Annotated in this window: 212 protein-coding genes, 9 tRNA genes and 1 other RNA gene (1 of these 222 only partly in view); 148 read left to right on the forward strand and 74 right to left on the reverse strand. The window is 67.9% G+C overall.

Annotated elements, in window-relative coordinates; genetic code table 11:
* The 13 genes from ACQ1RG_RS11970 to ACQ1RG_RS12030 all read left to right on the forward strand — a co-directional run.
* Positions 1-1077, forward strand: the 3' portion of a protein-coding gene (locus ACQ1RG_RS11970; protein WP_009375302.1) for an MraY family glycosyltransferase. The gene continues 33 nt to the left of window position 1, outside the view; 1077 of the gene's 1110 nt are visible here — the last part of the coding sequence; its start codon lies beyond the left edge, outside the window; it ends in the stop codon at positions 1075-1077.
* Positions 1074-1529 carry a hypothetical protein gene (locus ACQ1RG_RS11975; protein ID WP_009375304.1) on the forward strand — a complete coding sequence of 152 codons (456 nt, stop codon included), beginning with the start codon at positions 1074-1076 and terminating at the stop codon, positions 1527-1529. The genes ACQ1RG_RS11970 and ACQ1RG_RS11975 overlap by 4 nt, the downstream gene beginning before the upstream one ends.
* A gap of 263 nt (positions 1530-1792) precedes the next feature.
* Positions 1793-2539 carry a F0F1 ATP synthase subunit A gene (gene atpB / locus ACQ1RG_RS11980; RefSeq protein WP_009375306.1) on the forward strand — a complete coding sequence of 249 codons (747 nt, stop codon included), beginning with the start codon at positions 1793-1795 and terminating at the stop codon, positions 2537-2539.
* Positions 2540-2619: 80 nt separating this feature from the next.
* Positions 2620-2844 carry a F0F1 ATP synthase subunit C gene (gene atpE / locus ACQ1RG_RS11985; protein WP_009375307.1) on the forward strand — a complete coding sequence of 75 codons (225 nt, stop codon included), beginning with the start codon at positions 2620-2622 and terminating at the stop codon, positions 2842-2844.
* A 27-nt stretch (positions 2845-2871) separates the two neighbouring features.
* On the forward strand, positions 2872-3423 hold the full coding sequence (locus tag ACQ1RG_RS11990; RefSeq protein ID WP_009375315.1) for a F0F1 ATP synthase subunit B: 552 nt from the start codon (positions 2872-2874) through the stop codon (positions 3421-3423).
* Positions 3423-4229 (forward strand): F0F1 ATP synthase subunit delta, encoded by an 807-nt coding sequence (locus ACQ1RG_RS11995; RefSeq protein WP_009375317.1) that lies wholly within the window; start codon positions 3423-3425, stop codon positions 4227-4229. The genes ACQ1RG_RS11990 and ACQ1RG_RS11995 overlap by 1 nt, the downstream gene beginning before the upstream one ends.
* Positions 4230-4313: 84 nt before the next feature.
* Positions 4314-5948: a F0F1 ATP synthase subunit alpha gene (atpA, locus tag ACQ1RG_RS12000; RefSeq protein WP_009375319.1), complete on the forward strand. Its 1635-nt coding sequence runs from the start codon at positions 4314-4316 to the stop codon at positions 5946-5948.
* A gap of 31 nt (positions 5949-5979) precedes the next feature.
* Positions 5980-6912 carry a F0F1 ATP synthase subunit gamma gene (locus ACQ1RG_RS12005; RefSeq protein ID WP_009375321.1) on the forward strand — a complete coding sequence of 311 codons (933 nt, stop codon included), beginning with the start codon at positions 5980-5982 and terminating at the stop codon, positions 6910-6912.
* 27 nt (positions 6913-6939) lie between these two features.
* Positions 6940-8391 (forward strand): F0F1 ATP synthase subunit beta, encoded by a 1452-nt coding sequence (gene atpD, locus ACQ1RG_RS12010; protein WP_009375323.1) that lies wholly within the window; start codon positions 6940-6942, stop codon positions 8389-8391.
* 3 nt (positions 8392-8394) lie between these two features.
* Positions 8395-8655, forward strand: a complete 261-nt coding sequence (locus tag ACQ1RG_RS12015) for a F0F1 ATP synthase subunit epsilon (protein WP_009375325.1) — start codon at positions 8395-8397, stop codon at positions 8653-8655.
* Positions 8656-8678: 23 nt separating this feature from the next.
* Complete coding sequence (locus tag ACQ1RG_RS12020) at positions 8679-9146, forward strand: DUF2550 domain-containing protein (RefSeq protein WP_040340974.1); 468 nt, start codon at positions 8679-8681, stop codon at positions 9144-9146.
* A complete protein-coding gene (murA, locus tag ACQ1RG_RS12025; protein WP_009375329.1) occupies positions 9146-10459 on the forward strand; it encodes a UDP-N-acetylglucosamine 1-carboxyvinyltransferase in 1314 nt (437 codons plus the stop codon). The genes ACQ1RG_RS12020 and murA overlap by 1 nt, the downstream gene beginning before the upstream one ends.
* 443 nt (positions 10460-10902) lie before the next feature.
* Positions 10903-11910, forward strand: a complete 1008-nt coding sequence (locus tag ACQ1RG_RS12030; RefSeq protein ID WP_131248537.1) for a hypothetical protein — start codon at positions 10903-10905, stop codon at positions 11908-11910.
* A gap of 113 nt (positions 11911-12023) precedes the next feature.
* Here ACQ1RG_RS12030 and nucS read toward each other — a convergent pair whose 3' ends face one another.
* Positions 12024-12719 carry an endonuclease NucS gene (gene nucS, locus ACQ1RG_RS12035; RefSeq protein WP_009375331.1) on the reverse strand — a complete coding sequence of 232 codons (696 nt, stop codon included), beginning with the start codon at positions 12717-12719 and terminating at the stop codon, positions 12024-12026.
* 30 nt (positions 12720-12749) lie between these two features.
* On the opposite strand from nucS, the gene ACQ1RG_RS12040 reads away from it, so the two are divergent.
* Positions 12750-13046 (forward strand): hypothetical protein, encoded by a 297-nt coding sequence (locus ACQ1RG_RS12040; RefSeq protein WP_009375332.1) that lies wholly within the window; start codon positions 12750-12752, stop codon positions 13044-13046.
* A 175-nt stretch (positions 13047-13221) separates the two neighbouring features.
* On the opposite strand, the gene ACQ1RG_RS12045 is transcribed toward ACQ1RG_RS12040, so the two are convergent.
* Entirely contained in the window at positions 13222-14808 is a 1587-nt protein-coding gene (locus ACQ1RG_RS12045) for a hypothetical protein (protein ID WP_009375334.1), read from the reverse strand.
* Positions 14809-15027: 219 nt separating this feature from the next.
* Here ACQ1RG_RS12045 and ACQ1RG_RS12050 point away from each other — a divergent pair, with 219 nt between their 5' ends.
* The 10 genes from ACQ1RG_RS12050 to ACQ1RG_RS12095 all read left to right on the forward strand — a co-directional run bounded on the left by ACQ1RG_RS12050 (position 15028) and on the right by ACQ1RG_RS12095 (position 25349).
* Complete coding sequence (locus ACQ1RG_RS12050; RefSeq protein WP_009375337.1) at positions 15028-16218, forward strand: acetyl-CoA C-acetyltransferase; 1191 nt, start codon at positions 15028-15030, stop codon at positions 16216-16218.
* Positions 16219-16240: 22 nt separating this feature from the next.
* Positions 16241-16561 carry a thiamine-binding protein gene (locus ACQ1RG_RS12055; protein ID WP_009375338.1) on the forward strand — a complete coding sequence of 107 codons (321 nt, stop codon included), beginning with the start codon at positions 16241-16243 and terminating at the stop codon, positions 16559-16561.
* A gap of 68 nt (positions 16562-16629) precedes the next feature.
* Positions 16630-16839: a hypothetical protein gene (locus tag ACQ1RG_RS12060; RefSeq protein WP_009375340.1), complete on the forward strand. Its 210-nt coding sequence runs from the start codon at positions 16630-16632 to the stop codon at positions 16837-16839.
* Between the two features lie 105 nt (positions 16840-16944).
* Positions 16945-17018: transfer RNA gene (locus tag ACQ1RG_RS12065), tRNA-Arg, on the forward strand.
* Positions 17019-17095: 77 nt separating this feature from the next.
* Positions 17096-18793: a dynamin family protein gene (locus ACQ1RG_RS12070; protein WP_231882217.1), complete on the forward strand. Its 1698-nt coding sequence runs from the start codon at positions 17096-17098 to the stop codon at positions 18791-18793.
* Positions 18790-20370, forward strand: coding sequence for a GTPase (locus ACQ1RG_RS12075; protein WP_259787510.1), 1581 nt, complete (start codon positions 18790-18792; stop codon positions 20368-20370). The genes ACQ1RG_RS12070 and ACQ1RG_RS12075 overlap by 4 nt, the downstream gene beginning before the upstream one ends.
* 176 nt (positions 20371-20546) lie before the next feature.
* On the forward strand, positions 20547-21374 hold the full coding sequence (locus tag ACQ1RG_RS12080) for a single-stranded DNA-binding protein (RefSeq protein ID WP_430600144.1): 828 nt from the start codon (positions 20547-20549) through the stop codon (positions 21372-21374).
* A 242-nt stretch (positions 21375-21616) separates the two neighbouring features.
* Positions 21617-22270 carry a DUF6993 domain-containing protein gene (locus ACQ1RG_RS12085; RefSeq protein ID WP_009375349.1) on the forward strand — a complete coding sequence of 218 codons (654 nt, stop codon included), beginning with the start codon at positions 21617-21619 and terminating at the stop codon, positions 22268-22270.
* Positions 22271-22314: 44 nt separating this feature from the next.
* On the forward strand, positions 22315-23997 hold the full coding sequence (gene ettA, locus ACQ1RG_RS12090; protein ID WP_009375351.1) for an energy-dependent translational throttle protein EttA: 1683 nt from the start codon (positions 22315-22317) through the stop codon (positions 23995-23997).
* A gap of 221 nt (positions 23998-24218) precedes the next feature.
* On the forward strand, positions 24219-25349 hold the full coding sequence (locus ACQ1RG_RS12095) for an IS1249 family transposase (protein WP_144589524.1): 1131 nt from the start codon (positions 24219-24221) through the stop codon (positions 25347-25349).
* A 145-nt stretch (positions 25350-25494) separates the two neighbouring features.
* Here the strand turns inward: ACQ1RG_RS12095 and ACQ1RG_RS12100 are convergent, their stop codons facing one another.
* Positions 25495-25743: a hypothetical protein gene (locus ACQ1RG_RS12100; RefSeq protein ID WP_009375352.1), complete on the reverse strand. Its 249-nt coding sequence runs from the start codon at positions 25741-25743 to the stop codon at positions 25495-25497.
* On the reverse strand, positions 25740-26651 hold the full coding sequence (locus tag ACQ1RG_RS12105; protein ID WP_259787511.1) for an acyl-CoA thioesterase: 912 nt from the start codon (positions 26649-26651) through the stop codon (positions 25740-25742). The genes ACQ1RG_RS12100 and ACQ1RG_RS12105 overlap by 4 nt, the downstream gene beginning before the upstream one ends.
* A gap of 85 nt (positions 26652-26736) precedes the next feature.
* On the opposite strand from ACQ1RG_RS12105, the gene ACQ1RG_RS12110 reads away from it, so the two are divergent.
* Both ACQ1RG_RS12110 and ACQ1RG_RS12115 read left to right on the forward strand, forming a co-directional pair.
* Positions 26737-27270 (forward strand): acyl-CoA thioesterase, encoded by a 534-nt coding sequence (locus ACQ1RG_RS12110; RefSeq protein WP_009375365.1) that lies wholly within the window; start codon positions 26737-26739, stop codon positions 27268-27270.
* A complete protein-coding gene (locus ACQ1RG_RS12115) occupies positions 27267-27926 on the forward strand; it encodes a hypothetical protein (protein ID WP_009375366.1) in 660 nt (219 codons plus the stop codon). The genes ACQ1RG_RS12110 and ACQ1RG_RS12115 overlap by 4 nt, the downstream gene beginning before the upstream one ends.
* A gap of 64 nt (positions 27927-27990) precedes the next feature.
* On the opposite strand, the gene ACQ1RG_RS12120 is transcribed toward ACQ1RG_RS12115, so the two are convergent.
* The 3 genes from ACQ1RG_RS12120 to pepN are packed head-to-tail and all read right to left on the reverse strand — an operon-like array spanning position 27991 to position 32229.
* Complete coding sequence (locus ACQ1RG_RS12120; protein WP_009375368.1) at positions 27991-28395, reverse strand: globin; 405 nt, start codon at positions 28393-28395, stop codon at positions 27991-27993.
* Entirely contained in the window at positions 28392-29555 is a 1164-nt protein-coding gene (locus ACQ1RG_RS12125) for a mechanosensitive ion channel family protein (protein WP_009375370.1), read from the reverse strand. The genes ACQ1RG_RS12120 and ACQ1RG_RS12125 overlap by 4 nt, the downstream gene beginning before the upstream one ends.
* Before the next feature lie 13 nt (positions 29556-29568).
* Positions 29569-32229 carry an aminopeptidase N gene (gene pepN, locus ACQ1RG_RS12130; RefSeq protein WP_167560739.1) on the reverse strand — a complete coding sequence of 887 codons (2661 nt, stop codon included), beginning with the start codon at positions 32227-32229 and terminating at the stop codon, positions 29569-29571.
* A gap of 165 nt (positions 32230-32394) precedes the next feature.
* On the opposite strand from pepN, the gene ACQ1RG_RS12135 reads away from it, so the two are divergent.
* The 3 genes from ACQ1RG_RS12135 (at position 32395) to ACQ1RG_RS12145 (ending at position 34734) form a co-directional block, all read left to right on the forward strand.
* On the forward strand, positions 32395-33000 hold the full coding sequence (locus tag ACQ1RG_RS12135; RefSeq protein WP_167560737.1) for a disulfide bond formation protein DsbA: 606 nt from the start codon (positions 32395-32397) through the stop codon (positions 32998-33000).
* Between the two features lie 110 nt (positions 33001-33110).
* Complete coding sequence (locus ACQ1RG_RS12140) at positions 33111-33584, forward strand: ribose-5-phosphate isomerase (RefSeq protein WP_430600145.1); 474 nt, start codon at positions 33111-33113, stop codon at positions 33582-33584.
* A 37-nt stretch (positions 33585-33621) separates the two neighbouring features.
* Positions 33622-34734, forward strand: coding sequence for an alcohol dehydrogenase catalytic domain-containing protein (locus tag ACQ1RG_RS12145; RefSeq protein ID WP_167560735.1), 1113 nt, complete (start codon positions 33622-33624; stop codon positions 34732-34734).
* Positions 34735-34820: 86 nt separating this feature from the next.
* Here ACQ1RG_RS12145 and ACQ1RG_RS12150 read toward each other — a convergent pair whose 3' ends face one another.
* Positions 34821-36059, reverse strand: a complete 1239-nt coding sequence (locus ACQ1RG_RS12150) for a PQQ-dependent sugar dehydrogenase (RefSeq protein WP_082834905.1) — start codon at positions 36057-36059, stop codon at positions 34821-34823.
* Positions 36060-36179: 120 nt separating this feature from the next.
* Positions 36180-36253, reverse strand: a tRNA-Pro gene (locus ACQ1RG_RS12155).
* 126 nt (positions 36254-36379) lie between these two features.
* Here ACQ1RG_RS12155 and ACQ1RG_RS12160 point away from each other — a divergent pair.
* The 9 genes from ACQ1RG_RS12160 to ACQ1RG_RS12200 all read left to right on the forward strand — a co-directional run bounded on the left by ACQ1RG_RS12160 (position 36380) and on the right by ACQ1RG_RS12200 (position 45809).
* A tRNA-Gly gene (locus ACQ1RG_RS12160) sits at positions 36380-36453 on the forward strand.
* 230 nt (positions 36454-36683) lie between these two features.
* On the forward strand, positions 36684-37814 hold the full coding sequence (locus tag ACQ1RG_RS12165; RefSeq protein WP_144589524.1) for an IS1249 family transposase: 1131 nt from the start codon (positions 36684-36686) through the stop codon (positions 37812-37814).
* A gap of 91 nt (positions 37815-37905) precedes the next feature.
* Complete coding sequence (locus ACQ1RG_RS12170) at positions 37906-39213, forward strand: hypothetical protein (RefSeq protein WP_063249755.1); 1308 nt, start codon at positions 37906-37908, stop codon at positions 39211-39213.
* A 203-nt stretch (positions 39214-39416) separates the two neighbouring features.
* Entirely contained in the window at positions 39417-40781 is a 1365-nt protein-coding gene (tig, locus tag ACQ1RG_RS12175) for a trigger factor (RefSeq protein WP_063249758.1), read from the forward strand.
* A 238-nt stretch (positions 40782-41019) separates the two neighbouring features.
* Entirely contained in the window at positions 41020-41616 is a 597-nt protein-coding gene (locus tag ACQ1RG_RS12180) for an ATP-dependent Clp protease proteolytic subunit (protein WP_009375387.1), read from the forward strand.
* A 26-nt stretch (positions 41617-41642) separates the two neighbouring features.
* Entirely contained in the window at positions 41643-42284 is a 642-nt protein-coding gene (locus ACQ1RG_RS12185) for an ATP-dependent Clp protease proteolytic subunit (protein ID WP_063249760.1), read from the forward strand.
* A 272-nt stretch (positions 42285-42556) separates the two neighbouring features.
* Complete coding sequence (gene clpX / locus ACQ1RG_RS12190) at positions 42557-43843, forward strand: ATP-dependent Clp protease ATP-binding subunit ClpX (protein ID WP_095375857.1); 1287 nt, start codon at positions 42557-42559, stop codon at positions 43841-43843.
* Between the two features lie 15 nt (positions 43844-43858).
* Positions 43859-45145: an MFS transporter gene (locus tag ACQ1RG_RS12195; RefSeq protein ID WP_342474381.1), complete on the forward strand. Its 1287-nt coding sequence runs from the start codon at positions 43859-43861 to the stop codon at positions 45143-45145.
* Positions 45146-45572: 427 nt separating this feature from the next.
* Complete coding sequence (locus tag ACQ1RG_RS12200) at positions 45573-45809, forward strand: hypothetical protein (protein WP_342474382.1); 237 nt, start codon at positions 45573-45575, stop codon at positions 45807-45809.
* A gap of 106 nt (positions 45810-45915) precedes the next feature.
* Here the strand turns inward: ACQ1RG_RS12200 and ACQ1RG_RS12205 are convergent, their stop codons facing one another.
* The 3 genes from ACQ1RG_RS12205 to valS all read right to left on the reverse strand — a co-directional run bounded on the left by ACQ1RG_RS12205 (position 45916) and on the right by valS (position 50294).
* Positions 45916-46323: an SRPBCC family protein gene (locus ACQ1RG_RS12205; protein ID WP_063249767.1), complete on the reverse strand. Its 408-nt coding sequence runs from the start codon at positions 46321-46323 to the stop codon at positions 45916-45918.
* Positions 46324-46766: 443 nt separating this feature from the next.
* A complete protein-coding gene (locus ACQ1RG_RS12210; protein WP_009375398.1) occupies positions 46767-47456 on the reverse strand; it encodes an AIM24 family protein in 690 nt (229 codons plus the stop codon).
* Positions 47457-47648: 192 nt separating this feature from the next.
* A complete protein-coding gene (gene valS / locus ACQ1RG_RS12215) occupies positions 47649-50294 on the reverse strand; it encodes a valine--tRNA ligase (RefSeq protein WP_063249772.1) in 2646 nt (881 codons plus the stop codon).
* A gap of 129 nt (positions 50295-50423) precedes the next feature.
* Here valS and ACQ1RG_RS12220 point away from each other — a divergent pair, with 129 nt between their 5' ends.
* From ACQ1RG_RS12220 to ndk, 6 genes are all read left to right on the forward strand, one after another.
* Complete coding sequence (locus ACQ1RG_RS12220) at positions 50424-51515, forward strand: acyltransferase (RefSeq protein ID WP_131248627.1); 1092 nt, start codon at positions 50424-50426, stop codon at positions 51513-51515.
* A 91-nt stretch (positions 51516-51606) separates the two neighbouring features.
* On the forward strand, positions 51607-52362 hold the full coding sequence (locus ACQ1RG_RS12225; RefSeq protein WP_063249777.1) for an SDR family oxidoreductase: 756 nt from the start codon (positions 51607-51609) through the stop codon (positions 52360-52362).
* A gap of 357 nt (positions 52363-52719) precedes the next feature.
* Positions 52720-55998 carry an isoleucine--tRNA ligase gene (gene ileS / locus ACQ1RG_RS12230; RefSeq protein ID WP_342474383.1) on the forward strand — a complete coding sequence of 1093 codons (3279 nt, stop codon included), beginning with the start codon at positions 52720-52722 and terminating at the stop codon, positions 55996-55998.
* Positions 55995-57365: a bifunctional folylpolyglutamate synthase/dihydrofolate synthase gene (locus tag ACQ1RG_RS12235; RefSeq protein ID WP_009375406.1), complete on the forward strand. Its 1371-nt coding sequence runs from the start codon at positions 55995-55997 to the stop codon at positions 57363-57365. Before ileS ends, ACQ1RG_RS12235 begins: the two co-directional genes overlap by 4 nt.
* Entirely contained in the window at positions 57362-57727 is a 366-nt protein-coding gene (locus ACQ1RG_RS12240; protein WP_095375861.1) for a DUF4233 domain-containing protein, read from the forward strand. The genes ACQ1RG_RS12235 and ACQ1RG_RS12240 overlap by 4 nt, the downstream gene beginning before the upstream one ends.
* Before the next feature lie 67 nt (positions 57728-57794).
* On the forward strand, positions 57795-58208 hold the full coding sequence (gene ndk, locus ACQ1RG_RS12245) for a nucleoside-diphosphate kinase (protein ID WP_009375417.1): 414 nt from the start codon (positions 57795-57797) through the stop codon (positions 58206-58208).
* 174 nt (positions 58209-58382) lie between these two features.
* On the opposite strand, the gene ACQ1RG_RS12250 is transcribed toward ndk, so the two are convergent.
* Positions 58383-59045 (reverse strand): vitamin K epoxide reductase family protein, encoded by a 663-nt coding sequence (locus ACQ1RG_RS12250; protein WP_009375419.1) that lies wholly within the window; start codon positions 59043-59045, stop codon positions 58383-58385.
* A 303-nt stretch (positions 59046-59348) separates the two neighbouring features.
* Here ACQ1RG_RS12250 and ACQ1RG_RS12255 point away from each other — a divergent pair, with 303 nt between their 5' ends.
* On the forward strand, positions 59349-62270 hold the full coding sequence (locus tag ACQ1RG_RS12255) for an Rne/Rng family ribonuclease (RefSeq protein WP_259788428.1): 2922 nt from the start codon (positions 59349-59351) through the stop codon (positions 62268-62270).
* Positions 62271-62390: 120 nt separating this feature from the next.
* On the opposite strand, the gene ACQ1RG_RS12260 is transcribed toward ACQ1RG_RS12255, so the two are convergent.
* The gene (locus ACQ1RG_RS12260) at positions 62391-63509 is read right to left on the reverse strand and encodes an SPFH domain-containing protein (protein WP_009375422.1); all 1119 of its coding nucleotides are present in this window, start codon (positions 63507-63509) and stop codon (positions 62391-62393) included.
* 142 nt (positions 63510-63651) lie between these two features.
* Here ACQ1RG_RS12260 and ACQ1RG_RS12265 point away from each other — a divergent pair, with 142 nt between their 5' ends.
* The 12 genes from ACQ1RG_RS12265 (at position 63652) to ACQ1RG_RS12320 (ending at position 73706) form a co-directional block, all read left to right on the forward strand.
* Positions 63652-65184: an alanine/glycine:cation symporter family protein gene (locus ACQ1RG_RS12265; RefSeq protein WP_009375424.1), complete on the forward strand. Its 1533-nt coding sequence runs from the start codon at positions 63652-63654 to the stop codon at positions 65182-65184.
* 80 nt (positions 65185-65264) lie between these two features.
* The gene (locus ACQ1RG_RS12270; protein WP_009375426.1) at positions 65265-65570 is read left to right on the forward strand and encodes a chorismate mutase; all 306 of its coding nucleotides are present in this window, start codon (positions 65265-65267) and stop codon (positions 65568-65570) included.
* Positions 65571-65751: 181 nt separating this feature from the next.
* Positions 65752-66060 (forward strand): 50S ribosomal protein L21, encoded by a 309-nt coding sequence (rplU, locus tag ACQ1RG_RS12275; RefSeq protein WP_009375428.1) that lies wholly within the window; start codon positions 65752-65754, stop codon positions 66058-66060.
* A gap of 15 nt (positions 66061-66075) precedes the next feature.
* Positions 66076-66327 carry a 50S ribosomal protein L27 gene (rpmA, locus tag ACQ1RG_RS12280; RefSeq protein ID WP_009375430.1) on the forward strand — a complete coding sequence of 84 codons (252 nt, stop codon included), beginning with the start codon at positions 66076-66078 and terminating at the stop codon, positions 66325-66327.
* Between the two features lie 86 nt (positions 66328-66413).
* Positions 66414-67958, forward strand: coding sequence for a GTPase ObgE (obgE, locus tag ACQ1RG_RS12285; RefSeq protein ID WP_009375431.1), 1545 nt, complete (start codon positions 66414-66416; stop codon positions 67956-67958).
* Positions 67955-69121 (forward strand): glutamate 5-kinase, encoded by a 1167-nt coding sequence (gene proB / locus ACQ1RG_RS12290; protein ID WP_009375432.1) that lies wholly within the window; start codon positions 67955-67957, stop codon positions 69119-69121. Before obgE ends, proB begins: the two co-directional genes overlap by 4 nt.
* Before the next feature lie 3 nt (positions 69122-69124).
* Positions 69125-70414 (forward strand): glutamate-5-semialdehyde dehydrogenase, encoded by a 1290-nt coding sequence (locus ACQ1RG_RS12295; RefSeq protein ID WP_193338295.1) that lies wholly within the window; start codon positions 69125-69127, stop codon positions 70412-70414.
* A gap of 97 nt (positions 70415-70511) precedes the next feature.
* The gene (locus ACQ1RG_RS12300) at positions 70512-70664 is read left to right on the forward strand and encodes a hypothetical protein (RefSeq protein WP_167560205.1); all 153 of its coding nucleotides are present in this window, start codon (positions 70512-70514) and stop codon (positions 70662-70664) included.
* Between the two features lies 1 nt (position 70665).
* Positions 70666-71271: a nicotinate-nucleotide adenylyltransferase gene (gene nadD / locus ACQ1RG_RS12305; RefSeq protein ID WP_040340979.1), complete on the forward strand. Its 606-nt coding sequence runs from the start codon at positions 70666-70668 to the stop codon at positions 71269-71271.
* A complete protein-coding gene (locus tag ACQ1RG_RS12310) occupies positions 71264-72670 on the forward strand; it encodes a hypothetical protein (protein ID WP_193338296.1) in 1407 nt (468 codons plus the stop codon). Before nadD ends, ACQ1RG_RS12310 begins: the two co-directional genes overlap by 8 nt.
* A 35-nt stretch (positions 72671-72705) precedes the next feature.
* Positions 72706-73113: a ribosome silencing factor gene (gene rsfS / locus ACQ1RG_RS12315; protein WP_193338297.1), complete on the forward strand. Its 408-nt coding sequence runs from the start codon at positions 72706-72708 to the stop codon at positions 73111-73113.
* A complete protein-coding gene (locus tag ACQ1RG_RS12320) occupies positions 73110-73706 on the forward strand; it encodes a histidine phosphatase family protein (RefSeq protein ID WP_259788209.1) in 597 nt (198 codons plus the stop codon). The genes rsfS and ACQ1RG_RS12320 overlap by 4 nt, the downstream gene beginning before the upstream one ends.
* 23 nt (positions 73707-73729) lie before the next feature.
* Here ACQ1RG_RS12320 and ACQ1RG_RS12325 read toward each other — a convergent pair whose 3' ends face one another.
* Positions 73730-74860 (reverse strand): glycosyltransferase family 4 protein, encoded by a 1131-nt coding sequence (locus ACQ1RG_RS12325; RefSeq protein ID WP_259788210.1) that lies wholly within the window; start codon positions 74858-74860, stop codon positions 73730-73732.
* 108 nt (positions 74861-74968) lie between these two features.
* Between ACQ1RG_RS12325 and ACQ1RG_RS12330 the strand changes: the two genes are divergently transcribed.
* The 9 genes from ACQ1RG_RS12330 to efeB all read left to right on the forward strand — a co-directional run bounded on the left by ACQ1RG_RS12330 (position 74969) and on the right by efeB (position 84471).
* On the forward strand, positions 74969-78019 hold the full coding sequence (locus ACQ1RG_RS12330; protein WP_167560199.1) for a DUF4040 family protein: 3051 nt from the start codon (positions 74969-74971) through the stop codon (positions 78017-78019).
* Positions 78016-78348 carry a sodium:proton antiporter gene (locus ACQ1RG_RS12335; RefSeq protein ID WP_009375449.1) on the forward strand — a complete coding sequence of 111 codons (333 nt, stop codon included), beginning with the start codon at positions 78016-78018 and terminating at the stop codon, positions 78346-78348. Before ACQ1RG_RS12330 ends, ACQ1RG_RS12335 begins: the two co-directional genes overlap by 4 nt.
* Positions 78345-79862, forward strand: coding sequence for a monovalent cation/H+ antiporter subunit D family protein (locus ACQ1RG_RS12340; RefSeq protein WP_009375450.1), 1518 nt, complete (start codon positions 78345-78347; stop codon positions 79860-79862). The genes ACQ1RG_RS12335 and ACQ1RG_RS12340 overlap by 4 nt, the downstream gene beginning before the upstream one ends.
* Complete coding sequence (locus ACQ1RG_RS12345) at positions 79859-80287, forward strand: Na+/H+ antiporter subunit E (protein ID WP_162909019.1); 429 nt, start codon at positions 79859-79861, stop codon at positions 80285-80287. The genes ACQ1RG_RS12340 and ACQ1RG_RS12345 overlap by 4 nt, the downstream gene beginning before the upstream one ends.
* Entirely contained in the window at positions 80284-80544 is a 261-nt protein-coding gene (locus ACQ1RG_RS12350) for a monovalent cation/H+ antiporter complex subunit F (protein WP_009375453.1), read from the forward strand. The genes ACQ1RG_RS12345 and ACQ1RG_RS12350 overlap by 4 nt, the downstream gene beginning before the upstream one ends.
* A complete protein-coding gene (locus tag ACQ1RG_RS12355) occupies positions 80544-80966 on the forward strand; it encodes a cation:proton antiporter (RefSeq protein ID WP_259788211.1) in 423 nt (140 codons plus the stop codon). Before ACQ1RG_RS12350 ends, ACQ1RG_RS12355 begins: the two co-directional genes overlap by 1 nt.
* A gap of 119 nt (positions 80967-81085) precedes the next feature.
* Positions 81086-81937 (forward strand): iron uptake transporter permease EfeU, encoded by an 852-nt coding sequence (gene efeU, locus ACQ1RG_RS12360; RefSeq protein ID WP_259788212.1) that lies wholly within the window; start codon positions 81086-81088, stop codon positions 81935-81937.
* A gap of 132 nt (positions 81938-82069) precedes the next feature.
* Positions 82070-83221 (forward strand): iron uptake system protein EfeO, encoded by a 1152-nt coding sequence (gene efeO / locus ACQ1RG_RS12365; protein ID WP_259788213.1) that lies wholly within the window; start codon positions 82070-82072, stop codon positions 83219-83221.
* A complete protein-coding gene (gene efeB, locus ACQ1RG_RS12370) occupies positions 83221-84471 on the forward strand; it encodes an iron uptake transporter deferrochelatase/peroxidase subunit (RefSeq protein WP_259788214.1) in 1251 nt (416 codons plus the stop codon). The genes efeO and efeB overlap by 1 nt, the downstream gene beginning before the upstream one ends.
* A 79-nt stretch (positions 84472-84550) precedes the next feature.
* Here efeB and ACQ1RG_RS12375 read toward each other — a convergent pair whose 3' ends face one another.
* Together ACQ1RG_RS12375 and ACQ1RG_RS12380 are read right to left on the reverse strand one after the other, a co-directional pair.
* Positions 84551-85273: an alpha-ketoglutarate-dependent dioxygenase AlkB gene (locus ACQ1RG_RS12375; protein ID WP_063249805.1), complete on the reverse strand. Its 723-nt coding sequence runs from the start codon at positions 85271-85273 to the stop codon at positions 84551-84553.
* An 8-nt stretch (positions 85274-85281) separates the two neighbouring features.
* Positions 85282-86490, reverse strand: coding sequence for an NAD(P)/FAD-dependent oxidoreductase (locus ACQ1RG_RS12380; protein WP_009375462.1), 1209 nt, complete (start codon positions 86488-86490; stop codon positions 85282-85284).
* Between the two features lie 181 nt (positions 86491-86671).
* Between ACQ1RG_RS12380 and ACQ1RG_RS12385 the strand changes: the two genes are divergently transcribed.
* Positions 86672-86744, forward strand: a tRNA-Ala gene (locus ACQ1RG_RS12385).
* A gap of 156 nt (positions 86745-86900) precedes the next feature.
* Here the strand turns inward: ACQ1RG_RS12385 and ACQ1RG_RS12390 are convergent.
* From ACQ1RG_RS12390 to ACQ1RG_RS12400, 3 genes are all read right to left on the reverse strand, one after another.
* A complete protein-coding gene (locus tag ACQ1RG_RS12390; protein WP_101623842.1) occupies positions 86901-87755 on the reverse strand; it encodes a nucleotidyl transferase AbiEii/AbiGii toxin family protein in 855 nt (284 codons plus the stop codon).
* Positions 87752-88309 carry a type IV toxin-antitoxin system AbiEi family antitoxin domain-containing protein gene (locus tag ACQ1RG_RS12395; RefSeq protein WP_063249806.1) on the reverse strand — a complete coding sequence of 186 codons (558 nt, stop codon included), beginning with the start codon at positions 88307-88309 and terminating at the stop codon, positions 87752-87754. The genes ACQ1RG_RS12390 and ACQ1RG_RS12395 overlap by 4 nt, the downstream gene beginning before the upstream one ends.
* A 300-nt stretch (positions 88310-88609) precedes the next feature.
* Positions 88610-89278, reverse strand: a complete 669-nt coding sequence (locus tag ACQ1RG_RS12400; RefSeq protein WP_144589078.1) for a DUF998 domain-containing protein — start codon at positions 89276-89278, stop codon at positions 88610-88612.
* Positions 89279-89500: 222 nt separating this feature from the next.
* Here ACQ1RG_RS12400 and ACQ1RG_RS12405 point away from each other — a divergent pair, with 222 nt between their 5' ends.
* Positions 89501-89896: a DoxX family protein gene (locus ACQ1RG_RS12405; RefSeq protein WP_063249819.1), complete on the forward strand. Its 396-nt coding sequence runs from the start codon at positions 89501-89503 to the stop codon at positions 89894-89896.
* Positions 89897-89970: 74 nt separating this feature from the next.
* Complete coding sequence (locus ACQ1RG_RS12410; RefSeq protein ID WP_144589076.1) at positions 89971-90234, forward strand: hypothetical protein; 264 nt, start codon at positions 89971-89973, stop codon at positions 90232-90234.
* Positions 90235-90281: 47 nt separating this feature from the next.
* On the opposite strand, the gene ACQ1RG_RS12415 is transcribed toward ACQ1RG_RS12410, so the two are convergent.
* On the reverse strand, positions 90282-90815 hold the full coding sequence (locus ACQ1RG_RS12415) for a YdeI/OmpD-associated family protein (protein ID WP_101623840.1): 534 nt from the start codon (positions 90813-90815) through the stop codon (positions 90282-90284).
* A gap of 215 nt (positions 90816-91030) precedes the next feature.
* On the opposite strand from ACQ1RG_RS12415, the gene bioB reads away from it, so the two are divergent.
* From bioB to bioD, 4 genes are read left to right on the forward strand one after another with little or no spacing between them, the layout of a single operon-like run.
* Positions 91031-92224 carry a biotin synthase BioB gene (bioB, locus tag ACQ1RG_RS12420; RefSeq protein WP_063249809.1) on the forward strand — a complete coding sequence of 398 codons (1194 nt, stop codon included), beginning with the start codon at positions 91031-91033 and terminating at the stop codon, positions 92222-92224.
* On the forward strand, positions 92217-93539 hold the full coding sequence (gene bioA, locus ACQ1RG_RS12425; RefSeq protein WP_144589074.1) for an adenosylmethionine--8-amino-7-oxononanoate transaminase: 1323 nt from the start codon (positions 92217-92219) through the stop codon (positions 93537-93539). The genes bioB and bioA overlap by 8 nt, the downstream gene beginning before the upstream one ends.
* Positions 93536-94705 (forward strand): aminotransferase class I/II-fold pyridoxal phosphate-dependent enzyme, encoded by a 1170-nt coding sequence (locus ACQ1RG_RS12430; protein WP_009375499.1) that lies wholly within the window; start codon positions 93536-93538, stop codon positions 94703-94705. Before bioA ends, ACQ1RG_RS12430 begins: the two co-directional genes overlap by 4 nt.
* Positions 94702-95514 carry an ATP-dependent dethiobiotin synthetase BioD gene (gene bioD / locus ACQ1RG_RS12435; RefSeq protein ID WP_430600146.1) on the forward strand — a complete coding sequence of 271 codons (813 nt, stop codon included), beginning with the start codon at positions 94702-94704 and terminating at the stop codon, positions 95512-95514. Before ACQ1RG_RS12430 ends, bioD begins: the two co-directional genes overlap by 4 nt.
* A gap of 31 nt (positions 95515-95545) precedes the next feature.
* On the opposite strand, the gene ACQ1RG_RS12440 is transcribed toward bioD, so the two are convergent.
* From ACQ1RG_RS12440 to ACQ1RG_RS12450, 3 genes are read right to left on the reverse strand one after another with little or no spacing between them, the layout of a single operon-like run.
* The gene (locus ACQ1RG_RS12440) at positions 95546-97063 is read right to left on the reverse strand and encodes a 3-hydroxyacyl-CoA dehydrogenase NAD-binding domain-containing protein (RefSeq protein WP_063250619.1); all 1518 of its coding nucleotides are present in this window, start codon (positions 97061-97063) and stop codon (positions 95546-95548) included.
* On the reverse strand, positions 97060-97971 hold the full coding sequence (locus ACQ1RG_RS12445; RefSeq protein WP_009375510.1) for a 3-keto-5-aminohexanoate cleavage protein: 912 nt from the start codon (positions 97969-97971) through the stop codon (positions 97060-97062). Before ACQ1RG_RS12445 ends, ACQ1RG_RS12440 begins: the two co-directional genes overlap by 4 nt.
* 12 nt (positions 97972-97983) lie before the next feature.
* Complete coding sequence (locus ACQ1RG_RS12450) at positions 97984-98841, reverse strand: TetR family transcriptional regulator (protein WP_009375514.1); 858 nt, start codon at positions 98839-98841, stop codon at positions 97984-97986.
* Between the two features lie 199 nt (positions 98842-99040).
* Between ACQ1RG_RS12450 and ACQ1RG_RS12455 the strand changes: the two genes are divergently transcribed.
* Positions 99041-100414 carry a pyridoxal phosphate-dependent decarboxylase family protein gene (locus ACQ1RG_RS12455; RefSeq protein ID WP_009375516.1) on the forward strand — a complete coding sequence of 458 codons (1374 nt, stop codon included), beginning with the start codon at positions 99041-99043 and terminating at the stop codon, positions 100412-100414.
* A gap of 77 nt (positions 100415-100491) precedes the next feature.
* On the opposite strand, the gene ACQ1RG_RS12460 is transcribed toward ACQ1RG_RS12455, so the two are convergent.
* Positions 100492-101169, reverse strand: a complete 678-nt coding sequence (locus tag ACQ1RG_RS12460) for a YczE/YyaS/YitT family protein (RefSeq protein WP_009375518.1) — start codon at positions 101167-101169, stop codon at positions 100492-100494.
* 93 nt (positions 101170-101262) lie between these two features.
* Between ACQ1RG_RS12460 and ACQ1RG_RS12465 the strand changes: the two genes are divergently transcribed.
* From ACQ1RG_RS12465 to ACQ1RG_RS12485, 5 genes are all read left to right on the forward strand, one after another.
* Positions 101263-102708, forward strand: a complete 1446-nt coding sequence (locus ACQ1RG_RS12465) for a PLP-dependent aminotransferase family protein (protein ID WP_040340988.1) — start codon at positions 101263-101265, stop codon at positions 102706-102708.
* A complete protein-coding gene (locus ACQ1RG_RS12470) occupies positions 102705-103694 on the forward strand; it encodes an arsenic resistance protein (protein ID WP_009375521.1) in 990 nt (329 codons plus the stop codon). Before ACQ1RG_RS12465 ends, ACQ1RG_RS12470 begins: the two co-directional genes overlap by 4 nt.
* 32 nt (positions 103695-103726) lie before the next feature.
* Positions 103727-105166 (forward strand): Ada metal-binding domain-containing protein, encoded by a 1440-nt coding sequence (locus ACQ1RG_RS12475; protein ID WP_009375523.1) that lies wholly within the window; start codon positions 103727-103729, stop codon positions 105164-105166.
* Positions 105167-105243: 77 nt separating this feature from the next.
* Positions 105244-105774, forward strand: a complete 531-nt coding sequence (locus tag ACQ1RG_RS12480) for a methylated-DNA--[protein]-cysteine S-methyltransferase (protein ID WP_009375525.1) — start codon at positions 105244-105246, stop codon at positions 105772-105774.
* Positions 105775-106029: 255 nt separating this feature from the next.
* The gene (locus ACQ1RG_RS12485) at positions 106030-107160 is read left to right on the forward strand and encodes an IS1249 family transposase (RefSeq protein WP_144589524.1); all 1131 of its coding nucleotides are present in this window, start codon (positions 106030-106032) and stop codon (positions 107158-107160) included.
* A 119-nt stretch (positions 107161-107279) separates the two neighbouring features.
* On the opposite strand, the gene ACQ1RG_RS12490 is transcribed toward ACQ1RG_RS12485, so the two are convergent.
* Together ACQ1RG_RS12490 and ACQ1RG_RS12495 are read right to left on the reverse strand one after the other, a co-directional pair.
* Positions 107280-107352: transfer RNA gene (locus ACQ1RG_RS12490), tRNA-Ala, on the reverse strand.
* 80 nt (positions 107353-107432) lie between these two features.
* The gene (locus tag ACQ1RG_RS12495; RefSeq protein WP_009375526.1) at positions 107433-107621 is read right to left on the reverse strand and encodes a hypothetical protein; all 189 of its coding nucleotides are present in this window, start codon (positions 107619-107621) and stop codon (positions 107433-107435) included.
* A gap of 692 nt (positions 107622-108313) precedes the next feature.
* Between ACQ1RG_RS12495 and ACQ1RG_RS12500 the strand changes: the two genes are divergently transcribed.
* Positions 108314-109273 carry a universal stress protein gene (locus ACQ1RG_RS12500; RefSeq protein WP_009375530.1) on the forward strand — a complete coding sequence of 320 codons (960 nt, stop codon included), beginning with the start codon at positions 108314-108316 and terminating at the stop codon, positions 109271-109273.
* A 2-nt stretch (positions 109274-109275) separates the two neighbouring features.
* Positions 109276-110139, forward strand: a complete 864-nt coding sequence (locus tag ACQ1RG_RS12505; RefSeq protein WP_313450261.1) for an alpha/beta fold hydrolase — start codon at positions 109276-109278, stop codon at positions 110137-110139.
* Between the two features lie 75 nt (positions 110140-110214).
* Here ACQ1RG_RS12505 and ACQ1RG_RS12510 read toward each other — a convergent pair whose 3' ends face one another.
* Together ACQ1RG_RS12510 and ACQ1RG_RS12515 are read right to left on the reverse strand one after the other, a co-directional pair.
* Entirely contained in the window at positions 110215-110442 is a 228-nt protein-coding gene (locus ACQ1RG_RS12510) for a hypothetical protein (protein ID WP_095375886.1), read from the reverse strand.
* Positions 110443-110539: 97 nt separating this feature from the next.
* Positions 110540-110953, reverse strand: coding sequence for a phage holin family protein (locus ACQ1RG_RS12515; protein ID WP_063250628.1), 414 nt, complete (start codon positions 110951-110953; stop codon positions 110540-110542).
* A gap of 251 nt (positions 110954-111204) precedes the next feature.
* Here ACQ1RG_RS12515 and ACQ1RG_RS12520 point away from each other — a divergent pair, with 251 nt between their 5' ends.
* Together ACQ1RG_RS12520 and ACQ1RG_RS12525 are read left to right on the forward strand one after the other, a co-directional pair.
* Positions 111205-112536: an MFS transporter gene (locus ACQ1RG_RS12520; RefSeq protein ID WP_144589098.1), complete on the forward strand. Its 1332-nt coding sequence runs from the start codon at positions 111205-111207 to the stop codon at positions 112534-112536.
* A gap of 137 nt (positions 112537-112673) precedes the next feature.
* The gene (locus ACQ1RG_RS12525; protein WP_144589072.1) at positions 112674-114143 is read left to right on the forward strand and encodes a peptide MFS transporter; all 1470 of its coding nucleotides are present in this window, start codon (positions 112674-112676) and stop codon (positions 114141-114143) included.
* Positions 114144-114206: 63 nt separating this feature from the next.
* Here ACQ1RG_RS12525 and ACQ1RG_RS12530 read toward each other — a convergent pair whose 3' ends face one another.
* Positions 114207-114965 (reverse strand): ArsR/SmtB family transcription factor, encoded by a 759-nt coding sequence (locus ACQ1RG_RS12530; RefSeq protein WP_082835002.1) that lies wholly within the window; start codon positions 114963-114965, stop codon positions 114207-114209.
* A gap of 135 nt (positions 114966-115100) precedes the next feature.
* Here ACQ1RG_RS12530 and ACQ1RG_RS12535 point away from each other — a divergent pair, with 135 nt between their 5' ends.
* Complete coding sequence (locus tag ACQ1RG_RS12535; RefSeq protein WP_259800961.1) at positions 115101-115409, forward strand: MFS transporter; 309 nt, start codon at positions 115101-115103, stop codon at positions 115407-115409.
* A complete protein-coding gene (locus tag ACQ1RG_RS12540; RefSeq protein WP_259787674.1) occupies positions 115382-116206 on the forward strand; it encodes an MFS transporter in 825 nt (274 codons plus the stop codon). The genes ACQ1RG_RS12535 and ACQ1RG_RS12540 overlap by 28 nt, the downstream gene beginning before the upstream one ends.
* A gap of 6 nt (positions 116207-116212) precedes the next feature.
* Here ACQ1RG_RS12540 and ACQ1RG_RS12545 read toward each other — a convergent pair whose 3' ends face one another.
* Positions 116213-117058 carry a CPBP family intramembrane glutamic endopeptidase gene (locus ACQ1RG_RS12545; protein ID WP_063250647.1) on the reverse strand — a complete coding sequence of 282 codons (846 nt, stop codon included), beginning with the start codon at positions 117056-117058 and terminating at the stop codon, positions 116213-116215.
* Positions 117059-117150: 92 nt separating this feature from the next.
* Between ACQ1RG_RS12545 and ACQ1RG_RS12550 the strand changes: the two genes are divergently transcribed.
* Both ACQ1RG_RS12550 and ACQ1RG_RS12555 read left to right on the forward strand, forming a co-directional pair.
* Positions 117151-118332 (forward strand): molybdopterin molybdotransferase MoeA, encoded by a 1182-nt coding sequence (locus ACQ1RG_RS12550; protein ID WP_144589066.1) that lies wholly within the window; start codon positions 117151-117153, stop codon positions 118330-118332.
* 10 nt (positions 118333-118342) lie between these two features.
* A complete protein-coding gene (locus ACQ1RG_RS12555) occupies positions 118343-119458 on the forward strand; it encodes a HesA/MoeB/ThiF family protein (RefSeq protein ID WP_144589064.1) in 1116 nt (371 codons plus the stop codon).
* Positions 119459-119473: 15 nt separating this feature from the next.
* Here the strand turns inward: ACQ1RG_RS12555 and ACQ1RG_RS12560 are convergent, their stop codons facing one another.
* Complete coding sequence (locus ACQ1RG_RS12560; RefSeq protein ID WP_144589062.1) at positions 119474-119719, reverse strand: MoaD/ThiS family protein; 246 nt, start codon at positions 119717-119719, stop codon at positions 119474-119476.
* Between the two features lie 8 nt (positions 119720-119727).
* Positions 119728-120816 (reverse strand): GTP 3',8-cyclase MoaA, encoded by a 1089-nt coding sequence (moaA, locus tag ACQ1RG_RS12565; protein ID WP_144589060.1) that lies wholly within the window; start codon positions 120814-120816, stop codon positions 119728-119730.
* A gap of 38 nt (positions 120817-120854) precedes the next feature.
* Between moaA and ACQ1RG_RS12570 the strand changes: the two genes are divergently transcribed.
* The 13 genes from ACQ1RG_RS12570 (at position 120855) to gluQRS (ending at position 132224) form a co-directional block, all read left to right on the forward strand.
* Positions 120855-122081, forward strand: coding sequence for a molybdopterin molybdotransferase MoeA (locus ACQ1RG_RS12570; RefSeq protein ID WP_144589058.1), 1227 nt, complete (start codon positions 120855-120857; stop codon positions 122079-122081).
* A 35-nt stretch (positions 122082-122116) separates the two neighbouring features.
* Entirely contained in the window at positions 122117-122548 is a 432-nt protein-coding gene (moaC, locus tag ACQ1RG_RS12575) for a cyclic pyranopterin monophosphate synthase MoaC (RefSeq protein WP_051995491.1), read from the forward strand.
* Positions 122545-122967 carry a molybdenum cofactor biosynthesis protein MoaE gene (locus tag ACQ1RG_RS12580; RefSeq protein ID WP_063250637.1) on the forward strand — a complete coding sequence of 141 codons (423 nt, stop codon included), beginning with the start codon at positions 122545-122547 and terminating at the stop codon, positions 122965-122967. The genes moaC and ACQ1RG_RS12580 overlap by 4 nt, the downstream gene beginning before the upstream one ends.
* Positions 122964-123365: a TOBE domain-containing protein gene (locus ACQ1RG_RS12585; RefSeq protein WP_119296257.1), complete on the forward strand. Its 402-nt coding sequence runs from the start codon at positions 122964-122966 to the stop codon at positions 123363-123365. Before ACQ1RG_RS12580 ends, ACQ1RG_RS12585 begins: the two co-directional genes overlap by 4 nt.
* Before the next feature lie 82 nt (positions 123366-123447).
* Positions 123448-124209, forward strand: a complete 762-nt coding sequence (gene modA, locus ACQ1RG_RS12590) for a molybdate ABC transporter substrate-binding protein (RefSeq protein ID WP_119296256.1) — start codon at positions 123448-123450, stop codon at positions 124207-124209.
* Entirely contained in the window at positions 124206-125888 is a 1683-nt protein-coding gene (locus ACQ1RG_RS12595) for an ABC transporter permease (protein ID WP_430600147.1), read from the forward strand. Before modA ends, ACQ1RG_RS12595 begins: the two co-directional genes overlap by 4 nt.
* A 24-nt stretch (positions 125889-125912) precedes the next feature.
* Positions 125913-127598: an AMP-binding protein gene (locus ACQ1RG_RS12600; protein ID WP_313450242.1), complete on the forward strand. Its 1686-nt coding sequence runs from the start codon at positions 125913-125915 to the stop codon at positions 127596-127598.
* 99 nt (positions 127599-127697) lie between these two features.
* Positions 127698-128426, forward strand: a complete 729-nt coding sequence (locus ACQ1RG_RS12605; protein WP_009375560.1) for an amino acid ABC transporter ATP-binding protein — start codon at positions 127698-127700, stop codon at positions 128424-128426.
* A 36-nt stretch (positions 128427-128462) separates the two neighbouring features.
* Positions 128463-129359, forward strand: coding sequence for a glutamate ABC transporter substrate-binding protein (locus ACQ1RG_RS12610; protein WP_009375561.1), 897 nt, complete (start codon positions 128463-128465; stop codon positions 129357-129359).
* Between the two features lie 67 nt (positions 129360-129426).
* On the forward strand, positions 129427-130089 hold the full coding sequence (locus tag ACQ1RG_RS12615; RefSeq protein WP_009375562.1) for an amino acid ABC transporter permease: 663 nt from the start codon (positions 129427-129429) through the stop codon (positions 130087-130089).
* Entirely contained in the window at positions 130086-130928 is an 843-nt protein-coding gene (locus ACQ1RG_RS12620; RefSeq protein ID WP_009375563.1) for an amino acid ABC transporter permease, read from the forward strand. The genes ACQ1RG_RS12615 and ACQ1RG_RS12620 overlap by 4 nt, the downstream gene beginning before the upstream one ends.
* Positions 130929-130941: 13 nt before the next feature.
* Positions 130942-131256 (forward strand): GNAT family N-acetyltransferase, encoded by a 315-nt coding sequence (locus ACQ1RG_RS12625; RefSeq protein WP_131247585.1) that lies wholly within the window; start codon positions 130942-130944, stop codon positions 131254-131256.
* The gene (gluQRS, locus tag ACQ1RG_RS12630) at positions 131253-132224 is read left to right on the forward strand and encodes a tRNA glutamyl-Q(34) synthetase GluQRS (RefSeq protein WP_131247587.1); all 972 of its coding nucleotides are present in this window, start codon (positions 131253-131255) and stop codon (positions 132222-132224) included. Before ACQ1RG_RS12625 ends, gluQRS begins: the two co-directional genes overlap by 4 nt.
* A gap of 33 nt (positions 132225-132257) precedes the next feature.
* On the opposite strand, the gene ACQ1RG_RS12635 is transcribed toward gluQRS, so the two are convergent.
* Together ACQ1RG_RS12635 and ACQ1RG_RS12640 are read right to left on the reverse strand one after the other, a co-directional pair.
* The gene (locus ACQ1RG_RS12635) at positions 132258-133469 is read right to left on the reverse strand and encodes a glycosyltransferase (RefSeq protein ID WP_040340994.1); all 1212 of its coding nucleotides are present in this window, start codon (positions 133467-133469) and stop codon (positions 132258-132260) included.
* 3 nt (positions 133470-133472) lie between these two features.
* Entirely contained in the window at positions 133473-134384 is a 912-nt protein-coding gene (locus tag ACQ1RG_RS12640; RefSeq protein ID WP_223289865.1) for a DMT family transporter, read from the reverse strand.
* Positions 134385-134651: 267 nt separating this feature from the next.
* Between ACQ1RG_RS12640 and ACQ1RG_RS12645 the strand changes: the two genes are divergently transcribed.
* Positions 134652-134724 (forward strand) — tRNA-Asn (locus ACQ1RG_RS12645).
* A 90-nt stretch (positions 134725-134814) separates the two neighbouring features.
* On the opposite strand, the gene ACQ1RG_RS12650 is transcribed toward ACQ1RG_RS12645, so the two are convergent.
* A complete protein-coding gene (locus ACQ1RG_RS12650) occupies positions 134815-135945 on the reverse strand; it encodes an IS1249 family transposase (RefSeq protein WP_144589524.1) in 1131 nt (376 codons plus the stop codon).
* A 202-nt stretch (positions 135946-136147) separates the two neighbouring features.
* On the opposite strand from ACQ1RG_RS12650, the gene ACQ1RG_RS12655 reads away from it, so the two are divergent.
* The 8 genes from ACQ1RG_RS12655 (at position 136148) to ACQ1RG_RS12690 (ending at position 143838) form a co-directional block, all read left to right on the forward strand.
* A complete protein-coding gene (locus tag ACQ1RG_RS12655; RefSeq protein WP_101623814.1) occupies positions 136148-137200 on the forward strand; it encodes an LLM class flavin-dependent oxidoreductase in 1053 nt (350 codons plus the stop codon).
* A gap of 106 nt (positions 137201-137306) precedes the next feature.
* A complete protein-coding gene (locus ACQ1RG_RS12660) occupies positions 137307-138809 on the forward strand; it encodes an MFS transporter (RefSeq protein ID WP_430600872.1) in 1503 nt (500 codons plus the stop codon).
* 90 nt (positions 138810-138899) lie between these two features.
* Entirely contained in the window at positions 138900-140153 is a 1254-nt protein-coding gene (locus ACQ1RG_RS12665; RefSeq protein ID WP_009375599.1) for an EAL domain-containing protein, read from the forward strand.
* Positions 140154-140222: 69 nt separating this feature from the next.
* Positions 140223-140296: transfer RNA gene (locus tag ACQ1RG_RS12670), tRNA-Ile, on the forward strand.
* Positions 140297-140429: 133 nt separating this feature from the next.
* Positions 140430-140921, forward strand: a complete 492-nt coding sequence (locus ACQ1RG_RS12675; protein WP_063250473.1) for a DUF3145 domain-containing protein — start codon at positions 140430-140432, stop codon at positions 140919-140921.
* 336 nt (positions 140922-141257) lie between these two features.
* Positions 141258-142217 carry an ABC transporter substrate-binding protein gene (locus ACQ1RG_RS12680; protein ID WP_313450239.1) on the forward strand — a complete coding sequence of 320 codons (960 nt, stop codon included), beginning with the start codon at positions 141258-141260 and terminating at the stop codon, positions 142215-142217.
* The gene (locus tag ACQ1RG_RS12685) at positions 142214-143257 is read left to right on the forward strand and encodes a FecCD family ABC transporter permease (protein ID WP_313450237.1); all 1044 of its coding nucleotides are present in this window, start codon (positions 142214-142216) and stop codon (positions 143255-143257) included. Before ACQ1RG_RS12680 ends, ACQ1RG_RS12685 begins: the two co-directional genes overlap by 4 nt.
* Positions 143254-143838 (forward strand): iron chelate uptake ABC transporter family permease subunit, encoded by a 585-nt coding sequence (locus ACQ1RG_RS12690; protein ID WP_415711623.1) that lies wholly within the window; start codon positions 143254-143256, stop codon positions 143836-143838. The genes ACQ1RG_RS12685 and ACQ1RG_RS12690 overlap by 4 nt, the downstream gene beginning before the upstream one ends.
* Here ACQ1RG_RS12690 and ACQ1RG_RS12695 read toward each other — a convergent pair.
* Positions 143774-144808 (reverse strand): IS30 family transposase, encoded by a 1035-nt coding sequence (locus tag ACQ1RG_RS12695; protein WP_009381402.1) that lies wholly within the window; start codon positions 144806-144808, stop codon positions 143774-143776. The genes ACQ1RG_RS12690 and ACQ1RG_RS12695 overlap by 65 nt on opposite strands.
* 76 nt (positions 144809-144884) lie before the next feature.
* On the opposite strand from ACQ1RG_RS12695, the gene ACQ1RG_RS12700 reads away from it, so the two are divergent.
* The 3 genes from ACQ1RG_RS12700 to ACQ1RG_RS12710 are packed head-to-tail and all read left to right on the forward strand — an operon-like array spanning position 144885 to position 147003.
* A complete protein-coding gene (locus ACQ1RG_RS12700; RefSeq protein WP_430600148.1) occupies positions 144885-145445 on the forward strand; it encodes a FecCD family ABC transporter permease in 561 nt (186 codons plus the stop codon).
* Positions 145442-146242 carry an ABC transporter ATP-binding protein gene (locus ACQ1RG_RS12705; protein ID WP_009375604.1) on the forward strand — a complete coding sequence of 267 codons (801 nt, stop codon included), beginning with the start codon at positions 145442-145444 and terminating at the stop codon, positions 146240-146242. Before ACQ1RG_RS12700 ends, ACQ1RG_RS12705 begins: the two co-directional genes overlap by 4 nt.
* On the forward strand, positions 146239-147003 hold the full coding sequence (locus ACQ1RG_RS12710) for a GntR family transcriptional regulator (protein ID WP_430600149.1): 765 nt from the start codon (positions 146239-146241) through the stop codon (positions 147001-147003). The genes ACQ1RG_RS12705 and ACQ1RG_RS12710 overlap by 4 nt, the downstream gene beginning before the upstream one ends.
* Positions 147004-147113: 110 nt before the next feature.
* On the opposite strand, the gene fabF is transcribed toward ACQ1RG_RS12710, so the two are convergent.
* From fabF to aceE, 6 genes are all read right to left on the reverse strand, one after another.
* Positions 147114-148355 (reverse strand): beta-ketoacyl-ACP synthase II, encoded by a 1242-nt coding sequence (gene fabF, locus ACQ1RG_RS12715; RefSeq protein ID WP_040340998.1) that lies wholly within the window; start codon positions 148353-148355, stop codon positions 147114-147116.
* A 68-nt stretch (positions 148356-148423) separates the two neighbouring features.
* Positions 148424-148675 (reverse strand): acyl carrier protein, encoded by a 252-nt coding sequence (locus ACQ1RG_RS12720; RefSeq protein ID WP_009375612.1) that lies wholly within the window; start codon positions 148673-148675, stop codon positions 148424-148426.
* 117 nt (positions 148676-148792) lie between these two features.
* On the reverse strand, positions 148793-149794 hold the full coding sequence (locus tag ACQ1RG_RS12725; protein WP_009375613.1) for a beta-ketoacyl-ACP synthase III: 1002 nt from the start codon (positions 149792-149794) through the stop codon (positions 148793-148795).
* A gap of 5 nt (positions 149795-149799) precedes the next feature.
* Positions 149800-150717, reverse strand: coding sequence for an ACP S-malonyltransferase (locus ACQ1RG_RS12730; protein ID WP_009375619.1), 918 nt, complete (start codon positions 150715-150717; stop codon positions 149800-149802).
* A gap of 55 nt (positions 150718-150772) precedes the next feature.
* Complete coding sequence (locus ACQ1RG_RS12735; RefSeq protein ID WP_430600150.1) at positions 150773-151972, reverse strand: PucR family transcriptional regulator; 1200 nt, start codon at positions 151970-151972, stop codon at positions 150773-150775.
* Positions 151973-152091: 119 nt separating this feature from the next.
* Complete coding sequence (gene aceE, locus ACQ1RG_RS12740; RefSeq protein ID WP_430600151.1) at positions 152092-154854, reverse strand: pyruvate dehydrogenase (acetyl-transferring), homodimeric type; 2763 nt, start codon at positions 154852-154854, stop codon at positions 152092-152094.
* A gap of 273 nt (positions 154855-155127) precedes the next feature.
* Here aceE and ACQ1RG_RS12745 point away from each other — a divergent pair, with 273 nt between their 5' ends.
* Genes ACQ1RG_RS12745 through ACQ1RG_RS12755 form a run of 3 tightly spaced genes read left to right on the forward strand, consistent with a single transcriptional unit; the run spans position 155128 to position 156453 of the window.
* A complete protein-coding gene (locus ACQ1RG_RS12745; protein WP_009375624.1) occupies positions 155128-155571 on the forward strand; it encodes a DUF3052 domain-containing protein in 444 nt (147 codons plus the stop codon).
* Positions 155568-156035, forward strand: coding sequence for a redoxin domain-containing protein (locus ACQ1RG_RS12750; protein ID WP_063250480.1), 468 nt, complete (start codon positions 155568-155570; stop codon positions 156033-156035). Before ACQ1RG_RS12745 ends, ACQ1RG_RS12750 begins: the two co-directional genes overlap by 4 nt.
* A 13-nt stretch (positions 156036-156048) precedes the next feature.
* Positions 156049-156453: an HIT family protein gene (locus tag ACQ1RG_RS12755; protein ID WP_063250481.1), complete on the forward strand. Its 405-nt coding sequence runs from the start codon at positions 156049-156051 to the stop codon at positions 156451-156453.
* A 72-nt stretch (positions 156454-156525) separates the two neighbouring features.
* On the opposite strand, the gene ACQ1RG_RS12760 is transcribed toward ACQ1RG_RS12755, so the two are convergent.
* Together ACQ1RG_RS12760 and ACQ1RG_RS12765 are read right to left on the reverse strand one after the other, a co-directional pair.
* On the reverse strand, positions 156526-157281 hold the full coding sequence (locus ACQ1RG_RS12760) for a MerR family transcriptional regulator (RefSeq protein WP_063250482.1): 756 nt from the start codon (positions 157279-157281) through the stop codon (positions 156526-156528).
* A gap of 99 nt (positions 157282-157380) precedes the next feature.
* On the reverse strand, positions 157381-158580 hold the full coding sequence (locus ACQ1RG_RS12765) for a trans-sulfuration enzyme family protein (protein ID WP_009375633.1): 1200 nt from the start codon (positions 158578-158580) through the stop codon (positions 157381-157383).
* A 109-nt stretch (positions 158581-158689) separates the two neighbouring features.
* On the opposite strand from ACQ1RG_RS12765, the gene ACQ1RG_RS12770 reads away from it, so the two are divergent.
* Positions 158690-159163: an Lrp/AsnC family transcriptional regulator gene (locus tag ACQ1RG_RS12770; RefSeq protein WP_009375635.1), complete on the forward strand. Its 474-nt coding sequence runs from the start codon at positions 158690-158692 to the stop codon at positions 159161-159163.
* Here the strand turns inward: ACQ1RG_RS12770 and ACQ1RG_RS12775 are convergent.
* Entirely contained in the window at positions 159121-159963 is an 843-nt protein-coding gene (locus ACQ1RG_RS12775; protein ID WP_100227349.1) for a helix-turn-helix domain-containing protein, read from the reverse strand. The genes ACQ1RG_RS12770 and ACQ1RG_RS12775 overlap by 43 nt on opposite strands.
* Positions 159964-160044: 81 nt before the next feature.
* On the opposite strand from ACQ1RG_RS12775, the gene ACQ1RG_RS12780 reads away from it, so the two are divergent.
* Together ACQ1RG_RS12780 and ACQ1RG_RS12785 are read left to right on the forward strand one after the other, a co-directional pair.
* Positions 160045-161049 carry an ABC transporter substrate-binding protein gene (locus ACQ1RG_RS12780; protein WP_040341002.1) on the forward strand — a complete coding sequence of 335 codons (1005 nt, stop codon included), beginning with the start codon at positions 160045-160047 and terminating at the stop codon, positions 161047-161049.
* 47 nt (positions 161050-161096) lie between these two features.
* Positions 161097-161531 (forward strand): DUF1801 domain-containing protein, encoded by a 435-nt coding sequence (locus ACQ1RG_RS12785; protein WP_009375644.1) that lies wholly within the window; start codon positions 161097-161099, stop codon positions 161529-161531.
* A 31-nt stretch (positions 161532-161562) separates the two neighbouring features.
* Here the strand turns inward: ACQ1RG_RS12785 and ACQ1RG_RS12790 are convergent, their stop codons facing one another.
* Positions 161563-161925, reverse strand: a complete 363-nt coding sequence (locus ACQ1RG_RS12790) for a cupin domain-containing protein (RefSeq protein WP_009375645.1) — start codon at positions 161923-161925, stop codon at positions 161563-161565.
* Positions 161926-162091: 166 nt separating this feature from the next.
* Between ACQ1RG_RS12790 and ACQ1RG_RS12795 the strand changes: the two genes are divergently transcribed.
* On the forward strand, positions 162092-163222 hold the full coding sequence (locus ACQ1RG_RS12795; RefSeq protein ID WP_144589524.1) for an IS1249 family transposase: 1131 nt from the start codon (positions 162092-162094) through the stop codon (positions 163220-163222).
* Between the two features lie 119 nt (positions 163223-163341).
* Here ACQ1RG_RS12795 and ACQ1RG_RS12800 read toward each other — a convergent pair.
* Positions 163342-163418 (reverse strand) — tRNA-Pro (locus ACQ1RG_RS12800).
* A gap of 82 nt (positions 163419-163500) precedes the next feature.
* Here ACQ1RG_RS12800 and ACQ1RG_RS12805 point away from each other — a divergent pair.
* From ACQ1RG_RS12805 to ACQ1RG_RS12835, 7 genes are all read left to right on the forward strand, one after another.
* Positions 163501-163989, forward strand: a complete 489-nt coding sequence (locus tag ACQ1RG_RS12805; RefSeq protein WP_009375646.1) for a TetR family transcriptional regulator — start codon at positions 163501-163503, stop codon at positions 163987-163989.
* A 111-nt stretch (positions 163990-164100) separates the two neighbouring features.
* Positions 164101-164177 (forward strand) — tRNA-Val (locus tag ACQ1RG_RS12810).
* A gap of 285 nt (positions 164178-164462) precedes the next feature.
* Complete coding sequence (locus tag ACQ1RG_RS12815) at positions 164463-165092, forward strand: hypothetical protein (protein ID WP_040341004.1); 630 nt, start codon at positions 164463-164465, stop codon at positions 165090-165092.
* Positions 165093-165173: 81 nt separating this feature from the next.
* Positions 165174-166142 carry a DUF5996 family protein gene (locus ACQ1RG_RS12820; RefSeq protein WP_040341006.1) on the forward strand — a complete coding sequence of 323 codons (969 nt, stop codon included), beginning with the start codon at positions 165174-165176 and terminating at the stop codon, positions 166140-166142.
* 30 nt (positions 166143-166172) lie between these two features.
* A complete protein-coding gene (locus ACQ1RG_RS12825) occupies positions 166173-166712 on the forward strand; it encodes an ion channel (protein ID WP_197464197.1) in 540 nt (179 codons plus the stop codon).
* Positions 166709-167920, forward strand: a complete 1212-nt coding sequence (locus ACQ1RG_RS12830) for a chloride channel protein (protein WP_131247606.1) — start codon at positions 166709-166711, stop codon at positions 167918-167920. The genes ACQ1RG_RS12825 and ACQ1RG_RS12830 overlap by 4 nt, the downstream gene beginning before the upstream one ends.
* A gap of 143 nt (positions 167921-168063) precedes the next feature.
* Positions 168064-168393 carry a nuclear transport factor 2 family protein gene (locus ACQ1RG_RS12835; RefSeq protein WP_009375656.1) on the forward strand — a complete coding sequence of 110 codons (330 nt, stop codon included), beginning with the start codon at positions 168064-168066 and terminating at the stop codon, positions 168391-168393.
* Here the strand turns inward: ACQ1RG_RS12835 and ACQ1RG_RS12840 are convergent.
* Together ACQ1RG_RS12840 and ACQ1RG_RS12845 are read right to left on the reverse strand one after the other, a co-directional pair.
* Complete coding sequence (locus tag ACQ1RG_RS12840; protein WP_009375658.1) at positions 168377-169738, reverse strand: uracil-xanthine permease family protein; 1362 nt, start codon at positions 169736-169738, stop codon at positions 168377-168379. The genes ACQ1RG_RS12835 and ACQ1RG_RS12840 overlap by 17 nt on opposite strands.
* Before the next feature lie 99 nt (positions 169739-169837).
* Entirely contained in the window at positions 169838-171379 is a 1542-nt protein-coding gene (locus ACQ1RG_RS12845; protein ID WP_051995476.1) for a fatty acyl-CoA synthetase, read from the reverse strand.
* A 79-nt stretch (positions 171380-171458) separates the two neighbouring features.
* On the opposite strand from ACQ1RG_RS12845, the gene ACQ1RG_RS12850 reads away from it, so the two are divergent.
* Both ACQ1RG_RS12850 and ACQ1RG_RS12855 read left to right on the forward strand, forming a co-directional pair.
* Positions 171459-172292, forward strand: coding sequence for a Nif3-like dinuclear metal center hexameric protein (locus tag ACQ1RG_RS12850; RefSeq protein WP_040341008.1), 834 nt, complete (start codon positions 171459-171461; stop codon positions 172290-172292).
* 13 nt (positions 172293-172305) lie between these two features.
* A complete protein-coding gene (locus ACQ1RG_RS12855; RefSeq protein WP_009375664.1) occupies positions 172306-173034 on the forward strand; it encodes a zinc ribbon domain-containing protein in 729 nt (242 codons plus the stop codon).
* A 57-nt stretch (positions 173035-173091) separates the two neighbouring features.
* Here the strand turns inward: ACQ1RG_RS12855 and ACQ1RG_RS12860 are convergent, their stop codons facing one another.
* On the reverse strand, positions 173092-173868 hold the full coding sequence (locus ACQ1RG_RS12860; RefSeq protein WP_009375666.1) for a YaaA family protein: 777 nt from the start codon (positions 173866-173868) through the stop codon (positions 173092-173094).
* A gap of 116 nt (positions 173869-173984) precedes the next feature.
* On the opposite strand from ACQ1RG_RS12860, the gene rnpB reads away from it, so the two are divergent.
* Positions 173985-174351, forward strand: an RNA gene (gene rnpB / locus ACQ1RG_RS12865) — RNase P RNA component class A.
* 47 nt (positions 174352-174398) lie between these two features.
* Here the strand turns inward: rnpB and ACQ1RG_RS12870 are convergent.
* The 4 genes from ACQ1RG_RS12870 to map all read right to left on the reverse strand — a co-directional run bounded on the left by ACQ1RG_RS12870 (position 174399) and on the right by map (position 177189).
* Positions 174399-174800 (reverse strand): HEPN domain-containing protein, encoded by a 402-nt coding sequence (locus ACQ1RG_RS12870; protein WP_009375668.1) that lies wholly within the window; start codon positions 174798-174800, stop codon positions 174399-174401.
* On the reverse strand, positions 174800-175255 hold the full coding sequence (locus ACQ1RG_RS12875) for a nucleotidyltransferase domain-containing protein (protein WP_231882256.1): 456 nt from the start codon (positions 175253-175255) through the stop codon (positions 174800-174802). The genes ACQ1RG_RS12870 and ACQ1RG_RS12875 overlap by 1 nt, the downstream gene beginning before the upstream one ends.
* A 193-nt stretch (positions 175256-175448) precedes the next feature.
* The gene (gene ppgK, locus ACQ1RG_RS12880; RefSeq protein WP_009375672.1) at positions 175449-176282 is read right to left on the reverse strand and encodes a polyphosphate--glucose phosphotransferase; all 834 of its coding nucleotides are present in this window, start codon (positions 176280-176282) and stop codon (positions 175449-175451) included.
* Positions 176275-177189: a type I methionyl aminopeptidase gene (map, locus tag ACQ1RG_RS12885; RefSeq protein WP_009375674.1), complete on the reverse strand. Its 915-nt coding sequence runs from the start codon at positions 177187-177189 to the stop codon at positions 176275-176277. Before map ends, ppgK begins: the two co-directional genes overlap by 8 nt.
* Before the next feature lie 132 nt (positions 177190-177321).
* On the opposite strand from map, the gene ACQ1RG_RS12890 reads away from it, so the two are divergent.
* The gene (locus tag ACQ1RG_RS12890) at positions 177322-178047 is read left to right on the forward strand and encodes a FadR/GntR family transcriptional regulator (RefSeq protein ID WP_009375676.1); all 726 of its coding nucleotides are present in this window, start codon (positions 177322-177324) and stop codon (positions 178045-178047) included.
* Between the two features lie 353 nt (positions 178048-178400).
* Here the strand turns inward: ACQ1RG_RS12890 and ald are convergent, their stop codons facing one another.
* Entirely contained in the window at positions 178401-179519 is a 1119-nt protein-coding gene (gene ald, locus ACQ1RG_RS12895; RefSeq protein WP_430600152.1) for an alanine dehydrogenase, read from the reverse strand.
* 374 nt (positions 179520-179893) lie between these two features.
* Here ald and ACQ1RG_RS12900 point away from each other — a divergent pair, with 374 nt between their 5' ends.
* The 3 genes from ACQ1RG_RS12900 to ACQ1RG_RS12910 are packed head-to-tail and all read left to right on the forward strand — an operon-like array spanning position 179894 to position 184498.
* Positions 179894-180097 carry a hypothetical protein gene (locus ACQ1RG_RS12900; protein WP_009375680.1) on the forward strand — a complete coding sequence of 68 codons (204 nt, stop codon included), beginning with the start codon at positions 179894-179896 and terminating at the stop codon, positions 180095-180097.
* A 3-nt stretch (positions 180098-180100) separates the two neighbouring features.
* Positions 180101-181453 carry a type I glutamate--ammonia ligase gene (glnA, locus tag ACQ1RG_RS12905; RefSeq protein WP_009375682.1) on the forward strand — a complete coding sequence of 451 codons (1353 nt, stop codon included), beginning with the start codon at positions 180101-180103 and terminating at the stop codon, positions 181451-181453.
* Between the two features lie 3 nt (positions 181454-181456).
* Positions 181457-184498, forward strand: coding sequence for a bifunctional [glutamine synthetase] adenylyltransferase/[glutamine synthetase]-adenylyl-L-tyrosine phosphorylase (locus ACQ1RG_RS12910; RefSeq protein WP_009375683.1), 3042 nt, complete (start codon positions 181457-181459; stop codon positions 184496-184498).
* Between the two features lie 4 nt (positions 184499-184502).
* On the opposite strand, the gene ACQ1RG_RS12915 is transcribed toward ACQ1RG_RS12910, so the two are convergent.
* Positions 184503-185981, reverse strand: a complete 1479-nt coding sequence (locus ACQ1RG_RS12915) for a mycothione reductase (protein ID WP_009375684.1) — start codon at positions 185979-185981, stop codon at positions 184503-184505.
* A 139-nt stretch (positions 185982-186120) separates the two neighbouring features.
* Positions 186121-187545: a type I glutamate--ammonia ligase gene (gene glnA / locus ACQ1RG_RS12920; protein ID WP_009375685.1), complete on the reverse strand. Its 1425-nt coding sequence runs from the start codon at positions 187543-187545 to the stop codon at positions 186121-186123.
* A gap of 142 nt (positions 187546-187687) precedes the next feature.
* Between glnA (ACQ1RG_RS12920) and ACQ1RG_RS12925 the strand changes: the two genes are divergently transcribed.
* Positions 187688-188128, forward strand: coding sequence for an RDD family protein (locus ACQ1RG_RS12925; RefSeq protein ID WP_009375686.1), 441 nt, complete (start codon positions 187688-187690; stop codon positions 188126-188128).
* A gap of 86 nt (positions 188129-188214) precedes the next feature.
* Here ACQ1RG_RS12925 and ACQ1RG_RS12930 read toward each other — a convergent pair whose 3' ends face one another.
* The 3 genes from ACQ1RG_RS12930 to lipB are packed head-to-tail and all read right to left on the reverse strand — an operon-like array spanning position 188215 to position 190703.
* Entirely contained in the window at positions 188215-188946 is a 732-nt protein-coding gene (locus ACQ1RG_RS12930; protein WP_040341010.1) for a DUF4191 domain-containing protein, read from the reverse strand.
* A 55-nt stretch (positions 188947-189001) separates the two neighbouring features.
* Positions 189002-190054, reverse strand: a complete 1053-nt coding sequence (lipA, locus tag ACQ1RG_RS12935) for a lipoyl synthase (RefSeq protein WP_009375688.1) — start codon at positions 190052-190054, stop codon at positions 189002-189004.
* Between the two features lie 10 nt (positions 190055-190064).
* On the reverse strand, positions 190065-190703 hold the full coding sequence (gene lipB / locus ACQ1RG_RS12940) for a lipoyl(octanoyl) transferase LipB (RefSeq protein ID WP_009375690.1): 639 nt from the start codon (positions 190701-190703) through the stop codon (positions 190065-190067).
* 156 nt (positions 190704-190859) lie between these two features.
* On the opposite strand from lipB, the gene ACQ1RG_RS12945 reads away from it, so the two are divergent.
* Positions 190860-192293 (forward strand): hypothetical protein, encoded by a 1434-nt coding sequence (locus ACQ1RG_RS12945; RefSeq protein WP_119296242.1) that lies wholly within the window; start codon positions 190860-190862, stop codon positions 192291-192293.
* A gap of 62 nt (positions 192294-192355) precedes the next feature.
* Here ACQ1RG_RS12945 and sucB read toward each other — a convergent pair whose 3' ends face one another.
* The 3 genes from sucB to ACQ1RG_RS12960 form a co-directional block, all read right to left on the reverse strand.
* Positions 192356-194254 carry a 2-oxoglutarate dehydrogenase, E2 component, dihydrolipoamide succinyltransferase gene (sucB, locus tag ACQ1RG_RS12950; protein ID WP_119296241.1) on the reverse strand — a complete coding sequence of 633 codons (1899 nt, stop codon included), beginning with the start codon at positions 194252-194254 and terminating at the stop codon, positions 192356-192358.
* A gap of 20 nt (positions 194255-194274) precedes the next feature.
* Positions 194275-195663 (reverse strand): dihydrolipoyl dehydrogenase, encoded by a 1389-nt coding sequence (gene lpdA, locus ACQ1RG_RS12955; RefSeq protein WP_040341012.1) that lies wholly within the window; start codon positions 195661-195663, stop codon positions 194275-194277.
* Between the two features lie 152 nt (positions 195664-195815).
* Positions 195816-197300 carry a leucyl aminopeptidase gene (locus ACQ1RG_RS12960; protein WP_009375698.1) on the reverse strand — a complete coding sequence of 495 codons (1485 nt, stop codon included), beginning with the start codon at positions 197298-197300 and terminating at the stop codon, positions 195816-195818.
* A 145-nt stretch (positions 197301-197445) separates the two neighbouring features.
* On the opposite strand from ACQ1RG_RS12960, the gene ACQ1RG_RS12965 reads away from it, so the two are divergent.
* Positions 197446-198513, forward strand: a complete 1068-nt coding sequence (locus tag ACQ1RG_RS12965; protein ID WP_430600153.1) for a quinone-dependent dihydroorotate dehydrogenase — start codon at positions 197446-197448, stop codon at positions 198511-198513.
* Here the strand turns inward: ACQ1RG_RS12965 and ACQ1RG_RS12970 are convergent.
* Positions 198488-199093 carry a DUF3043 domain-containing protein gene (locus ACQ1RG_RS12970; RefSeq protein ID WP_009375703.1) on the reverse strand — a complete coding sequence of 202 codons (606 nt, stop codon included), beginning with the start codon at positions 199091-199093 and terminating at the stop codon, positions 198488-198490. The genes ACQ1RG_RS12965 and ACQ1RG_RS12970 overlap by 26 nt on opposite strands.
* A gap of 23 nt (positions 199094-199116) precedes the next feature.
* Here ACQ1RG_RS12970 and ACQ1RG_RS12975 point away from each other — a divergent pair, with 23 nt between their 5' ends.
* From ACQ1RG_RS12975 to ACQ1RG_RS13000, 6 genes are all read left to right on the forward strand, one after another.
* Positions 199117-200535 (forward strand): dipeptidase, encoded by a 1419-nt coding sequence (locus ACQ1RG_RS12975; RefSeq protein ID WP_119296240.1) that lies wholly within the window; start codon positions 199117-199119, stop codon positions 200533-200535.
* Between the two features lie 91 nt (positions 200536-200626).
* Positions 200627-200980, forward strand: a complete 354-nt coding sequence (locus ACQ1RG_RS12980; RefSeq protein ID WP_009375707.1) for a HesB/IscA family protein — start codon at positions 200627-200629, stop codon at positions 200978-200980.
* A 38-nt stretch (positions 200981-201018) separates the two neighbouring features.
* Complete coding sequence (aat, locus tag ACQ1RG_RS12985) at positions 201019-201672, forward strand: leucyl/phenylalanyl-tRNA--protein transferase (protein WP_101623776.1); 654 nt, start codon at positions 201019-201021, stop codon at positions 201670-201672.
* Positions 201673-201782: 110 nt separating this feature from the next.
* The gene (gene ctaC / locus ACQ1RG_RS12990) at positions 201783-202655 is read left to right on the forward strand and encodes an aa3-type cytochrome oxidase subunit II (protein WP_040341014.1); all 873 of its coding nucleotides are present in this window, start codon (positions 201783-201785) and stop codon (positions 202653-202655) included.
* Complete coding sequence (ctaD, locus tag ACQ1RG_RS12995; RefSeq protein ID WP_119296239.1) at positions 202652-204349, forward strand: aa3-type cytochrome oxidase subunit I; 1698 nt, start codon at positions 202652-202654, stop codon at positions 204347-204349. Before ctaC ends, ctaD begins: the two co-directional genes overlap by 4 nt.
* Entirely contained in the window at positions 204346-204747 is a 402-nt protein-coding gene (locus ACQ1RG_RS13000) for a cytochrome c oxidase subunit 4 (protein WP_009375713.1), read from the forward strand. Before ctaD ends, ACQ1RG_RS13000 begins: the two co-directional genes overlap by 4 nt.
* 1035 nt (positions 204748-205782) lie before the next feature.
* Here ACQ1RG_RS13000 and qcrB read toward each other — a convergent pair.
* From qcrB to ctaE, 4 genes are read right to left on the reverse strand one after another with little or no spacing between them, the layout of a single operon-like run.
* Positions 205783-207408, reverse strand: a complete 1626-nt coding sequence (gene qcrB / locus ACQ1RG_RS13005) for a cytochrome bc1 complex cytochrome b subunit (RefSeq protein WP_009375715.1) — start codon at positions 207406-207408, stop codon at positions 205783-205785.
* Positions 207405-208448, reverse strand: coding sequence for a cytochrome bc1 complex Rieske iron-sulfur subunit (qcrA, locus tag ACQ1RG_RS13010; RefSeq protein WP_009375716.1), 1044 nt, complete (start codon positions 208446-208448; stop codon positions 207405-207407). The genes qcrB and qcrA overlap by 4 nt, the downstream gene beginning before the upstream one ends.
* A 49-nt stretch (positions 208449-208497) precedes the next feature.
* A complete protein-coding gene (gene qcrC / locus ACQ1RG_RS13015; protein WP_040341016.1) occupies positions 208498-209286 on the reverse strand; it encodes a cytochrome bc1 complex diheme cytochrome c subunit in 789 nt (262 codons plus the stop codon).
* Positions 209287-209339: 53 nt separating this feature from the next.
* Positions 209340-209978, reverse strand: coding sequence for an aa3-type cytochrome oxidase subunit III (ctaE, locus tag ACQ1RG_RS13020; RefSeq protein ID WP_430600154.1), 639 nt, complete (start codon positions 209976-209978; stop codon positions 209340-209342).
* A gap of 218 nt (positions 209979-210196) precedes the next feature.
* Between ctaE and trpD the strand changes: the two genes are divergently transcribed.
* Entirely contained in the window at positions 210197-211318 is a 1122-nt protein-coding gene (gene trpD, locus ACQ1RG_RS13025; protein WP_009375719.1) for an anthranilate phosphoribosyltransferase, read from the forward strand.
* Here the strand turns inward: trpD and ACQ1RG_RS13030 are convergent.
* The 3 genes from ACQ1RG_RS13030 to ACQ1RG_RS13040 are packed head-to-tail and all read right to left on the reverse strand — an operon-like array spanning position 211286 to position 214371.
* On the reverse strand, positions 211286-213040 hold the full coding sequence (locus ACQ1RG_RS13030) for a DEDD exonuclease domain-containing protein (RefSeq protein ID WP_009375720.1): 1755 nt from the start codon (positions 213038-213040) through the stop codon (positions 211286-211288). The genes trpD and ACQ1RG_RS13030 overlap by 33 nt on opposite strands.
* A 34-nt stretch (positions 213041-213074) precedes the next feature.
* The gene (locus ACQ1RG_RS13035; protein WP_227007051.1) at positions 213075-213512 is read right to left on the reverse strand and encodes a hypothetical protein; all 438 of its coding nucleotides are present in this window, start codon (positions 213510-213512) and stop codon (positions 213075-213077) included.
* Positions 213505-214371 carry an alpha/beta hydrolase gene (locus ACQ1RG_RS13040; RefSeq protein ID WP_009375722.1) on the reverse strand — a complete coding sequence of 289 codons (867 nt, stop codon included), beginning with the start codon at positions 214369-214371 and terminating at the stop codon, positions 213505-213507. The genes ACQ1RG_RS13035 and ACQ1RG_RS13040 overlap by 8 nt, the downstream gene beginning before the upstream one ends.
* Before the next feature lie 116 nt (positions 214372-214487).
* Between ACQ1RG_RS13040 and ACQ1RG_RS13045 the strand changes: the two genes are divergently transcribed.
* Positions 214488-215231, forward strand: coding sequence for a lysophospholipid acyltransferase family protein (locus ACQ1RG_RS13045; RefSeq protein ID WP_009375723.1), 744 nt, complete (start codon positions 214488-214490; stop codon positions 215229-215231).
* A gap of 210 nt (positions 215232-215441) precedes the next feature.
* Positions 215442-216023, forward strand: a complete 582-nt coding sequence (locus ACQ1RG_RS13050) for a MerR family transcriptional regulator (RefSeq protein WP_009375725.1) — start codon at positions 215442-215444, stop codon at positions 216021-216023.
* A gap of 120 nt (positions 216024-216143) precedes the next feature.
* Here the strand turns inward: ACQ1RG_RS13050 and ACQ1RG_RS13055 are convergent, their stop codons facing one another.
* Positions 216144-216962, reverse strand: a complete 819-nt coding sequence (locus tag ACQ1RG_RS13055; RefSeq protein WP_009375729.1) for a ParA family protein — start codon at positions 216960-216962, stop codon at positions 216144-216146.
* Between the two features lie 176 nt (positions 216963-217138).
* Between ACQ1RG_RS13055 and ACQ1RG_RS13060 the strand changes: the two genes are divergently transcribed.
* From ACQ1RG_RS13060 to ACQ1RG_RS13070, 3 genes are read left to right on the forward strand one after another with little or no spacing between them, the layout of a single operon-like run.
* Positions 217139-220540, forward strand: a complete 3402-nt coding sequence (locus tag ACQ1RG_RS13060) for a pyruvate carboxylase (protein ID WP_009375731.1) — start codon at positions 217139-217141, stop codon at positions 220538-220540.
* A complete protein-coding gene (locus ACQ1RG_RS13065; protein WP_009375732.1) occupies positions 220533-221033 on the forward strand; it encodes a peptide deformylase in 501 nt (166 codons plus the stop codon). The genes ACQ1RG_RS13060 and ACQ1RG_RS13065 overlap by 8 nt, the downstream gene beginning before the upstream one ends.
* Before the next feature lie 38 nt (positions 221034-221071).
* Positions 221072-221926 carry a 3-hydroxybutyryl-CoA dehydrogenase gene (locus ACQ1RG_RS13070; RefSeq protein WP_009375733.1) on the forward strand — a complete coding sequence of 285 codons (855 nt, stop codon included), beginning with the start codon at positions 221072-221074 and terminating at the stop codon, positions 221924-221926.
* 81 nt (positions 221927-222007) lie between these two features.
* On the opposite strand, the gene ACQ1RG_RS13075 is transcribed toward ACQ1RG_RS13070, so the two are convergent.
* Positions 222008-223267 (reverse strand): aminotransferase, encoded by a 1260-nt coding sequence (locus tag ACQ1RG_RS13075; protein ID WP_009375734.1) that lies wholly within the window; start codon positions 223265-223267, stop codon positions 222008-222010.
* Between the last annotated feature and the right edge of the window lie 136 nt (positions 223268-223403).

The following is a 223403-nucleotide window of genomic DNA, read 5'->3' on the forward strand; positions in this document are numbered from 1 at the left end:
GCACTGGTGGCGTACCTGCTCACGCCCATGGTCCGGAGAGTCGCCGAACGAGGACTGATCTTCTCGCCCCTGCGCGAACGCGACGTCCACTCCGTTCCCACGCCGAGGCTGGGCGGGGTCGCGATGTTCGGTGCTGTCGTCGTCGGCCTCGTGTTCGCCTCCCAGACTCCGTTCCTCGCCCGGATCTTCGTGGACATGGGGCCGATCATCGGCGTGGCAGGCGCCGCGGCGCTGCTGTGCATCCTTGGCGTCATCGACGACATCTGGGATCTGCACTGGATCACGAAGCTCGCCGGGCAGGCGCTGGCCGCCGGCTTCATGGCGATCAACGGCGTCGCCCTGCTCTCGATCCCCTTCGGTGGAGTGATCATCGGCTCTCCACGGATGTCGATCATCATCACCATCCTCGTCGTCCTCGTGACGATCAACGCCGTGAACTTCGTCGACGGCCTCGACGGTCTCGCCGCGGGCGTCGTCGCGATCGGCGGCAGCGCGTTCTTCATCTACTCGTACTGGCTGGCCACCGACGCCTCGCCGGACTCGTACGCGAACCTCGCCTCGCTCATCATCGCCATCCTCGTCGGTGCGTGCCTCGGTTTCCTCCCGCACAACTTCAATCCCGCCCGCATCTTCATGGGCGATTCGGGCTCGATGCTCATCGGACTCCTGCTGGCCGCCTCGACGATCCGGGTCACCGGTCAGGTCGATCCCGCGCTCATCGGCCAGGAGCGCGTGTTCGCGACGTACCTGCCGATCATCCTTCCCGTCGCCGTGATGTTCCTGCCGCTGCTCGACCTCGGCCTCGCCGTCGTGCGCAGGCTCATGGCAGGACAGTCGCCGTTCTCCGCCGATGCCAAGCACCTCCACCACCGGATGCTCCGGCTCGGCCACTCACACGCCCGGGCCGTCCTCATCCTCTACACGTGGACGGCGCTCATCGCCTTCGGCTCGGTCATGCTCCTCCTCATGCCGGCGCTGCTCGTCATCGCGATCATCGGCACGCTCTTCGCCATTACCCTCGTCTTCACGTTCTACCCGCTGCGGATCCGCCGCCATGCCCGAGAGGAGATCTCGTGACCGATCGACAGCCTGCAGAGGAGACCGCGGTCCAGGCCGCCTGGACCCGCGTGTGGAGGACGATGCTCATCCGCGGGGCGATCCTCGTCGCCGTCGTCGCGGCAGGCGGCATGGGCATCGGATGGCTCGTCGCCGGACCCCGCGGCTTCGCCGGGGGAGCGGTCGGCGGGGGACTGGCAGCGATCTTCATCATCGTCACCCTCGTCATCATGTACGTCGGGCGCAATATGGGCCTGACCGCGATTGCCGGCTTCCTCGGCATGGGCTTCCTCTTCAAGGCGTTCGTCTTCATGATCGTCATCTGGCGGCTCAAGGACGCGGCGTGGCTCGACGGCACGGTGGCGTTCGCGACGATCGTCGTCGCCGTCATCGGATCCTCGCTCGTCGAAGCGCTCACTGTCGTCAGAGGCCGTGTGCCCTACGTCGATCCCGAGGCGGGCACGGGCCGCTGAACACCGGCGACAGGGGGCTGCCAGGGTTCGCACAGCGCAGATCCATGGATTTGTCGGCGCTCTCTACCATTGGTAGAGTAGTTCCGGTGCTGGAGCCGTGTCGCTCCATGTCGCTCCTGAACCGCTCGCCGCGCACTCATCGCGCAGCCGAAGGCCAGGCCATCTTGGGCCAATGACCATGGGAGAGAAACATAAACGTGGGTACACTCAACGCCGCGCAGACAATGATCCAAGCCGCTGAAGGCGGTTTCAAGGCCCCTTCCATGGCGGAGTTCTTTCCCGCACCGTTCGCCTTCGTCGGTACGCCGTTCGAGATGAACCGCGTGATGCTCATCCGCATCCTTGCGACGATCGCCGTCGTCGTCGTCCTCGCGATCTGGGCGAAGCGGATGAAGCTCATCCCGGGCCGCTTCCAGTCGGCCATGGAGCTCGCGATGGAGTTCGTCACCGTCGGCATCGCCGAGGACACGATGGGCAAGGAGAAGGCGAAGAAGTTCATGCCGCTCATCGTGGCGATCTTCTTCGGCGTCCTCTTCTGGAACGTCACGAAGCTCATTCCGTTCCTCAACATGCCCGCCTCCGGCGTCATCGGTCTGCCGATCGTGCTCACCGCGGTCGTCTACATCACCTACCACTGGGCGGGCATCGCGCAGAAGGGCCTCGGCGGCTACCTCAAGGACGCGCTCATCCTTCCGGGCGTTCCGTGGCCGATGCACATCCTCCTCATCCCGATCGAGTTCATCACGAAGTTCGTCACGCAGCCGTTCACGCTCGCGATCCGACTCTTCGCGAACATGATGGTCGGCCACCTCCTCCTCGTCCTCTGCTTCTCCGCGACGAGCTTCTTCCTCTTCGACGCGAGCAACGGCTTCCAGTTCTTCGCGATCCTCACCTTCGCCGGCGGATTCTTCGTCTTCCTCCTCGAGATGCTGGTCGTCGTCCTCCAGGCCTACATCTTCGCCCTGCTCTCGTGCGTGTACATCAACGCCGCCATCTCGGACGACCACTGAGTCGTCCCTCTGAGTCTGTAACCCAGGTGTTACAAGGTCGGGCCAACCCCCCGACCGCCATATGAAAGGAAAAGCATCCTATGGATATGCTCGCTGAAGTCAACGGCAGTATCGCCACCGTCGGATACGGCCTCGCCGCCATCGGCCCCGGTATCGGCGTCGGCATCGTCATCGGCAAGACCATCGAGGGAACCGCTCGCCAGCCCGAGATGGCTGGCACGCTCCGCGGAAACATGTTCCTCGGTATCGCCCTGATCGAGGCGCTGGCCCTCATCGGCATCGCCACCCCGTTCTTCCTGCCCTGATCCGACAGATCCGAAGAGGACTAAACGATGACTCCGGTACAAATCGTTGCAGCGTCTGAGAATCCGCTTCTCCCCGCGCTGTATGACATCGTCTGGAGTGCCGTCTGTCTGCTGATCGTCTTCCTGGTTGTCTGGAAGTACGTCCTCCCCGCCTTCAACAAGACCCTCGACGAGCGCGCTGCGCGCATCCAGGGTGGCATTGAGAAGGCTGAGAAGGTGCAGGCCGAAGCCGATCAGGCTCTGGCCGAATATCAGAAGCAGCTCGCCGACGGTCGTGCGGAAGCCGCACGGCTGCGCGCCGAGGCTCAGGAAGAGGGCGCCCAGATCATCGCCGAGATGAAGGCCCAGGCTCACAGCGAGGCTGACCGCATCATCGCGCAGGCACAGACGCAGATCGATGCCGAACGCCAGTCGGCCATGGTGCAGCTGCGCTCCGAGGTGGGTACGCTCGCCACGGATCTCGCATCGCGCATCGTCGGCGAATCGCTCACCGATGACCAGCGCTCCGCTGGCGTCGTCGATCGCTTCATCGCCGATCTCGAAACGCAGTCGTCCGGCCAGCCGGTCAAGGGGGCGTGATGCTCCAGTCGAGCAGAGTCTCCCTGCAGGCCGTTCTCGAAGCGGCGAACGCTGAGATCTCGGGCGGCAACGCACGCGAGATCGGGCAGTCGCTGCTCGGCGTCGTCGGCGTCCTCGCCGACAACCTCGGCCTGCGCAAGGCACTCGCGGACTCCTCGGAGCCCGCGGAGAAGAAGCAGGGTCTGCTGCAGGCCGTGTTCGGCGCTCAGATCTTCGAGGCGGCGCTGCGCATCGCCTCGGTGGCCGTGTCTCAGCGCTGGGCGCGCACGCAGGACTTCGTCACCAGCCTCGAGGTCGCCGGCGTCACGGCGATCGCCGCGGCTGCGCAGGAGGTCGGCCAGCTCGGTCAGGTCGAAGAGGAGCTCTTCCGCTTCGCCCGACTCCTCGAGTCCGACCATGAGCTCGCCCGCGCACTCGACTCCGATGCCGGTGCCGACGCGAAGCGCGCCCTCGTGGCCGATCTGCTCGCAGGTCGGGCCGAGCCCGACACGGTCACCCTCGTCGACCACGCTGCGGTGCACCCTCGCGGACTTCGCGTGGCGATCGCGCTCGACCACTTCAGCGACATCCTCGCCGCTCGCCAGCAGCGTTCCGTCGCCGAGGTCACCGTGGCCGCGCCGCTGAGCCAGCAGCAGACCGAGCGTCTCGCCGCTGCTCTGGCGAAGAACTACGGTCGCGAACTCGTCCTCAACGTCCAGGTCGATCCCGAGGTCATCGGGGGCGTTCGGGTGCAGGTGGGCGACGAGGTGATGAATTCGACCATTGCGGATCGCCTCGCAGAGGTCCAGCGCAAACTCGCAAGCTGATTCGCCAGCCGGCAGATCCGGCGGCACAGGCGGCCCCCCGGTCGCCGGACACACGTTCTGAGTAAAGGAAGCAGGGAAACCACAATGGCGGAACTGACAATTCGCCCGGAGGAGATCCGGGACGCTCTGGGGAAGTTCGTTGAGTCGTACAACCCCGAGAGCTCGGAGAAGACCGAGGTCGGCAAGGTCGTCACCGCTGGTGACGGCATCGCCCACGTCTCGGGTCTGCCGGGCACCATGGCCAACGAGCTCCTCCGGTTCGAAGACGGCACTCTGGGTCTGGCCCAGAACCTCGACGAGCGCGAGATCGGCGTCGTCGTCCTCGGCGACTTCGCAGGCATCGCCGAGGAGCAGGACGTCTACCGCACCGGTGAGGTCCTCTCGATCCCCGTCGGCGACGGCTACCTCGGCCGCGTCGTCGACCCGCTCGGTCGTCCGCTCGACGGCCTCGGTGAGGTCGAGACCGAAGGACGTCGTGAGCTCGAGCTCCAGGCGCCGGGCGTCATGGACCGCCAGGAAGTCCGCCAGCCGCTCCAGACCGGATACAAGGCCGTCGACGCCATGATCCCGATCGGCCGCGGTCAGCGTCAGCTCATCATCGGCGACCGCAAGACCGGTAAGACCGCTCTGGCGATTGACACGATCATCAACCAGCGTGACGCCTGGGCCACCGGCGACCCCTCGCAGCAGGTCCGCTGCATCTACGTCGCCGTCGGCCAGAAGGGCTCGACCGTCGCCAACGTCCGCCGCGCTCTCGAAGAGAACGGCGCGCTCGAGTACACGACGATCGTCTCCGCTCCGGCGTCCGACCCGGCCGGCTTCAAGTACCTCGCCCCCTACTCCGGTTCGGCCATCGGCCAGCACTGGATGTACAACGGCAAGCACGTCCTCATCGTCTTCGACGACCTCTCGAAGCAGGCCGAGGCCTACCGCGCCGTCTCCCTCCTGCTCCGCCGCCCGCCGGGCCGCGAAGCCTACCCGGGTGACGTCTTCTACCTTCACTCGCGCCTCCTCGAGCGCTGTGCGAAGCTCTCCGACGCCCTTGGTGCCGGATCGATGACCGGTCTGCCGATCATCGAGACCAAGGCCAACGACGTCGGCGCGTTCATCCCGACCAACGTCATCTCGATCACCGACGGACAGATCTTCCTCCAGTCGGATCTGTTCAACTCCGGTCAGCGTCCCGCTGTCGACGTCGGCGTCTCGGTCTCCCGAGTCGGCGGTGCCGCGCAGACCAAGGCGCTCAAGAGCGTCTCCGGTACGCTCAAGCTCTCGCTCGCGCAGTACCGTTCGCTCGAGGCGTTCGCGATGTTCGCCTCCGACCTCGACGATGCGACCAAGCGCGACCTCGCCCGCGGCGCTCGGCTCATGGAGCTGCTCAAGCAGCCCCAGTACTCGCCGATGCCGTTCGAGAAGCAGACCGTGTCGATCTTCGCCGGCACCAACGGCTACCTCGACGATATCGCCGTCGACGACGTCCTGCGCTGGGAGGCCGAACTGCTCGACACCCTCGAACGCAAGACCGAGATCCTCACCGTCATCCGCGAGACCAAGAAGCTCGAGGACGATGTCCGTGAGCAGCTCGAGAAGGCGCTCAAGGAGTTCAACGAGAACTGGGTCGCCGACGAGAACCAGGGTTCGCGCGCGGGCACCGAGGACTCGTCCGTGGCCTCGTCCGATGAGGTCGAGCAGGAGCAGATCGTTCGGCAGAAGCGTTGAGGCGCGTCTGTAACGGCGAAAGGAAGAACTGATGGGAGCCCAGCAGAGGGTCTTCAAACAGAAGATCCGCTCGACTCAGTCCTTGAGGAAGATCTTCAAGGCCATGGAGCTCATCGCCGCGTCCCGGATCCAGAAGGCGATCGCGCGTTCGCAGGCGGCCAGCCCGTATGCCAACGCGCTGACCCGCGCCGTCTCGGCTGTCGCCAGCGAGTCCGACGTCGATCATGTGCTCACGACGGAACCGGACCATGTCACCCGCGCGGCGGTGCTCGTCATCGGTCCGGACCGGGGCTTCGCCGGAGCCTATTCCGCCAACCTCATCCGTGAGGCCGAAGAGCTCGTGCGGCTGTTGGGCCAGGAGGGCAAAGAGGTCGCACTCTTCACGGTCGGCGGCAAGGCTGAGAGCTACTACACGTTCCGTGATCGTCCGATCGTCGAGGCCTGGACCGGGTTCTCCGAGAACCCGACCGCCGAAGACGCCCGGAGGATCGGCGAAGCGCTGCTCAAGGCGTTCGAGGCGGATGCCGACAACGGCGGAGTGCAGGAGATCTACATGGTCTTCACGCGGTTCGTCTCCTCGGTCAAGCACGACCCGGAGTACCGGCGTCTGCTGCCCCTCGAGGTCGTCGACGCCGACGAGGCGACCACCTCGGCGACTGCGTCGGGATCCTCAGGTGCGGGCAGCATGCCGCTCTACGAGTTCGAGCCGAGCGCGGAGGCCGTCCTCGACGCCCTCCTGCCGCGGTACATCGACTCGCGGATCCTCTCGGCGCTGCTCTCGGCCTCGGCCTCGGAGCAGGCATCGCGTCAGGCGGCGATGAAGACGGCGACGGACAACGCCGACGACCTCATCAAGACCTACACCCGGCTGGCCAACACGGCCCGTCAGGCGGAAATCACCCAGGAACTCACCGAGATCGTCGGTGGGGCCGACGCCCTTGCGGCATCGGCAGCCGGCGACTGACCGGTACGAGCAGAGAAGAAAGAGACCATGACTGCCACAGTTACGGATAACTCCCCGGCACAGGGCACAGCCCTCGGTCGCATTTCCCGGGTCATCGGCCCGGTCGTCGACGTCGAGTTCCCGCTCGATTCCGTGCCGGAGATCTACAACGCCCTGACCACGACCGTGGAACTCGCCGAGGGAACGCGCAAGCTCACCTTCGAGACCAGCCTCCACCTCGGCAACGGCATCGTTCGCGCCGTCTCCCTGCAGCCGACCGACGGACTCGTCCGCGGCCAGGAGGTCACCGACACCGGTTCGCCGATCACGGTGCCCGTCGGCGACGTCACCAAGGGACATGTGTGGAACACGACCGGCGACTGCCTCAACCTCGCCGAGGGTGAGACGCTCGACATCAAGGAGCGCTGGCCGATCCACCGTCCGGCTCCGGCCTTCGACGAACTCGAGTCGAAGCAGGAGGTCCTCGAGACCGGCATCAAGAGCATCGACCTGCTCACCCCGTACGTCCAGGGTGGGAAGATCGGCCTCTTCGGCGGCGCGGGTGTGGGCAAGACCGTCCTCATCCAGGAGATGATCTACCGCATCGCGCACAATCACTCGGGCACCTCGGTGTTCGCCGGTGTCGGTGAGCGCACCCGTGAGGGCAACGACCTCATCTTCGAGATGGACGAAGCCGGCGTCTTCGGTGACACCGCTCTCGTCTTCGGTCAGATGGACGAGCCGCCGGGCACGCGTCTGCGCGTCGCGCTGGCCGGGCTGACGATGGCGGAGTACTTCCGCGATGTCGAGAACCAGGACGTCCTCCTGTTCATCGACAACATCTTCCGCTTCACCCAGGCCGGCTCCGAGGTCTCGACCCTGCTGGGTCGCATGCCCTCGGCCGTGGGCTACCAGCCCAACCTCGCCGACGAGATGGGTGTGCTCCAGGAGCGCATCACCTCGACGCGCGGTCACTCGATCACCTCGATGCAGGCGATCTACGTCCCGGCCGACGACTACACCGACCCGGCTCCGGCGACGACCTTCGCCCACCTCGATGCGACGACCGAGCTCAACCGCGACATCGCCTCGCGCGGTCTCTACCCCGCGATCGATCCGCTGACCTCGTCCTCGCGCATCCTCGACCCGCTCGTCGTGGGTGAGGAGCACTACCGCGTGGCCAACGAGGTCAAGGCGATCCTGCAGAAGAACAAGGAGCTGCAGGACATCATCGCCATCCTCGGCGTCGACGAGCTCTCGGAAGAGGACAAGCTCGTCGTCCACCGTGCGCGTCGCATCGAGCAGTTCCTGTCGCAGAACACGTACACCGCTGAGAAGTTCACCGGTGTCCCGGGTTCGACCGTTCCCGTCGCCGACACCGTCGCGGGCTTCGCGAAGATCGTCTCCGGCGAGGTCGACTACATCCCGGAGCAGTGCTTCTTCAACGTCGGCGGCATGGACGATGTCATGCGCAACTACGAAGAAATGCAGAAGAAGTAAGCCATGGCTGTCCTCGATGTCAACGTCGTCGCAGCCGACCAGGAGGTTTGGGTCGGCGAGGCCAAGCGCGTCGTCGCCCGCACCCTGGAAGGCGAGATCGGCATCCTGCCTGGTCACGAACCCGTTCTCGGTGTCGTGGCCGATGGTGAGGCGAGGATTCTCACGACCTCGGATCAGACGATCCGGGTCCAGGCCGACGGGGGCTTCCTCTCGGTCGAGAACAATCGCGTCATCATCGCGGCTGATCAGGCCGAACTTCTCTGAACAGTCAATTACACTTGGCAAACGTGAACCCTTCTGTCCTGCTGATCGTTCTGCTCTCGTTGGTGGGACTGGCGCTTGCCCTCATCGTCGTCGTGACGATCAGGCGCAGGTCGATCTCCAAGCTGTCAGGTGCGTTCGACTGCTCCATCAACGTGGGCGAGGAATCCAGTTCCCGCCCACGTTGGCGTTTGGGCGTCGCGGTGTTCGCCGTGTCCTCTCTGGACTGGTATCCCGTGTTCGCCCTCAACCGGCGCGCGGCCGTGAGACTGCCGCGCGCCGATCTCGACATCCTCGTCCGACGCAAACCGACGTCGGGGGAGCAGTACTCCGTCCTTCCCGATGCCGTCGTCGTCGACTGCTCCTACGGGAAGGCGAACGGGAGGCCGCGCTCGGTCTCCCTGGCGATGGACACCGAGTCCCTGTCGACGATGGCCTCGTGGCTCGAGTCCTCGCCGCCCGGCTTCAATCCGACGATGGGACGGTTCACCTGATGGAAGTCCTCCGCCTGACCGGTCCGACGCAGCTGCGCGGCACCGTCGACGTCAGGGGCGCGAAGAACAGCGTCCTCAAGCTCATGGCGGCGAGCCTGCTCGCTGTGGGACGCACGACGATCACCAACGTTCCCGCGATCCTCGACGTGAGGATCATGGTCGAACTCCTCAGCCGCCTCGGCTGCACCGTCGACTACGATGCCGAGGCCGGCACCGTGAGCATCGACGTCCCCGCCGAGGTGGGGATCCAGGCCGACTACGAACTCGTCCGCGCGATGCGGGCCTCGATCTCCGTCCTCGGCCCGCTGACCGCGCGGATGCGCGCAGCCCACGTGGCCCTGCCCGGCGGCGACGCGATCGGCTCGCGCGGTCTCGACATGCACCAGGCCGGACTCGAGGCGCTCGGCGCCCAGGTCCGGCTTGACCACGGCTACTTCGTCGCCGAGGCCCCGACGGGGCTGACCGGCACGGACATCGCGCTCGACTTCCCGTCGGTGGGTGCCACCGAGAACCTCGTCATGGCGGCAACCCTGGCGCAGGGGACGACGACGGTCGCGAACGCCGCGAAGGAACCGGAGATCGTCGACATCTGCCTCATGCTCGTCCAGATGGGTGCCCGGATCGAGGGCATCGGGACGGCGGAGCTCACCATCACCGGTGTCGACGAGCTGCACCCCGTCGACCACCGCACGGTCGGGGACCGGATCGTCGCCGGAACCTACGCCTTCGCCGCCGCGCTGAGCGCCGGCGACGTCGTCGTGCGGGGTGTCGGACTCGAGATCATGCCCAATGTCGCCATCAAACTCCGCGATGCCGGCGCGACGGTCGACGACCTCGGCGAGGTCGAACTCGGCGACGGGACGCTCGGGCGCGCGTTCCGCGTCGTCGGGCCGCAGCGTCCGCACGCGATCAGGGTCGCGACGATGCCGTTCCCCGGCTTCCCGACCGACCTCCAACCCTTCGTCATCGCGCTCAACTCCGTCTCCGACGGCGTCGGCCTGCTCTCGGAGAACCTCTTCGAGGCCCGGTGGCGTTTCGTCCAGGAGGTCGCCCGCCTCGGTGCGAAGGTCCGGATCGACGGCAACCACGCCCTGGTCACGGGGGTCGAGGAGCTCTCCGGCGCCGAGGTGGAGGCCTCGGACATCCGCGCCGGTGCCGGGCTCGTCCTCGCCGGGCTCAGGGCCTCCGGCGTCACCGAGGTCTCCGGCGTCGACCACATCGACCGCGGCTACGAGGGCTTCGTCGACAAGCTCCGGGCGCTCGGCGCCGACGTCGAGCGCGTCACCCGCGCCGACGGTCTCAGCTTCGACTGAGCGGGGTCACCCGGGGCAGCGACTCACGTGGCGGCGACTGACGTGGCGGCGACTGAGCGCCCGCGAACGGGCCGCCTGTCACAGCTTCGACTGAGCGCCCACTCGCTCGGTCGCCCGTCGTTCAAGCCCTTCAGCACTTTTCGACACTCCCAGCACTTCCGCACGCTCACTCCAGGCTCAGCGCGGATCGCCGGTGTTGCACGACTGGCTATCCGCGCTGCGCCTGGACCGACACCACCCGGGCGCTCACTCCAGGCTGAGCGCGGATCGCCGGTGTTGCACGACTGGCTATCCGCGCTGCGCCTGGACCGACACCACCGGCGTACTCGTGCCGGTTGACTGTCCACAGGTGCGTTCGATGCTCAGTGGTTATCCACAGGGCGTTTTGAGCCTCTTGCGGTCCGGATGCCTTCTCGTCCATCCTCGATTGCATGTTTGCGTGCTTGGAGACTTCGGATCTGGTGGCGGCAGGCTGGAACAGCCATCAGATCAGATCTGCCGTCGATTGCTGCCTGCGGCGACTCCGGCGGGGACGATACGTTGTCACGCGTGCGTGCGACAATCCGTCGCACGCCTTCGTCGCAGCGATCGCGGAGGCGGAGGAGACCGCGTTGCCCCATGAGACCGCGGGGATGCTCAAGCGCGGAGAGGATCTGAGGATTCTCGTCCGGTCATTCGTCCCCGATCTGCCGCACGACGCAGTGTTCTCCCATCGCAGTGCACTGCTCGTCCACGGCCTGCCCGTGCCGTATGTCGATAAGGGTGAGGTGTACGTCGAGGTCGCGAGCCCGCGCAGCTCGGTCCGCCAGAGGGATCTCGTGGTCCGTCGACGGGCCCTGCAGCCCGACACCATGGAGATCGTCGAAGGGATTCCGGTGACGACGGTGGTGCAGACGCTCCTCGATGTCGCCAGGGATTGTCCGTTGGCGTTCGCCGTGGCTGTTGCGGATGCCGCGGTGCACTTGGGGCGGGTGACTCTCGAGGAGTTCCGAGCGCACCAGGCGGCGCATCCTGTGCGGACCCGCCAGTCGCGGATCACAGCGGTGCTGGAGAACATCGACGGACGGCGTGAAACGGTGGCGGAGTCGATCTGCGCCGTTCGATTCGTCGAGTATTCGATACCGGGGTTCGAGCCGCAACTCGTCGTCTGCGACGCCGATGGTCGCTTCCTCGCTCGGTCCGACTTCGGCAACGAGGCGGTCAAGGTCATTGCCGAGTTCGATGGCGCCGGCAAGTACTACATCGATGACGGTGATCCGCACCGAGCCTTCGAACGCGAACGGAAGCGGGAATACGCTCTGCGGAACAAGGGGTGGATGGTCTTCCGCATTCGATGGGCCGATCTCTTCAGCGCAGACCTCTTCCTCAGGATCAAAGAGGCGGTGCGGATCCGCGAGACGGAGATCGCCGCTCGAGACCGACTCGCAGGCCCGATGCAAGGCGCGCAGTGAGGGCGATCCAGTCGTCAGTCAAGGGGCAGCGCGGATAGCAGGCGATGCTCGGCCGGCTATCCGCGCTGCGCCTTGACCGAGCGATGGCGCGGGCCGGGAGAGGAGACGCGTGTTCAGAAGAGGCGGGTCTCCGGATCGTCCATCCCGCGCAGCGCATCGTAGTCGAGGACGACGCAGCGGATGCCGCGGTCCTCGGCGAGGGTGCGTGCCTGCGGTTTGATCTCCTGCGCGGCGAAGACGCCGGTGACGGGGGAGAGGAGCGGATCTCGGTTCATCAGTTCGAGGTAGCGGGTGAGCTGTTCGACGCCGTCGATGTCGCCCCGCCGTTTGATCTCAACGGCCACCGACTTCTGGGTCGCATCGCGGGCGAGGATGTCGACCGGACCGATCGCCGTCATGAATTCGCGGCGGACGAGGCTGTATCCCGTGCCGAGAGTATGGATGTGTTCGGCGAGGAGTTCCTGGAGATGCGCTTCGACTCCGTCCTTGACGAGACCGGGATCGACGCCGAGGTCGTGGCTCGTGTCCGAGAGCACCTCAGTGATCGAGATGACGAGTCGGTCGCCGGTCTTCGTCTGCGAGACCGTCCAGATCTCGCTCAGACCTGCTTCGGCCTGCTCGTCGGTCGGCTCGGCCACCTGGACGGCGCACGGGGGGGTCATCCAGTTGAGCGGCTTGTACGACCCGCCGTCGGAGTGGATGAGGATCGACCCGTCGGACTTGAGCATGATGAGACGGGTGGCCAGGGGCAGATGCGCGGTCAGACGACCGGCATAATCGACAGAGCATTCAGCTATCACGAGACGCACGCGTCCCAGACTACGTGAGAGAATCGCCCCATGCCACGTTCGAACTCCTCGCGTCGCAGGAACAAATGGAGCGCACCCGCGCGCGACCTCACCGAGTCCGTGGGCGGTCTGCGGGTGAGCCGCGACCTGCCCGACGGAACCTGGTCGATCCAGCGTGTGGCCGCCAACTCCAGCGGCAAGGTCTACGTGTGCCCGGGCTGCGGACAGCAGGTCTCTGCGGCCACCGCGCACATCGTCGCCTGGCGTCAGGAGGCCTCCCACGGCGTCGACATCGGCGTCGACTCTCGTCGGCACTGGCACTCGAGGTGCTTCGAGCGGTTCCGCTGACACGCAACTCCGCTGACACGGAACTCCGCTGACACAGAACTCGGCTGACACGGAACGGGGCCCGCTCTGGTGAGCGGACCCCGTTCTCTTCAGTCGGTGAGGGCCTCATCAGCGGAGCGCGTCCGGCGGTACAGCAAGTCGTGCGCGGCCGAATGCGCTCAGCGCCTGAGCATCGTCAGCGCAGTGAGTTACGCGACCGTGCGGCCTTGGAGTTGGCCGGACGGTTTCCACCCTGACCGGAGCCGCCGGACTTCGGCGAACCCGAGACCTGCGCATCGATCGCGATCGTCTCGGCGTCGGTCGCGCCGTTGGGCAGATCCTCGGAGACAGTCTCGGACGCCTCGGTCTCCACCGAATCCTCCGCGTTCTCCGACTGCTCTGCAGCGGCATCCGCCGACTTCGCACCGGAGTTCTGGGAACCTGTGCCCTGCGCCGTCTGGGCGTCCGCCTCGGCGGCTCCCGTCTTCGAGGCACCGGACTTCCCGCCGTCGGCAGCCGACTTCTCGGCCGCCTCCTCGGCGGAATCGGCGGCGATGAGGTCGGCGAGAGCCTCCCCATCGGCGATCTGCTCGGTCGCGTGCGTGGCCGCTTCCGCCTTCGCGGGATCGACGGCGTCGCCGCCCATCACACCGGGCATCGCGAAGAGCGAACGGAGCTGGTCGAGCTGAGCTGTGATCGTCTTGCGCTGCTTGGTGAGCAGGTCGACCTGGGACTGCGCGGACTGGACGTTGCGCTTGGCTTCGGCGGCCGATTCCTCGATCGTCGCCTCGGCGGTGGCCCGAGCCTCGGAGATGAGCGTCTGTGCGCGGGCCTTGCCGTCGGCGATGATCTCATCGGCCTTCGTCACGGCCTCGGCGCGGGTCGTCTCGGCGCGCTCCGCGGCGGCCTTGGCATCCGCGTCGGCCTTCGCCGCGCGCGCCTGCGCCTCGTCGATGAGCTTCCGGTTCTCCGCCTGGGCGGCGTCGTAGCGCTTCTTGCGCTCGGCTTCTGCCTCCTGACGCTTCGTGGCGAGTTCGACGTCGAGGTCGTTCGCGGACTTCTTCGAGGCCTCGTCGCGGGACTTCGCGGCCGCGAGCAGTTCGTCGGCCTGAGCCTGGGCTGCGGCGATCGTCTCATCGGCCTGGGTCTTCGCCTCGGCGCGGAGGTCGGTCGCCTCCTTCTCGGCGGCGGCGCGCAGCTCCGCGAGTTCGTGCTCGAGGCTTTCGCGGGCCTCCTTCGACGCGGCGTCGTTGGCCTCCTTCGACTGCGCCGCCTCGCGTTCGGCGGTGGCCTTGAGCTCGGCCGCGCGCTTCTCTGCGGACTTCACGGCCTCCTCGGCGCGCAGCTCGGCGGAGCTGATGATCGCGTCGGCCTCGGACCGGGCGTTGTTGAGGGTGTCATTGCTCTCGGTGTGCATGCGCGCACGAGCAGACGCCGCCTCGGCGCGGGCCTTGTTCCGGATCGTCTCCGCATCCGAGTTCGCCTGGGCGAGGGTCTCCCGGGCCTGGGACTCGGCGATCTTGAGGAGGTGGTCGATGCGGCTTCCGGGGGGACCGGCCGCCTCGGCGTTCTCATTGGCGGCCTTCTTCAGCTGAGCCTTCGCCTCGGACAGCTCGCCGGCGATCTGGAGCTTCGCGCGATCGGCGTTGATGACCTGACTGCGCGCATCCGACAGCGCCTTCCGCACGGATTCGATCTCCGTGCGCAGCTGCTGCAGTCGGGAATCGACTTCGCTCTTCTCGTACCCGCGCATCGCTGTGCGGAATTCTTCGGTGGGCGTCACTGAAGCTGACTCCTGTCATGTCAAGGGGATCTGGTCATGCCTGCGCGGTCCCTACTCTATCGGACTCAAGATGAGTGTTGGGTCCGAATCCCCCTGCGGGCGACCGCCTCGGCGACCCCGGTGACGGAGGCCACATCGGCCTCGACTACCCTGTACTCAACAGCTCTCCGCTGCACGCGTCCCGCTGTTCGCGGAGCCACAGTCCTTCGAGGAGGAAACATGACTGAAGCAGTGATCGTCTCCGGTGCCCGCACCCCGTTCGGGCGGCTCCAGGGAGCGCTCGGAACGCAGACGGCGGTGAACCTCGGTGCCGCAGCGATCAAGGGAGCCCTCGAGAAGTCGGGCATCTCGGGAGACCAGGTCGACTACGTCATCATGGGCCAGGTCCTCCAGGCGGGCCTCGGTCAGGGTCCGGCCCGACAGGCCGCCGCCGAGGCGGGGATCCCCATGAGCGTTCCCGCGATCACGATCAACAAGCTCTGCCTCTCCGGCATCAACGCGATCACCCAGGCCGCACAGCTCGTGCGCGCCGGCGAGTACGACGTCGTCGTCGCCGGCGGGCAGGAGTCGATGACGCTCGCCCCGCACCTGCTCGAGAAGTCCCGCGCCGGATACAAGTACGGTGACGTCGTCGCCAAGGACCATATGGACTACGACGGTCTCTGGGACGCGTTCACCGACCAGGCCATGGGCGGACTGACCGAAGAGGCCAACAAGGGCGAGTCCGAGTTCTCCCGTGAGGAGCAGGACGCCTTCGCCGCGCAGTCGCATCAGCGGGCTGCTGCCGGCTGGGAGAAGGGCGCGTTCGAGGACGAGGTCGTGCCCGTGACGATCCGCTCCCGCAAGGGCGACGTCACCGTCGACACCGACGAGGGCGTGCGCCCGGACACGACGGTCGAATCGATGGCGAAGCTGCGCCCGGCCTTCCGCAAGGACGGGGCGATCACCGCGGGCAACGCCTCGCAGATCTCCGACGGCGCGGCCGCTGTCGTCGTCATGTCTCGGGAGAAGGCTGAGGAGCTCGGTGCGCCGATCCTCGCTGAGATCCGCGCCCACGGCTGGACGGCCGGACCCGACTCGACCCTTCAGCACCAGCCCTCGCAGGCGATCCGCAAGGCCGCCGAAGCCGAAGGCGTGGCCGCTGACTCCTTCGACCTCTACGAGATCAACGAAGCGTTCGCCGCCGTCGGCCTCGCGAGCACGAAGGACCTCGGCATCGATCCGGAGAAGGTCAACGTCAACGGGGGAGCGATCGCACTCGGTCACCCGATCGGGGCCTCCGGTGCCCGCATCGTCCTCACCCTTGCCCTCGAACTCCAGCGCCGAGGCGGCGGCACGGGTGTCGCTGCCCTCTGCGGTGGCGGCGGCCAGGGTGATTCGCTCATCATCACCGTTCCCGAACAGGGCTGAGTCCAGGGGAGGAGGTACCACCATGCTGCTCGCATTCTCTGTCGCCCCCAGCGGCGGCGAAGGCCCCGACGGCTCGGTCCATGAGGCCGTGGCCGCGGCGGTCGAAGTCGTCCGCGACTCCGGGCTGCCGAACCGTACAACGAGCATGTTCACCGAGATCGAAGGGTCGTGGGACGAGGTCTTCGACGTCGTCCGTCGAGCCACCGAGGCGGTCGCGCCGTTCGGGTCCCGGATCTCGCTCGTCATCAAGGCCGACATCCGTCCCGGGCACGAGGGAGAGATCGAGGGAAAGGTCGACCGCCTCGAGCAGGCGATCGACGCGCGGCGGAGAAACGACGGCTGACGCAGAAAAGCAGTGACGCAGATCTCAAATGGGTCTATCCTCGACTCAAGGACGAAGGAGGATGACCCATGAAGAATGGATCCGCGTATTTCACCACTGCCACTGCTCTGACCATGATCGCCCTGCTCGGGTTCATGATCGCAGGATTCTTCCCCGTCGCGGCCGAGGTCGCGTTCGGCGTCGAAGCCGCCGCGGTCATTCTCGCGCTCACGGGCGTCGTCATCCTCGCGATCATCACGGTCCGCAAGGCGCTCGAGAAGGCCGGCAGCACCCACTGACCCCGTTCGTCTCCGACGGCCCCGCTCCGACCCCGGCCACATGGCCGGAGTGGTCGGTGCGGGGCTGCTTTCGTCTGCCCGCTGCCCATCGGTTACGATGTGTGGGCCTCCGTAGCTCAGTCGGATAGAGCAACCGCCTTCTAAGCGGTAGGTCGCGGGTTCGAGCCCCGCCGGGGGCGCAGTGCGCAGGCAATTGAACCCCGTCACGGCGTGCCTGGTGGTGCTCAGCTGTGAAAACGTGGAAAGTGGATGCGTGATGACAGACAGCGGAAATGCCGTGACGCCACCGGTGGGCGGAGCACTGAGCGATATCGCGAAGAAGATCTCCGAGACCCGGTTCACCCTGCAGACCGACGACGCGGCAGACGGCCGCCGACTGCTTGGATCCCTGAGCTCGGAGATGGACGATTTCATCCTCCCGCGGATCAACCGCGCGCCGGCTCCTTTCCTCATCGCCGTCGGCGGTTCGACGGGGGCGGGGAAGTCGACACTGGTCAACTCGCTCATCGGCCGCACCGTCAGCCCCGCAGGCGTGCGTCGTCCCACGACCGCCAACCCGATCGTCATCCACAACCCGGCCGATGCGAAGCACTTCGAGACCGCGACGTTCCTCGGTGATCTGCCCCGCAGCTCCGACCCGGAGACGACGTCCCCGGCGCTCGTGCTCATCCCCGACGCCGACATCGCGCCGGGCACCGCCGTCCTCGACTGCCCCGACATCGACTCGATCGCCGAGTCCAACCGCGACCTCGCCCGCCGCATCCTCATGTGCGCCGACCTCTGGCTCTTCGTCACCACCGCCAACCGCTACGCCGACGCGGCTCCCTGGGCGCTCCTGCGCGAAGCCGCCGCCCGCAGCACCTCGGTCGCGCTCGTCCTCGACCGCGTTCCCCCCGAGGCGAACCGCGAAGTCCGGCACCACCTCTCCCACCTCCTCTCCGAGGCGGGGCTCGCGCAGTCACCGATCTTCTCTGTCGCCGAACTCCCGCTCGAGGACGGCCGGCTTCCGCACGCCGCTGTCTATCCGATCCAGTCGTGGATCCGCGAGGTCAGTGCCGAGTCCGAGTCCCGCGGCCGAATCCGTCGCCGCACGCTGTCCGGTGCGATCGCCTCCCTGCCCGGCCGGGTCGATGCCCTCGCCGAGGCGGCCCAATCCCAGGAGGACGCCCACGCCCACCTCGAGCGGATCGTCGATGAGCGCTTCCGCTCCGCCCACGAATCGCTGGCGACCGTCGTCACCGACGGCCGGATCCTCCACGGCGCCGTCAACGCCCGCTGGCAGGACTTCGTCGGCACGGGTCAGCTCTTCCGCGGACTCGAGCCCACGATGGCGCGGATGCGCGACCGCATCTCCGCGGCGGTGACCGGCAAGCACGACGCCGCCGCCCCGCTCCACATCGCAATCCTCCGGAGTGCGGCGATCACGCTGCGCGAGGCCGCCGTCGACGTCGTCGACGTCGTCGCCGACGACTGGCGGCGCACACCGGCAGGCGAGGCCCTCGTCACCTCCGAGCCGGCGCTGCGCGAACCCACCAGCGAACTCGAGGATCGAGTGAAAGCCGCGGTGAGCGGGTGGTCGAACGATGTCAACGCCCTCGTCCGGGACATCGGCCAAGGGAAGAAGTCGAAGGCTCGAATCCTCTCGTTCGGCGTCAGCGGGGTCTGCGCCGTCCTCGAGTACGCGACCTTCTGGGACCCGGCGCACACCTCGTCGAACGACAGTGCCTCACGTTCGGGCGCCGGAGTGGCACTGAGCCTGGCCGGAACGATCTTCGGCGAACAGGAGGCCGTCGACATCATCGGCTCGATCCGCGACCGCTTCCTCACCGCGGCCGCCGGCATCATCGGCGACTGCCGCACCCCATTCGACCAAGCACTACGACTGACAGCGGTTCCCACCAGGCAGTCCGGAGCCCTCCGCACTGCCGGTGCCCGCCTCGAGGAGGCACTGTGAACGATTCGGCCCAGTCCGAGATCCGCCGGCTCGCCGACGGTATCCGCCACGCGCTGGCGCTCGAGGACGACAGGATCAGCCCCGACGTGCGGGCCGATGCCTCCAGCCTGCTCGAGAGGGCCGACGACCGACTCGACCTCGGCGAGGACTTCACCGTCGTCGCCTTCGCCGGGTCGACCGGCTCGGGCAAGTCGTCGTTGTTCAACGCCGTGGCAGGCCTCGACATCGCCCGCGTCGGCGTGCGCAGGCCCACGACCTCGCGCCCGACGGCATGCGTCTGGGGCGAGGGCGGACAGGACATCCTCAATTGGCTGCGGGTCCCCGAGCGGAGTCGGACATGGCGCGAATCGGCGCTCGACGGCGACGACCAGCGCCGTCTCCACGGACTCATCCTCCTCGACCTGCCCGACCACGACTCCACGGCCGTCGAGCACCGGGTCGAGTCCGACCGCCTCGTCGGCCTCGTCGACGTCGTCTTCTGGGTCGTCGACCCGCAGAAGTACGCTGACTTCTCCCTCCACTCCGAGTACCTGACCAAGCTCGCCGAGAACAGTTCGAACATGGTCGTCGTCCTCAACCAGGTCGACAAGCTCAGCGTCGAGGAGCAGAAGGCCGCAGCCGCCCATCTGCGCCAGCTGCTCAACGAGGACGGACTCACCGACACCGAGGTGCGCCTGTCCTCTGCCGTGACTCGGCAGGGCATCCCGGAGATCCGGTCGATCCTCGCCGACACCCTCGACTCCAAGCAGGCAGCCGCCGAACGCCTCCTCTCCGACATGCAGGCGATGGCGCGGCGCATCCGAGCCGAACTCGGCGAGCCAGTGGCCACCCCCGACGAACTTCCGGGAGCATCGCACCTCGTCGAGACGATGTCGGAGGCTGCCGGTGTCGAGGCCGTCGCACAGACAGTCCACGACGACTACATCCGACGCGCCTACCGGCGCACCGGATACCCGCTGCTCGCGTGGATGCAGCGCAACGCCCCCGACCCGCTCGGCGCGAAGCACGGTCTGACCCGCGACGAACTCATCCGCGCCTCCGTCCCGGCGACGAGCAAGACGCAGAGCTCGCAGGTCCGCCTCATGGCCCACGACCTCATCACCGAATCCGTCTCGACGCTGCCTCGGCCATGGCAGACCGCGGCCGCGGAAGCGGAACGGGCAAGCACGAACCAGCTCGCCGACACCCTCGACTCGGCCGTCACGGCTGTGGATATCGAGCGGCGGACGCCGGGGTGGTGGGCGGTTGCCAACGCCCTGCAGATCATCTTCTTCCTCGCCACGATCATCGGCGCCCTCGGCCTCATCGTCGTCGCCGCGATCGCCGTCGCGACTCCAGGGGCGATGCCGTGGTGGGCGTGGGCGGCCTCGATCGGGGTCCTCGTCCTCGGCATCCTCGGCTCGATCATCACCTCGGTCGTCGCCAAGTCAGCCCGGAACAGAGGGGCAGACGAGGCTGCGGCCGCCGTCGACGCCGACCTGCGCTCGGCGGTCGCGCACGCGGCGCAGAGTTCGTACCTACAGCCGGTCAATGCGGTCATCGCCACCCATCGCGATGCGTATCAGCGACTCGCCTGACTCATCCTCACAGGCACGCTCACTCGTGTGCTCAGGCCCTGTGGACGCATAACCGTCGTCCACAGGGCCTTTTCGCATGCTCGACAGCTCAGCGTCGGCCGCGCTGTGCTGGAGGGACCCCTGGCGGGAGCGACCAGTAAGTTCCCGCCGACCCAGACCAGAGCGAGGAATGAGCAATGTCGAACATCCCCATCACCGTGTGCGGCACCGTCGCGACGCCCCCACAGGCCCGGACCCTGCCGACCGGACGCCCATGTGCGTCCTTCCGGCTCGCCGTCAACCACTGGCGGGTGGACAAGCAGACCGGGGAGTTCGTCAGCGACACGACCTCGTGGTTCGGCGTCGACTGCTACGGGTCGCTGGCGAGCAACGTGGGCTCCTCGGTCACCTTGGGTATGAGCGTCGTCATCCAAGGTCACCTGCGCATCCGCGAATGGGAGTCCCAGGAGCGTTCGGGAATCGCTCCGACGATCATCGCCGATCATCTCGGTCCGGACCTCCGCTTCGGAACCGCGAACTACGTCAAGGCCCAGGGAACGGCGTCGGGGAGGCAGTCGGCCCCGGCGCAGGAGGCGGAGGGCTCCGGATCAGGGTGGGACGCACTCCCGCGCGAGAACACAGGGGCTGCCGGCCGCACAGATTCCTTCGAACGCAGCGCTGCCGGGAGTACCGACGGAGCGCGCACCGAGACCTCCCGTTACGGCACCGCGTCGTCGGGCTACAGCAACGAAACCTCCGGTTACGGTGCCGAGTCGTCCGGATATGCCGCCGGTGGGTCCGCCGACGACGCCGAGGCAGGGGACAGTGTCGATGCCACGCGGGCAGGCACGTACCCGACGTGGCAGAGCGGCGCACCCGCGGGCGGTGATGACGAATCCGCTGACGGCGATGAAGCGGTGGCAGACGACAGCGACGACTCAGCCGCGCTCGATGACGACGACTCGACCCCGAGCGAGCGCGACGACATCGCCGGTGCGACCGCCGCCGCTGCGACACCGTTCTGAGCCCCCGGGGCCGGACTCGACCGGCGCTCCGCCGGGACGCGCACGACAGGACAGTCGCCGGGGCGCGGCGGGAGCAGGCGGCCAGACGCCGGAACGCCGACGACAGGACAGACGCCGGGACAGTCGACAGGACAGTCGCAAGGACAGTCGCCGGGGGCAGCGGGTCCGGGCGTCGGTGACGGGAGGGGAGGCGCGATCGGCTAGAGTGGAGGAGTTCGTGTTCGTCCTCACCGAGGTGATCCATGCGTCTCGTTCCCCTCTTGGGTGTCGCAGCCCTCTCCCTCGCCCTCTCAGGGTGCTCCCTGCTCGGATTGGACGACGACGCCGCGCCGACACCCAAGAAGTCGCAGGAGAAGCCTGCCGCCGAAGTCGACAAGGTCCTCAAAGCCGTCGAGCCGCTGACCGGCGACGAAGAGAAGATCCCCTCGACGAAGGAGTTCTTCGACACGATGATCGACGCCGGTTACAAGCCCGATCAGCTCGAGGCCACTCTCGACGCCTCGCCGCTGGGCAACGAGGTGCCCTCGAAGGTCTTCGGTGTGAAGACGAAGAAGGGCTGCGTGATCGGCGAGATCCGCAAGGGCAAAGCCACTGCTGAGCTCATGCCGCCGACCGAGTCGACCGGGGCGTGCCTCCTCGGCGCGGTCGATCGCCCCGAAGGCGTCGATGCTCCCAAGGGCGAACAGCGCGACCAGGACGGCGACGACAACGGCGCCGGTCACATGCCGGGGGAGAACATCACCGGTGACGACGCGGAGACGAACAGCCCCGAGCCCTCTCAGGGATCCTCGGATTCGGGCGGTTCCTCGTCCGGTGGGGGCTCGTCCTCGAGCGGTTCGGAGGGGTCGTCCGAAGGCTCCTCGGAGGGTGATTCGCCCTCGCTCGGCGGAGGCTAGACCAATTGGCACATGGGGTGCCCAACCGATAATCTGGGGCCACTATGGCCGAATTCATTTACACCATGCACAAGGCGCGCAAGGCGCACGGTGACAAAGTCATTCTCGACGACGTGTCGATGTCCTTCTACCCCGGGGCGAAGATCGGCATGGTCGGTCCCAACGGCGCCGGCAAGTCGACGATCCTCAAGATCATGGCCGGCCTCGAACAGCCCTCGAACGGCGAAGCCCGGCTGAGCCCCGGATACACGGTGGGCATCCTCATGCAGGAGCCGCCGCTCAACGAGAACAAGACCGTGCTCGGCAACGTCGAAGAGGGCGTGGGCGAGATCAAGGCCAAGCTCGACCGCTACAACGAGATCTCCGAGGAGATGGCGAATCCCGATGCGGACTTCGACGCCCTCATGGAGGAGATGGGCAAGCTCCAGGAGGCCATCGACGCCGCCGATGCGTGGGATCTCGACTCGCAACTCGAACAGGCCATGGACGCCCTCCGGTGCCCGCCGCCGGACGCCGACGTCAGCGTCCTCTCCGGTGGTGAGCGCCGTCGCGTGGCCCTGTGCAAGCTTCTCCTCGAGAAGCCGGACCTGCTCCTCCTCGACGAGCCGACGAACCACCTGGACGCGGAGTCGGTGCTCTGGCTCGAGCAGCATCTCAAGACGTACCCCGGCGCCGTCATCGCCATCACCCACGACCGGTACTTCCTCGATCACGTCGCCGAATGGATCGCCGAGGTCGACCGCGGCCACCTCTACCCGTACGAGGGCAACTACTCGACCTACCTCGAGAAGAAGCAGGAGCGCCTGCAGGTCCAGGGCAAGAAGGACGCGAAGCTGGCCAAGCGCCTCAAGGACGAACTCGAATGGGTGCGGTCGAACCCGAAGGCGAAGCAGACGAAGTCGAAGGCACGCCTCGCCCGCTACGAGGAGATGGCAGCCGAAGCCGAGAAGACCCGCAAGCTCGACTTCGAAGAGATCCAGATCCCGGCCGGCCCCCGCCTCGGCGACATCGTCATCGAAGCGAAGGACCTCGAGAAGGGATTCGACGGTCGCCTGCTCATCGACGGTCTGAGCTTCTCGCTGCCGCGCAACGGCATCGTCGGCGTCATCGGACCCAACGGCGTCGGCAAGTCGACGCTGTTCAAGACGATCGTCGGCCTCGAAGAGCTCGACGGGGGAGACCTCAAGGTCGGCGAGACCGTGAAGATCTCCTACGTCGACCAGTCACGCGGCGGCATCGACCCGGACAAGTCGCTGTGGGAGGTCGTCTCCGACGGACTCGACTTCATCCAGGTCGGAGCCGTGGAGATGCCCTCGCGTGCCTACGTCTCCGCGTTCGGCTTCAAGGGACCCGATCAGCAGAAGAAGGCCGGCGTCCTCTCCGGCGGTGAGCGCAATCGCCTCAACCTCGCGCTCACCCTCAAGCAGGGCGGCAACCTCCTCCTCCTCGACGAGCCGACGAACGACCTCGACGTCGAGACCCTGAGCTCGCTCGAGAACGCGCTCCTCGAGTTCCCCGGCTGCGCCGTGGTCGTCTCCCACGACCGCTGGTTCCTCGACCGCGTGGCCACCCACATCCTCGCGTGGGAGGGCACCGACGAGGACCCGGCCAAGTGGTACTGGTTCGAGGGCAACTTCGAAGCGTATGAGAAGAACAAGATCGACCGCCTCGGCGAGGAGGCCGCGCGTCCTCACCGGGTCACCCACCGTCGCCTCACCCGCGACTGAGCACTCAGCCGGCGGGAGCGCACCCCGACCGGTACGGCATCGGGCCCCAGCGGAATCCGCTGGGGCCCGATCGCATACCCGGCTCCGCGTCCGTCTGCGGGCTATAGGACAGAAAGTGTGTCTCGGATCAGGCTCGTGCCCAGCAATCCCAACGGCAATACCCGGTTTGCTTAGCTGATCGGGCTTAGCATCGATGGGGTGCTTGCAATCGACGTACATGCGTGATCTGTCAAACAAGGCTGAAGAAGAACGGCACGACCAGTGCTGGTACACCGAGGTACCGGTGCCCGAACTGCGGGGCCAGCAGCACCGGTACACGGGCCGTATCGACACGAAGAACCGAGCTGCGGGTCTTCCTCGACTGGCTACTCGGTCCCGCACCACAGACGGCTGTCGATCACTTCGGGTCGACCCGAACCTTCCGCCGCCGCACTCAATGGTGCTGGCGAATCGCCCCGACCGTGTCAGCGACTGGGGAGATCCATGACCAGATCATGCTCGATGGCACCTATTTCAACGGGTGGTGCGTCCTCATCGCCTACACCGGGGAGAAGGTCATTCACTGGCAGTGGTGTGATCGGGAGAAGACCGCGTCCTGGACGGCGTTGATCGCCCGTATCCCTGCCCCGAGATACGCCGTCGTCGATGGCAACGGTCCTTTGACCACTGTGATCGAGACGCTGTGGCCAGATACCCGCATCCAACGGTGTTTCTTCCATATCCGGCAGGCCGGACACCGGCACCTGACCCGGAATCCGAGCTTGCCGGCCAACCAGGAACTGTTGCGCCTGTACCAGGCGCTGCCGCGGGTTGACTCCCGCGATCAAGCAGCAGCGTGGTTGGCGGCGTTCGCGTCGTGGGAGGCGAAGTGGTCAAGGTTCCTCAAACACCGCACCAGGGCCAAAGACGCTGGTGCGAGGCCGGCGCATGTCCGTCGTGGACAGTCGTGGTGGTACACGCATCTGCGGACCCGTCGAGCGTATTTCTTCCTCTCACGGATCATCGCGAAAGGACACTTGTTCACCTGGTTGGATGCCGCTGACGAGGGTATCGAGCTCGCGCGGACGACGAACGCGTTAGAAGGCGGGATCAATGCGGGCATCAAAGGACTGCTGCGGGCACACCGCGGGTTGAGTGAGGGGCATGCCCGGCGTGGGGTGGACTGGTTCCTCTTCGAGAGGTCTCATCAGGCCGGGACGGGGTGGTCCTTGGTCGGGCCGGAGCATTGGGCACCGCCGAAGCGTGTGCGTGCTCCTCGTGAGGAGCCGATCGGACCGGTGGAGTACGGGACAGGGTTCTCGTGGGAAGACGGCATCGGCATCCAGAAGGGGTGGGGAGGACGACGCGGGTGACGCGCCCGGAAAAGACACACTTTCTGTCCTATAACCCCCGTCTGCCGCGCCGGCGCTGGTCAGGTGCACCGCACCGGCGCCGAGGCGGTCAGCCGTTGCGTCTGCGCGCCCGTCGGCCGCACCGGTTCCGGGTGGTCCGTCGCCCTCAGCGGGCGAACGAGTCGAAGATCCGACGCCACACGCGGTGGAGGAGGCGCAGCACCCAGCGGACGGCGATCGTGCCGAGGATGCCGATGACGAGGGCGAGCAGGGCGACGACGCCGAGGTGGAGGTCCGTGCGATCGCGGAGCATGAGCAGTGCGATCGAAGTGAGAACGAGACAGAGGGCGACGTTGACGAGCCGGCTGAGGATCGAGGAGAGGATCTCGATCATCGCTGTCTTCTCGTCGCTCACGGGGCGTCCTTGACTCGGACCATGCCCTCTTGGGCGACGGTCGCAAGCAGCTCTCCGTCGTGGGAGAAGATGCGCCCGTAGCCGAGTCCGCGACCGCCCCGGGCGGCCGGGGACTCCTGGACGTAGAGCATCCAGTCGTCGACGTGGACGCGTCGATGCCACCACATCGCATGGTCGAGGCTCGCCACCCGCAGGCCCGGGCTGCCCCACGAGAGTCCGTGCCGGCGCAGCACGGGTTCGAGGAGGTTGAAGTCGCTCGCGTATGCCAAGGCTGCGGCGTTGAGCACAGGGTCATCGCCGAAGTGGGCGCTGGCACGGAACCAGATGTGCTGCTCGGGCAGCTCGGTGTCGATCGTCGTCGCACCCGGAACGCCGAAGGGCTCGATCGGGCGGATGTCGAAAGGACGCTGGTTGAGCCATTCGGTGACCTGGACGGAATCGACGGCGGCGAGGAGTTCGCGCAGGTCGGGGGAGTCCTCGGGCCCCGGGATCCCGGTGGGCATCGTCTCAGAGTGCTCGAAGCCCGCCTGCTCCTCCTGGAACGAGGCGATGAGCGAGAGGATGGGCGCATCCTTCTGGTACGCGTGGACGCGCCGGGCGGAGAACGACCGGCCGTCGCGGAGGCGCTCGACACCGAACTCGATCGGCTCGGCGACATCGCCGGCGCGGAGGAAGTACCCGTGCAGGGAGTGGATGAGCCGGTCGGGCGGCAGGGTCGCGGCGGCGGCGGCGATGCACTGAGCGAGAACCTGTCCGCCGAAGACCCGACCATCGGGCTTGTACTGGCTGGGGCCGACGAAGAGGTCGGATTCCCTCGGCCCGGCATCGGAGTCGAGCCGACGCAGCTGCAGGAGTTCGTGCAGGCGTGCGACGTTCGCCTCGGCAGGTGACGGTTGGGAATCGCTCACATGGGCCTCCATGGGCAGGGACGGGTGACAACTCCCGATCCTATCGCGGACATCGTCAGGCCATCGAAGATGGCATCATGGACACATGCACAACGGCACCACGAATCCCCTTCTCGACGATTGCACCAGGGTCCTCCTCGAACTGAGATGGGGTGACATGGATGCCTACGGGCACGTCAACAACGTCACCCAGATGCAGCTGCTCGAGGAAGCCCGCGTGCGTGCCCTCGGCTCGCCCACGCAGAGCCGCGACGCTGTCGCCGCCCCCGGTGCCGCCGAGGTGGTCTCCGGCATTCCGATGCCCGAGGTCTTTGGGGCGGCCTCGGAGACGACCGAACTCCTCGTCGCCTCGCACGCCGTCGAGTACCGCAGCCCGATCGGCTACCGTCCCGGCCCGATCGCCGTCGACCTCGTCATCAGCGATGTCAGTCCCGCCTCGGTGACCATCGGCTATGTCGTCGTCGAACCCGACGGTTCGCGGGTCTACACCGTCGCCGAGACCGTCATCGCCTTCGTCGACCGGACCACGGGACGACCCCGCCGCCTCACCGAGGAGGAGGCCGCGGAACTCTCGGGCGTCGTGCGCGAACCGGTCCGACTGCGGAGCCTGCGGCGATGACGACTCTGGAGATCGCCGATGAGATGGCGATGCGCGACCTCGTCGCGTTCACGTCCCTTGCCCACCGCCTCGACCGCGACGGGGCGATGCGCCTCCAGGTCGTCTCGTCCGTCCTCGTCGTCTCCGTCGCCCCGCTCTACCCCCACGGCATCGGCGACTCGACCCCGCTCGTGCTCGCGATGCGCATGCAGCAGCTGGCCAGCCCGGAACTCGACGGCCTCGACGAGGTCGTCCCCCTCGCCGGCCTCACCGATCGCTTCGCCCGGCAGGACGGCGGCACCACTGTGCCGCTGCCGCCGACGACGATGCTCGTCTCCTGGGCGGGCATCTCCCCGCCCCGAGGGCCGTGGGAGAACACGGACGCCGTCACCGCGGAACAGCTGAGGTCGGCCGCCGAGGCGGGGATCGCCGAGGTGGGGGAGGGCACCCCCGAGGGCGCGGGCTCCCATGCGGTCAAGGCCCTGCGGGCCTCGGTGTGGTCCCGGCCCATCGAGGCTGCCGGCGGCACGGCGCTGCCGAGCGGGCTCGCATTCGCGGCCGACGGCCTGCGGTTCGTTCCGCCGGGCGCCGAGGCGGATGTCCCGGTGATGGAGAGCTCAGGATGGCTGCGCCTCGTCACCCCCGGCGGTCACCTGCTCACCCGGAAGGCGAGCTGAGGGATTCGCCCACGCGAGCGGCGGTCACCTGCTCACCCGACGATCGCGATGATGCCGGACCTGTTCAGGCCCCGGTGCTGTTCGTATTCACCATCGCGGTGGCCGCCCGCTGGAAGTAGTCCCAGAAGAGCTCGTCGTAGAGCGGGGGCAGCGCGACCTCGTCGAGGGCCGCGCGCATGGCCCGCAGCCAGCGGTCGCGGGCGTCGAAGTCGATGGGGAACGGGAAGTGGCGCATCCGCAGCCGCGGGTGGCCGCGCTCCTCCTGGTAGGTCGTCGGCCCGCCGAAGTATTGTTCGAGGAACATCTGCAGCCGGAGCTTGGCGCCGGTGAGCTCGTGGCCCTCCGGGTACATCGCGATGAGCGGCTCATCGGCGGCGACGTTGGCGTAGAAGGCGTCGACGAGGCGGGTGAACGTCTCGTGACCGCCGACCGCTGCGAAGATCGTGTCCGCGCTCGTGTTCTGGCTCATCTCCTGCTTCCCGTCCGTGGACCGTCCCCGGTGGAGGTCCCTTTCGCCCCCGCGCCGGCAGCGCCAGCTCCGGCAGCGCCCGTCCCGGCAGCGTGCTGGGTGGCGTCGCCGGTCGAGGCACCATCGTCGTCGGCGGACTCCCGGTGCGACTTCTTCTCGTGCGCGTCGGCGTCGGTGACCGAATCGTCCATCGACTTGATCCGCACGGCCTCGCTCGGGTCGGGCAGGGTGCGGAAGACCGTCTCCTGGGTGATCGGGATGTGGATGCCGCGACGGTCCATCTGCCGCTTGAGCTCGGCGCGGAAGGCGCGCGCGACCTTCCACTGCTGGTTCGGCTTCGTCTTGAGCACGGTGCGGATGACCTGCGATTCGGCCGACAGGGACTCGACGCCCCAGATCTCCGGCGGTTCGAGGATGGCGTCGGCGATCTCCGGGTCCTTCTCGATCTCCTTCGTCGTGTCCTCGATGACCGAGGCGTAGGTCGCGACCGTGGTGTTGTAGGCGATGGGGATGTCGAGGACGGCCCGCGCCCAGCCCTGGGACTGGTTGCCGACGCGGAGGATCTCACCGTTGCGCACATGCCACAGGGTGCCGTCGAGGCCGCGGACCTGGGTGGTGCGCAGTCCGACGTCCTCGACGACGCCGATCGCCTCGCCGAGGTCGACCGAGTCGCCGATCCCGTACTGGTCCTCGATGACCATGAAGAACCCGGACAGGTAGTCCTTGACCAGTGCCTGCGCGCCGAAGCCGATCGCGACACCGGCGATGCCGGCCGAGGCGAGGATCGGGCCGACGTTGAAGTTGAGTTCGCTGAGCACGATGAGGCCGGCGACGATCGCGATGACGATCGACGTCACCGAGGAGAGCATCCGCCCCACGGTCTCCGCTCGCTGCGCCCGTCTCTCCCGGATCGTCGCCTGATCGATGCCGGTGAACTGCGACTCCATCGCCGAGGTGGAGAAGCGCGAGTTCGGCTTCGAACTGTCGACGGTGCCTTTGGCCACGCTCGCGGCGAACCGTCGGATGACGATGCGCATGAGGAAGTTGAGCAGCAGGGCGCCGACGATGACGATCGTCACCCGCAGCGGGACGTCGAGGAGGAAGCTCCAGTCGATCTGCGCGGCGGAGAGCAGGGTGGTCTGCAGTGAGTCAGGTGTCATGATGCCATCGACCCTATCGGCTGTTCTTGGACAGGTCCTCAATGTCGCTGGACGTCCGCTGAGCCGCCAGCGCCCGCTCGGCATCGGCGAGGTTCTCCCGCATCAGCCGCAGCAGACCCTTCGGTGCCGCCGGGTGCTCCTCGAGCCAGGTCCGGGCCGCGGCCACGGTCTGCGCACTCGCCGGCGGGAACAGCCGCAGGGTCATCGTCTGCACCATCTCAAGCGTGCGGGTTTCCCACCAGCCGGAGATCCGCTGGAAATATTCGGTCGCGAAGTCCTGCAGCGGCGCCTCGGCGGGGATGAGCTCCCCGTCACCGGTCTGCAGTCCCATCGCGAACCCGGCCGCAAGCGCTCCGAGCTCCGAGTTCGGCATCTCGATCTCGTCGATCATCCGGGTGAAGGCGCTCGACTTCGCCGCCGAGGTGGCCCGAGCGGCCCGGGCCGTCGCCGCCTGCCGCTGGCCGGTGGCGCTGGGATCGGCGGCGGCCATGTCCGCAATCGCCGATTCGTCGACCGCCTCGTGGTTGGACAGGGCGATGAGCAGATCCCACCTCAGATCGGTGTCGATCGTGATGCCTCCGACCTCCTGCGCGTCGAGCCACCTGCGCAGCGTCTCGATCTGCTCCTCGGACTCCGCGTGGCGGATGATCCCGCGGAAGAACTGGAACGCCTGGTCCGTGCCCGCCGGGGCCGCCTCGAAGAGCTCGCCGAGGCGGTCGGCGATGCGCGTGTGGGCTTCCGCGCGCTCGGCCGGGGGCAGGTAGGCCCCGACCGCGGTCTCGAGCTGACGCATCTGCGTGAGCAGGCCCGAGGAGTGGGTGATCGCGGCGAGGTGGCTCAGCAGCGTGTCGATGTAGTCCCGGGCAGGGATCTCTGCGTCGCGCACCCCGTCCCACAGCGTGCTGAGCACGAGGAGCTGGGTGAGCGAGTCGTCGAAGTCCGACAGCCGTGCCGTCGCGGTCGCCAAGCTCTCCGCATCGAACCGGACCTTCGCATACGTGAGGTCGGCGTCGTTGACGACGATGACTGCCGGCCGGGGCACACCGACGGCCTCGGGCACGTCCGCCTCGGCGGAGTCGAGGTCGAGGGGGAAGGTGTGGGTGCGCACGAGGCGCCCCTCGCCGTTGTCGGAGTAGAAGCCGATCGCCAGGCGGTGCGGGCGCAGGGACGGCTCCGGCTGTCCTTCGATCGTCCACGGCTTCTGGGTCACCGTGAGCCGCTCGACCACCTCGGCGCCGGAGTCGGCGGAGGGACCGTAGGCCACGTCGGCTTCAATGAGGTTGACCCCGGACTCCTCGAGCCAGAGCTTCGACCATGTCGTGAGGTCGCGCCCGCTCGTCGCCTCGAGTTCGCGCAGCAGGTCGCCCAGCTCCGTGTTCGACCACGCGTGCGTGTCGAAGTAGGTCTTCAGGCCCGCGAAGAACTCGGCGCGGCCGACCCAGGCGACGAGCTGCTTGAGCACCGAGGCGCCCTTGGCGTAGGTGATGCCGTCGAAGTTGACCTCGACGTCGGCGAGGTCCTCGATGGGGGCGACGATGGGGTGGGTGCTCGGCAGCTGGTCCTGCCGGTACGCCCAGGACTTCTCGATCGTCGCGAACGTCGTCCAGGCATCGGAGTACTTCGTCGCCTCGGCCGTGGCCAGCGTCGACATGAACTCGGCGAAGGACTCGTTGAGCCACAGGTCGTTCCACCAGCGCATCGTCACGAGGTCGCCGAACCACATGTGGGCGAGCTCGTGGAGGACGGTGACCGTGCGGCGCTCGACGAGTGCCTCGGTGGGCCGGGAGCGGAAGATGTAGTTCTCGAGGATCGTCACCGCACCGGCGTTCTCCATCGCCCCGGCATTGAACTCGGGGACGAAGAGCTGATCGTACTTCTCGAACGGGTAGGGCACCCCGAACTCGCGTTCGAAGAACTCGAAGCCCGCGCGGGTGACGGCGAAGAGGTTCTCCGCGTCGAGGTGCTCGAAGAGGGACTCACGGCAGTAGAGCCCGAGCGGCACGGGCTGTCCGTCGGAGGAGACGAGCTCGGAGTGGACGCTGCGGTAGGGGCCGGCGACGATCGCGGTGATGTAGGACGAGATCGGGGTGGTCGGGGCGAACTGCCACACGGCCATGTCCTCGGCCGCGGCCTCCTCGGCGTCGAGGTCGGAGAGGATCTCCGCAGGGTCCCCAGGGGTCGGGGTCGGAGAGTTCGAGACGACCGTCCACTGCTCCGGAGCGATGACGGTGAAGGAGAACGGCGCTTTGAGGTCGGGCTGCTCGAAGACCGGGAAGACGCGGCGAGCATCGGGGACCTCGAACTGGGAGTAGAGGTAGACCGCGTCGTCGATGGGGTCGACGAAGCGGTGCAGGCCCTCACCGGTGTTCATGTAGAAGAAGTGCGCGTCGATGACGAGTTCGTTCTCCGCGGCGAGCCCGGCGAGGGTGATGCGGGAGGGGGAGACGACCTCGCCGATCTCGAGGTCGAGCCCGTTGAGCTGGACGCGTTCGACGCTTGCGGTGATCGCGTCGATGAAGGTCTCGGATTCGGGATCGGCGGTGAACCGGATCCGGGACCGGACGCGGAAGGACTCGCCGACCCCGGTGAGGATGAGGGTGTGCTCGTAGCTCTGCACGGTGATGTGGGACGAACGCGACCTGGCTTCTTCACGGGTGAGGTTGTACTGGGGCACTGGCTGGCGACCTCCGCATCGGGTCCGGGTGTGTTTGTCGTCATTCTGTCATGGACGCCCGGTGACGCGGACCCATGGGACGGGTGGGCGCCGACTTGGTAGATTGGCCTCGGAGATCGCGGAGGCCGCTGCGGCCCCCGCCGCCGCTGAGAACGAGGAGTGAGAATGAGCAGAGAGACCCTTGACCTGTGGTTCGACACGGCGTGCCCCTGGGCGTGGATGACCTCCCGGTGGGCCCTCGAGGTCGCGAAGGTCCGCGATGTCGACGTCCGCTTCCACCCGATGAGCCTCAACATCCTCAACCGGGATCGTGAGCTGCCCGAGGACTACCGGGAGCTCATCGACCGCACCCTGGGACCGATGCGCGTGGTCACAGCGGCGATCGCCGAACACGGGGAGGAGATCGCCGAACCGCTCTACACCGCGATCGGCACCCGCATCCACCCCGGTGGGGAGAAGGACTTCGACAAGGCCGTCGCCGAGGCGCTCGCTGAGCTCGATCTTCCGACCTCCCTGATGGACTACGCCGACCGCGACGACTACGACGCCACCCTGCAGGCCTCCCACGACGAGGCGCTCGCGCTCGTCGGCGACGACGTCGGCACCCCGGTCTGCCGGGTCGCCGGCACCGCATTCTTCGGTCCCGTCGTCACGCCCGCTCCGAAGGGCGAGGACGCCGGTCGCCTCTTCGACGGCGTCCTCGCCGTCGCCTCGACGCCGGGCTTCTTCGAGCTCAAGCGCACCCGGGACCAGGGTCCCGTCTTCGACTGACGAGACCGCCGCCCAGGGGCGGCGCCCGTCTCCCGGCACCCCCGGGAACCACCGCAGCCCGGACAGCCCGGGACCCGCACCCCGGCCAGGCCGGGAACGAAAGGAACATGATGAAGGTCCACCTCGGAACCGACCACGCTGGGTTCGAGTTCAAGGAGATCCTCAAGGGCCACCTCGGCCAGGCCGGCTATGAGGTCATCGACCACGGTGCGCTCGAGTACGACGCCCTCGATGACTACCCGGCGTTCTGCATCGCCGCCGCCCAGGCCGTCGTCGACGATCGGGCGGCGGGACTCGACTCGCTCGGCGTCGTCATCGGCGGCTCCGGCAACGGGGAGCAGATGGCGGCCAACCTCGTCACCGGGGCGCGGGCGGCACTGGCCTGGAATCCGGAGATCGCCAAGCTCGCCCGCGAGCACAACGATGCGCAGATCGTCGCCGTCGGCGCCCGCCAGCATTCGGAGGCCGAGGCGCTGGCGATCGTCGACGCCTTCCTCACCACGCCGTTCTCCGGCGACGAGCGGCACTCGCGACGCATCGGCATCATGGCCGCCTACGAGGACGACGGTCAGGCCGGGCTGTGAACATCGCGGGCGCGAGGGCCGGTGTGAGGGGCCGGGCATGAGGATCGAGGGGGCGGTGCTGCGGGAGATGCGGCGCCCGCAGCCCTATGCCGACTCGCGGCCGCTGACGGTCGAACCGCTCGACCTCGACGACCCGGGCCCCGGCGAGGTCCGCATCCGGCTCACCGCCGCCGGGGTCTGCCACTCCGACCTCTCCGTCGTCAACGGCAACCGCCCGCGGCCCCTGCCGATGCTCCTCGGTCACGAAGGCGCAGGCGTCGTCGAGGCCCTCGGCGAGGGGGTCGACGACCTCGAGATCGGCGAGCAGGTCGTCACGGTCTTCCTGCCCCGCTGCGGGGTGTGCGCCAACTGCCTCACCGACGGCAAGCTGCCGTGCATCCCCGGCAGCGCGACGAACGCGGCCGGCACCCTGCCCTTCGACGGACACAGGGTCCGCCTCCACGACGAGAAGGGCGCCGAGGTGCTCCACCACCTCGGCGCCTCCGTGTTCGCCACGCACGCCGTCGTCAACCGGGCCTCCCTCGTGCCCGTCGGCGACGATGTGCCCGCCCCGATCGCCGCGGTCCTCGGCTGTGCGGTGCTCACCGGCGGAGGGGCCGTGCTCAACGCGGGAGCCCCCGGACCTGAGGACGAGGTGATGATCGTCGGCCTCGGCGGGGTCGGGATGGCCGCCCTCATCACGGCGCTCTCGATCGAGACCGCCGGCGTCATCGGCGTCGATGCCAACCCCGACAAACTCGAGGCTGCGAAGGAACTCGGAGCCGTCGAGGCGTACACTCCCGAGACCCTGGGGGAGCGGAAGGCCCCGATCGTCATCGAATGCGTCGGTCATCCGCGCGCGTTCGAGACCGCATTCGCGGCCACCGCCGTCGGCGGGACGACGGTCACCGTCGGCCTGCCCTCCCCGGACGCGGAAGCCCGCATCACCCCGGTGACGCTCACCGCCGAGGCCCGCACGGTCGTCGGGTCCTACCTCGGTTCGGCCGTGCCCAGCCGGGACATCCCGATCTACGCGCAGCTGTGGCGGGAGGGGAAGCTGCCGGTCGAGGAGCTCATCTCCGACACCGTTGCGCTCTCCGAGATCAACACGGCCTTCGACGCCCTCGCCGAGGGGCGCGTCATCCGGCAGGTCATCGACTTCACCCGGTGAGTCGACCGGTCATCGACGTCACGGCGTGAGGCGGCAGGTCATCGACGTCACGCGGTGATCCGGACGAGATCATCGGGACGGCGCCGTCAGTCCGGCGGCGGGATCCGGAGGATCCGATCGTCGCCGGGGGCGGGACTGCCGCGACCGTCCGTGTTGTTCGTGAGCATCCACAGCTGACCGTCGGGAGTCGTGACGACATCGCGGACGCGTCCGTACTCTCCCTCGTAGCGGGTGCGGGACTGGGAGAGGTCGGAGACGGGGACCTCGCGCACGGACTGCCCGCGGAGGTTGGCGATAAGGATCGTGTTTCCGGTGATCGTCATGCCGCTCGGGCTCGCCTCGCCGGTCGACCACTGCTGCACCGGATCGATGAAGTCGGAGCCCTCTCCCGGGTCGGCCATGCCCTCGACGTCCGGCCAGCCGTAGTTGCCGCCGGCCTCAATGATGTTGAGCTCGTCCCACGTGTTCTGCCCGAACTCGCTCGAGTACATCCGTCCGGTCTCGTCCCACGCGATGCCCTGCGGGTTGCGGTGGCCGAAGGAGTAGACCGGGGAGCCGGGAAAAGGATTGTCCTCGGGCACCGATCCGTCGGGGTCGAGGCGGAGGATCTTCCCCGACAGCGCCTCGCGGTTCTGCGCGGATTCGCGGTCGCCGGCATCGCCGGCCGTCGCGTAGAGCTTGCCGTCGGGGCCGAAGGCGATGCGCCCGCCGTTGTGGTTGCCGGCCTTCGGGATGCCGTCGAGGAGCACCTCGGGGGAGCCGAGGGCGAATGAGCCGGGTTCGCCGTCGAGGGGGAAGCGCACGATCCGGTTGTCCTCGGCCGCGGTGAAGTAGGCGTAGAGGAAGTCCTCGTCTGTCGCGAGGCCGAGCAGACCGCCTTCGCCGGAGGCGGCAACCCCGGGAACGGTCCCGACCTCGCGCGCCTGAGCGGGAGCCGTCTCGGTGAGTTCGAGGATCCGCCCCGAGTCGCGTTCGCTGACGAGCGCGACGTCGCCGGCGAATGCGATCGACCAAGGGGCGGCGAGTCCCTCGACGACGGTCTCCGGTTCGGCGATGTCCGGGGCCCCCGCCGAGGCGGTCGGCTCCGCCGAAGTCGAACCCTCGGCAGGCGCCGATTCGGGGCCATACCCTCGGTCGGAGTCCGGAGTCGTGCAGGCCGACAGAACCAGGGTGAGAGCGGTGGCGAGGGCGGCGCATCGTGTCGGCGCGGTGCTGCCGGAGCGAGAGCGGGTTCTGCTCAGCGCGCCGGTGCGGGGCCGTGTCGTGGAGGTGCGGGGCGGTGTCGTGGAGATGAGGGGGCGGGGAGATGCGGACGAAGGCGCCATCGCGGGTCCTTTCCCGGGTGGTCGGAACACCATTGTCGCCGACGACCCCACCTCAGGGCGAGAGCCTGCGTCGCGACGAAAAGAGCCGTCCGGACCCTCTGGTCCGAACGGCTCACATCGTCGGGATGACAGGATTTGAACCTGCGACCCTCTGTTCCCAAAACAGATGCGCTACCAAGCTGCGCCACATCCCGCGACGGAATCAATCTAATCACACCCGCACAGCCTCTGCCCAATGTCTGCGGCGGTGGGTGAGGCACGTCACGAAAGGGCGATTTGGCGGCTGGTGAGGACCTCGGATATAGTCATACTCGCAGCACGGGGATGTAGCTCAATGGTAGAGCCTCAGTCTTCCAAACTGATGGTGCGGGTTCGATTCCCGTCATCCCCTCCACCGCCGGTCGGACCACCTGGTCCGGCCGGTTTCTGCATTCCCGGACGCTCTGCTCTGGTCCGCCGATGCTTCCGCGCGATAGTCTGACGCCCACCCCGGTCACTCGTGGGCTATAGGACAGAAAGTGTGTCTCGGATCAGGCTCGTGCCCAGCAATCCCAACGGCAATACCCGGTTTGCTTAGCTGATCGGGCTTAGCATCGATGGGGTGCTTGCAATCGACGTACATGCGTGATCTGTCAAACAAGGCTGAAGAAGAACGGCACGACCAGTGCTGGTACACCGAGGTACCGGTGCCCGAACTGCGGGGCCAGCAGCACCGGTACACGGGCCGTATCGACACGAAGAACCGAGCTGCGGGTCTTCCTCGACTGGCTACTCGGTCCCGCACCACAGACGGCTGTCGATCACTTCGGGTCGACCCGAACCTTCCGCCGCCGCACTCAATGGTGCTGGCGAATCGCCCCGACCGTGTCAGCGACTGGGGAGATCCATGACCAGATCATGCTCGATGGCACCTATTTCAACGGGTGGTGCGTCCTCATCGCCTACACCGGGGAGAAGGTCATTCACTGGCAGTGGTGTGATCGGGAGAAGACCGCGTCCTGGACGGCGTTGATCGCCCGTATCCCTGCCCCGAGATACGCCGTCGTCGATGGCAACGGTCCTTTGACCACTGTGATCGAGACGCTGTGGCCAGATACCCGCATCCAACGGTGTTTCTTCCATATCCGGCAGGCCGGACACCGGCACCTGACCCGGAATCCGAGCTTGCCGGCCAACCAGGAACTGTTGCGCCTGTACCAGGCGCTGCCGCGGGTTGACTCCCGCGATCAAGCAGCAGCGTGGTTGGCGGCGTTCGCGTCGTGGGAGGCGAAGTGGTCAAGGTTCCTCAAACACCGCACCAGGGCCAAAGACGCTGGTGCGAGGCCGGCGCATGTCCGTCGTGGACAGTCGTGGTGGTACACGCATCTGCGGACCCGTCGAGCGTATTTCTTCCTCTCACGGATCATCGCGAAAGGACACTTGTTCACCTGGTTGGATGCCGCTGACGAGGGTATCGAGCTCGCGCGGACGACGAACGCGTTAGAAGGCGGGATCAATGCGGGCATCAAAGGACTGCTGCGGGCACACCGCGGGTTGAGTGAGGGGCATGCCCGGCGTGGGGTGGACTGGTTCCTCTTCGAGAGGTCTCATCAGGCCGGGACGGGGTGGTCCTTGGTCGGGCCGGAGCATTGGGCACCGCCGAAGCGTGTGCGTGCTCCTCGTGAGGAGCCGATCGGACCGGTGGAGTACGGGACAGGGTTCTCGTGGGAAGACGGCATCGGCATCCAGAAGGGGTGGGGAGGACGACGCGGGTGACGCGCCCGGAAAAGACACACTTTCTGTCCTATAACCCTCACTCGTCGCGGCGGCCCGTGCATCGCCCGTCGTCTCCTGCAGAGAGGCATCCATGGCCCCCGGATCCGCCCAGCGTCCCCTTGCGCGCCGCCGCGTGCTCACCGGGGCCCTCACCGGAGCCGGGCTCTTCGGCATCGGACTCGCCGCCCCGGGGCTGCCTGCCCGGATCGAGTCCCTGAAGAAGTCCGATCCCGTCCGCTCGGTGGCCGCCGCCTACGTCTCCGACTCCGAACGCGCCGCCCTCTCCTCTGCGGCCGCCCGCGACCTGCCGCCGCGCTCCCGGGTCCTGCCGGGAACCGGCACCCGTGCGGCCGCCGAACGCGAACGTGACTTTCTCGCCGTCGCCGTGCCGTGGCTCGCGAAGGTTCCCGAGCGCCTCGTCGACCTCGCCGTCTCCGCACTCCTCGACCTCTGGATCCTCAGCGACGACCTGCCCGGACCGGTGGCGAGCTGGTCAGGGGCGTGGCGCTACATCTGGCCGCGCGACACGGCGTTCGTCGCCGCCGCCCTTGCCGCAGTCGGACACGCGGAGCTCGCGTGGGGCCAGCTGCGCCACCTCCAGGCCCTCCAGGGTGAGGACGGATGGTTCGCCGCCCGCTACGACCCGGAGACCGGGTCCGTCCCCGACGACCGTGCGCCCCAGCTCGACGCCGTCGGTCTCGTCCTCTGGTCCATCGCCGAGGTGGCTGCCGCCTCAGCGCGTCCGCTCTCCGAGCTCGAGCCGATGATCGACCGCTCGGCCGCGCTGCTCGACGAGCTCACCGGCAGCGGTCGCACCCTGCCACCCGTCTCACCCGACTACTGGGAGGTCGGGGAGGGCCGGATCACCCTCGGCATCGCCGCGCCCACCCTCATCGGACTCCGCGCTCTCACCACCCTCGGTGACGCGGGCACGGCCGAGCGGCTCGGCGAGAGGACAGCGGTCGCGGAAGCGTTCGCGGAGACGTTCGCCCGCACCTTCGGTGCCGGAGGACTGCAGCGCTACCCGAGCTCCGGCGGTTTCGACTCCGCGGCGGCCTACCTGCCCGCTGCGGGGATGGGTCCCGACCTCGTCGATGCCGCGGCTCTCGACCGGATGGGCGAACGGCTGCGGCAGCCCGCAGGCGGCATCCGACCGGGGACCGGCTGGATCCTCGACGACGCGAGCTGGACCCCGTCGACCTCCCTGCTCGCCCTCGGGTACGCCCGCCTGGGGGAGCGTGCCCGCGCCGAGGCGGTCCTCGACTGGCTCGCCGGCCATCGGACCGCGTCCGGTTCGCTGCCGGAGAAGGTCGACGGCGAGGGGATGCCGGTCTCCGTGGCACCGCTGGCATGGACAGCCGCGAACGTCGTCCTCGCCCTCGACGCGCTCCGCGGCTGAGTGGGCTGTCCGCACCGGCGATTGCGCCGGGCGCGAACCCGGGTCCGGCCGCCTCGGCGGGTTTCGTGTTTTGGCGCTCCGGTCAAGTAGGATGGGTGACTGCATTGCGCGGACATGGTCCATGTCCGTCCACTCACCGGTCCCATGACCCTGCAGGGTCGTGCCGACCCCGAGCATGACTGTCGATTCTGAAAGGTCACACTGTGAAGAGCTCCGTCGAGCAACTCGACCCGACCCGGGTCAAGATCAGCGTGGAAGTCCCTTACGCCGAACTCAAGCCGAGCGTCGACGAGGCCTACAAGACCATCGGTGCCCAGGTCACCGTTCCCGGTTTCCGGCAGGGCAAGATCCCCGCGCGCATCATCGACCAGCGCATCGGACGCCCGACGGTGATCCAGGAAGCGATCAACAACGGACTCGACGGCTTCTACCGTGACGCGGTGGAGGAGAACGACCTCAAGCCGCTCGGCCAGCCCGAGGTCGAGATCTCCGAGGTCCCCGGCCTCGACGGCACCGAGGACGGCGACCTCGTCTTCACCGTCGACGTCGACGTCCGCCCCGAGATCACCCTGCCCGCCTACGACTCGATCACCGTCGAGGTCGACCCCATCGAGGTCACCGACGCCGACGTCGAGAACGAGCTCGAGCAGCTGCGCTCGCGCTTCGGCACCCTCACCGCTGTCGACCGCCCGGCCGCCAAGGACGACTTCGTCACCCTCGACCTCGTCGCGAAGATCGACGACGAGGAGATCGACTCGGCCTCCGACATCTCCTACCAGGTCGGCGCCGGCACCATGCTCGAGGGCATGGACGAGGCCCTCGAAGGCCTCTCCGCCGAGGAGTCGACGACTTTCGAGACGACGTTCGCCGGCGGCGAGCACGAAGGCGAGTCCGGTGCTGTGACCGTCACCCTCAAGGCCGTCAAGGAGCGCGAGCTGCCTGAGGCCGACGATGACTTCGCCCAGCTCGCCAGCGAGTTCGACACGATCGACGAACTCCGTGAGGACCTCAAGGTCCAGGCCGGCAAGCAGAAGGAGTTCGCCCAGGGTGCCGAGGCCCGTGACAAGGTCCTCGAAGCGATCATCGCCGCCGTCGACGTGCCGGTCCCGGCCAAGATCGTCGCCGACGAGGTCGAGCGCCACCTCGAGTCCGAGAACCGGGTCGACGACGACGAGCACCGCGCCGAGGTCACCGAGGAGACCGAGCGCAACCTGCGCACGCAGTTCGTCCTCGACGCCATCGCCGAAGCCGAGAACGTCGAGGTCACCCAGCCCGAGCTCATCGAATACCTCATCTCCGCCTCGCAGCAGTACGGGATGAACCCGAACGAGTTCGCGCAGATGCTCGACAACTCCGGCCAGGTCAACGCCCTCGTCGGCGAGGTCTCCCGGCGCAAGGCGCTCGCGGCGGCACTGGCCGGCGCGGTCGTCAAGGACACCGACGGCAACGTCGTCGACATGGAGGAGTTCACGACTCCCGCCGGCGACGCCGAGGAGTCCGCGGACGACGCAGCCGACGATGCCGAGGCACCTGCCGCAGACGAGCAGGACGACGCTGAGCAGAAGTGACCACTGACCGCCTCGGCGAGTGAGTGCGACGGCGGGCACGGGGAGACCCGGGCCCGCCGTTTCGTCATTCACACCCCTCGCCGAGGCGGGGGCGCAGTCCCCGCGCACACCGGATCACCCCCGTATCACGCTGAGGGCGAACACGGGTGAGCGGGGGGACTAAAAGGGACTGCCGACCAGTTAGAGTCCATAGCAACCGATCACGACCAATCAGGAGAGAAACGTGAGCGCACACGACATGACAGCGCCCGTCGGCCTCGACGCCGGTGGGGGCATGGGCCTCGACGACCACATCTTCAACCGTCTGCTCAAGGAGCGGATCATCTGGCTGGGCTCGGAAGTGCGTGACTCCAACGCCAACGCGATCTGCGCGCAGATGATGCTGCTGGCAGCCGAGGATCCCGACTCCGACATCTGGCTCTACATCAACTCGCCCGGCGGCTCGGTGACTGCGGGCATGGCGATCTACGACACGATGCAGTACATCAAGCCCGACGTCGCGACCGTCGCGATGGGCATGGCCGCCTCGATGGGTCAGTTCCTGCTCTCCTCCGGCGCCAAGGGCAAGCGGTACGCGACCCCGCACGCGCGCATCCTCATGCACCAGCCGCTCGGCGGCATCGGAGGAACGGCCACGGACATCAAGATCCAGGCCGAGCTCATCCTCCACATGAAGAAGCAGATGGCTGAGCTCACCGCCGAGCAGACGGGCAAGTCGCTCGAGCAGATCCTCAAAGACAACGACCGCGACCACTGGTTCACCGCCGAGGAGGCCCTCGAATACGGCTTCATCGACGATGTCGTGACCCAGTCGTCCGAAGTCACCGACAACTGACGGGAAGACAGAGAAGAATGAACTCGATGAATCTCATGCCAGGCGGGGCCGCGGGCCAGATGCCGGTCTCACGGTACGTCATGCCCCAGTTCGAGGAGCGCACGCCCTACGGCTTCAAGCGCCAGGACCCGTACACGAAGCTGTTCGAGGATCGCGTGATCTTCCTCGGCGTGCAGGTCGACGACACGAGCGCCGATGACATCATGGCGCAGCTGCTCGTCCTCGAATCGCAGGACCCCGACCGCGACATCACCCTCTACATCAACTCGCCGGGCGGCTCGTTCACCGCGCTCACCGCGATCTACGACACGATGCAGTACATCAAGCCGGAGATCCAGACGGTGTGCCTCGGCCAGGCAGCCTCGGCCGCGGCAGTGCTGCTCGCCGCGGGCACCCCGGGCAAGCGCCTCGCTCTGCCCAATGCCCGCGTCCTCATCCACCAGCCCTCGATGCAGGGTCAGGGACAGGGACAGGCCTCGGACATCGAGATCCAGGCCGCCGAGGTGCTGCGGATGCGCCAGTGGCTCGAGCAGACGCTCGCGAACCACTCGAACAAGACGGCCGAGCAGGTCTCGAACGACATCGAACGCGACCTCTTCCTCACCGCCGAGCAGGCGAAGGACTACGGTCTCGTCGACCAGGTGCTCACCTCACGTAAGGGAGCCTGATTCCCCGCAGGGGAGTCTGACCTCCCGCCGGGGAGTCCGAGCGCTCTCGCAGCGGGCCCGGGCGATCACTGATCGCCCGGGCCCGCTCGTCGTCCGCGCACGGTCCGACCATACCGTCCGACCAGGAGCGTCGGCTCCGGGCGCCCTGGATGCGACGACACACCGTGTGACACCGCGCAGGGACTGTGTCAGTGTCATGTGGGAAGCTATTGAGGTACAGGAAACACGAGCGGTAGAGTTGGGGCCAAGTGCCCTGGCGAAAGGTTGTGACAGTGGCTCGCAGTGCGGACGGAGCAGATCTGCTCAAATGCAACTTCTGTGGCAAATCACAGAAGCAGGTTCGGAAGCTCATCGCCGGACCTGGGGTGTACATCTGCGATGAATGCATCGGCCTGTGCAACGAGATCATCGAAGAGGAGCTGAGCGAGTCGACGGCCGACCATGCCGAGCTCGAACTGCCCAAGCCGCGGGAGATCTTCGACTTCCTCCACGAGTACGTCGTCGGACAGGATCCGGCGAAGAAGGCCCTCTCGGTCGCCGTGTACAACCACTACAAGCGCATCCGCGCCCTCCAGGGCAGTGACGATGCGAAGACGCTCGGGTCGTCCGAGTCCGACGTCGAGATCTCGAAGTCGAACATCCTCCTCGTCGGTCCCACCGGCTCCGGCAAGACCTACCTCGCCCAGACTCTCGCGAAGCGTCTCAACGTCCCCTTCGCCGTCGCCGATGCGACCGCGCTCACGGAGGCCGGCTACGTCGGCGAGGACGTCGAGAACATCCTCCTCAAGCTCATCCAGGCCGCGGACTTCGACATCCAGCGCGCCGAGCACGGCATCATCTACATCGACGAGATCGACAAGATCGCCCGCAAGTCCGAGAACCCGTCGATCACCCGTGACGTCTCCGGTGAGGGTGTGCAGCAGGCGCTGCTGAAGATCCTCGAGGGCACGCAGGCCTCCGTGCCGCCGCAGGGCGGGCGCAAGCACCCGCACCAGGACTTCCTCCAGATCGACACGACGAACGTCCTCTTCATCGTCGCCGGTGCCTTCGCCGGGATGGAGGAGATCGTCGCCGGACGCAAGGGCAAGCACGGCATCGGCTTCGGAGCGCTGCTCCAGTCGAAGAACGATGACGAGGACCTCTACGCGGACATCCTGCCCGAGGATCTCCTCAAGTTCGGCCTCATCCCCGAGTTCATCGGCCGCCTTCCGGTCCTCGCCACGGTCTCCAACCTCGACCGTGAAGCTCTCATGTCGATCCTCACCGAGCCGAAGAACGCCCTGGTCAAGCAGTACCAGCGGATGTTCGAGTTCGACAACGTCGAGCTCAGCTTCGAGACCGAGGCCCTCGAGGCGATCGCCGACCTCGCGCTCCTGCGCGGCACGGGTGCGCGCGGACTGCGCTCGATCATGGAAGAGGTCCTCCAGCCGATCATGTTCGACGTGCCCTCCCGTGAGGACGTCGCCGAGGTGGTCGTGACCAAGGATGTCGTCGAGAGCAATGTCGCCCCCACCCTCGTTCCTCGGGAAGAGACGCGGACGCGCAAGAAATCTGCCTGAGCGTGTCACGCGCAGATGAAGCTGTTCGCTGACACCAGACCGCTCAGATACGACAACTACCGCCGGCTGTGGCTGGCGAACATCGTCACCGTCCTCGGGGCGCAGATGACCGTTGTCGCGATCCCCGCGCAGATCTTCCACATCACCGGCTCGTCCGGGTACGTGGGTCTGAGCGGGGTCTTCGGTCTCGTTCCCCTTATCGTCTTCGGTCTCTGGGGCGGATCGCTTGCCGACGTCGTCGATCGGCGCAAGCTCCTCATCGTCTCCACTGCCGGCCTCATCGTCACAAGCGCCCTGCTCGCGGTGCTCGCGATCATCCGGATCGACAATGTGTGGCTGCTGCTGAGCGTCTTCGCACTCCAACAGGCCTTCTTCGGTCTCAACCAGCCGGCGCGAGGGGCGCTGCTGCCGACGATCGTGCCGCTCGCGCTCCTGCCGGCGGCGAATTCGCTCAACATGACGGTCGCGACCCTGGGAGCGGTCGCCGGTCCCGTCATCGGCGGAGCGCTCATCCCGGTCTTCGGGTATCAGATGCTCTACATCCTCGACGCGCTCTTCCTTGCCACCACCCTCTATGCCGTGGTGAAACTGCCCGCGCTCATCCCGGGAAAGCAGCCGGACACGCGCTCCGGGTTCAAGGGCGTCGTTGACGGCTTCCGCTACCTGGGGACGAACACCGTCGTCATGGTCTCCCTTCTCGTCGATGTCATCGCCATGGTCTTCGGGATGCCGCGAGCACTGTTCCCGCAGATCGCGACCGAGACCTTCGGCGGGCCCCCGGAGGGCGGCATCGTCTTCTCCCTCCTCTTCGCCGCACTTGCCGCGGGCAGTGCTCTGGCGGGCATCTTCTCCGGGTGGGTGTCGAAAGTCGAACGCCAAGGCCTCGCGGTCATCGTCGCGATCCTCGTCTGGGGTGCGGCGATGGCGATTTTCGGCTTCTCACTCGAGTTCGCTTCCGGCTTCTGGACGGCGGCTCTCATCGTCGCCCTCTTCGGCCTCGCCCTCGGCGGGGGAGCCGACATCATCTCAGCGGCGTTCCGCTCGACGATGCTCCAGGAGGCGGCGAGCGATGACATGCGCGGGCGGATGCAGGGAGTCTTCATCGTCGTCGTCGCCGGCGGCCCGCGGATCGCGGACATCGTTCACGGCTACGCAGCGGAGGCGACGAACACGACGATCGCCTCGGCGGGAGGCGGCATCGCCGTCATCGTCCTCGTCCTCATCTGCGCTGCGGTCTTCCCGGCGTTCCGCCGCTACAGCGTCGACCGCGGGGGACCGGACGACCTTCGCACTGTGGCGTAGCCGACGTCCCCGCGGGGACGTGCGCCTCGGGGTGACGACGCGAGAAGCAACGCTGATGTACAGCGATATCCGAACACGAATCGATGAGAAGGTCGCGGATATATTACGTTCCTGTGGAACCAATGCTGGTGAGATCTCCGCTTTCCTGACAAGCCCGCGGATGTGCGCGATTGTCATGAGACGTCGATATTTCATCAATTCCTTAACAGGGCCGCCAGCAGGCAATGATCGATGTAGCGTCGTTGGTGCATAACACCTCACAAGAAACGACAGGAATGACACTTCCAAGGACGCTTTTCGCAGCTACGGCAGCAGTTGCCGCACTCTCCCTCGCTATCGGCCCTGCGCACATCGCGTCAGCCGGTCAGCCTACCGGGTGAATCGCTGTCCATGACCGGCACAAAGCGATCAAGGAGGTGAGGTGCGTATGACTCACGATCGGAAGGAATCCCTGTCAAGCGGCGAGCTCAGGAACGAGCACCTCAAGAAGTTCGGGATCAAAGTGCTGGTGCTGATACCGCTCGCTCTGCTCGGATGGCTGCTCACAATGAACAGCTCTATGGGCGCTGTGGTGCCTGTTCTCATCGTCGTCGGAGGAGCCGTTGTTCTCGCCATCGATGGCGTTCTGAGATACAGGGCGGAAAGGCACTCCGTGCACGGCTGACTACCCGATACATGCCACTTGGCACGACAGAGGCGGAGTGCGACCAACCGGGGTACTTCGAGTTCGAGCCCGGTGAGCGACTGCCCCGCATAAGAGGCTGCCTCCCTCACACCTCGGTGAGGGCGGACTCCATGTTCGCGAGCACCCGCGGCCAGCCGGCCCCCATCCCGGTGAACGCTTGCCTGCCCATCGGGGTATCGACGTCGAGGCCTGAATGAGCGAGGTGCAGACGGGTGCCCGTGCCTTCGGGGTGGAGTGTCCAGGTGAGCGTCGAGTCAAGACTGCCCTCGGCGAACGTATGAGCGAAGAGGGTCTCAGGTTCGACTCGGGTGACGGTGCACGGCTGCTGGCCGAAGCCGCCCATATCGAGGGTGAAGGCGTGCCCGACGACGGGCGCGACGTCGCCGAGCGCCCACCACATCGCGAGGATCTCGGGTTCGGTGAGTGCCCGCCACACTGTGCGGGGCGGATGGGTGAGGAACTGATCGACGTCGATCGTGCGTTCGTCGGTCATCGCTGGCCTCCAAGAAGTCGTGAATCTGGGCGACGCGCCGCGCGGCGTGGGCGACATGCGACGCGCCACTCGGCGTGGGCGACATGCGAAGCATCGGTCGGTGGCGGCGCGCAACGCCGGTCGTGGCCGCTGGCAACGTCAGTCCGAGATCGTACCCCACACGCGCGGCCGCAAAAACAACCCTGGCACACGTAGGGTCTGCCGTTAAGGCTCTGACGTGCTGAGCTGCCGAGGCGTTATGCGACTGCGGGGATGATTGGCGGCTATAGGTATGAATTGTCGGCACGGGGGTCGATTCGACGGCCGGAGGTTTCGGCGCGGCGCGGCGTGGGGAGACGGGCGCGGTGGGGAGCGCGCCGGGTTCGAGGGGAGTGCTGATGGTGACCGCGCGGCCGCGGGCGACGGTGCCCGCGGCCCCGCGGTGGGGTGAAGCGACCGTGCGCTCAGGCCTGGGGCGTGTAGACCGCGTTCTCTGCCGGCTGGACGACGACGAAGCCCGGGCCATGGAAGGCGAGCTGGATCGACTCGCCGGAACCGCGGCCGAAGAACGATCCGAGGCTGACGTCGGTCTTGATCTGCGGGGCGAGCGAGGAGGACCAGCACACGGCCGACTGCGGGTCGACGAAGGTCGGCTGCTGGGAGGCGTCGAGGACCATCGGGTCGCCCTTGCAGCAGATCGCGGCCGTGCCGGTGCCGCTGAGTTCGAGGTTGAACAGGCCCGATCCGCTGGCGAGCGCGCCGACGCCGCCCTTGATCCGCTTGATCTCCCACGCGAGAGCATCGTCGAAGGCGAGGAGGTTGGCAGTGTTGACGGTGAGCGCATCCTGCTGGCCCTCAAGGGTCATCATGAAGATATTCGAGGCCTCGCGGGCGAAGAAGACCTCGCCGTTGCCTTCGACGCGCATGACGTTGCCGCCCTCACCGGTCGCGGCCTTCTTCATGAACTGGCCGACCGACTTCGATCCCTGGTGGGAGAAGCGGACGTCGCCCTGGTAGGCGACCATGGCGCCCTTCGTGGCGATCATCGGCGCGTCCGGCGTGATCACGGTCCGCAGCATCTTGCTCGACTGCAGGGTCCAACGGTCGCGGTTCTGCACCTCGGCGTTGCGCTGGGCAAAGAGCTCACTTCTCATCGTCTGTCATGCCTTTCTCACCAGGAGGGACCCAGTGCCCCTTCCTTCGTCGTCTCAATCGTAGAGGGATTCCGCGCCGGTGAGCGGGCGAATGATGTGGTGATTCTGGAACACGGGTGAATTCGGTGCGAACACGACGCAGGGCGGAACCGGGATGGTCCCCGATTCCGCCCTGCGTCCTGGCGTCGGCCCTCAGGCCTGCGGTTCGAACTCGATCGCCGAGATGGTGATCGCGTCCCCGCCGACGTCGGTCGTGAGCGTCTGCACCCGTCCGGCGGCCTTGAGGTCGCCCTCCGCCGAGGCGACGGCCCCGGTGATCTGGGCCGGAGCCTCGATCGAGAGGCTGAGCACCGGAGTCTTCTGCGAGACCTTCGCCTCGGTCTTCGCCCGCCGGATCTCGCTGAGCACAGCCGCCACCGAGGTGAGCAGGGCCGGATCGACCGAGCCCATCGGATCGATGAGCTGCTCCCTGCCCGGCCACGGCGCACGGTGGACCGACCCGGTCCGCCACCACGACCACACCTCTTCGGTGACGAAGGGCATGATCGGCGCGAACAGCCGCAGCAGCACGTCGAGGGCCGTGGCCAGCGTCACGTGGGCGGAGAGCTGATCCTCCTCGGTGCCCGCACCGTACGAGCGGTCCTTGACGAGTTCGACGTAGTCGTCGGTGAACTCCCAGAAGAAGCTCTCGACCTCGCGCAGGGCGTGGGCGTAGTCGTACGCGGCCATGTGCTCGGTGGCACTCGCCGTGACCTCGCCGAGGCGCACGAGCAGCGCCCGATCGAGGTCATGGGTGACCGAACCGACCTGTCCGACGAGTCCGGCGTGGACACCCTGGGCGAGAGCGAACTTCGAGGCGTTGAGCAGCTTCATCGCCAGCCGCCTGCCGATCTGCATCTGCGAGACGTCATAGGCCGTGTCGGCGCCGAGCTTCGCACTCGCCGCCCAGTAGCGCACCGCGTCGGGGCCGAACCCCGGCTTCGCCTCGGCGAGGATGTCGGAGGGGACGACGACGTTGCCCTTCGACTTCGACATCTTCTTCCGGTCGGGGTCGAGGATCCAGCCCGAGAGGCCGGCGTGCCTCCACGGCGCCGCGTCGTTGAGAGAGTTCGCGCGCACGATCGTCGAGAACAGCCACGTGCGGATGATGTCATGGGCCTGCGGGCGCAGGTCGAACGGGAAGACGGTCTCGAAGAACTTCTCGTCCCGGCTCCACTTGCCCAGCAGCTGCGGGGTCAGCGACGACGTCGCCCACGTGTCGAGGACATCGGGGTCGGCGGAGAACCCGCCCGGCTGGTCGCGCTGGTCCTCGGTGAAGCCCGCGGGCACCTCGGCGATGGGATCGACCGGCAGCGACTCGGGAACGATCGGGTTCTCGTAGTCGGGTTCACCGGCCTCGTCGAGGCGGTACCACAGGGGGATGGGCACGCCGAAGTAGCGCTGCCGGGACACGAGCCAGTCGCCGTTGAGGTTCTCCACCCAGTTCTCGTAGCGCGAGCGCATGAACGCGGGGTGCCAGTCGATCTCCCGCCCGCGGGCGATGAGCTCGTTGCGCAGCTCGGCCGAACGCCCGCCGTTGCGGATGTACCACTGGCGGGAGGTGACGACCTCGAGCGGCTTGTCGCCCTTCTCGTAGAACGGCACCGGATGGGTGATCGCTTCGATCTCCCCGACGAGGTCGCCGCTGTCCCTGAGCATCTCCGCGATGTCCTTGCGGGCGGTGAACGTCGTCTTGCCCGCGAGCTGCTCGTAGTTGGCCACGGCGTCGGGCTTCGGGGAGGCGGCGATCCACTCGGGCACCTCGAGGCTGAGCCGTCCGGCGCGGTTGACGACGGCGCGGGTGGGCAGGTCGAGCTCCCGCCACCACGTGACGTCGGTGAGGTCGCCGAAGGTGCAGACCATGGCGATGCCTGTGCCCTTGTCGGACTTCGCGAGCTCGTGCGCCCTGACCTCGACCTCGACGCCGAAGAGGGGAGAGACGAAGGTCGTGCCGAAGTGCGGCTGGTAGCGCTCGTCGTCGGGGTGGGCCACGAGGGCGACGACAGCGGGGATGAGCTCGGGCCGCGAGGTGAGGATGATGATCGGGTCGGCCGAGGTGTCAGCGAGACCGTCAGTGCCCTGCGGGAAGAACCTCACCTTGTGGTAGGCGCCCTCCTTCTCCCGGTCCTCGAGTTCGGCCTGGGCCACGGCGGTGCCGAAGGTGACGTCCCACATCGTCGGGGCATCCTGCGAATACGCATGCCCACCGGCGAGGTCGGCGAGGAACGCCCGCTGGCTCACAGCACGGGAGGTGTCGTCGATCGTCCGGTACGTGTACTTCCAGTCCACGGACAGGCCGGTGGAGCGGAAGAGGTCCTCGAAGACCTTCTCGTCCTCAGCCGAGAGCTGCTCGCAGAGTTCGATGAAGTTCCGCCGGGACACGCGCACGAAGTCCCGGGAGTTCTTCGCCGGCTTCGCCGGCGGTTCGAAGTCGGCATCGTAGGGCTGGGAGGGATCGCAGGTGACCCCGTAGTAGTTCTGCACACGCCGTTCGGTCGGCAGGCCGTTGTCGTCCCAGCCGAGAGGATAGAAGACGTTCTTGCCCTGCATCCGCTGGAAGCGGGCGATGATGTCGGTCTGGGTGTAGGAGAAGACGTGGCCGACGTGGAGGGATCCCGACGCCGTCGGCGGGGGAGTGTCGATCGAGTAGACCTGCTCACGGTCGGTGTCGACGTCGAACGCATAGACGTCGGACTCGCTCCAGGCGGCATCCCATTTGTCGCGAAGTCCTTCGAGGGCCGGCTTGTCCGGCAGGCTGACTGACTCGTGCGTCGAGTCTCCGTAGGCAGGTGAGTTCATAGTTGTCGATTTTCTCACTCGCACCCCGACTCGCCAAACCGGTCCCGGCCCCCGCACGTGCGCCTCACCGGCATGCGGAGCGGTCCAGCCCCGCGGCAGGAGCAGGTCCGGAGATGAGACGATGGGGACATGGCGACCTTGGACAAGATCGGAACAGAGAATCCGCCGCCCACCTCGACGGGCTGGATGAATCCGGCCCGCGCCTTCGCCATCGTCGCGGTCGTCGCCATCCACTCCCTCGGCACCGTCGTCGAAGAGAACTTCGCCGCTCAGGGCCCCGACTGGTGGGTCGCGAACGTCATCGACTCCGCGTGCCGCTGGTCGGTGCCCGTGTTCATCATGATCTCCGGCGCCCTGGCCCTCGACCCCCGTCGCGGCACCGAGCCGCGGAAGTTCCTCTCCAAACGCGTGTGGCGCATCGGCATCCCGCTCGTGTTCTGGACGGTCGTCTACGTCGCCTTCCGACGCTTCTACCTGCTGCCGCCCGATTCGGACTGGAACGCGTTCCTCGCCATCCTCTCCGGCTCACCCTTCGTCCAGCTCTACTTCCTCTACGTCCTCGCCGGGCTCACCCTTCTCACCCCTTTCTTCCGACTGCTCAGCGTCCACGGCTCGCGGCGCCTCCAATGGGGGACGGGGCTGATCTTCCTCGGCATCGGCATGGTCGACCAGTTCGTGTCGATGATCTTCTCCGTCGGGGAGGCGAACATCGCCACCCGCTTCCTGCCGATGGCCGGCTTCTACATCCTCGGTTGGGTGCTCCGCGACGTCGTGCTCTCCACCCGCGGCGTCGTCTGGGCCTGGGTCGCCTTCGTCGCGGCGACGGCGACGACGGCACTGTGGGCGGGTTTCGGACCAGGCGAGAAGCCGTGGCTCTACCCGTACGAATACCTGTCCCCGGGCGTCGTCATCGCCTCACTGGCCGCCTACCTCCTCCTCCACCACTACATGCGCACGGGCTTCCGGTTCCTCCACTGGTTCTACCCGTACTCCTTCGGCGTCTTCCTCCTCCACCCCCTCGTCCTCTATCCCCTGCGCAACGAGATCGGCCTGCCGACGACCGTGCCCGGCGTCCTCGTCCACGCCTTCGTCATGCCCGTCGTCTACACCGTCATCTGCGTCGCGATCACATGGGTGGCGGTGAAGATCCCCGGAGTCCGTGCCGTCTTCGGCGAAGGCGCTCCCCGCAACCCCTCACCACCGCCGAGGCGCTCGGCCTAGTCCCGCACACCGGATCGTCCCAGCCCCGCCCCCGTCACGACTCGTAGACTGGCCCCACAGTCAGTCAGCGAGCACAGAGGAGTGGGAAGAGATGAGCGCACTGCGGGCAGTGGTGACAGGAGCGAGCTCGGGCATCGGCGCGGCCACCGTGCGTGACCTGCGGGAACAGGGTTGGGACGTCGTCGCCGTGGCCAGACGCGAGGACAGGCTCTCCGCCCTGGCCGAGGAGACCGGGGCGAGCATGATCGTCGCCGACCTCACCGACGACGCAGCCGTGGCCGCGATGGCTGCCGAGGTGCTCGCCGGCGGACCCGTCCATGCCCTCGTCGCCAACGCAGGAGCCGCGTACGGCACCGACACCGTCGCTGAGGCCTCGGTCGAGGGGTGGCGGGACATGTTCGACATCAACGTCCTCGGCGTCCTCCGCGTCGTCCAGGCGTTCCTGCCCGCTCTCATCTCATCGGGCCGCGGCGACATCGTCGTCATGTCCTCGACCGCGGGCCATCAGGCCTACGAGGGCGGCGGAGGGTACGTCGCCGCCAAGCACGGCACGCACTCGATCGCCGCGACCCTGCGCCTCGAACTCGCCGGTGAGCCGGTGCGCGTCATCGAGATCGCCCCGGGCATGGTCGCCACCGACGAGTTCACGCTCAAACGCGTCGGGGGAGACGCCGAACGCGCAGGCAAGGTCTACGAAGGGGTCGAGAACCCGCTCACGGCCGAAGACGTCGCCGACGCCGTGGTGTGGACCCTCACCCGACCGCACCACTTCAACGTCGACCTCATGGTCATCCGCCCCATCGCCCAGGCAGCCCAGCACAAGGTCGCCCGGAACAAGGGGCTCTGAGAAGGGAGAGCACACCGCCCACAGCGCCGTCTCCGCGCTGCCCGCAGCGCAGTCCGCACCGCCCGCCGGGCGCCCGGCGCCGCCCGGCACCCGGCGGGTGGTCCGGGGCTGCGGACAGGGTATAGAATCGGGACTGCGATGATCCGGCCATCACCGGGGAGCATCCGGAAGAACAGCGACTCCGACCGCCTCGACGGTCGACCTCGCCCATTAGACCCGGACGGTTGGACCCGTCATCGTCCGCCGATGAGCGATCCGCTCGCCGCCGCCCCGCGGTGCGAACGGATAAGCGGGGTGGTACCGCGGCAGTGATGTCGTCCTCGCGGCACGTGACCGCTGCTACGCACAAGGACGCTCATGACGCAACCGCTCTACCCCAAGGTCTCGACCTCCGCCTTCGGCCTCAGCGCCTCCCCGAACTTCCCGGAGATCGAGCGCGCCGTGCTCGAGTACTGGAAGCAGGACGACACCTTCCAGGCCTCGATCGACGAGCGCGACCCGGGCGAGAACGGCTCGAACGAGTTCGTCTTCTACGACGGCCCTCCCTTCGCCAACGGCCTGCCCCACTACGGTCACCTCCTCACCGGATACGTCAAGGACGTCGTGCCGCGGTTCCAGACGATGCGGGGCAAGAAGGTCGACCGCCGGTTCGGCTGGGACACCCACGGCCTGCCCGCCGAGCTCGAGGCCGAACGCCAGCTCGGCATCACCGACAAGTCCGAGATCGGCCGGATGGGACTCGCCGCCTTCAACGACGCGTGCCGCGCCTCCGTGCTGCGCTATACGAAGGAGTGGGAGGAGTACGTCACCCGCCAGGGACGCTGGGTCGACTTCGACAACGACTACAAGACGCTCGACGTCAACTACATGGAGAGCGTCATCTGGGCGTTCAAGCAGCTCTGGGACAAGGGCCTCGTCTACGAGGGCTACCGCGTCCTGCCCTACTGCTGGAAGGACCAGACCCCGCTCTCGAGCCACGAGCTGCGGATGGACGACGACGTCTACAAGATGCGTCAGGACCCGGCGGTGACGATCGGGTACAAGCTCTCAGACGCCGACGAATGGGTCCTCATCTGGACGACGACCCCGTGGACGGTGCCGTCGAACCAGGCCGTGGCCGTCAACCCGGAGATCCCGCTCGTCGCCGTCGTCGCCGGTGACGACGGTGCGCCCGAACTCCAGGGCAAGACCCTCATCCTCGCCGAGGCGCGCCTGAGCGCCTACGCCCGTGAACTCGGGGAGAACCCGGAGATCCTTCGCACGTTCCCCGCCGGCGAGCTCGTCGGACGCGAGTACGAACCGCCGTTCCCCTACTTCGAGGCGCGCCAGGACGACTACGGGCAGCGGATGCACACGATCCTCTCCGCCGACTTCGTCACCACCGAGGACGGCACCGGCATCGTCCACCAGTCGCCGGCCTTCGGTGAGGAGGACAAGGAGCTCACCGACTCCTACGGTATCCTCGCCGTGCGCCCCGTCGACGATGCGGGCCTCTTCGACTCGACCGTCCCCGACTACGAGGGACAGCAGGTCTTCGACGCCAACCGTCAGATCATCCGCGACCTGCGTGACCACACCGGCCCACTCGCCGGCCGCAACGCCCTGCTCGTGCGCCACGAGAGCTACGAGCACTCGTACCCGCACTGCTGGCGCTGCCGCAACCCACTCATCTACCGGGCCGTGTCGTCCTGGTTCGTCCGCGTCACCGAGTTCAAGGACCGCATGGTCGAACTCAACGAGCAGATCAACTGGGTGCCCGAGAACGTCAAGTACGGCCAGTTCGGCAAGTGGCTCGAGAACGCCCGCGACTGGTCGATCTCGCGCAACCGCTTCTGGGGGTCGCCGATCCCGGTGTGGATCTCCGACGATCCCTCCTACCCCCGCACCGACGTCTACGGCTCGCTCGCGGAGATCGAAGCCGACTTCGGCCGCCTCCCGGTCAACGACAGGGGCGAGGTCGACCTCCACCGGCCGTGGGTCGACGACCTCACCCGCCCGAACCCCGACGACCCGACGGGAAAGTCGACGATGCGCCGGATCCCGGAGATCTTCGACGTGTGGTTCGACTCGGGGTCGATGAGCTACGCCCAGGTCCACTATCCGTTCGAGAATGCGGAATGGTTCGACAACCACTTCCCGGCGGACTTCATCGTCGAGTACATCGGCCAGACCCGCGGATGGTTCTACCTCCTCCACGTCCTCGCCACCGCGATCTTCGACCGGCCCGCCTTCCGCAACGTCATCTCCCACGGCATCGTACTCGGCTCCGACGGGCAGAAGATGTCGAAGTCCCTGCGCAACTACCCCGACGTCAACGAGGTCTTCGACCGCGACGGCTCGGACGCGATGCGCTGGTTCCTCATGGCATCGTCCATCCTGCGCGGCGGCAACCTCGTCGTCACCGAACAGGGCATCCGCGATGCCGTGCGCCAGGTCGTCCTCCCGCTGTGGAACACATGGCAGTTCTTCGCGACGTACTCCAACACGGCCGACGCCGCGGGAGGGGATGCCGGCGAGGATCGCAGCGGCTACCGCGCGCAGAAGCGCTTCGACTCCACCCAGGTCCTCGACCGCTACCTGCTCGCGAAGACTCATGACCTCATCGTCGACTTCGCTGCGGCGATGGACGACTTCGACGTGTGGGCGGCCTGCGAGATCGTCCGCAGCTACCTCGACATGCTCACGAACTGGTACGTGCGCCGGTCCCGGCGCCGCTTCTGGGACGGCGGCGCCGAGACGCATGAGTCCTTCGACGTCCTCTACACGTGCCTCGAGGCCTTCTGCCGAGTCGCAGCCCCGCTGCTGCCGTTCACGGTCGAGGAGATCTACCGCGGACTCACCGGCAACCGCTCCGTCCACCTCGAGGACTACCCGGATGCCTCCGAGTTCCCGGCCGACGCCGACCTCGTCGCCGCGATGGACCTCACCCGCGACATCAGTTCGACCGCCTCGTCGGTGCGCAAGGCCAACCGCCTGCGGGTGCGCCTGCCGCTCAGCCGCCTCGTCGTCGCCAGCGGCGAGCATCTGGGGTCCGAGTTCACCGCGATCATCGCCGACGAGCTCAACGTCAGGGAGGTCGAATCGCTCGACCTCGCCGAGGCGGAGGCCGCAGGCTTCTCGCTCACCCAGAACCTCGTCGTCAACGCCCGTGCCGCGGGACCGCGTCTGGGCAAGCAGGTCCAGGCCGCGATCAAGGGCTCGAAGGCCGGGGACTGGTCGGTCGGCGCCGACGGCACCGTGACGAGCGGGGGAGTCGACCTCGTCGAAGGCGAGTACACGCTCGAGTCGGTGGCCGAATCCGGCTCCGACGGCATGGAGCTCGCCGCCCTCGACTCGGGCTTCCTCGCCCTCGACACCCGGGTCACCCCGGAGCTCGAGGCCGAGGGCGTGGCCCGTGACACCGTGCGCGCGATCCAGGGCATCCGCAAGCAGCTCGACCTCAACGTCGCCGACAGGATCACCGTCGTCATCGAGGCCGAGGACTCCGTCGCCGAGGCGCTCGGCGCCCACCGGGACCTCATCAGCGCAGAGACCCTGGCTACCGGGCTCGACTTCGCGTCCCTCGATGGGGCCGCCGAGGTCTTCGCCCCCGAGGAGCTTCCCTCGGGCACCCGGATCTCGGTGGTGCGGGCATGAGCGCCGACGAGCTCACCCGGGTGTACGCGACCCTGCTCACCCGGGCAGGGGAGACCCAGGTCGAGGTCCGCCTCGACGCGACGAAGCGCGCCGTCGAACTCCTCGGCGACATCCACCGGGCAGCGCCGGTCATCACGGTGACCGGGACGAACGGCAAGACGTCGACGGCGCGGATGATCGATGCGATCCTCACCGCCCACGACCTGCGGGTGGGACGCTTCACCAGCCCCCACCTGCATTCGGTGACCGAGCGGGTCTCCGTCGACGGCCACCCGGTCGCCGATGAGGACTTCGTGCGGATCTTCGACGAGATCGCCCCGTACCTCGACATCGTCGACGCCGAACTCGCCGAGGCGGGCCGGGCGACCCTCACCTACTTCGAGGTGCTCACGATCCTCGCGTTCGCGATCTTCGCCGACGCCCCTGTCGATGTCGTCGTCGCCGAGGTCGGCATGGGAGGGGAGTGGGACTCGACCAACGTCGCCGATGCCGAGGTCTGCGTGTTCACGCGCGTCGGCATGGACCATCAGGCGTTCCTCGGCGACACGCTGGCAGAGATCGCCCGGACGAAGGCGGGCATCCTCGACCGCACCGTCGATCCCAGCCCTGCCCCCGAGCCGACCGCCGTCATCGCCCTCCAGGAGGACGAGGCGCTGACCGTCCTCGATGCCGAAGCCGCCGAACGCAGCGTGCCCACCCTCGTCGAGGACCGGAACTTCCGCCTCCTCGAGCGACAGCGCGCCGTCGACGGCCAGCTCATCACGGTCCAGGGTCTGCGCGACGTCTACTCGGACCTCTTCCTGCCCCTGCACGGGGAGCATCAGGCGCACAACGCCGCCGTCGCCCTCGTCGCCGCGGAGACGTTCCTCGGCGATGAGGACAAACCCCTCGACCGCGACACCGTCGCCGAAGGACTCTCCCATGTCACCTCGCCCGGACGCGCCGAACTCGTGCGCACCGGACCCGCGGTCCTCGTCGACGGGGCCCACAACCCCGACGCCGCAGCGGTGCTCGCCGAGACGATCGCCGAGGCGTTCGACTTCGACTACACCGTCATCGTCCTCGGCATGCTCGCCGACAAGGACGTCCACGGGGTGCTCGAGGCCCTCCACCGGTCCGCGGACGCCTTCGTCGTCACCGCCCCGGTGAGCGACCGGGCCCTCGACATCGACACCCTCGCCGAGGCGGCCCGGGAATGGGTCGACGAGGACGCCGTCCTCACCGCCCCCGACCTCAACGCGGCCCTGATGAAGGCCCTCGACCTCGTCGCCGCCGCCGATGCGGAGCGCACCGGCGTCGTCGTCACCGGCTCGCTCTACACCGTCGCCGAGGCCCGCCTGCTGCTGGGACGGGAGGAGGCCGAATGAAGTCGAAGTACCCCGTGCTCGCCGGGTCGATCCTCATCTGCGAACTCGTCGTCGTCTACTTCGCGGCACTGACCGCGTACGGACTGACGGTGAAGACCAACGGCACGCTCACACTCACCCAGCTGCTCGTCGGCGCCTCGATCATCGCCGTCGTCGCGATCGTCGCCGTCGTCCTCCTGCCGCGGCAGATCGGGCAGCGCCGCCCCGGGGCGGCGATCGGGTGGCTCGTCCAGGTGCTCCTCGTGGCCACCGGCTTCGTCATTCCGGCGATGTTCTTCGTCGCGGCCATCTTCGTCGCGATGTACGCCGTGGCCGTCTACTGGTCGGCGCGCATCGACTGCGAGGTCGCCGAACGCGCGTGAGCGGTCATCGCCGGGAACCGCCCGGGTACACTGTCCAACGTTGATCTCATCGACCGGAAGGACCGGAATGGAACGCACGCTCATCCTCATCAAGCCCGACGGAGTCGCCCGGGGACTCGTCGGACAGATCCTCTCCCGCATCGAGGCCAAGGGCTACACGATCGATGCGCTGAGCCTGCGCACCGCCACCGCCGAGGAACTCGCCGCCCACTACGCCGAGCATGAGGGCAAGCCGTTCTACCAGCCGCTCGTCGACTTCATGTCCGAGGGCCCGATCGTCTCGATCATCGCCTCCGGGCAGGGCGTCATCCCCGGCTTCCGCTCGCTGGCCGGGGCGACCGACCCGACGGCGGCCGCCCCCGGCACGATCCGCGGCGACCTCGGCCGCGACTGGGGTGAGAAGGTGCAGAAGAACCTCGTCCACGGCTCCGACTCCCCGGAGTCGGCCGAGCGCGAGATCGCCATCTGGTTCCCCAACTGAGCCGGGTCCGCTGAGACGAGAGCGCCCCGCAGGTCAGCCGACCTGCGGGGCACGTTGCTGTCTGGGGTCCGCACCCGACCATCGACGGGGAAACGGGACCTGGAGGAGGGACGACCGCCTCGGCGGGGGACTGGGACCCAGAAGGGGCCTGGGACCCAGAGGAGGGACCGGGACTCAGAGAAGCGTCGAGAAGAAGTTCCAGAACTGGACGACGACGCAGAAGGCGATGATGAGCAGCCAGACGACGGCGATCGCGATGTTCTCCTTCGCGAGCACCCGGACGATCGCACTGTCGCGCACGCCGCGACCGAAGCTGCCGGCCAGGGCGTTGTGAGCGGTGACGGCGCAGAACATCGGGATCGTCACGGTCCACACGACCATGCACCACGGGCAGCCGACGCCGATGACGTAGATCGAGGTGTAGAAGAGGAACATGACGAGGGCGACGCCGAGGGCGAGGCCGATGTTGAGCCCGATCATCACCCAGGCGGGGATCCGCGCCTTCGCGACGAGGAGGACGCCGAGGAGGAGCGGGAAGATGAACGCGGCGACGCCGATGAGCTGATTGGGGAAGCCGAAGAGCTGGCTCTGCGGCCACTCCATGACCGAACCGCACGAGAAGAACGGGTTGAGGTCGCACGAGAGCGCCGCTTCGGGGTTCTCGAGCTTCTCGTACTTCTCGACGGCGAGGGCGAAGGAGGCGAGGAAGCCGATGACGGAGCCGACGATGAGGAAGATCCCCAAGGCCGTCGGCCGCAGCACCCACGACCTCGTCGGTGCTGCTGGAGCGATGTCGTCGGCCAGGTCGTCGTCTGCGGGCGCGTGTGCGGTGTTCACCCCTCAAGCATGCCTGCCCGCGGGGTCCGCGGCAAACCGCGCACAGCCCCTCGCACCGCAGACGACAGGAGAAACTGTGACATAATGGTGCGACGGATACTCGCCCTCACACCGGGCGGGAGACGTGCCTCCACCGAGTCGAGGGAACGGCCTCGCAGGTCGACACGAAGATGAGGCAGCATCCTGAGCCAACGCGCTGAGCGCGAGCCCGGGATGACGTCCACAGGTTTCGGCCCGACACGGGCCATGCAGGACACCGGTCATCCGTGTGGTGTGGACGGAGACACCGGTCCAGGAGTGATCATGAACGATTCGACGAACGACAACGGCACATCGGATGCCACTGAGGGCATCCTCGCCGATCTCGCCGATCTGCAGGAGTCCGCGAATGCCGCGCGCAGCGCCGACCACCAGGTCGACGACAAGGTGCGCGAAGAGCTCGACAGCCTCGCCGATGCGGCAGGCTCCCTGCGGGAGAACCCCGACGAGGACGGCGAGGACTCCCGCCCCCGCAGCCGTCGCGGCCCGAAGCGGGCCCGTGAGGCGGTGGCCAACCGCGGGCTCGTCTTCGAGGAGTTCGTCCGCGAGACGGATCGCACCGGGTCGGACGGATCCGAGTCCGACGCCGACGCCGAGGAGGACGCCGCCGATGCACCGGCCCGCCCGCAGGCGCCCGCATTCGATCCCCGCAACCCCTTCGCCGCTCCCGCCGCCCCGCAGCCGGCCGAACCCGCGAGCCGCCCTGCCCCCGCCGTTCCGCAGCACGGCGGCCTGATCTTCCAGGTGCCCCAGGCCGAACTCGCCGAGGTCGTCACGGTCGATGACGACTACGACGATGAGGACGACGACCTCGCCGAGGACCGGGACTCGCGCAACGACGACGACCGCAGCGACGACGACCGCGGCGACCGGGACGAGGACTCCGAGTCCGGCGGACGGCGCCGTCGCCGCGGCGGCCGCGGCCGCCGCTCGCGCAGCCGCGACGATGACGCCGACGCCCGTGACGACGCTGAGTCCGAGCAGACCGAGGATGAGGACGAGCGTCCCTCCCGGTCGAAGCGCCGTGGCGGCAGGGCGGAGAAGAGCTCCGATCGTGAGGAGTCCGAGAAGCCGGAGAGGTCCGAGAAGGCCGAGGCGAATGAGGACTCGCCGAAGGACAGGACCGGCGACTCCGACGACGATGACGAGGACGGCGGTTCGCGCCGTCGCCGCCGTCGCCGTTCCCGCTCGCGCGGGTCCGACGGCGACGAGGTCACCTCGCTCAAGGGCTCGACCCGCCTCGAGGCCAAGCGTCAGCGCCGCAAGGAGGGCCGTGAGGCCGGACGCCGTCGCCCGGTCATCACCGAAGCCGAGTTCCTCGCCCGCCGCGAATCCGTCGATCGCACGATGCTCGTGCGCGAGAGCGGCGACCAGACCCAGCTCGTCGTCGTCGAGGACGGCATCGCCGTCGAGCACTATCTCAAGGAGAACCGCCAGCAGTCCTCGCTCATCGGCAACGTCTACCTCGGCAAGGTCCAGAACGTGCTTCCGAGCATGGAGGCGGCGTTCATCGACATCGGCAAGGGCCGCAACGCCGTGCTCTACGCCGGTGAGGTCAACTGGGACGCCCTCGGCATGGACGGCAAGGCCCGCCGGATCGAGACGGCGCTCAGCACCGGCGACTCCGTCCTCGTCCAGGTGACGAAGGATCCGGTCGGGCACAAGGGCGCCCGTCTGACGAGTCAGATCTCCCTGCCGGGACGCTTCCTCGTCTACGTGCCCGGGAACTCGATGACCGGCATCTCCCGCAAGCTGCCCGACGTCGAACGCGCCCGCCTGAAGAAGCTGCTCAAAGAACTCGTCGGCGACTCCAACGGCGTCATCGTCCGCACCGCAGCCGAAGGCGCGACCGACAAGGAGCTCAGCCGGGACGTCGAACGCCTGACGAAGCGGTGGGAGACCATCGAGAAGAAGTCGAAGTCGACGAAGGTGCTCGCCCCGCAGCTGCTCTACAGCGAGCCGGACATGATCGTGCGCATCATCCGTGACGTCTTCAACGAGGACTTCAACTCGCTCGTCATCGACGGCGACGGCGCGTGGAACACCATCCACGAGTACGTCGAAGCCGTCGCCCCCGACCTCCTCGACCGGGTCCACCGGTACTCCGAGGACGATGGGATCTTCGACCACTACCGGGTCGAGGAGCAGATCCAGAAGGCGCTCAACCGCACCGTCAACCTGCCCTCGGGCGGTTCGCTCGTCATCGACCGCACCGAGGCGATGACGGTCATCGACGTCAACACCGGAAAGTTCACCGGTGCCGGCGGCAACCTCGAGGAGACCGTGACGAGGAACAACCTCGAAGCCGCCGAGGAGGTCATCCGCCAGCTGCGCCTGCGCGACATCGGCGGCATCATCGTCGTCGACTTCATCGACATGGTCCTCGAATCCAATCGCGACCTCGTCGTGCGCCGTCTCGTCGAATGCCTCGGTCGCGACCGGACGAAGCATCAGGTCGCCGAGGTGACCTCGCTCGGTCTCGTCCAGATGACGCGCAAGCGCATCGGCACCGGCCTGGCCGAGTCGATGGTCTCCGCCGGTGCCGACCTCAGCGGACGCGGGCTGCTCCTGCCCGGTTCGGAGGAGGACGGCACGAAGGCCCACCGCGGCGGACGATCGTCGAACTCGGAGACCGGCGGCAAGCGTGACCGCAAGCGCCGATCGTCGGCGAAGTCGACCGAGACCGAGTCGCAGTCGGATGCGGCGGCCAATGAGGCCTCCCGCTCCGCGGTCGCCGCGATCGCCAAGGCGACCCTGAAGAAGGACGACGAGGCCGAGGCGGACGCGCAGCAGCCGTCCGAGGTCTCGGAGTCTCAGCCGAACCGGTCCGAGCGGAAGTCCGAGGGCCGATCGAAGTCGCGGGGACGGAAGCGGTCGACGAAGTCCGAGCGCGACGCCGAGTCGACGAACGACGCGAAGGCCGGGTCCACGGCCGAGGAGGCCCAGCCCGAGCTGCCGACGGAATCCGAGTCGGAGTCGCTCGCACAGTCCGCACCGTCGGCAGCTGAGCCCGAGCAGCCGGCAGGAGAGCTGCCGCTGATGATCGGTGCCGACACCACGACGAAGGTCGCGGTGGCCGCTGAGGAGCCGGCACCTCGGCGCAAGGCTCCGGTGAAGAAGGACAAGCCCGCCGAGGCCCCGCAGGAGTCCCTGCCGACCTCGTTCGTCATCATCGGCGAGGACTGAGGCCGAACCGCCGACTCCGCACCGTCGGCAATCGGCACCGCGCACAGAGAAGCGCCCCACCAGCTGGTGGGGCGCTTCTCTGTGCGCGGGGATCGAGCCCTGTGGCCTCTGGCGGGGATCTCAGCTGCCGGGCTGTCGGTTCCTCGTCGTGCTGATCGTCGGCTGAGCCGCCTGGTCCCCGCAGAGGACGATCATGAGGTTCGTGACGAGGTCACTGCGTTCGGCATGGCCGAGCGTGACGATGTCGCGGCGCTCGATCTGCTCGATCGCGGTCTCGACCATCCCGACAGCCCCTTCGACGATGAGCTGGCGGGCGGCGACGACGGCGGTCGCCTGCTGCCTCTGCAGCATCGCGCGGGCAATCTCCGGGGCGTAGGCGAGCTGGGTGATCCGCGACTCGATGACCGTCACACCGGCGGAGGCGACGCGCGCGGCGACCTCTTCGGAGAGCTTCGAGGTGATCTCGTCCGCGTTGTCGCGCAGGGACATGCGGCGCGGATCGGAGGAGTCGTAGGCGTACGAGTTCGCAATATGGCGGACGGCGGTCTCGGCCTGGATCGCGACGAACTCCTCAAAGTCGTCGACCTCGAACAGGGCCTGCGCGGTGTCCCTGACCTGCCAGACGACGACGGCGCCGATCTCGATGGGATTGCCGTCGAGGTCGTTGACCTTGAGCGTCGACGTCTCGTGGTTGCGGATGCGCGTCGAGACCTGCTGCTTCGAGTAGAGCGGATTGACGAAGCGCAGCCCCGACTGCCGCACGGTTCCGACGTAGCGGCCGTAGAGCTGGAGGACGACGGCATGGCCGGGCGCCACCGAGGTGCATCCCTTGAAGAGGAACATCGAGGCGATGAAGGCGAGGACGCCGAGGACGATGAGGATGACCCCCAGCGGCTGCTGCGCGATCATCAGCCCGAAGCCGATGAGGGCGAGAAGCGCGGCGAGAATGAGCAGTCCGACGGCGGCGACGATCGCGAAGTAGCCGGAGACCCCTCCTGCGGGCCGCTCGCGCACCCGCTCACCCTCGGGGGAGACGATGCGGGTGGGCCGTCCCGGGCCGTCACGCAGGGGTCCGCGATGATCGTTCGGAGCCTCTCCCGCTGGGCCCCCGACACGTGGGGGAGCGCCGAGTCCGCGTCCGGGGTCGGTCGGGCCGACCTGCCCGGGACCGGCCTGCCCCGGCGGATGCGGTCGGGGGTCGGAATCGTTCGGGAATGACGGCGGATGGTTCTCTGACATGACGCCAGCTTAGGGCACCGAGGGAGTCGCGGATCATTTGGTGCCACCGAATATGTGACTCACGTAACAGTTCCGTAACTGTCCGGATGACGGACGCGAATTCGCTTGATCCGGCGGCCCCTTTGCGGAACATTGAGGCTTCATGGACAGACTCCTCTTAGCCTCAGACGCCCCCACTTCTCCCGTCGACGACGCCATCAACGCGTGGTTCGATCCGATCGCCACCTGGTTCTCGAGCGTCATCTTCGTTCCCGTGACCATCGGGGAGATCTCCTTCCCGTTCGTCGTCGCGTGGCTCATCATCGGCGCCCTCATCTTCACCCTCTACTTCGGCTTCATCCAGTTCCGCGGCTTCAAGGTCTCCCTCGAGGTCGTCCGCGGCAAGTACTCCTCGCCGACCGACCCCGGTGAGGTCACCCACTTCCAGGCGCTGGCCTCGGCACTGTCGGGAACCGTCGGCCTCGGCAACATCGCCGGCGTCGGTGTGGCGGTGGCCCTCGGCGGTCCCGGTGCGACGTTCTGGATGATCATCGCCGGGCTGCTCGGCATGTGCACGAAGTTCGTCGAATGCACCCTCGGTGTGAAGTACCGCGAGATCGACGAGAACGGCGTCGTCCACGGCGGGCCCTTCAAGTACCTGCCCGTCGCGTTCCGCCGCTTCTCCCGCCCCGTGGCGATGACGCTGACCGGCATCTTCGCCATCGCCATCCTCATCTTCGGCGTCGTCGGCGGCGGCATGTTCCAGGCCAACCAGACCTTCGCCCAGGTGCGCACCGCGACCGGCGGCGAGGACGGGTTCCTCGGCGGCCCCTTCGCCGGACTGATCTTCGGCATCCTCTTCGCCCTCCTCGTCGGTCTCGTCATCCTCGGCGGCATCCGCTCGATCGCGAAGGTCACCGACAAGCTCGTCCCCGCGATGGGCATCTTCTACGTCATCTCCTGCCTCCTCGTCCTCGCCATCAACTTCGACACCATCCCGCTGGCGATCGGCGAGATCTTCGAAGGCGCGTTCAACCCGCAGGGCATCGCCGGCGGCATCGTCGGCGTCATGATCATCGGCTTCCAGCGCTCCGCCTTCTCCAACGAGGCCGGCATCGGCTCGGCTGCGATCGCCCACTCCGCGGTCAAGACCCGGCGCCCGATCTCCGAGGGCTTCGTCGCCCTCCTCGAACCCTTCATCGACACCGTCGTCATCTGCACCATGACCGCGCTGACGATCATCGTCGCCAACCAGCCCTCCTACACCGAATCCATCGGCACCGGCGAGATCGGCGGCGTCACCCTGGCCTCGGACGCGTTCTCGACCGTCGCCTCGTGGTACCCGGTGCTGCTCGCCATTGCCGTCGCCCTCTTCGCGTTCTCCACGCTCATCACCTGGGCCTACTACGGTGAGCGCGCCTGGAGCTTCCTCTTCGGACGGGGCAGGGCGACGATCATGGTCTTCCGCGTCCTCGTCTGCGTCTTCGTCGTCATCGGCTGTGTCGCCAGCTTCAGCAAGGTCGTCGAGTTCGCCGACGCGGCACTGTTCATGTGCGCCTTCATTAACATCCTCGGCCTCTACATCCTCATGCCGGTGGTCAAGAAGGAGCTCAAGAAGTACCTCGCCGACCGCAAGGCCGGCACGCTCACCGACCCGGACACCAAGGACGCCGTCCCCGTCGAACAGCCTGCCTGAGCGGTTGCGGCCCTCACCGCGCCCCGGGAACCCGGTCGGGTCCCGGGGCGCAGTGCGTGCGTCGCGGTTAGACTGATCCGGTGACGAACGACACCCGAGCCCAGGACCGACTCCTCGAGCTGCGCGGCAGCATCGACAACATCGACGCCGCCCTCATCCACCTCCTCGCGGAGCGATTCAAACTCACCGAGACCGTCGGGGAGCTCAAGGCCGACCATGGACTCCCGCCCGCCGACGAGTCCCGTGAGGCCCGGCAGGTCGCCCGTCTGCGCCGTCTGGCCGAGGAGTCGCACCTCGACCCCGAGTTCGCCGAGAAGTTCCTCGCGTTCATCGTCGCCGAGGTCATCCATCACCACGAGCGGATCGCCGAGTCCCGCGAGGGCTGAGTCGGCCGAGCCGTCAGCGGTTTGCCGAGACGAACCCGGATCGACTAGACTGGATCGTCGGTGCGCGTGTTGCACCACGGCCGGTGATTCCTCTCAATGGGTCTCCTGCGGAAGCCTCGCTTCCGTCAGAGCCAAGGGATCAGCCGCCGTTCGTATGCGAAAGAGCAGAAAGGGTTCGACCATGGTCTACGCCATTGTCCGTGCCGGTGGCCACCAGGAAAAGGTCAGCGTCGGCGACATCATCACAGTCAACCGAATGAAGGCGAAGGCCGGAGACAGCGTCGAGCTCGATGCCGTCCTCTTCGTCGACGGCGATGCGGTCACGACCGATGCCGATGCCCTCTCGAAGATCTCGGTCAGCGCCGAGGTCGTCGATGAACTGCGCGGTCCCAAGATCGTGATCCAGAAGTACAAGAACAAGACCGGTTACAAGAAGCGTCAGGGCCACCGCCAGGACCTCACCCGTCTCAAGATCACGAACATCAAGTAAGAGGAGACATCTGACATGTCAAGCAAAAAGGGAGTCAGCTCGACCCGCAACGGTCGCGACTCGAACCCGCAGTACCTCGGCGTCAAGCGCTTCGGCGGCCAGGTCGTCAAGGCCGGTGAGATCATCGTCCGCCAGCGCGGAACCAAGTTCCACCCCGGCGTCGGCGTCGGTCGCGGCAACGACGACACGCTCTTCGCACTGACGGCGGGCGCCGTCGAATTCGGCAAGCGCAACGGCCGCAAGGTCGTCAACATCGTCGGCGTCTGACCGACGGACACTGAACGTCTCCCGCTCGGCGGGGGAGCATGAAGGGTGAGTCTCCTGACTCACCCTTCATCTGATATAAGGACATCATGGCCACCGAGTTCATTGACCGTGTCACGGTCCACCTGGCCGCCGGCGACGGCGGAAACGGCTGCACCTCGATCCGGCGGGAGAAGTTCAAGCCCCTCGGCGGCCCCGACGGCGCCAACGGCGGCCGCGGCGGCGACATCACCTTCGTCGTCGACCCGCAGACGACGACGCTGCTTCCCCTGCACCACCGCCCCCACCTCAGGGCCGACGGCGGCGGCATCGGCAAGGGCGACCTCCGCCACGGCGCCGACGGCAAGGACCTCATCGTCCCTGTCCCCGACGGCACCGTGGTCAAGACGCAGTCGGGCGAGGTCCTCGCCGACCTCGTCGGACCCGGCACCGAATTCGTCGCCGCCGCCGGCGGCCGCGGCGGACTCGGCAACGCCGCGCTGGCCTCGACGAAGCGCAAGGCACCCGGCTTCGCCCTCCTCGGTGAACCCGGAGAGTCCTCGACGCTCGTCCTCGAACTCAAGACCATCGCCGACGTCGCCCTCGTCGGCTACCCCTCGGCGGGGAAGTCGAGCCTCATCGCCGCGCTCTCGGCCGCGAAGCCGAAGATCGCCGACTACCCGTTCACGACGCTCGTGCCCAACCTCGGCGTCGTCGAGGCCGGCGACGTGCGCTACACGATCGCCGACGTCCCCGGGCTCATTCCCGGGGCCTCCGAGGGCAAGGGCCTCGGACTCGAGTTCCTCCGCCACGTCGAGCGCTGCGCGGCCCTCGTCCACGTCATCGACATGGCGACGTGGGAGCCCGGTCGGGATCCCGTCTCCGACCTCGAGACCATCGAGTCCGAACTCGCCGCCTACTCCGTCGACCTCGGCGACGGCACGAGCGACCTTCCTCTCTCCGAACGCCCGAAGCTCGTGGCACTGAACAAGGTCGACATCCCCGACGGCCGCGAACTCGCCGACATCGTCCGCCCGGACCTCGAGGCGGCGGGCTACCGCGTCTTCGAGATCTCCGCTGTCAGCCATGCGGGCCTGCGCGAGCTCTCCTTCGCCATGGCCGGCCTCGTCGCCGCCGAACGCGAACGCCGCGCGGAGCTCGAGGCGGTGCCCCAGCGAGTCGTCATCCGACCCAAGGCCGTCGACGACAAGGGCTTCGAGATCCGATCCGAACGCGACTCCGACGGTCCGGTCTTCCGCGTCCTCGGCGACAAGCCCGAACGCTGGGTCGTCCAGACCGACTTCGCCAACGACGAGGCCGTCGGCTACCTCGCCGACCGGCTCGAGCGCCTCGGCGTCGAAGAGGCGCTGTTCAAGGCCGGTGCGAAGCCCGGCGACACCGTCGTCATCGGCGAGGGCGACGGCGTCGTCTTCGACTGGGATCCCACGAGCGTCGGCGGGGCCGAACTGCTCGGGTCCCGCGGCACCGATCTCCGCCTCGAGGAGGAGGCCCGCGCGAGCCGCAAGGAGCGCAAGGCCGCCTACCACGAACGGCAGGACGCGAAGGCCGCGGTGCGTGCCGAGTTCGAGGCCGAGCGCCTCGCCGAAAGGGCCGCGCGAGCACGCGGCGACGCCGAACCCAGCGACGACCGATGACCGCGACGACCCGCTCGCAGGAGGCCGGCGAAGCGGTGCGCGCGGACATCGCGGCGGCCAAGCGCATCGTCATCAAGGTCGGGTCGTCGTCGCTGACGACGATCGACGGCGGACTCGACGAATCCCGCCTCGTTGCCCTCACCGACGCGATCGCCGCCCACCGGGCCGAAGGCCGCGAGGTCGTCCTCGTCTCCTCCGGTGCGATCGCCGCCGGCCTCGAACCCGTCGGGCTGCGCCGCCGCCCCCGCGACCTCGCCACCCAGCAGGCGGCTGCGGGCGTCGGACAGGGCCTGCTCATGGCCGCCTACACCCGGGCACTGGGCCGCTGGGACCTCGTGCCCTCCCAGGTCCTCCTCTCCGCCGACGACCTCATCCGTCGCACCCGGTACCGCAACGCCCAACGGGCCATCGACAGGCTGCTCACCCTCGGCACGCTGCCGATCGTCAACGAGAACGACGCGGTGGCGACGGAGGAGATCCGGTTCGGCGACAACGACCGGCTCGCCGCCCTCGTCGCCCACCTCTCCCACGCCGACGCCCTCGTCCTCCTCTCCGACGTCGACGCCCTCTACACGGGCCCGCCCCACCTGGACACCTCCTCCCGGATCGGCCATGTCGCCGGTCCTGACGACCTCGGCGGGGTCGCGATCGGGGGAGTGGGCTCGGCCGGCACGGGCACCGGGGGCATGGCGACGAAGGTCGATGCCGCGCTTATGGTCACCGATTCGGGCGTTCCCGCCGTCCTCACCTCGGCGGACAGGGTCGGCGAGGTGCTTGCGGGCGGGAACGTCGGCACGGCGTTCTCCGTCACCCACCGTCGCCGCGGCACGCGTCTGCTCTGGTTGCGGCATCTGGCGCGGACCTTCGGCTCGGTGACGATCGACGACGGCGCCGCGACGGCCGTGCGTTCACGCGGGACGAGTCTGCTCGCCGCCGGGGTCGTCGGCGTCGACGGCGAGTTCGAGGCAGGTGACCCTGTCGAGATCCGCAGTCTGAGCGGAGAGACCGTGGCGAGGGGGATGACGAACTTCTCCTCCGCCGAGCTGCCGATGATGTTCGGGCTGACCACAGAGGAACTTGGCACCCGCCTGGGAAGTGACTACCGTAAAGAAGTCATCCATCGCAACGATCTCGTCCTCACCCACGTGAGCGGGAGGAGCTAGTCCATGACCGCAGCAGCCGACATCCACCCCAAGACCGTGCGCGGGGTGACGAGGATCGCGCGGAACGCGAAGGCGGCCGCCGCTCGTCTGGCCACGACCTCGACGGCGGAGAAGGATGCGGCACTGCAGGCGATCGCCGAGGGGCTGCGCGAGTCCTCTGCCCGCATCGTCAAGGCCAACGAGAGCGACCTTGCCAAGGGTGCTGAGAACGGGATGAGCGAATCGCTCCTCGACCGCCTCCGCCTCGACGAGGCGCGGATCGCAGCGATCGCCGATTCCGTCGAGCAGGTCATCGACATCCCCGACCCGGTCGGCACCACGGTCCTCGGGCGCACCCTGCCCAACGGGATCCGGCTCACGCAGTCCCGGGTGCCCATGGGCGTCATCGGTGCGATCTACGAAGCCCGACCCAACGTCACTGTCGACATCGCCATCCTCGCCCTCAAAGCCGGCAACGCTTCGATCCTGCGCGGAGGCTCGGCAGCGGAGAACACGAACGCCGAACTCGTCTCCGTCCTCCGCCGTGCCGTCGAATCCGTCCGTTTGCCCGCCGACACGATCAGCACGATCGACCAGTACGGACGCGACGGGGCGAGCGTGCTCATGAACTCCCGCGACTACGTCGACCTCCTCATCCCGCGCGGCGGCGCCGAACTCATCAACACCGTCGTCCAGGATTCGATCGTCCCCGTCATCGAGACCGGGATCGGCAACGTCCACATGTTCATCGACTCCTCGGCGACCGTGAAGACCGCCGTCGACCTCGTCATCAACTCGAAGACGCAGCGCCCGAGCGTGTGCAACTCGCTTGAGACGCTCCTCGTCCACGAGAAGGCCGCGAAGCGGATCCTGCCGAAGCTCCTCGAGCGCCTCGAGGCGGCCGGCGTCGTCGTCCACGCCGACGCCGATGTCGCCGCCCTGGCCCCGCAGTCGATGCGCATCCGCCGCGTCTCGCGGCGGGACTGGGCCAAGGAGTACCTCGACCTCGAACTCGCGGTCAAGCTCGTCTCCGGCATCGACGAGGCCATCGACCACATCCGTGCCTACACCTCCGGACACACCGAGGTGATCGTGACGAAGGACATCGACAACGCGGAGACCTTCGTCACAGCCATCGACGCCGCCGCCGTCGGCGTCAACGTCTCCACCCGGTTCACCGACGGGGGAGAGTTCGGCTTCGGCGCGGAGGTCGGGATCTCGACGCAGAAGCTCCACGCCCGTGGTCCGATGGGCGTCGAGCAGCTGACGACGACGAAGTGGATCATGCAGGGAAACGGGCAGATCCGCGACTGACTTCGCCCATGTCGCTGCACGCGCAGCCGACATGACGTGAGAAACTGATGGGACACCACACCGGTCACCGCCGGTCCGAGACACAAGGAGCACTACCGTGAACGCAACTCTGCTGGCAGCCGCCGAAGAAGCAGCGGCCCACAACGAGCTGCCGATGGAGCCGATCGGCTACGGACTCATCACCCTGGCGATCTTCCTCACGATGGCCGTCGTGGCCCGGTCGTGGAAGGGCATCTCCTACCGCCACTGATATGGCAGATCGCACCCGTCGGGTCGGTGTCATGGGCGGCACCTTCGACCCCATCCACCACGGGCACCTCGTCGCCGCGAGCGAGGTCCAATCGACCTTCGACCTCGACGAGGTGATCTTCGTCCCCACCGGTCGGCCCTATCAGAAGGACGCCCAAGAGGTCACCGATGCCGAGCACCGATACCTCATGACCGTCATCGCCACGGCGTCGAACCCGCGGTTCCGCGTCTCCCGCGTCGACATCGACCGGCCCGGCCCGACGTACACGATCGACACCCTGCGCGACCTCACCGCCAGCCTCGGCGAGGACACGGAGATGTTCTTCATCACCGGCGCGGACGCTTTGGCTCAGATCCTGACGTGGAAGAATGTCGATGAGCTGTTCTCCTTGGCGCACTTCGTCGGGGTCAGCCGACCCGGCCACGAACTGCGCAGCGAGGGACTGCCCGTCGACCGGCTGAGCCTGGCCCAGATCCCGGCCCTAGCGATCTCGTCAACGGACTGCAGACAACGGGTGATGGACGGAGCCCCGGTCTGGTACCTCGTGCCCGACGGCGTGGTGCAGTACATCGCGAAACATGACCTGTACAGGAGTGATAATGGCTGAAGAGCAGTTCACGTCACGGCGTGCCAGGCGCGAAGCCGAGCGTCTGGCCGCCGAACAGGAGTTCGAGGCCAGGTCGACCCCTGCACAGCCGACGGAGACGAACCGGGCCGACCTCCTCACGCCGCCGGAGCGTCCGGTGGAGAAGCCCAAGGCCCCCGCCGAGGCGGTCCAGGACTCCGCCTCGCGCATCGATCCGGCGCCGGCGGAGAAGGTCGCCCACGAACGCGGTGCGCTGGCCTCGGACCACCTCCCGCAGGAACGTCCCCCGGTCAACGCCGCGGATCGCCTCGATCCCCGGCGCGCGCCGCTGCCGCATTTCGAGTCGCGTGCCGAGCGCAAACGCTACCTCCGTGAACACGGACTCTCCCTCGATGGTGATCTCTCGACGGGCGCGATCCCCGTCATCGCCGAACCCGAGGAGTCGCAGCCCGACGCGGACTCCCGACCCGTCGAACACGAATCCTTCGACACCGCCGGCTTCGGGGGCACCTCGGACGAGGTGGCCGCGCGCGACTTCGAGTCCCCGGTGACCCCGGACTCGGCACCGCGCCCCGCCGCACCCGAGGACGCCCCCGCCCGGCCGACCGGCTCCGCGCCTGCGGAGTACACCGTTGCGAAACCCGCCGACGCACCGGGCAAGGGCACTGCGCCGAACCGGGAGGAGTCGAAGGCTCCCGACGTGAAGGCGGAGAAGGCCCCCGCACCGGGTGAGAAGCCCGCTGCGCAGACCGACGCGACCCCGAACACGCCGGCGGTCAAGCAGGCCGGGACGTCCGCGGCGGCGGAGAAGCCGGCCGCACGGGCGGGCACCGACGCAGAGTCTGCCGCGCCGGCGACACCGGCGAAGACTGCCGACCGGGAGGCGACGACGCGTTCGCGGCGGATGCCTATCGTCCAGCCGCCGGCGACGAAGGGCGTGCGCGTCGTCACCGCCGCCTCGGCGCAGGTGAGCGAGACGACGACGGAGACGGGGGCACGGGAGACCGAGATCACCGAGACCGAGGTCGTCGAGACCGCGACCGCGTCACCGACGTCGACCCCGCGGACCGGGACGACGTCGCCGACCGACGGGGCCTCGACAGCGAAGAAGGACGAGCGGGCAGGTGACGAAGCGGAGTCCGCGCAGTCGGCCGACGACGCCGCCCGGGCGCTGGCCGCGAACCCGGAGACCCGGCCGATGGATGCCGTCCCCGAGGCATGGGCTCTGCCGAACGCCGACTACGAGGACGAAGAGACGGAGAACCCGCCGGGACACCGGATCAAGGCGAGTGCCGTGACCGGTCACGACGGACAGATCCTTGTCGGCGAGGAGCCGTCCAAAGTACCCTTTATCGTGCTGGGCGTGGCGGCGCTCTTCGCCGTCGCCCTCATCGTCATCGCCCTCGTCATGCTGCTCTGACCTCCTGACTGCTCTGACCATCCCGAAAGGACCGCGTGGACACCACCGATCTGCTGAGGACGGCCGCGAAGGCCGCCGATGACAAACTCGGCACCGACATCGTCGCCCTCGACGTCAGCTCGACCCTCTACATCACCGATGCCTTCCTCATCGTCTCCGCCGACAGCGAACGGCAGGTCGGCGCGATCGTCGACGGTGTCGAGGAGGCCCTGCTCAAGGAGCTCGGCCGCAAGCCGCTGCGCCGCGAGGGCCGAGGTTCGGGCGATTGGGTGCTGCTCGACTACGGCGACATCGTCGTCCACGTCTTCTCGTCCGAGCAGCGGGAGTACTACGCCCTCGAGCGTCTGTGGAAGGACGTCCCGGTCATCGACGTCGGACTCGGTGACGCGTCCGGGCAGGCGACCGGGACCGAGGAGACGCCCGGCGAGACCGACGTCCGATGACGAAGACCGTCGTCGTCTGGCGACACGGTCAGACCGACTACAACGTCGCCCGGCGGTTCCAAGGGCAGTCGGACATCGCTCTCAACGCGGTGGGACTCGAACAGGCTGAACGCGCCGCCGTCGCCCTCGCCGAACTCCACCCCGATATCATCGTCTCCTCCGACCTCCTGCGCGCCGCGGCGACCGCAGACCAGCTCGCCGAACGTGTCGGACTCACCGTCAGCCGTGACGCACGGCTGCGTGAGACCTCGTTCGGCGACTGGGAGGGACTGACCCGGGACGAGATCGCCCGGACGTGGCCCGATGAACTCCACGCCTGGATCTCCGGAGCCGACACGCGCCCGCCCAGGGGAGAGACCCGAACCGAATCCGGGCACCGCGTGGCCCGGGCCATCACCGACATCGTCACCGGCACCGATGCCGAGTCGATCGTCATCGTCGCCCACGGTGCCGTGCTGCGCGCCGCCTCCGAGGAGCTGCTCGGGATGACCGGAACCGGGCGCCTCGCCGTGCTCGGCAACTGCGGCCACAGCGAGTTCGGCTTCACCGGCGACACGTGGGTGCTGCGCCACTGGGGGACCGCAGCGGTCTGAGACGCTCCCACGCCGACCACCGCTCATCTGCGCGCTGCGTGGACCGTCCTGATGAGGTCGACGAGGGCCGCGGCAGAGGCGTCCCAGGAGAACCGCTGTGACGCCTCCTGTCCCGCCACAGCCGTCTCCTCCCATGTGCGCGCATCGGTGAGCTCTCCGACCGCAGCGGCGATCGACGCCGGATCGTCCTCATCGAAGAACACCGCGGCATCGCCGGTGATCTCGTGGAAGATCGGGATGTCCGAGACCGCCACCGGCACCCCTTTGGCCATCGCCTCGATGACGGGCAGACCGAATCCTTCCGCCCGGGAGGCCGTGACGAGGGCGGTCGCCTCGGCGAGGAGATCGGCGTACTCCTCATCGCTGACCCCACGGTGGAAGACGACCCTGGCCCGGTCGGGGATGAGGGCTCGCAGCTGCGCCTCCCTGCGCCCCTCGATCCGGCTTGCGATGTGCAGGGTCCAACCCGGCAGGTGCTCGAGCGCGCGGATGAGCGATTCGACGTTCTTATAGGGCATGAACGAGCCCATGTAGACCAGCGATCTTGCGCCCGCGCGGTTCGTCGTCCGCGGCTCGGTGACACTCACCTCCGCGGCATTCGATACCACCGTCACCGGGCGGGTCGTGAGGTGGTGGTCGGCGATGAGGGACTTCGTCGTCTCACTCACCGCGGCGATGGCATCGGCCCGGTTGAGCAGCAGTCGCTGGGGAGCGAAGCTGATGTGGTAGAGGCGCCAGAGCAGGCGCACAGGGGCGGGAAGATCGGCCGGGGGGAGCGGATGCGAGTAGTAGATGAGGTCGTGGACGGTGAGGATGAGCCCGTAGCGGCGACCCGTCGACCCCATGACCTGCATCGTCGAGAACACGACATCGGCACCGAGGGCATTGAGCCGGCGTGCGACGGCGACCTCGGACGGCGACGTGGGGGAGTTGAGCCGCACCCACCGGCACGGCGGCAGGAGCCCGAGCTGCGCCTCGTCGCTGATGATCGCCGTCACCTCGATGTCCGTGCCCGCGGTGGCCTCGAGCAGAGCGGCGAGCAGGCTGGATCCGTACCGGGAGATGCCGTCGTGGTGGGTGGTCCGGGTGAACCGGGCATCGAAGAAGACGCGGATGGGAGAGGAGGTCTGAAGGCCGTCTGAGTTTTTGCTCATGGAACTCCGAGTCGATAGTCTGAACATTCGAAAGTGAGCGTTCGCCGCGACGAAGGGCCAGTGAGTGAAGGAACCAGCACCTGCGTCCGAAGCCCTGAGGCTCCGGTCATGATCCTAACGATAATCGCCCTCGCCGCCCTCGTCGTCCTCACCCCTCTCCTCACCCGCCTCTTCGGTCGGGCCGCGGGATGGCCGCTGGCTGCGGCCTACCTCGGCGTGGCTGCCCTCTTCACGCCCACCGCCGCCGAGGTGATGGCCGGGGCCGATCCCGAAGCGACGCTTCCGTGGGTGCCGAGTCTCGGCGTCGACCTCGCTCTGCGCGCCGACGGCATCGGCGTGGTCTTCACCTACATCGCCCTCATCATCGGCGCGATCGTCTTCGTCTACTCGACGGCCTACCTGCCCAGGGGAGGTGGGGAGACGAGCTTCTACTGGCTCATGGTCGTCTTCACCTTCTCGATGGTCGCGCTCGTGCTCAGCAACGACCTCATCGTCCTCTTCGTGTGCTGGGAGCTGACTTCGCTCGCCTCGTTCTTCCTCATCGCCCGCTCCGGCTCGCCCGGACAGGCACCGTCCCTGCGCACCCTGCTCATCACCTTCATCGGCGGGCTCACCCTCCTCGTCGCCGTCGGCGTGACGATCGCGGCGACGGGGACGACGAACCTCCACGAGGCCCTCGTCTCCGATGTGTGGGCCACCCAGCCGGCCGTGACGACGCTCGTCGCCGTCCTCGTCGCCGTCGCCGCGATGACGAAGTCCGCGCAGTTCCCGTTCCACTCGTGGCTGCCCGATGCGATGGCCGCCGCCACCCCGGTCTCCGCCTACCTCCACGCGGCAGCCGTGGTCAAGGCAGGCATCTTCCTCATGATGCGCTTCTCGCCCGCCTTCCACGCCACCCCCGCATGGAACGTCATCCTCGTGTCAGCAGGCCTCATCACGGCCTTCATCGGCGGCTGGTTCGCCCTCAACCAGCATGACGTGAAGAAGCTCATGGCGTACTCGACGGTCTCCCAGCTCGGGCTCATCACCGCCGTCATCGGCGTGGGCACCGAGGCCGCGATCGCCGCGGCCGCCCTCCACGTCATCGCCCACGCGCTGTTCAAGTCGGGGCTGTTCATGATGGTCGGCGTCGTCGATCACCTCGCCGGCACCCGGGAGCTCACCCGCATCCCGCGCCTCATCGGCCCGGCTCCGGTCGCCTTCGCCGTCATGGCGCTCGGGTGCGCCTCGATGGCGGGCATCCCGCCGCTGCTCGGATTCGTGTCCAAGGAGTCGCTGTTCACCGCGCTCTTCGAGGTCCCCGGCTCCGGGTGGATGCTCTTCATCATCGCCGTCGCCGCCTCGGTGCTCACCTTCGCCTACTGTGCGAAGACCGTGTGGGGCGCGTTCATCGACGGCAAACCCGTGACGAAGAGCGAGCTCGGGCACTCCTCACCGGTCATGCTCATCGCCGCCGGGCTGCCCATCGTCGCGTCCCTGCCGCTGAGCTTCGTCCTCTTCGTCTTCGACACCCCGCTCACCGAGGTCGTCGCCGCCGCGATCCCCGGTGAGCCCGAAGAGGTCCATGTGAAGTTCTGGCATGGATTCACCCCTGAGCTCTTCGCCTCTGCCCTCATCATCGCCATCGGCATCATCCTCATCATCAACCGGTCGAAGGTCTTCGCGTTCTTCCACCGGGCGCGGCTGAGCTTCGACGGCGCCGACGTCATCAACGGCATTGTTGTGGGCCTCATCCGCATCGGCCGCGGGCTGAGCATCGTCGTGCGCCCGATGAATTCGGGACCCTACCTCGCGACGAGCCTCGGCGGACTCGCCCTCATCGCCTTCGTCTCGGTGCCCGTGATCTTCCCGAACCTGCCGCCGCTGCAGGACAACCTGTGGCGGGCCCCCGACGTCGTCCTCCTCGTCCTCATCACCATCGCCGTCCTCGTCGTGTGCACCTCGCACTCGCGCCTGACCACCGTCGTCTCCCTCTCCGCCGTGGGCATCCTCGCGACCGTGCAGATCCTTGCGCTCGGGGCGCCCGACGTCACGCTCACGCAGCTGCTCGTCGAAGCGATGACGATCATCGTCATCATGCTCGTCCTCCAGAAGCTGCCGCGCTCGTTCTGGCGGTACTCGAAGCGCCTCCAGTCCACCCGTGCGGTCTTCGCGATCCTCGTCGGCGCCGCCGTCACCCTGCTCACGCTCACCCTCAACGGGCGCCGGGAGCGGTCGCTGGTGGGCATGTACTACATCGAGAACGCCCCGGAGATCAGCGGCGGGCACAACATCGTCAACACGATCCTCGTCGAGTTCCGAGCCCTCGACACGCTCGGCGAGCTCACCGTCCTCGGCATGGCCGGGATCGCGATCGTCGCCGTGATGTCGACGGTCAAGGACCGCTACATCGACCCTCCGGCGGAGAACATCCCGGAGCCGCCGAGGCGGGCGTGGGTGACCGTGCGGCCGAAGGGCACGAGCGCCTACCGCGGCGTCCACGAAGCGTGGCCCAACGTCATCCCCCTGCAGCTGACGATCAAGGTCCTCGGTCCGCTGCTCGTCGTCACCTCACTGCTCATCTTCTGGCGCGGGCACAACGAGCCCGGAGGCGGCTTCATCGCCGCCCTCATCGGCTCCGCGGTCATCGGGCTGCTCTACATGTCCACAGCCAAGGACCGGGCGATCGGTCCGCCGCGCGCCCCGCTCTACCTCATCGGCGTCGGCATCGGCATCGCCATCCTCACCGGTCTCCTCGGCCTTGTCGTCGCCGGGTCCTTCCTCGAGCCGATGCAGGTCTACATCCTCGGTGAGAAGTACACCTCGTCCCTGCTCTTCGACGTCGGCGTCTACCTCGCCGTCCTCGGGCTCATCCTCCTCTCCTTCAACCTCCTCGGCGTCTCCGACTCCGCGGCGACGCCGGCCGGCGACGATGTGCTCACCGACGGGATCATCCGCCGCGATGTCGAGCGGACCCGCGAACGCGCCGACGAACTCCTCTACGGTGAGCTCAAGGGCCCGATGGAGTCGATCAGGGGTGAGCGTCCCGGCCTCGGCGACCGCATCGCCGCGCGCGGATCCGACCGGAAGGTGAGAGCCTCGACGACGCACATCCTCGACGGAAACGCACCGCTCGACCGCGGTGAAGCCCCGACCACGGCTGAGGGGGAGACCCGATGATCCTGGCCATAACGATCGGCGTCCTCACCGCGGGCGGCGTCTACCTCATGATGCAGCGGTCGATGGTCCGCGGTGTCTTCGGCCTCACCCTGCTCTCGCACGCAGCGAACTTCGTCCTCCTCTCGGCCGGCGTCGGTGCGTGGCGGGTCGAACCGCTCAGCGGCCGCGGCGACCAGAGTCTCGCAGCGGACCCGCTGCCGCAGGCGTTCGTCCTCACCGCCATCGTCATCACCCTGGCGGTGACGATCTTCATGCTCGCCCTCGCCGTGCTCGGCCACGACGACGACCAGAAGCGCGCCCCCGAGACCGGGGAGGTCCGCGAATCGTGAACTCATCGCTCCTGCTCCTCCTCGTCGGCCTTCCGCTGCTCGCCTCGGCGCTCAGCGTCCTCATCACCTCCCGGACCCTCGACCGGGTCCTCCTGCTCGCCGTGCCCTCGTTCGTCGGCCTCAGCGGCCTCGGTCTGCTCGTCCTCCACCAGCGGATCCCGGTCATCGCCCACGACGTCGGCGGCTACATCCCGGGACTGGCGATCCCGTTCGTCTCGGACTCGTTCACAGCGCTCATGCTCGTGCTCACCTCCCTGACAGCGCTCGTGAGCTGCATCTTCCTCATCAACACCGGCGAGGACCAGTACCGGTTCGTCCCGGCCCTGGTGATGATGATGCTCACCGGCGTCTACGGGGCGCTGCTCACCGGCGACCTCTTCAACTTCTTCGTCTTCATCGAGGTCATGGTCCTGCCCGCGTACGCGCTCATCGCGGTCACGGGAACGTGGCGCCGCCTCGGCGTGGGACGGATGTTCGTCATGGTCAACCTCCTCACCTCGACGATCCTGCTCATCGGGGTCGGTTTCGTCTACGGTGCGACCGGCACGGTCAACCTCGCCGTCCTCGCCCAGCTCGGCACACCCACAGGGCAGGGAGCGCTGGCGCTCGGCATCGTCCTCTTCGCGATGCTCGTCAAAGCCGGCGGTGCTCCCTTCCACGGCTGGCTGGCACGGTCCTACCCGAACACCTCGGCGGGGATGATGGCGCTCTTCTCCGGTCTCCACTCGAAGGTCGCGCTCTACGCGATCTACCGAGTGTGCACGACCGTCTACGGGGAACCGCCGGCGTGGGCGAACCTCATCGTCGTCATCGCCGTGCTCAGCATCATCCTCGGCGCGCTCTCGGGCTTCGGGCAGAACCGCGTGCGCAACGTCCTCGCCTTCCAGATGACCGCGAGCGTCGGCCACACCCTCGTCGGCGTCGCCCTCCTCACCGTCGCCTCGCTCGCCGCGGGCGCGTTCTACATGGTCCACAGCATGATCACGATGGCCGGGCTCCTCCTCGTCATGGGCGCGGTCGAGCAGACCTACGGCACGGGATCGTTCAAGAAGCTCTCCGGGTTGGCGAGCCGGGAGAAGTGGGCGAGCGTGCTCATGGTCCTCGGCCTCTTCTCCCTCATCGGGCTGCCGCCCACCTCGGGCATGTGGGCGAAGATCGGACTCATCCGGGCGGCGACCGGAGTCGGTGACGCCGCCGGCTGGTGGATCGTCACGGCGATCGTCGTCGGGGCGCTCATCTCGATGCTCGCCCTCCAGCGGACGTGGCGGAACACGTTCTGGGGCCCGCCCATGCAGTCCTACCGGCCCGACTCCGCGGAGACCGGGCGTGCACCGACCGAACCGGTCCCCGACGGACTGCGCATCCCCGCGCGCCTGCTCGTGCCCGGGACGATCATGATCGCCGTGTCCGTGGCGATCTTCGTCTGGCCCGAACCGCTGCTCGAGGTCACGGCGCGCGTCGCCGAAGGCCTCCTTGACCACACCGACTACATCGAGGCGGTGACGACACCATGAGACGCGTGATCAACGGCCTCTCCTACGTGTTCTTTATCCTCTGGGCCATCATCGTCGGCACCGCGAAGGTCGTCGGCCACCTGTTCCGGGTCAACCGCCCCTACGCCCACCCGATGATCGTCGAGGTGCCGCTGCGGTGCCGCACGGACCTCGAGGTCACCCTGTTCGCCTCCTCGATCACCATCACCCCGGGCACGCTCGTCACCGCGATCGCCGCCGGCACGGCGACGACCCCGCCGGTCCTCTTCGTCCACGCCCTGTTCGAGGACTCCGAGGACGCCGCCCTCGAGGGCCTCTACGACATGGAGTCGCGGCTGCTGGCGATGACTCGGGGACGGGCCCCGCAGAGTCCTCCCTCGGGCGTCGCCGAGGTGGAGGCGAACTGGATCGACCCGGGTTCGGCCGGAGAGAGGGGCAGACCATGACCGTCATCGTCGCCGTCTGTGCGATCATCCTCGCCGTGGCCATCGTCATCGGCCTCATCCGCGTCATCACCGCGAAGGACCTCGGCTCCCGGGCCGTCGTCAGCGACCTCGTGTACTTCTGCGCGGTCGGCATGCTCACGATCATCGGGATCCATGTCTCGTCCTCGATCGTCCTCGATGTCATCTTCCTCGCCTCGATGGTCGGCATCCTCGCCACCATCGCGCTCTCCCGCATCCTCACGAGGGGGCATCGCTGATGAATGAGCTCACCGCAACCATCCTCGTCGGCGTCTTCGGGATCACCGGCTCCCTCATCGTCCTCGCCTCTGCGCTGGCGATGTTCCGGGTCCGCGACGCACTCTCGCGGATCAACGTGTTCTCTCCTGCCACCGGTCTCGGCCTGCCGCTCATCGCGCTGGCCGCCTACGTCAGCGATCTCTACGTCGAGGGCTTCAGCGTCACGTCTCTGCTCGTCCTCCTCGCCACGATCCTCTGCCTCATCATCGTCTCCTCGGTCGCGAGCAACACGCTGTCGCGCGCGAGCGTGCTCTCGGGACAGCCGATCTACCGCAAGACCTCGCCGAACCGGCTGGCGCAGCCCCCGGAGGGGATCGAGGACCCGGACCCCGCGGATGCGGAGCCGGTGACGAAGGACGACCGGTCCGGGCCGAACGGCTGAGAACCGGCAGCTGAGAAGCGGAAACATCGCACCGACAGCTGAGGATTAGGTGAGCCTTTCCTTATGCTAGGATGAGCGAGCCGCAGACGCCGGCGCGCCATCTCAGCAGAAAGCCAGCCATGTTCCAGACGTTTCTCATCGGCCTGCGTGAGGGCCTCGAGGCCGCTCTCATCGTCAGCATCCTCATCGGCTATCTCGGGCGCATCGGCCGCACCCGGGAGATCCGGGCGATGTGGTGGGGGATCGCCGCGGCCATCGTCGTCTCCCTCGGCTTCGGTGCCCTGCTCACCTTCGGACCCTCGACCCTGACGTTCGAGGCCCAGGAATTCATCGGCGGCACGCTCTCGATCATCGCCGTCGGCTTCGTCACGTGGATGATCTTCTGGATGGCGCGCACCGCCAAAGGGCTCGCCGGCGAACTGCGAACGGCCGCTGACAGGGCCCTCGACGGTCCGCTCATCGGACTCGTCGTCCTCGGCGCCTTCTCGGTGGGTCGCGAAGGACTCGAAACCGCCCTCTTCCTCTGGGCGGCCACCCGCGCGAACGCCTCGGCGGGGGCGTCCGCCCTCGGTCTCACGCTCGCCGCGGTCGCGGGCATCCTCATCGCCGTCGCCCTCGCGTGGCTCATCGCCAAGGGACTGCTCCGGCTCAACCTCTCTCGGTTCTTCACGTACTCGGGGGCGTTCCTCATCGTCGTCGCCGCCGGCGTCCTCGCCTACGGGTTCCACGATCTGCAGGAGGCGGGGATCATCCCCGGACTCCACTCGCTCGCCTTCGACGTCTCTGAGGCGATCCCGCCGACGAGCTGGTACGGCGTGCTCCTCAAGGGAATCTTCAACTTCTCCCCGGCCACGACCTGGGTGGAGTTCACCGTGTGGTGGCTCTACGTCATCGTCGTCGGCACGCTCTTCGTCCGCGGACTGCGGTCCGCGCCGAAGCCCGCGGCCGCTCCGGCCGCAGCCACCGCCTGACCTCGCGTCCTCGGGCCCGCTCCCGACGACGCTTCGCGCTCCCGCTCCACCGCGGGCGCACCGCTCCGGACCGCGACCTGCGGACCGTCACCTCCTCCGCTCAGCCAGCGGAGACTCACCCCAAGGATGGATATGAGAACCCTCAACCCCAGCGTCGCCGTCGTCATGGCCGTCGGCGGGGCACTGCTGCTCACCGGCTGCGAGCCCAACGCCGACCAGGGCGGCGCGATCGCCGTGACGAGCACCGACGACTCGTGCGAGGTCGCCGCCACCGAGGCACCGGCGGGCACCCTGAAGTTCGACGTCACGAATGAAGGATCGAAGGTCACCGAGTTCTACCTCCTCGGTGAGGACGGGCTGCGGATCATCGGCGAGGTCGAGAACATCGCCCCGGGACTCGAACGCTCGCTGACGGTCACCGCACCCGAAGGCAAGTACTTCACCGCATGCAAGCCGGGCATGGTCGGCGACGGACTGCGCGGGGACTTCACGGTGACGAAGGGTGAGGGCGGTGAGCAGGTCAGCGCCGAGGACTCCCAGCTCGCCGAACAGGCGACGACCCAGTACTCGGCGTACGTCAAGGATCAGACCGAGCAGCTGCTCACCGGCACCGAGGACTTCGCGAAGGCGTACAAGGCCGGGGACGACGACAAGGCGCGCGAACTCTACCCGAAGGTGCGCACGAACTGGGAGCGCATCGAACCCGTCGCCGAGTCCTTCGGCGACCTCGACCCCAAGCTCGACCTGCGTGAGGCCGACCTCGAGGACGGCCAGGAGTGGACGGGCTGGCACCTGCTCGAGAAGGACCTCTGGCCGCCGAAGGACGGCTACACGGCGCTGAGTAACGCGGACCGGGAGAAGTACGCCGATCTCCTCGTCGAGGACACGAAGGTCCTCTACGATCGCACCCGTGAGATGACGTTCACCCCCGATCAGCTCTCGAACGGGGCGAAGGAGCTCCTCGACGAGGTCGCCACGGGCAAGGTCACGGGTGAGGAGGAGACGTGGTCGCACACGGACCTCTGGGACTTCCAGGCCAACGTCGACGGCGCCAGGGTCGCGTATGAGGATCTCAAGCCGCTGCTGGCCACCCGGGACAAGGAGCTCGACGAGACGCTGAGCACCCGGTTCGCCGATCTGCAGACCCTCCTCGACGGACACCGGAAGGGCGAGGGCTTCGTCCTCTACACCGAGCTGAGCAAGGACGAGGTCAAGGAGCTCTCCGACGCCGTCAACGCGCTCTCCGAGCCGCTGTCGCAGCTCACCGACAAAGTGGTCGGCTGATGACCGACCGGCCAGGCGTCTCCCGACGCGCGATGTTCGGCGTCGGGGCGGGCACACTTGCCGCCGGTGCCGCCGCGGGCTTCTTCGCCCATGACCCGATCGCCGAGGCAGTCGGGGCGGAGAACGACATCGTCGACTTTTACGGGCGGCACCAGGCCGGCATCGTCACCGAAGCGCAGGACCGGATGTGCTTCGCCGCCGTCAACGTCCTCACCGACGACCGGGACGAGCTCATCGACCTCCTCACGCAGTGGACGGCCGCGGCGGCCAACCTCAGCCGGGGACTGCCCGTCGTCGAGGACGGCGTGGCCGGGGGCTCTCGGTTCGCACCGCCGATGGACACGGGGGAGGCGCAGGGACTGAGCGCCGGGCACCTCACGGTGACCATCGGTTTCGGGCGCAGCCTCTTCACCGACGCCGACGGGCAGGACCGGTTCGGCATCGCCGACCGGCTGCCGTCGGGTCTCATCGAGCTCCCGCACTTCCCGGGCGACCGCCTCGACGAGGCGCGAACCGGTGGGGACCTGTGCATCCAGGCGTGCGCGGACGATCCGCAGGTCGCCGTCCACGCGGTGCGCAACCTCATCCGGATGGGCTTCGGCATCGTCTCGACCAGGTGGATGCAGCTCGGCTTCGGGCGCACCGCCTCGACATCGCCGGCACAGGAGACCCCGCGCAACCTCTTCGGGTTCAAGGACGGGACGGCGAACATCCGCTCCGATGAGGAGAAGGCGCTGGGCGAGCATGTGTGGGTGCGCGACGGGTCGTGGATGGACGACGGCTGCTACCTCGTCGCCCGGCGGATCCGGATGCACATCGAGACGTGGGATCGGGAGAGCCTCGACGGCCAGGAGCAGATCTTCGGGCGCACGAAGATGACCGGGGCACCGCTGTCCGGGGGTGAGGAGTTCACGGAGCCGGACTTCGCGATGGCGGGCTCTGCGAACCTCCCGATCATCCCGACGAGCTCGCACGTCCATCTCGCCCACCCCAAGCAGAACGGGGGCATTCGGATCCTGCGGCGCGGCTACAACTACGCCGACGGCGCGGACGCCCAGGGCAACCTCGACGCGGGCCTGTTCTTCATCGCCTTCGTTGCCGATCCTGCCGGCGACTATGTGCCGATGCAGAACCGCCTCGCGAAGGAGGATGCGCTCAGCGAATACCTCCTCCACACCGGGTCGGGACTCTTCGCGATCCCGCCCGGGGTGAACGAGGGTGGGTGGATCGGACAGACGCTGTTCGCGTGAGGTGGGGGCCCGGGTGCTGGGTACCCGAGCACTGAGCTGAGATCAGTCGCGCCGGGCCAGCGTGGGTGCGCCAGCGTGCTCAGTCCCGTCCGGTCGCGCGCATCGTGATGTTGATCCGGCCCCCGCCGAGGTCGCTCAGCCGTGCCGCCTCCGGTGCCGTTCCCGGGTGGATCCGCGTCACCCCGTGGTAGGCGAACCGGGCGGGTCCGCCGAAGACGAAGGCGTCGCCCGAGGCGAGGCGGATGTCCTCATACGGCCGGTTCTTCGTCTCCGTGTTCCCGAAGCGAAACGTGCACGAGTCGCCCAGGGAGAGCGAGACGACCGGGGCGGGATCGTGCTCGTCCTTGTCCTGGTGCATGCCCATTTTCGCCGACTCGTCGTAGTAGTTGACGAGCGCGACGTCGGGGGAGTACGCATCCGGGTCGAGACCCCAGGAGGCGGGTACGGGGCTGGGGGAGTCGGGGTCGGCGGCGACCGCCTCGGCGGTGGCCGCGATGACCTGACGTCCCAGCCGGGTCATCCAGTCGGGGAACGGGAGGACGCGTTCGTTGTTGACGTCCTTGGCTTCCCGGTCGTAGCGGCCGGGACGCCAGTGCCAGCCGAGTCCGATCGTCGTCACGCTCATCGGGTGCCCGCGGATCGTCGTCGCGTGTGCCGGGACGGGTCCCGCGCGCCAGGCCGCGTACTGCCGAAGGATCCACGCCTGCGCCGCGTCGTCGAGGAAACCGGGGAGCCAGACCGCGCCCGGGGCGACGACCCGGGCCGCGCGATCGAAGGCGTCGTCGGCGAAGAGGGAGTCCATCGCCGGGCTCAGAGCTCGGAGAGGGGCACCGCCTCGTCGGCGAGCTTCGCGGTGTCGACCTGCTTGCCGATGAGGGCGCGCAGCTCGTCGCTGACGTCCCAGATGTTGACGTTCATCGCCGCGGTGAGCGTGCCGTCCTTCGTCCAGAAGACGATGAACTCGCCGGAGTCCTTATCGCCGCGGATCGTCACCTCGTCGTCTCCGGAGCCGTGGCCGACGTACTCCATGCCGAGGTCGTACTGGTCGGTGAAGAAGTACGGCTCCCAGTCGTAGACGGCGCTGCCGCCGGTGAGCGTCGAGGCGGCGACATCGGCCTGGCGCACCGCGTTGTCCCAGTGCTCGACGCGGATGCGGGAGTCGAGTCGGGTGTTGAAGGCGTTGGCGATGTCACCGATGGCGAGCACGTTGCCCTCGCTCGTGCGCATCCGCTCATCGGTGGGAACGCCGTTGTCGACGTCGATCCCGGCCGCCTCGGCGAGGTCGACGGTGGGGTCGGCACCGATGCCGATGACGACGAGATCGGCGGGGATGTCTCCCTGCGTGGTCTGCGCGGTCTCGACGGCGCCGTCGCCGGTGAAGCCGGTGACCTCGGCGTCGCCGAAGAACGTCACCCCGTGGGAGACGTGGAGCTCTTCGAAGTACCTCCCCATCTCCTCACCGAGGACGGCCTTGAGCGGAGGGGCGTCGCGGACGACGACGGTGACCTCGGAGCCGTGGGAGCGGGCGGCAGCGGCGACCTCGAGTCCGATCCAGCCGCCGCCGACGATGACGACCTTCCGTCCCTCGCCGAACTGAGAGCGGATGGCGACGGCGTCACCAGCGCTGCGGAGCGTGTGGACGTTGGCGAGGTCGGCGCCGGGGACGTCGAGGGTGCGCGGGGTCGATCCGGTCGCGAGGATCGCCTGCCCGTAGGAGAGCTCATCGCCGGAGGCGAGGGTGACGGTCCGCGACGCGGTGTCGAGTTTCGTGGCCGCGTCGGCGAAGAACGTCTCGACGTCGTGGGCGGCGTACCAGTCCTCGCCGCGCAGCTCGGAATCGCCGGGGTCGGTGTCCTCGAGCATGAGCTTCTTCGACAGGTCGGGACGGTAGTACGGGGGCAGGGGGTCGGCGCCGACGAGTGCGATCGTGCCGGCGAAGCCGTCGTTCCGCAGCGACTCGACGACCTGACCTCCGCCGATGCCGGCTCCGACGACGACGATTCCGAATTCCTGTGCCATGTCCGCTCCTTCTCAACAGTGGTGTCAGTCACAGCCTGTACTGCCGTGGGGTGAGAGTCAAACAGCGGATCGACATGGTGGGTTGTCTCGCAGGCCGCCTGTCCTCCCCAGGCTTCGCCGAGGCGGTCGTCACGTGATTTTGTGCAACACGGGTGGTCGGGGCTAAAGTTGATCCCTGTCAGGGGCTATAGCTCAGTTGGTAGAGCGCTTCGTTCGCAATGAAGAGGTCAGGGGTTCGATTCCCCTTAGCTCCACCCCATGAAGTGTCGCGACATCGTTCCTACGGTGTCGCGACACATTGCTCTTCTGTCGACAGAGATCACGGTTCGAAGCGGCGACAACGGGTTCTCTGTGGTTGCGACAGTCAGACCTCCAACGCTTCGACAGGCGCACAGGCGCTAAGTGCGAGCTTACGTGGTGTCTCCGAGATCGAATACAGGGTCGAGGTACGAAGACACCAGTGCCATCTGCTCATCGAGGTCCGCTTCGCAGACTGCTTCCAGTCGCTCCTTGCGACGCCACGCTGCCCATTTAGCCTGCCCGATCCGCCCGTAGCCGACGACGTGTGGCGCAACGGGTTCGAGGGTGACGCCGCGGTAGCGGGCAACGGCCAGAGCGGAGCGGAATAGCTCGTCACTGTCGATGCCCTGCCGGCCGAGCTGGACGATGTCGACGTAGTCGCGCCACCTCGTGCTCGTGATGCCCCGCTCCAGGATGGTGACGCCCTTCTCGGCGATCGTGGTTTCGGGTGCATAGCCGAAGAGCACGATCGGGTCTCCCAAAATGCGGTCGATGCGTACCTGCCGAGGCGCGGGCACTATCGGATCTCCGGTGGAGACATCCCACGGCGCGGTGCCCTTCCACGGTCCGATCGACGCACCGACCCGCACCCGGAAGCCTGGGTAGTCGGCGTGCTCGCGGATCTCCTGCACACTGAGCGAGCCGAGATCGAACGCTACCCCGTCGCCGGTCTCGATGGCATTGATGTCGTGGACGACCTCAATGAGGTGATCGGCGGTGACGTCGGCTCCGATGGCATTCGCGTCGGCGTCTTTGGTCGGACGACGTACACCGTAGGCGGCCAGCAGGATCCCGCCTTTGAGCACGAAGTCCTCGGCATGAGCAGTGCGGGAGAAGCGATCGAGGAACGATTCCAGCGTGTGCCGGATCAGATATTCCTGCGTCGGCGCACCTGTCCCAACCTTCGTGCCCGCGGCGCGTGCCGCGGATTGGACGCGGCGGAACACTTCATCGCCCGTACTCACGACAGCGCCTCCAAAGCCTGAAGCACGGGAGATTTCGCGCGAGGAAGCCGAGAGGAGATCTCCATGAGCCGAGCAGGTTTCCCGCCACGACGCAGCCACTCCTTCAGCGACTCCCGCGCCAGCTCATACCCGACCTCGCCCCGCAGTCGGAACGCGTCAGCGATCGATCGCTCAGGCGAATAGATCCGGATCGCCTGATCCGTGCCCGGAATCAGGATCTCCTCACGTCCGATGTCAAATGTGGACCGGTCGAACTGATGCCAGGCGATAGCACCATCGCTCGCCGGTGTGCGCGACCCACGCGGGATCGCGACATCCAAAGCGGCGGGGATCACATCTGTCAGATCGTGGTGAGCAAGTGCTGAGGCCAAACAGATCGTCGCATTCGGGCGACGAGCAGCGGCCTCGATCCAGTCCCAGTCCGCCGCAGCCGCATCCGCCGGAAGGTATATGCCCCGCGCGACTCGCGCCAGTCGCCCCTCGCGAACCGCACGGTACAGCCCGCTGCGTGACATGCCGGCTTCCTCGGCCGCGCTCGGCCTCAACGTCGCCATCGTCGCCACCCTTCAAATGATACAAACTGTATACACGTAAGCATATCTGATGACGAATTGTGCCACGACGGGCGGCCGAGAGGAAGCATGCGTCCAACCCGCCGCCAATGCCCCGTCGACGCGACCGATGGCAACCGGCAGGTGTGGCATCTGCCGGACCCGCATAGTGTTCATGGCCCGCCTGTGAACGCCGCCGACCGAGGGTTGCCTGCGACTCTTCGGGCCTCGTGCGGTTTGAGTCGTCGTCCAGTGCAGGACCGCCTGGCATGTGCGAGGGATCGGCCCTTCCCGACAATCGGGTCAGCGCACTGGTTCGTCCGAGGCGCCGATTTCGTGGTGACTGCGCTGGGCGAGAACGGCGACGCCCACCGCGGCGGTCCATACGGTCAGTGTGTCGAACGAGAGGCGTTCGGCGATGCCGAAGCTCAGTCCCGGAATCGCGGCCCCGTCGAGCGCGAGAAGGAACGCTGCGAACCCGATGACCGAGACGATGACGGTCGCGATCGTCAGCCCTCGGAAGAGTCCGCGGCCGGCCGAGACGGCGAGGAGGATCATCGCCACCCACTGTGCGAGGGCCTGGATTGCGGCAGCACTGTCGTGGAGGCCCGGTTGGAGATCCCATGGCGCGAAGCCGACGACCACGACACAGGCCCCCACCACGGCCATGAGAATCGTCCCTACGCGACCGGATCGGCCGGACCAGCGTCCGTGGAGGAGGATAGCCCCGAGCGCCGTGAGGACACCGGAGGCGACCATGCCGATGTTGAACACGGCGAACCACGGTGAGCACACCTCTCGAGGCTGGCCGCCTTCGGTGAACAGGCCGCAGACGGTGACTCCGAGATCGCTGATCGCATTCGCCGTCACGGAGTAGCCCTGCGGCCACTGCACGGCGACGACGAGCTGGATCGGCAGAAGCACGGCACTGGCCACCCACAGTACGGCTCCGATGCGCCATCGCTGAGTCATCACGTCCCACCCTTCCGCCGGAGCATCCGAACCATCGCGCCGTGCTCGCCGGTGCGGCTCGACTGACCGTGGGGCTCCGATGGGTTCATCGTAGGGCACCGATCGGCGGCGGCACCCTTCCGACGCAGTCGGTGCGTGTCGTGTGGTGTCCGGTTCCGGCAAGGTGACTCGCCGGCGGGGAGGAGCGCGGAACATCGGCGGATCTCGGGCACAATCGTGTCCATGACCTTTTCACCAGGCAAGCGAGGGCGCGGAAGGTCGACGACTCCGCGCGCCCTCTTCATGAGCGGTCTTCTCGGCTTCGCCGGGACCATGCACTTCATCCGACCGCAGCCGTTCGATTCGATCGTTCCGCCCAGCCTCGGCAACCGGCGCGCCTGGACCTATGCCAGCGGCGTCGCCGAGATCGGCTGCGCGGCACTCCTCGCCGTTCCCGCCACCCGACGCCTCGGCGGTGCGGCGACGGCGGCGCTCATGGTCGCTGTGTATCCAGCCAACATCTACACCGTGGTCAAGCACTGGAAGTCACCGATGGGCCGCGCGATCGCGCTGGCCAGGCTGCCCCTGCAGATCCCGCTCGTGCAGATGTCATGGGCAATCGCCCGCAACGGCGACTGACTCCTTGGGAGTGGCTGTGACTGCGTATGAAAAGGCGACCGCGCAGTCTGTCTGCCCGGTGGTACTTATAGTCCATGGACATCGCGATCGCTTCCCCAGACGCGGATATCGTCTGCGCACAGTTAGCCGAGGTTGACGGATTTCGATTCGAATGCTGGGGAGAGCGGGCAGGACAGCGTCTTCCGGGTACGGTGCGTGTGCGGGACCTCGGGGAGCTCGACGAGGAGCTTGCCATGGCGGGCCTGCAGGCGATTCCGACCATCGCGATCGATGCGATGCGACGTGATCGCTCGAGGCCGGGCACGGTCTACGCGACGTCCGTGATCTCTGTCAGTTGATCTCAGGCAGGCGCGACGATGCTCCGCAGAATTGCTGTGATGCCGCCTCAGCTCAGACTGATGAGCTTTCCGCTCTTCGACAGCTCCGGATCCGTGCAGGACGACAGGTCGAAGCAGCACGGCCGACGCTTGCCGTTCTCGAGCTTGTCGATGGCAACGCCGACGCGCTTGGCGCGGGTCGCCTCGCTCTTCGTCGCCTTGATCCAGCGCACCCACTCCCAGCGGGCCATCGGGGTGAGGCTCTCCCAGATGTCATCGAGATCGCCGGCCTCATCGAGCGCCGACCGCAGATCCTCGGGAACGACGACCTCCGGCCACGCCTTGGTCGGGGTGAGCGAGACATGCACGGACTGACCGTCGCTCAGCCCCGTCTGGTCGTCGAGGTTGAGCCAGTGCCCCCTCATTCCGTCGGGTTCGACGACGGTAGGGAACTCTGCCCCGTCGACGACCGCCTCGGCGGCCACCTGACCGCGTGAGGGCAGCTCCGCACTGGCCTCGGCCGGCAACCGGACGAGGACGCGGTCGCCGAGGGTCTCCACCTCGGCGTCGAACGTGATCTCTGCCTGCTTCGTCGTCGTCATGGTTCTCCTCAAGTTGAACCGGATATGGGGGGGGTGAGCCGCCCGGAGGCGGACGGATCTGACAACTCCAGGATAGCCTCGGCGGATCAGCGGGGACTTCTCGATTCCTGACGGATGCGGCCGGGCGCACGAGCTGTCAGGCCGTGGCACGGCAGCTGCATCGGAGATGCGAACTGTGAATTGACTTTTCCTGAACACTGTTCAATGATCTGGGCATGACGATGATGACGACTCTGGCCGAACGCGCCTGTGCCGGTGACCCTGCGACCGCCGAGGAAGCACTGACGATCCTCCGCTCCGCCGACGACGAACTCCTCGACCTCGTCGCCGCCGCCGGACGCGTCCGGCGGCACTTCTTCGGCCGATCGGTCAAGGTCAACTACCTCGTCAACCTCAAGTCGGGACTCTGCCCCGAAGACTGCGGCTACTGCTCCCAGCGTTTGGGCTCGGACACCGAGATCCTCAAGTACTCGTGGCTGCCGGGCGACGAAGCCCGCCGGCAGGCGGAGTTCGGGCTGGCCGGAGGCGCCTCCCGCGTCTGCCTCGTCGCCAGCGGTCGCGGTCCCTCGAACCGGGACATCGACCGGGTCGCGGCGATGACCGAGGACATCAAGGCGAACAATCCCGAGGTCGAGGTCTGTGCGTGCCTCGGCTTCCTCAAGGACGGTCAGGCCGAGCGCCTGCGCACCGCCGGGGTCGACGCCTACAACCACAACCTCAACACCGCGGAGTCGAACTACGCGGAGATCTGCTCGACCCACACCTTCGCCGACCGCGTCGACACCGTGCAGCAGGCACGCACGGCCGGACTCTCCCCGTGCTCGGGACTCATCGTCGGGATGGGGGAGTCCGACGAGCAGATCGTCGAGGCGATCCTCGCCCTGCGCGACCTCGACGCCGATTCGATCCCGGTCAACTTCCTCATCCCCTTCGAAGGCACGCCGTTGGCCGGCACCTACGAGCTCACCCCGCAGCACTGCCTGCGCATCCTCTGCGCCGTGCGGCTGATGTGCCCCGACAGCGAGCTGCGCATCGCCGGCGGACGGGAGATGCACCTGCGCACCCTCCAGCCGCTCGCCCTCCACGTCGCGAACTCCCTCTTCCTCGGCGACTACCTCACCAGCGAGGGACAGGACGCCGAAGCCGACCTCGACATGATCGTCGACGGCGGCTTCTCCATCATCGGTCACGAGAGCGCCGAGGCGCTGCGGGACCGGGTGCGCGCCGAGAAGGCCGCGCACACCGCCGCCTTCGGCGCAGCGGAGCCGGCCGACGAGGCCGCACCCGCCTCGACCCTGCCGTGCGGGAAGACCGTCCCGAGCGGAGCCTCCGACGACGGCCGTGAGAACGTGCTCGTCCCGACCATCCGCCGTCGCGGCGCCGGCACCACGGTCTCACCGAATGCGTGAGACCGAGGAGGCCGCGAGCCTGCACTCGCGGGAGCGGGGACTGCTCTGGCATCCCTACGGGGCCCTGGCCGACGGGTCGCACTTCGCCGTCTCCGGTGCCTCCGGCCCCCGCGTCGACCTCGTCGACCGGGACGGGACGACGCTGACCGCCCTCGACGGGATGAGCTCGTGGTGGTCCGTCGTCCACGGATACCGCAACCCGGTGATCGACGACGCCCTCGCCCGGCAGCTGCAGACCTTCTCCCACGTGATGTTCGGCGGGCTCAACCACGCCCCGGCCGTCGAACTCGCCGAACGCCTCGTCGCCGTCACCCCGAGCGGCCTCGACCACGTCTTCCTCGCCGACTCCGGTTCCGTGTCGATCGAGGTCGCCCTCAAACTCGCCGTCCAGTACCAGCAGGCACGCGGCCGCGACCGAGGCCGCTTCCTCGCCCTGCGCGGGGCCTACCACGGCGACACCACCGGCGCGATGAGCGTGTGCGACCCCATCGCGAGCATGCACGCGGACTTCCATGCCGTCCTCCGACCGCAGATCTTCGCACCGCTGCCTCCGGCTCCCGGCGCCGACGACGCCGAGGTCGACCAGTGGTGCGAGGCCGTCGACGCCCTCTGCGACAGGCACGGCGACGAATTCGCCGGGATCATCGTCGAACCCCTGTTCCAAGGGGCCGGCGGGATGCGGCCCTACCATGTCCGTGCCCTCCAGCACCTCCACGCCCGGGCCCGCGACCTCGGCGCTGTCTTCATCGCCGACGAGATCGCGACGGGATTCGGGCGCACCGGGACCGCGTTCGCGTGCGACCGAGCAGGGATCACCCCGGACATCATGTGCCTGGGCAAGGCCCTCACCGGCGGGTACATGACCCTCGCCGCGCTCATGTGCACCGGGGAGGTCGCCGAGGTGATCTCGGAGTCGAGCCGGCGCGCCCTCATGCACGGTCCGACCTTCATGGCCAACCCTCTGGCGTGCACCGCGGCCCGGGCCTCCCTCGACCTCCTCTTCGCCGAGGACGAGGACGGTGAGCCCGCATGGGCGCAGGCGATCGCCCGCCTCAACGAGAGGCTGCGCACCCTTCTGCGCCCCGCCGAGGCGCTGCCCGGGGTCGCCGATGTGCGCATCGTCGGCGGCATCGGAATCCTCGAGATGGACGAGCCCGTCGACATCGATACGGTCACCCGCACCGCCGCCGCCCACGGAGTGTGGCTCCGCCCCTTCCGCACCCACATCTACACGATGCCGCCCTACATCGCGACGAGCGCCGACGTCGCACAGATCGGGACCGCGATGGTCGCCGCCGCAGGAGGCCGCCCGTGACCGCAGCCCCGACCGTCACCGTCCCCACCGGCACCGCCCCCTCGGACAACCGGATCCTCGACCGTCTGCGCGAGCAGTCCGCGCAGCGCCATGCTCAGGGCCTCGACCGCGTCGACGCCGGCCCGCGCGGTCTCGACCTTGCCTCGAACGACTACCTCGGCCTCGCCGATCATCCCCGGGTCCGCGCCGCCGCCCACGAGGCGATCACCGCGCTCGGCACCTCGGCGCGGGCCTCCCGGCTCGTCACCGGAACCACGCAGGCCCACCGCGACGCCGAGGCGGCACTGGCCGAACTCACGGGCCGCGAGTCCGGGCTCGTCCTCTCCTCCGGATATGCGGCCAACCTCGCCGCCGTCACGGCGCTCAGCGGCCCCGACTGCCTCATCGTCTCCGACGCCCACAACCACGCCTCCCTCATCGACGCGTGCCGCCTCTCCCGGGCATCCGTCCAGCGCACACCGCATCTCGACCTGGCAGCGACCGAACGGGCACTCGCCGAGCGGAACTGCTCCGAGGCGATCGTCCTCGTCGAATCCGTCTACTCCGTCCTCGGCGACACCCCCGACCTCCCCGCACTCCTCGAGCTGTGCCGGACCCACGACGCCCTCCTCATCATCGACGAGGCGCACGGCCTCGGCGTCGTCGGCGAGGGACGCGGCGCTTCCCGGTCGCTCGGCGAGGACGACCGTGTCATCGTCACGGCCACCCTGTCGAAGGCGCTCGGCTCACAAGGCGGAGCGGTGCTCGGACCCGCGACCATGCGCGACGCCCTCGTCAACACCGCGCGGACGTTTATCTTCGACACCGGACTCGCCCCCGCGGCCGCGGCCGCCGCGACGGCGGCGCTCCGACTCATCGCCGCGGGAGAGGCGCCGGTCGAGGGCCTAGCCGAGAATCGGCGCCGGCTGACCGCGGCCCTGGGAATAGCCGAACCGGTCGGAGCGGTCGCCTCCCTGCCGATGCCGTCGGCATCGACCGCTGTCGCCGCCCGGGACGAGATCGCACGCCGCGATGTCAGCGTCGGCTGCTTCCGGCCTCCATCCGTGCCCGACGGCATCTCCCGACTGCGCATCACGTGCCGGGGAGACCTGAGCACGGAGCAAATCGATGACGCGGCCGCCCTCATCCGCACCGTCGCCGACGCCGCGGCAACGGAGACAGGATGAACCGCTACGTCGTCGTCACCGGCACCGACACGGGGGTGGGCAAGACCGTGGCCACCGCGGCCCTCGCGGTGCGTCTGCGCCGGGCCGGCCACCGAGTGCATATCCGCAAACCGGCCCAGACCGGACTCGTCGCCGCCACCGATCCGCGCCGCAGTTCCCTCGAAGCCTCGTACACCGACGTCGTCACCTGCGGGGACGCCGAGATCGCCGCACGCCTCTCCGGGGCACCGTCGTCGACGGCGGTGACCCTCACGCTGCCCATGGCTCCCGCGGCGGCCGCGGAGCATGAGGGCGTGGTCCTGCCGACGCCGCGAGACCACGCCGAGGCGATCGTTTCGCTCGCGCACCGCATGACCGAGGAGGCGGGGGTGGGGGAGGCCGCGTCAGGGGCGGCTGCCGTCGGGCCCGGACGGCCCGGGCCCTCCGCGCATTGGGACAGCGTCATCCTCGTCGAAGGAGCCGGAGGTCTGCTCGTCGACCTCGGCGGGGGAGGCACCCTGGCCGACATCGCCGCAGAACTCGCCGACCTCGACCCGGCGGCGGGCCTGGCCGTCATCGTCGTCGTCCGCACCGGACTCGGCACCCTCAACCACACGGCGCTCACCTGTGAGGCGCTGCGCACCCGGGGCCTGCCCGTGAGAGGCATCGTCCTCGGCTCCTGGCCGGGGAATCCCACCCCGGTGGAGGTGGACAACCGGCGTCGACTCGGGGAGTACGGGCCGGTCATCGGCGCCGTCTCGGACGGCGCGGGCACGCTCGACCCGGAGGCGTTCGCCGCCGCGGCCCCGGCTTGGACGGCGTTCGACTGACCAACCCCGGCCGGTCGAACGCCGTCACCGGTCAGCCGACGCTGCGACCGCTCCATTCCGGGGTGGAGCGGTCCACCTCGGCGATGCGCTCAGCGATCTCCTTCGGGAACTCGACGGCCCGATCCGCGTTCTGGTCGACGTGGAGGGCGAGGATCTCCTCGGTCGCGACGACGCGGTCGTCGACGAGCATCTCGTAGGCGAGATGAAGCTTCTTCGCCCCCGCCGAGAAAAGCTGCGGGCGCACAGTCAGCGTCGCCCCGAGCGAGACCTCGTCGAGGTAGCGGATATGCGACTCGACGGTGTAGAGGGAGCAGCCGCTCGCCTTACGATAGGCGGCATCGAGACCGAGCTCGTCCATGACCTGATCGGTCGCGAAGCCGAAGACGAGGACGTAGTACGCCTCGGAGAGGTGCCCGTTGTAGTCGATCCACTCCTCACGCACCGGCGTCGAATAGTCGGCGAGCTGCCGACCCCGAGCAGTCGCTGTCGCCGAAGCCGTGGCAGCTTCCGCCGTCGAGGCACTGACCGCTTCGGTCGCCGAGGCGACGGCCGACTCCGGAGGCTCCGGAACGTCTGGTGCATCCGAAGCAGCCGACGTCGGCCTGTCCGCGGTGAGCCTGCGCAGGGCGACGATGCCGGCATCGCGTTCGGCGACGAGATCGGCGATCGACCGCTCGTCGGCCTCGTCCTCGCACCCGGCGACGACGGCGTCGCGCAGACCCGTCGTCAGCTCGGGGGCCTCGAGCCGGGTCCACGGGGACTTGAGCGAGGGGCCGAAGTGGTCGAGCATGTGCCCCATCCCGCCGGGCCCGCCGGCGAGGTGGAAGGTGAGCATCGGCCCGTGGAACGGCCAGCGCAGGCCGGGTCCGTCCGTGATCGACCGGTCGATCTGCTCGACGCTCGCCTCACCGGCTGCGACCATGTGCAGGGCCTCGCGCCACTGCGCCTCCTGGAGGCGGTTGGCGATGAACCCCGGCACCTCACGGTCCATGCGGATGACGGACTTCCCGATGAGGTCGTAGAACTCCGCTGCCCAGTCGACGGCCGCGGGCGCGGTCGCCTCCCCGCCGACCACCTCGACGAGGGGGATGAGGTAGGGCGGATTGAACGGATGCCCGACGACGAAGCGCTCGGGGCGGGCCACCTCGGTGGCCATCTCCGTCATCGCGTACCCCGACGTCGAGGAGCCGACGACCACCGAGGCGGGGGTGAGCGCGTCGATGTCGGCGAGCAGCTGCCGTTTGAGGTCGAGGTTCTCCGGGGCCGACTCCTGGACGAAGTCGGTGCCGGCCAGCGCCTCGGCGAGGTCGGTGTGCACCGTCCACGCATTCCGGTCGGCACCGTCGACCATGTTGAGTTCGGCCAGGGCCGGCCATGCGGCGTCGATGAGGCGGGCGAGCCTGTCCCCGGCGTTCGGGTCGGGGTCCCACACCTTGACGGTGAACCCGCGGGCGAGAAAGTAGGCGGCCCAGCCGCCGCCGATCGTGCCCGCCCCGATGCACGTGATCGTGCGGACGGAGCCGGGGTCGGGGAAGGAGGTGTCGGTCACAGATCGGCTCCCTTCGCGGTCGGGGTCTGCACGCGGAGATCGAGGATCTCGCGCGCCTCGGCGGGGGTGGCGACCTCGGCCCCGAGGTCCTCGATGATCGAGACGGCACGGTCGGTGAGCGCCTCGTTCGTCGCCTTGACGCCCTTGGAGATGTAGAGGTTGTCCTCGAGGCCGACGCGGGCGTGACCGCCGGCGAGGACGGACTGCGCGACCCACGGAAGCTGGTTGCGTCCGATCGCGAACGACGTGAACTCGGCCCCCTTGGGCAGGAGATGGACCATCGCCTGGAGGAGGCCGGCGTCGACCGGGGCGCCGTAGGGGATGCCCATGCACAGCTGGTAGAGCGGCGGCGGATCGATGAGCCCCTCCTCGACGAGGACGTTGGCGAACCAGAGGTTGCCGGTGTCGAAGATCTCGAGCTCGGGGCGGACGCCGAGCGTCTGGATCTTCTTCGACCCCTCGCGAAGCATGTCGGGGGTCGAGACGTAGAGGTTCGAGCCCTCACCGAAGTTGAGCGAACCGCAGTCGAGGGTGCAGATCTCGGGCAGGAGCTCCTCGACGTGGGGGAGACGCTCGAGGGCATTGACGAGATCGGTGCCGGGCATGTGCGTCGTCGGATCCTGCGGGTCGATGACGAGGTCACCGCCCATGCCGGCGGTGAGGTTGATGACCGGGTCGACGTCGGAGGCGCGGATGAGGCGGACGACCTCCCGGTAGTAGGCGACCTCCCGCGAGCCCTGCTTGGTCTCGAGGTCGCGGACGTGGATGTGGACGACCGACGCGCCCGCGCGGGCGGCGGCGATCGCATCGGCGGCGATCTCCTCGGGGGTGACCGGCACGTGCTCACTCTTGCCCGTCGTATCGCCGGCGCCGGTGACGGCGCACGTGAGGATGACCTTGCGATTCATGATGACTCCTCGTCAGTCGGTGGATGGGTCGGTTGTGCCGGGCGCGATGATCGCCCGCTGTACGTAGTCCTCGAGACGGTCACGGAACGTCGGGACGTCCATGATCCCGGTGACGACCTTGATGCCGAGTCCGTCGAGGACGGAGGTGAGCTCGTCGGTCATCGGTCCGGAGTCTCCGGGACGGAACACTCCGCGGGCCTGGCCGTCCTCGATCGTCGCCCGCACCGTGCGCGACCACCGGTCGTAGCCGGCCGGATAGGCCGATTCGTCGGGATCCTCGACGGCGAGGCGACTCCACGTCTGGATCCAGATCGACCACTCGCTGCGGGCGCGGGGACCGATCGGGGACTGCAGCTCGAGGAGCCGCTCGAGGCGACGCCTGGGGGAGACGATCTCATCGAGCCACGCGACCTGCCGGTCGAAGGCGAGCTTGACCGAGAACTCGAGGGTGGCGTCGAAGAGTTCGGACTTGCCGTCGAAGTGGTAGTGCACGGCCGCGCTCGAGACTCCGGCCGCCTCGGCGATGTCGGCGATGCGCACCGCGTCGTAGCCGCGGCGGGCGAAGAGATCCCAGGCGGTTTCGACGATGAGACGCCGCGGCGAATCCGGATCGACGGCGGCGGCCGGGGCCGCGTCGCGCAGCCCGGTCGGCACGGCCGAGACCGTCGATTCGTCTCCGAGCAGCCAGCGCACCGTCACCCCGGTCGCCGTGGCGAGGCCGAGGAGCTCTTCGGCGGTGAACCTGCGCCGACCCGAGAGCGACTTCGACAGCTTCGTCTCGTCGATGCCGATGACTCGAGCGAGATGACGCTGGGACAGTCCGCTCTCGGCGACGGACTCCCGTGCTCGAGCGGCGATCGTGGCAGCCATGCTTCGAACCTACCCGAGCCCCTGCGGGAATCGCAAGCATATGTGATGAGAAGTCAGAACTTGCGATCGGTGGATTCGGGAATCGCCGGGCGGTCGCGGTCCGGTGGTCGGTCGTTCCGGGTTGCGTTCGCCCCGCCGACCTCCCGCAGCGGATATCCTCGAACGGATGAACACCACGCACTCACCCTCGGAGGCACCCATGGACACCGATCTCCACTCCCGCATGCACGTCGTCTCCGATGAGACCCAGAACCTCGTCAACCTCGTCCTCGACTACTCCCGACGCCGGACCCTGTCCGTCGACACCCCGCTCGACCATCCGATGAAGGATTCCGAGCTCACCCGCCTCGCCGGTCCGACGATCAGCGAGGAGGGCGTGGGATCGGCGCGGGCGCTGGCGATCTTCGAGCACATCTTCGCTCCTGCCTGCATCACCACCGACCACCCGAAGTACCTCTCCTTCATCCCCAGCGCACCGACGAAGGCCGCCGTCGCCTTCGACCTCGTCGTCTCCGCCAGCGCCCTCTACGGCGGATCGTGGCTCGAGGGCGCCGGAGTCGTCCACGCCGAGAACGAGGTCCTCTCGTGGCTCGCCGCCGAGTTCGGTCTGCCGAAGACCGCGGGCGGCGTCTTCGTCCAGGGCGGGACGATCGGCAATCTCTCCGCCCTCGTCGCCGCCCGTGAGGCCCAGAAGGCGAAACTCGGGGACAAGCGCCCCGGCCGCTGGGTCATCGTCTGCAGCGCCGAGGCGCATTCCTCCGTGGCCTCGGCCGCCGCCGTCATGGACGTCGACGTGGCGCCCGTTCCCACCGACGACGACGGCATCCTCCGCCCCGACGGGGTGCGTGCGGCCCTCGAGGAGCACGGCGACGCCGTCATCGCCGTCGTCGCGACCTCGGGCACGACGAACTTCGGGACGATCGACGACATCGCGGGCATCGCCGCCTTGAAGAAGGAGTTCGACTTCTGGCTCCACATCGACGGCGCCTACGGCCTCGCGGCGATGCTCTCCCCGCTGGCCAAGCACAAGTTCGCCGGCGTCGAGGATGCCGACTCGGTCATCGTCGACCCGCACAAGTGGCTCTTCGCCCCCTTCGATGCCTGTGCGCTCATCTACCGCGACCCGCGCAACGGGCGCCGCGCCCACACCCAGCACGCCGAGTACCTCGACACGCTCACCGAATCCGACGAGTGGAGCCCCTCGGACTATGCGATCCAGCTCACCCGCCGGCCCCGCGGCCTGCCGCTGTGGTTCTCCCTGGCCAGCTATGGGGCGGAGACCTACCGGGCGGCGATCAGCCATTCGATCGAGCTTGCCCGCGAGATCAGCACCGAGATCAGGAAGCGGCCCAACCTCCGCCTCGTCCGCGACCCCGAGCTCTCGGTCGTCGTCTTCGAACGCGTCGGCTGGGAGCGCGCGGACTACGATGCGTGGTCGGACCGGCTTCTCGAAGAGCAGCGGGCCTTCGTCGTGCCCAGCTCGCACAAGGGCAAGCCGAATGCGCGGTTTGCGATCGTCAATCCGCTGACAACCTTCGACGACCTCGTCGACATCCTCGACACGATGGAATGAGGCTCATCGGCACCGTGCGTGCCCGATGACGACGGCGACCGGCCGGGTGCCCGCAACGGGCACCCGGCCGGGGCCGTTCACTCGTCGGGCGAGGCCGTGCGGCGGGGGCGGAGTGCGACGGTGAAGAAGGGCAGCAACGCCTGGGTGATCGGTCCGATGCTCACCGCGTAGAGGGCGGTGCCGATGCCGACGACTCCGCCGAGCGCCCACCCGACGGCGACGACGGTGACCTCGATGAGTGTGCGCACGAGGCGGATCGAGCGTCCCGTGACGCGGGAGAGGCCGGTCATGAGGCCGTCGCGGGGTCCGGGCCCGAGCTGAGCCCCGATGTACATCGCCGAGGCGACGCCGTTGAGGACGACCCCTGCGACGAGGAGGACGATGTTCCACCCCAGCGCCTCGGGGCGGGGGAGGAAGAGGAGCGTGAGGTCGAGCGCGGGACCGATGCTCAGCGCATTGAGCACGGTGCCGAGCCCTGGCTGCTGTCGCAGCGGGATCCAGGCGAGGAGGACGAGCACCGAGGTGATCGTGATGATCGTGCCGAAGGTGAGCGGGACGTGGCGGAGGATCCCCGAGTGGAGGACGTCCCAGGGGATCATGCCGAGACCGGAGACGACGACCATCGCCATCGACGCGCCGTAGAGGTAGAGGCCGACGACGAGCTGGAGAAGCCGGCGGGGGAGTCGGCCGCCTCGGAGCTGTTCGAGGGGACCGGCGTTCGCCAGTTCCCGGCGCTGCGGTGGAGTCGTGGGCATGGAGTGCTCTTTCGGTGGGGTCTGTGGTCTCGTCACCCCATCATGGACCGGATTGGCATTGCGAAAAAGAGCCAATTGCAGGAAAGTGGTTCCATGACAACGATGAGCGCCCGACGACTCGCAGCCATCATCGGCACGGGACCGTGGCCCGCCCCGGCCTACGACTCCCTGGCCGGGACGATCGCCCACGCCATCACCGACGGCCGCGTTCCCGTCGGCGTGCGCCTGCCGAGCGAACGGGAGCTCGCCGCGGCGCTCGGCCTGTCGCGGACGACGTCGACGCGGGCCTATGCCCAGCTGCGCGAACTCGGCTACGTGCGCACCCGGCGCGGCTCGGGCAGTCTCGTCGAACTGCCGCAGGTGCCCGGCGGCAGGATCGATCACCTCCTCTCACCGACCGGTCCCGCCGCCGACGGGATCGACCTCACGTGCACCGCCACCGTCGCCCCGATCGGACTCCTCGACGCCTACGAGCGGGCGCTCACCCAGCTCCACGCGTACCTTCCCGGCACGGGGTACTACCCGTCGGGGATCCCGCAGCTGCGCGAACTCATCGCCGACCGGTACACCCGCCGCGGCCTGCCCACCCGTCCCGACGACATCCTCATCACCTCCGGGGCGCTCGGTGGTGCCGCCATCGGCATCCGCGCGCTGCTCAACGGCAGCGGCGGCGTGCTCGTCGAGAGTCCGAGCTACCCGAATGCGATCGCGACGATCGCCGCCGCCGGCGCCCGCATCGTGCCCTATCCGCTCGAGATCACCGAGGCGGGACACCACTGGGACGTCGCGGCGATGGGGCAGACGATGCGCGAAGGGCGAGTGCGCGCCGCCTATCTCATCCCCGACTTCCACAACCCCACCGGTGCCCTCATGCCGACCGAACAGCGCGCCGAACTCGCCGAGGAGCTCACCCGCTCCTCCGTCGTGCCTGTCATCGACGAATCCCTCGTCGACCTCGGCCTCGACGGGACTGCACCGCAGACCCCACTCGGTGCATTCGCGCCCGACGCGATCTCCGTGGGGAGCATGAGCAAGGTCTTCTGGGGCGGCCTGCGCATCGGCTGGATGCGGGTGCCCGCGTCCCGAATGGACGACGCCGCGGCCGTGCGCCTCACCCTCGACCTCGGGGCACCGGTGCTCGAACAGCTCGTCGCCGCAGAGCTGCTCGGCGCCGACGACGCGATCCTCACGCAGATGCGCGCCCGCCTCGCCGTCGCCCGTGACCGACTCGTCGACGACCTCCGGGCGCTCCTGCCGAGCTGGCACGTCGTCGTCCCGTCCGGGGGCATGGCCCTGTGGGTGCGCCTGCCCGAGGAGCGCTCCGGAGCCCTCGTCTCCACTGCGCTCGCGCATGGGCTCACGCTCGCCTCAGGGCCGAACTTCGCCCCCGCCGGTGGTCTCGACCGCTGGATCCGCGTGCCCTTCACCGTCGCCGAGGCGGAGCTTGCCGACGTCGCCCCCCGCCTGGCCGCGGCGTGGGAGGATGCACAGGCGATGCCCGATCCGCGCCCAGCCGATCGCGCGCGGATCGTCGCATGAGCACCGGCGCGGCTGCCGTCTCGGAGTGGCTGACCCGGCATACGGCGCCGGCCTGTCTCGGTGCCATCGTCATCGGCGTGCTGCTCGGCAGGCTCGTTCCCGGCGCCGGCGAGGCGGCTTCAGTCCTCGTCACACCGGCCCTGGTCGTCCTCCTCGCCACGACGTTCACCGAGATCCCGCTCGAACGGCTCACCGGGATGCGCGGTGGGGGACGCTTCGCCGTCACCGTCCTCGTACTCAACTTCGTCCTCGTCCCCCTCGTCGTCGCGGGCCTTCACTGGGCGATCCCGCTGCCGAGCACGATCGTCGTCGCCGTCCTCATCGTCCTCCTCGCCCCGTGCATCGACTACGTCATCGTCTTCACCGGCCTCGCCGGCGGCGCAAGCGCACGTCTGCTCGCGCTCACCCCCGTTCTCATGGTCGTCCAGATCGTCCTCCTTCCGGTCTGGCTGCGCCTCATCCTCGGTGAGCGTGCGACCGTGCTCATCACCCCGGGCCCGTTCCTCGCGGCCCTCGTCACCTTCATCGTCGTCCCCCTTCTCGCCGCGCTCGTCCTCCGTCTGCTCGCCCGCCGCTCGGCCGGTGCCCGACGCACCCTCAGCGTCAGCGAGCACGTGATGATGCCGGTCATGCTCCTCACGCTCATCGTCATCGCCGCCGCCGAGGTGCGCACCGTCCTGCCGTACCTGCCCGACCTCGGACCGGCGGTCCTCGCCTGCGTCCTCTTCGCAGCCGTCATGGTCGGCCTCGGGTGGGCCATCGGCCGGGTGGTGCTCGCCGACGGAGGAGAGAGGCGAGCGCTCGTCTTCACCGGGGTGACCCGCAACTCCCTCGTCGTGCTTCCGCTCGTCCGCGCCGTCGATCGTGAGGGACCCGGCACGGCCGCCGTCGTCACGCAGACCCTCGTCGAACTCGTCGTCATGGCTGTCCTCGTCTGGCTCGTCCCGCGGATGGTCTCCTCAACTGCGATGTCCGAAAACCGCTAGCTCTGGTCTCCTGGGAGGAGCAGAATAGCCGTATGCTCACTTCGGACCAGTGCTATCAGGCGGTGACCGGACGCGACCGGCGCTTCGACGGAATGTTCTTCACCGCCGTGGCGACGACCCGGATCTTCTGCCGACCCTCGTGTCCGGCACGCACCCCGCTGCGGGAGAACGTCGACTTCTTTCCGACGGCTGCGGCCGCGGTCGAAGCAGGGTATCGGGCATGTAAGCGCTGCCGCCCCGATGTCAGCCCCGGTTCCCCGGACTGGGACGTCCGCGCCGATGTCAGCGCCCGGGCGTTCCGCCTCATCCGCGACGGTCTCGTCGACCGCGCCGGGGTCTCCGGCCTCGCCTCGGCGCTCGGCTACAGCAGCCGCCAACTCGGACGCGTCCTCCACGCCGAACTCGGTGCCGGCCCCCTGGCCCTGGCCCGCAGCGAACGAGTGCGCACTGCCCGGACCCTCGTCGAATCGACGGGGATGACGATGAGCGAGGTCGCCTTCGCCTCGGGATTCTCGAGCATCCGACAGTTCAACGACACGTTCAAGGACACGTACGGCATGGCCCCGGGTCGGCTGCGCACGGGTGCGGCTCCCGCCCGCGCCGACGACCTCGCGGTACGTCTGGCGTACCGTGCCCCCATTGACCTCGACCGCCTCTTCGCCTACCTCAGGCTGCGCGAGATCCCCGGAGTCGAGGACATCGGTGCCCATCACTACAGTCGGTCGCTGCGCCTCGCCCACGGGCCCGCCGTGATCACGCTCATCCCAGGCGACGGCGACTTCGTCACCTGCCGACTGCGCCTGACCGACACCCGGGACCTCGGGGCGGCCGTGGCGCGGGCGCGACGCATCCTCGACCTCGATGCCGACCCCGCCGCGGTGCACTCGACCCTCACCGACGCCGGGCTCGGCGACCTCGTCGGCCCAATCCCGGGCATCCGCTCGCCCGGGCACGGGGAACCCGTCGAACTCGCCATCCGCACCGTCCTCGGGCAGCAGATCTCCGTGCGCGCCGCCCAGACCCACCTGCGCCGACTCGTCGAGACCGCAGGGGAGGGCCTGCCCGAGGAGCTGCGCTGCGGCACCGTCGACCGGATCTTCCCCACCCCCGAGGCGATCACCGAGCTGACCGATGATGACTGGGCGCTGCCTCGGCGACGGATCGCGACCCTGCGGACATTGGCGCGAGCACTCGCGGACGGGACCATCGACCTCGGTCCGGGCACCGACCGGGATGAGGCGGCCCGAGCTCTGCTCGCCCTGCCAGGGATCGGACCGTGGAGCGTCGGCTACATCCGGATGCGCGCACTCGGCGACCCCGATGTCCTCCTCGCCTCCGACCTCGGAGTGAGAAAGGCCCTCGATGCCCTCCCGGTGCCGCTCACCGACGGGCAGCTCGCGGCTGCCCGACCGTGGCGGTCCTACCTCACCCACCTGCTGTGGGCAGCCCACGCGGGATCGGTGCACCGCTGATGACCACACCCACCGGCCCAGCGCCGACCTCACCAGACCAGACCATCCCAGCCGCGACATCCCAGAGAGGAACCGCCATGCGCTTCTCCGCACCGAACACCGACGTCCTGCACTTCACCGCCATCGACTCACCCGTCGGGGAGATCCTCCTCACTGCCGACGACGAGCACCTCACCGGTGTCTATCTCGACGGCTTCGACTCCGTCCTTGAGAGGCTCTCTCTGCGCACCGGCGCCGAGGCGGTCGAGAGTCCCGACCTTCCCGTCCTCGTCTCGGCGTCTGCGCAGCTGGGGGAGTACTTCGCCGGACAGCGGACGACCTTCGAGCTGCCTCTTGCCCCGTCAGGCACCGACTTCCAGCTGCAGGTGTGGGAGGCGCTGACGACGATCCCGTTCGGCACCACAGCCGGCTACGGCGAACTCGCCAGGTGGATCGACCGTCCCAGGGCCTCGCGGGCGGTCGGTGCGGCGAATGGGAGGAATCCGATCAGCATCATCGTGCCCTGCCATCGGGTCATCGGCGCCAGCGGCGCGCTCACCGGCTACGCGTGGGGAGAGGAGCGCAAGCGCACGCTGCTCGACCTCGAAGGAGTGACGGCCCGCCGATGACGACCGCGCGGTCTGGATCCGCATGGCATGGATCGATCCGTACCATGCGGACCGACACCGAGCGGTTGCCTCGGAGCGGTGCCGCGACTCACCTGGGAGAGAACGTTGCGCCGCAACTGACCCGGACGAGCAGGGCTATAGGACAGAAAGTGTGTCTCGGATCAGGCTCGTGCCCAGCAATCCCAACGGCAATACCCGGTTTGCTTAGCTGATCGGGCTTAGCATCGATGGGGTGCTTGCAATCGACGTACATGCGTGATCTGTCAAACAAGGCTGAAGAAGAACGGCACGACCAGTGCTGGTACACCGAGGTACCGGTGCCCGAACTGCGGGGCCAGCAGCACCGGTACACGGGCCGTATCGACACGAAGAACCGAGCTGCGGGTCTTCCTCGACTGGCTACTCGGTCCCGCACCACAGACGGCTGTCGATCACTTCGGGTCGACCCGAACCTTCCGCCGCCGCACTCAATGGTGCTGGCGAATCGCCCCGACCGTGTCAGCGACTGGGGAGATCCATGACCAGATCATGCTCGATGGCACCTATTTCAACGGGTGGTGCGTCCTCATCGCCTACACCGGGGAGAAGGTCATTCACTGGCAGTGGTGTGATCGGGAGAAGACCGCGTCCTGGACGGCGTTGATCGCCCGTATCCCTGCCCCGAGATACGCCGTCGTCGATGGCAACGGTCCTTTGACCACTGTGATCGAGACGCTGTGGCCAGATACCCGCATCCAACGGTGTTTCTTCCATATCCGGCAGGCCGGACACCGGCACCTGACCCGGAATCCGAGCTTGCCGGCCAACCAGGAACTGTTGCGCCTGTACCAGGCGCTGCCGCGGGTTGACTCCCGCGATCAAGCAGCAGCGTGGTTGGCGGCGTTCGCGTCGTGGGAGGCGAAGTGGTCAAGGTTCCTCAAACACCGCACCAGGGCCAAAGACGCTGGTGCGAGGCCGGCGCATGTCCGTCGTGGACAGTCGTGGTGGTACACGCATCTGCGGACCCGTCGAGCGTATTTCTTCCTCTCACGGATCATCGCGAAAGGACACTTGTTCACCTGGTTGGATGCCGCTGACGAGGGTATCGAGCTCGCGCGGACGACGAACGCGTTAGAAGGCGGGATCAATGCGGGCATCAAAGGACTGCTGCGGGCACACCGCGGGTTGAGTGAGGGGCATGCCCGGCGTGGGGTGGACTGGTTCCTCTTCGAGAGGTCTCATCAGGCCGGGACGGGGTGGTCCTTGGTCGGGCCGGAGCATTGGGCACCGCCGAAGCGTGTGCGTGCTCCTCGTGAGGAGCCGATCGGACCGGTGGAGTACGGGACAGGGTTCTCGTGGGAAGACGGCATCGGCATCCAGAAGGGGTGGGGAGGACGACGCGGGTGACGCGCCCGGAAAAGACACACTTTCTGTCCTATAACCCGACGAGCACGCTGCGCTGCGGCACTGACCTGCGAGAACGACGAAGGCCCCGGACCGATCGGTCCGGGGCCTTCGCCCTGCGGTGGAGGTAAGGGGATTCGAACCCCTGACCTTCTCCATGCCATGGAGACGCGCTACCAACTGCGCCATACCCCCGCTTGCCTGATCAATATTACTCAGGCGGGGGCCACACGCCAAATCGACGGGAAGTGACGCTCGGCACAGTGGTGCACGGCTCAGGCGATCGGCCTCTGCGCGACGAAGAGGTCGAGGTCGCGGTTGCGCCGTGCCTCGAGCTCCTCACGACGGGCCTGGGCGCTGAGCTCGGCGATGCGGCGGTTGAGTGCGGCACGGGACGCCTGCGTCGCGTCGGCCTCGGGTCGTCTCGCCCAGGCAACGAGACGGAGACCGGCGGACAGGGCCACACGTCTGGGAAATGTGAATGCGAATGTAGTGGACACAATTGTTCCTTTGTGTTTTTCGGGCAGGGGGAATCCGCGGAAGACGGAAATGGCGAATACTGCTCCGAGGGCGCACAAATGCGCAGAACAGTGGTGGGAAATGCGTGCTGAGCTGAACTCGGATGCGCGGACGGGCTCGGCGATCTGCTGTGAGGCCGATGCGGTCGAAGCGCAGAGGAAAGCGCCGGTGTTCAGTCTGCCGGCGGAGAAGGAGGTGTCACACGGCTGTGATCAGCCGTCGAGTCCCAGTCCGCCGACCCAGCAGGCAGCGAGCGCACGGTTGCCTGTGCGAAGGTCCGTGAATGCGATGTCGAAGAGATTCATTGTGCTGCACTCCTTTCAGGGTCGTGGATCGTCGATGGGCCGCGTCGGAGCCCATTCGTGGAACTGTGCAATTGTCTGTGGGTGCGAATCCGTAATTGCACTGTCGAATTTATCACAGGCTGAGCAATTCGTGTGACTTCTGGTCATAGTTTCTGAACTTTTCTTTTCCGAATGCGGATTCACCCGCACAGGGGTTCCGATCGGGACCCGTCGTCGCGGTGTCCGCGGCGTCGGGCCGGGGTGCGTCGTCGTCCCCGCCCGGGCACCCCGGCAGGGTGGCCTCCTGACCACGTAGAATCACCTGGAGAGTCGCTACGAACCGGGAGAAGTCCATGACAGAGTCAGCTGCATCCGTTCCGCGCCTGGTCGTCGGATACATCGCCACCGATCGGGGTCGGGACGCCATCTCCCTGGCGATCTCCATCGCCCGGTCCGTCGAGATCGAGCTCGTCGTCACGATCGTCCGCCCGGAGTCCTCGACCTTCCACGCCGCGGGATCGATCCCCAAGGACGGGACCGGCATCGTCGCCCAGCAGCTCGACGAGTGGCTCGAAGAGGCACTGGCCCTCATCCCCGACGACATCGCTGCCCGCGGGGTCATCCACACCGCATCGAACGAGTCGAAGGGCCTCATGGAGGTCGCCTCCGACGAAGGAGCGGTGGCGATCGTCATCGGCGCCAGGGCGACGACGCTCATGCGCCAGTTCCGCATCGGCACCGTGGCGACCTCGCTGCTGCACTCCTCGGAGGTGCCCGTCGTCCTCGCGCCGGCCGGGCGCTCCGACATCGGTCCGGTCTCCCGGATCACGACGCTCTTCGGTGCCCGTCCCGGCGCCGCCGCTCTCATCGGCTCGGCGATCGAGGCCGCCACCGCCTTCGACGTCGACCTCCGCCTCGTCGCGCTCATCGAGAACGACGGCATGGCCGAGGACGAGATCGCCGAGGTCACGGAGTTCGCCGAGGAGTACGGGGGAGCAGTGCTCGCAGCACGAGCCTCTGACCTCTTCGCCTCAGGTCGGGCCACCGTCGTCTCCGAGGGGGGCGCCGACATCGAGGAGGCGGCCGAAAGCGTCGAATGGATCTCCGGCGAGCTCGCCTTCATCGGCTCGTCCCGCCTGGGACACGGTCGCGTCTTCATCGGAGCCCGCGCGCGCCGTCTGCTGCGCGTCCTGCCGGTGCCCGTCGTCGTCATCCCGCGCCGCACGCTCTCCCGCACCGACGACGCCACCGGAGCTGACACCTCGGCCCGAGCCGACGGCGATGCTCAGGCAGCCGCGGGCGAGCAGCGCTGAGCGTGGAGCCGGCCCACAGGCTCGACCTCGATGTCGCCGGTCACCCCACCCCGGTGTGGGTCCACCCCGGACGGGGGACCGGTCGACCGGTCCTCATCGTCCACGGCTTCCGCGGCGACCACCACGGACTCGACCGGATCGCGGCAGCGATGCGGCAGCGCACCGTCATCGTCCCCGATCTGCCGGGGTTCGGGGAGAATCCGCCCCTCAAGGACGGCCTGAGCCTCGAGTCCTATCTCGATCACCTCGAGGCCCTCATCGCCGAGGCGGCCGACCGCTGGGGTGCGCGCCCGATCGTCGTCGGGCACTCCTTCGGTTCGATCCTCGTCTCCCACCTCGCGGCGAGGCGGCCGACGACGGTCGACGAGCTCGTCCTCATCAATCCGATCACCTCGCCGGCTCTCGAGGGGTCGGCGCGCGTGCTCACCGCCCTCACCCGCCTCTACTACGCTCTCGGGGCGCGCCTGCCCGAATCGGCGGGGCGCGCCCTGCTCGGCCATCCGCTCATCGTGCGGCTGATGAGCGAGGTCATGGCGACGACCCGGGATCGCGGTCTGCGCCGCTACATCCACGACCAGCACGCGAGGTACTTCTCCACGTTCAGCGACCGGGCGTCCCTGGCCGAGGCCTTCGACGTCTCCGTCGCACACACCGTCACCGAGGTGGCCGACTCCCTGACGATGCCGCTGCTCGTCATCGCCGGGGACAGCGACGCGATCGCCCCGATCGAGGTCACCCGCGGGGTCGTCGCCGGCCTGCCCGATGTCCGCTTCGTCGAACTTCCCGGGGTGGGGCACCTCGTGCACTACGAGCGCCCCGATGAGGCCGCCTCGGCGATCGAGGAATTCGCCCGCGAACGCGACTGACCGCGCCGCGGACGGGCCACGGCGCGGTCAGTCGCGCAGTCGGGGAGCCGGGTCAGGACCGGCAGTCGACTCGGGTCAGGACCGGCGGTCGACGATCCAGTGGTAGATCATCGGCAGCATGAAGGCCACCGCCGCGACGAGGAGACCGGCCCAGAAGACCCAGAACTCCGTGCCGACAGGGGAGGAGAAGGCCGCGCCGAAGAGGTAGATGGAGAAGATGAAGAGCGCGAAGGCGACGATGAAGACGACGACGTCAGCGAAGTTCGCCTTGCTCTGGCTTCTCTGCGCGACAGGGTTGGACATATTCTCCTCCGAGCGGTGGAACGGGTGATGGTCGATCGGCCATCAGTCTACATGCCGTAGAGAGTGGACCCCGGCATTGAGAGCCGGACCCAGGCATTCAGTCGCGGTCGCGGCTGCTGTCCGGGGCGAGCCACCCGAGCAGTGCGGAGACGATCGAGACGATGATCGCTGCGAGGATCGCCTGGAAGAAGAACGAGTCGATCGTGAAGACGAAGGGCGTGAACCCGCTCAGCCAGCTTGTCAGGGCGAGCATCGCGGCGTTGATGACGATCGAGAACAGGCCCAGGGTCAGGCACGTGATCGGGGCGGAGAGGACGCTGAGGATGGGTTTGATGAATGCGTTGGCGAGTCCGAAGATGAGGCCGATGACGAGGTAGGAGACGATCGTCGCGGCGATCGGTCCGGTCTGCTCCTCGACGACGCTGTTGCCTTCGATGGCGACGCCGGGAAGGATCCATGCGGCAACCCAGATCGCGAACGCATTGATGCCGACTCGGAAGAGGAAGTTCATGCTCGTATCCTCGCAGACTGGTCTGCGTCCTTTCTGAGTCGGGCGTGGGAAACCCGTGTCCGGACCGACCGTTTCTGTGACAGGGGTCCGTGACAGGTTTCCGTGACAGAGATCAATGCCCCATGTCGGCCGTCACCGGGTAGGGTGGTGGGCGAACCCCACTTCGACGTGCATCTACCGAGTGCTGTGCAGCAGTCCACCACGGCGGCACCGATCCTCGCCGATGGGGCGAGGCAGAAATGACGATTGCCATGCCGCACACCGATCCGCTCCGACCGCAGTCCCCGACCGCAGGTCTCCCGGCCCCGACCTCGGGCCCCGCCGAATCCGAGGGCACCGCCGAATCCGCGGGCCCGGCCTCATCGCCCACCCTCCTCTCCGCGGTGGGCCTCGGCTACTTCCCGCTCGCCTTCCTCGCCCGACTGCCCTATGCGATGGTCGTCGTCGGCGTCCTCACCCTCGTCGTCGCCGGTCGCGAATCGCTGAGCCTCGGCGGACTCAACTCCGCCATGGTCGGGCTCGGCACCGCGATCTTCGGCTCCTTCATCGGCGCCGCCGCCGACCGGTGGGGGCAGCGCCCCGTCCTCCTCGTCGTCGGCACCCTCAACAGCCTCGCCCTGATCTTCCTCGCGTGGGTCGTCTTCTCACCGCTTCCCGACGCCGTCGTCCTCATCGCCTCCTTCGCGATCGGCGCCACCGCCCCACAGGTCTCGCCGATGTCGCGCTCCCGCCTCGTCGACATCATCCTCGCCCGCCTGCCCGGCGGACGGCAGGCGAAGGTCCTCAACGGCACCATGGCCTACGAGTCAGCCGCCGACGAGGTGGTCTTCGTCTTCGGTCCCTTCATCGTCGGGCTCCTCGCCACAGGGTTCTCTCCCGTGGCACCGATCATCGGTGCAGTCGTCATGACCGTCGTCTTCGTCTCCGGCTTCGCCCTCCACCCCAGCGGTCGCCTCGCCGCGAACGGCCGGAACCGCGCAGGCACCAAGGGACCCGTGCGCGGGCTCTTCACCTCGGGCATCGTCGTCGTCATCGCCGGCGTCTTCGGCATCGGTCTTGTCTTCGGGTCGACCCTGACCTCGCTCACCTCGCTCATGAACGATCTCGGCCGGCCCGAACAGGCGGGACTCGTCTACGGCGTGCTCGGCATCGGCTCGGCGCTCCTCGCGATCTCCGTCGCCCTCTTCTCCCCGCGCTTCGCCCTCTGGGCACGCTGGCTCTGCTTCGCCCCGCTCCTGTTTGCCGGCACGATCGTCCTCGCCGTCTCGACGTCGATGCCCGCCGTCGTCGTCGGCCTCCTCCTCATGGGCACGGCGATCGGTCCCACGCTCGTCACCCTCTTCAGCCTCGCCGCCGAGCGCAGTCCCCGCGGCCGTTCGGCGACCGTGATGTCGATGGCCGGGTCCGCGATCATCGTCGGCCAGTCCGTGGCCTCCGCGGTCGGCGGAATCCTCGCCGAGGAGGCCGGAACGGAGACGGCCATCATCGTCCCCATCGCTGCCGCCCTCGTCGTCCTCAGCGCGGGTCTGGCCAACCTCCTCGTGCGCTTCCGGACCCGGAAACGAGACGTGGTTCACACCTAGATTCCGCTTGTTGGGACGCCGCGTCCCAGAGTGGCCGAAGTGTGCTCTGAGCCATGTCGTGGGAGTAGGATGACCGACTGTTCAGAGTGAATCACGCCTCAGAATGCGTGATGACATGACACAACGGAAAGCACGATATGTCTTCTAGCACAAGGACGACTGAGGTCGTCTCGAGCGATACGCGGTTCTTCGGACACCCGCTGCCGCTCATGCAGCTCTTCAGCCTCGAACTGTGGGAGCGCTTCTCCTACTACGGCATGAACGGCATCCTGGCCCTGTACCTGTACTTCAAGGTCACCGACGGCGGACTCGGTCTTCCGCAGGCCACTGCGGTCGGCATCGTCGGCGCCTACGGCGGTGCCGTCTTCCTCGCCACGATCCTCGGCGCGTGGGTCGCCGACCGCCTGCTCGGGGCGGAGAAGGTCCTCTTCTCTTCGGCCATCATCATCATGGCTGGTCACATCGCCCTCGCGCTCGTTCCCGGCTTCGGCGGCGTCGCCGTGGGCCTCATCCTCGTCGCCCTCGGTTCGGGTGGACTCAAGGCCAACGCCTCGGCGCTCGTCGGAGAGCTCTACGAGGAGAAGGACCCGCGTCGTGACGCCGGCTTCACGATCTTCTACATGGGCGTCAACATCGGCGCCCTGCTCGGACCGCTCATCACCGGTCTCCTCCAGCAGAACATCGGCTTCCACTACGGCTTCGGCGCAGCCGCCGTCGGCATGGCCCTCGGTCTCATCATCTACGCGACCGGCCGGAAGAACCTCCCCGCCGAGTCGCGGGTCGCGGTCAATCCGCTGCCGAAGTCGAAGGTCTACCTCTTCGTCCTCGCCGTCGTCGCCGCCGTCGTCCTCGCAGCGCTGCTGTGGATGACCGGCCTCATCACCCCGGAGAACCTCGACTGGTGGATCGCCGGCATCTCCGCCGGAGCCGCTGCGTGCTACGTCATCGTCATGTGCACCTCGCCGCAGACGAACGCCGACGAGCGCTCGCGTGTCCTCGCCTTCATCCCGTTCTTCCTCACATGTGTCGTGTTCTGGTCGATGTACCAGCAGATCTTCGGCGTGCTCACCGTCTACTCCGACGGTCAGCTCAACCGTTCGATCTTCGGCTGGGAGATGCCGATCAACTGGATCCAGCTCATCCCGGCGTTCTTCGTCATCGTGCTTGCCCCAGTGCTCGCCTCGCTGTGGATGAAGCTCGGCACCCGGCAGCCCTCGACGCCGATCAAGGCCGGACTCTCGCTCGTCCTCATCGGCATCGGCTTCCTCATGTTCCTGCCGTTCTCGGATGCGCCGGCGAACTCGACGCCGCTGCTCTGGGTCGTGCTCATCCTCATCGTCTTCGTCCTCGGTGAGCTGCTCATCTCCCCGGTGGGCCTGTCGTTCTCGACGAAGGTCGCCCCGAAGGTGTTCCAGTCGCAGATGATCGCGGTCTTCTTCCTTGCCTCCGGTGTCGGCACCGCGCTCTCGGGTGTCCTCGGCGGTTACTTCGATCCCGCGAACCAGGTTCCCTACTGGACGTCGATCGGCGGCACGTCTGTCGTCCTCGGACTCCTTGCGCTGACGCTGACGAAGCCGATGCTCAAGGCCCTGCGCGGCATCCGCTGACTCAGCGAACCGCACAGCGTTCGTCCGACGCCGCCCTCCCGGATCTCCGGGAGGGCGGCGTTCTCAGTTCGGTGTGTGGGGGTGCGCGGGCGCTCCGGTGAGCCAGTTCGCGATCGCCTCGGGTGCGAGGACACGGAGGTCTCGTCTGCCGGCTCGTCGGGCGATCCAGCCCAGGCCGGTCATGCGGGTCATGATCTCGGCTCCGAGTCCCCCGGCGAGGTGGTGGCGCTGTTCCGACCAGTCCATGCACACCCGGATCAACGGTCGCCGCCGAGCATGGAGAGAGGCGAGGTCGATGCCGATCCGGCCGAACATCGCCTCGGCGGCAGGACCCAGCGCGTACGGTGCGGTCGCGACCCGGCTGCTCAGCTGATCGGCGGCCGCGGGCGCGGGGCCGTCGACGCCGTCGCCGCGGGTGAGAGCGTCCTGTTCGAGGAGACCTGCGAGCAGGTCGATTCCGAGGCCTCCCGCGAGATGGTCGTAGCACGATCGTGCGACCCGCAGTCGCTGCCATCTGTCCACGGTGGCCAGACCGACCGGGCGCTCGGTCTTCGCGAGCGGAAGGAGAGCTTCGATCGCGGCGACGACACGCAGATCGGTGATGCGATAGCGCCGGGTCCGCCCGGACGCCTCGACGGTGACGAACTCAGCGGCCTCCAGGCGGGCCAGGTGCGAGCTCGCCGTCGATGCGGATACTCCGGCGATCCGTGCGAGGTGACCGGCAGGTCGCGCGGCGCCGTCGACGAGCTCGATGAGCATCCGGGCGCGAGAGCGATCCGCGAACAGTTCCGCGACCCCGGCGAGATCGGGCTGTGCTTCCATGCCCACCAGTATCCCTTCGCCATCGTTCGATCGCCGTCGAACGATCCCTGTCCGAGGATGGTGTCCATGAAGCCATGCCCACCGACACAGTCGACAAGCGGGAGTCCGCTGCTGCTGACAGTGCTGTGCGTGCCGATGTTCCTCGTCCTGCTCGACGTGCTGTCGATGAACGTCGCCCAACCCAGCCTGGGTCGCGCGTTCGACATTCCCAGGAGCCAGTGGTCGCTCCTCGTCGATGCCTACACGGTGCCGCTCGCGCTCGGGCTGCTCCCGGCCGGGTGGCTCGTCGATCGCCTCGGGCCGCGCCGCGTGCTCTTCTGGGGCCTGGTCGTCTTCGCAACGGCCTCCGGGCTCGGGGCAATCGGATGGTCGTGGGGGACGGTGCCCGCGGCGCGCAGGGCATCGCGGCAGCGGCGATGCTGCCGGCCGGGCTGGCCGCACTGACGACCACGTGGGCGGAACCGGCACCGCGAGCAAGAGCACTGGGGATATGGTCAGGGGTGAGTGCGGTGGCGACCGCGATCGGACCAGGCGTCGGCGGGCTGCTCGTCGCGGCCCTGGACTGGCGGGCGGTGTTCTGGGTCAACGTGCCTCTCGTCCTCACGGCGCTCTTAGGCACCGCACGGCTGCTCCCCGCCGGCGATGCGGCCGACGAGCGCGGGCGACCGGAGAGTCTGCGCTCACTGGTCGTCTCGGTCATCGTCGCCGCGGTCATGACCAGCGGCGCCAATGGAACGCTCCAGGTCGTCACTGTCCACCTCCAGGACGAGCTGCACCTCGCAGCCGGCCCCGCAGGAGCGATCCTGCTGCTGGCGACCGCGCCGTTCGTCATCCTCGGACCGGCCTCCGGCAGACTCGTCACCCGTTGCGGCCGCCGCGCCGTCGCCTGCAGTGGCCTGCTCATCGGCGGGGTCGGTCTCCTCACCCTGGGCCGGGTGCCCGGCGTGCCCGGCCTCATCCCCGGTCTGCTCGGGATCGGCATCGGCCTGGGCCTGATGACCGCCGCCATCGTCGGTGAGACCATGGCCGCCTGGCCGAACCGCCCAGGACTCGCCGGTGGTCTCAACAACGCGTTCCGGCAGTTCGGCACCAGCGTGGGTGTCGCCGTCGGCGGCATCGCGACACTGCACACGACGGGCGGCCCGCTCCTCGAACGCACCGGGATGACCGCCGGACTCTGGTGGATCGCCGGAGCCGTCCTCGTCTTCATCGGCTTCGGACGGAACCGGTGGCGTCGTTGAGGCCGGTCAGACCCCGATGAAGATCGGCAGCGCTTGGGGGTGGTGGGCGGAGACGATCGTGAGGAAGACGATCGCGTCGAAGAGAAGGTGGACGGTGACCGTGTACGGCAGCGACTTCGTCCGAGTGAAGATCACCGCCTGCACGAGGGCGAAGGGGATCGTCAGCAGCGGGCCGATCGACCGGTAGCCGAGCTCCCAGAGGAACGAGACGAAGATGATGCTCATGAGCACGTTCGCCGTCCAGAAGTCGAAGTGCCGACGCAGCAGCGCGAAGACCGTGCAGATGAAGAAGAGCTCGTCCCAGAGTCCGACGGCGTTGACGCCGATGAAGAGACGGAGGATCTCATGCCATTCGGTCACCGCCGGCCAGTTGAGGTAGACGCCGGTGCGGATGAAGTACTGGGGCAGGACCGCCCACGCGACGACGACGACGAAGACCAGCCACGCCCATTCGAGCTTCGACCACGGAACCCCGTGCCGCCGCGGGTAGACGATGCTCTTCTCCTTGAACCAGTACCGCGTGATGAGGAAGGGGATGACGACGACGGCGGAGAGCACGAGGCCCATGCGCAGGATGTTGCCCCACGAGATGTCGGCTTCGACGGAGATCGCGGAGATGAGTGCGAGCGCCCCCGCGATGACGGTGAGGTCGCGGGCGAAGCTCAGCGTCGTCGTCCACGCGAGCCCGACACCGGCGAGCATGGGCGCATACCCCCACGCCTTGATCTCGGGCAGATCCGTGCCGATGCCGAAGAGGATGACCGCGGAGACTGCGATGAGAACGGCTGAGAGACCCGGCAGGGAGACGACGCTCCACCTCTGCTCCGCGGTCTCGTCTGTCACGTCGTCCACGTCGCCCACTCTAGTGGAGACATTCGGCCGGGGCGGGCATTCGTCACCCGCCCAGGGCAGGTCTTAGGATCATCGGAGACGAAAGGACGTGTGTGGAACCTGAGGACTACTCCCGGCTCATCGCCAGGGACCTGCCCGCGAGTGCGGAGACCGTTCCGCTCGCCGAGGCGGTCGGTCGGCTCCTCGCCCGCGACGTCGCCGCCCCCGCCCCGATCCCCGGGTTCGCCACCTCGGCGATGGACGGATATGCCCTCGACTCCCTCGCCCTCGACCGGGCACGGACGGGGGAGTCGGTGCCGGTGCGCGGCGACATCCCGGCCGGGCACCTGCCGATGGAGATCCCCAGCGGCTGCGCCGTGCGGGTGATGACCGGTGCCCAGGTGCCCGCATCCGCCGAGGCGGTCGTCCCCGTCGAGCTCACCGACGCCGAGCGCACGGGCACGATCCCGGAGGCGATCACCGTCACCGGACTCCCGGACTCGAAGGGACCGGGGTGGAACATCCGTGCGGTCGGGGAGGACACCGCGGCAGGCGACGTCGTCGCCCTCGGGGGGCAGCGCCTGGGCGCCGCAGGGATCGGGACCCTCGCGATGCTCGGCATCGACGCGGTCGAGGTCACCCGGCCGCTGCGGGTCGGACTCGTCGTCACCGGCGACGAACTCCAACCCGGCGAGGACGCTCCGCGGATCCCGAACTCCAACCTGCCGATGCTCGTCGCCGCGCTCGAATCCCACGGTCTCACCGCACAGCCGGCGACGAGCAGCGACGACCCGGCAGAGTTCCTCGCCGTCCTCGACGGTCTCCTGCCTGGCGTCGATCTCGTCATCACCACCGGGGGAATCAGCGCCGGTGCCTACGAGGTCGTCCGTGCCGCCTTGGAGGGGGAGTCCTCGCAGTTCCTCCGCCTCGGGCAGCGCCCCGGGGGACCGCAGGGACACGGGGAGCGGGCGGGCACACCGCTGCTCCACTTCCCGGGCACCCCCGCCGGCGCGTACCTCTCCTTCCACCTCTTCGCCCTGCCCCTGCTCACCGGCACCGTGCTCGCCCACTGCTGGCGTCGCGCCGTCTACGAGGGGCCGTCCCTGCCCGGACACCGCCGGGGTGTCTCGCTCGTGCCCGCGACCATCGCCGTCGACGGCCGTGTCGTCCCCGCGGCACGGGCGCGGCTGCGCGACTTCGCCGCCGCCGACGCGATCCTCAGGGTGCCTCCAGCCCCCGGTGGCATCGAGGACGGGGACGCCGTCGACATCCTCCCGACCGGAACCGGGTTCTAGACTGGAGGGCATGGACCTCTCCCGCTACACGCGCCAGATCCGCCTGCGGGGATTCGGCGCCGAGGCGCAGAATCGCCTCCTCGCCGCTCGCGTCGTCGTCATCGGCGCCGGCGGACTCGGTGCCCCCGTGCTCACCTATCTTGCGGCGGCCGGTGTGGGGCGTCTCGACATCGTCGATCCCGACGTCGTCGAGCTGAGCAATCTCCACCGGCAGTTCATCCACTCCGAGGACGGCGTGGGTGCGCGCAAGGTCGATTCGGCGGCCGAGCGGCTGGAGGGACTCAACTCGACGATCGAGATCGTCACCCATCCCGTCCTGCTCACCGCCGCCAACGCCGAGGACATCCTCTCCGGCGCCGACATCGTCGTCGACGGCAGCGACAACTTCGCGACCCGCTATCTCGCCAACGATGCGTGCGAGATCCTCGGCATCCCGCTCGTGTGGGGCACGATCCTCGGATTCGACGGACAGGTCGCCGTCTTCGACGCCCGCCACGGTGCGACCCTGCGCGACCTCTTCCCCGACGTGCCCGCACCGGGGTCGGTGCCCGACTGCGCGACCGCCGGCGTCATCGGTGCCCTGTGCGGAAGCATCGGCTCGGCGATGGCGATGGAGACGATCAAGGTGCTCACCGGCATCGGGACCCCGCTGCGCGATGCGGTGGCGATCCACAGCAGCCTCGACGCGACCTGGGAGACGATCCCCGTCGCCCGCGACCCGCAACGGGCACCGGTGACGAGCCTCGACGCGCACCGTGCGGCACCGGCCGGTGCACCCGCTCCCGAGGTGCCTGCACCGAGCGACGACACGGAGGCGGCGGCGATCGGGTGGGACGAGGTCGGGCCGCAGGATCGTCTCATCGACATCCGTGAGGACGCCGAGGTTGCCGCCGGTGCTGTCGCCGGCGCGCAGCACATCCCCATGGAGGCCCTGCTCGCCGACCCCGCGAAACTCCTCGGGTCCGAGGACGAGGCGGAGACCGGACGGATCGCCCTCTACTGCCGCTCGGGTGTGCGCTCGGCGCGGGCCGCCACCGAGCTGCGGGGCCGCGGCTTCGACGTCGTCACCGTCTCCGGCGGCTACCTCGCCTATCTCTCACGCACCGACGCCTCGCCGGTGGGCTGAGCGGGCGCGGACCGATCAGCCGCCGGCGAACGGCGGGAGCACGTCGACGGTGTCATCGTCGTGCAGCGCCTCGGCGCGGTCCCGGCGGGCGACGGCGTTGACGAGGAACGACGACCGGGAGAGCACAGTGACCGCCTCGGCGGAGGCGCCATCGGCGAGCACCGCGACGAGGTCGTCGAGGGTCGACGCCTCGACGGTCGACTCCCTGGTGCCGAACGCCTCTCGGGCAGCGGCGAAGAACCGGACGCTGACTGTGCTCACGGGTGCTCTCATCCTCCGATCGCGCTCATCGGTCGCTGCGGCTGGGTGAAGTCCTCGGAGTCCATGCCGTGCCCGGCGAGCTTCGCCCAGTGCGCTCCCTTCCACAGATTGGCGATCTCCTCGTCGCTCGCCCCTGACCGCAGGGCCGCAAGGAGGTCGACCTCGGTGCGGGAGAACAGACAGGTCCGCACCCGCCCCTCCGCGGTGAGCCGAGTGCGCGTGCAGTCGGCGCAGAACGGGCGGGTGACCGAGGCGATGATGCCGACTCTGCCGAGGATCGTCTCCGGATCCTCGCGGGAAGCCACCGTGAACGTCTCGGCCGGGGCGCCGCCGCGCGGTTGGGAGTCGGGGGTGAGGACGAACCGCGGTTCAAGGAGGGCGAAGACATCGGCGGCTGTGATCATCGTCGACCGCTGCCACGAATGCCCCGCATCGAGGGGCATCTGCTCGATGAAGCGCAGGGAGAGGTCGTTCTCCAGGCACCACTGGAGGAGATCGGGGGCCTGGTGGTCGTTGAGGCCGGGCAGGAGCACGGCGTTGATCTTCACCGGATCGAGGCCGGCGGCCTTCGCCCCGTCGATGCCGGCGAGGACACGGTCGAGGAAGGGGCGGCGGGTGATCTCGGCGAACGTGTCGGGGTCGATCGTGTCGAGGGAGACGTTGATCCGGTCGAGGCCGGCGTCCCGCAGCCGCTCGGCACGGTTGTCGAGCCCGATCGCGTTCGTCGTCAGGGCGATGTTCGGCCGCGGTCGCAGGGCGGCGACCCCGGCGATGATGTCGGTGATGTCATGGCGGGTGAGCGGTTCGCCGCCGGTGAACCGGATCTGGTCGACACCGAAGCGCTCGACGCCGATGCGGGCGAAGCGGACGATCTCCTCGGCGCTCATCGCGGCGTCGCGGGGCATGAACTCGACGCCTTCGGCGGGCATGCAGTAGCTGCAGCGGAGATTGCAGAAGTCGGTGAGCGAGATGCGCAGGTCGCGGGCACGCCGACCGAAGGTGTCGAGCAGCGAATCCTCCGCGTGCCCCGTGAACGTCGTTCCCGGATCGAGAGTCGGAGTCCTCAGGACCGGGGTCGGGAGACTGACCTTCCGCATACGTCCTCCTTGTTCTTTCCCTTCGCTATCATCGTCCCATGACCAGCGCCATCATGCATCGTCGTCGCGTCGGTGAGACGATCTCTCCGCTGCTGGGGACCGAGAACCGTCCGTTGTCCGAGCTGCTCACCGTGCCGAGGCGGCTTGCCGCCGACGTCGTCACCGGCATCGACGTCCCCGGCTTCGACAATTCGAGCATGGACGGCTTCGCCGTCGCCGCCGACACGCTGCGCGGCGCGGCAGCCGCAGACGGCATCGGCCCCATTCCCGTCACCGGCCAGGTCGCCGCCGGGGTCCACGGGGGCCCGGTCGCCCCGGGCACCGCCGTCGAGATCATGACCGGCGCCCCGCTGCCGCCGGGCACGGACACGATCGTTCCCATCGAGGCGACGCAGCCGGGTCGCTTCGGTGCCGCGGAGATCACCGTCGACCTCGATCCCGAGACTGTCGAGCCCGGTGCCTTCGTCCGCCGCCGCGGCAGCGACGTCGGGGTCGGAACCACCGTGCTCCGGGCCGGTGCCGAACTCACTCCCGCCCGCCTCGGCGTGGCCGCCGCCTGCGGGGTGGGGGAGCTCGACGTCGTCACGCTGCCGCGGATCCTCGTCGTCTCCACCGGCGACGAGGTCGCCGACGGTGCCGACGCCGGCATCCACGACGCCAACGGGGTCACCCTCACCGCGGGGCTGCTCCGCCTCGGCGCCGAGGTCGAGAGGCTGCGCGTACCCGACGATCCGCGTCTGCTCCTTGAGGCCGTCGCCGCCACCGACGCCGACCTCGTCGTCTCCACCGGCGGGATCTCGAAGGGCGCACGCGAAGTCGTCCGGCTCGCCGCGGACCTCGACCCGGACTCGGCAATGGTCTTCGAACCCATCGCCATGCAGCCGGGCGGGCCCCAAGGGTGCGGTCGGCTGGCCGGACGGGCCTGGGTGGCCCTGCCCGGCAACCCGGTGAGCGCGCTCATCAGCTTCGAGATGTTCCTCCGACCGGCTCTCCTCGGCCTCGATGCCGAAGCCGACGCCCGTCCCGCCGCCCACCACCGGCTGGCGGCCGGACTCGACGAGACCACGCCGGCGGGCAAACTCCAGGTCCGGCGCGCCCGCCTCACCGACGACGGCATCGTCTTCGTCGGCGGCTCCCGTTCCCACCTGCTCCACAGCTATGCGGAGAGCACCCACCTCGTCTTCCTCCCTCCCGTCGACGCACCCGAGTCCGACAGGCTCTTCGCGCCCGTGGGGGATAGGCTGAAGACGTGGACAATCGACTGAACCTCACGCACATCGACGAGACCGGGGCCGCCCACATGGTCGACGTCGGGGACAAGGACGTGACGAAGCGCCGCGCCGTGGCGACGGCGCTCATCACGACGCGCCCCGAGGTCATCGCCCTCATCACCGAGGCGGGACTGCCCAAGGGCGACGCCCTGCCGGTCGCGCGCATCGCCGCTGTCATGGGTGCCAAGCGCACGAGCGACCTCATCCCCCTCTGCCACCCGCTGCCCCTGACCGGAGTCGACGTCGACTTCACCCTCGACGAGACGAGCGTGCGGATCACTGCGGCGGTGAAGACCGTCTCGAAGACGGGCGTCGAGATGGAGGCGCTCACTGCGGCATCGGTGGCGGCCCTGACGATCTTCGACATGATCAAAGCCGTCGACAACCAGGCGGTCATCGGCGACATCAAGGTCATCGAGAAGTCCGGGGGCCGCAGCGGAGACTGGAGGCGGTCGGCATGAGCGTGATCCGCACCGGAATCGTCGAGACCCCGATCAGCACCGACGAGCTTGCTCCCGAGGTCGTCACCGCGGCGTCCGGAGCATCCGTGACCTTCTCCGGCATCATCCGCGACCACGACTCGGGCAGGGGAGTCGAACGACTCGTCTACGAATCCCATCCGCTCGCCGACCAGCAGCTCGCCGAGGTGGCCGCCGCCGTTGCCAGAGCCCACCCGGAGGTGCGGATCTCCGTCGTCCACCGGGTCGGGGAGCTTCGCATCGGCGACGTGGCGCTGGCCGCCGTCGTCGCCTCCGCCCACCGCCGGGAGGCGTTCGCCGCGTGTGCAGAGCTCATCGACGAGGTCAAGGACAAGGTCGCGATCTGGAAGCACCAGTACTTCTCCGACGGCGACGACGAATGGGTGGGAGCGCTCGAATGACCCGGCTGCGCATCAGCGACGCCGCCCGCTTCCTCGGCGTCAGCGACGACACCATTCGCCGTTGGATCAGCGACGGGCGCCTGCGTCAGCACAAGGACGCCTCGAACCGCTCGGTCGTCGACGGCGCCGAACTCGCCGCGCTGGCCCAGGACTCCGCCGGATCCCTCGACGATCCCACCCATGTGCGCAGCTCGGCCCGCAACCGCTTCACCGGACTCGTCACCGACGTCGTCATCGACGGCGTGATGGCCCAGGTCAGCCTCCAGTGCGGTCCCTTCCGCGTCGTCTCCCTCATGTCCGCCGAGGCGTGCCGTCAGCTCGAGCTCGAACCCGGCAGCCTCGCCACGGCCGCGGTCAAGGCGACGATGGTCTGGATCGACACCGTCGGCGAGGAGTGACTCCGCTCGACCGACCGGGAGCGAAATCTCAGATACTGACAGAATGTGGTGAAAAATCCGCATCTGCGGGTATGAATGGGATATGAAGAGACTTGCCACCGCAGCGGGCATCGTCGCCCTGCTCACTCTCTCCGCCTGTTCCACCGGTGCCTCGGGCGAGGACCGGGCCGAGGAGCCGACCACGCTCACCGTCTTCGCCGCCGCCTCCCTCACCGAGGTCTTCGAGGAGATCGCGACCGAATACGAGAGGACCGCGCCGAACACCGACGTGACGTTCTCCTTCGCCGGATCCTCCGACCTCGTCGCCCAGATCAGCGAGGGCGCTCCCGCCGATGTCATCGCCACCGCCGATGAGAAGACGATGGACACCCTCGCAGGCGACGACCTGCTCACCGGAACGCCCGAGATCTTCGCCTCGAACACCCTCGCCCTCGCCGTCGCCCCCGGCAACCCGAAGCGGATCGCCGACTCGCAGGACCTCGCCGGCACGGACCTCGTCGTCTGCGCACCCCAGGTGCCGTGCGGGGCGGCGACGAAGAAGTGGGCGCAGCAGAACGGGGTCACCCTCGACCCGGCGAGCGAGGAGAACTCGGTGACCGATGTCCTCGGCAAGGTGAGCTCCGGCCAGGCCGACGCGGGCATCGTCTACGTCACCGACGTCGCCCGCGCAGACGGCGACGTCGACCAGGTCGACCTCGACGGGGCCGAGAAGGTCGTCAACCGGTACCCGGCGGCCAGGGTGAGGGCGAGCGAGAACCAGGAGCAGGCGGACGCGTTCGTCAGCTACCTCCGGTCGCCTGAGGCTGTGAAGCTGCTCGAGGACGCCGGGTTCTCCACCCCGTGAGCCGTCCCACCCGCCGTCATTCGGCGGCGCCGAGGTGGCTGTGGATCCCCGCAGCCCTCGGCGTCGCCTTCCTCCTCGTGCCCATCATCGGGATGGTCGCACGCATCGACCTCGGCCACCTCGGCGAGGTCGTCACCGCGCCGGAATCCCTGCTGGCGATGGGACTCTCCCTTCTCACCTCGACGATCGCGGCACTCGTCAGCCTCCTCATCGGCTTCCCGCTCGGTTACCTGCTCGCGACGACGCGCTTCCGCGGACAGAGGCTCCTGCGCACCCTCATCCTCCTGCCCCTCGTCCTGCCCCCGGTCGTCAGCGGCCTCGCCCTGCTCTACACATGGGGGCGGTCGGCCTATCTCGGGTCGCTGCTCACCGAGGCGGGCATCGGCCTCGCCTACACGACCGCAGCCGTCGTGTTCGCGCAGATCTTCGTCTCCCTGCCGTTCATGGTCATGTCCGTCGAGACCGCGGTCGCCGCCCGCGGGCAGCGGTGGGAGCTCGCGGCGGCCGAACTCGGTGCGACGCCGGCCCGAGTGTTCGCGACGATCACCGTCCCGATGCTTCGGAGCGGCATCCTCACCGGAACCGTGCTCTGCTTCGCCCGGTCGCTCGGGGAGTTCGGGGCGACCCTGACCTTTGCCGGCTCCCTGTCGGGGGTGACGCGGACGATGCCGCTGCAGATTTATCTCGTCCGTGAGTCCGATCCGCAGTCGGCGATCGCCCTCTCGCTCCTCCTCGTCGCCGCGGCGCTCGTCATCATCGTCCTCGCCTACCGCTCGCCGCATGCGCCGCGCCTGCGTCGGCGCGCAGCCGCCCGGACGGACGCCGCCGCACCCGAGAGCGGCGGTGCTCGCAGCGCAGCCCCGGCGGACCTGCCCGCCGCAGACGACTCCGACCATGCGTCGAGAGTGCGGGACGACCCTCCGACTGACCGCGGTACGCTCAGCCTCCGGGCGGTCCTGCCCGAGCGCGGCCTCGATGTCGCCGTCGACGTGCCCGCCGGGTCGACGACGGCGGTCATCGGCCGCAACGGCGCCGGCAAGACGAGTCTCTTCGAGATCCTCATCGGGGCGCTCCCGGCCGCTGCGGGTTCTCTGCGGATCGGCGGGACCACCGTCTTCGACGTCGCGGCGGGCCTGTGGCCGCCCATCCACGCCCGCGGCATCGTCCATCTCGCCCAGAACCCGCTGCTCTTCCCCCACCTCAGCGTGCTCGACAACGTCGCCTACGGACTGCGCGCCCGCGGTGAACCGGCCGCGCTGGCACGGCGACACGCCGCGGACATGCTCGACCGCCTCGGCGTCGGGGAATGCGCGGGGCGTCGACCCGATGCCGTGTCCGGGGGACAGGCCGCCCGCATCGCCCTCGCCCGCGCCCTCGTCGTCGATCCTGCCCTCCTCCTCCTCGACGAACCCCTGGCCGCCCTCGACGTCGACGTGCGCATCGAGACGCGCCGCGTCCTCAAGGAGGTGCTGCGTGGGCGCAGCGCACTGCTCATCACCCACGATGTCGCCGACGTCACGAGCCTCGCCGAGACCCTCGTCCTCATCGACTCCGGGCGTGTGGACACTGTGGGAGCGGTCGGGGAGATCGGCCACGGCGACGACACGAGCGGCCGGGATTTCCTCCTCAGCTTTTGCGAGACGGACGGAGAGGGAATACTGTGCAGTGGATCACACTAGACCCCTGCGAAGGAGCACACCGACGTGACCGCACTCTCCTACTCCTCCGGCCCCTCGAACGCCCCCCTGCTCGGCGAGACGATCCCTGCGAACTTCCGCCGCACGGCCGCTGAACACCCCGAGGCGATCGCGCTCGTCGACCGCGGCTCCGATCGCCGTTGGACGTACGCCGAGTTCGACAGGGACACCGATGCCCTCGCCGCGGCGCTGCTTGAGCGCGGCGTGCGCAAGGGCGACCGGGTGGGCATCTGGGCGCAGAACGTCGGGGAGTGGGCGCTCGTCCAGTATGCGACGGCGAAGATCGGCGCGATCCTCGTCAACGTCAACCCCTCCTATCGGGCGCACGAGCTCGAATACGTCGTCAGGCAGTCGGGGATGACGCTGCTCATCTCACAGATCCTCAACCCGCCTCACACGGACTTCCACGCGCTGGCCACCGAGGTCTCCGGCACCGTCCCCGACCTCGACCTCGTCTTCATCGACACCGTTCCCGCCGCGCTGATCGGAGAAACGGCGGTGGGGGAGCGCGAGTCGTTCGCGCGCCTGCTCGACGAGGGCCGAAGCCTCCTGGAGGATCCCGGCGCGAAGTACGCGGTGCGCCTCGAGCAGGCAGCCGGCGAGCTCTCGGCCGACGATCCGATCAACATCCAGTACACCTCGGGGACGACGGGCTTCCCGAAGGGGGTCACCCTCTCCCACCACAACATCCTCAACAACGGGTACTTCATCGCCGAGCTGCTCTCCTACACCCCCGACGACTCGGTCGTCCTCTCCGTGCCCTACTACCACTGCTTCGGCATGGTCATGGGCAACCTCGCCGCGCTCAGCCACGGCGCCTCGATCGTCCTGCCCTCACCCGGATTCGACCCGGCGGCGAGTCTCACTGCCGTCGCCGAGGAGAAGGCGACCTCCCTCTACGGAGTGCCGACGATGTTCATCGCCGAGCTCGGCCTGCCGGACTTCTCCGACTTCGACCTCTCATCGCTGCGGACCGGGATCATGGCCGGCTCCCCCTGCCCGGTCGAGGTCATGCGCCACGTCATCGACGACATGAACATGTCCGAGGTCGCCATCTGCTACGGGATGACCGAGACCTCCCCGGTCTCGACGATGACCCGCGTCGACGATTCGCTCGAGGCCCGCACGGAGACCGTCGGCAGGGTGATGCCGCACGTCGAGGTGAAGATCGTCGACCCGGTGACGGGCCAGACCATGCCCCGCGGGCAGAAGGGCGAACTGTGCACCCGCGGCTACTCGGTCATGCTCGGGTACTGGGAGGAACCGGAGAAGACCGCCGAGGCGATCGACAGCGCCCGGTGGATGCACACCGGGGACCTCGCGATCATGGACGACGACGGCTACGTCGACATCTCCGGGCGGATCAAGGACATGGTCATCCGCGGCGGCGAGAACGTCTACCCGCGCGAGATCGAGGAGTTCCTCTACCAGCATCCGGCGATCAGCGACGTCCAGGTCATCGGCGTCTCCGACGAGAAGTACGGTGAGGAGCTCATGGCATGGGTGATCCTCAAGGACGGCTACGACACGCTCACCGCCGAGGACGTCAGAGAGTTCGCCGCCGGGCGTCTCGCCCACTTCAAGATCCCTCGCTACGTCGAAGTCCGCGACTCCTTCCCGATGACGGTGTCGGGCAAGATCCGCAAGGTCGAACTCCGCGAGGAGGGCGAGCGCATCGTCCATGCGAGCTAGGTCACAAGTCGGTTGCAATTCCCCTGTGAACACCCGGGGATTACCTTGTGAGCTGGTCTTTCACTAAGATCGGTGGTCATGAGAGCTGAATCACAGCCGTTGGTCTCGATGACGGACGTCGAGAAGCACTACGGAGACTTCCATGCGCTGAAGCACATCGACCTCGACATCCACGAGGGCGAGGTCGTCGTCGTCATCGGACCCTCCGGTTCGGGCAAGTCGACCCTGTGCCGGACGATCAACCGACTCGAGACCATCACCTCGGGGTCGATCACGATCGAGGGCGAGGAGCTCCCGGCCGAGGGAGCCGAGCTCGCCCAGCTGCGCTCGGACGTCGGCATGGTGTTCCAGTCCTTCAACCTCTTCGCCCACAAGACGATCCTCGAGAACGTCACGCTCGGACCGATCAAGGTCCGCAAGCTCAAGAAGTCCGAGGCCGACAAGCAGGCGATGGCGCTGCTCGAGCGCGTCGGCGTCGCCCATCAGGCCGACAAGTACCCCGCTCAGCTCTCCGGCGGTCAGCAGCAGCGTGTCGCGATCGCCCGGGCATTGGCGATGAAGCCGAAGGTCATGCTCTTCGACGAGCCCACTTCGGCCCTCGACCCGGAGATGATCAACGAGGTCCTCGACGTCATGGTCGAGCTCGCCAAGGAGGGGATGACGATGGTCGTCGTCACCCACGAGATGGGATTCGCCCGCAAGGCCGGCAACCGGGTGGTCTTCATGGCCGACGGCGAGATCGTCGAGGTCGCCGATCCCGAGGAGTTCTTCACCAACCCGCAGAGTGCCCGCGCGCAGGACTTCCTTTCGAAGATCCTCACCAACTGACCCCGCAGTCCCGCACGAGAACCACAAGGAGAAACCATGAAGAAGCTCAGAGTGTCCATCGCCGCCGTCGCGGTCGGCCTGCTCGCCCTCAGCGGCTGCGGTCAGGGCGGAACCCCCGATGCCCCCGCCGAGGGCGGTTCGCAGGCGGCGGCCCCCGAGTACCCCGTCAACGAGAACGCCGACGTCAAGGACTCGAAGACCTGGCAGGCCGCGAAGGACGCGGGCACGCTCAAGGTCGGCGTCAAGTTCGACCAGCCCGGGCTCGGCAACGTCAAGGCCGGGTCGGACGTCCCGGAGGGTTTCGACATCGAGATCGCGAAGATGGTCGGTGCGCAGCTCGGCTTCGCCCCCGATCAGCTCGACTTCGTCGAGACGGTGTCGGCCAACCGTGAGCCCTTCCTCCAGCAGGGCAACGTCGACATGGTCGTGGCGACCTACACGATCAACGACGAGCGCAAGAAGGTCGTCGACTTCGCCGGACCGTACTACGTCGCCGGTCAGGACCTGCTCGTCAAGGCCGACTCCGACATCGCGGGACCCGAGGACCTCGCGGGCAAGAAGGTCTGCTCCGTCGACGGGTCGACGCCGGCCCAGAACATCCAGGACAAGTACACGGACGCCGAGCTCGTCACGTACGACACCTACTCGAAGTGCGTCACCGACCTCCAGTCGGGCGCGGTCGATGCGGTGACGACCGATGACGCGATCCTCCGCGGCTATGCCGCCCAGAACGAGGGCGAGCTCAAGGTCGTCGGAAAGCCGTTCAGCGAGGAGCCCTACGGCATCGGCCTGCCCAAGGGCGATACGGCGCTGCGCAACGCGGTCAACGACGCCGTGGAGAAGAGCATGGAGGACGGCGACTGGAAGAAGGGCTTCGAATACACTCTCGGTTCGTCCGAGGGAGTGCAGATGCCTGAGGTCGACCGTTACTGACCTGTCCGCTTGATGATGCGATGCGAGGGCGCCTGAGGGTGCCCTCGCATCGATTAAGGAACCCGGGATGGATTTCGTCCAGCTCCTCGAGCTCTTCGGCTCCGGCGTGTGGGGCACGGTCAAGCTCTTCACCGTCGCCCTGGTCGGCTCACTTGTGCTCGGAACGATACTGGCAGCGATGCGGGTCTCGCCGACACCGGTGCTTCGGATCGCGGCCTCGACGTACATCAACGTCGTGAGGAACACGCCGCTGACGCTGGTGATGTTCTTCTGCGCCTTCGGCCTGCCCTTCCTCGACATCCGCTTCGGCAGCTCGAGCTCGTTCAACTCCTTCGTCTACGCGACGATCGCGCTCACCGCCTACACCGCGTGCTTCGTCGCCGAGACGCTCAAGGCCGGCATCGCCACCATCCCGGTCGGTCAGGCCGAAGCCGCACGGGCGATCGGACTGACCTTCAACCAGACGCTGAGCGAGGTCATCCTCCCGCAGGCGTTCCGCACCGTCATCCCGCCGCTCGGCAGCGTCGTCATCGCGATGCTCAAGAACACCTCGATCGCCTCGGCGTTCAACAACCGCGAGCTCATCTCGGCGATGCGCAACGCGATCGAGCTGCGCGGGGACCTCGTCATCCCCATCCTCTTCGGCACGGCCGTCGCCTACCTCGTCCTGGCCCTCATCCTCGGCCGCATCTTCTCCTACCTCGAGCGGAAGCTGGTGATCCTGCGATGAGCGCACCGACAGCGGTCCTCTTCGACGCGCCCGGCCCCAAGGCCCGCCGCAACAACATCGTCCTCTCCATCGTCTCGACGATCGTGCTTGCCGGCATCGTCGCGTTCGTCATCTGGAAGTTCGCGGACGCCGGACAGCTCGAAGCCGACAAGTGGTACCCGTTCACGTTCGCGCAGATCCAGCTCGTCCTCCTCGAGGGCATGCTCGCGACCCTCAAGGTCGCCGTCGTCGCCTCGGTGCTGGCGCTGGCCGTCGGAGTCGTCTTCGCCCTCCTGCGGCTCTCACCCAAGCGCATCATCTCCGTGCCTGCGACGATCGTCCTCGAGTTCTTCCGCGGCGTGCCCGTCCTCCTCCTCATCTTCGCGACCTTCCTCCTCTTTGGGAACACGATCGGTCCGTTCTGGTCCGTCGTCATCGGCCTCACCCTCTACAACGGCATGGTGCTCGCGGAGATCATCCGCGCCGGCATCCTCGCTGTGCCCAAGGGCCAGCGGGAGGCGGCGATGGCCATCGGTCTGCGTCCCGGTCAGGTGATGAGCCTCGTCCTCATGCCGCAGGCGCTGCGGGCGATGATGCCGACGATCATCGCCCAGGTCGTCGTCCTCCTCAAGGACTCCGCACTCGGCTTCATCGTCACCTATCAGGACCTTCTCTACCAGGTCAACCTCATCGGCCGCGAGTACAATAACCTCCTGCCGACGTTCATCGTCGGTGCCGCCCTCTTCATCGTCATCAACATGATCGTCGCCGGCTTCGCTCGGTGGCTGGAGAGACGGCTGCAGCGCAAGACCACGGCCGATGTCGAGGGCGAAGGGCTCACGACTGCGCCCGTGCGATGATGAGGAAGTGCAGATGGAACCCGAACTCAGCACCACCCCGGTGACGATGCGACGCAACCGCGACCGGGACCGCTTCGAACTCTTCACCTCTGACGACGAGGCGTTCGTGGGGTTCCTCGCCTACCGGGTCGTCGATGGGTCGACCCTCGAGCTTCAGCACACGATCATCTCCGAGGACTTCTCCCGTCGCGGATTCGCCCGCACCCTCGTCACCCACGCCCTCGACGAGATCCGCGCCGAGGGCGGGCGGATCGTGCCCACGTGCACCTACGTCATCGACTACCTTCAGCGGTTCCCGCAGTACGCCGACCTCGTGTCTGAGAAGTGAGGGGCGCCGGCCGGTTCGCACCGAGCCCGAGCGGCGACCTCCACCTCGGCAACATCCGCACCGGACTCCTCGCCCACGCGCGGGCCAGGCAGACGGGACGGCGGTTCCTCTGGCGCATCGAGGACCTCGACAGGGTCCGGGCGGGGGCGGCCGCCTCGCAGCTGCAGGTCTTCAGGGAACTCGGCGTCGTCCCCGATGAGACCCCGCTCGTCCAGTCCGAGAGGCTCGACGTCTACGCTGACGCGATCGGCAGCCTCGCCGAGGCGGGGCTCGTCTACGAGTGCTACTGCTCGCGCCGGGACATCCAGCAGGCGCCCTCGGCTCCGCACGCCCCGCCGGGGGCGTACCCGGGAACGTGCCGCCGCCTCGGCGAGGGGGACCGGGAGCGTCGACGCGCGGAACTTGCCGCCGCAGGCCGGCAGCCGGCGCTGCGGCTGCGCACGGAGAATACGGAGATCACGGTCCCCGACGGACTCCTCGGGACGATCACCGCGCCCGTCGACGACTTCGTCCTGCGCCGGGGTGACGGAGTCTTCGCCTACAACCTCACCGTCGTCGTCGACGATGCGGCCAGCGGCGTCGACGAGGTCCTCCGCGGTGACGACCTTGCCTCTTCGGCACCGCGGCAGGCACATCTCGGGCGCCTCCTCGGTGCAGGCGAGCAGTCGTGGCTCCACGTCCCCCTCGTCCTCGGGGAATCGGGGGCCAGGCTGGCCAAGCGCGACGGAGCAGTGACGTATGAGCAGCTCTCGGCCCTCGGCTGGAAGCCCGCGGATGTCTTCGAATGGGTGTGGCACTCCCTCGGCGGGGACTCCGCCGGGGGAGAGGTTCTCGGGCAACGGCCCTGGTCGTCGCTTGACGACCTCGTCGACGGCATCGACTTCGCGCACCTGCGCCGGGAGCCGAGCGTGTTCCTTCCGCCGACGGATGCGGCGACGGTGCCGACCGGGAGCGCGCCTGACCTCTGAGCCGCTGCGCTGTGCCCGCCGCTGGCTGTGGCCTCAGGCCGCTGAGTCGACCGTGCCGTCGATGACGTCGGCGTAGATCGATTCGAACGTGTCGAGGGTGTATTCGATGTCGTGGACGGCGACGACGTCGAGGGAGGCCCGGGACATCGCCTCCCGTTCCGCCTCCGACTGCGTGCACAGGCGGGTGAAGCGGTCGGCGAGGGCGTCGATGTCGCGCGGTGGGAAGAGGTAGCCGTTGACGCCGTCGCGCACGAGGTGGGGCAGGGCCACGGCATCGGCGAGGACGACGGGTTTGCGTGAGGCAAGCGCCTCAAGGGTCGCGATCGACTGGAGTTCCGCGGTCGAGGGCATGCAGAAGAACGTGCAGCGGGCGTAGGCGTCCATGAGCTCTGCGTCGCTGACCTTGCCGAGGACGTGGATGCGATCGGCGATGCCGAGTTCGGCGGCAAGCGCCTTGAGCGGCTCCTCCTGGTCACCGCCGCCGACGATGTCGGCTTCGAGTCCGAGGGCGGGGTCGGTCTTCGCCACGGCCCGGACGATGTCGTCGGCGTGCTTCTCCGCGGAGAGGCGGCCGACGAAGAGGACGCGAGGAGCGTCGCCGTCGCCGATGCCCGGTGCGTGGTCCTCCTCCTGGAGGTGGGAGAAGCGTTCGAGGTCGATGCCGCAGGACACGGCGCGGATGGGGGAGGTGAATCCGTTCTGCGTGAGGAGGTCTGCCGCGAGCTGGGTGGGCACGGTGATGAAGTCAGCGGACTGGAACTTCCGGCGCAGATCCCACCAGGCCATGGCGGTGCCGCCGTCGACGAGGGGTCTGGGCACGCGGAGGTAGGGGCGGACGTTCTCCGGCATGAAGTGGTTGGTCGCAACGACGGGGATGCCGCGGCGGATCGATTCGGAGAACGCGTAGCGTCCGATGACGAAGTGCGCCTGCGTGTGGACGACGTCGGGGCGGAGGGTGTCGAGGAGGCGGGCGATCTCGGGTTTCGTCTCCCACGGCATGCAGATCGTCCACGTGGGGTGGAGCATCCACCTGTGGGAGGTGAGGCGGTGGACCGTGACGCCGTTCTCGACGCTCACCGACGGGGTTCCGGTGGCCGATGGGCAGGCGACGTGGACGTCGTTGCCGCGTGCGGCCAGGCCCGCTGCCAGTCGTTCGGCGAACTTCGCCGCTCCGTTGACCTCAGGAGCATAGGTCTCTGTGGGGATGAGGATGCGGCGCGCGGGGGCGGTCGATTGTGCGGACAGGGTTCAACTCTCCTCGGTGTCGTCCAGGTTCAGTACTTCGCGGGCCTGCCGGCGCGCGTTCTCGCGATCTCTGACATCGGGATGATACCGAGACAATACAACGACCCCGAGACACGCGACCAATCCGGTGATCGTGATGATGATGAGCAGCCACAAGGGAGCTTCCTTCGCCTCGCCGAGGACGACGGAGCCGAGGATGACAGCGGCGATCGGGTCGACGACGGTGAGCCCGGCGATGACCATCTCCGGGGGACCGGCCGCGTACGAGTTCTGGACGAACCACGAGCCCAGGGCCGCGGCGGCGACGAGTGCTGCGATGTTCTGCCACGTGACGTTCTCGATCCCCGCCCGCAGATACTGGACGCTGACGAGGTGGGCGTTCGTCGCCACGCAGGCGAAGAGGAGACCGGCGGCGGTGATGAGGACGAGCTGCGGGGCCCGTCTGAAGGCGACCATGATGATGAGTCCGAGGACGACGATGACCCCGGTGATCCACACCAACGGCATCGCATCCGCGCCGAGGTGGACCTGCGTGCGCGCGGTCGTGGCCGAGAGCGCGACGAAGACGGTGACCCCGAGGGTGCACCAGACCACGGCCTGGACGAGGCGGCGGTTGACCTTGAGACCGCGATAGCGCACGCCGAGGAGGACGGAGACGATGAGGGAGAACGCGCCGATGGGCTGGACGACCATGACCGGGGCGAGGGCGAGGGCGAGGAAGTTCCCGAGCGTGCCGAGGCCGAGGATGAAGAGACCGAGCAGCCACTTCCGATTGCTCAGGAGCTCCTTGAAATGCGCCCAGCTCAGACCGTCGTGCGAATTGTCCTGATCGGCGACGGCGTCGTGCTGGTAGAGGGCCCCGAACGCGAGGGCCACGGCTGCCAGCACGGCGAGGGCGATGGCCACAATGGTCACGTGTTCTGCTTCCGTCGGATTCGGGCTCGGAGTCTCTCCCGCGACGCGTCGGGGGATCACCCCCGATGTTACAGGGCGGTAGGCGGCCGAGCCCTCAGGTGGAGGTGAATGTACGGTTTCCCCTCCCGTCGAGGTGGGGTGAGCCGGCGGCGCACACAGCTCGGTCCGGTCGCCGACGAGCATGTGAGCCAATGCACAGTCGCCGGCTTTGCTCAGCCGGGACGACCTTTGCTATGCTGTTTTCTCGTGCGCAGGTCACTGCCACATTCCTCCGTAGCTCAGTTGGCAGAGCATTCGACTGTTAATCGAAGGGTCGCTGGTTCGAGCCCAGCCGGGGGAGCAGGAGAAGGCCCCGTCGTCCGCGACGGGGCCTTCGTCGTACCCGGCGACCGTGGGTTATAGGACAGAAAGTGTGTCTTTTCCGGGCGCGTCACCCGCGTCGTCCTCCCCACCCCTTCTGGATGCCGATGCCGTCTTCCCACGAGAACCCTGTCCCGTACTCCACCGGTCCGATCGGCTCCTCACGAGGAGCACGCACACGCTTCGGCGGTGCCCAATGCTCCGGCCCGACCAAGGACCACCCCGTCCCGGCCTGATGAGACCTCTCGAAGAGGAACCAGTCCACCCCACGCCGGGCATGCCCCTCACTCAACCCGCGGTGTGCCCGCAGCAGTCCTTTGATGCCCGCATTGATCCCGCCTTCTAACGCGTTCGTCGTCCGCGCGAGCTCGATACCCTCGTCAGCGGCATCCAACCAGGTGAACAAGTGTCCTTTCGCGATGATCCGTGAGAGGAAGAAATACGCTCGACGGGTCCGCAGATGCGTGTACCACCACGACTGTCCACGACGGACATGCGCCGGCCTCGCACCAGCGTCTTTGGCCCTGGTGCGGTGTTTGAGGAACCTTGACCACTTCGCCTCCCACGACGCGAACGCCGCCAACCACGCTGCTGCTTGATCGCGGGAGTCAACCCGCGGCAGCGCCTGGTACAGGCGCAACAGTTCCTGGTTGGCCGGCAAGCTCGGATTCCGGGTCAGGTGCCGGTGTCCGGCCTGCCGGATATGGAAGAAACACCGTTGGATGCGGGTATCTGGCCACAGCGTCTCGATCACAGTGGTCAAAGGACCGTTGCCATCGACGACGGCGTATCTCGGGGCAGGGATACGGGCGATCAACGCCGTCCAGGACGCGGTCTTCTCCCGATCACACCACTGCCAGTGAATGACCTTCTCCCCGGTGTAGGCGATGAGGACGCACCACCCGTTGAAATAGGTGCCATCGAGCATGATCTGGTCATGGATCTCCCCAGTCGCTGACACGGTCGGGGCGATTCGCCAGCACCATTGAGTGCGGCGGCGGAAGGTTCGGGTCGACCCGAAGTGATCGACAGCCGTCTGTGGTGCGGGACCGAGTAGCCAGTCGAGGAAGACCCGCAGCTCGGTTCTTCGTGTCGATACGGCCCGTGTACCGGTGCTGCTGGCCCCGCAGTTCGGGCACCGGTACCTCGGTGTACCAGCACTGGTCGTGCCGTTCTTCTTCAGCCTTGTTTGACAGATCACGCATGTACGTCGATTGCAAGCACCCCATCGATGCTAAGCCCGATCAGCTAAGCAAACCGGGTATTGCCGTTGGGATTGCTGGGCACGAGCCTGATCCGAGACACACTTTCTGTCCTATAGCCCGCGACCGTGCGACTCCTCTGGGTGGGCTGGCGGTCCGATGCGCCGGAATAATTGATCTCTCAACCAGGTTGCCATGAGCATGAAGGCATTCGGATTCCTCAGTTTCGGCCACTACGGACCAGGTGCGGCCCCCGGCGACTACGGCGCGAAGGAAGCGCTCCAGCAGGCCGTCGAGATCGGCGTCGGCGCCGATGAGATCGGCGTCAACGGCGCATACTTCCGCGTCCATCATTTCGCGAAGCAGGCGGCCGCCCCGATTCCGGTCCTCAGCGCAATCGCCGCGAAGACGAAGCACATCGAGGTCGGCACCGGCGTCATCGACATGCGGTATGAGAACCCGCTCTACCTCGCCGAGGAGTCCGCGGCCCTCGACCTCCTCTCCGACGGTCGAGTGGCGATCGGGGTGAGCCGGGGATCACCGGAACCCGCCGAACGCGGCTGGGAGGCCTTCGGCTACCTCGACGCCGAGGACGCCAAGGGTGCGACGATCGCCCGGGCGAAGTTCGGGAAGTTCATGGACGCAGTCCGCGGGGAGAAGGTCGCGCCGGCTGATCCCGCCCAGTACGGTCCCGGCGCGCGCCTCGCGATCGAACCCTTCGCACCGGGTCTCGACAAGCGGATCTGGTGGGGCGCGGGCACGGCGGCGACCGGGGAGTGGGCTGCCGCGCAGGGCGTCAATCTCATGAGCTCGACCCTGCTCACCGAGGCGACCGGTGAGTCCTTCGGGGACCTCCAGCGTGCCCAGATCGACAGGTTCCGCGACGCCTGGCAGGAGGCCGGCCACGACTGGACACCACGGGTGTCCGTGAGCCGGAGCATCTTCCCGATCACGACCGACCTCGACGACCTCTACTTCGGGCGGCGCTCGAGCGCGGACGGCGACCAGATCGGCATCATCGACGACATGCGCTCGACGTTCGGCAAGACCTACGCCGCGGCACCCGACGTCCTCATCGATCAGCTCAAGGCCGACCCCGCGATCGAAGCGGCCGACACGGTGATGCTCACGATCCCCAGCCAGATCGGCGTCGACTACAACCTCCACGTCCTCCAGTCCTTCGCCGAGCACGTCGCTCCGGCTCTCGGCTGGAAGCCGAACTGGGAGGGACCGGTCACCGGTTATCCGATCTGAGTCGCCTGCGCGGCCTCGGCCCGTGAGTCGGACGCTGCGGGCCCCGTCGTGTCACCAGGGGCTATCATCGCAGGCAGAGACGATGACGTGAAGGAGCGTGGATGCGGTGGCCGGCGGCGAGATGACCCAGGTGCAGAAGCGGATCCTCCTCATCTCTCTCGTCCCGCTCTTCATGTCGCTGCTGTCGGTGTCGATCATCAACGTCGTGCTCTCGGCGATCGGGCAGGACCTCGGTGCCTCGTCTTCTGCGCTCCAATGGGTGCTCACCGGCTACGCACTGTCCTTCGGCGTCGTCCTCGTCGCCGCCGGACGGGCTGGCGACGTCTTCGGCCGCGCCCAGCTCTTCATCGCCGGCGTCAGTCTCTTCGGAATCTCGTCCTTGGTGGCCGGGCTCGCGCCTGACCCGCTCACGCTCAACATCGCCCGCGTCCTCATGGGCTTCGGCTCGGGCCTGCTCAATCCGCAGGTCGTCGGTCTCCTCCAGCAGTACTTCCAGGGTCCGCAGCGGGGACGGGCGTTCGGGCTCATGGGCACGATCGTCGGACTCTCCGTGGCGATCGGGCCCGTTCTCGGCGGCGTGTTCATCGCCGTCTTCGGGCTCGACTGGGGATGGCGGGCATCGTTCCTCGTCAACGTCCCCATCGCGATCGTCGCCGCCCTCCTCGCCCGGGCGTGGCTGCCGGACACGGCCTGGCACCCGATCGCCCAATCGGATCCGGCTCCCGACCAGGTCGCCGCCGATGAGCGCACTGCGCCCAAGGCTACGGTCGAGCCTGCGACCGGCGGGCGCGGACGCGCGCGTCACGACCTCGACCCCATCGGCACCATGCTGCTTGGCCTCGGCGTCCTCCTCGTCCTCCTCCCGTTCGTCGAGGGCATGCTCGGCTGGTACGTCTGGCTCGCGCTGCCGATCGGGCTCGGAGTCATCTGGTCGTGGACCCGGTGGGAGCGGAGCTACGCCGCGCGCGGACGCACACCTATGGTCGACCTCGATCTCTTCCGGATCCGCAGCTTCAGCAGCGGCGCGGTCATCATCACCCTCTACTTCATGGGCGTGACGAGCGTGTGGGTGCTCGTGGCCATGTACATGCAGCAGGGACTCGGACACACGGCCCTCGCCGCCGGTCTCATGGGTCTTCCCGCGGCTCTGCTCTCCGCGGTCTCCGCCGACGTCTCCGGCCGGTTCGTCTTCCAGATCGGGCGCAAACTCGTCGTCTGGGGCATCGTCACCTGCCTTCTCGGCCTCGTCTCCACGGTCGCCGTCGTCGTCCTCCTCGCCAATGGCATCGGCAGCGAATGGTGGATGCTGCTCACCCTCAGCTTCGTCGGCATCGCCCAGGGCATGGTCATCAGTCCCAACCAGACGCTCACCCTCCAGGAGGTGCCGCTGCGCTACGCCGGATCCGCCGGCGGAGTGCTCCAGACGGGGCAGCGCATCGGCACCTCGATGGGCCTGGCGATCATCACCGCCCTCGCCTTCGCCGCCGTGGCCGGAGGCGACTGGAGCCGGGGGATCGTCGTCGCCTTCGCGGCAATCGCTGTTGTCGTCATCAGTGCCGGATTCGTGGGAATCGCCGAGGTCAGGCGGGGGCGGCGTCCTCAGCTCTGAGCGCAATAATGTTCCCGAATCGCAACAGCCGACTCATCTGTCATGTGGAAGACTGTGAACGCGAGTTCCCACATGGAAGGACAGACGGTGGTGCAGACGGTGAAGGATGAGGACCTCGACCTTGAGGAGCTGGTGCGCTCCGGAGGGATCGAGACCCGCTTCGCACCGGTCGTCGATGCCTTCACCTTCGACACCATCGGCTATCAGGTCCTCCAGGCGCCCGTCGGCGACCCTGCGCTCGGCCATGCCGAATCGGAGAACCTGCGCCGCGCGATGCATGCCTCGCCGATGATCGGCGACCTCGACGCGTCGATGCGCGACACCGCTCTGCGCACCGCCGAAGGAGCGGGCTTGCCGAACTCAAACCGTCTCTTCCTCCACGCCGAGGAGGAGTCCTTCGCCACTCTCGAGGACCGCACGACGGCGCCGGACCGTTCCGTCATCCTCCAGCTCGATGCCTCCCGGGTCTCGTCCTCGCCCGCTTCGGTGCTCCGCTCGGTGCGACAGGCCCGCTCCATGGGCTGGGGCGTCGGGATGTCCTCGGTCGGACCGGATCTGCGCAGCACCTCGTTCGTTCCGCTCGTCAATCCCTCCGTCGTCGGTCTCCACCCCGACGTCCTCACGGTCGAGTGCAACGCCCAGCTCGCCGAGCTCAACCGGCTCCTCCATGCCCACCTCGAGCGCACCGGTGCCGTCATCCTCGCCGAGGGGGTGACGACCGAGGACGATCTCGACCGTGTGCGTGCGCTCGGGGCGCGCTTCATGTCCGGGCCCTACTTCGGCCGCGCCACCCGTGAACCGACCCCCGTGCCCCCGCCTGCCGAGGACGGTCTGGCAGACCACCATTCGCGCAACCTTCCGGCGCTGGGCACCCCGTACTCGATCGCCCAGGGTCTGCGACGCGAACCCCTGGTGATGAACCGCGAACTCCTCATCGCCCAGATCGCCGCGCTCGAGGAGCGCGCCCTGGCCTCGGGGGCGGCGACGATCGCCCTCGGCGTCTTCGGTGAGGAGACGACCTTCTCCCAGGCGACCTACGACCGGTACGAGCGCATCCGCGACACTGTCGGACTCACCGCGATGTTCTCCGGCGGCTTCACCACCCCGCCGGTCCCGGGCGTACGCGGGGGAGTCGTCGACGCCTCCGACCCGATGCGCAACGAGCACGGAGTCGTCGTCGTCGGTCCCGACTGGTCGGGGCTCGTCGCCGCTTCGAAGCGCAACGATCCCGGCAGCGACGGGCAGACGGTCTACGACGTCTACATCACGACCGAACGCTACACGTGCGTCGACGCCGCGAGGAGCGTGCTCACGCGGATCTCACCGACCGCCTCGGCGGGCTGAGGCGACACCACGGTCGACGACATGGGAATGGGAGGCGGGCGACCTCCGGTGCTACTCTGGTCTCGGCTCGCCCCCGTAGCTCAGCTGGTCAGAGCAGGGAACTCATAATTCTTTGGTCGTCGGTTCAAGTCCGACCGGGGGCACGACGAACAAGAACCCAGGTGAGACGGCATTTCGGTGCTTGGCTCGCAGGGCATCGTCGACTATCATGAGCCGTGTACCTCCTTTCGGATCGTAGGGGAAGACGTATCCGAGTCAGGAGGCACACAAATGGATATGACACAGGGCGTACTCTTCGTCCACTCAGCACCTCGCGCGCTCTGCCCGCACATCGAATGGGCAGCGGGCGGGGCGATCGGTGCGCAGGCGCGCTTCGACTGGACACCCCAGCCGGCAGCGCCCGGCCTTGTGCGCGCCGAGGTCTGCTGGCGTGCGCCCGCAGGCTCCGGCTCCCGCATCGCCTCCGCACTGCGCGGGTGGGACTCGCTGCGCTATGAGGTCACCGAGGAACCCTCCGCCGGAGTCGACGGCGGACGCTGGAGCCACACGCCCGACCTCGGCATCTACCACGCGGTCACCGATTCCGTCGGCAACATCCTCGTCCCCGAAGACCGCATCCGCTCGGTCATGGAACGCGCCGGCGGCGACCCCGCGAAGCTCGCCCATGAAATGGCCCTCGCCCTCGGCGAAGCCTGGGACGAAGAGCTCGACGCCTTCCGCCACGCCGGTGAGGGTGCTCCTGTCCGCTGGCTGACGAAGGTCGGCTGACGCCGCACTCCCGCGTGACTCCCCTCACATCTGAGGAACCCTGACCGCCGTTCGGTCCGTCGCAGACCGACCCCTCACCGATCCCGTATGACGACAGCGGGCATGTCTCTGCCTCCGACATGCCCGCTGTCGTCGTCTTGCCCCTCCTTCGCCGCCGTCGTGGGGAATCGGGAGAGCGCCTCCGACAGCCCGGCCTGCCACTGCCGCACCGACTCACCTGCCGCCGGCGGTGACAGTCGGCCCTGACAATCGTCCTTGTCCGGCCCTTTCCCATTCAACGGTAGCTGTGACCTGCGTCATCTTTACAGTCGACTGGATAAGGTTAGGGTAACTTTCATGACTACAACACCGCGGCTGCTCGCCGCTCTCGCCCTGGTCCCCGCCCTCCTCGCCGGCTGCACTGCCACCGCCGGCGCCTCCGGATCCGACTCCACTTCGGGTGGCACCCGCACAGTGGAGACGTCGCTCGGCACGGTGTCGGTGCCCAAGGAGATCGACTCCGTCGTCGTCCTCGAGGGCCGCCGCGACCTCGACATCGTCCTCTCGCTCGGTCTGCCGCTCACCGGCTTCCCCTACGAGGAGGAAGGCGCCCTCGATCTCGAGTCCCCGGTCAGCGATGAGCTCGAGGCGGCCAAGAAGGACGGGGCCAAGGAGCTGTTCCTCGACGACGAGATCAACCTCGAGGCGATCATCGGCGCCGCCCCCGACCTCATCGGCTCCCGGGCCGAGGACGTCGAGCCGATCCGCGCCGAGCTCGAAGCCATCGCCCCGGTCATCGCGATCGGCGACCAGAGCACGAGCACCTGGCAGGAGGACCTCGAACTCGTCGCCGCCGCCACCGGCACCGAGGATCGTGCGAAGGAGCTCATCGCCGGCTACGACGAGCGCGTCGCCGCCCTGAAGAAGGACTATGCGGAGGAACTGACTTCGAACACGTTCGTCCCGCTCAGCTACAACGAGGAGAGCCTCGAAGTTCGCCCGAACCGTCTGCTCTCGTCGAACCTGCGCGACCTCGGGGCCACCCCGGCGAAGTCCTTCCAGGACGCGATCGACGGCAAGGAGGTCTCCTACAGCATCGAGCAGACGCTCGAGAAGTTCGAGGACGCCGACGCGATCATCGCCCTCGTCAACGACAGGCAGGTCTGGTCGCAGTTCCAGGACAACAGCCTCTACCAGCAGCTGCCCGCGGTCAAGGCCGACAACGTCATCCGCTCCGACAAGCAGACCCACGAGGGAGCCGCGCTGACGGCCGACCACAACCTCGGCATCATCGAACAGCTCCTCAAGACGCTTTGACCGCGACCGCACTCGCTCCTGCACCAGCATCGCGTCGCCATCGCCGAGGCGGCGGGCCGCTCGGGCTCGCCGTCCTCGGCGTGGTGGTCATCGTCGGACTCAGCGTCCTCGTCGGATCACGCTCTCTCGATGTCGCCGCCGTCGCCTCGGCGCTGTTCGGTCAGGGCACCGCCGAGGCTTCGGCCATCGTGTGGGAGCAGCGGGTCCCGCGTACCCTCTTCGGACTGTTCGGCGGGGCCGCCCTCGCAGCCGCAGGAGTCGTCATCCAGGGTCACACCCGCAATCCGCTCGCCGATCCCGGGCTGCTCGGAGTCACAGCCGGAGCGTCGCTGGCCGTGGTGCTCAGCATCGCCGTCCTCGGGCTCGCCACACCGGCGGAGTATCTCTGGTCGGCCTACCTCGGCGCCGGTCTCGGAGCCGCCGTCGTCCTCGTCATCGGGGTCGTCGCCAACCGCCGCCGGGACGCCTCTCCTGCCTCACTCGTCCTCGCCGGTGCTGCCGTGTCCGCGCTCCTCGGGGCGATCAGCGGAGTCGTCCTCCTCCTCGACCAGGCAGCCCTCGACGTCTACCGCTTCTGGACCGTCGGCTCGCTGGCGGGCAGTCGGGGACTCGACTCACTCAGCCTTGTCACCCCGCTGATGATCGCCGGCGCCATCCTCGCCGCCGCGCAGTCGCGGTCCCTCGACGCTCTCGCCCTCGGCTCCGACATGGCCCGATCGCTGGGCCGCAGGCTCCTGCCCGTTCAGATCGCGGGCCTGCTCAGCGTCACGCTGCTCGTCGGCGGGGCGACCGCTCTCGTCGGTTCGCTCGGGTTCGTCGGCCTCGTCGCCCCGCACATCGCCCGGGGGATCGTCGGACCCGCCCACGGTCGGCTCCTGCCGCTGTCGGCGGTGCTCGGCGCCGCCCTCGTCCTCGCCGCCGATGTCCTCGGCCGCCTGCTCGTGGCCCCTGCAGAGCTGCCGGTCGGCATCGTCCTCGGCATCATCGGCGGGCCGGTCTTCCTCATCCTCGTCATCAGGCTCTACAGGAGGCGGCCATGACCACCTCGACGCTCTCGGCACCGCGGACGCTGCGCATCGGCGCGGTGTCCCTCCGGTGGTCGCCGCGGACGCTGTTCGTCACGCTCATCGCGGCGATAAGCACCGTGGTCCTGGCAGTGCTCTCCCTCGGCGCGGGAGAGATGTCGCTTCGCCCCGATCGGGTGCTCGCAGTCCTCACAGGCGGCGGCACAGAGCAGGAGCAGCTCATCGTCCTCACCCTGCGCCTGACCCGCACGGTGCTCGGCATCCTCGTCGGGGCGATGCTCGCCCTCTCCGGGGCGATCGTCCAGACGACGACCCGCAACGGCCTCGCCAGCCCCGACCTCCTCGGCGTCACCGCAGGTGCCGGAACCGGCGCGGTGGCCGTCATCGTGCTCGGCGGAACCGGTCCGACGGCGTCAGGCATGTCGACCCTCCTCCACGGCCTCGGCACCTCGGCGGCCGCGCTGCTCGGCGGTCTCGCCGCCGCGCTCACGGTCGCGGCGATCCTGCGCCTGGCCGCCGGCGGGGGCGATGTCAAGGCGTCGAAGCAACATGGGGCTCGCCGGCGAGCAGTCGAGCGAATGCCTCGGTGGGCGTGAGATAGCCCAGTCGGCGGCGGGGTCGATTGTTGATCTCCTCGGCGATGGTGGTGAGGTAGGGCTGGTGATCGGGGATCACCGTGCCCTTGGGCAGATACTCCCGGTAGAGCCGGTTCGTGTTCTCGTTGCTGGGCCTCTGCCAGGGCGAGTGGGGATCGGCGAAGTAGACCGGCATCGCCGTGGCCAGGGAGACCTTCGCGTGCTGGGCCATCTCGCTGCCCTGGTCCCACGCCAACGATGCCTTCATCATCTCGGGCAGGTCGTTGAAAAACTCGATGACCGCGTCAGCGGTTGGCTCGGCGTGTTTCGAGGGCAGGGCCAGCAGCCCGGTGAACCCGCTCATCCGCTCCACCAGCGTCGCCGCGCACGAGGTGCCGTTCTTCCCGATGATCAGGTCACCCTCCCAGTGCCCCGGCACCCGACGCTGGGCGGCGTCCTCACCTCGCTCCGCGATCGGGACCATACCTACGATTGGGCCACCGCGCGTCCGCCCGGTCGTACGTGGTCGGCGCTTGGTCCGCTTGGACTGCAGGAAGATGCCCTTGCGGGCGAGCTCACCCTTCGGGATTGCGTAGATGTACTGGTAGATAGCCTCACCGGAGACGGTTCGGCCGCGTGCGTCAGGAGAGTTCGCCATGCGTTCAACGGTCGGGTCTGTCGCCTCCAGACGCAACCGGCCCGCTATCTCGTTCGGCGTCCAGGACGCGGCCAGGTCGGCGTCCACCCTCGCCTGCAGCACCGGATCCCCCGCGACCTTCCGCTGCTGCGGGCGAGCTCGCCGACGCTGCGCTCTGACGTCTGCGGTCACGGCCTGGTAGCCGCGGGTCTTCGTCGAGTTCCGGTGAAGCTCCCGCGAGATCACCGACGGGCAACGCCCCAGGTGACGGGCGATCCTCCGCACCGACCAGCCCGCTTTCGAGGCCGCCGAGATCTCCGACCTGTCGCTGAACGACAACCCCACCCGCGCCATCTGCACACTCCACCGATCAGACCCCCGCCGACCGGGAGTGTTGCTTCGACGCTATGACACCACCGGGGGACTCCAGATGCTTCTCATCGGCGTCGGCACCTCGGCGCTCTTCGGGGGACTGACGAGCTGGATGCTCATCACAGCGAACATCAGCGATGCCGCCCGGGCGAACGTGTGGCTCGCCGGTTCCCTCAACGGGCGCGGGCCCATCGAAGTCGTCCTCGCTGCGGTCACCCTCGGCATCGTCGGCGCCGTCCTCGTTCCGCTCTCCACCCGCCTGCCCGCACTCCACCTCGGCACCGACCTCGCCTCCGCGCTCGGTCAGGACGTCCGCGGGACCCGCAGCGGCCTGCTCCTCGTCTCCGTCGTCCTCGCCTCCATCGCCGCCGCTGTCGCCGGGCCGATCGGCTTCGTCGCCCTCGTCGCGCCCCACATCGCCCACCGGGCGACCGGTGCCGCGCGACCGCCGCTGTTCACCTCGGCGCTCATCGGGGCCGGCATCGTCGTCGCCAGCGACCTCGTCGCCCGCACCATCGCCTCTCCCATCCTCCTGCCCACGGGCGCGATCACCGCGATCATCGGCGCCCCCTTCCTCATCTGGCTCCTCGTCCGCCAGGGAAAGGACTCCGTCCGATGAGCTCGGCCTTCCACCTCACCGACGTGCGCGTCAGCCTCGGCGGGCGCACCATCCTCCACGACCTCAGCCTCGACATCCCCGCCGCGTCGACGACGGCGATCGTCGGTCCCAACGGCTGCGGGAAGTCGACGCTTCTGCGCACGCTCTCCCGACTCCAGGAGCGCACCGGCGGCATCCACCGGGAGGGGAGGGACATCGGGGAACGCAGGCCACGGGAGTACGCGAAGGACGTCGCGCTTCTGCCTCAGTCCCCGGAGGCACCGGAGAACCTGCCGGTCATCGATCTCGTCTCCCGCGGCCGCGACCCGCACCGACGCTGGTACGACCAGTGGTCGGAGGCCGATGAACGGGTCGTCCGGGAGGCCTTGGCGGCGACCGGGCTGACCGACCTGTCCGAACGTCCTCTCGGCACCCTCTCCGGAGGACAGCGCCAGCGCGCGTGGATCGCACTCACGCTCGCTCAGGCCCCCGAGGTCCTCCTCCTCGACGAACCGACGACCTACCTCGACGTCGCCCATCAGATCGAGGTCCTCGAGACCGTCACCGACCTCCAGCGCAGGCGCGGCATCACCGTCGTCATGGTCCTCCACGACCTGGGGATGGCGGTGCGCTACGCTGACCACATCATCGCGATGCAGGACGGGCGGATCGCCGCCGCGGGACCGGCCGACTCGACGCTGACACCGGAGGCCATCCGCGAGGCGTTCGGCATCGACAGCGTCATCCTCACCGACCCTGTGACCGGACGCCCGGTCATCGTCCCGCACCGCGCACCCCAGACCGTGGAGGGCACATGAGGACGACGACCGGACGCGGCAGGCGCGTGGGCACGAGGATCGGCGGTCCGCGCAGCGCTGTCGCCCTCGCCGTCGACGCCCTGCGGCTGCGCATCCTCCGGGGTGATCTCGCACCGGGGGCGCATATCGGGGAGCAGAGTCTCGCCGATGAACTCGGCGTCGGACGTGCCACCCTGCGTGAGGCCCTGCGCGACCTCGAGCACGACGGACTCGTCGTCCGCGTCCCCGGCGTCGGCACCCGGGTGATCTCGCTCAGCCTCGAGGACGCCTACGAGATCGTCACCCTCCGCGAGCACCTCGAGGACCTCGCCGTCGACCTCGGCGTTCCCGCCTCCCCGGCACGGGTGGAGAGGCTCATGGCCGCCGTCGCGGACCTTGAGAGGGGAGCAGCCGACGGTGACGAAGCCTCCTCCGTCCCCGACAGCCTTGCTTTCCACCGCGCGTTCATCGCCCTGTCCGGCAACACCAGACTCACCGCTGCCTTCGAGACCATCCTCTACCCATTGGGGCTGCTCATGCAGCTCAATCGGCGGGCCAGCTCCGCGGCGGAGTCGCTGAGCGAGCGGGCCGCCCGGCACCGCCGACTAGCCGAACTCTTCCGCGCCGGTGACCCTGAGGCGGTGCGCGCGGAGATGAGCAGCCACCGGACCACGGCATTCCTCCGTTCAGGCGAGCTGTCGACCGAGGAACTCAGCGATGCCGCGAAGGCCTGGGTGGACTACCGGACGACGCTCGACACGCAGTCCCCGACGAAGCGCTGAGGATCCGCCTCTCGCCGCCGACACACGAAGCGCCCGACGAAGCTGGGCGCAGAGACAGCGAGGGCCCCAGCGCAGACGCTGGGGCCCTCGACTCTGTCGCCGGATCGGGATCAGACCGACTTGAAGGCGACGACGGCGTTGTGTCCGCCGAAGCCGAACGAGTTCGACAGGGCGGCGATGTCGCCGTCGGGCAGCTGCGCGGGAGTGTCCCGGACGATGTTGATCGACACCTTGGGATCGACCTCGGTGATGTTCATCGTCGGGGGAGCGGTCCGCGTCTCGAGCGCCTTGACCGTGAAGATCGCCTCGACCGCACCGGCACCGCCGAGGAGGTGGCCGGTCATCGACTTCGTGCCGCTGACGAGGGTGTCCTCGATGTGGTCGCCGAGGAGTTCGGCGATTGCGACGGACTCCGGGATGTCGCCGACGGGCGTCGACGTGGCGTGGGCGTTGACGTGCTTGATGTCGGCGGGGGTGAGCCCGCCGGCCTCGAGCGCCTGCTCCATCGCCTGCAGCGCGTACTTGCCCTCGGGTTCGTTGCCCGTGATGTGGTAGGCATCGTTCGAGATGCCCCAGCTGGCCACCTCGGCGTAGATCTTCGCTCCACGTGCCTTCGCGTGCTCCTCGGTCTCGAGGACGAGCGCGCCGGCTCCCTCGCCCATGACGAAGCCGTCACGGTCGACGTCGTAGGGCCGCGACGCGGTCTCCGGGGAATCGGTGCGACGGGAGAGCGCCTGCATCGAATTGAACGCGGCGAGGGTGATCGGGTGGATCGCCGCCTCCGAACCGCCGGCGATGACGATGTCCGCGTCGCCTTCTGCGATGAGATCGTAGGCGTGGCCGAGGCTCTCCGTCGACGAGGCGCAGGCTGAGACCATCGTCTGCACACCCGCCCGTGCCTTGAACTCCATGCCGATGGCGGCAGCGGGTCCGTTGGGCATGAGCATGGGGACGGTCAGCGGCATGACGCGGCGCGGACCCTCCTCCTTGAGCGTGTCCCAGGCGTCGAGCAGCGTCCACACGCCGCCGATGCCCGTTGCCCACGACACGGCGGTGCGTTCGGGGTCGGTCTCGGACAGGCCCGCATCCTCCATGGCCTCACGGGCGGAGATGAGGGCGAACTGGCTTGAGGGGTCCAGCCGCTTGGCCTGGACGCGCTTGAGCTTCTCGGGCACGACCTCGGGGTCGACGGTGGCGGCGAAGTCGACGGTGAGGTCATACTTCTCCGCCCAGTCATTGTCGAGGGTGCGGACGCCGGACTTCCCGGCCAGCAGCGCCTGCCAGGTCTCGTCGACCGTCGCGCCCAAGGGTGTCACCGCACCGATCCCGGTGACGACAACTTTTGGTGTCATGGTGGAAACCTCGTCGATAGTGTGGGACACGGCCCGTCGGTGGACGGGCCGTGTTCGTCCTCAGTGGTTCAGGCTTCTTGGGCCTTGTTGATGTAGTCGACGGCATCCTGGACGGTGACGAGGTCCTTGACATCGTCGTCCGGGATCTTCACACCGAACTTCTTCTCGGCGTTGACGACGATGGTCATCATCGAGATGGAGTCGATGTCGAGGTCGTCGGTGAACGACTTGCTCGGCTCGACGGCCTCGACGGCCAGGCCGGTCTCTTCGTTGACGATCTCTGCGAGTCCGGCGAGGACTTCAGCTTCGGTGAATGCCATTTCTTTCCTACTTTCTAGTGACGACCGAGGTGCCCCGGTCGGAGTGGAACCGTTTCGACGAGTGTCCCGCCGAATATCTTAGGACATTCACGGAGTGTTTTCCGTGAACGGGCGGTCTCAGGGGAGGCGGACGACCTGGGCGCCGTAGACGAGTCCCGCACCGAATCCCATCTGCAGGGCAAGGCCTCCGCTGAGCTCGGGCTGCTCGCGCAGCAGGCGTTCGGTGGCCAACGGGATCGACGCCGCCGAGGTGTTGCCGTTGTCGGCGATGTCCCGGGCGATGACGACGGACTCCGGCAGGCCCAGCTGCTTGGCGAGTTCGTCGATGATGCGCATGTTCGCCTGATGGGGGATGAACGCGGCGAGGTCGGAGGCTTCGACACCTGATTCCTCGAGCGCCTTCTTCGCCACCTCGGCGCCGTCCCAGACGGCCCAGCGGAAGACGGTGGGCCCGTCCTGGCGCAGGGTCGGGAACGGCAGTTCGCGGTCGTCGCGAACGTCCATGAGCGAGTCGGTCATCCGGATCGTCGACCAGTTCTCGCCCTTCGAGCCCCACACCGTCTTCGAGATGCCGGGCTCGTCGGCCGAGGTGATGACGACGGCGCCGGCGCCGTCGCCGAGGATGAACGAGATCGACCGGTCGGTGGGGTCGATGACGTCGGAGAGCTTCTCGGCGCCGATGACGAGGATGTTGTCCATCGTCCCCGAGCGCACGAGCGCATCGGCCTGGGCGATGCCGTAGCAGTATCCGGCGCACGCGGCGCTGATGTCCCAGGCGGGCACCGGGCCGGTGCCGATGCGGTCGGTGAGCGCGGCTGCCGCCGAGGGTGTGAAGTACGGGAAGGTGACGGTGGAGATGATGATCCCGCCGATGTCCTCGGGCTTGAGCCCCGCCGAGGCGATCGCCTCGAGTGCTGCCTCTTCGCACATCTCGAGGACGCCGACGTCCTTGCTCGCGCGCCTGCGGGTGACGATGCCGGTGCGCTGGCGGATCCACTCGTCGGAGGAGTTGATCGGCCCGGCGATGTCGTCGTTGGTGACGAGGTTCTCGGCACGGTAGGCGCCGATGCCGGCGATCTTCGAGAAGCGGCCGGTCTCGGCGGTGTTGAGAGTGGGCATGGCGGTCATCCTTCTGCTCCGGCGTGGGCTGCGGCGAACTCACGGGCACCGTCGAGGTCGGCGGCGGTCTTGATGGGATACGTCTCGACGCCCTTCATCGCCCGGCGGGCGATGCCGGTGAGCGTGCCGCCGGGGACGAGCTCGATGAGCCCGGTCACACCCATGTCCACGAGCGTCTCCTGGCAGAGGTCCCAGCGCACGGGATTCGTGACCTGGGCGACGAGGAGGTCGACATACGCCTTCCCGGATTCGACCACGGAGCCGTCGGAGTTCGTGAGGATCGGCAGGTCCGGGTCGGCGACGCCGAGACCGGCCGCGGTCTCGGCGAGAGCGGGAACGGCGGGAGCCATGTAGTCGGTGTGGAAGGCACCAGCGACCGGCAGCGGGATGACCCGGGCGCGCTCGGGCGGGTTGTCCGCGAGTCGCTCCAGGTCCGGAAGGGAGCCTGCGGCAACGGTCTGGCCGCCGCCGTTGACGTTGGCGGGGCTGACCCCGGCGGCTTCGATGGCGGAGAGGACATCGGCAGGTTCGCCGCCGACGACGGCCGACATCCCGGTCGGTGTCTCTGCGGCGGCCGCGGCCATGCCGGATCCGCGGACGGCGACGAAGCGCATCGCATCAGCGGGAGAGAGGATACCGGCGATCTGGGCAGCGGCGATCTCTCCGACGGAATGCCCGGCGACGACGTCGGGAGTGACCCCGAGTTCGGCGGCGCACGCGATCGCCGAGGCGACGAGGAGGGGCTGCGCGAGCGCGGTGTCCTTGATCGTCTCATCGTCCGAGGTCGTGCCGTGCAGTCGCAGGTCGATGCCGGAGGCCGACGCGAGGTCGTCGATCTGGGCGGAGAAGGTCTCGAGTTCGAGGAAGGAGGAGAGGAAGCCTGACTTCTGGGCGCCCTGGCCCGGGCAGGTGATGACTAACACTCAGTTCTCTTTTCGTTCGACGTCGCTGTTCAATCTAGTGGATGGTCCAAGTCGCCTACGGCATTTTGTCGCCGTTCGACAATAGCCCGGCATCTGACAGTCGCCCGTACACCAAGGCGATGTGGATGACGAAGGAGTCACGGGAGACCGTGGGATCGAGGCCGATCGCCTCGGTGATCTTCCGCAGGCGGTAGCGCACGGTGTTGGGGTGCACGGAGAGCGCCTTGGCTGTGGCCTCAAGGGACGAGCCGAACTCGACGTAGGCGCTCACGGTCTTGAGCAGCTGGCCCGTCCCCGTCGTCAGCGGCTCGTAGTAGCGGGAGATGAGTTCGCCCAGCGCCACGGTGTCCCCGGCCAGAGCACGCTCCGGAAGGAGTTCGTCGGCCTTGACCGGGCGTGGTGAGTCGGGTCGCGCGGTGGCGGCTTTGAGTGCTCGGATCGCCGCCTTCGCCGAGGTGGCCGCTTCGGCGAGGCTCGGAACGCTGGGTCCGACGATGACCTCGGAGGGGCCGAAGCAGTCCGAGAGATCCTCGACGGCCGTGTCGAGGTCGCCGACTCCGCCGAGGACGATGAGGAGGCGGTTGTCGTGGACGCCGACGAGGGCGTCCTCGGCCCATTTGCGGGCCTTGCGGCGGATGACTTCGATGCCCTTCTTCGCCGAGCGCTGTGGGGCGCGGCCGACAAGGACGGTCACGGGCTCCTCCGACTGCCAGCCGAAGGCCGCAGTGCGGCTGGCGAGTTCGTCGACGGAGTCCCCGCGGACGAGGGCGTCGACGACCATCGCCTCGAGTCGGGCGTCCCAGCTTCCGCGGGCCTCCGCGGCCCGGGCGTAGACGTCGGCGGCGGCGAAGGCGATCTCGCGGGAGTAGATGAGCACGGCCTCCCGCAGCGCCGACTGTTCGGCGGTGCGGGCGATGTCGGGCACCCGGTCCTCGACGACCTCGACGACGACCTTGAGCAGCTGGAGGGTCTGCTGCAGGCTGATCGCGCGGATGAGGTCGCGGGGCGCTGATTTGAAGATCTCGCTGACCACCCGCAGATCGGTGTCGGGGTGGCGGTACCAGTCGATGAAGGAGCTGATGCCCGACTGGGCGAGATGGCCGACCCACGAGCGGTCGGAGGGGGCCATCGAGCGGTACCACGGAAGCCGGGCGTCGAGCCTCTGCAGGGTGACGGTGGAGAGGACTCCGACCCCTGCCCGCAGGCGTCGTCCTGTCTCTGCGCGACGGCGCAGCGTCTCGGTGTCCGAACTCATGGACTCCAGCTTAAAGCCTCGGCGACAAATCCCTTGTCCGCAACGCACAAAACTTCGTGAGATACGACAAATGCGGCCGGAGTCGCATCGACTCCGACCGCATCGGTCTCAGCTGATGATCAGGCGCCGGCGCCCTCCGTGGAACCGGTGGATCCGGCACGCGGATCGTCGAGCTGGTACTTCTTCGCCGCCTCGGCGGCCTTCACGATCGGGATCACCCCGGTGTCCGCGAGCGAGATGAGCGCCTGGGTGGCCATCGAGGGACCGTCGACGAGGTAGTAGCGACGAGCCGCGGGACGGGTGTCCGAGATCGCGTAGCCGTCGGTGCCCAGCGACGTGAAGTGGTTGGGCACGTACTGGCGGATCTGGTCGGGCACCGCACGCATGAAGTCCGAGGTCGCGACGACGGGGCCGTCGGCGTCGAGGAGCTTCTCCGTGACGTACGGGATGCGCGGTTCGGCCTCGGGGTCGAGCAGACGCTCGTCATCGGCGGCGAGGCCGTCGCGGCGCAGCTCGGTCCACGAGGTCACCGACCACACATCGGCTGAGACGCCCCAATCGGCATCGAGGAGCTCCTGGGCCTCGAGTGCCCACGGCACACCGACGCCCGAGGCCATGAGCTGGACCTTCGGCCCGCCGTTGTCCGGGCCCTTCTTGAGCAGGTACATGCCCTTGAGCAGGCCGTCGACGTCGAGGTCCTCGGGTTCGGCCGGCTGGACCATCGGCTCGTTGTACATCGTCAGGTAGTAGAGCACGTTGGGGTCGCGACCGTCGTCGGAGCCGTACATGCGCTGGAGGCCGTCCTTGACGATGTGGGAGATCTCGTAGACGTAGGCCGGGTCGTAGGAGATCACCGAGGGATACGTCGACGAGAGCAGATGCGAGTGTCCGTCACCGTGCTGGAGTCCCTCGGCCACGAGCGTCGTGCGACCGGCGGTGGCGCCGAGGACGAAGCCGCGGGCCATCTGGTCGCCGGCGGCCCAGAAGAAGTCGCCGGTGCGCTGGAAGCCGAACATCGAGTAGAAGATGTAGAACGGGATCATCGGTTCGCCGTGCGTGGCGTACGACGTTCCCACCGCCGTCAGCGCCGCCGTGGCGCCGGCCTCGTTGATGCCGACGTGGAGGAGCTGTCCGTCCATCGCCTCCTTGTAGGCGAGGAAGAGGTCACGGTCGACGGAGATGTAGTTCTGCCCGTGCGGGTTGTAGATCTTCGCGGTCGGGAAGAACGAGTCCATGCCGAAGGTGCGGGCTTCGTCGGGGATGATCGGCACGATGCGCTTGCCGAACTCCTTGTCGCGCATGAGGTCCTTGAGGACACGGACGAAGCCCATCGTCGTCGCGATCGTCTGCTTGCCCGATCCACGGCGTCCGGCCTCGTAGGTCTTGTCCCCGGGCAGGGCGAGATCGACGTAGGTGCTGCGACGTTCGGGGGAGTACCCGCCGAGGTCGGCGCGACGCTGCTGGAGGTACTTGATCTCCGGGGCGTCGGGTCCCGGGTGGTAGTACGGCGGCAGCTTCGGGTTCTCCTCGAGCTCCTTGTCCGAGATCGGGATCTGGAAGTGATCACGGGCGAGCTTGAGGTCGTCGATCGTCATCTTCTTCATCTGGTGCGTGGCGTTGCGCGCCTCGAAGTGGGGCCCGAGCGAGTAGCCCTTGACGGTCTTGACGAGGATGACGGTCGGCTGACCGGTGTGCTCGAACGCCGCCTTGTAGGCCGCGTAGACCTTGCGGTAGTCGTGGCCGCCGCGCTTGAGCTGCCAGATCTGCTCGTCCGTGTAGTCCTCGACCATCGCCTTCGTCCGCGGGTCACGGCCGAAGAAGTTGTCGCGGACGAAGCCGCCCGACTCGCCCTTGTACGTCTGGTAGTCGCCGTCGGGGGTCTCGTTCATGAGGTTGACGAGGGCTCCGTCGCGGTCCTTGGCGAGCAGGGCGTCCCATTCGCGGCCCCACACGACCTTGATGACGTTCCATCCGGCGCCGCGGAAGTAGGCTTCGAGCTCCTGGATGATCTTGCCGTTGCCGCGGACCGGTCCATCGAGGCGCTGCAGGTTGCAGTTGATGACGAAGTTGAGGTTGTCGAGCTCCTCGTAGGCGGCGACGTGGAGCATGCCGCGGCTCTCGGGCTCGTCGAGCTCACCGTCGCCGAGGAAGGCCCACGTCTGCTGCTGCGAAGTGTCCTTGATGCCCCGGTTGTGGAGGTACTTGTCGAACTGAGCCTGCGCGATCGCGTTCATCGGGCCGAGCCCCATCGAGACCGTCGGGTGCTCCCAGAAGTGCTCGAGCTGGCGCGGGTGCGGGTACGAGGGCAGACCGGCGGGCTTGCCGTCGATGAGGTGGGACTGCTGCTGGCGGAACCCGTCGAGCTCCTCGGCGCTCATCCGGCCCTCGAGGAAGGCACGGGCGTACATGCCGGGGGAGGCGTGGCCCTGGTAGAAGATGTGGTCGCCGCCGCCGGGATGGTCCTTGCCGCGGAAGAAGTGGTTGAGGCCGACCTCGTAGAGGGTGGCGGAGGAGGCGTAGGTCGAGATGTGTCCGCCGACCTCGATACCGGGCCGCTGTGCACGGTGGACGACCATCGCCGCGTTCCAGCGGTTCCACCGACGGTAGCGGCGTTCGACCTCTTCGTCGCCGGGGAACCAGGGCTCGTTCTCCGGCCCGATCGTGTTGACGTAGTCGGTGGCCGTGAGGCTGGGCACCCCGATCTGCTTCTGCCGGGAGCGTTCGAGCATCCGCAGCATGACATAGCGTGCACGGGTGCGCCCGCCTTCGTCGATGAGGGAGTCGAGAGAGGCCAACCACTCCTCTGTCTCCTCCGGATCGATGTCGGGCACCTGGCTGGGCAGGCCGTTGAGTATCGGTCCGCCCTGATTCCGATTGTCCACGGTGTGGTCCTCTCTTCGCTCCACGACCTGCACAGGTGGTCAGGCCGCGTTCTGCCCGGAGGAGTGGGGATCGGATCGGATCGGATCGGTCCCAGGGTCCACCGGATTCACTCATCAGCGTAGTACGCGCAGGCTTTCTTCGCTCATCCGTCCGCTTGTGATCTCTCTGACGGACCCGGGGGCCTCGCCTCGGGGCTCGCGAGACCGACGTTCGGCAGGTTCAGGGGCGCGCCGACATTTGCGCCCCGGCCACTGGGGCGGAACAATGAGAGCATGAGCAACTCCGCTTCTGAAAGGACATCGTCCACTTCGACCCTGGCGACCGAACTGGGACAGAATCTCGGTCTCGAGTCAGGGGACTACGTGCAGGAGATCGGCTACGACGACGACGTCGATCTGCAGCTGTGCCAGGCGATCGAGACCATCATCGGAGAGAAGATCGCGGACGGGGACGTCGACGACGTGTTCGACGTCATCCTCATGTGGTGGAGGGCCGACGACGACGACCTCATCGACGGCCTCGTCGATGCGCAGGTCACCCTCAAGGACGGCGGCGTCGTCTGGCTGCTCACGCCGAAGGCGAGCCGGCCCGGACACATCACCCCCGCCGAGATCTCCGAGGCCGCACCGACTGCGGGCATGCACGTGACCTCGACCGTGAGCGCGGCCGAGGACTGGGCGGGCTTCCGCCTCGTCGGCAAGAAGAACTACTCATGATCCTGGGGCCCGGCGATGCGGCCCCCGACTTCTCCCTGTCCGATCAGTTCGGACGGGACCTCCACCTCGCCGAGGCGGCCCGCCGCGGCCCGGTCATCCTCGCGTTCCTGCCCTACGCCTTCTCACCGGTGTGCGGGGACGAGATCCGAGCCCTCCAGGAGGTCCAGGATGAGGCGGATGCCGCAGGCGACCTGCTCAACGTCATCGCGGTGACCGCGGACTCGAAGTACACGCTCGCCGCGTGGGGCGACGAACGCGGGGTCTCCCTGCCGATCGGCTCGGACTTCTGGCCCCACGGTGAGGTCGCCCGGGCCTATGGGGTCTTCGACGAGGAGCACGGGGTGGCCGAACGCGGTGTGTTCGTCATCACGGGAGACGGTACGATCGTCAGTGGTCGACAGGTCGCGCGCACGGAGACCCGTGACTTCGCGATCGAGGCCCGCATCGCTGCCGCCGACGCCTGAGGAGGACCGCCCCATGGCCACCATCTTCACGAAGATCATCAACCGGGAGATCCCGGGCACCTTCGTCTACGAGGACGAACAGTGTGTGGCGTTCCTCGACGTCTCCCCGCTCACCGACGGACACACGATGGTGGTCCCGCGCGCGGAGATCTCGCAGTGGACCGACCTCGACGAGGAGCTCCTCGACCACCTCATGAACGTCGCCCACCGGATCGGTCGGGCACAGAAGGAGGCCTTCGACTGCGAGCGGATCGGTCTGATGATCGTCGGCTACGAAGTCCCGCACGTCCACATCCACGTGTGGCCGACGACCTCGATGGCCGACTTCGACATCTCCGACCGCGCCCCGATGCAGGACGCGGAGACGCTGGCAGGGCCCGCCGAGAAGATCCGGCAGGCCCTGGCCCAGCAGTCCTGAGCTCACGTTGCATGTTCAGTCGGGTCAGCGCTCAGCTCGCTGGGCACTCAGCTTGCTGAGCGCTCAGTCGGCTCACTGCGCGTCGAGGTAGGACACGAGTGCATCGCGGACGAATCCCGCACCCTGCTCACCACCGTAGGCGGCGGCGAACCGGGGGTCGGCGACGTACATCTCCGCAAGCCCCCGAACGTAGCCGTCGGTGTCACCGTCGGGATCCGACGCCGGAGTGCCCGGCACCGAGGACAGCCACTGAATGTGACGGCGGGACAGGTCCCGTGCCTCGGGCGAGTCCGGGGCCGCCCCCGCCTCGGCGGCCTGGGCCCAGTCGGCGGCAAGGTCACGGACCCGGGCCTGCCAGTCGGCGCGCTCGGTCGCGGTCATGCCCGTCCACCATCTCTCCGAGGTCTCATAGGCGCGGTCTCCCCACGTCTGCCGGACCTCGTCCTCGTACTTCCGATGGTCGAAGCCATCGAACATCTCCTCTGCCATGAGAGGCTCACCTGCCTTCATTCTCTCGATCGTCGCGGTGACGGCTCGGATCTGCCTCGTCAGGCGCGCTCGCTCGCGTCCGAGCGAGCGCACATGTTCATCGAGGGCGGCGATCGGGTCCGCGGTGCTCTCGAGCACCTCGGCGATCCGGGGCAGCGGCAGTCCGAGGTCCCGCAGCAGCAGGATCCTCTGGAGGCGGACGAGGCTCGCCTCGTCGTAGTGCCGGTTGCCGTTCGCCGTCCGCGATGACGGAGGCAGGAGGCCGATCGCGTCGTAGTGACGCAGGGTTCGACTCGTCGTCCCCGTCAGCCGCGCTGTTTCCTGTATGGACCAGTCCATGTCGACCAGCCTAGAAGTTGACGTCGCGTCAATGTCAACAGCGCGGGACGGGTTCGCGGTCGATGCCGGACCGGCGGCAGAGCCTCAGGCTGCAGAGCCTCAGGCGGCGGCGCGGACGGAGTCGAGGGCGGAGAAGAGGTCCTCGGCGAGATCGTCGATGTGCTCGAGGCCGACCGAGAGGCGGACGAGTCCGTCGCCGGGCTTCGCATCGGCGGTGACCGGGCGGTGGGTGAGCGATGCCGGGTGCTGGATGAGGGTGTCGGCGCCGCCGAGGGAGACGGCGTGGACGACGAGGTCGCAGGCCTCGACGAATGCGCGGGCCGCCTCGAAGCCGCCGGCGACCTCGAGGGCGATCATCGCGCCCGGGCCTGCCATCTGCCGGCCGAGGAGGCCGTGGGGATCCTGCCCCTCGAGTCCCGGGTAGTGGACGGCGGCGATCGCCGGGTGGGCGCTCAGGCGCTCGGCGAGCTGAGCTGCCGTGGCCTGAGCGGCGCGCATCCGCACCCCGAGAGTGCGCAGACCGCGGTGGAGGAGGTAGGCGCCCATCGGGTGGAGGAGTGCGCCGGTGATCGCGCGGACCTGGCGCAGGCGCATCGCCCACTCGGAGTTCGTCGCGATGATCCCGCCCATCGCATCGCCGTGGCCGCCGATGTACTTCGTCGCACTGTGGAGGACGAGGACGGCACCGTGGCGGATCGGGCGCTGGAGGACCGGGGTGGAGAACGTGTTGTCGACGAGGACGGGCACGGATCCGGCTTGCGCGACGACGGCGTCGAGGTCGACGAGGTCGAGGCTCGGATTGGCCGGGGTCTCGACGATGACGAGACCGGTGTCCGCCTGGATCGCCTCGGCGATGGCGTCCTGGGTCGTCCACGTCACGGTGGTGCCGAGCAGGCCCGAGTCAAGCAGGTGGTCGCTGCCGCCGTAGAGGGGGCGGACGGCGACGATGTGCGGGGTGCCTGCGCTCACGGCGGCGAGCAGGGTCGCAGTGAGCGCCGCCATGCCCGTGGCGAAGGCGACGGCCTCCTCGGCCTGTTCGAGGTCGGCGAGCGCGGATTCGAAGCGGGCGACGCCGGGCTGCCACAGGCGCTGGTAGACAGCGGAGTCGCCGTCGCGCAGCGGATGACCGGTGGCGAGCCATTCGTAGGACTCGCCTCCGGTGTCGATGTCGCCGACAGGGTTCGTCGTCGAGAGGTCGATCGCGGGGACGTGGACGCCGGCGTCGGTGAGGCCGTCCATGCCGCCGTGGACCATGAGTGTCTCGGGGTGGAGGTGGGATTCGGGGTGGAGTGAGGTCATGCCAGCATTCAAGTCATCTCTGCGGTCAACCGCAATAGATCCTCACGAATCTGCGAAGAACACGTTTCTCATCACAGAAGCTCCACCGAGGTGTGGGAGACTGTGAGGCATGTCGCAGAAAGTCGAACTCGATGATGTCGATCTCCGTCTCCTCCGCGCGCTGCGGAGGAATGCGCGGGCCTCGGGCTCGGCGCTGGCCGCCGAGGTGGGGATCTCCGAGTCGACGGTGTCGCTGCGCCTCAAGCGCCTGCGCTCCTCGGGAGTCATCCGCGGTTTCAGCGTCGACATCGACACCTCGGCGCTCGGCATTCCGCTCCAGGCACTCATCTCGATCCGGCTCGCCCAGCACGATCGCGCAGAGATCGACGCCTTCACCGCGGCGGCGCCGAAGTTCCCCGGGGTCGTGCGGATGTACCACATGGCCGGGGCCGATGACTATCTCCTCCACATCGTCGCCCCCGACACCGAGGCCGTGCAGTCCTTCGTCCTCGACTACCTCACCCGGTACCCGGCGGTCGCACACACGCGCACGAACCTGATCTACCGGGTCGAGGATGGTACGCAATGGCTGCCTGAGGGCTGAAGGTGGGCACCGGAGACCCGCCAGGCGTCGATCGCCTCGGCGAGGCCCTTGGCGAGGACGGTCCGCGGCAATCCTGTGCACCGACCGGCTGCCTTGATGAGTCCGTCGGCGCTCTCATATCCCACGGCGCGAGCCGACGTCCGGTGCGAGGCGCCCGCCCGCAGATGGCGCATAGCCGTGTTGAGCCGGGCCCGGGTGCGCCAGCCGACATAGCTCATCCCGAGATCGGCGCGGAACCGGCGCTCGAGATGCCGGGGGCTCACCGCCTTCGCCCGGGCGAGATCGGCCAGGGGCAGGTGCAGGGCGAGCGGGTCGGTGACGATCGCGGTGATCAAGGGGTCCGAGGATGAGGGGATGGGGAAGGCGTCGACGATGAGTTCGCCGAGGCGGGCGTCGAGTGCGGTGCGGAACCGGTGCTTCTCGGCCTCCGTGCGCGGGGACGTCGCGAGGATGAGCAGGGCCAGCTCGTGGATCTCAGGGGAGGTCCGCACCTCGAGGGCGCCCCCGGGAGGGTCGAGGGTCACTCGGGGGCCGATGAGAATGCTCTCCCGGCGGACCGTCACCGCATGGTCGACGTGCGCGCGCAGCCACAGGCCGGCGCCGGACCCGACGGAGATCGTCTCGGGCGGCGCACCACCTCGGCGATGGACGGCGATGTCGACCGGCCCGCTGACGACGTGGACGAGGAGGGGATGGTCGTGGGCATGACGATCGTGGCCGACGAACGTCACCGGACCCGACAGCGGACGGGCCGGGGTCGCAGGGCGGAGCAGAGTCTGTCGGGCTGGTCGCGGAGTCATGTCGCCTTTGTCGAAGTCGGGACGTCAGGTTTGGTTAGCCTTGGCTATGTTCCCAATCGTAGCCGTCCGCAGAGGTCTCGCATGTCTCCACTGTCCCGTTCGTCCCTTCGCCGCGGAATCACCGCTGCCGCTCTCACCGGTGCCCTTGTCCTTCTCAGCTCCTGCGGGTCGTCGGGCTCGAGTGCGGACGCGGGGCCGGCGCAGACGCGCACGGTGACGACCGCCGAGGGTCCGGTCGAAGTCCCCGTCGATCCGCAGCGGATCGTCGTGCTCAACTACGCCCTCGCCGGCTACCTCTACGACATCGACGAGCCGGTCGTCGCGACGACCCCGGAGGTGACAAACACCGACGGAGAGTACTCGGAGTTCTGGGATGAGAAGGCAGAGGCTCAGGGAACGGAGTTCCTGCCGTGGAGCAACGACGGATTCGATCTCGAGGCGGTCATCGCCTCCGACCCCGATCTCATCATCGCCGGCGGGCTCGGCTTCCCGGGCAAGCATGCCGCGGATTCGTACGACCGTCTGCAGGAGATCGCGCCGACGGTGATCGTGTCCGGGGACAGGCAGACGTGGCAGGATCAGTTCGCGTTCATCGCCGGTGACGTCCTCGGCAGGCAGGATGACTACGACGGCTTCGTCCGCGATTATGAGAAGGGGGTCGCCGAGGTGAGGGAGAGCATCGAGGTGCCCGCAGGGGAGGTCTCGTTCCTCACCCTCGACAAGCCGGAGAGCCCATACATCCTCATTGAGGGCAAGAGCCTGTCGGCCGAGCTCGCACCGCTCGGCTTCACGACCGCCCCCTTGTTCGAGCGCAACGACATCGACCCCTATGTCGCCGGCGGCGACATGTTCGGCCCCTCACTCGAGACGCTGCCCGACGTCCTCGATGCGGACACCGTCTTCGTCGTCGGGTTCAACAGCCCGAAGATGACCGTTGCGGCGCTCGAGGACCGCGCCCCGTACGACCGGGTGCCCGCGTTCGAGACGGGCCAGGTCTACGACCTGCCGTACTGGGCGCTGCGTGCCGACTACGACGAGTCGCGGGCGCTCCTCGACCTCATCGAGAACATGTTCGCGAAGGCGTGAACCGCGCATCGGCTGACAGGAGGGGCCGCCTCGGCGATAATCGGGGCATGGCCGAACAGAAGACGAAGCCCACCGACGCCGATGTCGGGGCGTTCATCGACGCGGCGACCCCCGCGAAGCGACGCGAGGACGGCAAGCGCCTGGCGGAGATCTTCACCGAGGTGACCGGGGTCGACCCGGTGATGTGGGGTCCGTCGATGGTCGGGTACGGCGAATACCATTACCGATCGCCGGTGAATCCGCGCAATCACGGGGTGTGGCCGAAGACGGCGTTCTCACCGCGGAAGGCGCAGCTCTCCCTCTACGGGCTCAAGGACCTGCCCGAAGGGGCCGCGCTGCTGCCTCGGTTGGGGAAGTACACCGAGGGCGCAGGATGCGTGTACGTGAGGAAGCTCGAGGACATCGACGAGGGTGTCCTGCGCAGGCTCATCGCCATCGCCTTCGCGCGGGAGGACGATCCCGAACCTGGCGCAGCTCACTGAGGCAGGCTCAGCTCACTGAAGTGGGCTCAGCTCACTGGGGCGGGGCGATGCCGATGCTCAGCCCGGGTTTGCGCTGGTGGACCGAGAGGTAGCTCAGTCCGTGCTCGCAGGCGGTGAAGGCTCGGGGCGTGCGGCGCGGGAGCCAGACGATGGCTCCGGGGGAGAGGGCGATGTCCTCGTCGTCGGTTGCCAGCACTCCGGAGCCGGAGATGACGTGGATGAGGACATCGAGGGCCGGGCCGTTGTGCCGGTCGATGGTGTCGCCGGGAGTGAGGGCGATGATGTTGGCATCGAGGTCGCGGGCGGGTGAGTCGAGCCTCCAGGCCGAGCCGGATGCCGGCGGCACTCGGGCGAAGTCGGTGGAGTCGGCGACGCGGCGAGGGGTCTCGGTCATGGCAGGTCCTTCCGTTCGCCCCGCCGGGATCGGTCGAAGCTCGGGGCTATAGGACAGAAAGTGTGTCTCGGATCAGGCTCGTGCCCAGCAATCCCAACGGCAATACCCGGTTTGCTTAGCTGATCGGGCTTAGCATCGATGGGGTGCTTGCAATCGACGTACATGCGTGATCTGTCAAACAAGGCTGAAGAAGAACGGCACGACCAGTGCTGGTACACCGAGGTACCGGTGCCCGAACTGCGGGGCCAGCAGCACCGGTACACGGGCCGTATCGACACGAAGAACCGAGCTGCGGGTCTTCCTCGACTGGCTACTCGGTCCCGCACCACAGACGGCTGTCGATCACTTCGGGTCGACCCGAACCTTCCGCCGCCGCACTCAATGGTGCTGGCGAATCGCCCCGACCGTGTCAGCGACTGGGGAGATCCATGACCAGATCATGCTCGATGGCACCTATTTCAACGGGTGGTGCGTCCTCATCGCCTACACCGGGGAGAAGGTCATTCACTGGCAGTGGTGTGATCGGGAGAAGACCGCGTCCTGGACGGCGTTGATCGCCCGTATCCCTGCCCCGAGATACGCCGTCGTCGATGGCAACGGTCCTTTGACCACTGTGATCGAGACGCTGTGGCCAGATACCCGCATCCAACGGTGTTTCTTCCATATCCGGCAGGCCGGACACCGGCACCTGACCCGGAATCCGAGCTTGCCGGCCAACCAGGAACTGTTGCGCCTGTACCAGGCGCTGCCGCGGGTTGACTCCCGCGATCAAGCAGCAGCGTGGTTGGCGGCGTTCGCGTCGTGGGAGGCGAAGTGGTCAAGGTTCCTCAAACACCGCACCAGGGCCAAAGACGCTGGTGCGAGGCCGGCGCATGTCCGTCGTGGACAGTCGTGGTGGTACACGCATCTGCGGACCCGTCGAGCGTATTTCTTCCTCTCACGGATCATCGCGAAAGGACACTTGTTCACCTGGTTGGATGCCGCTGACGAGGGTATCGAGCTCGCGCGGACGACGAACGCGTTAGAAGGCGGGATCAATGCGGGCATCAAAGGACTGCTGCGGGCACACCGCGGGTTGAGTGAGGGGCATGCCCGGCGTGGGGTGGACTGGTTCCTCTTCGAGAGGTCTCATCAGGCCGGGACGGGGTGGTCCTTGGTCGGGCCGGAGCATTGGGCACCGCCGAAGCGTGTGCGTGCTCCTCGTGAGGAGCCGATCGGACCGGTGGAGTACGGGACAGGGTTCTCGTGGGAAGACGGCATCGGCATCCAGAAGGGGTGGGGAGGACGACGCGGGTGACGCGCCCGGAAAAGACACACTTTCTGTCCTATAACCCTCGAAGCTCGACGATGCTGGTGAGAGCGGGGCAGAGATGAAAAAATCTCGGGCCGTCGCACTGCGATGACCCGAGATCTCACTGGTCGGGATAGCGGGATTTGAACCCACGACCTCCTCGTCCCGAACGAGGCGCGCTACCAACCTGCGCCATATCCCGTGACCAGCAACTACTATAGCGAGGGGAACGCATTCTGAGAAATCGAGTGCGCCCCGGAACGAAAAATGAAAGGAACGTCTCATTGCCGCTCAGTGCTGAGAGCATCACGACGACCGCACTCGACGTGCTCTCGCGCTACGGATTGGGCGATCTGTCGATGCGGCGGCTCGCCCGTGAGCTCGATGTCCAGCCGTCCGCGCTCTACTGGCATGTGAAGAACAAGCAGGACCTGCTCGTCCTCATTGCCAAGCAGATCTGCGCCGAGGTCGACGCCCGGTGCCCTGCGAGCGCCGATCCACTCGTCGCCACTCTCGCGCTGCGCGATGTGCTCCTGCGGTTCCGCGACGGCGCCGAGATCGTCATGCTCGGATATTCACTCGCCCCCGAGGACGTCACCCCGGCGGCACTGAGCCCGGACCGGTTGGGGGCGACCGCCTCGGCGGGGGTGATGGCTCACGCCCTCGGTGCGGTCGCGATCGAGCAGAACCGGGCCCTCTTCGAGGTGGCCGATGAGACGGCAGGGGAGCGCTTCGCCGAGGTGGCGGCAGGTCTTCTGCGCACCCCGGCCTGACCGCGGGGTCGGGGACTCTGTCGGTGAGGGCGCGACGTCCCGGCTTGTGCGGCTGCCCACGGAGGATTCGGAGGCCTCTGCCGCGTATGGCATACTGAACTCGCACGTTCGGGGCCTATAGCTCAGTTGGCTAGAGCATCTCGCTTACACCGAGAGGGTCGGGGGTTCGAGTCCCTCTGGGCCCACCACGCAGACCACACGCTCGACCTGGTCGCCCACTCCTCCCAGAGCTTTCGACAGTCGTCAGCTCCCCGCGCCATGCCGGTGAACCCAGCCGTGATTGAATGAGCACCATGTCCAGACAGCGAGCCGCGAATCCGTCTGATCGTCGGGCCGCGGTCGTCGCTCTGGCCGAAGCCGCACCGACCTGGGAGCCGCGCGATTGGTGGAGGCTCGAAGGCCTGGCCTGGGCCGGAACGAAACGCGTCCCCCTCGCCTTGGCGCAGGTGGCGCCTCCGACCACACTTCATGCGATGGCTCCTCCCGGTCGTCCGACCCTCCTGACCGTCCTCAACGGCATCTGGATCATCGCCGCCTTCGTCGGCGGTATCGTCCTCCACATCTTCGGTCTCGCCCTCATCGCCGGGCCCCTGCTGCGCGGCGACGGCGACGTCGTCGACCTCAGATGGGGTGGCCTCTGCTTCGCCGCGGCGGCAGCACTCGCGCTCGTCGATCTGGTGCGCAGCGCCTCCCGGCCTGACTTCGGCGAGGGGTCATCCATCGTCGCGGTGCTCTACCTCGTCCCGGCAGTCCTCGCTCTCATCGCGATCGCTGCAGCGGCTGCGACCGGGTCACCCATCCACGGATGGATCGGCATCCTCGGCGTCATCAGCGGACTCGCCATCGGCCTCATTACCTGGTTCGCCTCTGCCCGGGCACGTCGCACCGGTCACCCAACACCGCTGGAGCGCCTCGAACGAGCCGTGGCGGGCACGCCTCCGACGACCCGCGACCGCGTGCTCGCCGACATCCGCGCCGGCGTCGACGTCCTCGCCTGCCGAGAGCTCATCAGCGTCGCCGTCGCGGACCGGGCACGATCCGTCGAACCCGGCCACCTGGGACTCACCATGGCACCTCAGGTCGCGTCGCGCCCGCAGGGTTGACGCCTCCGTCACGCACCTTCTAAGTTGATCGCACCTCCCCGTGCCGACGATGGCATGGCACACGAAGAGATCAGGTGAGCGATGGCATCATCAGCATGGCCCGCATTGCGCGTCGACGACTGGACGGAGACACGCGAGTGCCTCCACCAGTGGCTGCAGATCGTCGGGAAGATCGAACTCGTCTCCACCACGCTCATCAACCACTGGTGGAACGTCACCTTCGACGTCAGCGCCCGCGGACTGCGCACCCAGATCCTCATGCACCAGAGCGAGCGCACCTTCGACGCCGAATTCGACTTCATCGACAGTGTCTTCGTCCTCCGGGCGAGCACCGGCGATACCGAGACAGTCCCTCTGACCTCGCAGTCGGTCGCCGACTTCTACCATGCGGTCATGGCCGCACTGCTCAAGCTCGGCGTGCCCTGCACGGTGTGGGCCTGGCCGAACGAACTGCCGCACGCGACTCCCTTCGCCGAGGACACCCGCCCCCGCACCTACGACCCTGAGTCCGCGCGCCTGTGGTGGCGGCAGCTGCAGCGGATCGAGAAGGTCTTCGCCTACTGGCGGGCCGGGTTCGCCGGAAAAGCCAGTCCCGTCCAGCTCTTCTGGGGCTCGATGGACCTCTCGGCGACCCGGTACTCGGGACGGACGGCACCGCCGAGCCACGCCGCACCCCCGAACTGCCCACCCTGGGTGATGGCCGAAGCCGAAGACCGGGAGAACGTCGCCGTGGGATTCTGGGCCGGCGGCAGCGACGAGGGATCGTTCTATGCCTACGCCTATCCGGCACCCGAAGGCTACTACGACGGCACCCTCACCGCCGGCGGATACGATTCGACGCTGGGGGAGTACCTCCTGCCCTACGCCGATGTCCGCACCGCCGCTGACCCCGAGGCGACGCTGCTCACCTTCCTCGACGAGGTCTACGCACGCGCCGCCGACCTCGCCCACTGGGACCGCAAGGACCTCGAGGTCGACCAGGACCGGCTCATCAGATATCTGCCCCCTGCCGATCTCTCAGCCCACGACCACGGTGCGAATCCCGCCTAGCGGACCCCGCAGCGTGCGTACAATCAACGTGTGAACGGCACCCCCTCCGACGATCATCCCCCTCCCCGCCGACTCCGACTGAGATCGGCCCGTATGCGCGTGCTCGCAGCAATGCTCGGCCCGGTCGCTGTCCTTGCGCTCTACTTCACCGTGCCCCTGGCCAGCTCCGAGATGGGCGCCGTCGGGCGAATCATCGCCACGGCCGCAGCGCTCTCAGTGCTCGGCTTCGCCCTGCTGTGGCTGCGCCGGCACGACACGAACCTTCCTCTGCTCATCCTCCTCTTCGTCCTCGTCGCCGCGATCTTCTCGGCGGTCTTCTTCGTCATCGCCATCAACCGTCCCGGTGAGTTCGACGGGATCACCACCCGCATCGACGCGCTCTACTTCACGCTGACGACGATGACGACGACCGGGTACGGCGACATCACCGCCGTCGGGCAACTCGCGCGGGTTCTCGTCTCCGCGGTCTTCGTCTTCGACCTCGTCTTCCTCGGCCTCATCGCCGCTGAGCTCTCCCGACTCATGTCCCGCCGACGCCGAGGCGGCGCTGACCCCGAAGACGCACCGTGAGGACCCGATTCGCCGGGGTGACCGGGCGGCTCGCCCTTCTCGCCCTCGTCTACGGGGGCATCGCCGGTCTCGTCGCCGCGCTCGTCTTCGCCGGCATGACCTGGTTGCAGGAGATCGTCTGGGGTGCGTCGGGGGCACTTCTCGGGGAATCCCCGCTGCAGATCGTGCTCACCATCCTCCTCGGCGGGATCCTCCTCATCGTCCTCGACCGTGCCGCCCCGACCGAAGACCTCCAGACCCTGCTCGAGCAGTCACGTGACCCGGATGCCCTGCCTCGGCGGGCGGTGGCGACGACCGCGCTCTCAGCGATCGTCGCCGTCGCCTTCGGGGGAGCGATCGGCCCCGAAGCCGGCATCATCGCCGTCGTCGCCCAGCTCTCGACGATCGTCGCGCACCTCATCGGGGAGGACGTCGAGATGCGGAAGATGATCGGGCAGGCCGGAAGTGCCGGTGCCCTCGGCGGGTTCTACGGGTCACCGCCGGGAGCTGCGGCCATCGACGGGGACGAACTCGGTCCGGGCAAGGCCCTGCAGTTCGCCGCTGCCCTCGCCGGTTTCTTCGTCTTCCTCGGGGTGACGAAACTCGTCACCGGGGGAGGCGGCGCCCAGATCACCCTGCCGCCGATCGACGCGGGCTACTCGGATCCGTGGCTGCTCGGAGTCGCCGTCGTCGCGGCGGCGGCCGGTCTGGCCTTCCGCGGACTCCACCACGGGCTCGAGCGCCTCGTCGGCCGGCTGCGTCGACCGTGGCTGATCATCGGCCTCGGCACCATCGTCTTCGGCCTGCTGGCGGCGGTCGTGCCCCTTGTCCGGTTCTCCGGGCACCACGAGCTCCACGATCTCCTGGTCCTCACCGAGACCGGAGCGTGGGCGACGCTCCTCGTCGTCGCTGTGGCGAAGATCCTCGCCGTCGCCGTGTGCCTGGCCAGCGGGTGGAGGGGCGGCGAGTTCTTCCCGCTGGTCTTCATCGGCTCCGCGATCGGCGGGGCCGTCGCCGTCGGCGTCCCCGGACTCGAGATCGGTGCCGCCATGGCCACCGGCATGGCCGCGACCGTCGCCGTCGGATGGAAGCGCCCACTCGCCGTCCTCCTCATCCTCATCCTGCTCATCGACATCCCCGTGGCACTGCCGCTCATCATCGGCGCCGGCGTCGGATTCTTCGTCAACCTCCTTGGCCGAAAGCGCCCGGTCGAGGCCGAAGCGGCCTGAAGGCGCAGACCATCCGACTGCCCTGGCAGATCCCACCGAATCGCGTCTGCCTGTTGTCATCGGCAGGATATGTTGCCATGATCACACCAGGTGCGTGGGATCCCCGCACCGCCGTGCACCACCCACGCAGGAGGACAACGCCCATGGCCACCTCAGATCTCGCCGCACAGTTCCACACCGCGCTCTCGAACGGCGACGCCGACACTCTCGCCTCCCTCGTCACCCCAGACGTCACGTTCTCCGGCCCGCTCGCCCGAGCCTCGGGAGCCGAGGACGTCGTCAAGGGCCTGACCGAGATGGGCGCGATGACGACGTCTGACGATGTCGCCGTTCAACTCGCCGACGACGACAATGCCCTCACCTGGTCGGTGCTCAAGACCACTGTCGCCCCGTCGACGCCGGCCGCCACCTGGCTGCGGTTCGAGGGCGGGAAGATCGCGGAGATCCAGACGGTCTTCAACGCCGGTCGGTGACCTCCGGCTGGCCCGCCTCGGGGGCGGAGTCGGGGATCGGTGCCGTGCCCCGCCACTTCGCGATCGCCCGCATCACCTGATAGATGACGATCGCCGAGGCGGTGCCCAGAGCGATGCCCGCGAACTCGAGTCCCGCCGGGGACCACGTGTAGTTCGCGATCGCGACGATGAGCGAGACGGCAGCGGTGTTGAGGTTGATGGGGTTGGAGAAGTCGACGCGGTTCTCCGCCCAGATGCGCACGCCGAGGAGGCCGATCATCCCGTAGAGGACCGTCGCCGCTCCGCCGAGGACGCCCGGAGGGATCGTCGCGATGATCTCGCCGAACTTCGGCAGCAGGCTGAGGATGAGGGCGATGATCGCTGCACACAGATAGGCGGCCGTCGAGTAGATCTTCGTCGCTGCCATGACGCCGATGTTCTCCGCGTACGTCGTCGTCCCCGACCCGCCGCCGGCTCCGGCGATCGTCGTCGCCAGGCCGTCGGCGAAGAGCGCGCGCCCGGTGAGTCCGTCGAGGTCGCGGCCGGTCATCGCCGCCACCGACTTCACATGCCCGATGTTCTCCGCGACGAGGACGAGGACGACGGGCAGGAAGAGCCCGAGGTAGCCGAGGTCGAAGGCCGGGGCATGGAAGGTGGGCAGCCCGACCCATGCGGCGGTCTCGACGGTCGAGAAGTCGACCTCGCCCTGGACGAGTGCGGCTCCGTACCCGATGAAGACGCCGATGAGGATCGAGAGTCTCCCGAGCATACCTCTGAAGAGGACGGAGGAGACGATGATGGCGGCGATCGTGATCACCGCGGTCAGAGGTGCCTGCTGCACCCAACCCCATGCGGCGGGGGCGAGGTTGAGCCCGATGAGGGCGACGATGGAGCCGGTGACGACCGGCGGCATCGTCACTTCGATCCACCGCACCCCGGCGAAGTGGACGACGATGCCGACGAGGGCGAGGGTGACCCCGACGGAGATGATCCCACCCTGGGCGAGCGCCATCGCCGAGGGGTCGAGCTTCTCACCCGAGGTCGCGGCGAAGCCGGTGACTGCTCCGATGGGGGCGAGGAGACCGAAGGACGAGCCGAGGTAGGACGGCATCATCCCCTTGGTGATGAGCAGGAAGAGCAGGGCGCCGATCGCGGTGAAGAACAGCGTCGTCGACGGCGGGAACCCGGTGAGCAGGGGGACGAGGAACGTCGCACCGAACATCGCGACGACGTGCTGAGCGCCGATTCCGATCGTCCTCGGCCAGGTCATCCGCTCCTCGGGGAGGACGATCTCCCCGGGCCTGATCGACTTCCCGTCGCCGTGGAGTCGCCACGGCCACCCCTTGATGCTGTCCTCAGCTCTCATCCGCAGCCTTCCCATCTCCGTGCGGCCAGCACTCTGGCCCTAGTGCAGTGTATGCGAGGCCGGGCACCGTACCGCGCCCACCGCCGAAGCGGTGTCCGGTCACGCCTCGCGGAGGGAGCGCTTGAGGATCTTCCCAGCGGAGTTCTTCGGCAGCTCGGAGACGAACGCGACCCGTTTGGGCACCTTGAACCCGGCCAACCGGTCCCGGACATGGGCGATGACGTCCGCCTCGGCGATCTCACCGGCATCGTCGCGGACGACGACGAACGCCGAGATCGCTTCGATCCACTTCTCGTCGGCGATGCCGACGACGGCCACCTCGGCGACTCCGGGCATCTCGAAGATCGCGTCCTCGACCTGTCGGCTGGCCACGAGCACCCCGCCGGTGTTGATGACGTCCTTGACCCGGTCGACGACCTCGACGAAGCCGTCCGCGTCCATCCGCACGAGGTCCCCGGAGTGGAACCATTCTCCGTCGAACGCCTCGGCGGTCGCCTCCGGCTTGTCCCAGTAGCCCGAGCACAGCTGCGGGGAACGGTAGAGGATCTCCCCGAGCTCACCGGGGGCGACGTCGTCACCGGCGGCGTCGACGACCCGCGTCTCGACGAAGAGCACGGCGCGACCGGCCGATCCCGGGTGGTCATCGTGCTCCTCAGGTCGCAGCACCGTGCACAGCGGACCGAGTTCGGATTGGCCGAAGCAGTTGTAGAAGCCGAGCTCCGGAAGGCGCTCACGCAGCTTCGTCAGAACCGGACCCGGCATGATCGATGCCCCGTAGTACGCCTTGCGCAGGCTCTCGAGGTTGCGGGTCTCCAGCTCCGGCCTGTTGGCCAGCGCCACCCACACGGTGGGGGCGGCGAAGAACGAGTTGATCTGCCGCTCCTCGAAGAGGGCGAGCAGGTCACCGGGCACGGGCGCGGGGACGATGATGTTGTGCGCGCCGACGGCGAGCAGAGGGAGGAGGAAGACGTGCATCTGCGCCGAATGGTAGAGCGGCAGGGCGTGGACGGCCCGGTCGTTGCCCGCGAAGTCGAGGCTGGTCAGGCACGAGAGGTACTCGTGGACGAGGGCGCGGTGGGTCATCACCGCGCCCTTCGGCGCTGAGGTCGTCCCCGAGGTGTAGAGGAGTTGCGCGATGTCGGCGTCGGTGACGTCGAATTCGCCCGAGGCGGCAGGGTCGATGTCGCTCGCCGAGGCGGGGCCGAGAAGCGAGGACAGGGTCCGCACCTGCCCTGCCGCACCCGAGGGCGTCGCGTTCACCGCCTCGATGAGGTCGTCGTCGGCGAAGACGATCTCGGCCCCGGAGTTGGCGAGGATGTAGTCGAGTTCGTCACCGGTGAGCTGGAAGTTCACGGGCACGTGGATGAGTCCGGCCCGTGCGCACGCGAGGAAGAGGATGAGGTAGAGATCGGAGTTCTTCCCGTACGCGGCGATCCGGTCGCCCTTCGCCGCACCGAGGGCGAGGAACTCGCGGGCGACCGCGGTGACCGCGGCGTCGAGGTCGGCATACGACCACGCGCGGTCGGAGAACTCGACGGCGGTCTGTGTGGCGAAACGGCCGGCGCTGCGGGCGATGATGTCGGCGACGGTCGAGCACACGGGCTTCACTGGGAGCGTCGTCGGTGACGCGTGAGTGCTCATGGTGCCAATCTAGCGGCCGACGACCTCGGTGAGAAGATTCGTCGCCGAGGAGCGGGGGAGCATCGACTAGGGTGGGCGTATGAGGTATCCGACGGTGAGTGAGTGCGTGGACGTCTTCGACTCCCTGTGGCCGCCTGACCTGGCCGAGGACTGGGACACCGTGGGTCTGGCCGTCGGGGATCCCGACGCCGAGGTGCGTTCAATCCTCCTCGCCCTCGACCCGACGGATGCCGTCATCGCCGAGGCGGTCGTCCTCGGCGCCGATCTCCTCTTCACCCATCATCCGCTCATGCTCCGACCGGTGAATTCGGTGAGCGCCGGCACCCTCAAAGGCGGGGCCGTGCACACGCTCATCACCAACGGGATCGCCCAATTCAACGCCCACACGAACGCCGATGCCGCGGTCGGAGGCGTCTCCGATGTCCTCATCGAACTGACCGGAGTGAGCGATTCCGCACCCCTCGTCCCCGACCCCGCCGCACCGCAGCGCGGCATCGGACGGGTCGGCGACCTCGGGGAGGCGACGACCGTGCGCGACATCGCCCGCACACTGGCCGAGCGTCTGCCGCGGACGACGACGGGGGTGCGCATCGCGGGCGACCCGGCCGCCGCAGTCACTCGTGTCGCCGTATGCGGCGGAGCGGGCGATTCCCTCTTCGATGCCGTCCGGTCCAGCGGTGCCGACGTCTACATCACCGCTGATCTCCGTCACCATCCGGCGACGGAGGCCCTCGACACCGCCAATCGCGCCGAGGCGCGGCCGCAGCTCATCGACGTCTCCCACTGGGCCTCGGAGGCCGTGTGGCTGGCGGCGGCACGAGCAGAGCTCGAAGCGGAGTTCGAGCAGCGCGGACTCTCGGTCGCCCTCCAATCGTCTGCAGTCAACACCGATCCCTGGGTCGAACGCTACTGAAAGGGACGTGACCATGATCCTCACCGCCGCTCAGCGCACCGCACTCGACTCACTCATCGATCTCACCGCACGGTCGCGGGCTCTGCGACACGAACATGACTATCCCGTCGACGCCCCGAAGCTCCAGGAGCTCATCGACCGGCACAAGGCGCTCGGAGCGGAGCGGGACGGTGTTGCGAAGGTCATCGCCGGCCTCGAGGCCGAGACGGCCGAACTCACCGCGGCCATCGACAAGCAGACGGCGCAGATCACGAAGAAGACGGACGAACTCAACGACGGCACCGGCCTGACCAGCCGCGACCTCGTCCACCTGCAGGAGGAGATCGCCGCCCATGAGGGCCGTGTCGCCGAATTCGAGGAGACCGAGCTGGCGACGATGGAGCGTCTCGAGGCCGTGCAGGGCGAACTCGCCCGCGTCGAGGCCGACATCACCGCGGTGACCGCCGAGGGCAAAGCCACGCAGACCGGGATCAAGGAGCGCAAGGCGGCGCTGGCTGAAGAGCTCGACGAGCTCGGCAGCCAGGAGGCGCAGCTGAAATCGGATCTGCCGCCCGACCTCGTCCGGCGCTTCGAAGCCAATGTCGCTCAGGGTGGTCCGGGGGCCGCGATCATCGCCGGCCCGCACTGTCAGGCGTGCGGTCAGGAGATCAGCGGGATGACCTGGCACGAGTGGCTTGCCGAGGACGTCAACGAGGTCCACGCCTGCGAGGAGTGCGAGGCCGTCCTCCTGCGCAGGGGGTGAGCGGGCGCTGCGCTGCGAACGCCGAGGTGTGGGCTCAGTCGACGCTGTAGGGCTGGCTCAGTCGCGGAGGACGATCGTGAGCCCCGCCGGCCGTGACCTGGTGGCGGCCGCGAACTCGACCTCGTAGTGCTCGCCTGCCCGCTCGACGAGGGCGTTGATGTCCGCCGGAAGTTCGCGTTCGTCGCGGAGCAGTCGGCCGACGAATTCGCCCCGGTAGAACTTCGCCCAGTGGGAGACGACGCTGCGCTTGGCACCGGTGTCCTTGACCGCTCCGAGCGTGACGACCTGGCTGTTCGGTCCCGGCCACGCGGCGCGGTAGTCGCTCGAGCGGCAGTCGAGGACGACTTCCTCGGACCCGACGGAGAACGACTTCGCGAGGATCGGCTTCCACCACGTCGAGAGGCGACCGAGCTGCCCGAGGTCGGTTTTCATCGCCAGCCGGTACGCGGGAATCGGGTCGAGGCCATTGACCTGGCCGAAGACGGCGGAGAAGACATGGACGTCGCGCAGGCGCTCGGCCATCGACGCATCGGCCTCGGCGGCGGCGACGAGGTCGGCGGCCCCCATCGCCTCGTAGAGGACACCGGTGTAGGTGAGCAGTGCGGGAGCGCACGGCTGGAAGTCGATTGTGACGTTGCGGGCGACATCCTCGGTCAGCGAGGCCCCGACTCCGAGAGCGGTGAGTGCATCCCGACGCTTCGAGACCTTCTTCAGGGCCCCGAGGACCTGCTTGCGCTTGGGGTTGAGATCCGGGGACGACAGCGCCGTAAGGTCGAGCGGATCGCCGGTGGCCGGCGGGGTCTTGCCTTCGGACGGCGGGAGGAGGATCTTCACGCCTCCATCGTATTCGGCGGCCCGGACACGCAGCGAAGCCGTCCATGTCGGATTGGTCACGGGCGGCGGCGACTCGGTGCCGGGGCGGGCGCGCGCGGGTAGACTGACCTGTGAGGACAGGTCACCAGACGGCCGCGGCCCTATGGGCTGAGGAACGTCCGGGCTCCGCAGAGCAGGATGGTGGGTAACACCCACCCGGGGCAACCCGCGGGCAAGTGCAACAGAGAGCAGACCGCCTGTCGACCGCGTCGGCAGGTAAGGGTGAAACGGTGGTGTAAGAGACCACCAGAGTGCCGGGTGACCGGTGCTGCTGGGTAAACCCCATCCGGAGCAAGATCAGACAGACGGCGTTCGAGGCTGCTCGCCGAGCCGTCGGGTGGATCGCTTGAGGCCGGTGGTGACATCGGTCCCAGATAGATGGCCGTCAGTCGAGGAGGGTGACCGACTCGATGACAGAACCCGGCGTATCGGTGGCCTGTCCTCACTCACATCCGGGCCGCAGCGCTGAGCCGATGCCCTGTTGCCTGTGGTCAGCGCCGCAGCACCACAATGTCCTTCGCCGTCGCGACAAGGGTGCGCGCCCGTCGCACCAGCGTCTCTGCTTTTGCCTCAGACATGAGGCCGGTCCCGTACTCGATCTCGCTCTTTGCGGAAACGAGTTGTCGCAGGCACCGTTCGGCGTCGGCGGCAACGGCCCGACTCCCAAGCACGTCGCGCAGTTCTCGGGCTGCGCGAGAATGGTCCTTCGCCTTTCCTGTCGTTCCTGAAAGCGCAGTGACGAAAGCGTCTTTGGCGCAGATTCCAGCATGGACGGCGTCACCGCCGGCTACGGTGAGGCGTTCCAGAACGAGGTTGTCCTCCGCCGAGTCCAGGTACTCCTGCGCCTTTCGCAGGAACAGCCGAGCGGAATTCTGCTGTTCCGACCGCGCCATCAGCCGACCCGCGGCTCGCGATGGGGGAGGGCACCGACGAGCGGAATGCCGTCACGAAGGATATCCCTGACGACGGGTTCGCCTCGTCTGACTGCCGCGTCAAATTCCTCCGGCGTGAAGACGAGAACGTCACATGGGTTGCCCATGCCGGCGTGCACGTGCTGAGCCAGACGGCCGGATTCGTCCCAGTCACTCGAGCCGATGACGGCAAGATCGATGTCACTGTCGGCGCTCGCTGCTCCGGTGGCTGTCGATCCGAAGAGAATGACCGCGTCGACAGCAGTCGTGTCGATTTGCGCTTCGATGACCTCGGTCAGCATGCCGACAGGATCGACGAGCCTGCGGAGCGAGGGCACTGTTGCATGGTCTTCGTTGATCGAGTAGATGATCGACGGCCCCACCGTCGTCTGCTCGACGATTCCCAGCTCGACTAACGCTTTGAGCGCCTGCTGCACAGACCAGAGGCTGTGGTCACCGTCGAGAAGCGAGTGGACCCTGCGACCCGTCGGGTGGGCGCCGGTCCGTAGGAGGAGAGCGAGCACTGCGCCGCGTGCGCCGGTGATCAGTCCTCCGAAGGGCTCGTCGACATTCATGTGACCAGCATACCGATCACGTGACTGGCTGAACAGTCAGACGGGACTGCAGTGCTCAGCCGAGGCCCTTCTTCACCCGAGGCTTGCCGTCGTTGACGGCCAGTATTGCGGCACCGACGATGCCCGCGTTGTTGAACATCTTCGCCGGGCACATCACAGCCCGAGTCGTGATGAGCGGAAGGAACTCGTCGTGGCGCTTCGAGATGCCGCCGCCGACGATGATGAGATCCGGGGCGACGAGCAGCTCGACCTGCGAGTAGTACTGCTGCAGCCGCTTCGCCCACTCGTCGAACTCGAGCTCCTCACGGACCTTGACCGACTCCGCTGCCTGCGTCTCCGCGTCACGGCCATTCATCTCGATGTGGCCGAGCTCGGTGTAGGGGACGAGGCGACCCTGCGTGAACAGCGCCGTGCCGATACCGGTGCCCAACGTCGTGAGCAGCACCGTCTTCTTCCGGTACTTCCGCCCGGCACCGAAGACCATCTCGGCCAGACCCGCGGCGTCGGCGTCGTTCATGATGAAGAACTGCCTGCCCATGCGCTTGCGCAGGATCGCCTGGATGTTCGAGCCGATCCAGCTCCTGTCGAGGTTCGCCGCGTAGTGGACCTCGTCGTCGAGGACGACGCCGGGGAACCCGCACCCGAGCGGCAGCGCGTCGAGGACGCCGCGGTCGGCGACGACCTCGAGTTCGAGGGCACGCTCGACGAGGAGGTCGACCACCTCGGCGATGGCATCGGCCACGGCATCCGGGGTGCTCGGCTTCGGAGTGAGCACGCGCACGCGCTTGAACGCGAGCTGGCCGGTCTCCGTGTCGACGAGGGCGGCCTTGATCCCGGTGCCCCCGATGTCGATGCCGATTGCGAAGCGGGCGGGGGTGTCCTCAGTCATCTGCGTCCTTGGGCGTCGGGCCGCCGGCGATCGCCGAGGCGGGGTCGGGAAGGGTGAGGATGTCGGCGCCGGAGTCGGTGACGACGATGGTGTGCTCGAACTGGGCGGAGCGCTTCCGGTCCTTCGTCACGACCGTCCACGAATCGTCCCAGACGTCCCAGGCCTCGGTGCCGAGGTTGAGCATCGGTTCGATCGTGAAGATCATCCCCGGCTCCATCACCTCGGCGTGGGAGGGTGCGGCATCGTAGTGGGGGACGATGAGGCCGGAGTGGAACTCACGGCCGACGCCGTGGCCGCTGTAGTCGCGGACGACCCCGTAGCCGAAGCGCTTGGCGTATTTCTCGATGACCCGGCCGATGACGTTGATCTCCCGGCCTGGGCGCACCGCCTTGATGCCGCGCATCGTCGCCTCCCACGTCCGTTCGATGAGGAGGCGCGACTCGTCGTCGATGTCTCCGACGGCGAATGTGTAGTTCGTGTCCCCGTGCATGCCGCCGATGTAGGCGGTGATGTCGACGTTGACGATGTCGCCGTTCTCGAGCACGGTCGAGTCGGGGATGCCGTGGCAGATGACCTCGTTGACCGAGGTGCACACGGACTTCGGGAAGCCACGGTAGCCGAGCGTCGACGGGTAGGCGCCGTGGTCGGCCATGAACGCGTGGGCGACCCGGTCGATCTCATCGGTCGTCACCCCGGGGGCGATGATCTCTCCGACGGCGGCCAGGGCGTTGGCCGCGATGCCGCCGGCGACGCGGACGCGCTCGATCTCCTCGGGCGTGTACTGGTCGCCGCCGCGGCCTTCGTCGGCGTCGGCGCGCCCGACGTACTCGGGTCGGGTGATCGAAGCGGGGACCTGACGTTCGGGGGAGAGCGTTCCGGGCGTGATGAGGCGAGGATGGGCTGTCATGATGGTCACGATTCTAGAGCCCCGGCGCATCGAGAATCCACTGACGAGCACCCCACCGACGTCCCGCCTCGGCGGTGGGAAAGCTTAGACTCGGAGAAGACACAGAACCGGGAGAGCGAAAGTGGAGGTGCGATGAGCGAGCGGCCTGACCTGCCCGGCAAGGAGTTCTCCGGGCTGAGCGAGGTCGTCAGCCTCACGAGCGCCCCGCAGCAGATCGCCGACCACATCCTCTCCGGCATCGCGGTCGGCGCCCTGCCCGAGGGCACGCTGCTGCCGGGGGAGCGCGCGCTGGCCGCCGACCTCCAGGTGTCGCGATCGAGTGTTCGGGCCGCCCTTGAGCGCCTCGAGCGGCTCGGCGTCGTCGAACGCCGTCGCGGCCGTGGCGGCGGCACTTTCGTCGCGAGCGCCGCACCAGCGACCCTCGCCCCGATGGCCGAGAGGATCGAGGAGTTCCACGCCGAGCGGCGCAACCTCCTCGACGCCCGCGCCGTGTTCCAGAACAGCCTAGCCGCGACCGCGGCGCTGCGCCGCACCGACGACGAGCTCGACGAGCTGCGCGATCTCGCGGATGCCTACTCCGAACGCGCCGAGGCGTCGGCCGCCCGCACGGCCGACGCCCGGTTCCACTTCGCGATCGCCCGGGCCGGACACAACCCCGAGCTCGTGCGCATCGCCATCGACATCGACACCCGCATCAACGCCGGTTTCCGCCACGACCCGTTCTCCCACGAGCTCTTCGATCGGGCCGTCATCGACCACGCCGCGATCGTCGAGGCGATTGCCGCCGGAGACGCCGAGGCGGCGGGTCGCTTGTGCGAGGAGCATTTCCGGCAGACGACGATGCGGGAGACCCGGTAGGCGGCCGCGAGCGTCGACACTGATCGTTCGCGGTCGCGCACGAGACCGTCTGCGATTGCGCCCGCGGTTGTGCACGGCGGCGGCCCTGTAGACGTCCCCACGGGGACGTTCTCCCTCTCACCCCCTACTTCAAACGGCACGTCCTACCCCAAGCGCGGAAGCGCACCCGAACCGACGCTGCGCACCTGCACTGCCACAACCTCGGCGGGGGAATGCACAACGCACCGCCGGCGTCTGTTCATCCCGGTCTACGGGGTGGAGAAGACGCTGACGGTGCGTTGTGCGCCCAGCGGCCGGCCGAGCGACTCAGAGCCGCCCGGGCTGGAGCTCAGGCATGGGCCGGAGCCGCCGCCTCAGTTCGCGAGCGCGTGCTCGACGGAGACGGCCTGGAGGCCGAACGCCTCGGCGACGTTGTCGTTCGTCACGTGGCCGTTGTGGGTGTTGAGGCCGCGGGCGAGACCGGTGTCGTTCGACAGCGCCTTGTGCCAGCCCTGGTCGGCGAGCTTGACGGCGAACGGCAGGGTCGCGTTCGTCAGCGCCGCGGTCGCGGTGTTCGGCACGGCGCCGGGCATGTTCGCCACGCAGTAGAAGATCGACTGGTGGACGACGTAGGTCGGGTCGTCGTGGGTCGTCGGGTGCGAGCCCTCGAAGCAGCCGCCTTGGTCGATCGCGATGTCGACGAGCACGGAACCGGGCTTCATGCCGGCGACCATGTCGTCGGTGACGAGCTTGGGAGCCTTCTTGCCCGGGATGAGGACGGAGCCGATGACGAGGTCGGCCGTCGAGAGCGACTTCGTGATCTCGTACCTGTTCGACACCTTCGTTGCGATCGCACCATTGAAGGTCTCGTCGATCTGGCGCAGGCGGGGGACGTTGATGTCGATGACCTCGACGTTGGCGCCGAGGCCGAGCGCCATGCGTGCGGCGTTCGTGCCGGCGACGCCGGCGCCGATGACGACGACGTTGGCCTTGTCGGTGCCGGGCACGCCGGAGAGGAGCACACCGCGGCCGCCTTCGGCCTTGAGCAGGCTGTGCGCACCGACCTGCGTCGAGAGCCGACCGGCGATCTCCGACATCGGAGCGAGCAGGGGCAGGCCGCCGCCGTCGGGCTGGACGGTCTCGTAGGCGATGGCGGTGGTGCCGGCCTCCATGAGCGCCTTCGTCAGCGCCTCATCGGCGGCGAGGTGGAGGTAGGTGAAGAGGATGAGGTCCTTGCGGAGGAAGCCGTACTCCTGCGCGATGGGCTCCTTGACCTTGAGGACCATGTCCCCGGCGGCCCAGGTGCTCGCGGCGTCGGGAGCGATGGTCGCACCGGCTGCGGTGTATTCGTCGTCGCTGATGAATGAGCCTTCGCCGGCACCGGCCTGAACGGTGACCTCGTGACCGCGGGAGACGAGCTCATGGACGCCGGCAGCGGTGATGGCGACCCGGAACTCGTTGTTCTTGACCTCTGTGGGCACTGAAATGCGCATTGGATTCCTTCTCTCATGGCGCCCCGGCAGCGGGGCAGGTCCGGCCGCGCGAGGCAACGGCCGAGGGTACATCTCACTCTAAGCTTCTGAAGGTCTGGGAGGCAAACCTTTACATGCCCATTTCGTGCCGAGTCTTGCGGAATCGGTTGTCCACGATGCGAAAGATTACGGAATGGTTCGATCGACGGCAGCGTCGGGATGCCTCGGCGGGAGACTCCGCCTGCAGTGACACGGGCGGTCAGATGACCGCGTCCAGCTCAATGCCCACAGTCGCCGACACGGCGCCGACACCTCGGCGAACACCCCTGTCAGGAGGGCTGCGAACCGGTAAGCTGACATCGTCAGGGCACCACAGCAACGACGGAAGGCCGGCCATGGGACTGTTCAAGGATATCGACGAGGCGAACTCCAAGTGGTACTTCAACACCGCGACGGGTGAGGTCGAACAGGGTCTCGTCAGTGACTGGACCCACCGGATGGGCCCCTACACCACCGAGGCGGAGGCACGCGACGCCCTCGAACAGGCGAAGAAGCGCAACGAGGAGTGGAACGAAGACGACGAGAAGTGGAACGGCTGATCGATGTCGCGACAGGAAGAGTTCGTCCTCCGCACCGTCGAGGACCGTGAGGTCCGGTTCATCCGCCTCTGGTTCACCGACGTCCTCGGCGGACTGAAGTCGGTGGCGATCGTGCCCGCCGAACTCGAGGGCGCGTTCTCCGAGGGCATCGGGTTCGACGGCTCGGCGGTCGAAGGACTCTCCCGGGTCTACGAGGCCGACATGGTCCTCAAACCCGACCCCTCGACGTTCTCCCTGCTGCCGTGGCGCGGAGAGACCGAGCCGACGGGCCGGATGTTCTGCGACATCCACGTCCCCGGGGGCGAACCGGCCAAGGCCGACCCGCGCAACGTCCTCAAGCGCACCCTCGAAGCGGCGGCAAAGAAGGGCTTCACCTTCTATGTCCACCCGGAGATCGAGTTCTACCTCTTCCGCTCCGGCAACCTCGATTCCGGCAACGGGACCCTCGGTGCGCCCGTGCCCGTCGACACCGCAGGCTACTTCGACCACGTCAACGGCGGCACCGCGAACGACTTCCGCCGCTCGGCGGTGACGATGCTCGAGGCGATGGGTCTGTCCGTCGAGTTCTCCCACCACGAGGCGGGACCAGGCCAGAACGAGATCGACCTCCGCTACGCCGACGCGCTGACGATGGCCGACAACATCATGACGTTCCGGTCGGTGATCAAGGAGGTCGCGATCGCCCAGGGCGTCTACGCCTCCTTCATGCCCAAGCCGCTCTCCGACCATCCCGGCAACGGGATGCACACCCACGTCTCCCTCTTCGAGGGGGAGAACAACGCGTTCTTCGAACCGGGGGCGACCTACCAGCTGTCGAAGACCGGGCGCCAGTTCATCGCGGGCCTCCTCCATCACGCGGCGGAGATCACCGCGGTGACGAACCAGTACGTCAACTCCTACAAGCGGCTGTGGACCGGCCACGAGGCTCCCTCGTACATCTGCTGGGGCCACCGCAACCGCTCCGCGCTTGTGCGTGTGCCCCAGTACAACTCGGGCAAGTCGTCCTCGGCTCGCGTCGAGTACCGGGGGCTGGACTCCTCGGCGAACCCGTACCTCTCCTACGCCCTCATGCTCGCCGCCGGGCTCAAGGGCATCGAAGAGGACTACGAACTGCCCGAGGAGGCCGAGGACAACGTCTGGCTGCTCTCGGACACCGAACGTCGGGCGATGGGCATCCGCGCCCTGCCTGCCAGCCTCGCCGAGGCAGTCGAGATCATGGAGGGCTCCGACCTCGTCGCCGAGACGCTCGGTGAGGAGGTCTTCGACTTCTTCCTCCGCAACAAGCGCCAGGAATGGACCGAATACCGGGCTCAGGTGACGCCGTACGAGCTCAGCAAGCACTTCTCGTCGATGTAGACCATGGCTCGGATCACCTCACGGACCCCTGCCGGCTCCACGTCGGCCACCCGCTTCCTCGGCGACATCGACGGGATCGTCGGAGCGCCGCTGGCCACGGATTCGCGGTTCGTCGACCTGCTCGAGGCGACCCCGGACCCGCACCAGGCCGCTCTCGGCCTCCTCCGCGTCCTCGAACAGTGCGAGGACGATGGACGCGCCCTCGTCGAGGCGGTAGGAGCGGGCGGGCCGGACCCCGTCGCCGAGGCGGATCTCGACCGCCCGCTGCTCGCGCGACTGCTTCGGGTGCTCGGCACCTCCGAGGCGATGGTCGATCATCTCGTCCGCCACCCCGACTCGCTGGGCATCCTGCTCAACCGTGCCCCGTATCTCATGATCTCGACCCCGCAGGCCTCGGCGAGCGCCCTGCGCGAGACGCTGCTGGAAAGCGTCGGCGCCGACCCGGATGATCCGGCCCCGGTCGCCGCTCACACCGGCAACGAGGGGATCGCTCGCCTGCGCCGGGCCTACCGGGACGTGCTTCTCGCCCTCATGGCCGACGACCTCTTCGCCGACCAACCCGAGGACATCGTCGACCTCGTCACCGCAGTCCTCTCCGACCTCGCCTCGGCCGCGATGGAGGCGGGCCTGTCCATCGCCCGGGCCGAGCTCGACCCGGACGCGGACGTCCGGATGGCCGTGATCGCGCTCGGGAAGACCGGGGCAAGGGAGCTCAACTACGTCTCCGACGTCGACGTCGTCTTCGTCCTCGCCTCCGAGTCGACCGACGCTCAGCGGCGCCTGGCCACCGAGGTGGCGCAGCGGATGCGCTCGATCCTCTCCGACCCCGGTGCCGAACCGGCGCTGTGGGAGGTCGACACCGCCCTGCGTCCCGAGGGCAAGGCCGGAGCGCTCGTGCGCACGATGTCGGAGTTCGAGCACTACTACGCCGATGTCGCGAAGAACTGGGAGTTCCAGGCTCTCCTCAAAGCGCGGCCCGTCGCCGGCGACTCCGAGGTCGGCACCGCGTTCACCGACACGCTCGGCCCTCTCGTCTGGGAGGCTGCCGGCCGGGAGGGCTTCATCGACGGGATCCGGGCGATGCGCCGTCGAGTCGTCGACCTCATCCCCGCCGCCGAAGCGCCGCGGCAGATCAAACTCGGACGCGGGGGACTGCGCGACGTCGAGTTCTCCGCGCAGCTCCTCCAGCTCGTCCACGGGCAGAGCGACGACGAGATCCGGTCCCCGAACACGCTGCTCGCCCTGTCCGCCCTCGGAGAGCACGGCTACATCGGCCAAGACGATGCCGCAGCGTTCTCCGCGGCCTACCGTTTCATGCGTGTCGTCGAACACCGTGTGCAGATCCCGCGGATGCTGCGCAACGCCCTCATCCCCGACGACGAGGCGAAGCTGCGGACTCTCGCACGCTCCGTCTTCACCTCCGGCACCCGCTCGGGGGAGCGGCTCGAGGAGACGCGCCGGGACTTCGCCAAGCAGGTCACGCGGCTGCACGAGCAGATCTTCTACCGTCCCGTCCTCGACGCCGCCGTCGGCGTCCACGGTGCCGTCGTCGACGCCCATCACCGGGGCACGAGCCTCCAGGCGGCCGCCGACCGGCTCCGCGCCTTCGGCTACCGCGACCCGCAGGGTGCGCTCGGCCACATCAAGTCGCTCACGGCGGGCATGTCGCGCACCGCCCACGTCATCCGGCAGGTCCTGCCGGCGCTGCTCGACTGGTTCTCCGACGGCGTCGATCCCGATGCCGCCCTGCTGTCGTTCCGTCGGCTCACCGACTCTCTCTCCTCCTCGGGCTGGTTCCTCAAGATGCTGCGCGACTCCGGGCTCGCCGCGAAGTCCGTCGCCGAGGTCCTCACGCTCTCCGGGTACGCGACGGAACTCCTGCTGCGCCAGCCGGCCGCCGTCGCGTGGCTCGACGACTACCAGAGTCTCCACGCCCGCGACCTCGAGGTCCTCGGCGCCGAGATCGAGGGACTGCTCTCCCGGCACGGCGGGTCAGCGGTGTCGCGGATTCGGGAGACGTACTCCCGGGAGCTGCTGCGCATCGCCCTGCGCGACGTCCTCGACGTCGGCGACCGGGCCGAGGTGCCCGGCGATCTCTCCGACCTCATGGACCTCACGGTCTCCGGTGCGCTGGCGGCCGTGCGTCTCGACCTCGACGAAGAGTCGACGCCGGACTACGAGTTCGCGGTCATCGCCATGGGGCGGTGGGGCGGCCGGGAGATCGGGTACTTCTCCGACGGGGATGCGATGTTCGTCTACCGTGCCCGCGACGAGGACCTCGACGCCGAGGCGCGGGCGAAGCTGAGCAAACACGTCAACAAGGTCGCCCTCCAGCTCACTTCGCGCCTCAAGGCGAGCGAGGGGGCCAAGGGCATCGACCTCGACGCAGATCTGCGCCCCGAGGGCAAGAACGGTCCGCTCGTGCGCACATTCGCCTCCTACCAGTCCTACTACGCGAAATGGTCGGAGCCGTGGGAGGCCCAGGCACTCCTGCGGGCCAGGCCCGTCGCCGGCGACTCAGCGCTGACAGAGGAGTTCACGGCCCTCATCGACCCTCTGCGCTACCCCGAGCAGATGACCGGGAAGGCGCTCACCCAGGTGCGCACCCTCAAAGCGCGGATGGAGGACGAGCGGCTGCCCAAGGGCGCGGACAAGCGCCGACACCTCAAGCTCGGCCGGGGGAGCCTCTCCGACGTCGAATGGACCGTCCAGCTCCTCCAGCTGCGCTTCGCCCACTCGGTTCCGGGCCTGCGGACGACGTCGACGCTGCCGGCCCTCGAAGCCGCGGCGGCCGCGGACCTCATCCCCGCAGAGGACGCCGCGGAGCTCGCCGTCGCCTGGCAGCTGGCCACGAACGTCCGTTCAGCGGTCATGCTCTTCCGCGGGCGCACCGCCGAGTCGTTGCCCGACGAGCACTCCGAGCTCGAAGCCACGGCCCGTCTCCTCGGGTATCCGGCCGGGGGCGGACGGGAGCTCGAGGACGACTACCTGCGTGCGACCCGCCACGCCCGCTCCGTCATGGAGAACCGGTTCTACGAGTTCTGAGGCCTCACCGCGGGGAGAAGTCGAGCCCGAGGAGAGCGTTCTCGATGACCTCGGGCAGGGCAGGATGGATCCAGTACTGCCCGCGGGCCACCTCGTCGGCCGGCTGGTCGAAGGCCATCGCCTGGATCACGGGTTGGATGATCATCGACGCCTCGTGGCCGACGATCTGCGCACCGAGGATGAGCCGGGTGTCCCGGTCGGCGATGATCTTGACGATCCCCGGGTCGTCGGCCATCGCCCACCCGTAGGCGACGTCGGAGTAGTTCTGGACCTTGACGGTGACGTCGTGGCCGGCGGCGCGGGCTTCGTCCTCGGTCATCCCGACCGCGGCCACCTGGGGCGAGGTGAACACCGCCGCGGGTACGGCCTTGTGGCTCGAGCGCGTCAGAGCGGTCTCCGGCGCGGCACCGGGCGCGCCGGCGGCGACGTCGACGGCGAGGTTGTCGCCGACGACGCGCGCCTCGTGGTTGGCGACGTGCTTGAGCTGGTGCTCGGAGCTGATGTCACCGAGGGCGAAGACGCCGGGAACCGGCCTCCCTCCCGCGTAGACCCGCTGGAAGTCATCGACGACGAGCCTGCCGTCGGCCGTCGTGTCGTAGCCGACCGCGGCCGCGTCGAGGCCCTCGGTGTTCGGGTGGCGGCCGATGGCGATGAGGACGATGTCGGCGTCGACCGACGCGGGGATGTCGACGTCGTCCATCCGCCCGCTGGGCTCGAGGTCGATCGTCACCGGAGCTCCCTCGCCCTCGCCGAGGCGGTAGGCAGCCGGCTGGGCACCGAGGATGACGTTGTGGTCGGCCGTGAAGATCTCTGTGAACTCCGCCGAGGCGGTGGCGTCGAAGTCCTGGAGCAGGCGGGGTCCGCGGGCGACGACGGTCACCTCGGTGCCGAAGCTCGAGAGGATATGGGCGAACTCCATCGCGACGACGCCCGAGCCGACGATCGCCAGCCGCTTCGGCTGCTCCGGCAGACGCATGATCGAGTTCGAGGTGACGATCGGGTATCCCGGGGTGTCAACCCGAGCGGGATCGAGCCCGGGGGTGTCGGGGATCGTCGGGGCGGCCCCGGCGGCGATGACGATGCGGTCGGCAGTGATCTCCTCACCGGAGTCGGTGACCACGGTCTTCTCGTCGACGAAGCGGACATGTTCGGGGATGACGGTGTTGTTCGGCTGGCGATCGCTCATCCGGTACTCGCGCCCGCCGGCTTCGATCGCGTCGACGCGGGAGAAGATGCGCTCCTGCAGGTCCGACCAGTCGACGCCGGAGAACGAGGCATCGACATCGTAGCGCTTCGCGTGCGCGGCCTCCTCGGCGACGGTGGCCGGATAGACGAACATCTTCGTGGGGATGCAGCCGACGTTGAGGCAGGTGCCTCCGAAATGCCATTCCTCGGCGATCGCGGTCTTCAGCCCCGCGAACCGCTTGTCGAGGAACATGTTCCCCGAACCCGTGCCGATGACCAGCAGATCGTAATGCGCCATGTTCCGTCCTCGCAGGTGGTGGTGTCGATGATGGGTCCCTGCCGATCCGTGCCGAGGGCAACGCGGCAGGGGCGCCACCGGATGAACCGGTGACGCCCCCATTGTATTCCCTCCGGCGATTCTCCCGCCGCGGGTCGGGTCAGATCGAGAAGTAGAGCTCGAACTCGGTCGGGGTCGGACGCAGGCGCGCGACGTCGATCTCGTTCTCGCGCTTGATCCGGATCCAGGTCTCGATGAGGTCGGGCGTGAACACGTCACCGGCGGTGAGGAAGTCGTGATCGCGCTCGAGCTCGTCGAGCGCCTCGTCGAGGGAGGCCGGCACGAGCTTGATGTCCTTGGCCTCTTCCGGGGGCAGCTCGTAGAGGTCCTTGTCGATCGGCTCCGGCGGTTCGATGCGGTTGCGGATGCCGTCGAGTCCGGCCATGAGCTGGGCGGAGAACGCGAGGTAGGGGTTCGACGACGGGTCGGGCACGCGGAACTCGAGGCGCTTGGCCTTCGGCGAGGAGCCGGTCACCGGGATTCGGATGGCCGCCGAGCGGTTGCGCGCCGAGTAGACGAGGTTGACCGGGGCTTCATAGCCGGGGACGAGGCGGCGGTAGGAGTTGATCGTCGGGTTCGTGAAGGCGAGGACGGCGCCGGCGTGCTCGATGAGGCCGCCGATGTACCAGCGTGCGAGGTCGGAGAGACCCGCATAGCCGTTCTCGTCGTAGAACAGGGGCTCGCCGTCCTTCCACAGCGACTGGTGGCAGTGCATGCCGGAGCCGTTGTCCCCGAAGAGCGGCTTGGGCATGAACGTCACCGTCTTGCCGTACTCGTCGGCGGTGTTCTTGACGACGTACTTGAAGTCGAGGAGCTGGTCGGCTGCGTGCTGGAGGGTGTTGAACTTGTAGTTGATCTCCTGCTGCCCGGCGGTTCCGACCTCATGGTGGGCGCGCTCCATCTCGAAGCCGATGGTCTCGAGCGTCATCGACATCTGGTCGCGGATGTCGGCGAACTTGTCCTGCGGGGAGACGGGGAAGTAGCCGCCCTTGTACGGAGTCTTGTAGCCGAGGTTGCCGCCCGGCTCCTCGGCGCCGGTGTTCCAGGCCGCTTCGACGGAGTCGATCTCGTAGAAGCTGTGGCCGGGGGTGTTCTGATAGCGGATCGAGTCGAACATGTAGAACTCGGCCTCGGCACCGTAGTAGACGGTGTCGGCGATCCCGGTCGACTGGAGGTACTTCTCCGCCTTCGCCGCCACCTGGCGGGGGTCGCGCGAATAGGGCTCGTCGGTGAAGGGGTCGACGATCGAGTGGGTGACCACGAGCGTCTTCGCCTCGCGGTAGGGGTCGACGAACGCCGAGGCGACGTCGGCGAGGAGCTTCATGTCCGACTCGTGGATGCCCTGGAATCCCGTGATCGAGGACCCGTCGAAGAGGAGGCCTTCGGTGATCTCGTCCACGCCGTAGGATGCGGCGGGCAGATTGAAGTGCTGGACGACACCGGGGAGGTCGCAGAAGCGGACATCGACGAATCGCACGTCGTTCTCCGCAATGTAGTTGACGAGTTCTTCAGCAGACGAGAACACTTAGGTCTCCTAGTTAGACGAGTGGTCGGTGGTCCCTGACCACGATCCATCCTAGTTGGCCGGAGGTGAAGCCGTGATGACGGTCATGTTTCGCGGATGTTTCCTGAGGATTCTCCCACGTCGCCTTCGGTAGGCTGGCAGGGTGATCAATCGCGACGACCTCGGGTCCTGGCTGCAGGGCCCTCAGATCCACCGAGAAGAGGGCGACTGGCCCGGACGCAGGCTCGGCCTGCCGGAGACCGGTCGGCACTCAGTCGCCCCCGCCTGGCGCCGCCTGCTCGCACTCATGGTCGACTGGTTCATGTGCCTGGCCATCGCCGGCGCCATCGGTTCGACGAATCCGTTCCTCGCCCCGGCGATCTTCGCCGTCGAGAACATCCTCCTCGTCTCCACCCTCGGATACTCCGTCGGGCACCGTCTCTTCGGGATCGAGGTCCGTCGCCTCGACGGCCGTGTCCCGGGGTTCCTGCCCGCGATCATCAGGACGGCGCTCGTCGTCCTCGTCATCCCGGCGCTCATCTTCGACCGCGACAGCCGCGGCCTCCACGACCTCGCCGCACGCACGGTCATCCTCCGCCGCTGACTTCCTACTCGCTGACGCGAGGCCGGACGCACATCGGCCCCGACTCCGCATCTGCGGAGCCGGGGCCGACGAATCTGCGGGGACGGTCAGCGTCCGCGCATCGCCTTGTGGTTGGGGCGGGCCTTGTTCGGGTCGATGCCCTTGGGGATCGGCGGGCGCGTGCCCTGCGTGCCGAGCGCGGAGAGCCGGTTGCGCACCGCGAGGACCTCGGCGCGGTTGAGCTTGCGCGGCAGCTTGTGCACGGCCGAGACGACCTGCTTCATCTGCAGCTGTCCCTCCTCGTTGCCGCCCTGGAGGGTGTGGACGGGAACATTGGGGAGGATGCGCTCATGGCGCTTCTTCTCCTTGGCCAGCAGCTTCGCACTGCGGGCCTTCGGGCCCTCGCTGAGGAGCACGACCCCGGAGCGCCCGGTCGAGCGGAAGACGAGGTCGCGGCTCTTCGGGTCGATCGCGATCGGCTTGTCGTCCATGAGGTAGCCGCGGCGGGCGGTGTTGAGGACCGCGCCGAAGGCACCGGGCTGGCCCTCCATCTGTGCGAACGCCGCGGTCTCGGCGAAACGACCGAGCATGAACATCCCGAGGAGGAGGCCGACCATGAGACCGAGGATCGTCGTGAAGACGGCACCGCCGAAGACGAGTCCGGCCAGAAGGCCGACGAGGGTGCAGCCGACGATCGCAGCGGCGAGCAGCCACGGAGTGGCCTTGTTGTGCTTGGCTGCGAGCTCGTAGACCTGGCGCATCTGCGCCAAGCGGCCCGGCTTCCGGTTCGGATCCTTGGGCTTGCGGCGGAAAAGTCCCTTGCGGCGTTCTTCGCTCATTCTCTCACTTGCTCTTGACGGGCCGGCGGGTGCCCGGAATTATGCCCGGGACCACTCATTGCTCAGCAGTCAAGTCTACCTCTTCGCCGGCGCCGAACATATCCACGACGGCCTGCGCCTCCTGGCGAGCCGGGGTGTGCTTGTCGAGGTGGGCGAGGTGGGCGGGGATCTCCTCCCCGCGGTGGCGCATCGCCGTCGCCCACAGGCGACCCGCGCGGTACGAGGAGCGCACGAGCGGACCCGACATGACGCCGAGGAAGCCGATCTCCTCGGCGGCGTCGCGGAACATGACGAAGTCGGCGGGCTTGACCCACCGGGTGACCGGATGGTGCCGGGGGGAGGGTCGCAGGTACTGCGTGATCGTGATGATGTCGCAACCGGCGTCATGGAGGTCCTGTAGGGCGGAGATGATCTCGTCATTCGTCTCGCCCATGCCGAGGATGAGGTTCGACTTCGTGATCAGTCCCGCCTCCCGGGCCTGCGTGATCACCGACAGTGACCGTTCGTAGCGGAAGGCAGGGCGGATGCGCTTGAAGATCCGCGGGACGGTCTCGACGTTGTGGGCGAGAACCTCGGGGCGGGAGGAGAACACCTCGGCGAGCTGGTCGGGCTTGGCATTGAAGTCGGGGATGAGGAGTTCGACTCCGGTGCCGCGGCCGTCGACGTGGTCGAGGGCGTGGATCTGCCTGACGGTCTCCGCGTAGAGCCAGGCGCCGCCGTCGTCGAGGTCGTCACGGGCGACACCGGTGATCGTCGAGTAGCGCAGACCCATCTCACCGACCGAGGCGGCGACTCGACGGGGCTCGTCGGCGTCGAAGTCGGCAGGACGGCCGGTGTCGATCTGGCAGAAGTCGCAGCGCCTCGTACACTGCTCGCCGCCGATGAGGAACGTCGCCTCGCGATCCTCCCAGCACTCGAAGATGTTCGGGCATCCGGCTTCCTCGCACACGGTGTGGAGGTCCTGCTTGCGGACGAGGGACTTGAGCGAGGTGTACTCGGGGCCGATGTGGGCCTTCGCCTTGATCCAGGCGGGCTTCTCCTCGATGGGCACTTCCGAGTTCCGTGCCTCGACACGGAGCATACGGCGGCCTTCGGGTGCGATCGTCACAGGTGAGCTCCTAAGCGGTGATGGTCTCGTGGAGGATCTCGTCGAGCCGGGGGGCGACCTCTTCGGGGGTCACCGTGCGTCCGAGCTCGGCACTGATGGTCGTGGTGTCGGCGTCGGTGATCCCGCAGGGGATGATCGAGGCATAGGCGCCGAGGTCGTTGCTGCAGTTGAGGGCGAGGCCGTGCATGGTCACGCCCTCGTGGATGCGGATGCCGATCGCCCCGATCTTCCGGTCCCGGCGGACGCCGTCACCGAGGATCCACACGCCGGCGCGCCCCTCGACCGTCGTCGCCTCGATCCCGTACTCGCCGAGCAGGCGGATCATCGAGTCTTCGAGCTGGGCGACGAAGAGGCGGACCTCTTTGGGATCGTTGAGGCGGTAGATGAAGTAGGCGACGAGCTGGCCCGGGCCGTGCCAGGTGATCTTCCCGCCGCGGTCGACGTCGACGACCTCGGTGCCGTCGGTCGGCCGCTCATGGTCCTCGGTGCGCTTGCCCGCCGTGTAGACAGGCGGATGTTCGAGGAGGAGGATCGTCGACTCCCTCGTCCCGCCGAGCACGTCTTCGTGATACTTCTTCTGCAGGTCCCAGGTTCGCCGGTAGTCCGAGAAGGCCGGTGCGAAACCGAGAATTTCAGTGGCCAGAGGCATGCCACCACAATATGCCCGTTGATCGGGGTGTTCAATTGCGCAGAACATGACCCTCGACACCTTTCGCTCGCATCTTGCATTGACTTATCAAACGTCATCATCCATCATCGAATGACATCTAAGATCGTTTCGTTTCATCGATGGGGATGACGAACTATGACATGGCATTACGAGACCACGATCGCCGAGGTGGTCCACCGCCTCCGCGACGACACCGGTGAGTCCGTGTGGGGAGTCGAGAACCGCGGGTTCGATGCCGATCACGACGCGACGCTCGGCACGGAGTCGGTGCTCCTGCCGACGGGGGAGACCGAGGTCCTCCTCGTCGATCCCCTTCCCGGAGGCTTCGTCCTCGACGCCGTCCGCGCCGTCCACGGACTCACCGAGGCAGAGATCCATACTCTCCTGCGCGGATGCTTCGCCGAACTCGCAGCGGTCGGGGACCAGGCCTCCCGGCTCGGCCTCGACTGCTTCGCCCTCGACGCCGAGGGCCGCCCCCGTCTCATCCCCGGGGTGCGGCACCGGCTCGAGACCTCCGTCCGCCGGGCGATCGGCGAGCTCGTCTACCATGCCGCCTACGGATCCCCGTGGAGCGAGGCCCTGCTGCCGGTCGATGTCGCCCTCGCCGAGCGCAGCGCGCAGCTGCGCGCTCTGGTCGCCGATCTCCTCGACGACGATCCCGTCCCGCCATCCGGCGGGGAGGCCGGGGTGGCAGCCGCCGTCGCCGAGGTATCTGCGCAGTTGGGCACTCTTCCCGCACCGGTGCCGCTGCCGCTCGTCCCGGCCTCCCGCGACCTCGATCCGGCGCAGGCGATCACCGCTCGGCTGCGGGCCGCTCCCGCGCGGGTCCCGACCTCGCAGGGCGGCGCTGCCGATCGGCCGGGGCCGGGCGATGTCGGCGCCCGTCCGGGGGAGCGCTCCGGTCGCCTTGGCGCCGCAGCGGCCCTGCGTGCCGCGGCCGCTTCACACGCGCGTCGATCCCGGTCGAGGCGTGGGGAGCGGACCCGCAGGTCGGGTCGGCCACCGCGACGTCCGGAATCCACCCGATCCTCGTGGTGGACCAGGCTGCGGATGAGAGGAGGTCCGGTGCGCTGGGGCATCGCCGCGTCGATCGTCGTCGCCGTCCTCGGGGGTCTGCTCGTCGCCTGGTCGACAGCGGAGACACCACCGCCCGGACCCGAGCAGGCGGCGGCGCAGCGGCCGCCTGCGGGTTCGGGGGACGGTGCGGGGGACGAGGATCCCACGGACGAGGACGTCATCGACCGCCTCGGCGACCTCTGTGCCGAACGCGCGCGGGCGCTGGGCGCCGGTGACGGGGATGCCCTCGCCGCACTCACCGTCCCCGGGTCGTCGGCGGCCGCCGCCGACGAACTCATCGACCTCTCCGCCTATGCGGGCGGGACGTACACGGTCACCGTCGAGGACGTCACCGTGGTCGAGCGCACCGACACCGGCATCCGGGTTGCGGCGCGGATGACGACGAGCGCGGAGATCGGAGGACAGGAGGAGCGGTTCGAGGCCGAGGACGTCGTCTTCACGCTCACCGAGCATGAGGGAGCCTGGAGGATCGCCGAGGTGGCGGAGGTGTGAATGCCGCAGGGGGCCGGTCCGTCGACCGGCCCCCTGCGGGCGTGGGATGAGAGCGCTGCGACTCAGAGGTCGAGATCGGCCTCGAAGTTGCCGTCCTCGAGACGAGCCTTGATCGTCTGCAGGAAGCGACCCGCATCCGCACCGTCGACCAGCTGATGGTTGTAGGTCAGCGGCAGGTAGACCATGTCGCGAATCGCGATCGACTCCTCGCCGTCGGCCGTCTTGACGACGATCGGGCGGCGCACGATCGCACCGGTGCCGATGATGCCCATCTGCGGCTGGTTGATGATCGGCGTGTCGAAGAGCGCACCCACCGAGCCGATGTTCGTCACGGTGAAGGTGCCACCGGAGAGCTCATCGGGCATGATCTTGTTGTTGCGGGTGCGGTCGGCGACGTCGTCGATGGCCTTGGCGAGACCGGCGATGCTGAGATCGCCGGCGTCCTTGACCACCGGCACGAGCAGACCGCGCGGAGTGTCCACGGCGACCGCGAGGTTCTCGTGGTCGAAGTAGGTGATCTCCTGCGTCTCGAGGTCGTACTGCGCGTTGACCTTCGGGTGCTGCTTGAGCGCCTCGACGATCGCCTTGGCGAAGAACGGCAGGTAGGTGAGCTTGACGCCGTGCTTGGACTGGAACGCGTCCTTGCTCGCCTTGCGCAGCTTGGCCACACGGGTCATGTCGACCTCGATGACCTGGGTCAGCTGTGCCGAGACCTCGAGCGACTCGCTCATGCGCTTGGCGATGGTCTGCCGGATGCGCGAGGCCTTCTCCGTGGTGCCGCGCAGCTTCGCAGCCTCCTCGGGGATCTCGAGCGTGAACGGCTTCTTCGACTCACCGGCCGGGGCCGACGCCGAGGATGCGGCCGGACGGTTCGCGGCTGCGGCGAGGACGTCCTGCTTGCGGATGCGTCCGCCGACACCGGTGCCGGTGACCGTCGAGAGGTCGACGCCCTCGTCGCGGGCGAGGCGACGCACGAGCGGGGTCACGTAGGCGGAGTTCTCACCCACGGTGTCCGCGGCAGCCGACTCGCTCTTCGCCGGGGTGGACTCAGCCTTCGAGGCGGCCTGGGCGGCCGGAGCGGACTGTGCCGCCGGCTCCTCAGCCTTCGGCGACTCCTGCTTGGGTGCCTCCTGCTTTGGCTCTTCGGCCTTGGGCTCTTCAGCCTTGGGAGCCTCTTCCTTGGGCTCCTCCTTCTTTGGCTCTTCGGCCTTCGGCGCCTCCTCCTGCTTCGGCTCGGACTCTGCCGGCTTCTCAGCCGACGCGCTCGAGGATGCGGAGGGAGTTCCGGAACCGATCCGCGCGAGCGGAGCGCCGACGTCGACGGTCTCGTCCTCCTCGGCGAGGTGCGCCTGGACGATGCCGGCCACGGGGGAGGGGACCTCGGTGTCGACCTTGTCGGTGGAGACCTCGAGCAGGGGCTCGTCGACCTCGACTTCGTCGCCGACCTCCTTGAGCCAGCGGGTGACGGTCCCCTCGGTGACGGACTCGCCGAGGGCGGGCATCGTCACCTCGGTGCCCTCACCGGAATCGTCGGAGGAGGACTCCGCCTCGGCGGGTTCCGAGGACGTCTCGGAGGACTCGTCCGACGCAGAGCTCTCGTCGGTCGAGGACTCCTCCGTCGAGGACTCCTCGCCTTCGTCCGCACCGGAGGGTTCCTCGGTCGCACCGGCGGCGACGCTTGCGGGCTCCTCCTCGGGGGCGGTCTCCGAGTCCCCGGAGCCGCTGCCGTCGCCGATGTAGGCGAGGTCGCCGCCGACCTCGACGACGTCGTCCTCGTCGGCGAGGATCTTCTCGAGCACACCGGCGAAGGGGCTGGGGATCTCGGTGTCGACCTTATCGGTCGAGACCTCGAGCAACGGCTCGTCGACCTCGACTTCGTCGCCGACGGACTTCAGCCACCGGGTGACTGTACCTTCGGTCACCGACTCTCCGAGAGCCGGCATCTGCACGGAATTCGACATGTCTTTCGTCTCCTCGGATCTTATGAGTGGAAGTGCAGGGGCTTGCCGGCCAGCGCGAGGTGCGCCTCGCCGATGGCCTCGTTCTGCGTCGGATGCGCATGGATGAGCTGCGCGACTTCCTCAGGGAAGGCCTCCCAGTTGACGATGAGCTGAGCCTCACCGACCTGCTCGCTGAGACGGGCGCCGATGCCGAAGATGCCGACGACGGGTCCGTCCTTCTCGCGGATGACCTTGATGAAGCCGGTCGTGTTGAGGATGACCGACTTCCCGTTGCCGCCGAGGTTGTACTCGAGGGTCTCGACGTTGTCCGCCCCGTACTTCTCCTCCGCCTGCTTGGCGGAGAGTCCGACGGAGAAGATCTCCGGCTCACAGTAGGTCACGCGGGGGATTCCCGATTCGATGATCGGCACCGGACCCAGCCCGGCGATCTCCTCGGCGACGAAGATGCCCTGGCCGAACGCACGGTGGGCGAGCTGGAGGCCGGGGACGATGTCGCCGACGGCGTAGATGTTGCCGACACCGGTGTGGAGGCGCTCATTGGCGAGGACGAATCCGCGGTCCATCGGGATGCCCTGCTCTTCGAAGCCGAAGCCCTCGGTGACCGGGCCGCGGCCCACGGCGACGAGGAGGTATTCGGCTTCGAGCTCGGTGCCGTCCTCGAGCGTGACCTTGACGCCGTCGGCGGTCTCCTCGACGCCCTTGAACATGACGCCGAGCTTGTAGTTGATCTTGCGCTTCTTGAAGGCGCGCTCGAGGGCCTTCGAGATCGACTCGTCCTCGTTGGCCACGAGGTGGGGCAGACCCTCGACGATCGTGACATCGGCGCCGTAGGACTTCCAGACGCTGGCGAATTCGACGCCGATGACGCCGCCGCCGAGGACGATGACCGACTTCGGCACGGTGTCGAGCTCGAGCGCCTCGGTGCTCGTGAGCACCCGATCGGTGACGTCGAGGCCGAGCGTCTTCGACGTCGACCCGGTCGAGAGCAGGATGTTCTTGCCGGTCAGGGTGTACGTCTCATCGGCGCCCGTGACCTCGACCTGGTCCTTGCCGACGAGCTTGCCGTCACCGAGATAGGTGTCGATGCCGCGGGCCTTGATGAGTCCCTGGAGGCCCTTGTAGTTGCGGTTGATGACGTTCGTCTTGTACTCGAGCACCTTGTCGATGTCGATGCCCTTGAACTCGGCGTCGACACCGAACGTCTCGGACTCCTTGGCCGAGTCGGCGACCTCAGCAGTGTGGAGGAGTGCCTTCGTCGGCACACATCCGCGGTGCAGACACGTTCCGCCCACCTTGTCGCGTTCGATCAGAGCGACCTTCATGTCGAGCTCTGCCGCGCGCAGAGCCGCGGCATAGCCGCCGGTTCCGCCGCCGAGGACGACTAGGTCGTAGGTCAATGAGTCACTCACGGATTACTCCTCGTAGCTGTGGTCAAGCCTGCCTCAGGCAGCTATCCCTCTTATCTTTCCACTTTTCTTCTCAGGCGCGAAAGCACACACTGTCTGTTCCGCCACAGGTGGGGAGCATCACTCCCGGCGCGACGGGGTGCGGAAGGCCCTGATCAGTCGGCGCTGCGGGCGAGCTGCACGAGAGTGCGCACTGCGGCACCGGTGGCCGCGACCGGGGTGTAGCCGAACGCGGATCCGGTGTTGAAGCTCGGACCGGCGATGTCGATGTGCGCCCACGCGGTGTCGTCTCCGACGAACTCGCGGAGGAACGCCGCGGCGGCGAGCATGCCGCCGGGGCGGGGACCGGAGTTCTTGAGGTCGGCTGCCGTCGAGTCGAAGCCTGCGAGCATCTCCTCGGGGATCGGCATCGGCCAGATGTCCTCTCCGGCGATCTTCGCCTGCTCGCTCACCTTCTCCCGCACCGCTTCGTCGCCCATGACACCGGAGGTCCGGTTGCCCAGCGCGACGATCTGGGCGCCGGTCAGGGTCGCGACGTCGATGAGGAGGTCGGGGTTCTCCGCGTCGGCGTCGGTGAGGGCGTCGGCGAGGACGAGGCGGCCCTCGGCGTCGGTGTTCGTTACCTCGACGGTCTTGCCGCTGCGCATGGTGAGCACATCGGAGGGACGCTGCGCCGATGATCCGGGCATGTTCTCCGCCAGCGGCAGCCACGCGGTGGCCTTGACGGGCAGGCCGAGGTCGGCGATGGCGAAGACGGCTTCGACGACGGCGGCGGCACCGGCCATGTCGGACTTCATGTCCTCCATGCTCGCGGCGGGCTTGAGGGAGAGTCCGCCGGAGTCGAAGGTGATGCCCTTGCCGACGAAGCTGAGGTGGCGGCGGGCACCCTTCGGGCTGTACTCGACCTTGACCAGGCGCGGTCCCCGCGTCGAGCCCTGTCCGACGCCGATGAGTCCGCCGTAGCCGCCCGCGGCGAGTTCCTTCTCACCGAGGACCGAGACCTTGACCTTCCGGGACTTCGCCTGGTCCTTGACCGTCTGGGCGAACGATTCGGGGTAGAGGTCGAGCGGGGGAGTGTTGACGAGGTCGCGGGCACGGTTGGTCGCCTCGGCGATGACGACGCCGGCGGCGTGGGCGCGGGAGAACGCCTTGCCCTTGGGGCCGAGGACCGTGACGGGACCGGGGACGGTGTCGTCGTCGCCGGTGCGGTAGGTGAGGAAGCGGTAGGCGCCGAGTCCGGCACCGACGGTCACGGCCTCGACATCCTCGGCGGAGGCGACCGGCAGCGCGAGCGCGATCGACGATGCCCCGCTCAGGGCGCGCAGCGCGGAGCCGGCGGCGCGGCGCAGGGTCTCACGGTCGGCGGTGTCGTCATCGGACTTCGCGGGGTCGAAGGATCCGAGGCCGACGAGGAGGACGCTGCCGGCGGCCACGCCCTTGGGGGAGGGGATGCGCACGGTCGCCCCGGCCTTGCCGGTGAACTCGATCGCCTTCGCGGCGTCGTTGAGCGCGGTGGTGGCGGCCTTGGCGGAGTCGAGTCCGCGCACCTTGCCGTCGGCTACGCCGAGGACGAGCACGGCATCGCCGGCCTTGGTCGGATTCGTCGAAGAGTAGCTGGAGGGGGTGGAGGCACCGGGCATGTGTTCCCTTTCTTCGTCTGCGGGCACTGCCTTCGATCCTAGTCCCATATGCCCCGCCGAGGTGGACGTGCCCGCCGATGGGATGTGCGACTGCCCTATTGTTGGGGGCGTGTATCGACTCATCTTCACTCTGATCTTCAAACCCATGGACGCCGAGCGCGCTCACCATCTCTCCTTCACCGCACTGCGCGTCCTCGATCGGATCCCCGGTCTCGGCAGGCTCCTACGGGTCGTCTTCGCCCGGGGGACGCAGCAGCCCGCCGAGGTGCTCGGCCTCCCGTTCCCCAACCGGGTGGGCCTCGCGGCCGGCTTCGACAAGAACGGGGTCGGCGTCCGTGCGCTCTCCGCGCTCGGCTTCGGGCACATCGAGGTCGGTACGATCACCGCGCACGCACAGCCGGGCAACGAGCGCCCGCGCCTGTTCCGGCTGCTGCGCTCCCGCGCGCTGCTCAACCGGATGGGATTCAACAACGACGGGGCCCGGCAGGCCTCGTTCAACATCACCCGGCAGCGGAAGGCGCTCGCTGCGCTGCCGGCGGCGAAGCGACCGATCATCGGGATCAACATCGGCAAGACGAAGGTCGTCCCCGCCGAGGACGCGGTCGCCGACTACGTCGCCTCGACGCGGGAGCTCGCACCTCTGGCCGACTACCTCGTCATCAACGTCAGCTCCCCGAATACCCCGGGCCTGCGCGACCTCCAGTCGGTGTCCGCCCTCGAACCGATCATCACCGCGGTGCGGGAGACGGCCGCCGAAGTCGTCGCCGCCCCGCGCTCAGCACTCGGCCATGTGCCCCTGCTCGTCAAGATCGCCCCCGACCTCAGCGATGAGGACGTCGTCGACATCTGCGATCTCGCCGCACGGGCAGGCGCCGACGGGCTCATCGTCACGAACACGACGATCGACCGGAATGTCCTCACCGGGAATGACGCCGCGTTTGCGCGCAGGGAGGCCGGCGGGATCTCCGGCAGGCCGCTGGCCGCGCGCTCGCTCGAGGTGCTCCGCCTCGTCGCGGCCACCGTCGGCGATGAGCTCACGATCGTCTCGGTCGGGGGCGTCGGCGACGGACGGGACGTCTCCGCACGGCTGGCTGCGGGAGCCGACCTCGTGCAGGTCTACTCGGAGATGATCTACTCGGGTCCCTTCTGGCCCGGACGGATCATCCGCGGTCAGGGGACCCGTCTGCTCACTCGGGGTACTGGCGGCGCTTGACCTGCGGCTTGGGCATGCGCAGCGGCCGGAGCTGGACGCTGCGCATGACCGCGTAGAACGGGATGCCGCGCTCGACGGTGCCGAACTTCGCCCGCAGGCGTCCCTTGAGGATGTAGTTGAGGACGAAGCCGTCGAGGATGACGAGAGCGAGCAGACCCCACACGGCGTAGGTGAAGTACTGCTGGATCGCCACCGGCTGGGTGAAGGCGACGACGAGGATGAGGATCGCCGCCGGGATGAAGAGCTCACCGATCGAGAAGCGGGCGTCGACGTAGTCGCGGACGTACCTGCGCTGGGGCCCACGGTCGCGGCGGGTGAGGTACTTCTCCTCACCGTTCATCATCCCGATGCGGGCACGGTCGCGCTCCTTGCGCTGCTGTTCCTTCGCCCGCTGATTCGCGACCTTGCGGTCCTTCGAGACCAGGGGCTGGCGGCGCACGGCCTCCTGCTGGCTTCGCTTGGGGGTCGGGCGGCCCTTCTTCGCCTCGGCATCACGAGGTGACGCCTCCGCTGCGGTGGAGTCGTCGTCGGTCTTGGGGGAGGAGTCGTTGTCCTCGTGAGTCTTCTTGCTTCCGAACACGGAATGAATACTACCGTTGGAGCATGAGTGATTCGACTTCCGCGCCTGATGCCGCCCACCTCCACGCCCGTGTCGACGAGATCTTCGACGACGTCCTCGACCAGCTGAGCGACCTCGTCGCGATCCCCTCGGTGGCGTGGCCGAGCTTCGACCCGTCCCAGGTCACCGCCAGCGCCGAGGCGGTCGCCGGCCTCGCCCGCGACCTCGGCCTCTCCGTCGAGATCCTCACCGCGGACACCGAGGACGGCGGGCAGGGATATCCCGCGGTCGTCGCCTCGGCCCCGGCTCCCGCCGGTGCGCCCACCGTCCTCCTCTACGCCCACCACGACGTCCAGCCTCCCGGCAGGGCCGAGGCGTGGGAGACCGAGCCCTTCGTCGCGACCCGGAAGGGGGACCGGCTCTACGGCCGCGGTGCCGCCGACGACAAGGCAGGGATCATGGTCCACCTCACGGCTCTGCGGCTGCTCGCCGACCGCCTCGGCGTGGGGGTCCGGCTCTTCATCGAAGGTGAGGAGGAGGCGGGCAGCCCGAGCTTCCGGAACTTCCTCGACCGCTACCGGGACAAGCTCGCCGCCGATGTCATCGTCGTCGCCGACTCGGGGAACTGGGCGGCCGGGGTGCCCGCGCTGACGACGAGCCTGCGCGGGATGTGCGCCGTCGAGTTCGAGGTCGCCACCCTCGATCATGCGGTGCATTCGGGCATGTACGGGGGAGTGGTCCCCGATGCGATGCTCGCGATGACGAAGGTGCTCTCCAGCCTCCACGACGAGAACGGCTCCGTCGCCGTCGCCGGACTCGCCTCCACCTCGGAGACGGACATCGACTACGAGGAGTCCACGGTGCGCGAGGACTCCGGCGTGCTGCCGGGCACCGACCTCAGCGGAACGGGAACGCTGGCCTCCCGGCTGTGGGCCCAGCCCTCGATCACCGTCATCGGCCTCGACATCCCCGATGTCGACGTCTCCTCGAACACCCTGCAGCCGAGTCTGCGGGCCAAGCTCTCCATCCGCCTCGCCCCGGGCGACACACCTGAGAACGCGGTGGCGGCGGTGACGAGGCACTTGGAGGAGAACCTCCCGTTCGGGGCGAGTCTGAAGATCGGTGCGACCGAGGGAGGCAGCCCGTGGCAGGCCGACCTCAGCGACCCTGTCGTCCAGGTCGCCCGTGACGCGCTCACCGAGGCGTGGGGGCGGGAATCGGCGACGATGGGCCTGGGCGGTTCGATCCCCTTCATCGCCGACCTCCTCGAGGTGTTCCCCCAGGCCTCGATCCTCGTCACCGGCGTCGAAGACCCGGACGCGCGGGCGCACAGCGCGAACGAATCCCTCTACCTGCCCGACTTCAAGGCCGCGATCGTCGCCGAGGCGCTGCTCCTCGACGCCCTCGGGCGCAGGGACGCGGCAGGCAGCGCAACAGGCGGTGCCGAGCCCGCGGAGGCCTGAGCGGACAAACGTGACACGATGGGAATAGCCCGTGCCCGCCGCACGTTGAACGCGGTGTAGCCTTGGGCCCAAGACCACATGAGGAGTAGCAATGACAGCGACGAACGAAGCCACCGCCACGCACGAGGTCGAGCTCTCGGGCACGGCAGCGGACAAGGTCCGCAGCCTGCTGCAGCAGGAGGGACGCGATGACCTGCGTCTGCGTGTGGCCGTGCAGCCCGGCGGCTGCTCGGGGCTCATCTACCAGCTCTACTTCGATGAGCGCTTCCTCGACGGCGATGCCGTCCGCGACTTCGACGGCGTCGAGGTCATCGTCGACCGGATGAGCGTTCCCTACCTCAACGGATCGACCATCGACTTCTCCGACACCATCGAGAAGCAGGGCTTCACGATCGACAACCCCAACGCCGGCGGATCGTGCGCCTGCGGCGACTCGTTCCACTGAGTCAGCCCACGATCTGACGATCGTCTGAGCACCGCGACATGGACCTGGAGGATCTGCGCGCCGTCACTGCGACGGCGACAGGGCCCCAGGTCCTTTCCGCATATCGGGCCGGTCTCTTCCCCATGGGGATCGGTCGCGGGGGCACAGGTCGCATGGGGTGGTGGGCGCCGCGCCGCCGCGGTGTGCTCCTGCCCGGCGACCTGCGGGTGAGCAAGAGCCTGCGGAAGTCGATGCGCCGCTTCGACTACAGCGTCGACGGCGCCTTCGACGAGGTCATCCGCGCATGCGCCGACCCGTCCCGGACGGGGACGTGGATCACGCGCGAGATCATCGATCTCTACACGGGCCTCCACGAGGACGGCTGGGCCCATTCCGTCGAGGTCTGGGCCGAGGACCGCCTCGTCGGGGGCCTCTACGGGGTCGCGATCGGTTCGCTCTTCGCGGGGGAGTCGATGTTCCACCGCGAGACCGACGCCTCGAAGGCCGCGCTCGTCCACCTCGTCGGACTCCTCGACGAGGGTGCGGATACGGGTGTGACCTCGGCCGATGAGGACGAATGGCTCATCGACACACAGTGGCAGACGCCACATCTGGAAAGCCTCGGCGTGTCGGAGATCAGCGGTCTCGAGTACGCCGCGCGGCTTGATTCCGCGCTCCGGGGCAATCGCGCTCAGCCAATTCTCAACAAATGAACATCTGCATGTGAATTTCTACCGTGTGTAGCGGTAGTCTGGTAGATGACAAAGTACGAGTTCGTCCTTCGGCATGCCGAAAGGCGAAAGATGGTTGTGAAAGGCTGCACGTGGATTCTCCGAATCAGTCAGGGCCGCGACGGTCCTGGGCGAAGCGGCTCGGCATTCTGGGCGCGGTGACTCTGCCGGCGCTCCTCTCCGGATGCACGAAAGAGCAGATTGCCAACGGATTCTTCCCACTCGAATCGAAGGGTGCGACCAACCACACGGAGGCCTACACCGCCCTGTGGAACGGAGCGTGGATCGCTTCGATGATCGTCGGCCTCATCGTGTGGGGCCTCATCCTCTGGGCGATCGTGGCCTACCGCCGCCGCAAGAACGATCGCGGCCTGCCGGTGCAGATGCGCTACAGCATGCCGATCGAGATCCTGTTCACGGTGACGCCGGTCATCCTCGTGCTCGGATTCTTCTTCCAGAACGTCCAGGTGATGGCGAAGACCACCGATGACCGGACTCCCGGCGAGCAGGTCATCGAGGTTGCAGCCAAGCAGTGGGCGTGGGACTTCAACTACGTCAATCAGGACGTCTACTACGCGGGCACGCAGGTCAACCTCGACGGCACCGAGAAGCCGGGCGAGAACGCCCCGACCCTCTACCTGCCCGTCAACACGGATCTCGAGATCAAGCTCCATTCGCGTGACGTCATCCACTCCTTCTGGGTTCCCGCCTTCCTTGAGAAGCGCGACATGATCCCCGGCCACGACCAGAGCCTGTTCCTGCGTGCCGAGAAGGAAGGCGAGTACGTCGGCAAGTGCGCCGAGCTCTGCGGTGAGTACCACTCGGAGATGCTCTTCAACGTCAAGGTCGTCTCCAAGGCCGAGTTCGAGGAGTACACGCAGTCGCTCGCGGATCAGGGCAACACCGGTCAGCTCGGGCCCGAATACGATCGCAACTGGTACCCGAAAGAAGGTGCTCAAGAATGACCGCTACGACAGACAGAGCGGCTCTTGACGCTCCGGTCGTTCCCCGGAGCAAGGGCAAGATCATCGTCGACTGGATCACGTCGACGGACCACAAGACCATCGGGTACATGTACCTGATCGGCTCGTTCTTCTTCTTCTGCGTCGGCGGCGTGATGGCGCTGATCATCCGCCTCGAGCTCTTCGAGCCCGGCATGCAGATCATCGAGACGAAGGAACAGTACAACCAGCTGTTCACGATGCACGGCACGCTCATGCTGCTGATGTTCGCGACTCCGCTCTTCGCCGGCTTCGCCAACGTCATCATGCCGCTGCAGATCGGCGCCCCGGACGTCGCGTTCCCCAGGCTCAACGCCTTCGCATTCTGGCTCTACCTCTTCGGCAGCCTCATCGCGCTCTCGGGCTTCCTCACCCCGCAGGGTGCGGCCGCGTTCGGCTGGACGGCGTATGCGCCGCTGAGCAACACGACGTTCACCCCTGGTGCCGGCGGCAACCTCTGGGTCCTCGGACTCGCGCTGCAGGGCTTCGGCACGATCCTCGGCTCAGTCAACTTCATCACGACGATCATCACGATGCGTGCTCCGGGCATGACGATGTTCCGCATGCCGATCTTCAGCTGGAACGTCCTCATCACGGGCATCCTCGTCCTCATGGCCTTCCAGCCCCTGGCTGCGGCGCTGCTCGTCCTTGCCTCCGACCGCATCCTCGGCTCGCATGTCTTCAGTCCAGGAAACGGCGGACCGATCCTCTGGCAGCACCTGTTCTGGTTCTTCGGACACCCGGAGGTCTACGTCATCGCCCTGCCGTTCTTCGGCATCATCACGGAGATCATCCCGGTCTTCAGCCGCAAGCCGGTGTTCGGTTACAAGGAGCTCGTGTTCGCGACGATCTCGATCGCCGCTCTGTCCGTGACCGTGTGGGCTCACCACATGTACGTCACCGGTGTGGTGGCGCTGCCGTTCTTCGCCTTCATGACGATGCTCATCGCGATTCCGACAGGCGTGAAGTTCTTCAACTGGATCGGCACGATGTGGCGCGGCTCGATCACGTTCGAGACGCCCATGGTGTGGGCCATCGGCTTCCTCGTGACCTTCCTCTTCGGCGGTCTCACGGGAGTCATCCTCGCCAGCCCGGCCCTCGACCAGTCGGTCTCCGACTCGTACTTCGTCGTCGCCCACTTCCACTACGTCGTCTTCGGCACGGTCGTGTTCGGGATGTTCGCCGGATTCTACTTCTGGTGGCCGAAGTGGACGGGTCGGATGCTCAACGAGAAGCTCGGACACATCCACTTCTGGATCCTCTTCATCGGCTTCCACGGCACCTTCCTCGTCCAGCACTGGCTCGGTGTCGACGGCATGCCCCGCCGCTACGCCGACTACCTGCCGCAGGACGGCTTCACGTGGATGAACCAGGTCTCGACCGTCGGTTCGCTCGTCCTCGGCCTGTCGATGGTGCCGTTCTTCTGGAACGTGTGGATCACGTCGCGCAAGGCGCCGAAGGTCACCGTGGACGACCCGTGGGGCTACGGTGGGTCGCTCGAGTGGGCCACCTCGTGCCCGCCCCCGCGTCACAACTTCACCTCGCTGCCGCGGATCCGTTCGGAGCGCCCGGCATTCGACGTCAACCATCCTGAGCTTCTGGAATACGCCGGCCACGGCCACGCCGAACCTCAGCTCGCCGGAGGTACCGCCAAGTGAAAGCATCGATCAACGTCTTCATCTACTGTGGTCTGTTCTTCATGGCCATGGGAGTCGTCTACGGATTCGTGACGCACTTCAACGAGCTCGTCGGCTTCCCGGCGCTGCTGCTCGTCGGAGTCATGTCGATCATGATCGGCGTCTACCTGTGGCTGACCGACCGTCGTGTCGGCCGCCAGCCGCAGGACAACGACGTCGCGGAGATCTCCGACGCCGACGCCGACTACGGTTTCTTCAGCCCGTGGAGCTGGTGGCCGATCGTCTGTGCCGCCGCCGGTGCCGTCTCCTTCTACGGCATCGCGATGGGCTGGTGGATCTTCCCGTTCGGTGCGGTGCTCGGCGTGGTCGCCCTCGTCGGCATCTCGTACGAGCACGATCGTGGCGGGTTCGCCCACTGATCGCAGGTCACTGATCGCGCAGGCGAGGGCCCGGACTCTTCAGGAGTCCGGGCCCTCCCGCATTCACACTTGCGCCGGTGTCGGACGGGTGGCCGCGTTGCGGCGCCTCAACGCCGATCCCGCGCCGCCGCGTCACGACACGGCAACGCCGCAACGCACCCGGAGCGGCATAACCGCGCGGAAGCACCGCACAACGCCCACGCAGCGGCGTCAAGGCAGAGGTGCTCGTGACTGCGCCGGGCTCCATCCCGCACACGTATCGCTAAAACCCACCCGTAGCGCTGTAACGCCACTGAAGCGGTGAACCCTCGTCGTAGCACCGCACGACGCTCACGTAGCGGCAAATCATCCCCGTGCAACGGTAGGACATAGCGCGGAGGGTGCGGGTTGCACGCCGGAGCGCTCGGCGACTCGATAGTGGGGGCACGCAACGGACCTGCTGTCACAGTCTGTCTTTCACAGACGCGTAGAGGCGCACAGCCGAGCCGGGGGAGCGCAGCGGCGCCGGCCCAGAGGTGCTCGTGTCTGCCCGGCACAATCCCGCACACCGAGCGCTGGAAGGCACCTGCAGCGTCCTAACGCCCATGTACCGCGACGACTGTCAACGGCGCACCCGTAGCGCCGCAACGCACTTGGAGTGCCACAACGCCCCTCAAGCGGTAAATCCCCGGCGAAGCACCGCACGACGCCCATGTAGTGGCAAATCATCCCCGTGCAGACGTAGGACGTAGCGCTGAGGGTGCGGCGTGCTCGGAGAGGCGTTTCGAGCACGAGTGCAGGCCGCGCTCGACATCAAGACGAGGCGAGCAGGCCACGCCCAGCGCACACTTGGCGACCAGATCGGCATGCTCGAGGCGACACTCTCCGGCCGTCGACGCACGGTAACGGGGGACAGGCTCGCGCCCGACCGTGGCACACCCCTGCGGATACGAAAAGCAGCCACCGCACGGCGCGCCACAGACACGACAAGGGCCCAGCACATAGCGTGCTGGGCCCTCTCGGTGCCGGTCGACGATCAGCCGACCGGCGGCGCGATCAGTGGCTGAGCGACTTCGGATCCGAGCCTTCGACGGCCTCGTGGTCGTGATGCGAGGCTTCGAGCTCGGTCTTCGTCACCGGCGCGACCCGGTCTTCGAAGAAGAACTTCGACAGGCGGGCGCGGAACTTCTCGAGCGCGGTCACCTTGCCCTCAGCGTTCGGCTGCGGCGGAATGTAGTGCGGCGATTCGAACGCGGTGAGCTTCCACAGCTTGTTCGGCGGGAGCGCCTCATGGCGCTCGAGGAACTCGCCGTGGGGCAGACGGATGATGTTCGCCGTCTCACGTCCGTGCAGCGCGACCTCACGGTCCTTGCGCTGGAGTGCGAGACACATGCGCTTCGTGACGATGTAGCCGATGATCGGTCCGAGGAAGAAGAGCGCACGGAAGATGTAGATCATGTCGTTGAGCGACATCTGGAAGAACACGGCGATGATGTCACCCGACGCCGCCGCCCACAGGTTGCAGTAGAAGATGATGCCTGCCACACCGATGGCGGTGCGTGTGGGGTTGTTGCGCGGACGGTCGAGGATGTGGTGCTCGCGGTTGTCCTTGAGCAGCCAGGCCTCGAAGAATGGGTAGACGAACATCGCCGCGAACACACCGCCGAGGACGATGACCGAGCTGTTGATGTTGAACGAGATCGGCCAGCCGGCGATGTAGAACTCGAACCAGCCCGGAACGATGCGGAGGAAGCCGTCCGCCCAGCCGATGTACCAGTCCGGCTGGGTGCCGGCGGAGACGGGGGAGGGATCGTAGGGCCCGTAGTTCCAGATCGGGTTGATCGTGAACAGTGCCGAGATCACGGAGATGACACCGAAGATGAGGAAGAAGAACCCTCCGCCCTTCGCTGCGAAGGTCGGGAGAACGGGCTCGCCGACGACGTTCTTCTCGGTGTGGCCGGCGCCCGGCCACTGCGTGTGCTTGTGAACGACGACAAACATCAGGTGGATGCCGATGAGCGCGATGAGCAGGGCGGGGACGATCATGATGTGGAGCGTGTAGAGACGCGACACGATGTCGATGCCTGGGAACTCGCCGCCGAAGACGAAGAACGAGATGTACGTTCCGACCAGCGGCAGGGACTTGAGGATGCCGTCGATGATGCGCAGGCCGTTGCCCGAGAGCAGGTCGTCGGGCAGCGAGTAGCCGGTGAAGCCGGCGGCCATGGCAAGGATGACGAGGAAGACGCCGACGACCCAGTTGAGTTCGCGGGGCTTCCGGAACGCACCGGTGAAGAACACGCGCAGCATGTGGAGGCTCAGCGCGGCCACGAAGAGCAGCGCGCCCCAGTGGTGCATCTGCCGGATGAAGAGTCCGCCGCGGATCTCGAACGAGATCTCGAGCGTGGAGTTGTAGGCCTCGGAGATCTCGACTCCGCGCAGCGGAACCCACGGACCTTCGTAATGGAGCTCACCCATCGCAGGGTGGAAGAAGAACGTGAGGAAGGTGCCTGAGAGCACGACGATGACGAAGCTGTAGAGGGCGACCTCGCCGAGCATGAAGGACCAGTGCGAGGGGAAGATCTTGCGTCCGAACTCGCGAACGAGCTTGGAGGCCCCGACGCGGGATTCGGTGAAGTCCGCCAGCTTCCCGACAGGTGTGGTGGGCTGTGAAGTACTCATGGGTGGTTGATCTCCCAGAACGTAGGTCCGACGGGCTCAGGGAAGTCCGACTGCGCGACCAGGTAGCCTTCGCTGTCCACGGTGATGGGCAGCTGGGGCAGCGGGCGCTTCGCCGGGCCGAAGATGACCTTGCAGTGCTCGGTCACGTCGAACGTCGACTGGTGGCACGGGCAGAGCAGGTGATGAGTCTGGTGCTCGTACAGCGCCACGGGGCAGCCGACGTGCGTGCAGATCTTCGAGTACGCGACGATGCCGTCGTACGACCAGTCGGCGCGAGCAGGATCCTCTTTGAGCTCCTTGGGATCGATGCGCATGAGGAGGACAGCGGCCTTCGCCTTCTCGTCGAGCGCATGACCCTCGTTCGTGTCATCGCCGATGCCGGAGGGAAGGACATGGAAGGCCGAACCGATCGTGACGTCCTCAGCCTTGATCGGACGCTCCGAATCAGGGGAGGGGATGCCGCCCGGGTCGCGGATGAGTCGCACACCCTCGCCCCACAGGGTCTTGAACAGCGCATCGCCCGGAAGCGGGCCGAGGTCGCGGAAGACGAGGATCGCCGGCAGGGGTGCGATCGCGAGAGCGGCGATGAGCGTGTTGCGCAGAAGCGGACGACGGGCGATGCCCGACTCCTCCTTGGCCTGGTGGAGGATCTCGAGCGCGATCGCCTGATCCTCTTCGCTGCCGTTGATGTCATGGCGCTCATCGATGCCCTCATGATCGCTCATGAGGTTCTTCGCCCAGAGCACCGCGCCGGCACCGAGGCTGAACATCGCCACGGCCGCACCGAGTCCCACCATCATGGTGTGGATGCGGATGCTCTCCATCGACTCTCCCAGCGGGAAGAGGAAGTACGCGACGATGAACCAGATCGTGCCGATCATCGAAGCGATGAACCACAGCGCCACCTGGCGCTCGGCGACCTTCTGGGCACGCGGGTCGGCGTCGGTCAGTCGCGGCTTGTGCTCAGGCAGGCCAGGGTTGGTGAACCCGTTCAGCTCCTCGAGCTGGCTGCCGCCGCCGGAGTGCTCTTTCGAGGTCATGAATTTCCCCGTCTAATCTCGTGATGGTAGGTGAACGACAACTGCGGACTCACTTCGCCCTCGAGGAGAGCCATACGGTGATGCCGATGACTGCGGCGAGTCCGAAGAACCAGATGAAGAGGCCCTCAGCCACTGGTCCCAGGGATCCGAGCTTGAATCCGCCGGGGGAGGGGTTCTCCGACACTTCCCGGATGTACGAGATGATGTCTCGCTTGTCCTCGGGAGTGAGGTTCGCGTCGTTGAAGATGGGCATATTCTGAGGTCCGGTCTGCATCGCCTCGTAGAGGTGCTTGGGCGAGACCTCGGACAGGTTCGGCGCGTACTTGCCGCGGGTGAGCGCACCGCCGGCGCCGACGACGTTGTGGCACATCGCGCAGTTCGTGCGGAAGAGCCCGCCGCCGGCGGCGGGGTCACCCTTCGCAGGATCGAGGTACTGCTCCTCCGGGATCGCCGGTCCCGGTCCGAGCGAGGCGACGTAGGCCGCGAGCTGCGCGGTCTGCTCGTCGTTGAACTGCGGTTCCTTGACGCGGGCCTGCGGGCCGTTCGCCTGCAGCGGCATACGACCCGTGCCGACCTGGAAGTCGACCGCTGCCGCACCGACGCCGATGAGTCCGGGTCCGGCCTTCGTGCCCTCGGCATTGAGGCCGTGGCATGTCGCGCAGTTCGCGGCGAAGAGCTTCTTGCCCTCTTCGATGTCGGAGGCGCTGGCCGTCGTTGAGGCATTCGCGCTCGAGGTCTGGGTGAAGAGTGCGTACGCTCCGCCGGTCAGCAGCAGGCCCACGAGGAGGAGCACGACGAGTGCCATCGGGTGCCTGCGGCGATCTGCTAATAGCTTCACGTGATGGTCCTTTGCTTGGAGTTTCGAGTGTCCGACCGAATGCTCGGTGCCGGCTACTGGAGGAGGTAGATGACGCCGAAGAGGCCGATCCAGACGACGTCGACGAAGTGCCAGTAGTAGGACACGCAGATCGCGAAGGTCGCCTCATGGTGCCCGAACTTCTTCGCCCCGTACGCACGTCCGATGACGAGCAGGAAGCAGATGAGTCCGATGGTCACGTGGAGACCGTGGAAGCCGGTGGTGAGGTAGAAGACGGAGCCGTACCCGTCGGTGTTGATGGCCACACCCTCGCGAACGAGCTCTGCATACTCCATGACCTGGCCCGACACGAAGACCGCGCCGAGGAGGAACGTCAGATAGAACCATTCGACCATGCCCCATTTGGCGATGTTGAACAGCGAGCCGGTCCGCCGTGGGCGGAACCTCTCGGCAGCGAACACGCCCATCTGGCAGGTGAAGGACGACGACACCAGGATGATGGTGTTGCCGAGTGCGAACGGAACGTTCAGCATCTCGGTGCGCGTCTCCCACAGACCCGGCACGACGGATCGGATGGTGAAGTACATGGCGAAGAGCGCGGCGAAGAACATCAGGTCGCTTGCGAGGAACACGATGAAGCCCACCGTGGTCACATTCGGGCGATTGACTACCGGATGTGCTGGCGCTGTCTGGGATGCAGTGGCAGTTGACACCCCACCATTATTACCCGTCTCGGGGTGAGTTTTCACCTTTTACCCAGGTTTCGGAGGAGAAATTTCTACACGGTGTAGCGAAAACCGCGGATTGGTGCCGCAATCTCGTTCCGGTGTGACGTCCACCCCGCGTGTCGAGAACGCGATAGGATGCCGCAGGTAAGCTCCGCCTCCTGTCCGGAGGCGGTGGATGTCCCCTGTTTGGAGAGCCCTCTGCGATGACGGAACAGCCGCGTACGACAGCTCCGGAGACACCTGTCTCCGGAACCGGATCGACACGGGAAGCCGGCGTCGCGGACTGGCCCGATCTCCTCATGAAGCTCATGCACGGTCAGGACCTCGACGAGGCGGAGGCCTCGTGGGCGATGGACCAGATCATGTCCGGCGAGGTCCCCGATGTGACGATGGCCGCATTCCTCGCCGCCCATCACACGAAGGGCGAGACCGTCGCCGAGATCGCCGGACTCGTCTCGGCGATGATGGACCACGCCGTACCGCTGCCGGGCCTCGAGGACTCCGTCGACATCGTCGGCACCGGCGGCGACCGGGCGAAGACGGCGAACATCTCCTCGACCGCGGCGATGATCATCGCCGCGACCGGCCAGCGGGTCGTCAAGCACGGCAACCGCGCGACCTCCTCGGCGTCGGGGTCCGCCGACGTCCTCGAGGCCCTCGGCGTCCGTTTCGACATCACCCCTGAGCAGACCGGCCAGGTCGGCGCCGAGGTGGGTCTGGCCTTCTGCTTCGCCAACGTCTTCCATCCCTCGATGCAGTTCGTCGCCGCGGTGCGCAGGCAGATCAGCGTGCCCACGGCCTTCAACATCCTCGGACCGCTGACCAACCCGGCCCGCGCCCGACACACGGCGATCGGCGTCGCCGATGCGCAGATGGCGCCGCTCGTCGTCGGCACCTTGGCCAAGCGCGGGCATCAGGCCGTCGTCTTCCGCTCCCGCGACGGTCTCGACGAACTGAGCAACACCGACGTCAACGACGTGTGGGAGGTCAGGCACGGTGAGGTCGAGCACACGACGTTCGACGCCCTCGACCTCGGGTTCGAGAGAGTGACGAAGGACGCGCTGCGCGGCGGCGGACCGCAGGAGAACGCCGCGATCATGCGCTCCGTGCTCGCCGGTGAGGCGTCGGCGGTGCGCGACATCGTCCTCATCAACTCGGCAGCGGCCCTCGTCGCCGCCGACGAGGTCGCCGCCGGTTCGTTCACCGAACGGCTCGCGGCGAAGCTGACGATCGCCGAGGCGACCGTCGATGCCGGACTCGGCGCCGCGAAGCTCGATCAGCTCGTCGAGGTCTCAACCCGCATCGCCGAGGCGAACGGCTCCTGAGGCGGTCGCGTGATGGTTCGCACCGGCGGCCGGCATCGCCCACCCGCCGCTCGAGCGCCACGCGACCGCGGTCTCGAGCCAGTGCGCGAGCATCCGCGTCTCCTCCGGCAGCGCATCGGCGCCGGAGGGGAAGGGTCCCGGCGACGGCACCCACTCCGCGGTCGATGACAACGCCGTGAACGCCTCGGCGAGTCCGGCTGTGCTCGCCCGGTGTGCCGCTGCGGCGAGTTTGCCGTGGCGGACGACGACGAGGTCGATCCCGCCCTCAGGGGCCGGAGACCATGCCTGGATCTCTGCGACAGCAGCAAGCCCGGCCACGGTCTCGGCGCGCGCTGCGGTGAACAGGGCCGCCCGCATGCCGTCGCGGACCTCGGCGGCGGTCTCGTACCGCGACTCGGAGGCGAGCCGGGCCATCCGCGCTCCGCTGTGCTCGCGCAGGGTCGAGAGATCTCCGCCGAGGACGGCACGGAGACCGGAGATGAGCTCGGCGTACTCCGCCGGGTCGCTCACCCCCGCGCACGGACCCCCGCACTGGCCGACCTGGGCGCTCACACACGCACGGTGGTCGGCCGCCGTCACAGCCGTCACCTTCGCGGTGCAGCGTTTGACGGGATAGAGGGTCTCGAGGAGCTCCTTGACGGCCTGGGCGGTCTTGCGGGAGCGGAACGGGCCCAACGGCGGAGCGGGCGAGCGTTCGAGGGCGGAGACGGCCCGGGCGACGGAGAGCCGAGGGAAGGTCTCGTCGCTGAGGACGACCCACGCGTTGCGCTCCGGTTTCTTCGACCTCCGGTTGTACGGGGGCGCGAGTTCGCCGATGAGCCTGACCTCCCGGACCTCGGCCTCGAGGACGTGGGCGCACGGCAGGCACGAGACCTCCTGGGCGGCGGTGACCATCTCGGCCATCCGGCCGCGGTTCTCCGAGGCGTTGAAGTACCCGCGCACGCGCCGGGCCATATTGCCCGACTTGCCGATGTAGAGCACTCTGCGGGTGCCGTCGAGGAACATGTACACCCCGGGCTCGGCGGGCACGCCCTTGGCGAGATGGGATTTCGCCTGCCGCTTCGCCCACCCTGACTGGCGGACCGTGGCGAGCTCCTCGAGCGTCGTGATCCCGTACCCGCCGAAGCGCTCGAGGAGACGGTGGAGGACCTCGCCGGTCGCCCGCGCATCGGAGAGCGCACGGTGGTCGGGTTCGACCACCGTGCCGAAGTGCGCGGCCAGGGTCCCGAGCTTGTGGTTGCGGACCTCGTCCCGGCCGAGCACCCGCCGGGAGAGGGTGACGGTGTCGAGGACCTGCGGCTGCGGCCAGTGGTAGTCGAGGCGTTCGCACGCCGAACGGAGGAAGCCGATGTCGAACGGGGCGTTGTGGGCGACGAGGACCGCTCCGACGGCGAATTCGAGGAAGCTCGGCAGCACGGAGCGGATCGAGGGCGCGTCGTCGACCATCGCGTGGGTGATGCCGGTGAGCCGGGAGACGAACGGGGAGATGACCGAATGCTCGGGTTTGACCAGCGACTGGAACTCCCCGATGACCTCGCCGCCGCGCAGCTTGACCGCGCCGATCTCCGTGATCTCCGAGGTGCCCGAATGGGTGCCGGTCGTCTCGAGGTCGACGACGACGAAGGTGACCTCGTAGAGGGGAGTGCCGATGTCGGCGAACGAGAGCTGGGTGCGCTCGAGTCCGTGCGGGGCGCGGTCGAAGGGCGTGGCCGGTGACGACATGCCTAGAAGTGTGCCATCCGGTGCTGACGCGAACTCACACCGACGCCCCGTTGTCGCCGCCCTCGGTGCGCGAGCGGGTGGGCAGGTGGAAGAAGAGTCCGACGGCGCCTCCGATGCCGACGGCGAGTCCGACGAGGAGGAACCACGTCGGCAGGGGACGGAAGAGGACCGCCCCGACGATGAGGAGGACGACCGCGCCGAGGGTCGCTGCGACGGAGAGCATGAACGTCGGCGGCGCTGTGCGCCAGCCGATCGGGGCAGCCGGCTCCGGCTCCCAGCGTTCGGTCTCCTCGAGCCTCTCCCGGATCTCCTCGACCGGCATCTCGCTCATCGGAGCATCGGGTGCGGAGATCCGGGCCACGAGGTCGTCCCAGTGGCTGTCGCTGATGCGCGCCGAGTCGCCGATCCGTTCGGATTCGGGCACGTGGTCGCGCCAGTCCTCGCGCTCGTCGTCTCCGTCCATGTCATTCATCAGCAATCCCCGGCGCGGGTCTATTCCCTTCCCATCCCGCCGAGGCGGCCGAGACCCCTCCCGCCGAGGCGGCCGAACCTTCCCCCGCCGAGGCGGTCCGCACGGTGGTCCCGCGGGCGGCAGTCGCGACCGCCTCGGCGATGACCTCGGCGTCGAAGTCGAGGGTGGCCACGTGGCGGGATCGGCGCAGGGCGATGATCTCGGGAGCCTCGGGCAGCCGGGAGCGGAGCACGCGGAGGCTGCGCGGACCCACGACGTTGTCCTGACCGGAGACGAGGACCGTCACGGGGGAGGTGATCTCCCAGAGGTCGGTGCGCAGGCCGGTGAGCGCCGAAGCGAGCGAGGCGACCGCCGCGACAGGAGTCCGGTCCCCGGCGTACTCGTCGCGTCCCGGGTGGGCGATGTCGTTGCCGATCGCCGCGACCGTCGGCACGATCCGGGAGAGGACCGGCAGCAGCGGGGCGAGCGGGGAGTCGACGTAGAGCGCCGGGTTGACGACGACGATCGCATCAGGCGGCTTCGGAAGCGTGCCGAGGGCGAGGCTGAGCGCCCCGCCCATCGAGAGCCCGGCGACGACGACGTGCTCATGGTCGGCCTGCAGTGACCGCAGCTCCGCCTCGGCGGCGGCGAACCAGTCCGACCACGACGTGGCGGCGAGATCCCGCCAGGTCGTACCGTGGCCGGGCAGCAGGGGGACGCTCACGCTGAGGTCGTCGGCGGCCAGGGCGCGGGCGATCGGATGCCACGCCGCCGGGGAGCCGGTGATGCCGTGGAGGAAGAGGACGGCGACGTCGGCGCGAGGCGACACGGACGAGTACGCGGCCCGCGGAGCAGGCAGCGGTGCGAAGTCGATCTCCATGCTCCCAGCATCCCACGAACACAGCATTCGGGCATCGTCGGCGGCGGTCCTCGCCGTCGGAAGTTGGATATATGATGACCGGGGACGACAAAGCGTCGTGACATGGAAGGGTGCACGTGTTCTACTGGTTTCTCAAGCGGGTCCTGGCCGGACCCATCCTGCGGATCCTCTTCCGTCCGTGGGTGCGGGGGCTGGACAACCTGCCGCAGGACGGGCCGGCGATCATCGCCGGCAACCACATGCACTTCATGGACTCGATCTTCGTCCCCCTGCTTGCGCCCCGCCCCGTCGTCTACCTCGCGAAGAAGGACTACTTCACCGGTCGCGGCATCAAGGGAGCGGTGACGCGCTGGTTCTTCAAGCTCAACAATCAGCTCCCGATGGACCGCGGCGGCGGCTCCGGCTCGCAGGCCTCGCTCGAGGCCGGACTCAAGGTCCTGCGCGAAGGCAATTCGCTGGGCATCTATCCGGAGGGCACCCGGTCACCCGACGGCAAGCTCTACCGCGGCCGCACCGGCATCGCCCGCCTCGTCCTCGAATCCGGGGCCCCGGTCATCCCGGTGGCGATCATCGGCACCGACAAGATCCAGCCGGCCGGCCGTCTCATTCCGAAGTTCCGACGCGTCGGCGTCGTCTTCGGTTCGCCCATGGACTTCTCCAAATACGAGGGGCTGCCCGTCGACCGGTTCCTCCTCCGGTCGATCACCGACGAGATCATGTACGAGATCATGCGCCTGTCCGGCCAGGAGTACGTCGACACCTACGCCTCGACCGTGAAGACGAAGCTGCTCACCTCCGCGAAGCCGAAGAAGCCCGCCGGGGAGGCCGACGAGGGCCCTGCGCCCGAACCGGCGAACTGAGCCGACGCGCGGTTCGCGGTGTTCGAATACTCCCATAACGGCGACACGCGCAAATCGTTACCTTGGGGTGTTTGTCCCTCCGACTCCGGCACAATAGTTTGGAGTTGTTGAATCCCACTGTAGGTTCGCTGCGAAGAGCGGTAGAATGGCTTCATTCTCTGCCCGACCACGCGACCTCACTTCCCCCAGGGACTATAAGGAGGAGTCGGTGTGAACCGCTCAAGTCACGAAAGCGTCGAGTCGACGCCCTTGCCGTCCGCGGCACAGGGGCTCCTGTTCGACGACGACCTGCCCGTCCTCGATGAGGAGGCCGGCTACCGCGGTCCGACCGTGTGCAAGGTCGTCGGCATCACCTACCGTCGACTCGACTACTGGGCGCGCACCGACCTCGTCACCCCCTCGATCCGCAACGCCTCCGGATCGGGCAGCCAGCGCCTCTACAGCTTCCGCGACATCCTCGTCCTCAAGATCGTCAAGCGCCTCCTCGACACCGGCGTCGGGCTACAGTCGATCCGCACCGCCGTCGACCACCTCCGCTCCCGCGGCGTCGAGGACCTCTCCCAGATCACCCTGATGTCCGATGGTGCCAGCGTCTTCGAATGCACGTCCCCCGACGAGGTCGTCGACCTCCTCCAGGGCGGGCAGGGTGTCTTCGGCATCGCCGTCGGCCGCGTGTGGAACGAGGTCGAGGGCAGCCTCTCCGAACTGCCGAGCGAACGCCTTCCCGAAGACGACTCGACGCTCTTCGCCATGGACGAGCTCGCGCAGCGCCGCGCACAGAAGCTCGGCTGAGGTCGGCTCAGACCTCTTCGTTCGAACAGTCCCACAGAGTGAGGGCCCCATCCGATCGGATGGGGCCCTCACTGTTGTCTCAGATCCGGTTGTCTCAGGTCCGGCTTGCGCAGCGCCGGCTCACGACGACTGCTTCGCCGCCTTGCGTCCGCGGATGTTCTCCGAGCGCAGGGCGCGCTCGAGCAGCGCATCGAACGAGGAGGCGACCTCCTCGGCGGGCTTGCCCGGCCACGAGTGGATGGGTCGGGCGGATCCCTGGGCCTGCTGCATGACTGCGCGTTCGGCCAGCGGGGGATTGAGGACGAGGGGACCGAACATCTCCCGCATCTCCTGGATCCGGTAGTCATGCTCGGTCGAGCCTGCACGGACGCGGTTGACGACGAGGCCGAGCGGCTGGATCTGCGAGGTGCCCCGCTGCCGCAGCTCGTCGGCGGCGCGCAGGGCGCGATCGGCGGCGGCGACGGAGAAGAGGCTGGGCTCGGTGACGACGGCGACGCGGCTGCTCGCCGTCCACGCGGTCCGGGTGAGCCCGTTGAGGCTCGGCGGGCAGTCGATGAGGATGAGCCGGTAGCCCTTGGCGATCCGACTGAGCGCGTCCTCGAGCCGACGCAGGTAGCGTTCGGACAGTGAGGGACGGTCGAACTCGGCGGCCCGGGGCGAGCCGGAGATGACGTCGAGGTGGCCCTTCGTCTCGCCGACCCAGCCGGAGGGGATGATCGCCTCGGAGAGGATCTTCTGCGACTTCGGGGCCGCGAGGACATCGGCGATGTCGACCTTCGTCGAGGTCGGCACATCGAGGCCCGTCGACGAATCGGCCTGCGGATCCATGTCGACGACGAGCGTCGGGATGCCGCGGTTGTAGGCCGCCGAAGCGAGACCGAGGGTCACCGACGTCTTGCCGACGCCGCCTTTGAGACTGCTGATACTGAGGACAAGCACCCTCCTACGGTAACGTATCCGGTCCTGCGCGGCAGGCCCGACCACGCCGAGGACCGGGCGCCGCGCGAAACCAGGACCCCCTGCATTCAGTGGCACAGGTCACTGAGTAGAGTGGTCTCTCGACAGCCCGTCGACGCATCGCCCTGCGGCGATCGATACAGAAGCGAGAAACACAGATGTTCTCTAAAGTCCTTGTGGCCAATCGCGGAGAGATCGCGGTGCGCGCGTTCCGCGCGGCCTACGAGCTCGGTGCCTCCACCGTCGCTGTGTTCCCCTACGAAGACCGCAACTCCGAGCATCGGATGAAGGCCGACGAGGCCTACATGATCGGCGAGGAGGGCCACCCCGTGCGCGCCTACCTCAGCGTCGAGGAGATCATCCGCGTGGCCAAGGAGTCCGGCGCCGACGCCGTCTACCCGGGATACGGCTTCCTCTCCGAGAACCCCGACCTCGCCCGCGCGTGCGCTGAGAACGGCATCACGTTCATCGGCCCCAAGGCCGATGTCCTCGAACTCGCCGGCAACAAGGTGCAGGCGCTCTCGGCGGCCCGCAGCGCCGGCATCCCCGTGCTCGACTCGACCCGTCCCTCCGCCGACGTCGCCCAGCTGCTCGCCGACGCGGAGTCGATGGAGTACCCGCTCTTCGTCAAGGCCGTCGCCGGCGGCGGCGGACGCGGCATGCGCCGGGTCTCGGAGGCCTCCCAGCTCGAGGACGCGCTCAAGGCCGCGATGCGCGAAGCCGAAGGCGCGTTCGGCGATCCCACGGTCTTCATCGAGCAGGCCGTCCAGCGCCCCCGCCACATCGAGGTGCAGGTGCTCGCCGACAACGACTCGAACGCCATCCACCTCTTCGAACGCGACTGCTCCCTGCAGCGGCGCCACCAGAAGGTCATCGAGATCGCCCCGGCACCCAACCTCGATCCCGAGATCGCCGCCGCCCTCCACTCCGATGCCCTCAAGTTCGCCCGGGCGCTGGGCTACCAGAACGCCGGCACCGTCGAATTCCTCCTCGAGACCGAGGGACCTCGGGCGGGCAAGCACGTCTTCATCGAGATGAACCCGCGCATCCAGGTCGAGCACACGGTGACCGAGGAGATCACCGATGTCGACCTCGTCGCCTCGCAGATGCGCATTGCTGCGGGGGAGAGCCTCGAGGATCTCGGCCTGCGCCAGGAGGACCTGCGGATCAAGGGCGCGGCCCTGCAGTGCCGCATCACCACCGAGGATCCCGCGAACTCGTTCCGGCCCGACACGGGCACGATCACCGCCTACCGCTCTGCCGGCGGCGCGGGCGTTCGCCTCGACGGCGGCACCGTCCATGCCGGAGCCTCGGTGAGTGCGCACTTCGATTCGATGCTCGTCAAGCTCACGTGCCGCGGACGCACCTTCGCCCAGGCCGTGTCCCGCGCCCGGCGCGCGCTCGCTGAGTTCCGCATCCGCGGCGTGTCATCGAACATCGGCTTCCTCCAGGCCGTCCTCGAGGACGATGCCTTCATCCAGGGCGACATCGCGACATCCTTCATCGAGGAGCGTCCGCAGCTTCTCGACGCCCGGGTGAGCGCCGACCGCGGCTCGAAGGTCCTCGACTACCTCGCCGACGTCACCGTCAACCGCCCGCACGGCGAAGCGAAGGTCCATCTCCGTCCTGCGGAGAAGCTGCCGGAGGTCGACCTCGCCCAGGCCCCGCCGGCCGGCAGCCGTGATCGTCTCCTCGAGCTCGGCCCCGAGGGCTTCGCCCGTGCCCTGCGGCAGCAGACGCCGCTGGCCGTGACCGACACGACCTTCCGCGACGCCCACCAGTCGCTGCTCGCCACCCGGGTGCGCACCCGGGATCTCCTCGCCGTGGCCGGGCACGTCGCCCGGATGACGCCCGAGCTGCTGAGCATCGAGGCGTGGGGCGGGGCGACCTACGATGTCGCGCTGCGCTTCCTCGGCGAGGATCCCTGGGAGCGCCTGGCCCAGCTGCGGGAGGCGATCCCGAACATCGCCCTGCAGATGCTCCTGCGCGGACGCAACACGGTCGGCTACACCCCGTACCCGACGAAGGTCACCGATGCCTTCGTCGACGAGGCGGCGCGGACCGGCATCGACGTCTTCCGCATCTTCGACGCCCTCAATGATGTCACACAGATGCGTCCGGCCATCGAAGCCGTCCGTGCCACCGACACGACGATCGCCGAGGTGGCCCTGTGCTACACCTCGGACATCCTCGATCCGCGGGAGGAGCTCTACACCCTCGACTACTACCTCCGGCTGGCTGAGGAGATCGTGGGCGCCGGTGCTCATGTGCTCGCCGTCAAGGACATGGCCGGACTGCTCCGCCCCGCCGCGGCTGCGAAGCTCGTGACCGCCCTGCGGGAGAACTTCGACCTGCCCGTCCACGTCCACACCCACGACACCGCCGGCGGTCAGCTCGCGACCCTCTTCGCCGCCGCGGATGCCGGAGCCGACGCCGTTGACGCGGCCTCGGCGGCCATGGCGGGGACAACGAGCCAGCCGAGCCTCTCCGCCCTCGTCGCCGCGTTCGAGCACACCGAGCGCGACACCGGCATCAGCCTGACCGCGGTCCAGGACCTCGAACCGTACTGGGAGTCCGTGCGCAAGGTCTACGCGCCCTTCGAGTCCGGTCTGCCGGGGCCGACGGGTCGCGTCTACCGCCATGAGATCCCCGGTGGGCAGCTCTCCAACCTCCGCCAGCAGGCCGTGGCTCTCGGCCTGGGGGAGCGCTTCGAGGAGATCGAGCGGATGTACGAGGCCGCCGACGACATCCTCGGCCACCTCGTCAAGGTCACCCCGTCGTCGAAGGTCGTCGGCGATCTGGCCCTCCACCTCGTCGGTGCCGGCGTCGACCCCGAGGAGTTCGCCGCGCACCCGGAGAAGTTCGACATCCCCGACTCCGTCATCGGCTTCCTCTCCGGCGACCTCGGCGATCCTCCCGGCGGATGGCCGGAGCCGTTCCGTTCGAAGGCGCTCGAGGGCCGCACCCACAAGCCCGTCGTCGAGGACCTCGCCGAGGCGGATGCGGCGGCTCTCGAGACCCCGGGACCGGAGCGTCAGGCCAAGCTCAACGAGCTGCTCTTCCCCGGACCGACGAAGGAGTTCGACCGGATGCGCGCGAGCTACGGCGACCTGTCCGTCGTCGAGACCTCTGAGTACCTCTACGGTCTCACCTCCGGCGATGAGCACACGGTCGAGCTCTCCAAGGGCAAGAACCTCCTCATCGGCCTGCGCGCGATCGGGGAGACCGACGAGCGCGGCATGCGCTCGGTGATGTTCACCCTCAACGGACAGCTGCGTCCCCTCGAGGTCCGCGACCGCTCCGTCGAGACCGACGTCAAGACCGCGGAGAAGGCCGACCCGACCCAGTCCGGTCATGTGGCGAGCCCCTTCGCCGGGGTCGTCACCCTCCAGGTCGACGTCGGCGACACCGTCGAGACCGGTGACGTCATCGCGACGATCGAGGCGATGAAGATGGAGGCCTCGATCACCGCGCCCTCCTCGGGCTCGATCTCCCGGGTCGCCATCGACTCGGTCTCCCAGCTCGAAGGCGGCGATCTCGTGGCGGTCATCGGTGGCTGAGCGCGAGATCCGCCTGTGGGGCGATCCGGTGCTGCGCACCGTCTGCGCCCCCGTCACGGTCTTCGACGACTCCGTGGCTGCACTGGCCGCCGACCTCGTCGACTCCTCGCTGCCCGAGGGCAGGGCGGCGGTCGCGGCACCGCAGATCGGAGTCGGGCTGCGCGCCTTCGGCTACGATGTCGACGGCCGCACCGGATACATCATCAACCCGGAGATCGTCGAGGTCGGAGGTGAGCTGCGCGACATCGAGGAGGGCTGCCTGTCCGTGCCCGGGCTCTTCTTCCCGACACCGAGGTGGGAGTTCGCCCGCGCCCGCGGCGTCGATGCGCAGAACAACCCGGTCGAGATCTCCGGCACCGAGGTGTTCGCGCAGATGATCCAGCACGAGGTCGCCCACCTCGACGGCCAGGTCTACATCCAGACACTGCCGGGGGAGAGGCGGCGTGAGGCGATGAAGGCGATCCGCTCCGCCTCGTGGTTCCTCGCCTCATGACCGCACCGACGGACACAGACAACGAAGGGAAGACACCTATGGTCATCGCACGCACCGCTGTCGTCGGCAGCGGACTGATGGGAGCCGGCATCGCCGAGGTGCTCGCGAAGTCCGGCTGCGACGTCATCGTCTCCGAGGTCGACACCGCGGCCGTCGACGCCGGACGCGCCCGGATCGAGAAGTCCCTGGCCAAGGCCGTCGAGCGCGGAAAGCTCACCGCCGGCGACTCGGAGGCGGCACTGGCCCGGCTGCGCTTCACCACGGACATCGCCGACCTCGCCGACCGCCAGCTCGTCATCGAAGCGGCGAGTGAGAACGAGGAGGTCAAGCGCTCGATCTTCGCCGGTCTCGATGCCGTCGTCACCGATGAGCACGCGATCCTCGCCTCGAACACCTCGTCGATGCCGATCATCCGCTTCGCCCAGGCGACGTCCCGACCCGAACGGGTCCTCGGGATCCACTTCTTCAACCCCGCACCGGTCCAGCCCCTCGTCGAGATCGTCTCCTCCGTGCTCACCGCCGAGGAGGTGAGGGAGACAGCGACCGCGTTCGTCTCCGAGGTCCTCGGCAAGGCCCCGGTCCAGGCCTCGGACCGACCCGGGTTCATCGTCAACGCCCTCCTCATTCCGTACCTGTGTTCGGCGATCAGGATGCTCGAGTCCGGCTACGCGACGAAGGAGGACATCGACGCGGGCATGGTCAAGGGCTGCGCCCACCCGATGGGCCCGATCGCCTTGGCCGACCTCGTCGGCCTCGACACGTGCCTCTTCGCCGCCGAGAGCATCTTCTCCGAGACCGGTGATCCGGCGGCGAAGCCGCCCGTCCTCCTCTCCCGGATGGTCGATGCGGGACTGCTCGGGGTGAAGTCGGGACGCGGATTCTACGAATACTGATCCGGGACCCCTGAGGTCTGAGGAATACGCGAAGGGGCACCCGGTCGGACCGGGTGCCCCTTCGCGTGGTCGGACCGCGGCTCAGCCGGCGAGGAGCTTCTCGTAGCTGGCGAGCTTGACGCAGGCGACGAGTCCCTCGGCGGCGAGTTCGACATCGCCCAGGCTCGGCATCGTCGGGGCGATGCGGATGACGTTCCCGCCGGGGTCGATCCCGTACGGGTGGGTCGCACCGGCGGGGGTGAGCTTGACCCCGGCCTCGGCGGCGAGCTTGACGATGCGCTCCGCCGTGCCCTCGAGTGTGGTCAGGGTGATGAAGTACCCGCCGTCGGGCTTCGTCCATGTCGCCAGCTCCGTGCCGCCGAGACCGGTCTCGAGGGCGTCGAGGACGGCGTCGAACTTCGGGGCGATGATCTCGGCGTGCTTGCGCATGTGGTCGACGACTCCCTCGGCGTCGCCGAAGAAGCGGAGGTGGCGCAGCTGGTTGACCTTGTCCGGACCGATCGCGATCTTCCCGAGGTTGGCGATGAACCACCTCATCGTCTCCGGCCCGGCCCCGAAGAACGACACCCCGGATCCGGCGTGCGTGATCTTCGATGTCGACGCGAAGATCCAGGGGCGCTCCGGGTGCCCCGCCTCGGCGCAGAGGGAGAGGATGTCGAGGTTCTCGGGATGGTCCTCCCGGAGGTGGTGGAGACCGTAGGCGTTGTCCCAGAGCAGGGTGAAGTCGGGGGCGGCCGCCGGCATCGCCGCCAGCTGCGCGGCACGCTCCGGGGTGATCGTGATGCCGGTCGGGTTGGAGTACATCGGCACGAGCCACATCCCTTTGACGGTCTCGTCCTCGGCGAGGCGCTGAGCTTCGGCGACGATGGGCCCCTCATCGTCCATCGGGATGGAGAGGAGCTCGAAGCCGAGGGATTCGGCGAGCGTGAAGTGACGGTCGTAGCCGGGGACCGGGCAGATGAGCCTGTGCGGTCCCGCACCCCATGGGTCGCCGGAGACGGCGGTGCCGTGGAGGAGGGCGAAGGTGAGCGCCTGGCCCATGAGGGTGAGCGAGGCGTTGCCGCCGGCGAGCAGCTGCTCGGTGGGGACCTTGAGCAGCGGAGAGAAGAGCTCCCGGAGTTCGACGATGCCCTCGATCCCCCCGTAGTTGCGCGCATCGACCCCGCCCGGTGTGCGCACGTCGTCGCCGCTGACCGCGGTGAGGAGGCCGTCTGCGAGGTCGAGCTGCTCGCTTCCGGGCTTGCCGCGGGTGATGTCGAGGCTGAGCCCGCGGGAGGCGAACTCCTCGTAGGCGCGCGAGGCTGCCTCGAGTGCGGACTCGAGGTCGGGGGTAGAGGTCATCGATGCTCCTTCTCGCCGAGGTGTCGGCGCTGGTTCTCGCCGGTCCTCCCATCCTAATCACACGGTGCGACGGGGACCGCTAGAGTTGGATGCCGAGACTCGGCGCCCAGCCCGGAGACGGCGCCGGAACCGGGGG

The sequence above is a fragment of the Brevibacterium sp. K72 genome (assembly GCF_050562175.1).
GTDB classification, from domain to species: Bacteria; Actinomycetota; Actinomycetes; order Actinomycetales; family Brevibacteriaceae; genus Brevibacterium; species Brevibacterium casei.

What these genes read in the sequence shown, in the direction of transcription:
- ppgK (WP_009375672.1), bottom strand. Translation starts at nt 176,282, where the DNA reads ATGACTGAGGACACCCCCGCCCGCTTCGCAATCGGCATCGACATCGGG.
- ACQ1RG_RS12930 (WP_040341010.1), bottom strand. Translation starts at nt 188,946, where the DNA reads ATGAGCGAAGAACGCCGCAAGGGACTTTTCCGCCGCAAGCCCAAGGAT.
- ACQ1RG_RS12815 (WP_040341004.1), top strand. Translation starts at nt 164,463, where the DNA reads ATGGCTCCTCCCGGTCGTCCGACCCTCCTGACCGTCCTCAACGGCATC.
- ACQ1RG_RS12655 (WP_101623814.1), top strand. Translation starts at nt 136,148, where the DNA reads ATGAAGGCATTCGGATTCCTCAGTTTCGGCCACTACGGACCAGGTGCG.
- ACQ1RG_RS12775 (WP_100227349.1), bottom strand. Translation starts at nt 159,963, where the DNA reads ATGACTCCGCGACCAGCCCGACAGACTCTGCTCCGCCCTGCGACCCCG.
- ACQ1RG_RS12445 (WP_009375510.1), bottom strand. Translation starts at nt 97,971, where the DNA reads ATGAATCGCAAGGTCATCCTCACGTGCGCCGTCACCGGCGCCGGCGAT.
- ettA (WP_009375351.1), top strand. Translation starts at nt 22,315, where the DNA reads ATGGCCGAATTCATTTACACCATGCACAAGGCGCGCAAGGCGCACGGT.
- ACQ1RG_RS12835 (WP_009375656.1), top strand. Translation starts at nt 168,064, where the DNA reads ATGGCCACCTCAGATCTCGCCGCACAGTTCCACACCGCGCTCTCGAAC.
- rpmA (WP_009375430.1), top strand. Translation starts at nt 66,076, where the DNA reads ATGTCAAGCAAAAAGGGAGTCAGCTCGACCCGCAACGGTCGCGACTCG.
- ACQ1RG_RS12455 (WP_009375516.1), top strand. Translation starts at nt 99,041, where the DNA reads ATGGACACCGATCTCCACTCCCGCATGCACGTCGTCTCCGATGAGACC.
- ACQ1RG_RS12375 (WP_063249805.1), bottom strand. Translation starts at nt 85,273, where the DNA reads ATGGACTCCCTCTTCGCCGACGACGCCTTCGATCGCGCGGCCCGGGTC.
- ACQ1RG_RS12820 (WP_040341006.1), top strand. Translation starts at nt 165,174, where the DNA reads ATGGCATCATCAGCATGGCCCGCATTGCGCGTCGACGACTGGACGGAG.
- ACQ1RG_RS12050 (WP_009375337.1), top strand. Translation starts at nt 15,028, where the DNA reads ATGACTGAAGCAGTGATCGTCTCCGGTGCCCGCACCCCGTTCGGGCGG.
- ACQ1RG_RS12220 (WP_131248627.1), top strand. Translation starts at nt 50,424, where the DNA reads ATGGCGACCTTGGACAAGATCGGAACAGAGAATCCGCCGCCCACCTCG.
- ACQ1RG_RS12460 (WP_009375518.1), bottom strand. Translation starts at nt 101,169, where the DNA reads ATGCCCACGACTCCACCGCAGCGCCGGGAACTGGCGAACGCCGGTCCC.
- ACQ1RG_RS13040 (WP_009375722.1), bottom strand. Translation starts at nt 214,371, where the DNA reads ATGGAGATCGACTTCGCACCGCTGCCTGCTCCGCGGGCCGCGTACTCG.
- ACQ1RG_RS12945 (WP_119296242.1), top strand. Translation starts at nt 190,860, where the DNA reads ATGACATGGCATTACGAGACCACGATCGCCGAGGTGGTCCACCGCCTC.
- ACQ1RG_RS13030 (WP_009375720.1), bottom strand. Translation starts at nt 213,040, where the DNA reads ATGTCGTCACCGGCCACGCCCTTCGACCGCGCCCCGCACGGACTCGAG.
- ACQ1RG_RS12770 (WP_009375635.1), top strand. Translation starts at nt 158,690, where the DNA reads ATGTCGCAGAAAGTCGAACTCGATGATGTCGATCTCCGTCTCCTCCGC.
- ACQ1RG_RS12205 (WP_063249767.1), bottom strand. Translation starts at nt 46,323, where the DNA reads ATGACCGACGAACGCACGATCGACGTCGATCAGTTCCTCACCCATCCG.
- ACQ1RG_RS12695 (WP_009381402.1), bottom strand. Translation starts at nt 144,808, where the DNA reads ATGGCGCGGGTGGGGTTGTCGTTCAGCGACAGGTCGGAGATCTCGGCG.
- ACQ1RG_RS12535 (WP_259800961.1), top strand. Translation starts at nt 115,101, where the DNA reads ATGTTCCTCGTCCTGCTCGACGTGCTGTCGATGAACGTCGCCCAACCC.
- ACQ1RG_RS12185 (WP_063249760.1), top strand. Translation starts at nt 41,643, where the DNA reads ATGAATCTCATGCCAGGCGGGGCCGCGGGCCAGATGCCGGTCTCACGG.
- ACQ1RG_RS12720 (WP_009375612.1), bottom strand. Translation starts at nt 148,675, where the DNA reads ATGGCATTCACCGAAGCTGAAGTCCTCGCCGGACTCGCAGAGATCGTC.
- atpE (WP_009375307.1), top strand. Translation starts at nt 2,620, where the DNA reads ATGGATATGCTCGCTGAAGTCAACGGCAGTATCGCCACCGTCGGATAC.
- ACQ1RG_RS12380 (WP_009375462.1), bottom strand. Translation starts at nt 86,490, where the DNA reads ATGGCACAGGAATTCGGAATCGTCGTCGTCGGAGCCGGCATCGGCGGA.
- ACQ1RG_RS12135 (WP_167560737.1), top strand. Translation starts at nt 32,395, where the DNA reads ATGAGCAGAGAGACCCTTGACCTGTGGTTCGACACGGCGTGCCCCTGG.
- ACQ1RG_RS12060 (WP_009375340.1), top strand. Translation starts at nt 16,630, where the DNA reads ATGAAGAATGGATCCGCGTATTTCACCACTGCCACTGCTCTGACCATG.
- moaA (WP_144589060.1), bottom strand. Translation starts at nt 120,816, where the DNA reads ATGCGGAAGGTCAGTCTCCCGACCCCGGTCCTGAGGACTCCGACTCTC.
- ACQ1RG_RS12525 (WP_144589072.1), top strand. Translation starts at nt 112,674, where the DNA reads ATGTCTTCTAGCACAAGGACGACTGAGGTCGTCTCGAGCGATACGCGG.
- ACQ1RG_RS12145 (WP_167560735.1), top strand. Translation starts at nt 33,622, where the DNA reads ATGAGGATCGAGGGGGCGGTGCTGCGGGAGATGCGGCGCCCGCAGCCC.
- ACQ1RG_RS12055 (WP_009375338.1), top strand. Translation starts at nt 16,241, where the DNA reads ATGCTGCTCGCATTCTCTGTCGCCCCCAGCGGCGGCGAAGGCCCCGAC.
- ACQ1RG_RS12335 (WP_009375449.1), top strand. Translation starts at nt 78,016, where the DNA reads ATGATCCTGGCCATAACGATCGGCGTCCTCACCGCGGGCGGCGTCTAC.
- ileS (WP_342474383.1), top strand. Translation starts at nt 52,720, where the DNA reads ATGACGCAACCGCTCTACCCCAAGGTCTCGACCTCCGCCTTCGGCCTC.
- ACQ1RG_RS12115 (WP_009375366.1), top strand. Translation starts at nt 27,267, where the DNA reads ATGACGACTCTGGAGATCGCCGATGAGATGGCGATGCGCGACCTCGTC.
- ACQ1RG_RS12475 (WP_009375523.1), top strand. Translation starts at nt 103,727, where the DNA reads ATGCTCACTTCGGACCAGTGCTATCAGGCGGTGACCGGACGCGACCGG.
- ACQ1RG_RS12910 (WP_009375683.1), top strand. Translation starts at nt 181,457, where the DNA reads ATGGCTCGGATCACCTCACGGACCCCTGCCGGCTCCACGTCGGCCACC.
- sucB (WP_119296241.1), bottom strand. Translation starts at nt 194,254, where the DNA reads ATGTCGAATTCCGTGCAGATGCCGGCTCTCGGAGAGTCGGTGACCGAA.
- ACQ1RG_RS12870 (WP_009375668.1), bottom strand. Translation starts at nt 174,800, where the DNA reads ATGGCGCGGTCGGAACAGCAGAATTCCGCTCGGCTGTTCCTGCGAAAG.
- ACQ1RG_RS12200 (WP_342474382.1), top strand. Translation starts at nt 45,573, where the DNA reads ATGACTCACGATCGGAAGGAATCCCTGTCAAGCGGCGAGCTCAGGAAC.
- ACQ1RG_RS11995 (WP_009375317.1), top strand. Translation starts at nt 3,423, where the DNA reads ATGCTCCAGTCGAGCAGAGTCTCCCTGCAGGCCGTTCTCGAAGCGGCG.
- obgE (WP_009375431.1), top strand. Translation starts at nt 66,414, where the DNA reads ATGGCCACCGAGTTCATTGACCGTGTCACGGTCCACCTGGCCGCCGGC.
- ACQ1RG_RS12265 (WP_009375424.1), top strand. Translation starts at nt 63,652, where the DNA reads ATGGACAGACTCCTCTTAGCCTCAGACGCCCCCACTTCTCCCGTCGAC.
- ACQ1RG_RS12840 (WP_009375658.1), bottom strand. Translation starts at nt 169,738, where the DNA reads ATGAGAGCTGAGGACAGCATCAAGGGGTGGCCGTGGCGACTCCACGGC.
- ACQ1RG_RS12450 (WP_009375514.1), bottom strand. Translation starts at nt 98,841, where the DNA reads ATGGCTGCCACGATCGCCGCTCGAGCACGGGAGTCCGTCGCCGAGAGC.
- ACQ1RG_RS12735 (WP_430600150.1), bottom strand. Translation starts at nt 151,972, where the DNA reads ATGAGTTCGGACACCGAGACGCTGCGCCGTCGCGCAGAGACAGGACGA.
- ACQ1RG_RS12980 (WP_009375707.1), top strand. Translation starts at nt 200,627, where the DNA reads ATGACAGCGACGAACGAAGCCACCGCCACGCACGAGGTCGAGCTCTCG.
- ACQ1RG_RS13075 (WP_009375734.1), bottom strand. Translation starts at nt 223,267, where the DNA reads ATGACCTCTACCCCCGACCTCGAGTCCGCACTCGAGGCAGCCTCGCGC.
- ACQ1RG_RS12415 (WP_101623840.1), bottom strand. Translation starts at nt 90,815, where the DNA reads ATGACGACGACGAAGCAGGCAGAGATCACGTTCGACGCCGAGGTGGAG.
- ACQ1RG_RS12005 (WP_009375321.1), top strand. Translation starts at nt 5,980, where the DNA reads ATGGGAGCCCAGCAGAGGGTCTTCAAACAGAAGATCCGCTCGACTCAG.
- atpB (WP_009375306.1), top strand. Translation starts at nt 1,793, where the DNA reads ATGGCGGAGTTCTTTCCCGCACCGTTCGCCTTCGTCGGTACGCCGTTC.
- ACQ1RG_RS12965 (WP_430600153.1), top strand. Translation starts at nt 197,446, where the DNA reads ATGGACGCCGAGCGCGCTCACCATCTCTCCTTCACCGCACTGCGCGTC.
- ACQ1RG_RS13035 (WP_227007051.1), bottom strand. Translation starts at nt 213,512, where the DNA reads ATGAATGACATGGACGGAGACGACGAGCGCGAGGACTGGCGCGACCAC.
- bioA (WP_144589074.1), top strand. Translation starts at nt 92,217, where the DNA reads ATGCGTGAGACCGAGGAGGCCGCGAGCCTGCACTCGCGGGAGCGGGGA.
- ACQ1RG_RS12555 (WP_144589064.1), top strand. Translation starts at nt 118,343, where the DNA reads ATGGACCTCTCCCGCTACACGCGCCAGATCCGCCTGCGGGGATTCGGC.
- ACQ1RG_RS12515 (WP_063250628.1), bottom strand. Translation starts at nt 110,953, where the DNA reads ATGAACTTCCTCTTCCGAGTCGGCATCAATGCGTTCGCGATCTGGGTT.
- ACQ1RG_RS12705 (WP_009375604.1), top strand. Translation starts at nt 145,442, where the DNA reads ATGAGCTCGGCCTTCCACCTCACCGACGTGCGCGTCAGCCTCGGCGGG.
- nadD (WP_040340979.1), top strand. Translation starts at nt 70,666, where the DNA reads ATGGCAGATCGCACCCGTCGGGTCGGTGTCATGGGCGGCACCTTCGAC.
- ACQ1RG_RS12405 (WP_063249819.1), top strand. Translation starts at nt 89,501, where the DNA reads ATGACCTTTTCACCAGGCAAGCGAGGGCGCGGAAGGTCGACGACTCCG.
- proB (WP_009375432.1), top strand. Translation starts at nt 67,955, where the DNA reads ATGACCGCGACGACCCGCTCGCAGGAGGCCGGCGAAGCGGTGCGCGCG.
- atpA (WP_009375319.1), top strand. Translation starts at nt 4,314, where the DNA reads ATGGCGGAACTGACAATTCGCCCGGAGGAGATCCGGGACGCTCTGGGG.
- ACQ1RG_RS12570 (WP_144589058.1), top strand. Translation starts at nt 120,855, where the DNA reads ATGACCAGCGCCATCATGCATCGTCGTCGCGTCGGTGAGACGATCTCT.
- qcrA (WP_009375716.1), bottom strand. Translation starts at nt 208,448, where the DNA reads ATGACCTCGAAAGAGCACTCCGGCGGCGGCAGCCAGCTCGAGGAGCTG.
- modA (WP_119296256.1), top strand. Translation starts at nt 123,448, where the DNA reads ATGAAGAGACTTGCCACCGCAGCGGGCATCGTCGCCCTGCTCACTCTC.
- ACQ1RG_RS11990 (WP_009375315.1), top strand. Translation starts at nt 2,872, where the DNA reads ATGACTCCGGTACAAATCGTTGCAGCGTCTGAGAATCCGCTTCTCCCC.
- ACQ1RG_RS12040 (WP_009375332.1), top strand. Translation starts at nt 12,750, where the DNA reads ATGCCACGTTCGAACTCCTCGCGTCGCAGGAACAAATGGAGCGCACCC.
- ACQ1RG_RS13070 (WP_009375733.1), top strand. Translation starts at nt 221,072, where the DNA reads ATGGTCATCGCACGCACCGCTGTCGTCGGCAGCGGACTGATGGGAGCC.
- ACQ1RG_RS12400 (WP_144589078.1), bottom strand. Translation starts at nt 89,278, where the DNA reads ATGACTCAGCGATGGCGCATCGGAGCCGTACTGTGGGTGGCCAGTGCC.
- ACQ1RG_RS12760 (WP_063250482.1), bottom strand. Translation starts at nt 157,281, where the DNA reads ATGGACTGGTCCATACAGGAAACAGCGCGGCTGACGGGGACGACGAGT.
- ACQ1RG_RS12125 (WP_009375370.1), bottom strand. Translation starts at nt 29,555, where the DNA reads ATGACACCTGACTCACTGCAGACCACCCTGCTCTCCGCCGCGCAGATC.
- ACQ1RG_RS12240 (WP_095375861.1), top strand. Translation starts at nt 57,362, where the DNA reads ATGAAGTCGAAGTACCCCGTGCTCGCCGGGTCGATCCTCATCTGCGAA.
- ACQ1RG_RS12585 (WP_119296257.1), top strand. Translation starts at nt 122,964, where the DNA reads ATGACCCGGCTGCGCATCAGCGACGCCGCCCGCTTCCTCGGCGTCAGC.
- ACQ1RG_RS12680 (WP_313450239.1), top strand. Translation starts at nt 141,258, where the DNA reads ATGACTACAACACCGCGGCTGCTCGCCGCTCTCGCCCTGGTCCCCGCC.
- bioB (WP_063249809.1), top strand. Translation starts at nt 91,031, where the DNA reads ATGACGATGATGACGACTCTGGCCGAACGCGCCTGTGCCGGTGACCCT.
- ACQ1RG_RS12470 (WP_009375521.1), top strand. Translation starts at nt 102,705, where the DNA reads ATGAGCACCGGCGCGGCTGCCGTCTCGGAGTGGCTGACCCGGCATACG.
- ACQ1RG_RS12745 (WP_009375624.1), top strand. Translation starts at nt 155,128, where the DNA reads ATGAGCAACTCCGCTTCTGAAAGGACATCGTCCACTTCGACCCTGGCG.
- ACQ1RG_RS12975 (WP_119296240.1), top strand. Translation starts at nt 199,117, where the DNA reads ATGAGTGATTCGACTTCCGCGCCTGATGCCGCCCACCTCCACGCCCGT.
- ACQ1RG_RS12110 (WP_009375365.1), top strand. Translation starts at nt 26,737, where the DNA reads ATGCACAACGGCACCACGAATCCCCTTCTCGACGATTGCACCAGGGTC.
- ACQ1RG_RS12615 (WP_009375562.1), top strand. Translation starts at nt 129,427, where the DNA reads ATGGATTTCGTCCAGCTCCTCGAGCTCTTCGGCTCCGGCGTGTGGGGC.
- ACQ1RG_RS12915 (WP_009375684.1), bottom strand. Translation starts at nt 185,981, where the DNA reads ATGGCGCATTACGATCTGCTGGTCATCGGCACGGGTTCGGGGAACATG.
- rplU (WP_009375428.1), top strand. Translation starts at nt 65,752, where the DNA reads ATGGTCTACGCCATTGTCCGTGCCGGTGGCCACCAGGAAAAGGTCAGC.
- ACQ1RG_RS12480 (WP_009375525.1), top strand. Translation starts at nt 105,244, where the DNA reads ATGCGCTTCTCCGCACCGAACACCGACGTCCTGCACTTCACCGCCATC.
- ACQ1RG_RS12395 (WP_063249806.1), bottom strand. Translation starts at nt 88,309, where the DNA reads ATGGCGACGTTGAGGCCGAGCGCGGCCGAGGAAGCCGGCATGTCACGC.
- efeB (WP_259788214.1), top strand. Translation starts at nt 83,221, where the DNA reads ATGACCGACCGGCCAGGCGTCTCCCGACGCGCGATGTTCGGCGTCGGG.
- ACQ1RG_RS12725 (WP_009375613.1), bottom strand. Translation starts at nt 149,794, where the DNA reads ATGCCCACTCTCAACACCGCCGAGACCGGCCGCTTCTCGAAGATCGCC.
- ACQ1RG_RS12855 (WP_009375664.1), top strand. Translation starts at nt 172,306, where the DNA reads ATGATCCTCACCGCCGCTCAGCGCACCGCACTCGACTCACTCATCGAT.
- ACQ1RG_RS12520 (WP_144589098.1), top strand. Translation starts at nt 111,205, where the DNA reads ATGCCGCACACCGATCCGCTCCGACCGCAGTCCCCGACCGCAGGTCTC.
- atpD (WP_009375323.1), top strand. Translation starts at nt 6,940, where the DNA reads ATGACTGCCACAGTTACGGATAACTCCCCGGCACAGGGCACAGCCCTC.
- ACQ1RG_RS12150 (WP_082834905.1), bottom strand. Translation starts at nt 36,059, where the DNA reads ATGGCGCCTTCGTCCGCATCTCCCCGCCCCCTCATCTCCACGACACCG.
- ACQ1RG_RS12080 (WP_430600144.1), top strand. Translation starts at nt 20,547, where the DNA reads ATGTCGAACATCCCCATCACCGTGTGCGGCACCGTCGCGACGCCCCCA.
- valS (WP_063249772.1), bottom strand. Translation starts at nt 50,294, where the DNA reads ATGAACTCACCTGCCTACGGAGACTCGACGCACGAGTCAGTCAGCCTG.
- ACQ1RG_RS12180 (WP_009375387.1), top strand. Translation starts at nt 41,020, where the DNA reads ATGACAGCGCCCGTCGGCCTCGACGCCGGTGGGGGCATGGGCCTCGAC.
- ACQ1RG_RS12310 (WP_193338296.1), top strand. Translation starts at nt 71,264, where the DNA reads ATGGCTGAAGAGCAGTTCACGTCACGGCGTGCCAGGCGCGAAGCCGAG.
- aat (WP_101623776.1), top strand. Translation starts at nt 201,019, where the DNA reads ATGGACCTGGAGGATCTGCGCGCCGTCACTGCGACGGCGACAGGGCCC.
- qcrB (WP_009375715.1), bottom strand. Translation starts at nt 207,408, where the DNA reads ATGAGTACTTCACAGCCCACCACACCTGTCGGGAAGCTGGCGGACTTC.
- ACQ1RG_RS12620 (WP_009375563.1), top strand. Translation starts at nt 130,086, where the DNA reads ATGAGCGCACCGACAGCGGTCCTCTTCGACGCGCCCGGCCCCAAGGCC.
- map (WP_009375674.1), bottom strand. Translation starts at nt 177,189, where the DNA reads ATGACAGCCCATCCTCGCCTCATCACGCCCGGAACGCTCTCCCCCGAA.
- trpD (WP_009375719.1), top strand. Translation starts at nt 210,197, where the DNA reads ATGACGGAACAGCCGCGTACGACAGCTCCGGAGACACCTGTCTCCGGA.
- ACQ1RG_RS12690 (WP_415711623.1), top strand. Translation starts at nt 143,254, where the DNA reads ATGACCACCTCGACGCTCTCGGCACCGCGGACGCTGCGCATCGGCGCG.
- ACQ1RG_RS12345 (WP_162909019.1), top strand. Translation starts at nt 79,859, where the DNA reads ATGAGACGCGTGATCAACGGCCTCTCCTACGTGTTCTTTATCCTCTGG.
- ACQ1RG_RS12750 (WP_063250480.1), top strand. Translation starts at nt 155,568, where the DNA reads ATGATCCTGGGGCCCGGCGATGCGGCCCCCGACTTCTCCCTGTCCGAT.
- bioD (WP_430600146.1), top strand. Translation starts at nt 94,702, where the DNA reads ATGAACCGCTACGTCGTCGTCACCGGCACCGACACGGGGGTGGGCAAG.
- ACQ1RG_RS12780 (WP_040341002.1), top strand. Translation starts at nt 160,045, where the DNA reads ATGTCTCCACTGTCCCGTTCGTCCCTTCGCCGCGGAATCACCGCTGCC.
- ACQ1RG_RS12325 (WP_259788210.1), bottom strand. Translation starts at nt 74,860, where the DNA reads ATGAGCAAAAACTCAGACGGCCTTCAGACCTCCTCTCCCATCCGCGTC.
- ACQ1RG_RS12710 (WP_430600149.1), top strand. Translation starts at nt 146,239, where the DNA reads ATGAGGACGACGACCGGACGCGGCAGGCGCGTGGGCACGAGGATCGGC.
- ACQ1RG_RS12015 (WP_009375325.1), top strand. Translation starts at nt 8,395, where the DNA reads ATGGCTGTCCTCGATGTCAACGTCGTCGCAGCCGACCAGGAGGTTTGG.
- ACQ1RG_RS12260 (WP_009375422.1), bottom strand. Translation starts at nt 63,509, where the DNA reads ATGTCAGAGAACCATCCGCCGTCATTCCCGAACGATTCCGACCCCCGA.
- lipB (WP_009375690.1), bottom strand. Translation starts at nt 190,703, where the DNA reads ATGCCTCTGGCCACTGAAATTCTCGGTTTCGCACCGGCCTTCTCGGAC.
- ACQ1RG_RS12140 (WP_430600145.1), top strand. Translation starts at nt 33,111, where the DNA reads ATGAAGGTCCACCTCGGAACCGACCACGCTGGGTTCGAGTTCAAGGAG.
- ACQ1RG_RS12580 (WP_063250637.1), top strand. Translation starts at nt 122,545, where the DNA reads ATGAGCGTGATCCGCACCGGAATCGTCGAGACCCCGATCAGCACCGAC.
- ACQ1RG_RS12960 (WP_009375698.1), bottom strand. Translation starts at nt 197,300, where the DNA reads ATGCCCGGTGCCTCCACCCCCTCCAGCTACTCTTCGACGAATCCGACC.
- ACQ1RG_RS12295 (WP_193338295.1), top strand. Translation starts at nt 69,125, where the DNA reads ATGACCGCAGCAGCCGACATCCACCCCAAGACCGTGCGCGGGGTGACG.
- ACQ1RG_RS12120 (WP_009375368.1), bottom strand. Translation starts at nt 28,395, where the DNA reads ATGAGCCAGAACACGAGCGCGGACACGATCTTCGCAGCGGTCGGCGGT.
- ctaD (WP_119296239.1), top strand. Translation starts at nt 202,652, where the DNA reads ATGACCGCTACGACAGACAGAGCGGCTCTTGACGCTCCGGTCGTTCCC.
- ACQ1RG_RS12845 (WP_051995476.1), bottom strand. Translation starts at nt 171,379, where the DNA reads ATGAGCACTCACGCGTCACCGACGACGCTCCCAGTGAAGCCCGTGTGC.
- ACQ1RG_RS12510 (WP_095375886.1), bottom strand. Translation starts at nt 110,442, where the DNA reads ATGTCCAACCCTGTCGCGCAGAGAAGCCAGAGCAAGGCGAACTTCGCT.
- ACQ1RG_RS12900 (WP_009375680.1), top strand. Translation starts at nt 179,894, where the DNA reads ATGGGACTGTTCAAGGATATCGACGAGGCGAACTCCAAGTGGTACTTC.
- ndk (WP_009375417.1), top strand. Translation starts at nt 57,795, where the DNA reads ATGGAACGCACGCTCATCCTCATCAAGCCCGACGGAGTCGCCCGGGGA.
- ACQ1RG_RS12785 (WP_009375644.1), top strand. Translation starts at nt 161,097, where the DNA reads ATGGCCGAACAGAAGACGAAGCCCACCGACGCCGATGTCGGGGCGTTC.
- ACQ1RG_RS12255 (WP_259788428.1), top strand. Translation starts at nt 59,349, where the DNA reads ATGAACGATTCGACGAACGACAACGGCACATCGGATGCCACTGAGGGC.
- ACQ1RG_RS12530 (WP_082835002.1), bottom strand. Translation starts at nt 114,965, where the DNA reads ATGGAAGCACAGCCCGATCTCGCCGGGGTCGCGGAACTGTTCGCGGAT.
- ACQ1RG_RS12410 (WP_144589076.1), top strand. Translation starts at nt 89,971, where the DNA reads ATGGACATCGCGATCGCTTCCCCAGACGCGGATATCGTCTGCGCACAG.
- ACQ1RG_RS12320 (WP_259788209.1), top strand. Translation starts at nt 73,110, where the DNA reads ATGACGAAGACCGTCGTCGTCTGGCGACACGGTCAGACCGACTACAAC.
- ACQ1RG_RS12540 (WP_259787674.1), top strand. Translation starts at nt 115,382, where the DNA reads ATGCTGCCGGCCGGGCTGGCCGCACTGACGACCACGTGGGCGGAACCG.
- ACQ1RG_RS12755 (WP_063250481.1), top strand. Translation starts at nt 156,049, where the DNA reads ATGGCCACCATCTTCACGAAGATCATCAACCGGGAGATCCCGGGCACC.
- ACQ1RG_RS12610 (WP_009375561.1), top strand. Translation starts at nt 128,463, where the DNA reads ATGAAGAAGCTCAGAGTGTCCATCGCCGCCGTCGCGGTCGGCCTGCTC.
- moaC (WP_051995491.1), top strand. Translation starts at nt 122,117, where the DNA reads ATGGTCGACGTCGGGGACAAGGACGTGACGAAGCGCCGCGCCGTGGCG.
- ACQ1RG_RS12235 (WP_009375406.1), top strand. Translation starts at nt 55,995, where the DNA reads ATGAGCGCCGACGAGCTCACCCGGGTGTACGCGACCCTGCTCACCCGG.
- glnA (WP_009375682.1), top strand. Translation starts at nt 180,101, where the DNA reads ATGTCGCGACAGGAAGAGTTCGTCCTCCGCACCGTCGAGGACCGTGAG.
- ACQ1RG_RS12465 (WP_040340988.1), top strand. Translation starts at nt 101,263, where the DNA reads ATGACAACGATGAGCGCCCGACGACTCGCAGCCATCATCGGCACGGGA.
- ald (WP_430600152.1), bottom strand. Translation starts at nt 179,519, where the DNA reads ATGCGCATTTCAGTGCCCACAGAGGTCAAGAACAACGAGTTCCGGGTC.
- ACQ1RG_RS12675 (WP_063250473.1), top strand. Translation starts at nt 140,430, where the DNA reads ATGACACAGGGCGTACTCTTCGTCCACTCAGCACCTCGCGCGCTCTGC.
- ACQ1RG_RS12625 (WP_131247585.1), top strand. Translation starts at nt 130,942, where the DNA reads ATGGAACCCGAACTCAGCACCACCCCGGTGACGATGCGACGCAACCGC.
- ACQ1RG_RS12070 (WP_231882217.1), top strand. Translation starts at nt 17,096, where the DNA reads ATGACAGACAGCGGAAATGCCGTGACGCCACCGGTGGGCGGAGCACTG.
- ACQ1RG_RS12170 (WP_063249755.1), top strand. Translation starts at nt 37,906, where the DNA reads ATGGCCCCCGGATCCGCCCAGCGTCCCCTTGCGCGCCGCCGCGTGCTC.
- efeU (WP_259788212.1), top strand. Translation starts at nt 81,086, where the DNA reads ATGTTCCAGACGTTTCTCATCGGCCTGCGTGAGGGCCTCGAGGCCGCT.
- ACQ1RG_RS12210 (WP_009375398.1), bottom strand. Translation starts at nt 47,456, where the DNA reads ATGAGAAGTGAGCTCTTTGCCCAGCGCAACGCCGAGGTGCAGAACCGC.
- efeO (WP_259788213.1), top strand. Translation starts at nt 82,070, where the DNA reads ATGAGAACCCTCAACCCCAGCGTCGCCGTCGTCATGGCCGTCGGCGGG.
- ACQ1RG_RS12500 (WP_009375530.1), top strand. Translation starts at nt 108,314, where the DNA reads ATGACAGAGTCAGCTGCATCCGTTCCGCGCCTGGTCGTCGGATACATC.
- ACQ1RG_RS12350 (WP_009375453.1), top strand. Translation starts at nt 80,284, where the DNA reads ATGACCGTCATCGTCGCCGTCTGTGCGATCATCCTCGCCGTGGCCATC.
- ACQ1RG_RS12355 (WP_259788211.1), top strand. Translation starts at nt 80,544, where the DNA reads ATGAATGAGCTCACCGCAACCATCCTCGTCGGCGTCTTCGGGATCACC.
- ACQ1RG_RS12225 (WP_063249777.1), top strand. Translation starts at nt 51,607, where the DNA reads ATGAGCGCACTGCGGGCAGTGGTGACAGGAGCGAGCTCGGGCATCGGC.
- ACQ1RG_RS12330 (WP_167560199.1), top strand. Translation starts at nt 74,969, where the DNA reads ATGATCCTAACGATAATCGCCCTCGCCGCCCTCGTCGTCCTCACCCCT.
- murA (WP_009375329.1), top strand. Translation starts at nt 9,146, where the DNA reads ATGGAAGTCCTCCGCCTGACCGGTCCGACGCAGCTGCGCGGCACCGTC.
- ACQ1RG_RS12085 (WP_009375349.1), top strand. Translation starts at nt 21,617, where the DNA reads ATGCGTCTCGTTCCCCTCTTGGGTGTCGCAGCCCTCTCCCTCGCCCTC.
- ACQ1RG_RS12765 (WP_009375633.1), bottom strand. Translation starts at nt 158,580, where the DNA reads ATGACCTCACTCCACCCCGAATCCCACCTCCACCCCGAGACACTCATG.
- ACQ1RG_RS12195 (WP_342474381.1), top strand. Translation starts at nt 43,859, where the DNA reads ATGAAGCTGTTCGCTGACACCAGACCGCTCAGATACGACAACTACCGC.
- ACQ1RG_RS12890 (WP_009375676.1), top strand. Translation starts at nt 177,322, where the DNA reads ATGAGCGAGCGGCCTGACCTGCCCGGCAAGGAGTTCTCCGGGCTGAGC.
- ACQ1RG_RS13060 (WP_009375731.1), top strand. Translation starts at nt 217,139, where the DNA reads ATGTTCTCTAAAGTCCTTGTGGCCAATCGCGGAGAGATCGCGGTGCGC.
- ACQ1RG_RS12700 (WP_430600148.1), top strand. Translation starts at nt 144,885, where the DNA reads ATGCTTCTCATCGGCGTCGGCACCTCGGCGCTCTTCGGGGGACTGACG.
- ACQ1RG_RS12850 (WP_040341008.1), top strand. Translation starts at nt 171,459, where the DNA reads ATGAGGTATCCGACGGTGAGTGAGTGCGTGGACGTCTTCGACTCCCTG.
- fabF (WP_040340998.1), bottom strand. Translation starts at nt 148,355, where the DNA reads ATGACACCAAAAGTTGTCGTCACCGGGATCGGTGCGGTGACACCCTTG.
- ACQ1RG_RS12790 (WP_009375645.1), bottom strand. Translation starts at nt 161,925, where the DNA reads ATGACCGAGACCCCTCGCCGCGTCGCCGACTCCACCGACTTCGCCCGA.